This window comes from Sulfitobacter sp. CB2047, assembly GCF_000735125.2.
GTDB classification, from domain to species: domain Bacteria; phylum Pseudomonadota; class Alphaproteobacteria; order Rhodobacterales; family Rhodobacteraceae; genus Sulfitobacter; species Sulfitobacter pontiacus.
In genome coordinates this window covers 2,216,843-2,440,365 of record NZ_CP072613.1, presented here as the reverse complement: position 1 = coordinate 2,440,365, position 223,523 = coordinate 2,216,843, and the positions used below count along the sequence as shown (strand labels likewise).

226 protein-coding genes, 2 tRNA genes, 1 other RNA gene and 1 riboswitch (2 of these 230 running past the window's edge) are annotated in these 223,523 nt (G+C 61.7%); of the genes, 133 read left to right on the top strand and 96 right to left on the bottom strand.

All coding sequences use genetic code 11. The annotated features are described in order from the left end of the window. Window positions 1-690 carry the 3' portion of an HlyD family type I secretion periplasmic adaptor subunit gene (locus IV89_RS12145; protein WP_005852257.1) on the top strand. The gene continues 501 nt to the left of window position 1, outside the view, so the window shows 690 of its 1,191 coding nt (coding positions 502-1,191); the start codon falls outside the window, past its left edge; the stop codon is at window positions 688-690. Between the two features lie 60 nt (window positions 691-750). Here IV89_RS12145 and dtd read toward each other — a convergent pair whose 3' ends face one another. From dtd to IV89_RS12095, 10 genes are all read right to left on the bottom strand, one after another. Then, the gene (gene dtd / locus IV89_RS12140; protein ID WP_037943743.1) at window positions 751-1,197 is read right to left on the bottom strand and encodes a D-aminoacyl-tRNA deacylase; all 447 of its coding nucleotides are present in this window, start codon (window positions 1,195-1,197) and stop codon (window positions 751-753) included. A gap of 1 nt (window position 1,198) precedes the next feature. Beyond that, window positions 1,199-1,873: a nitroreductase family protein gene (locus IV89_RS12135; RefSeq protein WP_037943744.1), complete on the bottom strand. Its 675-nt coding sequence runs from the start codon at window positions 1,871-1,873 to the stop codon at window positions 1,199-1,201. Continuing rightward, window positions 1,870-3,000, bottom strand: a complete 1,131-nt coding sequence (locus IV89_RS12130) for a TFIIB-type zinc finger domain-containing protein (RefSeq protein ID WP_005852265.1) — start codon at window positions 2,998-3,000, stop codon at window positions 1,870-1,872. Before IV89_RS12130 ends, IV89_RS12135 begins: the two co-directional genes overlap by 4 nt. Window positions 3,001-3,066: 66 nt before the next feature. After that, window positions 3,067-3,621 carry a cytochrome b/b6 domain-containing protein gene (locus tag IV89_RS12125; RefSeq protein WP_037943745.1) on the bottom strand — a complete coding sequence of 185 codons (555 nt, stop codon included), beginning with the start codon at window positions 3,619-3,621 and terminating at the stop codon, window positions 3,067-3,069. 42 nt (window positions 3,622-3,663) lie between these two features. After that, window positions 3,664-4,782 carry an SPFH domain-containing protein gene (locus tag IV89_RS12120; protein ID WP_005852267.1) on the bottom strand — a complete coding sequence of 373 codons (1,119 nt, stop codon included), beginning with the start codon at window positions 4,780-4,782 and terminating at the stop codon, window positions 3,664-3,666. 33 nt (window positions 4,783-4,815) lie between these two features. Further along, entirely contained in the window at window positions 4,816-5,775 is a 960-nt protein-coding gene (locus IV89_RS12115; protein WP_051843937.1) for a DUF2927 domain-containing protein, read from the bottom strand. Window positions 5,776-5,801: 26 nt separating this feature from the next. Then, window positions 5,802-6,977 (bottom strand): toxic anion resistance protein, encoded by a 1,176-nt coding sequence (locus tag IV89_RS12110; RefSeq protein WP_037943746.1) that lies wholly within the window; start codon window positions 6,975-6,977, stop codon window positions 5,802-5,804. Window positions 6,978-7,013: 36 nt separating this feature from the next. Continuing rightward, window positions 7,014-7,901 (bottom strand): 5-bromo-4-chloroindolyl phosphate hydrolysis family protein, encoded by an 888-nt coding sequence (locus IV89_RS12105; protein ID WP_037943747.1) that lies wholly within the window; start codon window positions 7,899-7,901, stop codon window positions 7,014-7,016. Window positions 7,902-7,904: 3 nt separating this feature from the next. Continuing rightward, the gene (locus tag IV89_RS12100) at window positions 7,905-8,135 is read right to left on the bottom strand and encodes a hypothetical protein (RefSeq protein WP_005852271.1); all 231 of its coding nucleotides are present in this window, start codon (window positions 8,133-8,135) and stop codon (window positions 7,905-7,907) included. Between the two features lie 97 nt (window positions 8,136-8,232). Next, window positions 8,233-9,240: a pseudouridine synthase gene (locus tag IV89_RS12095; protein WP_005852272.1), complete on the bottom strand. Its 1,008-nt coding sequence runs from the start codon at window positions 9,238-9,240 to the stop codon at window positions 8,233-8,235. Between the two features lie 64 nt (window positions 9,241-9,304). Between IV89_RS12095 and IV89_RS12090 the strand changes: the two genes are divergently transcribed. From IV89_RS12090 to IV89_RS12080, 3 genes are read left to right on the top strand one after another with little or no spacing between them, the layout of a single operon-like run. Beyond that, the gene (locus IV89_RS12090; protein ID WP_037943748.1) at window positions 9,305-9,760 is read left to right on the top strand and encodes a nucleoside deaminase; all 456 of its coding nucleotides are present in this window, start codon (window positions 9,305-9,307) and stop codon (window positions 9,758-9,760) included. Window positions 9,761-9,766: 6 nt separating this feature from the next. Beyond that, window positions 9,767-10,387 carry a DUF5671 domain-containing protein gene (locus IV89_RS12085; protein WP_037943749.1) on the top strand — a complete coding sequence of 207 codons (621 nt, stop codon included), beginning with the start codon at window positions 9,767-9,769 and terminating at the stop codon, window positions 10,385-10,387. Next, entirely contained in the window at window positions 10,384-10,818 is a 435-nt protein-coding gene (locus tag IV89_RS12080; protein ID WP_037943750.1) for a hypothetical protein, read from the top strand. Before IV89_RS12085 ends, IV89_RS12080 begins: the two co-directional genes overlap by 4 nt. Before the next feature lie 6 nt (window positions 10,819-10,824). Here the strand turns inward: IV89_RS12080 and IV89_RS12075 are convergent, their stop codons facing one another. Further along, a complete protein-coding gene (locus IV89_RS12075; RefSeq protein ID WP_037943751.1) occupies window positions 10,825-11,517 on the bottom strand; it encodes a metal-dependent hydrolase in 693 nt (230 codons plus the stop codon). A gap of 188 nt (window positions 11,518-11,705) precedes the next feature. Here IV89_RS12075 and gatC point away from each other — a divergent pair, with 188 nt between their 5' ends. From gatC to IV89_RS12040, 7 genes are all read left to right on the top strand, one after another. Continuing rightward, complete coding sequence (gene gatC, locus IV89_RS12070; protein WP_005852277.1) at window positions 11,706-11,993, top strand: Asp-tRNA(Asn)/Glu-tRNA(Gln) amidotransferase subunit GatC; 288 nt, start codon at window positions 11,706-11,708, stop codon at window positions 11,991-11,993. After that, window positions 11,993-13,480, top strand: coding sequence for an Asp-tRNA(Asn)/Glu-tRNA(Gln) amidotransferase subunit GatA (gene gatA, locus IV89_RS12065; RefSeq protein ID WP_037943752.1), 1,488 nt, complete (start codon window positions 11,993-11,995; stop codon window positions 13,478-13,480). The genes gatC and gatA overlap by 1 nt, the downstream gene beginning before the upstream one ends. Before the next feature lie 38 nt (window positions 13,481-13,518). Next, window positions 13,519-14,265, top strand: a complete 747-nt coding sequence (locus IV89_RS12060) for a hypothetical protein (RefSeq protein WP_037943753.1) — start codon at window positions 13,519-13,521, stop codon at window positions 14,263-14,265. 5 nt (window positions 14,266-14,270) lie between these two features. Beyond that, entirely contained in the window at window positions 14,271-14,939 is a 669-nt protein-coding gene (locus IV89_RS12055; RefSeq protein WP_037943754.1) for an N-acetylmuramoyl-L-alanine amidase, read from the top strand. A gap of 101 nt (window positions 14,940-15,040) precedes the next feature. Continuing rightward, window positions 15,041-15,452, top strand: an RNA gene (rnpB, locus tag IV89_RS12050) — RNase P RNA component class A. A 181-nt stretch (window positions 15,453-15,633) separates the two neighbouring features. Continuing rightward, window positions 15,634-15,801 carry a 50S ribosomal protein L33 gene (rpmG, locus tag IV89_RS12045; RefSeq protein WP_005852281.1) on the top strand — a complete coding sequence of 56 codons (168 nt, stop codon included), beginning with the start codon at window positions 15,634-15,636 and terminating at the stop codon, window positions 15,799-15,801. Between the two features lie 127 nt (window positions 15,802-15,928). After that, window positions 15,929-16,618 (top strand): VIT1/CCC1 transporter family protein, encoded by a 690-nt coding sequence (locus IV89_RS12040; RefSeq protein WP_009826483.1) that lies wholly within the window; start codon window positions 15,929-15,931, stop codon window positions 16,616-16,618. A 332-nt stretch (window positions 16,619-16,950) separates the two neighbouring features. Here the strand turns inward: IV89_RS12040 and IV89_RS12035 are convergent, their stop codons facing one another. Then, window positions 16,951-17,727, bottom strand: a complete 777-nt coding sequence (locus IV89_RS12035; protein ID WP_005852283.1) for a Bax inhibitor-1/YccA family protein — start codon at window positions 17,725-17,727, stop codon at window positions 16,951-16,953. An 859-nt stretch (window positions 17,728-18,586) separates the two neighbouring features. Here IV89_RS12035 and IV89_RS12030 point away from each other — a divergent pair. The 4 genes from IV89_RS12030 (at window position 18,587) to IV89_RS12015 (ending at window position 21,665) form a co-directional block, all read left to right on the top strand. After that, the gene (locus tag IV89_RS12030) at window positions 18,587-18,961 is read left to right on the top strand and encodes a helix-turn-helix transcriptional regulator (RefSeq protein WP_005852284.1); all 375 of its coding nucleotides are present in this window, start codon (window positions 18,587-18,589) and stop codon (window positions 18,959-18,961) included. 69 nt (window positions 18,962-19,030) lie between these two features. Continuing rightward, on the top strand, window positions 19,031-19,825 hold the full coding sequence (hisN, locus tag IV89_RS12025; protein WP_037944969.1) for a histidinol-phosphatase: 795 nt from the start codon (window positions 19,031-19,033) through the stop codon (window positions 19,823-19,825). Further along, a complete protein-coding gene (locus tag IV89_RS12020; RefSeq protein ID WP_037943755.1) occupies window positions 19,822-21,162 on the top strand; it encodes an 8-oxoguanine deaminase in 1,341 nt (446 codons plus the stop codon). The genes hisN and IV89_RS12020 overlap by 4 nt, the downstream gene beginning before the upstream one ends. A 68-nt stretch (window positions 21,163-21,230) precedes the next feature. Next, on the top strand, window positions 21,231-21,665 hold the full coding sequence (locus IV89_RS12015; protein WP_037943756.1) for a CAP domain-containing protein: 435 nt from the start codon (window positions 21,231-21,233) through the stop codon (window positions 21,663-21,665). A gap of 81 nt (window positions 21,666-21,746) precedes the next feature. Here the strand turns inward: IV89_RS12015 and guaD are convergent, their stop codons facing one another. After that, window positions 21,747-23,039, bottom strand: coding sequence for a guanine deaminase (gene guaD / locus IV89_RS12010; RefSeq protein WP_037943757.1), 1,293 nt, complete (start codon window positions 23,037-23,039; stop codon window positions 21,747-21,749). A gap of 117 nt (window positions 23,040-23,156) precedes the next feature. Here guaD and mgtE point away from each other — a divergent pair, with 117 nt between their 5' ends. The 4 genes from mgtE (at window position 23,157) to IV89_RS11990 (ending at window position 27,931) form a co-directional block, all read left to right on the top strand. Further along, a complete protein-coding gene (gene mgtE / locus IV89_RS12005; protein WP_005852296.1) occupies window positions 23,157-24,560 on the top strand; it encodes a magnesium transporter in 1,404 nt (467 codons plus the stop codon). Then, window positions 24,557-25,117 (top strand): 5-formyltetrahydrofolate cyclo-ligase, encoded by a 561-nt coding sequence (locus IV89_RS12000; protein WP_037943759.1) that lies wholly within the window; start codon window positions 24,557-24,559, stop codon window positions 25,115-25,117. The genes mgtE and IV89_RS12000 overlap by 4 nt, the downstream gene beginning before the upstream one ends. A 77-nt stretch (window positions 25,118-25,194) precedes the next feature. Next, entirely contained in the window at window positions 25,195-26,007 is an 813-nt protein-coding gene (locus IV89_RS11995; protein ID WP_009826492.1) for a TIGR00282 family metallophosphoesterase, read from the top strand. Window positions 26,008-26,158: 151 nt separating this feature from the next. Further along, on the top strand, window positions 26,159-27,931 hold the full coding sequence (locus IV89_RS11990; protein ID WP_009826493.1) for an SLC13 family permease: 1,773 nt from the start codon (window positions 26,159-26,161) through the stop codon (window positions 27,929-27,931). Between the two features lie 79 nt (window positions 27,932-28,010). On the opposite strand, the gene IV89_RS11985 is transcribed toward IV89_RS11990, so the two are convergent. Beyond that, window positions 28,011-29,783, bottom strand: a complete 1,773-nt coding sequence (locus IV89_RS11985) for an SLC13 family permease (protein ID WP_037943760.1) — start codon at window positions 29,781-29,783, stop codon at window positions 28,011-28,013. Between the two features lie 170 nt (window positions 29,784-29,953). On the opposite strand from IV89_RS11985, the gene IV89_RS11980 reads away from it, so the two are divergent. Next, window positions 29,954-30,694 (top strand): YebC/PmpR family DNA-binding transcriptional regulator, encoded by a 741-nt coding sequence (locus IV89_RS11980; RefSeq protein WP_005852303.1) that lies wholly within the window; start codon window positions 29,954-29,956, stop codon window positions 30,692-30,694. A 143-nt stretch (window positions 30,695-30,837) separates the two neighbouring features. On the opposite strand, the gene IV89_RS11975 is transcribed toward IV89_RS11980, so the two are convergent. Then, window positions 30,838-31,077, bottom strand: coding sequence for a hypothetical protein (locus IV89_RS11975; RefSeq protein WP_009826495.1), 240 nt, complete (start codon window positions 31,075-31,077; stop codon window positions 30,838-30,840). A 200-nt stretch (window positions 31,078-31,277) separates the two neighbouring features. On the opposite strand from IV89_RS11975, the gene IV89_RS11970 reads away from it, so the two are divergent. The 8 genes from IV89_RS11970 (at window position 31,278) to IV89_RS11935 (ending at window position 40,482) form a co-directional block, all read left to right on the top strand. Then, window positions 31,278-31,874, top strand: coding sequence for a LysE/ArgO family amino acid transporter (locus IV89_RS11970; RefSeq protein WP_037943761.1), 597 nt, complete (start codon window positions 31,278-31,280; stop codon window positions 31,872-31,874). Between the two features lie 37 nt (window positions 31,875-31,911). After that, window positions 31,912-32,814 carry a DMT family transporter gene (locus IV89_RS11965; protein ID WP_005852306.1) on the top strand — a complete coding sequence of 301 codons (903 nt, stop codon included), beginning with the start codon at window positions 31,912-31,914 and terminating at the stop codon, window positions 32,812-32,814. A 122-nt stretch (window positions 32,815-32,936) separates the two neighbouring features. Continuing rightward, window positions 32,937-33,512, top strand: a complete 576-nt coding sequence (betI, locus tag IV89_RS11960; protein WP_037943764.1) for a transcriptional regulator BetI — start codon at window positions 32,937-32,939, stop codon at window positions 33,510-33,512. Further along, window positions 33,509-35,017, top strand: coding sequence for a choline-sulfatase (gene betC, locus IV89_RS11955; RefSeq protein WP_037943766.1), 1,509 nt, complete (start codon window positions 33,509-33,511; stop codon window positions 35,015-35,017). Before betI ends, betC begins: the two co-directional genes overlap by 4 nt. 63 nt (window positions 35,018-35,080) lie before the next feature. Further along, window positions 35,081-36,265 (top strand): choline transporter, encoded by a 1,185-nt coding sequence (locus tag IV89_RS11950; protein WP_005852309.1) that lies wholly within the window; start codon window positions 35,081-35,083, stop codon window positions 36,263-36,265. A gap of 57 nt (window positions 36,266-36,322) precedes the next feature. Continuing rightward, entirely contained in the window at window positions 36,323-37,774 is a 1,452-nt protein-coding gene (gene betB / locus IV89_RS11945) for a betaine-aldehyde dehydrogenase (RefSeq protein WP_005852311.1), read from the top strand. Between the two features lie 260 nt (window positions 37,775-38,034). Further along, on the top strand, window positions 38,035-39,693 hold the full coding sequence (gene betA / locus IV89_RS11940) for a choline dehydrogenase (protein ID WP_037943767.1): 1,659 nt from the start codon (window positions 38,035-38,037) through the stop codon (window positions 39,691-39,693). 102 nt (window positions 39,694-39,795) lie between these two features. Then, window positions 39,796-40,482, top strand: a complete 687-nt coding sequence (locus IV89_RS11935; protein WP_051843939.1) for a thermonuclease family protein — start codon at window positions 39,796-39,798, stop codon at window positions 40,480-40,482. Between the two features lie 4 nt (window positions 40,483-40,486). On the opposite strand, the gene IV89_RS11930 is transcribed toward IV89_RS11935, so the two are convergent. Together IV89_RS11930 and IV89_RS11925 are read right to left on the bottom strand one after the other, a co-directional pair. Beyond that, a complete protein-coding gene (locus tag IV89_RS11930) occupies window positions 40,487-41,887 on the bottom strand; it encodes a helix-turn-helix transcriptional regulator (RefSeq protein WP_037943768.1) in 1,401 nt (466 codons plus the stop codon). A gap of 70 nt (window positions 41,888-41,957) precedes the next feature. Continuing rightward, on the bottom strand, window positions 41,958-43,175 hold the full coding sequence (locus IV89_RS11925) for a multidrug effflux MFS transporter (RefSeq protein ID WP_005852318.1): 1,218 nt from the start codon (window positions 43,173-43,175) through the stop codon (window positions 41,958-41,960). A 178-nt stretch (window positions 43,176-43,353) separates the two neighbouring features. Here IV89_RS11925 and IV89_RS11920 point away from each other — a divergent pair, with 178 nt between their 5' ends. From IV89_RS11920 to IV89_RS11895, 6 genes are all read left to right on the top strand, one after another. Next, complete coding sequence (locus IV89_RS11920; protein ID WP_037943769.1) at window positions 43,354-44,886, top strand: acyl-CoA carboxylase subunit beta; 1,533 nt, start codon at window positions 43,354-43,356, stop codon at window positions 44,884-44,886. A 62-nt stretch (window positions 44,887-44,948) separates the two neighbouring features. After that, window positions 44,949-45,401 carry a DUF6497 family protein gene (locus tag IV89_RS11915; protein WP_235183764.1) on the top strand — a complete coding sequence of 151 codons (453 nt, stop codon included), beginning with the start codon at window positions 44,949-44,951 and terminating at the stop codon, window positions 45,399-45,401. Between the two features lie 214 nt (window positions 45,402-45,615). Next, window positions 45,616-45,759, top strand: a complete 144-nt coding sequence (locus IV89_RS11910; RefSeq protein ID WP_005852323.1) for a hypothetical protein — start codon at window positions 45,616-45,618, stop codon at window positions 45,757-45,759. Between the two features lie 99 nt (window positions 45,760-45,858). After that, window positions 45,859-46,206 (top strand): hypothetical protein, encoded by a 348-nt coding sequence (locus tag IV89_RS11905; protein WP_005852325.1) that lies wholly within the window; start codon window positions 45,859-45,861, stop codon window positions 46,204-46,206. Window positions 46,207-46,390: 184 nt separating this feature from the next. Next, window positions 46,391-46,597 (top strand): hypothetical protein, encoded by a 207-nt coding sequence (locus IV89_RS11900; RefSeq protein ID WP_037943771.1) that lies wholly within the window; start codon window positions 46,391-46,393, stop codon window positions 46,595-46,597. 116 nt (window positions 46,598-46,713) lie between these two features. Continuing rightward, window positions 46,714-48,759, top strand: a complete 2,046-nt coding sequence (locus tag IV89_RS11895) for an acetyl/propionyl/methylcrotonyl-CoA carboxylase subunit alpha (protein WP_037943772.1) — start codon at window positions 46,714-46,716, stop codon at window positions 48,757-48,759. 94 nt (window positions 48,760-48,853) lie between these two features. On the opposite strand, the gene IV89_RS11890 is transcribed toward IV89_RS11895, so the two are convergent. Beyond that, on the bottom strand, window positions 48,854-49,315 hold the full coding sequence (locus tag IV89_RS11890) for a DUF4174 domain-containing protein (RefSeq protein WP_037943773.1): 462 nt from the start codon (window positions 49,313-49,315) through the stop codon (window positions 48,854-48,856). A gap of 168 nt (window positions 49,316-49,483) precedes the next feature. Here IV89_RS11890 and IV89_RS11885 point away from each other — a divergent pair, with 168 nt between their 5' ends. The 7 genes from IV89_RS11885 (at window position 49,484) to IV89_RS11855 (ending at window position 55,871) form a co-directional block, all read left to right on the top strand. Then, entirely contained in the window at window positions 49,484-50,413 is a 930-nt protein-coding gene (locus IV89_RS11885) for a hypothetical protein (protein WP_037944972.1), read from the top strand. Beyond that, on the top strand, window positions 50,376-52,505 hold the full coding sequence (gene scpA, locus IV89_RS11880; RefSeq protein WP_037943775.1) for a methylmalonyl-CoA mutase: 2,130 nt from the start codon (window positions 50,376-50,378) through the stop codon (window positions 52,503-52,505). Before IV89_RS11885 ends, scpA begins: the two co-directional genes overlap by 38 nt. Window positions 52,506-52,574: 69 nt before the next feature. After that, window positions 52,575-53,189, top strand: a complete 615-nt coding sequence (locus IV89_RS11875) for a VOC family protein (protein WP_037943776.1) — start codon at window positions 52,575-52,577, stop codon at window positions 53,187-53,189. Beyond that, entirely contained in the window at window positions 53,186-53,671 is a 486-nt protein-coding gene (locus tag IV89_RS11870; protein ID WP_037943777.1) for a GNAT family N-acetyltransferase, read from the top strand. Before IV89_RS11875 ends, IV89_RS11870 begins: the two co-directional genes overlap by 4 nt. A 32-nt stretch (window positions 53,672-53,703) precedes the next feature. Further along, window positions 53,704-54,384: a molecular chaperone DjiA gene (locus IV89_RS11865; protein ID WP_037944973.1), complete on the top strand. Its 681-nt coding sequence runs from the start codon at window positions 53,704-53,706 to the stop codon at window positions 54,382-54,384. After that, the gene (locus IV89_RS11860; protein ID WP_037943778.1) at window positions 54,384-55,409 is read left to right on the top strand and encodes an endonuclease/exonuclease/phosphatase family protein; all 1,026 of its coding nucleotides are present in this window, start codon (window positions 54,384-54,386) and stop codon (window positions 55,407-55,409) included. The genes IV89_RS11865 and IV89_RS11860 overlap by 1 nt, the downstream gene beginning before the upstream one ends. A 42-nt stretch (window positions 55,410-55,451) precedes the next feature. After that, window positions 55,452-55,871 (top strand): hypothetical protein, encoded by a 420-nt coding sequence (locus IV89_RS11855; protein ID WP_037943780.1) that lies wholly within the window; start codon window positions 55,452-55,454, stop codon window positions 55,869-55,871. Between the two features lie 6 nt (window positions 55,872-55,877). Here IV89_RS11855 and IV89_RS11850 read toward each other — a convergent pair whose 3' ends face one another. From IV89_RS11850 to IV89_RS11830, 5 genes are all read right to left on the bottom strand, one after another. Further along, window positions 55,878-57,452 carry a Ppx/GppA family phosphatase gene (locus IV89_RS11850; protein WP_037943782.1) on the bottom strand — a complete coding sequence of 525 codons (1,575 nt, stop codon included), beginning with the start codon at window positions 57,450-57,452 and terminating at the stop codon, window positions 55,878-55,880. Between the two features lie 179 nt (window positions 57,453-57,631). Next, complete coding sequence (locus IV89_RS11845; RefSeq protein ID WP_037944974.1) at window positions 57,632-59,806, bottom strand: RNA degradosome polyphosphate kinase; 2,175 nt, start codon at window positions 59,804-59,806, stop codon at window positions 57,632-57,634. A 52-nt stretch (window positions 59,807-59,858) separates the two neighbouring features. After that, window positions 59,859-60,542, bottom strand: a complete 684-nt coding sequence (locus tag IV89_RS11840; RefSeq protein WP_005852349.1) for a hypothetical protein — start codon at window positions 60,540-60,542, stop codon at window positions 59,859-59,861. A 4-nt stretch (window positions 60,543-60,546) separates the two neighbouring features. Then, the gene (locus IV89_RS11835; RefSeq protein WP_037943783.1) at window positions 60,547-61,626 is read right to left on the bottom strand and encodes an AI-2E family transporter; all 1,080 of its coding nucleotides are present in this window, start codon (window positions 61,624-61,626) and stop codon (window positions 60,547-60,549) included. Window positions 61,627-61,774: 148 nt separating this feature from the next. Further along, window positions 61,775-63,136, bottom strand: a complete 1,362-nt coding sequence (locus IV89_RS11830) for an FAD-dependent oxidoreductase (protein WP_037943785.1) — start codon at window positions 63,134-63,136, stop codon at window positions 61,775-61,777. 186 nt (window positions 63,137-63,322) lie between these two features. On the opposite strand from IV89_RS11830, the gene proS reads away from it, so the two are divergent. From proS to IV89_RS18645, 5 genes are all read left to right on the top strand, one after another. Beyond that, window positions 63,323-64,663, top strand: a complete 1,341-nt coding sequence (gene proS, locus IV89_RS11825) for a proline--tRNA ligase (protein ID WP_037943787.1) — start codon at window positions 63,323-63,325, stop codon at window positions 64,661-64,663. A gap of 86 nt (window positions 64,664-64,749) precedes the next feature. After that, window positions 64,750-65,262, top strand: coding sequence for a DUF2937 family protein (locus tag IV89_RS11820; RefSeq protein WP_037943789.1), 513 nt, complete (start codon window positions 64,750-64,752; stop codon window positions 65,260-65,262). A 158-nt stretch (window positions 65,263-65,420) separates the two neighbouring features. After that, window positions 65,421-66,668, top strand: coding sequence for a lipoprotein-releasing ABC transporter permease subunit (locus IV89_RS11815; RefSeq protein WP_051843944.1), 1,248 nt, complete (start codon window positions 65,421-65,423; stop codon window positions 66,666-66,668). After that, window positions 66,661-67,344, top strand: a complete 684-nt coding sequence (locus IV89_RS11810) for an ABC transporter ATP-binding protein (RefSeq protein ID WP_005852360.1) — start codon at window positions 66,661-66,663, stop codon at window positions 67,342-67,344. The genes IV89_RS11815 and IV89_RS11810 overlap by 8 nt, the downstream gene beginning before the upstream one ends. 82 nt (window positions 67,345-67,426) lie before the next feature. After that, window positions 67,427-68,161 carry a type I secretion protein gene (locus IV89_RS18645; RefSeq protein WP_037943793.1) on the top strand — a complete coding sequence of 245 codons (735 nt, stop codon included), beginning with the start codon at window positions 67,427-67,429 and terminating at the stop codon, window positions 68,159-68,161. Window positions 68,162-68,167: 6 nt separating this feature from the next. Here the strand turns inward: IV89_RS18645 and IV89_RS11800 are convergent, their stop codons facing one another. Next, window positions 68,168-68,602 (bottom strand): DMT family transporter, encoded by a 435-nt coding sequence (locus IV89_RS11800; RefSeq protein WP_037943795.1) that lies wholly within the window; start codon window positions 68,600-68,602, stop codon window positions 68,168-68,170. Between IV89_RS11800 and IV89_RS11795 the strand changes: the two genes are divergently transcribed. Beyond that, window positions 68,601-69,125 (top strand): cytochrome c, encoded by a 525-nt coding sequence (locus IV89_RS11795; RefSeq protein WP_037943797.1) that lies wholly within the window; start codon window positions 68,601-68,603, stop codon window positions 69,123-69,125. The genes IV89_RS11800 and IV89_RS11795 overlap by 2 nt on opposite strands. Here the strand turns inward: IV89_RS11795 and IV89_RS11790 are convergent. Continuing rightward, complete coding sequence (locus tag IV89_RS11790; protein WP_037943800.1) at window positions 69,122-69,802, bottom strand: hypothetical protein; 681 nt, start codon at window positions 69,800-69,802, stop codon at window positions 69,122-69,124. The genes IV89_RS11795 and IV89_RS11790 overlap by 4 nt on opposite strands. 416 nt (window positions 69,803-70,218) lie before the next feature. Here IV89_RS11790 and IV89_RS11785 point away from each other — a divergent pair, with 416 nt between their 5' ends. Then, entirely contained in the window at window positions 70,219-70,743 is a 525-nt protein-coding gene (locus tag IV89_RS11785) for a hypothetical protein (RefSeq protein WP_146152946.1), read from the top strand. Window positions 70,744-70,982: 239 nt separating this feature from the next. On the opposite strand, the gene IV89_RS11780 is transcribed toward IV89_RS11785, so the two are convergent. Continuing rightward, entirely contained in the window at window positions 70,983-72,944 is a 1,962-nt protein-coding gene (locus tag IV89_RS11780) for a DNA topoisomerase IV subunit B (protein WP_005852372.1), read from the bottom strand. 150 nt (window positions 72,945-73,094) lie between these two features. Here IV89_RS11780 and IV89_RS11775 point away from each other — a divergent pair, with 150 nt between their 5' ends. Then, complete coding sequence (locus tag IV89_RS11775) at window positions 73,095-73,766, top strand: dimethylsulfonioproprionate lyase family protein (protein WP_005852376.1); 672 nt, start codon at window positions 73,095-73,097, stop codon at window positions 73,764-73,766. 24 nt (window positions 73,767-73,790) lie between these two features. Here the strand turns inward: IV89_RS11775 and IV89_RS11770 are convergent, their stop codons facing one another. Both IV89_RS11770 and IV89_RS11765 read right to left on the bottom strand, forming a co-directional pair. Then, on the bottom strand, window positions 73,791-74,663 hold the full coding sequence (locus IV89_RS11770) for an alpha/beta hydrolase (protein ID WP_037943801.1): 873 nt from the start codon (window positions 74,661-74,663) through the stop codon (window positions 73,791-73,793). Beyond that, the gene (locus tag IV89_RS11765; protein ID WP_037943803.1) at window positions 74,660-75,805 is read right to left on the bottom strand and encodes a dienelactone hydrolase family protein; all 1,146 of its coding nucleotides are present in this window, start codon (window positions 75,803-75,805) and stop codon (window positions 74,660-74,662) included. Before IV89_RS11765 ends, IV89_RS11770 begins: the two co-directional genes overlap by 4 nt. Before the next feature lie 145 nt (window positions 75,806-75,950). Between IV89_RS11765 and IV89_RS11760 the strand changes: the two genes are divergently transcribed. Then, complete coding sequence (locus tag IV89_RS11760; RefSeq protein ID WP_037943804.1) at window positions 75,951-77,324, top strand: MATE family efflux transporter; 1,374 nt, start codon at window positions 75,951-75,953, stop codon at window positions 77,322-77,324. A gap of 24 nt (window positions 77,325-77,348) precedes the next feature. Here IV89_RS11760 and IV89_RS11755 read toward each other — a convergent pair whose 3' ends face one another. Together IV89_RS11755 and IV89_RS11750 are read right to left on the bottom strand one after the other, a co-directional pair. Continuing rightward, window positions 77,349-77,744: a hypothetical protein gene (locus IV89_RS11755; protein ID WP_005852384.1), complete on the bottom strand. Its 396-nt coding sequence runs from the start codon at window positions 77,742-77,744 to the stop codon at window positions 77,349-77,351. A gap of 22 nt (window positions 77,745-77,766) precedes the next feature. Continuing rightward, window positions 77,767-78,969 carry a pyridoxal phosphate-dependent aminotransferase gene (locus tag IV89_RS11750; RefSeq protein ID WP_037943807.1) on the bottom strand — a complete coding sequence of 401 codons (1,203 nt, stop codon included), beginning with the start codon at window positions 78,967-78,969 and terminating at the stop codon, window positions 77,767-77,769. Between the two features lie 89 nt (window positions 78,970-79,058). Here IV89_RS11750 and IV89_RS11745 point away from each other — a divergent pair, with 89 nt between their 5' ends. The 3 genes from IV89_RS11745 (at window position 79,059) to IV89_RS11735 (ending at window position 80,329) form a co-directional block, all read left to right on the top strand. Next, a complete protein-coding gene (locus IV89_RS11745) occupies window positions 79,059-79,457 on the top strand; it encodes a helix-turn-helix domain-containing protein (RefSeq protein ID WP_005852388.1) in 399 nt (132 codons plus the stop codon). Then, window positions 79,450-79,716 (top strand): succinate dehydrogenase assembly factor 2, encoded by a 267-nt coding sequence (locus tag IV89_RS11740; RefSeq protein WP_037943808.1) that lies wholly within the window; start codon window positions 79,450-79,452, stop codon window positions 79,714-79,716. The genes IV89_RS11745 and IV89_RS11740 overlap by 8 nt, the downstream gene beginning before the upstream one ends. A 112-nt stretch (window positions 79,717-79,828) precedes the next feature. Beyond that, the gene (locus IV89_RS11735; RefSeq protein WP_037943810.1) at window positions 79,829-80,329 is read left to right on the top strand and encodes a winged helix DNA-binding protein; all 501 of its coding nucleotides are present in this window, start codon (window positions 79,829-79,831) and stop codon (window positions 80,327-80,329) included. Here the strand turns inward: IV89_RS11735 and IV89_RS11730 are convergent. The 5 genes from IV89_RS11730 to IV89_RS11710 form a co-directional block, all read right to left on the bottom strand. Continuing rightward, window positions 80,323-81,051 (bottom strand): DUF1194 domain-containing protein, encoded by a 729-nt coding sequence (locus tag IV89_RS11730; RefSeq protein ID WP_037943813.1) that lies wholly within the window; start codon window positions 81,049-81,051, stop codon window positions 80,323-80,325. The two genes, IV89_RS11735 and IV89_RS11730, sit on opposite strands and share 7 nt — an antisense overlap. After that, window positions 81,048-81,758 (bottom strand): DUF1194 domain-containing protein, encoded by a 711-nt coding sequence (locus IV89_RS11725; protein ID WP_037943815.1) that lies wholly within the window; start codon window positions 81,756-81,758, stop codon window positions 81,048-81,050. The genes IV89_RS11730 and IV89_RS11725 overlap by 4 nt, the downstream gene beginning before the upstream one ends. Before the next feature lie 4 nt (window positions 81,759-81,762). Continuing rightward, complete coding sequence (locus IV89_RS11720) at window positions 81,763-82,197, bottom strand: VOC family protein (RefSeq protein ID WP_005852400.1); 435 nt, start codon at window positions 82,195-82,197, stop codon at window positions 81,763-81,765. 68 nt (window positions 82,198-82,265) lie between these two features. Further along, entirely contained in the window at window positions 82,266-83,537 is a 1,272-nt protein-coding gene (locus IV89_RS11715) for a hypothetical protein (RefSeq protein ID WP_235183765.1), read from the bottom strand. A gap of 126 nt (window positions 83,538-83,663) precedes the next feature. Next, window positions 83,664-84,629 (bottom strand): hypothetical protein, encoded by a 966-nt coding sequence (locus IV89_RS11710; RefSeq protein WP_037943819.1) that lies wholly within the window; start codon window positions 84,627-84,629, stop codon window positions 83,664-83,666. 201 nt (window positions 84,630-84,830) lie between these two features. Between IV89_RS11710 and thyX the strand changes: the two genes are divergently transcribed. The 3 genes from thyX (at window position 84,831) to IV89_RS11695 (ending at window position 87,767) form a co-directional block, all read left to right on the top strand. Continuing rightward, window positions 84,831-85,751 (top strand): FAD-dependent thymidylate synthase, encoded by a 921-nt coding sequence (gene thyX / locus IV89_RS11705; protein WP_037943821.1) that lies wholly within the window; start codon window positions 84,831-84,833, stop codon window positions 85,749-85,751. Beyond that, a complete protein-coding gene (locus tag IV89_RS11700) occupies window positions 85,748-86,998 on the top strand; it encodes a hypothetical protein (protein ID WP_146152947.1) in 1,251 nt (416 codons plus the stop codon). The genes thyX and IV89_RS11700 overlap by 4 nt, the downstream gene beginning before the upstream one ends. A gap of 475 nt (window positions 86,999-87,473) precedes the next feature. Beyond that, window positions 87,474-87,767 carry a hypothetical protein gene (locus IV89_RS11695; RefSeq protein WP_235183766.1) on the top strand — a complete coding sequence of 98 codons (294 nt, stop codon included), beginning with the start codon at window positions 87,474-87,476 and terminating at the stop codon, window positions 87,765-87,767. A gap of 70 nt (window positions 87,768-87,837) precedes the next feature. On the opposite strand, the gene IV89_RS11690 is transcribed toward IV89_RS11695, so the two are convergent. Then, complete coding sequence (locus tag IV89_RS11690) at window positions 87,838-88,044, bottom strand: cold-shock protein (protein WP_005852411.1); 207 nt, start codon at window positions 88,042-88,044, stop codon at window positions 87,838-87,840. A gap of 155 nt (window positions 88,045-88,199) precedes the next feature. Here IV89_RS11690 and IV89_RS11685 point away from each other — a divergent pair, with 155 nt between their 5' ends. After that, complete coding sequence (locus IV89_RS11685; RefSeq protein WP_037943823.1) at window positions 88,200-88,520, top strand: ArsC/Spx/MgsR family protein; 321 nt, start codon at window positions 88,200-88,202, stop codon at window positions 88,518-88,520. A gap of 3 nt (window positions 88,521-88,523) precedes the next feature. Here the strand turns inward: IV89_RS11685 and IV89_RS11680 are convergent, their stop codons facing one another. The 5 genes from IV89_RS11680 to thrS all read right to left on the bottom strand — a co-directional run bounded on the left by IV89_RS11680 (window position 88,524) and on the right by thrS (window position 93,214). Beyond that, the gene (locus IV89_RS11680) at window positions 88,524-89,054 is read right to left on the bottom strand and encodes a DoxX family protein (RefSeq protein ID WP_037943824.1); all 531 of its coding nucleotides are present in this window, start codon (window positions 89,052-89,054) and stop codon (window positions 88,524-88,526) included. 1 nt (window position 89,055) lies between these two features. Next, window positions 89,056-89,805, bottom strand: coding sequence for a DNA-binding domain-containing protein (locus IV89_RS11675; RefSeq protein WP_037943826.1), 750 nt, complete (start codon window positions 89,803-89,805; stop codon window positions 89,056-89,058). Beyond that, complete coding sequence (locus tag IV89_RS11670) at window positions 89,802-90,650, bottom strand: DUF692 domain-containing protein (protein ID WP_009826553.1); 849 nt, start codon at window positions 90,648-90,650, stop codon at window positions 89,802-89,804. Before IV89_RS11670 ends, IV89_RS11675 begins: the two co-directional genes overlap by 4 nt. 91 nt (window positions 90,651-90,741) lie before the next feature. Then, entirely contained in the window at window positions 90,742-91,044 is a 303-nt protein-coding gene (locus tag IV89_RS11665) for a DUF2282 domain-containing protein (protein WP_005852422.1), read from the bottom strand. Between the two features lie 220 nt (window positions 91,045-91,264). Beyond that, window positions 91,265-93,214, bottom strand: a complete 1,950-nt coding sequence (gene thrS / locus IV89_RS11660; RefSeq protein WP_009826554.1) for a threonine--tRNA ligase — start codon at window positions 93,212-93,214, stop codon at window positions 91,265-91,267. A 204-nt stretch (window positions 93,215-93,418) separates the two neighbouring features. Between thrS and IV89_RS11655 the strand changes: the two genes are divergently transcribed. The 5 genes from IV89_RS11655 to IV89_RS11635 all read left to right on the top strand — a co-directional run bounded on the left by IV89_RS11655 (window position 93,419) and on the right by IV89_RS11635 (window position 97,170). Beyond that, complete coding sequence (locus tag IV89_RS11655) at window positions 93,419-94,699, top strand: MFS transporter (RefSeq protein ID WP_037943828.1); 1,281 nt, start codon at window positions 93,419-93,421, stop codon at window positions 94,697-94,699. Between the two features lie 58 nt (window positions 94,700-94,757). Beyond that, on the top strand, window positions 94,758-94,991 hold the full coding sequence (locus IV89_RS11650) for a hypothetical protein (protein ID WP_005852428.1): 234 nt from the start codon (window positions 94,758-94,760) through the stop codon (window positions 94,989-94,991). Between the two features lie 2 nt (window positions 94,992-94,993). After that, window positions 94,994-95,743, top strand: a complete 750-nt coding sequence (locus IV89_RS11645; protein ID WP_037943829.1) for an alpha/beta hydrolase — start codon at window positions 94,994-94,996, stop codon at window positions 95,741-95,743. 36 nt (window positions 95,744-95,779) lie between these two features. After that, complete coding sequence (locus tag IV89_RS11640) at window positions 95,780-96,394, top strand: hypothetical protein (RefSeq protein WP_037944975.1); 615 nt, start codon at window positions 95,780-95,782, stop codon at window positions 96,392-96,394. 65 nt (window positions 96,395-96,459) lie between these two features. After that, the gene (locus IV89_RS11635) at window positions 96,460-97,170 is read left to right on the top strand and encodes an alpha/beta fold hydrolase (protein WP_037943831.1); all 711 of its coding nucleotides are present in this window, start codon (window positions 96,460-96,462) and stop codon (window positions 97,168-97,170) included. A gap of 21 nt (window positions 97,171-97,191) precedes the next feature. Here IV89_RS11635 and IV89_RS11630 read toward each other — a convergent pair whose 3' ends face one another. Both IV89_RS11630 and phaZ read right to left on the bottom strand, forming a co-directional pair. Beyond that, complete coding sequence (locus IV89_RS11630) at window positions 97,192-97,782, bottom strand: DUF6151 family protein (protein WP_037943832.1); 591 nt, start codon at window positions 97,780-97,782, stop codon at window positions 97,192-97,194. Further along, window positions 97,782-99,098, bottom strand: coding sequence for a polyhydroxyalkanoate depolymerase (gene phaZ / locus IV89_RS11625; protein WP_037943833.1), 1,317 nt, complete (start codon window positions 99,096-99,098; stop codon window positions 97,782-97,784). Before phaZ ends, IV89_RS11630 begins: the two co-directional genes overlap by 1 nt. A 104-nt stretch (window positions 99,099-99,202) precedes the next feature. Here phaZ and phaC point away from each other — a divergent pair, with 104 nt between their 5' ends. From phaC to phaR, 3 genes are all read left to right on the top strand, one after another. After that, window positions 99,203-101,008: a class I poly(R)-hydroxyalkanoic acid synthase gene (phaC, locus tag IV89_RS11620; RefSeq protein ID WP_037943835.1), complete on the top strand. Its 1,806-nt coding sequence runs from the start codon at window positions 99,203-99,205 to the stop codon at window positions 101,006-101,008. Between the two features lie 151 nt (window positions 101,009-101,159). Then, entirely contained in the window at window positions 101,160-101,603 is a 444-nt protein-coding gene (locus tag IV89_RS11615; RefSeq protein ID WP_005852437.1) for a phasin family protein, read from the top strand. Window positions 101,604-101,736: 133 nt separating this feature from the next. Next, window positions 101,737-102,303 carry a polyhydroxyalkanoate synthesis repressor PhaR gene (phaR, locus tag IV89_RS11610; protein WP_005852439.1) on the top strand — a complete coding sequence of 189 codons (567 nt, stop codon included), beginning with the start codon at window positions 101,737-101,739 and terminating at the stop codon, window positions 102,301-102,303. A 106-nt stretch (window positions 102,304-102,409) separates the two neighbouring features. Here the strand turns inward: phaR and IV89_RS11605 are convergent, their stop codons facing one another. From IV89_RS11605 to IV89_RS11530, 16 genes are all read right to left on the bottom strand, one after another. Further along, a complete protein-coding gene (locus tag IV89_RS11605; protein WP_037943836.1) occupies window positions 102,410-103,588 on the bottom strand; it encodes an aminotransferase class I/II-fold pyridoxal phosphate-dependent enzyme in 1,179 nt (392 codons plus the stop codon). A 95-nt stretch (window positions 103,589-103,683) separates the two neighbouring features. Continuing rightward, window positions 103,684-104,988: an FAD-binding oxidoreductase gene (locus tag IV89_RS11600; protein WP_037943837.1), complete on the bottom strand. Its 1,305-nt coding sequence runs from the start codon at window positions 104,986-104,988 to the stop codon at window positions 103,684-103,686. A 73-nt stretch (window positions 104,989-105,061) separates the two neighbouring features. Beyond that, window positions 105,062-106,420, bottom strand: a complete 1,359-nt coding sequence (locus IV89_RS11595) for a glutamine synthetase family protein (RefSeq protein ID WP_037944976.1) — start codon at window positions 106,418-106,420, stop codon at window positions 105,062-105,064. Then, window positions 106,420-107,100, bottom strand: coding sequence for a type 1 glutamine amidotransferase (locus IV89_RS11590; protein ID WP_037943838.1), 681 nt, complete (start codon window positions 107,098-107,100; stop codon window positions 106,420-106,422). Before IV89_RS11590 ends, IV89_RS11595 begins: the two co-directional genes overlap by 1 nt. Window positions 107,101-107,113: 13 nt before the next feature. After that, entirely contained in the window at window positions 107,114-108,448 is a 1,335-nt protein-coding gene (locus IV89_RS11585; protein WP_005852447.1) for a glutamine synthetase family protein, read from the bottom strand. A gap of 97 nt (window positions 108,449-108,545) precedes the next feature. After that, window positions 108,546-109,352: an amino acid ABC transporter permease gene (locus IV89_RS11580; RefSeq protein ID WP_037943841.1), complete on the bottom strand. Its 807-nt coding sequence runs from the start codon at window positions 109,350-109,352 to the stop codon at window positions 108,546-108,548. Next, window positions 109,349-110,230, bottom strand: a complete 882-nt coding sequence (locus tag IV89_RS11575) for an ABC transporter permease subunit (RefSeq protein WP_081781238.1) — start codon at window positions 110,228-110,230, stop codon at window positions 109,349-109,351. The genes IV89_RS11580 and IV89_RS11575 overlap by 4 nt, the downstream gene beginning before the upstream one ends. A 109-nt stretch (window positions 110,231-110,339) precedes the next feature. Continuing rightward, window positions 110,340-111,074 (bottom strand): transporter substrate-binding domain-containing protein, encoded by a 735-nt coding sequence (locus tag IV89_RS11570; protein WP_005852453.1) that lies wholly within the window; start codon window positions 111,072-111,074, stop codon window positions 110,340-110,342. A 36-nt stretch (window positions 111,075-111,110) separates the two neighbouring features. Continuing rightward, complete coding sequence (locus IV89_RS11565) at window positions 111,111-111,887, bottom strand: ATP-binding cassette domain-containing protein (protein WP_005852455.1); 777 nt, start codon at window positions 111,885-111,887, stop codon at window positions 111,111-111,113. Between the two features lie 127 nt (window positions 111,888-112,014). Beyond that, entirely contained in the window at window positions 112,015-112,455 is a 441-nt protein-coding gene (locus IV89_RS11560; RefSeq protein ID WP_037943843.1) for a TerB family tellurite resistance protein, read from the bottom strand. Window positions 112,456-112,492: 37 nt separating this feature from the next. Then, on the bottom strand, window positions 112,493-112,930 hold the full coding sequence (locus tag IV89_RS11555; RefSeq protein ID WP_037943844.1) for a TerB family tellurite resistance protein: 438 nt from the start codon (window positions 112,928-112,930) through the stop codon (window positions 112,493-112,495). A gap of 135 nt (window positions 112,931-113,065) precedes the next feature. Continuing rightward, a complete protein-coding gene (locus IV89_RS11550) occupies window positions 113,066-113,359 on the bottom strand; it encodes a DUF1330 domain-containing protein (protein WP_005852461.1) in 294 nt (97 codons plus the stop codon). A 10-nt stretch (window positions 113,360-113,369) separates the two neighbouring features. Beyond that, window positions 113,370-114,152: a 23S rRNA (adenine(2030)-N(6))-methyltransferase RlmJ gene (gene rlmJ / locus IV89_RS11545; RefSeq protein WP_037943845.1), complete on the bottom strand. Its 783-nt coding sequence runs from the start codon at window positions 114,150-114,152 to the stop codon at window positions 113,370-113,372. A gap of 24 nt (window positions 114,153-114,176) precedes the next feature. Next, window positions 114,177-115,826: a CTP synthase gene (locus tag IV89_RS11540; RefSeq protein WP_005852465.1), complete on the bottom strand. Its 1,650-nt coding sequence runs from the start codon at window positions 115,824-115,826 to the stop codon at window positions 114,177-114,179. 177 nt (window positions 115,827-116,003) lie between these two features. Further along, a complete protein-coding gene (secG, locus tag IV89_RS11535; protein ID WP_037943847.1) occupies window positions 116,004-116,372 on the bottom strand; it encodes a preprotein translocase subunit SecG in 369 nt (122 codons plus the stop codon). A 120-nt stretch (window positions 116,373-116,492) separates the two neighbouring features. Then, the gene (locus IV89_RS11530) at window positions 116,493-116,888 is read right to left on the bottom strand and encodes a DUF6524 family protein (protein ID WP_037943848.1); all 396 of its coding nucleotides are present in this window, start codon (window positions 116,886-116,888) and stop codon (window positions 116,493-116,495) included. Window positions 116,889-117,103: 215 nt separating this feature from the next. On the opposite strand from IV89_RS11530, the gene IV89_RS11525 reads away from it, so the two are divergent. Both IV89_RS11525 and IV89_RS11520 read left to right on the top strand, forming a co-directional pair. After that, entirely contained in the window at window positions 117,104-118,399 is a 1,296-nt protein-coding gene (locus IV89_RS11525; protein ID WP_037943849.1) for an adenylosuccinate synthase, read from the top strand. Window positions 118,400-118,453: 54 nt separating this feature from the next. Beyond that, window positions 118,454-118,684 (top strand): DUF2842 domain-containing protein, encoded by a 231-nt coding sequence (locus IV89_RS11520; protein WP_037943852.1) that lies wholly within the window; start codon window positions 118,454-118,456, stop codon window positions 118,682-118,684. A 105-nt stretch (window positions 118,685-118,789) separates the two neighbouring features. On the opposite strand, the gene IV89_RS11515 is transcribed toward IV89_RS11520, so the two are convergent. Then, window positions 118,790-120,970, bottom strand: a complete 2,181-nt coding sequence (locus IV89_RS11515) for a hypothetical protein (RefSeq protein ID WP_037943853.1) — start codon at window positions 120,968-120,970, stop codon at window positions 118,790-118,792. 137 nt (window positions 120,971-121,107) lie between these two features. On the opposite strand from IV89_RS11515, the gene IV89_RS11510 reads away from it, so the two are divergent. Next, entirely contained in the window at window positions 121,108-121,800 is a 693-nt protein-coding gene (locus IV89_RS11510) for a thiamine diphosphokinase (RefSeq protein WP_037943854.1), read from the top strand. Here the strand turns inward: IV89_RS11510 and IV89_RS11505 are convergent. Further along, window positions 121,733-122,659 (bottom strand): DMT family transporter, encoded by a 927-nt coding sequence (locus IV89_RS11505; RefSeq protein WP_037944977.1) that lies wholly within the window; start codon window positions 122,657-122,659, stop codon window positions 121,733-121,735. The two genes, IV89_RS11510 and IV89_RS11505, sit on opposite strands and share 68 nt — an antisense overlap. A 108-nt stretch (window positions 122,660-122,767) precedes the next feature. Further along, window positions 122,768-124,183, bottom strand: coding sequence for a diguanylate cyclase (locus IV89_RS11500; protein ID WP_037943856.1), 1,416 nt, complete (start codon window positions 124,181-124,183; stop codon window positions 122,768-122,770). A gap of 89 nt (window positions 124,184-124,272) precedes the next feature. Here IV89_RS11500 and IV89_RS11495 point away from each other — a divergent pair, with 89 nt between their 5' ends. The 5 genes from IV89_RS11495 to IV89_RS11475 all read left to right on the top strand — a co-directional run bounded on the left by IV89_RS11495 (window position 124,273) and on the right by IV89_RS11475 (window position 129,016). Further along, window positions 124,273-124,566 carry a DUF3572 domain-containing protein gene (locus IV89_RS11495; RefSeq protein WP_005852482.1) on the top strand — a complete coding sequence of 98 codons (294 nt, stop codon included), beginning with the start codon at window positions 124,273-124,275 and terminating at the stop codon, window positions 124,564-124,566. A gap of 2 nt (window positions 124,567-124,568) precedes the next feature. After that, window positions 124,569-125,276, top strand: a complete 708-nt coding sequence (locus tag IV89_RS11490) for an HAD family hydrolase (RefSeq protein ID WP_235183767.1) — start codon at window positions 124,569-124,571, stop codon at window positions 125,274-125,276. Window positions 125,277-125,394: 118 nt separating this feature from the next. After that, window positions 125,395-125,991, top strand: coding sequence for a heme NO-binding domain-containing protein (locus IV89_RS11485; RefSeq protein ID WP_037943858.1), 597 nt, complete (start codon window positions 125,395-125,397; stop codon window positions 125,989-125,991). Then, window positions 125,988-127,037 carry a GGDEF domain-containing protein gene (locus tag IV89_RS11480; RefSeq protein WP_235183768.1) on the top strand — a complete coding sequence of 350 codons (1,050 nt, stop codon included), beginning with the start codon at window positions 125,988-125,990 and terminating at the stop codon, window positions 127,035-127,037. Before IV89_RS11485 ends, IV89_RS11480 begins: the two co-directional genes overlap by 4 nt. A gap of 230 nt (window positions 127,038-127,267) precedes the next feature. After that, window positions 127,268-129,016 carry a sugar phosphorylase gene (locus IV89_RS11475; RefSeq protein ID WP_037943862.1) on the top strand — a complete coding sequence of 583 codons (1,749 nt, stop codon included), beginning with the start codon at window positions 127,268-127,270 and terminating at the stop codon, window positions 129,014-129,016. Between the two features lie 24 nt (window positions 129,017-129,040). Here the strand turns inward: IV89_RS11475 and IV89_RS11470 are convergent, their stop codons facing one another. After that, a complete protein-coding gene (locus IV89_RS11470) occupies window positions 129,041-130,261 on the bottom strand; it encodes a glycosyl transferase (RefSeq protein WP_037943864.1) in 1,221 nt (406 codons plus the stop codon). Window positions 130,262-130,274: 13 nt separating this feature from the next. Then, a complete protein-coding gene (locus tag IV89_RS11465) occupies window positions 130,275-131,060 on the bottom strand; it encodes an HAD-IIB family hydrolase (RefSeq protein ID WP_037943866.1) in 786 nt (261 codons plus the stop codon). A gap of 300 nt (window positions 131,061-131,360) precedes the next feature. Between IV89_RS11465 and IV89_RS11460 the strand changes: the two genes are divergently transcribed. The 7 genes from IV89_RS11460 (at window position 131,361) to IV89_RS11430 (ending at window position 138,731) form a co-directional block, all read left to right on the top strand. Continuing rightward, window positions 131,361-132,011: an XRE family transcriptional regulator gene (locus IV89_RS11460; RefSeq protein WP_308811065.1), complete on the top strand. Its 651-nt coding sequence runs from the start codon at window positions 131,361-131,363 to the stop codon at window positions 132,009-132,011. 70 nt (window positions 132,012-132,081) lie between these two features. Then, on the top strand, window positions 132,082-133,671 hold the full coding sequence (locus IV89_RS11455) for an ABC transporter substrate-binding protein (protein WP_037943869.1): 1,590 nt from the start codon (window positions 132,082-132,084) through the stop codon (window positions 133,669-133,671). 93 nt (window positions 133,672-133,764) lie between these two features. Continuing rightward, window positions 133,765-134,874, top strand: coding sequence for a Xaa-Pro peptidase family protein (locus tag IV89_RS11450; protein WP_037943870.1), 1,110 nt, complete (start codon window positions 133,765-133,767; stop codon window positions 134,872-134,874). Further along, window positions 134,868-135,875: an ABC transporter permease subunit gene (locus tag IV89_RS11445; protein WP_005852501.1), complete on the top strand. Its 1,008-nt coding sequence runs from the start codon at window positions 134,868-134,870 to the stop codon at window positions 135,873-135,875. The genes IV89_RS11450 and IV89_RS11445 overlap by 7 nt, the downstream gene beginning before the upstream one ends. A 1-nt stretch (window position 135,876) precedes the next feature. Beyond that, window positions 135,877-136,782: an ABC transporter permease subunit gene (locus IV89_RS11440; protein WP_005852503.1), complete on the top strand. Its 906-nt coding sequence runs from the start codon at window positions 135,877-135,879 to the stop codon at window positions 136,780-136,782. 3 nt (window positions 136,783-136,785) lie between these two features. Next, window positions 136,786-137,763: an ABC transporter ATP-binding protein gene (locus IV89_RS11435; protein ID WP_005852505.1), complete on the top strand. Its 978-nt coding sequence runs from the start codon at window positions 136,786-136,788 to the stop codon at window positions 137,761-137,763. Beyond that, window positions 137,760-138,731 carry a dipeptide ABC transporter ATP-binding protein gene (locus IV89_RS11430; protein WP_005852507.1) on the top strand — a complete coding sequence of 324 codons (972 nt, stop codon included), beginning with the start codon at window positions 137,760-137,762 and terminating at the stop codon, window positions 138,729-138,731. The genes IV89_RS11435 and IV89_RS11430 overlap by 4 nt, the downstream gene beginning before the upstream one ends. 37 nt (window positions 138,732-138,768) lie before the next feature. On the opposite strand, the gene IV89_RS11425 is transcribed toward IV89_RS11430, so the two are convergent. Next, window positions 138,769-139,656 carry a 2-dehydro-3-deoxygalactonokinase gene (locus tag IV89_RS11425; protein ID WP_051843946.1) on the bottom strand — a complete coding sequence of 296 codons (888 nt, stop codon included), beginning with the start codon at window positions 139,654-139,656 and terminating at the stop codon, window positions 138,769-138,771. Window positions 139,657-139,828: 172 nt separating this feature from the next. Between IV89_RS11425 and IV89_RS11420 the strand changes: the two genes are divergently transcribed. The 6 genes from IV89_RS11420 (at window position 139,829) to panC (ending at window position 145,545) form a co-directional block, all read left to right on the top strand. Further along, window positions 139,829-140,752 carry a choline ABC transporter substrate-binding protein gene (locus tag IV89_RS11420; RefSeq protein ID WP_005852512.1) on the top strand — a complete coding sequence of 308 codons (924 nt, stop codon included), beginning with the start codon at window positions 139,829-139,831 and terminating at the stop codon, window positions 140,750-140,752. Window positions 140,753-140,836: 84 nt separating this feature from the next. Next, window positions 140,837-141,670 (top strand): choline ABC transporter permease subunit, encoded by an 834-nt coding sequence (choW, locus tag IV89_RS11415; protein ID WP_009826591.1) that lies wholly within the window; start codon window positions 140,837-140,839, stop codon window positions 141,668-141,670. Continuing rightward, window positions 141,667-142,707 carry a choline ABC transporter ATP-binding protein gene (choV, locus tag IV89_RS11410; protein WP_037943871.1) on the top strand — a complete coding sequence of 347 codons (1,041 nt, stop codon included), beginning with the start codon at window positions 141,667-141,669 and terminating at the stop codon, window positions 142,705-142,707. The genes choW and choV overlap by 4 nt, the downstream gene beginning before the upstream one ends. Before the next feature lie 69 nt (window positions 142,708-142,776). Next, on the top strand, window positions 142,777-143,718 hold the full coding sequence (locus IV89_RS11405) for an EamA family transporter (RefSeq protein WP_037943872.1): 942 nt from the start codon (window positions 142,777-142,779) through the stop codon (window positions 143,716-143,718). Between the two features lie 157 nt (window positions 143,719-143,875). Beyond that, window positions 143,876-144,703 carry a 3-methyl-2-oxobutanoate hydroxymethyltransferase gene (gene panB, locus IV89_RS11400; RefSeq protein WP_009826594.1) on the top strand — a complete coding sequence of 276 codons (828 nt, stop codon included), beginning with the start codon at window positions 143,876-143,878 and terminating at the stop codon, window positions 144,701-144,703. Then, window positions 144,700-145,545, top strand: coding sequence for a pantoate--beta-alanine ligase (gene panC / locus IV89_RS11395; protein ID WP_037943873.1), 846 nt, complete (start codon window positions 144,700-144,702; stop codon window positions 145,543-145,545). The genes panB and panC overlap by 4 nt, the downstream gene beginning before the upstream one ends. A gap of 74 nt (window positions 145,546-145,619) precedes the next feature. Here the strand turns inward: panC and IV89_RS11390 are convergent, their stop codons facing one another. The 6 genes from IV89_RS11390 to IV89_RS11365 form a co-directional block, all read right to left on the bottom strand. Continuing rightward, window positions 145,620-147,137 carry a catalase gene (locus IV89_RS11390; protein WP_037943874.1) on the bottom strand — a complete coding sequence of 506 codons (1,518 nt, stop codon included), beginning with the start codon at window positions 147,135-147,137 and terminating at the stop codon, window positions 145,620-145,622. Window positions 147,138-147,241: 104 nt separating this feature from the next. Beyond that, window positions 147,242-148,009 (bottom strand): ABC transporter ATP-binding protein, encoded by a 768-nt coding sequence (locus IV89_RS11385; RefSeq protein WP_005852524.1) that lies wholly within the window; start codon window positions 148,007-148,009, stop codon window positions 147,242-147,244. After that, window positions 148,006-149,034, bottom strand: coding sequence for an iron ABC transporter permease (locus tag IV89_RS11380; protein ID WP_235183813.1), 1,029 nt, complete (start codon window positions 149,032-149,034; stop codon window positions 148,006-148,008). The genes IV89_RS11385 and IV89_RS11380 overlap by 4 nt, the downstream gene beginning before the upstream one ends. Window positions 149,035-149,054: 20 nt before the next feature. Continuing rightward, window positions 149,055-150,071 carry an ABC transporter substrate-binding protein gene (locus tag IV89_RS11375; RefSeq protein WP_037943877.1) on the bottom strand — a complete coding sequence of 339 codons (1,017 nt, stop codon included), beginning with the start codon at window positions 150,069-150,071 and terminating at the stop codon, window positions 149,055-149,057. A 143-nt stretch (window positions 150,072-150,214) separates the two neighbouring features. Then, window positions 150,215-150,414, bottom strand: a riboswitch (cobalamin riboswitch). Between the two features lie 122 nt (window positions 150,415-150,536). After that, a tRNA-Glu gene (locus IV89_RS11370) sits at window positions 150,537-150,611 on the bottom strand. 184 nt (window positions 150,612-150,795) lie between these two features. Continuing rightward, window positions 150,796-151,743: an SDR family oxidoreductase gene (locus IV89_RS11365; protein ID WP_037943879.1), complete on the bottom strand. Its 948-nt coding sequence runs from the start codon at window positions 151,741-151,743 to the stop codon at window positions 150,796-150,798. Between the two features lie 167 nt (window positions 151,744-151,910). On the opposite strand from IV89_RS11365, the gene IV89_RS11360 reads away from it, so the two are divergent. Then, a complete protein-coding gene (locus IV89_RS11360; RefSeq protein ID WP_037943880.1) occupies window positions 151,911-152,807 on the top strand; it encodes an AraC family transcriptional regulator in 897 nt (298 codons plus the stop codon). Window positions 152,808-152,862: 55 nt separating this feature from the next. On the opposite strand, the gene IV89_RS11355 is transcribed toward IV89_RS11360, so the two are convergent. The 5 genes from IV89_RS11355 to IV89_RS11335 form a co-directional block, all read right to left on the bottom strand. Beyond that, on the bottom strand, window positions 152,863-153,006 hold the full coding sequence (locus IV89_RS11355; protein ID WP_051843948.1) for a zinc-binding dehydrogenase: 144 nt from the start codon (window positions 153,004-153,006) through the stop codon (window positions 152,863-152,865). A gap of 301 nt (window positions 153,007-153,307) precedes the next feature. Beyond that, window positions 153,308-153,382 (bottom strand) — tRNA-Glu (locus tag IV89_RS11350). Between the two features lie 75 nt (window positions 153,383-153,457). Continuing rightward, entirely contained in the window at window positions 153,458-155,197 is a 1,740-nt protein-coding gene (gene recJ / locus IV89_RS11345; protein ID WP_037943883.1) for a single-stranded-DNA-specific exonuclease RecJ, read from the bottom strand. Window positions 155,198-155,296: 99 nt separating this feature from the next. Further along, complete coding sequence (locus IV89_RS11340) at window positions 155,297-156,583, bottom strand: homoserine dehydrogenase (RefSeq protein ID WP_037943885.1); 1,287 nt, start codon at window positions 156,581-156,583, stop codon at window positions 155,297-155,299. Between the two features lie 106 nt (window positions 156,584-156,689). After that, window positions 156,690-156,986: a hypothetical protein gene (locus tag IV89_RS11335; RefSeq protein WP_037943887.1), complete on the bottom strand. Its 297-nt coding sequence runs from the start codon at window positions 156,984-156,986 to the stop codon at window positions 156,690-156,692. A gap of 79 nt (window positions 156,987-157,065) precedes the next feature. Between IV89_RS11335 and IV89_RS11330 the strand changes: the two genes are divergently transcribed. Beyond that, window positions 157,066-157,653, top strand: a complete 588-nt coding sequence (locus IV89_RS11330; RefSeq protein ID WP_037943890.1) for a TetR/AcrR family transcriptional regulator — start codon at window positions 157,066-157,068, stop codon at window positions 157,651-157,653. A gap of 48 nt (window positions 157,654-157,701) precedes the next feature. Here the strand turns inward: IV89_RS11330 and IV89_RS11325 are convergent, their stop codons facing one another. The 3 genes from IV89_RS11325 to IV89_RS11315 form a co-directional block, all read right to left on the bottom strand. Further along, a complete protein-coding gene (locus tag IV89_RS11325; RefSeq protein WP_037943891.1) occupies window positions 157,702-158,382 on the bottom strand; it encodes a nitroreductase in 681 nt (226 codons plus the stop codon). Window positions 158,383-158,475: 93 nt separating this feature from the next. Next, window positions 158,476-159,849 carry an L-serine ammonia-lyase gene (locus tag IV89_RS11320; RefSeq protein ID WP_037943892.1) on the bottom strand — a complete coding sequence of 458 codons (1,374 nt, stop codon included), beginning with the start codon at window positions 159,847-159,849 and terminating at the stop codon, window positions 158,476-158,478. Further along, window positions 159,849-160,535 carry a glutathione S-transferase family protein gene (locus IV89_RS11315; RefSeq protein WP_037943895.1) on the bottom strand — a complete coding sequence of 229 codons (687 nt, stop codon included), beginning with the start codon at window positions 160,533-160,535 and terminating at the stop codon, window positions 159,849-159,851. The genes IV89_RS11320 and IV89_RS11315 overlap by 1 nt, the downstream gene beginning before the upstream one ends. Window positions 160,536-160,763: 228 nt before the next feature. Here IV89_RS11315 and rpiA point away from each other — a divergent pair, with 228 nt between their 5' ends. The 6 genes from rpiA to IV89_RS11285 all read left to right on the top strand — a co-directional run bounded on the left by rpiA (window position 160,764) and on the right by IV89_RS11285 (window position 167,821). Then, window positions 160,764-161,552 carry a ribose-5-phosphate isomerase RpiA gene (gene rpiA / locus IV89_RS11310; protein ID WP_005852551.1) on the top strand — a complete coding sequence of 263 codons (789 nt, stop codon included), beginning with the start codon at window positions 160,764-160,766 and terminating at the stop codon, window positions 161,550-161,552. A 21-nt stretch (window positions 161,553-161,573) separates the two neighbouring features. Continuing rightward, window positions 161,574-163,040 carry an FAD-dependent oxidoreductase gene (locus IV89_RS11305; RefSeq protein WP_037943896.1) on the top strand — a complete coding sequence of 489 codons (1,467 nt, stop codon included), beginning with the start codon at window positions 161,574-161,576 and terminating at the stop codon, window positions 163,038-163,040. A 93-nt stretch (window positions 163,041-163,133) separates the two neighbouring features. After that, window positions 163,134-164,357: an FtsH protease activity modulator HflK gene (hflK, locus tag IV89_RS11300; protein WP_181358632.1), complete on the top strand. Its 1,224-nt coding sequence runs from the start codon at window positions 163,134-163,136 to the stop codon at window positions 164,355-164,357. After that, window positions 164,357-165,268: a protease modulator HflC gene (locus tag IV89_RS11295; RefSeq protein ID WP_009826613.1), complete on the top strand. Its 912-nt coding sequence runs from the start codon at window positions 164,357-164,359 to the stop codon at window positions 165,266-165,268. Before hflK ends, IV89_RS11295 begins: the two co-directional genes overlap by 1 nt. Before the next feature lie 240 nt (window positions 165,269-165,508). Then, a complete protein-coding gene (locus IV89_RS11290) occupies window positions 165,509-166,993 on the top strand; it encodes a DegQ family serine endoprotease (protein ID WP_037943900.1) in 1,485 nt (494 codons plus the stop codon). Window positions 166,994-167,134: 141 nt separating this feature from the next. Continuing rightward, window positions 167,135-167,821, top strand: a complete 687-nt coding sequence (locus tag IV89_RS11285) for a TetR/AcrR family transcriptional regulator (RefSeq protein ID WP_235183770.1) — start codon at window positions 167,135-167,137, stop codon at window positions 167,819-167,821. On the opposite strand, the gene IV89_RS11280 is transcribed toward IV89_RS11285, so the two are convergent. Next, window positions 167,818-168,228 (bottom strand): Fur family transcriptional regulator, encoded by a 411-nt coding sequence (locus tag IV89_RS11280; protein ID WP_005852561.1) that lies wholly within the window; start codon window positions 168,226-168,228, stop codon window positions 167,818-167,820. The two genes, IV89_RS11285 and IV89_RS11280, sit on opposite strands and share 4 nt — an antisense overlap. A gap of 200 nt (window positions 168,229-168,428) precedes the next feature. Here IV89_RS11280 and IV89_RS11275 point away from each other — a divergent pair, with 200 nt between their 5' ends. The 4 genes from IV89_RS11275 to IV89_RS11260 are packed head-to-tail and all read left to right on the top strand — an operon-like array spanning window position 168,429 to window position 171,900. Next, window positions 168,429-169,280: a metal ABC transporter substrate-binding protein gene (locus tag IV89_RS11275; protein WP_037944983.1), complete on the top strand. Its 852-nt coding sequence runs from the start codon at window positions 168,429-168,431 to the stop codon at window positions 169,278-169,280. A gap of 12 nt (window positions 169,281-169,292) precedes the next feature. After that, complete coding sequence (locus IV89_RS11270; protein ID WP_037943901.1) at window positions 169,293-170,189, top strand: manganese/iron ABC transporter ATP-binding protein; 897 nt, start codon at window positions 169,293-169,295, stop codon at window positions 170,187-170,189. Further along, the gene (locus IV89_RS11265) at window positions 170,186-171,061 is read left to right on the top strand and encodes a metal ABC transporter permease (RefSeq protein ID WP_005852566.1); all 876 of its coding nucleotides are present in this window, start codon (window positions 170,186-170,188) and stop codon (window positions 171,059-171,061) included. The genes IV89_RS11270 and IV89_RS11265 overlap by 4 nt, the downstream gene beginning before the upstream one ends. Then, window positions 171,058-171,900, top strand: a complete 843-nt coding sequence (locus tag IV89_RS11260; protein ID WP_037943903.1) for a metal ABC transporter permease — start codon at window positions 171,058-171,060, stop codon at window positions 171,898-171,900. The genes IV89_RS11265 and IV89_RS11260 overlap by 4 nt, the downstream gene beginning before the upstream one ends. A gap of 21 nt (window positions 171,901-171,921) precedes the next feature. On the opposite strand, the gene IV89_RS11255 is transcribed toward IV89_RS11260, so the two are convergent. From IV89_RS11255 to IV89_RS11245, 3 genes are read right to left on the bottom strand one after another with little or no spacing between them, the layout of a single operon-like run. Beyond that, complete coding sequence (locus IV89_RS11255; protein ID WP_051843949.1) at window positions 171,922-172,728, bottom strand: carbohydrate ABC transporter permease; 807 nt, start codon at window positions 172,726-172,728, stop codon at window positions 171,922-171,924. Continuing rightward, window positions 172,728-173,600: a sugar ABC transporter permease gene (locus IV89_RS11250; RefSeq protein ID WP_037943904.1), complete on the bottom strand. Its 873-nt coding sequence runs from the start codon at window positions 173,598-173,600 to the stop codon at window positions 172,728-172,730. The genes IV89_RS11255 and IV89_RS11250 overlap by 1 nt, the downstream gene beginning before the upstream one ends. 21 nt (window positions 173,601-173,621) lie before the next feature. After that, window positions 173,622-174,377: a DeoR/GlpR family DNA-binding transcription regulator gene (locus IV89_RS11245; RefSeq protein WP_037943905.1), complete on the bottom strand. Its 756-nt coding sequence runs from the start codon at window positions 174,375-174,377 to the stop codon at window positions 173,622-173,624. Window positions 174,378-174,663: 286 nt separating this feature from the next. Between IV89_RS11245 and glpD the strand changes: the two genes are divergently transcribed. The 10 genes from glpD (at window position 174,664) to IV89_RS11195 (ending at window position 186,100) form a co-directional block, all read left to right on the top strand. Further along, window positions 174,664-176,277, top strand: a complete 1,614-nt coding sequence (gene glpD / locus IV89_RS11240; RefSeq protein WP_037943907.1) for a glycerol-3-phosphate dehydrogenase — start codon at window positions 174,664-174,666, stop codon at window positions 176,275-176,277. 13 nt (window positions 176,278-176,290) lie between these two features. Further along, the gene (locus tag IV89_RS11235) at window positions 176,291-177,379 is read left to right on the top strand and encodes an ABC transporter ATP-binding protein (RefSeq protein WP_005852576.1); all 1,089 of its coding nucleotides are present in this window, start codon (window positions 176,291-176,293) and stop codon (window positions 177,377-177,379) included. A 15-nt stretch (window positions 177,380-177,394) separates the two neighbouring features. Then, window positions 177,395-178,474, top strand: coding sequence for an ABC transporter ATP-binding protein (locus IV89_RS11230; RefSeq protein WP_005852578.1), 1,080 nt, complete (start codon window positions 177,395-177,397; stop codon window positions 178,472-178,474). A 51-nt stretch (window positions 178,475-178,525) separates the two neighbouring features. Further along, window positions 178,526-179,398 (top strand): sugar ABC transporter permease, encoded by an 873-nt coding sequence (locus IV89_RS11225; protein WP_037943909.1) that lies wholly within the window; start codon window positions 178,526-178,528, stop codon window positions 179,396-179,398. Further along, on the top strand, window positions 179,398-180,237 hold the full coding sequence (locus tag IV89_RS11220) for a carbohydrate ABC transporter permease (protein ID WP_009826627.1): 840 nt from the start codon (window positions 179,398-179,400) through the stop codon (window positions 180,235-180,237). Before IV89_RS11225 ends, IV89_RS11220 begins: the two co-directional genes overlap by 1 nt. A gap of 24 nt (window positions 180,238-180,261) precedes the next feature. Further along, window positions 180,262-180,534 (top strand): DUF2160 domain-containing protein, encoded by a 273-nt coding sequence (locus IV89_RS11215; protein ID WP_005852584.1) that lies wholly within the window; start codon window positions 180,262-180,264, stop codon window positions 180,532-180,534. 71 nt (window positions 180,535-180,605) lie between these two features. Then, on the top strand, window positions 180,606-182,327 hold the full coding sequence (locus tag IV89_RS11210) for an ABC transporter substrate-binding protein (RefSeq protein WP_037943910.1): 1,722 nt from the start codon (window positions 180,606-180,608) through the stop codon (window positions 182,325-182,327). A 153-nt stretch (window positions 182,328-182,480) separates the two neighbouring features. After that, entirely contained in the window at window positions 182,481-183,968 is a 1,488-nt protein-coding gene (gene glpK / locus IV89_RS11205; protein WP_037943913.1) for a glycerol kinase GlpK, read from the top strand. Window positions 183,969-183,978: 10 nt separating this feature from the next. Beyond that, complete coding sequence (locus IV89_RS11200) at window positions 183,979-184,962, top strand: class 1 fructose-bisphosphatase (RefSeq protein WP_009826630.1); 984 nt, start codon at window positions 183,979-183,981, stop codon at window positions 184,960-184,962. Window positions 184,963-184,966: 4 nt separating this feature from the next. Next, window positions 184,967-186,100 carry an iron-containing alcohol dehydrogenase gene (locus IV89_RS11195; protein ID WP_037943914.1) on the top strand — a complete coding sequence of 378 codons (1,134 nt, stop codon included), beginning with the start codon at window positions 184,967-184,969 and terminating at the stop codon, window positions 186,098-186,100. Window positions 186,101-186,116: 16 nt separating this feature from the next. Here the strand turns inward: IV89_RS11195 and IV89_RS11190 are convergent, their stop codons facing one another. Further along, window positions 186,117-186,938 (bottom strand): sulfite exporter TauE/SafE family protein, encoded by an 822-nt coding sequence (locus tag IV89_RS11190; RefSeq protein WP_037943915.1) that lies wholly within the window; start codon window positions 186,936-186,938, stop codon window positions 186,117-186,119. Between the two features lie 37 nt (window positions 186,939-186,975). Next, window positions 186,976-187,989, bottom strand: coding sequence for a tRNA dihydrouridine(20/20a) synthase DusA (gene dusA, locus IV89_RS11185; RefSeq protein ID WP_037943917.1), 1,014 nt, complete (start codon window positions 187,987-187,989; stop codon window positions 186,976-186,978). A 301-nt stretch (window positions 187,990-188,290) separates the two neighbouring features. Here dusA and IV89_RS11180 point away from each other — a divergent pair, with 301 nt between their 5' ends. Then, the gene (locus IV89_RS11180; RefSeq protein ID WP_235183771.1) at window positions 188,291-188,494 is read left to right on the top strand and encodes a hypothetical protein; all 204 of its coding nucleotides are present in this window, start codon (window positions 188,291-188,293) and stop codon (window positions 188,492-188,494) included. Between the two features lie 32 nt (window positions 188,495-188,526). Here the strand turns inward: IV89_RS11180 and IV89_RS11175 are convergent, their stop codons facing one another. From IV89_RS11175 to ccmI, 3 genes are read right to left on the bottom strand one after another with little or no spacing between them, the layout of a single operon-like run. Beyond that, window positions 188,527-188,769, bottom strand: coding sequence for a DUF1289 domain-containing protein (locus IV89_RS11175; protein WP_037943919.1), 243 nt, complete (start codon window positions 188,767-188,769; stop codon window positions 188,527-188,529). Window positions 188,770-188,803: 34 nt separating this feature from the next. Then, window positions 188,804-189,289 (bottom strand): Holliday junction resolvase RuvX, encoded by a 486-nt coding sequence (ruvX, locus tag IV89_RS11170; RefSeq protein WP_037943920.1) that lies wholly within the window; start codon window positions 189,287-189,289, stop codon window positions 188,804-188,806. Next, window positions 189,286-190,512, bottom strand: a complete 1,227-nt coding sequence (gene ccmI, locus IV89_RS11165; RefSeq protein ID WP_037943922.1) for a c-type cytochrome biogenesis protein CcmI — start codon at window positions 190,510-190,512, stop codon at window positions 189,286-189,288. Before ccmI ends, ruvX begins: the two co-directional genes overlap by 4 nt. 234 nt (window positions 190,513-190,746) lie before the next feature. Here ccmI and IV89_RS11160 point away from each other — a divergent pair, with 234 nt between their 5' ends. The 8 genes from IV89_RS11160 (at window position 190,747) to IV89_RS11125 (ending at window position 198,029) form a co-directional block, all read left to right on the top strand. Then, window positions 190,747-191,991, top strand: coding sequence for a sarcosine oxidase subunit beta family protein (locus IV89_RS11160; protein WP_037944986.1), 1,245 nt, complete (start codon window positions 190,747-190,749; stop codon window positions 191,989-191,991). A gap of 97 nt (window positions 191,992-192,088) precedes the next feature. Beyond that, window positions 192,089-192,325, top strand: coding sequence for a hypothetical protein (locus IV89_RS11155; protein WP_005852605.1), 237 nt, complete (start codon window positions 192,089-192,091; stop codon window positions 192,323-192,325). A 93-nt stretch (window positions 192,326-192,418) separates the two neighbouring features. After that, on the top strand, window positions 192,419-192,748 hold the full coding sequence (locus IV89_RS11150) for a sarcosine oxidase subunit delta (RefSeq protein WP_009826638.1): 330 nt from the start codon (window positions 192,419-192,421) through the stop codon (window positions 192,746-192,748). 79 nt (window positions 192,749-192,827) lie between these two features. After that, entirely contained in the window at window positions 192,828-195,845 is a 3,018-nt protein-coding gene (locus IV89_RS11145) for a sarcosine oxidase subunit alpha family protein (protein ID WP_037943924.1), read from the top strand. Further along, window positions 195,838-196,419 (top strand): sarcosine oxidase subunit gamma family protein, encoded by a 582-nt coding sequence (locus IV89_RS11140; protein ID WP_037943925.1) that lies wholly within the window; start codon window positions 195,838-195,840, stop codon window positions 196,417-196,419. The genes IV89_RS11145 and IV89_RS11140 overlap by 8 nt, the downstream gene beginning before the upstream one ends. Before the next feature lie 195 nt (window positions 196,420-196,614). Further along, window positions 196,615-197,214: a superoxide dismutase gene (locus IV89_RS11135; protein ID WP_005852611.1), complete on the top strand. Its 600-nt coding sequence runs from the start codon at window positions 196,615-196,617 to the stop codon at window positions 197,212-197,214. 123 nt (window positions 197,215-197,337) lie between these two features. Next, on the top strand, window positions 197,338-197,577 hold the full coding sequence (locus tag IV89_RS11130; RefSeq protein ID WP_009826641.1) for a hypothetical protein: 240 nt from the start codon (window positions 197,338-197,340) through the stop codon (window positions 197,575-197,577). After that, window positions 197,574-198,029, top strand: coding sequence for a host attachment family protein (locus IV89_RS11125; protein ID WP_037943926.1), 456 nt, complete (start codon window positions 197,574-197,576; stop codon window positions 198,027-198,029). Before IV89_RS11130 ends, IV89_RS11125 begins: the two co-directional genes overlap by 4 nt. 261 nt (window positions 198,030-198,290) lie before the next feature. Here IV89_RS11125 and IV89_RS11120 read toward each other — a convergent pair whose 3' ends face one another. Next, complete coding sequence (locus tag IV89_RS11120; RefSeq protein WP_005852616.1) at window positions 198,291-198,845, bottom strand: TIGR00730 family Rossman fold protein; 555 nt, start codon at window positions 198,843-198,845, stop codon at window positions 198,291-198,293. Window positions 198,846-198,956: 111 nt separating this feature from the next. Between IV89_RS11120 and IV89_RS11115 the strand changes: the two genes are divergently transcribed. Then, window positions 198,957-200,216, top strand: a complete 1,260-nt coding sequence (locus IV89_RS11115; RefSeq protein ID WP_037943929.1) for an Ig-like domain-containing protein — start codon at window positions 198,957-198,959, stop codon at window positions 200,214-200,216. A gap of 144 nt (window positions 200,217-200,360) precedes the next feature. Next, window positions 200,361-202,160 (top strand): ABC transporter ATP-binding protein/permease, encoded by a 1,800-nt coding sequence (locus tag IV89_RS11110; protein ID WP_037944991.1) that lies wholly within the window; start codon window positions 200,361-200,363, stop codon window positions 202,158-202,160. A gap of 32 nt (window positions 202,161-202,192) precedes the next feature. Here IV89_RS11110 and IV89_RS11105 read toward each other — a convergent pair whose 3' ends face one another. Continuing rightward, a complete protein-coding gene (locus tag IV89_RS11105; RefSeq protein WP_037943931.1) occupies window positions 202,193-202,651 on the bottom strand; it encodes a DUF302 domain-containing protein in 459 nt (152 codons plus the stop codon). A 235-nt stretch (window positions 202,652-202,886) separates the two neighbouring features. On the opposite strand from IV89_RS11105, the gene IV89_RS11100 reads away from it, so the two are divergent. Beyond that, window positions 202,887-204,113: a multidrug effflux MFS transporter gene (locus IV89_RS11100; protein WP_005852622.1), complete on the top strand. Its 1,227-nt coding sequence runs from the start codon at window positions 202,887-202,889 to the stop codon at window positions 204,111-204,113. A 3-nt stretch (window positions 204,114-204,116) separates the two neighbouring features. Here the strand turns inward: IV89_RS11100 and IV89_RS11095 are convergent, their stop codons facing one another. Both IV89_RS11095 and IV89_RS11090 read right to left on the bottom strand, forming a co-directional pair. Then, window positions 204,117-207,959: an efflux RND transporter permease subunit gene (locus IV89_RS11095; protein WP_037943932.1), complete on the bottom strand. Its 3,843-nt coding sequence runs from the start codon at window positions 207,957-207,959 to the stop codon at window positions 204,117-204,119. Next, window positions 207,956-209,206, bottom strand: a complete 1,251-nt coding sequence (locus IV89_RS11090; protein ID WP_037943934.1) for an efflux RND transporter periplasmic adaptor subunit — start codon at window positions 209,204-209,206, stop codon at window positions 207,956-207,958. Before IV89_RS11090 ends, IV89_RS11095 begins: the two co-directional genes overlap by 4 nt. A gap of 228 nt (window positions 209,207-209,434) precedes the next feature. Between IV89_RS11090 and IV89_RS11085 the strand changes: the two genes are divergently transcribed. From IV89_RS11085 to der, 3 genes are all read left to right on the top strand, one after another. Further along, a complete protein-coding gene (locus tag IV89_RS11085) occupies window positions 209,435-210,148 on the top strand; it encodes a tetratricopeptide repeat protein (protein ID WP_037943935.1) in 714 nt (237 codons plus the stop codon). 114 nt (window positions 210,149-210,262) lie between these two features. After that, a complete protein-coding gene (locus tag IV89_RS11080) occupies window positions 210,263-211,582 on the top strand; it encodes a PQQ-like beta-propeller repeat protein (RefSeq protein WP_051843992.1) in 1,320 nt (439 codons plus the stop codon). A 50-nt stretch (window positions 211,583-211,632) separates the two neighbouring features. Continuing rightward, on the top strand, window positions 211,633-213,108 hold the full coding sequence (gene der, locus IV89_RS11075) for a ribosome biogenesis GTPase Der (protein WP_037943938.1): 1,476 nt from the start codon (window positions 211,633-211,635) through the stop codon (window positions 213,106-213,108). 49 nt (window positions 213,109-213,157) lie between these two features. Here der and IV89_RS11070 read toward each other — a convergent pair whose 3' ends face one another. Both IV89_RS11070 and serS read right to left on the bottom strand, forming a co-directional pair. Next, on the bottom strand, window positions 213,158-213,865 hold the full coding sequence (locus IV89_RS11070; protein WP_037943939.1) for a tryptophan-rich sensory protein: 708 nt from the start codon (window positions 213,863-213,865) through the stop codon (window positions 213,158-213,160). Window positions 213,866-213,924: 59 nt separating this feature from the next. Continuing rightward, complete coding sequence (gene serS / locus IV89_RS11065; RefSeq protein ID WP_037943940.1) at window positions 213,925-215,217, bottom strand: serine--tRNA ligase; 1,293 nt, start codon at window positions 215,215-215,217, stop codon at window positions 213,925-213,927. Between the two features lie 264 nt (window positions 215,218-215,481). Here serS and yajC point away from each other — a divergent pair, with 264 nt between their 5' ends. The 10 genes from yajC to IV89_RS11015 all read left to right on the top strand — a co-directional run bounded on the left by yajC (window position 215,482) and on the right by IV89_RS11015 (window position 222,558). After that, a complete protein-coding gene (gene yajC, locus IV89_RS11060; RefSeq protein WP_005852640.1) occupies window positions 215,482-215,760 on the top strand; it encodes a preprotein translocase subunit YajC in 279 nt (92 codons plus the stop codon). Window positions 215,761-215,796: 36 nt separating this feature from the next. After that, on the top strand, window positions 215,797-217,446 hold the full coding sequence (gene secD, locus IV89_RS11055; protein WP_037943942.1) for a protein translocase subunit SecD: 1,650 nt from the start codon (window positions 215,797-215,799) through the stop codon (window positions 217,444-217,446). 11 nt (window positions 217,447-217,457) lie between these two features. Further along, window positions 217,458-218,426: a protein translocase subunit SecF gene (gene secF / locus IV89_RS11050; RefSeq protein ID WP_037943943.1), complete on the top strand. Its 969-nt coding sequence runs from the start codon at window positions 217,458-217,460 to the stop codon at window positions 218,424-218,426. Between the two features lie 167 nt (window positions 218,427-218,593). Then, complete coding sequence (locus IV89_RS11045) at window positions 218,594-218,947, top strand: Mth938-like domain-containing protein (RefSeq protein WP_005852646.1); 354 nt, start codon at window positions 218,594-218,596, stop codon at window positions 218,945-218,947. Between the two features lies 1 nt (window position 218,948). Continuing rightward, window positions 218,949-219,566: a heme ABC exporter ATP-binding protein CcmA gene (gene ccmA, locus IV89_RS11040; RefSeq protein WP_037943944.1), complete on the top strand. Its 618-nt coding sequence runs from the start codon at window positions 218,949-218,951 to the stop codon at window positions 219,564-219,566. Beyond that, entirely contained in the window at window positions 219,563-220,219 is a 657-nt protein-coding gene (ccmB, locus tag IV89_RS11035) for a heme exporter protein CcmB (RefSeq protein WP_009826659.1), read from the top strand. Before ccmA ends, ccmB begins: the two co-directional genes overlap by 4 nt. A 52-nt stretch (window positions 220,220-220,271) precedes the next feature. Further along, on the top strand, window positions 220,272-221,006 hold the full coding sequence (locus IV89_RS11030) for a heme ABC transporter permease (RefSeq protein WP_037943945.1): 735 nt from the start codon (window positions 220,272-220,274) through the stop codon (window positions 221,004-221,006). After that, window positions 221,003-221,155, top strand: coding sequence for a heme exporter protein CcmD (gene ccmD, locus IV89_RS11025; protein WP_009826661.1), 153 nt, complete (start codon window positions 221,003-221,005; stop codon window positions 221,153-221,155). Before IV89_RS11030 ends, ccmD begins: the two co-directional genes overlap by 4 nt. Further along, entirely contained in the window at window positions 221,148-221,687 is a 540-nt protein-coding gene (locus tag IV89_RS11020; protein WP_037943946.1) for a DsbE family thiol:disulfide interchange protein, read from the top strand. Before ccmD ends, IV89_RS11020 begins: the two co-directional genes overlap by 8 nt. Window positions 221,688-221,835: 148 nt before the next feature. Then, the gene (locus IV89_RS11015) at window positions 221,836-222,558 is read left to right on the top strand and encodes a DUF3445 domain-containing protein (protein WP_037943947.1); all 723 of its coding nucleotides are present in this window, start codon (window positions 221,836-221,838) and stop codon (window positions 222,556-222,558) included. Between the two features lie 39 nt (window positions 222,559-222,597). Here IV89_RS11015 and IV89_RS11010 read toward each other — a convergent pair whose 3' ends face one another. Further along, window positions 222,598-223,035: a glyoxalase superfamily protein gene (locus IV89_RS11010; RefSeq protein WP_235183773.1), complete on the bottom strand. Its 438-nt coding sequence runs from the start codon at window positions 223,033-223,035 to the stop codon at window positions 222,598-222,600. A gap of 279 nt (window positions 223,036-223,314) precedes the next feature. Then, a protein-coding gene (locus tag IV89_RS11005; protein ID WP_005852656.1) for a lytic murein transglycosylase crosses the window boundary here: on the bottom strand, window positions 223,315-223,523 show its final stretch. Its footprint extends 595 nt past the window's final position; the window shows 209 of its 804 coding nt (coding positions 596-804); the start codon falls outside the window, past its right edge; its stop codon occupies window positions 223,315-223,317.

Genomic DNA, 223,523 nt, shown 5'->3' with positions numbered 1-223,523 from the left:
GCGTTGAAAGAGCGTGAGCTGCTTGAGAATATGCTCAAGAAAAAGATCGTTTCACTGATCGAGGTGACGCGCGCGCGCAAGACCCATGCGGATGCGCGGATCAAGCTGGACGAGATCGTCACCGGCACAGAGCTGGAGCGCGCGCAGGAATACTCCGATGTGCTTAAAGAGCTGGCGACGCTGAAACAGAACCTCAAGGCGAGCACGGACCAGTTGAACCGCACCGTCCTGGTCAGCCCCCTGCGCGGCATCGTCAACAACCTGAGCGTGACCACCATCGGCGGCGTCGTGCGCCCGGGCGAGGAGATTTTGCAGATCATCCCGCTGGACGAAGAGCTGTTCGTCGAGGCCCGCGTCAAGCCCGAAGACATCGCCGGCGTGCGCCCCGGCCAAGAGGCGACGGTCAAGCTGTCGGCCTATGACTATACGATCTATGGCACCTTGAAGGGCACGGTCAAATTGATCTCGGCCGATACGTTCAAGGATGAACGATCCCGCGCGCCGGATGGGGATCCGCACTATAAGGTCACGTTGCAGGTGGACACAGAACACCTCACCCCGCGGCAGGCGTCTTTGCAGATCCGACCCGGCATGCAGGCAAGCGTGGAGTTGCACACAGGGTCAAAGACGGTTTTGCAGTATCTGTTGAAGCCGCTTTACAAGTCCAAAGAGGCGTTTCGCGAGCCGTAGGCGGGACAAGGGGGCTGTCTGCCCCCCTTAACCCCCCGAGGATTTTTTCCATTTGGAAGATCAGGGGTTTTCTGTGTCGAGCCAGAGGGTGACGGGGCCGTCGTTGGTGAGCGCGACGGACATATCGGCTCCGAAAGAACCGGTTTGGACATGAATGCCATGGGCGTCGACGCAAGCGATGAAATCTTCGTATAGCGTTTTGGCGTGATCGGGCTTGGCGGCGCGCGAGAAACCGGGGCGGGTCCCGCGGGAGGTATCGGCGGCAAGGGTGAACTGGCTGACAATCAGCGCGCTGCCGCCCGTATCGGACAGGCTGCGGTTCATTTTGCCAGCATCATCCTTGAACAGACGCAGCTTGGCGATCTTTTGTGCCAGTCCTTGCGCGGTCGCATGTGTGTCGTCGGGCATGGCGCAGACGAAGATCAGCAGCCCGTGGTCGATTTGACCGATGATCTGGCCATCGACAGTGACGGAGGCGTTGCTGACGCGTTGTAGGAGTGCGCGCATATCAGGATTTCCAATCGATGATGTCTTCAGGGGTGGCCCGCTGCGTGCGGAACCGGTTGATCGGTGCCGCGTCGTCCGCATAGCCAAAGGAAATCGCGCAAAGGATCAGGCGGTCTTGCGGCAGGTCGAAATGCTGTCGCACGGTGGGCGCATAGGCAGCGATAGCGGCCTGGGCGATGGTGGCCACCCCAAGCGCCGTTGCCGCCAGCGTAAAGGCCGTGACAAAGCCGCCGCTGTCCATTGCCCCGTAAGCCCCAAGCTCAGCAGGGGAGGTCACGATCGCCACATGGGGCGCGTCAAACAACGCATAGTTTCGCATCATCTGCGCCATGCGGCCCGCATGGTCCGATTTCTCGATCCCGACGGCGTCATAAAGCTGGAACCCGCAGGTCCGCCGCCGGTCGCCGTAGACGCCGCTGTAAGAGGCCGGCCAGTCCAGATCGGGGGCGGGGGGTGTGCCCTTCGCAATCTCTAGCGCCAAAGCGTCGCGGAAGCGGTCGGTCGCGGCCCCTTTGGTGACGGTCAGCTGCCAAGGCTGCGCATTGCACCACGACGGCACGTGGCGCGCTGCGTCGACGATATGGGTGATGATCGCGTCGTCGACCGGATCGGGGCGAAAGGCGCGGCACGAAGAACGCGCGCGCAGGATATCGGTGAATGTATCGATCTGGGTCATTTTTGGAGCGCCATAAAATAGCCAACGACCCCGGCGACAATCAGGCCAAGGATCACGGCAAAGGTGATTTTCACAGCGGAATAGGGGCGTTCGCCCTGTACGCTGCCTGTGCGGCCGTTGACCACAAAACGATAGGTCTTGCCGCGGTACTTGTAAGCTGCCAGCCAGACCGGCAGCAGGATATGTTTGAACGTCACATCGCTGACCTGCGTCTGGATATTGTGGATGCGCTGACGGTCGCCGCCGATATCAAAACGCACATCGCGCTGGATCATCGCGTCCATCACCTCGCGTGCCTGTGCATAGCCTTCATCAAGCGTCACCGCATAGGCTTCGGCGCGAAAGCCGGCGAGGTATTCCGGGGCATAGGGTTCAAGGGCCGCCAGATCCCACGGGGCCAACGCATCGGTGAACCTTTTGGGAAGCGATTTCGACGCCAGCACCAGCACATCATCAAAGAACCGCGCCACCCGACCTGAAGTCGCCCGCCAGCGGATTTTCGGCACCTGCTGCTGCACGCGTTTGCCGTCGCGCATGACGGTCTGGGTGACGTAATAGACCGTGCCCCTTTCGCCCGAATAGCTGGAGCGCGTGTCGGCGTCATAGGTCCAGTAGGGCACATAGATCCCTTGCATCTTGCGGCCCTTGCGCGCGTATTCCTGCAGGCCATTGGGGGCAAACCACAGGCTGCCCAGCCAGTCGGTCATAGCATCGCGTGCTGTATCCTCGGTCAGGCCAAAGGGCAGCACGGCGCGGGGTTTGATATGGCGGTTCACCCCTGTATCGATCACCACAGGGGTCGCGCAGAACGGACATTCGGTGGCGTGTTTGCCGGGGTCGAACTCTACCTGTGCGGCGCAGTTGGGGCAGGTTGTGACCCGTGTATCCTCCATCTGCGATTGGGGGAGAGCGCTGGCCAGTGCGGCCTGGAAATCCAACTCGGCGATCGGGTTATGCAGGCCGCGCGTGCCTGAAATCTCTTCGGTATTGCCGCAGTGGTCGCAGACCAGCAGATATCTTTCAGGATCAAACCGCAGATCGGACCCGCAGGTGTCACAGGGGAACCGGTGTTCCTCGGTCGGTGTGGGGGGCAGGTCGGGGTCGTCAAAGCCGGTGCTGGCGGGCATAGAGCTGTCCTTTGGTCAGGCCTGCCCCAGACATAGGGCAGTGCGCCCCCTGCCGCCAGAGCAGGGTCACAAAAAACGGTGCAGCACTTTCGGAGCCATGATGCGCAGGGCGTTGTCGCGCAGGCGAAGGTGACGCCAGATGTGAAATGCGGCATGGGCCAGTGCGATGCCTGCAAGAGCGTAGAATTCGATGCTGTGGATCAGCCCGACGAGGTCGTTGGCGCGCGGCATATCAAGGGGCACGGCAATCGGGACAATCCCACCGGCCCAAAGCTGAACGGTCGAGGTCACCCCGATCAGCAGCCCTGTCAGGGCGACGCCAAAGATACCCCAGATCAGGGTCTTATGCAGCACCGGATGCAGCCAACGGGCCCAGCCCGCAAGCTTGGGGCCGGGGCGCCCCAGCAGGCCGCGTCGCATGTAGGACACCCACCACAGCAGGGCCGCGCTGACAAAGACCAAGCCCATGACCGAATGGAACCGCACCGCCGCAGGCCCGATCCGCGCCACATCCGCCGGCTGCACCAGCAGGAACCAGACAAACAGCGGCACCATGCCCCAATGCAAAAGCTTCATCAGGGTCCGACGGTGGGGCAGCAAGGGGCGACGGCGTGAGGTCATAGCCTAGACACGCGCGTTGCCCGTTCCAAGTTTCACAGAGCCTTACGCAGGCGGCGGCGGGGGCGGCAGCACGGTAAAGAGCTGCGCCAGCTCGGCCACATCGTCTGCTTTAAGCCAGCCATCCTGACCGGGGGTCCAGACATAGGTCTCGCGGGTCAACCCGCCATCCGTGGCCATGCGGCCCAATGCGGCCTTTGAAAACGGGCCCTTGGTCTGGCCGTTCTCTGCCAGATGCCAGACCTTTTCAGGTTGCGGCGGGGGCGGAGGCGTCTGTGCAGCGGGGGCCGCAGCTGCGGGGCGCGGGCCCCATGGGCCTGCCTGCGCGGCGGCGGCCTGCCCCATCTGCATGCCCAATCCGGCACCCAGGCCGGTCTGCATTGCTGCGCCCGCGGCGCCCTCGCGGCCCAATGCCTCTGCCGCCTGGAACTGCGTGAACTTGTTCAAATCCCCGATCACCCCCATCGACGACCGTTTGTCCATCACCTCCTCCACGGCGGGGGGGAGCGAGATGTTTTCGATATAAAGTTCGGGGATGGTCAGCCCGTATTCTGCAATGGTGGCCGAGATTTCGGTGCTCACCAGTTTGCCCAGCTCACGGGTATTGGCGGCCATATCCATGACCGGAATATTGGACAGCGCGATGCTGCGCGAGAATTCCTGCACGATGATATTGCGGATCTGATAGCTGATCTCGTCCATGGTGAATTCACCATCGGTGCCCACGATTTCGGTCAGGAACCGCGCGGGGTCCGACACTTTGACAGAGTAGGTGCCATATGAACGCAGGCGCACGGGGCCGAACTCGGGGTCGCGCACGATGATCGGGTTTTTGGTGCCCCATTTCAGATCGTTGAAACGGGTGGTGTTGACGAAATAGATCTCGGATTTGAAGGGGCTTTTGAAGCCGTGATCCCAATGCTGCAGCGATGTCATGATCGGCATGTTATTGGTTTCAAGCATATAAAGCCCGGGCGTGAACACATCAGCCAGCTGACCTTCGTGGACAAAGACAGCGGCTTGCCCTTCGCGCACCGTCAGCTTGGCCCCGTATTTGATCTCGTGGCCTTCGCGCTCGAACCGGGACACCATCGTGTCGCGGGTGTCGTCCGTCCAATGGATAACGTCGATGAATTGGCCAGAGAGAAAATCGAGAATACCCATGTCTTGGTCCTTTCGGGGGAGGTCGGTGGCGGGTTAAACGGGCCCGCCGATCAGTTCGAGCGCGATCTTGCGGGCCACGGGGGCCGCCTCTTCGGCGGTCATGCCGGCGTGCAAGCGCGGGTCATAGAGCATTTTCAGCAGCAGCTCGTCGTGACGGGTGAGCAGCGCGAATTCATCGTCATCATTAAAGATCGACGGGCGTGCGGTGGGGCTGTCGTTGGCAAGGCCAAGGCCCTGCGCAAGTTCTTCATGGATACACGACAGCCGCATAAGCGAGGGGTTCTCGGCACGGATGACGGCGACGGCAGCGGTATAGGTGCTGGGGTCCGCGCCACCGGCATAGGCGGCGACGATGCAATAGGTATCACGGCGCAGATCGCTGAGCGCGGCAAGGCTTTCGGCGGTCACACCGGGGATGCGTTCGGCGGCTTGGGCAAGGGCGGCGGGGCGGTCATCCTCGCCCGCGATAATCACCATAAAGTTCGGCTTGCCGCCCACGGTGATGGAATGCTGCGTCGTGGCGGCGAGGCGGGTGGCATAGTCGCGGATCGAGGCCGCATCGCGGTCACGTTCGGACGGGGGAACGCTGTCGCCAAAGACGACCTCCATCCGGACGGGGCGTTCCCAGCGGCGCATGGGGGTCTTATCGCCCCGTCCGGTCAGGGTGGCGTTATATTCGTTGTAAAAAGCGATCTGTTCAAAGTTGCGCACCAGCATGTCGGCGGTGAAGGGCGTGTCCTGCCCCCCACCATCCCGGCGCAGCAATCCCTGGCTCAATTGGGCCTGCTGCACCTGGTTGAAATAGCTGCGCAGCTTGGCGCTTTTTTGCGACGTGGGCTTGGCCACCACGGGGGGCGGGGCCGGCGGCGTGTCGGGGCGCGCGATGGGTTTCAGCGTCGGTTCAACAGGGGGCTGCGGGGTGCAGGCGGCCAGCGCGGCGACCACAGCCGCCGTGCCGATCCATCCTGTTCGCCCCAACCGTTGCCATACCATATCGCGCGCTCCAGGTTGTGACGGGGTTATGCCGCAGGGGCTGCGGGCTTGGCCGCTTTGGCAGAGGCCAGCGTGTCGCGCAGATTGGCCTCCATCTCTTGCAGGTCTTTCTCGGCAGAGGCACGGCGCGCCTTGCCTTCGTCGGCGATCTGCAGCGATTCCTGAATGGTCCCGATCAGGTCGGCATTGGCCTGTTTGACGGCTTCGATGTCGAACACACCGCGTTCCATCTCGGTCCGGATGACCTTGTTGCTTTCGCGCAGGTTCTGCGCGTTAGAGGTCAGCAGCTCGTTCGTCAGGTCATTGGCGTCACGCACGGCGGCGGCGGCTTCGACGCTGCGCTGGATGGTGACCGCCTGCGCCAGCTGGGTTTCCCACAGCGGCACGGTGTTCACGAGGGTCGAGTTGATCTTGGTCACCAGCGACTTGTCGTTCTCCTGCACCAAGCGGATCGAGGGCAGCGATTGCATCGTCACCTGACGGGTCAGTTTCAGGTCATGCACACGACGTTCCAGATCGTCCCGCGCGGCGCGGATATCGCGCAGTTCCTGTGCGACCATGACCTGATCCGCCTCTGGTGCGGCGTCGACCTCTGCCGTTTTGGCGGGGATGGTGGTCGCGTCCAACTCTGCCAGCTTGGCCTCGCCCGCGGCGATATAAAGCGCGAGCTCATCATAGAACTGCAGCGTCTTTTGGTACAGCATATCAAGCGATTTGATATCCTTGAGCAGGGTATGTTCATGGGTCAGCAGCTCGTCCGTGACGCGGTCGATCTGACCCTGTACCTTTTCGAACTTGGCGGTGAATTTGGCAAAGGGGGCCGCGCGGCCCAAAAGACGTTCCCACCAGCTGCGTTCACGGCGCACGTCCAGCTCGGATACGGAAAAGCCGCGGATGGTTGTCACGATCGTGCGCAGGCTGTCACCGGCGGGGCCCACATCCTTGTTGCGCACGTCCTGCAACATCGCCTGACTGATCTCCTGCAACTCGGCCTGTGCGCCGGACCCGAAACCGATGATCGACTGCGTGTCGCCCATGTCGATCTCTGCCATGCGGCTTTTGATCTCTGCCGATTGTGGCGCATCGGCTTTCTCAAGCGAGACGACGGCATCCGCAGGGGCGGGGTCGGGCAGGATCTGCGCGTTGACCTCTTCCACCAGTGCTACGGATTGGGTCGCTTTGTCACGAACGGTATCAGACATGTTTCAAGTATTCCTATGCTCTTGGGGCGGGGCGCGTCAGTCGAGACGCACGCCTTCTCGGGAAAGCCGCTCACGCAGCACGTCGATTTCGATGTTCAGATCGGTCTTGTCTTCCAATAGCGATTTTTGGGTGCGCGCGGCAAAGTTTTTGTCCAGATCATCGAGCAAAGCCAGATAATCGGCGCGTGCCTGCGCATCGCCGGTGCTGGCGTAGATATCCGCAAACTTGATTGTCGCGTCACGCGCGCCCAGCAGATAGACCGACAGATATTTACGCGCACCGGTCAGATCACGCGGATCATCCTGCACGGTGCGGATCAGGGTGCGCGCGGTGTCCTGAAACTGCGCCAGCCGGTCGCGCGCCTTGCGATCGCCCGCGCGTGCAATGGCGGTGTTCATCGCGGCAAGGTGCTTTTCCGCCTCGTCCACGACACGGGCGACGCGGTCTTTCTGGAAGCTGTCCACGCCCTCCATCCCCTTGGATGTCAGCGGATCGATGCCAAAGGCCGACACATGCAGCCCCATCGCGGCCAGCGCATAAAGCACAGGGGCCGCCAGTCCGGGGTCATTCTTATAGGCGGCAAGCGCCACGCCGGCACCGGTCAGCAGGCTGGCGATGATCTTGCGCGGCAGGGCGGGGCGTTCGGCAACCTTGCGCGCGGTATAAGCGGCTTCGGCTTTCAGCCCCTCGCGCAGCATCCACGCGGCACCGGTCAGCGTCGCCGCCGCCAGCAGCCCCAATGCAAGCCCCTGCGCCCCGTCGTTCAACGACATGAACACAAGCGGAATGGCGGGGATGAACAAGATTTTGGCCCGCCCGCTTGCGGGGTCGACCTCTATACGTTTGGCACGGGTGCCCTGCGGAGGCGGCGTGCCGTCGCCAGCATCATGATTGCTGTATTTACCGCCAAAGCGCTGCGCCATGGATCAAAGCCCCCCGAGCCAGCCGGTAGAGACACCGAACAGCAAGACGACAAGCGCGGCATAGGTGATTTTCTGAAACGGTGTCGGTGCCATGGGGCGATAAACCTCCTGTCCATGCGCTGGTGTCGATGCACGACGGCCCGCGTCCAGAATCCTCGCGATGATTGTCACCAAAACGGCGACAAACGCAACAATCAGCGCCAGCGTGGCGACAAAGACAAGCAATCGACCCATCGGACCTTCCTTTGCACGACATATAGTCGCAGTGCCCGCCACCCGCTAGGGTCACGCACGCAAAAGTAGCGGCCAAAGGGCCGTAAACCCACAGAAATCAGGGTTTACGGGTGGATTTTACGCGGGTGCCGAACTTGCGCGGCGCGGGGTCGGACGCGGGGCGTGCGGGCTTGGACTTGCCATAGCCGGGCTTGGGCTTGCCGGGGATGGTCTTGCCCGTCGCGGTCTTGTCACCCGGTTCCTTGGGCAGGCCGGGGCGACCGGGGCCCGGCTCTCCGGGTTTGCGGGCCTTGCGCTTGATGATGCGCGCGGGCTTTTTCTTGATCGCGGTGCCGGTGGTATCGGCAATCTCGAGGCCCAACTGGTCACGGACCACCTTGCGCTTGAGTTCCTCGACCTCGCCGGTTTTCAGCTCGCCAAGCTGGAACGGGCCATAGCTGGTGCGGATCAGCCGGTTCACCGACAGGTTCACCGCCTCCATCGCGCGGCGGATCTCGCGGTTCTTGCCTTCGCGCAGCCCGACAGTGAGCCAGGCGTTCGCCCCTTGTTGCCGGTCCAGCGTGACCGTCATCGGCTGAAAATCCTCGCCATCGACGGTGATGCCCTTGCGCAGCGGTTCAAGCATATCGTCGGTGGGGCGGCCATTGACGCGCACGCGGTAGCGGCGCAGCCAGCCGTTCGAGGGCAGTTCGAGGCGGCGCTTGACCTCGCCATCATTGGTCAGCAGCAGCAACCCTTCGGAGTTGAGGTCAAGCCGACCGATGCTCATAACGCGGGGCATGTCCTCGGGCAGATCGTCAAAGATCGTGCCGCGGCCCTTTTCGTCGCGGTTGGTGGTGACCAGCCCCGTGGGCTTGTGGAACAGCCAGACGCGGGGTGGTTCGGGCTCGCCCACCGGTTTGCCGTCGACGGTGATCGCGTCCGAGGGCGTCACGTTCAACGCAGGCGAATCGATCTGCGCACCGTTGACGCGCACGCGACCGGCCTCGATCATGCGTTCGGCCTCGCGGCGGCTGGCGATGCCGGCACGGGACAGGACTTTGGCAATGCGGTCACCGGGAGGGGTGCCGGATTTCGGGGGCTGGGAGGGTGTATCTGCGCTCATACTTCAGCGCTTACCCTGTTTCCCGCGCTTGCGAAAGGGCGGCGTTTGCGGGCAAGAGAGGTGTATGAGCTTTACGTCCTATATGTCCCAAGCGCTGGAAGAGGCCCGCGCCGCCGCTGCCCGCGGTGAAGTGCCCGTGGGCGCGGTCATCGTGGCCCCCGACGGACAGGTCGTCGCGCAGGCGGGCAACCGGACGCGCGAGCTGAACGATCCCACCGCCCATGCCGAGGTGCTGGCGATCCGTGCTGCCTGTGCGGCGGCGGGGTCCGAAAGGCTGGGCGGGCATGCGCTTTATGTGACGCTGGAACCCTGCGCCATGTGTGCCGCCGCGATCTCTGCCGCGCGGGTGGCACGCTTGTACTACGGCGCGTCAGACCCCAAGTCTGGCGGTGTGGCGCAGGGTGCGCGGGTGTTTTCCCACGCGCAATGTCACCACGCCCCCGACGTCTATGACGCCATTGCAGCGCCTGAAAGCGAACATCTGCTAAAGGCGTTTTTTGCAGAGAAACGAAAAGGATAGACCCATATGGCCCAACGGGACGAGCTGAGCATTTTCGTGCGCGACGCCTTGGCCGCGGGCAAGTCACGGGCCGAGATCACATCCGCGCTGACCCATGCCGGTTGGTGCAGCGCCGAGGTGCAGGATGCCCTGAACGGCTGGGACGAGATGCCGTTCTCTCCGCCCATTCCGCGGCCTGTGGCGACGGTGTCTGCGCGGGACTTCTTTACCTATGCGCTGACGTTCTGCGTCTTGATCCTTGGCGCGTTCAATCTGGTTGTCGTATTACAGGCGCTGGTCGATGTGGTCTTTGCCACGGGCGACGGCGGCAGCGACCGGTCGATCCGCTGGGGGGTTGCGGTGTTGATCGTGACCGGACCGATGTATCTGTGGCTGACCTTGCGCGAGCGGCGGAAACTGGCGCGCGACCCTGCGCTGTACCGCTCTGCGATCCGCAAATGGATGATATATATCGGCCTGCTTTTGGCCGCGCTGACGATGTTAGGGGATTCGATTGCCACCATCTATGCGCTGCTGACCGGTGACCTGACGGCGCAATTCGTGCTCAAGGCGCTGGTGGTGCTGGTCGTCGCCGGGGGCATCTTTGCCTATTATCTGCGCGATCTGCGCGAAGAGGCCCCGGCGTGAACAAGGTGCTGCTGATGTGCATGTCTGTGCTGGTCGGCGGTGCCATCATCGGCGGCCTGGTCGTGGTGGGTGGCCCGCAGCACGCAAGGCTCGCCCAGCAGGACAGTCAGCGCCTCAGCGATCTGCGGACCTTGCACACGCATCTGATGTGCCTTGGTCACTTGGGCAAACCATTGCCGCAAGCGCTTGCGGATGACAGCTATTGTCCCGGCATGCGGCCCGGATTGCGCGATGTGCTGACCCAAGGCGACCCTGCAACGGGCGCGCCCTACGCCTACCACCGCCTCAGCGATACCGCGTTCGAGGTCTGCGCCACGCTGGCGCTTGATCCAGCAGAGGCGCGCAAAGCTGCGTTTGATCAAGACACCATCGCCCTGCGCGCCAACGACACCCTTTGTTTCATCGGGGATCGCGCCGGTTCTGTTAATTAGGCCGTTTTACAGGCTGATCGGTTTAAGCACCTCGGGCTCGATCACATCCACGCCGGGCAAGCCGTCGATCAACACCTGCGCCGATTGTTCAAGCGCGTCGAAGGTACGGTAGTGGCAGGGGATGACGGTCTTGAAGTCAAAATACCGTTTCGCCGCATAGACCGCACCGGCCATATCCATGGTGAAATGGCCGCCCGCGCTGAGAATGCCGATGTCGGGTTTGTGGTAGTCGCCCATCCAATCCATATCCGCCATAATATCCGTATCGCCCGTGACATAGATCGTGCGGCCTTCGCCCTTGATCATAAAGCCGATCTCGGCCCCCATATAGACAGGCCCCGCGTCCCCATCGACGGAAGAGGAATGTGACGCGGGGACCATGGTCACATCGACCTTGCCGCAGCGGATGGTGCCGCCTTTGTTGAATCCGATGGTGTTCTCCACGCCCTGCGCGCTGAAATAGCCCATCAGTTCGACCATGCCTGCAACCGGCGCTCCGGTTTTCTCGGCCACCATCTTGAGGTCCTGGGTGTGGTCGAAATGCCCGTGGGTCACCAGGATTTGCGTCACGCCTGCCAGTGCGGCCTCGTGCTGCGCGTCGTCCAGCATCGGATTGCCGGTGAGCCAGGGGTCGATCAGCAGAATCTGATCCTCGATCTCGATGCGAAAGCTGCCGTGGCCTAGCCAGATGATATCCATTTGGGTCTCCCTTATTCCGTGTCTTTAGCGGACTGTAGCGCGTGATGCCGCTTTGGGGAGCCTCCGGCGGGAGTTTATTTGGCAAAATGAAGGATCAACCGGCGCGATTGCGGGTCAGAGGCAGCCCCCAGACTTGCGGGGGCGGTCAGGGGGCGATAAACGGCACCCAATCAGATGAAGGAGCGCCCATGTCCATTGACGAGTCCACAGCCGCACGGGTGGCGAAACTGGCCCGCATCAAGGTCGAACCCGACGCCTTGCCCGCGCTGGCGCAAGAGTTCAACAATATCCTCGGATTTATCGAGCAGTTGAACGAAGTCGATGTCGACGGGGTAGAGCCGATGACATCAGTCACGCCACAGGTGTTGAAAAAGCGCGAGGACGTGGTGCGCGATGGCGACCAGCAGGCCAAGGTGCTGGCCAATGCGCCCGACGCGCGCGAAGGATTTTTTGCGGTTCCGAAGGTGGTTGAATAATGGCTGATCTGAATAAACTGGGCCTTGCCGATGCACGTGACGCGCTGCGCAAGGGGGATGTGAGCTCGGCCGAGCTGACGGCGGCATGTCTGAGCGCGATCGAAGGCGCGGGCGCGCTGAACGCTTTTGTCCACCACACCGGTGATCTGGCGATGGATCAGGCCAAGGCAGCCGATGCGCGGATCAAATCCGGCGATGCCCCTGCCATGTGTGGTCTGCCCATCGGTATCAAGGATCTGTTCTGCACCAAAGGGGTGCCGTCGCAAGCGGCGTCGCGCATCCTTGAAGGCTTCTTGCCCGAGTATGAAAGCACCGTATCGCAGAACCTGCTGGACAGCGGGGCCGTCATGTTGGGCAAGCTCAACATGGATGAATTCGCGATGGGATCGTCCAATGAAACCTCCGTGTATGGCAATGCCGTCAACCCGTGGCGGCGTTCGGGCGATGAGACAGCGCTGACACCCGGCGGATCTTCGGGCGGGTCGGCGGCAGCTGTGGCGGCGGATCTTTGTCTTGCGGCCACCGGCACCGATACCGGCGGCTCGATCCGCCAGCCCGCGGCCTTTACCGGCACCGTGGGGATCAAGCCGACCTACGGCCGCTGCTCCCGCTGGGGCGTCGTGGCCTTTGCCTCGTCGCTGGATCAGGCGGGCCCGATGACCAAGACCGTGCGCGATGCGGCGATCATGCTGGGAGCCATGGCGGGGTATGACCCCAAGGACAGCACCTCTGCCGAGCTGGCGGTCCCTGATTTCGAAGCCGCCTTGACCGGCGACATCCGTGGCAAGAAGATCGGCATCCCGCGGGAGTACCGCATCGACGGTATCCCTGCCGAGATCGACAAGCTGTGGCAGGACGGTATCGCCATGCTGCGCGACGCAGGGGCCGAGATCGTTGATATCTCTCTTCCGCATACGAAATACGCCTTGCCTGCCTATTACGTGATCGCACCGGCGGAAGCCTCGTCGAACCTCGCGCGCTATGACGGGGTGCGCTATGGTCACCGCGCCAAGCTGGACCACGGCGACGGCATCACCGAGATGTACGAAAAGACCCGCGCCGAAGGCTTCGGGGCCGAGGTGCAGCGCCGTGTCATGGTCGGTACCTATGTGCTCAGTGCGGGCTTCTACGACGCCTACTACAACCGTGCGCGCAAGGTCCGCACGTTGATCAAGAAAGACTTCGAAGACGCCTTTGCGGCCGGTATCGACAGCATCCTGACCCCGACCACGCCCTCGGCGGCTTTCGGTCTGGGCGAGATGACGGATACGGATCCTGTGGCGATGTATCTGAACGACGTCTTCACGGTCACCGTGAACCTCGCGGGGCTGCCCGGTATCGCATTGCCCACCGGCACCAGCGAGACCGGCCTGCCGCTTGGCTTGCAGCTGATCGGACGCCCGTGGGAAGAGGCCGATCTGCTGTCTACCGCCTATGCGCTGGAGCAGGCGGCGGGCTTTGTAGCCAAGCCGCAGAAATGGTGGTAAACCCCCGCCGATAAACCAGAGCAGATAAAGCAGGTCCGATGATGATACGTTGTTCAATTGTTGCAGCCTTGGGGCTCGCCCTGGCGGCCTGCCAGCCCGCAATCCCCGACAGTGGACGGGGTGTCGGTTTTGACGGGTCGTTCGACGCCGCGCAATCCCAGCGGGATACAGCTTTGGCAGGCGGGGCGGTGGCAACGATGCCGGCACCCGCCTCGGTGGACGCCACGCCGCTGGACGCTGTCGATGATGGTTCCGCCGCGGCGACGGCTGCTGAAACGGCACGTATCCTGGATGCCACGCGCCCCGGTGGGCTTGGCAATGATGCCGCGACCAATTCGGGCGTGGCCCCTGTGAACGCCAGCCCGTCCAACCCTGCGCCACCGGTGCTGGGAGCAGGGGGAATATCGCAAGAGAACAACTTTGACGCCGTGGCCGATGAGCGCAGCATCGAAGGCGACGCGGCCCGCATCGCGGCCAACCGCGCGCAATACCGTGTGGTGCAACCCGAAGCCCTGCCGGACCGCGCCGATGCCGGGCCCAATATCGTGGCCTATGCTTTGCAGAACAATCACGCCGTCGGCACCCCGATCTACACCCGTCGGGGGTTCAACAAGCAGCGCAAATTCGCACGGGCCTGCGCCCAGTATTCGCACCCGGATCAGGCGCAGATCGCCTTCCTCAGTGCGGGCGGCCCTGAAAAGGACCGCTCCGGCATGGACCCTGACGGCGACGGATACGCCTGCAACTGGGACCCGAGCCCCTATCGCAAAGGGGTGCAGGGCTAGGCCCTATGGCAGACGCGCCTGACCGCTACCTTTCCCCGAACCATGGGCCGCGCCGCAACGGGCTGCGGCCCTCTTTGATCGTGCTCCACTATACCGCGATGGACAGTGCAGAAGCGGCTTGCGCGCGTCTTTGCGACCCTGCGGCCGAAGTCTCGGCCCACTATCTGATCACGGGCAAGGGCGAGACTGTACCACTTGTCCCGGAAGACCAGCGTGCCTGGCATGCCGGTGCAGGGGAATGGCAGGGTCGCGATGACATCAATTCACGCTCTATCGGGATAGAGCTGGATAACCGCGGCAATCACCCCTTCTCCGAACCGCAGATGGTCACGCTCGAAACCCTGCTGCGGGGGATTATGGAGCGGTGGTCGATCCTGCCCGAAGGGGTCATCGGCCATTCGGATATGGCCCCCGGACGCAAGATCGACCCCGGACCGCGATTCGACTGGCCACGTCTGGCGCGTCAGAACCTTGCCGGCAAAGGCAGTCGGTACGCGGAAAACGACCGCGGATCCGACCCCACACCGGCGGCCTTTATCGCGGCGGCACATGCGGCAGGCTACACCGCCACCGATGATATTGACCTTCTGCTGCACAGCACGCGTCTGCGGTATGCCCCCTGGCGCAAGGGGCCGCTCTGCGCCGCGGATATGACCCTCGGGCATGATCTCTAGCACCACACCCGTTTCCAAATGGTTAAAAATCCTCGCCGAAGGCATCGCGGCGGGTGAAACTGATTGACCCCACCTGAAGTTAGGCGCTAGGCGTGCAGCGCGCGGAAGGCTGGATGGCCGCGGTCTTGGCAACAAGGTCGAGGAAAGTCCGGACTCCTAGAAGAAACGGTGCCGGGTAACGCCCGGGCGGGGTAACCCGACGGAAAGCGCCACAGAAAACAGACCGCCGCTTCGACGGGTCGGGCAACCGATACCACCGGGGAGGTAAGGGTGAAACGGTGCGGTAAGAGCGCACCGCGGAGGTGGTAACATCTCTGGCAAGGCAAGCCCCACCGGGAGCAATGCCAAATAGGGACCGCGCGCCGCGTCTGGCAACAGGCAAGGCGGGGCCACTTCTGCCCCAGCAGGTCCGGGTTGGCAGCTGTAGCTGTGCAGGCAACTGCATGGTCAGAGGAATGGTCATCCCCTGTCGCAAAGCGGGGACAAAATCCGGCTTATAGGCCTTCCGCGCATAATCATGGTCTTTATCCCTGTTCTTCGGGGGCTTGGTCCGGAAAACTTCAATTTTTCCGGTTCGTTTGGGCCATGGGCAGGAAATAGCGGTTGACTCAGGCGCAGGCGTGACTAGAACCCAAAACTCAGGATTTCACGAGCGGTCGATCAGCGGCCTGCTCGTCGTTGCAGGAGAACGACTATGGCGAAGCCAACCACGATCAAGATCCGTCTGAACTCGTCCGCGGGCACAGGCCATTTCTACGTAACCAAGAAAAACGCACGTACCATGACCGAGAAAATGGTCATCAAAAAGTACGACCCCGTTATTCGTAAGCACGTTGAATACAAAGAAGGCAAGATCAAGTAAGATCTTACCGTCGACGCGATATGAAGGCCGCGCCTCGTGCGCGGCCTTTTGCGTTTTTCTACCTCGGACATGGGAACAGCCCTGCTGTCGCGGCTGAGTACCGGATGTGATCGCAAGGAGACGGGCAATGCCCAAAGAAGGCCATTACATCAACCGGAGCAACTGGTTGCGCGCCGCTGTACTGGGGGCGAATGACGGGATTGTTTCCATCTCTAGCCTTCTGGTCGGCGTTACCTCGGCGGGGATGGCGACCGGAAATGTCGCCCTGACCGGTTTCGCCGGATTGACCGCGGGCGCACTGTCCATGGCCGCGGGGGAGTATGTCTCTGTCTCGGCGCAGGCCGATGTGGAAGCCGCCGATCTGGAGCGTGAGCGTATCGCGCTGGAGGAAGACCCGGACTACGAGCTGGAAGAGCTTGCCGAAGGGTTGGAGAACCGCGGCGTCGATGCCGCGCTCGCCGTCAAGGTTGCCACGCAGATGACCGACCACGACGCTCTTGGTGCGCATGCGCGCGAGGAGCTCGGTATGTTTGGCCTGGCAGGGCAAGCGAATCCGCTGCAGGCCGCCGGGGCCTCCGCGCTCGCCTTCGCTCTGGGTGGGGCCTTTCCGTTGATCGCAGCACTTGTCGCCCCTGCCGGGTACGCTTTGATCGCGATTGCCGTGACCGCTGTGCTCGCTCTGGCACTGCTTGGCGGTGGCGGTGCGCGGCTTGGCGGTGCGCCCATGCGCTCGGCGATTATTCGTGCGGTGGTCTGGGGCGCGCTTGCGATGGCCGTGACCGCTGCGTTGGGGCAAGCCTTCCACGTTGCGGTTTAGCTTGGTCGGGGGTGAGCTGGCACCTAAGCTGAGACCTTTGAAATCACCACTTCAGTGAATATTTCGAGAGGAGGTTCGCTCCTCTGCGGATGTGCCTTTCTGTGCGCCCGGCTGGAAGACGTACAGTCGCAAGGTCGTGTCGGCACGCTTGTAGAGCCGAATGTCACTGAACAGACTGCTTAGATGGATCGCAGTTAAGCGGAAGCGTCGCGGGCAGATTAGGTAGTCGGGCCGACGGTTGTGATAGCGCCTAGGGCAAAAGAAAGCGCCCACCGAACGGATGTCGATGGGCGCTCGTTCTTAGGTATTTCCCCGCGTCGTGGGGCAGTCTGTTATTCGCGGTTGCCGAACAATTGCAGCAACATCATGAACATGTTGATGAAGTTCAGGTACAGGCTCAATGCGCCCATGATACCGGACTTCTGCAGCCATTCTTGGTCACCGTGATGTGCGTGCGCCAAGTAAGTGTTCTTGATGTTCTGCGTGTCATAGGCGGTGAGGCCAGCGAAAATCAGAACGCCGATAGCCGAGATCGCGAACACAAGGGCAGGGGAGGCGAGGAAGATATTCACGATCGACGCAACAACCAGGCCGATGACGCCCATGATCAGGAAGCTACCCCAGCCGGAGATATCCTTTTTCGTGGTGTAGCCCCAAAGCGACAGCCCCGCGAAAGCGATCGAGGTGATCAAGAAAATCTGGATGATGGAATAACCCGTAAAGACCAGAAAGATCGAGCTGATCGAAACGCCCATGACGGCAGCGAAAACATAGAACAATGTCTGCGCAGTCGCGGCCGAGATTTTATTCATCGCGGCACCCAAGCCGAAGACAAACGCCAAAGGTGCAAACATCACAACCCATTTCAGCGGCGACATATACAGCGCAGAGCCGAAGGAAGTCAGGTACTTGTCCGTGCCAATCTGCGCAACCGCGCCGGAAGGATCGGTCGTCACGGCCAAGCCGGAAATGGCCCAAGCCGCTGCAAAGGTGATCAACATGCCAATCGACATGGTGCCATACACCTTATTCATATGGGTGCGCAGCCCTTCATCGATAGCGGCGGCGCGGGATCCGGCCGCAGACCGGATTGTGTTCACGTCGGCCATGAATATCCTCCAAATAATAGACGTGTTGCAAAGTCGGTTCTCCGACCTCGGTATTGGGTCAAATATCGGCACACACGTCTTTGTTTTCAAGAGCTTTCGCATCCAATTCTAGCGCAGCGGGCACTATTGGCGTTTTGCTTTGCCAAATGTGGCGCAACATAGGCATTTCTACCGTCGAAACACGCAGCCTTTCGGTTGCACATCTGCGTGTCCGTGATGAATGAGCTAAAGAAGGGATATGAAGATTTGCCTAACGCGTTTGCGAATTTTGCGTCGCGGCGCTTTGCTGCGTCGTTCTCGCGGCTCTGAACGGTATTTTAAGGTTTAGACTGCAAGCCTTTTGCCCATGAAAAAGATGATTCTTCCCCGCGACGGGCGCAATTGTGCCGTAACGTTTTCGTTATTAGCGCTAATCAGGCGGTATTCGGGTGCCGTGAGCAAAACATCGCGCACCCGCGCAGAATGTAGTGGCGAAGCTGACGGGCGGGGCTATCTTACTGACAAATATGGTATTCTTGAGCGTGAGAGGAGCGGGTCTCAATGTGTTGGAAATGCTGACACACAGCATTGCGGCGAATTTATGGTGCTCGGCTCAGGTAAAAAGTTTTGCGAGTTCCCGAACGCTTGCTACGTTCAGTTCGCGTATAAGGGGTATTTTTCTCGCAGAAACAACGCTTGATTAAGTGCTGGCGCTGATTGGAATGATAACTGAACGTATGTCCATTTTCATTTTATTTGCGCATAGTGAGTATATTTGCAAGTAGCACGTTTTGTCGGAAATGACCACGTGAATTGGTCACTTCCTCTCCACAAATACAAGCGTCGAAATTATGGGCGCTGAGTTAGAAAGAAGATCGTGATGCCTCATAAAGTAGATGTTCATGTTGGTCAGCGAATACGGCAGCGCCGTTGGCTGACAGGCATGACACAGCAGCGCTTAGCAGAACTTGTTGGCATAAAATTCCAGCAAATCCAAAAGTATGAAACCGGTGCAAACCGTGTCAGCGCGTCCAGACTTTGGGACATCGCCTTTGCCCTGAACGTGGACGTTTCGCATTTCTTTGAAGGTCTGGAAGCCGAAAAACCGCAGCCCGAAAAGGCCTTGGACAATATCCCCGCGGATCTGAGCGGCGATAAAGAGGCGATGGATTTGATCCGCTCTTACTATGCGATCCCCGAAAACCAGCGTCGCCGCCTGTTCGAACTGGCGCGTGTCCTCAGTGATGTGGCTTAACCTTTAGCGGGAAGTGTTATCTTGCAAGGATCTGGCGAAAGTGTCAGATCGGTAGCTATGATACCAAATATGCACTCCGATCCCGATATATTGCGTGTGGGCCATTTGCTGGCGGACGCCGCCCGTGCCGCGATACTTCCCCATTTTCGTCAAGCAGATCTGATTGCGGACAACAAATTCCAGTCGGGCTATGATCCCGTCACAGAAGCCGATCGTGCGGCCGAACGGGCCATGCGCGATATCTTGGCGCGCGAACGCCCCAACGACGCCATCCTGGGCGAAGAATATGGTATCGCGGAAGGGACGTCCGGGCTCACCTGGGTTTTGGACCCCATTGACGGCACGCGGGGTTTTGTCTCCGGCACGCCGACCTGGGGCGTGTTGATCGCGGTCAGCAATGCGGATGGGCCGTTTTTCGGGATCATCGACCAGCCCTATATTCGCGAGCGTTTTGTTGGGCACAGCGGCCAAGCAGAGGTGTCGGGCCCGTCTGGCGTTCATCCGCTGCGGACGCGTGGGGCGCGTGCACTTTCACAGGCGACCGTTTTCACTACTTTTCCAGAAGTCGGGACGACATCCGAAGGGGCCGCCTTTGCCGAGGTGGCGCGACACGCGCGTTTGGCGCGCTTTGGGATGGATTGCTATGCTTATGCTTTGGTGGCCTCGGGGCAGGTCGATCTGGTCATCGAAGCGGGCCTGCAACCCTATGATATTCAAGCACCAATCGCCCTTGTCCATGCCGCCGGTGGCATCGTTACCGACTGGGATGGCGGCCCCGCCCATCATGGGGGACGCGCTATCGCGGCGGCCAATGCCGATATTCACGCCGAAGCTTTAGAGTTTGTTAGGAATTGTCCGATATGACCGAACTGCTGATACGCAACGCTGATTGTCTTTTGACGATGGATGAGACGCGGCGCGAATTGGTATCGGCTGATGTTTTGCTGCGCGATGGGGTTGTCGTGGCGGTGGGACAAAACCTGACAACTGAAGGGGAGGTGATAGAAGCATCAGGGTGCGTTGTGACGCCAGGGTTGGTGAACACCCATCACCACCTTTATCAGAGTCTGACGCGGGCGGTGCCGGGGGGGCAGGACGCGCTGCTGTTTGGCTGGCTTAAAACGCTTTATCCGATCTGGGCGCGGTTTACGCCGGATCACATGTATGTCTCGGCTCAGGTGGGGTTGGCAGAGCTTGCCTTGTCCGGCTGCACCTTAAGCTCGGACCACCTGTATATGTATCCGAACGGCAGCCGGTTGGAGGATACAATACACGCCGCTGCAGAGATCGGGGTGCGGTTTCAGCCCACGCGCGGCGCGATGAGCATCGGGGAAAGCGACGGTGGGTTGCCACCTGACGCTTTGGTGGAACGCGAGGCTGCGATACTGGAGGATTGCATTCGTGTGATCGACGGTTTTCACGACCCATCGGCCTCTTCCATGTGTCGGGTTGGCATCGCGCCCTGTTCGCCCTTCTCGGTAAGTCGGGACCTGATGCGGGACGCAGCGCTGTTGGCGCGGGACAAAGGCGTGATGCTGCATACGCATCTTGCCGAGAACGAGGAGGATATCGCCTATTCATTAGCGCAATTCGGCTGTCGTCCGGGTCAATATGCACAAGATCTGGGCTGGGTCGGGCCCGATGTCTGGCATGCCCATTGCGTGAAGCTCGACCCGAGCGAGATCGCGTTATTCGCACAGACCAAGACTGGCGTTGCACATTGCCCCTGTTCGAATTGCCGCTTGGGCTCGGGGATCGCGCCCCTTCGTGCGATGCGAGATGCCGGAGTTCCCGTAGGGCTCGGGGTCGATGGATCCGCAAGCAATGACGCCGGTAATCTTGTCGCAGAGGCACGGCAGGCGATGCTTTTGCAGCGCGTTGCCGGCGGGGCGGATGCGATGAGCGCACGCGAAGCGCTCGAGATTGCCACGCGCGGCGGTGCAGACATCCTGGGCCGGCCCGAATGCGGGCGGATCGAGGTGGGGGCGCGGGCAGACATCGCCATCTGGGACGTGAGCGGGATTGAAAGCGCCGGGAGCTGGGATCCTGCGGCACTGTTGCTTGCGGGGCCGACAACGGTCCGCGATTTGCTTGTTGAAGGGCGCGGCGTCGTGCGGGATGGGCAGGTCGTGACCATAGATTTGCCCGCGCAGATCGCGCAACAAAACAAGCTCGCGCGGGCGCTGCGGGACGCGATATAAACACGCATAGCTCTATCTCGGGAGGAGGTAGAGGCGCGGGTAGCGCGAAAGCGGGGGGAGTTGACGGTATGAATATTCTGCGAAAGCTGGCTTTGGCCGTGGCTCTGATGATTGCCGCGATATCGCCTTTGCGCGCCGACCCACAGGCGGTTCAGATGTTGAATGCCATGCGCGCGCAGCAGGGGGTGGCCCCGCTGTCCTATGCACCACGGCTAGAGGCCGCCGCACGGGCACATGCGCTGGATATGGCGCGGCACGGATATTTCGCGCACACGGGGCGCGATGGGGCTGGTGTCGGCGATCGGGTGCGGGCGCAGGGCTATCGCTGGTGCTATGTGGCCGAGAATCTTGCCAAGGGGCAGGGGGATCTGACGCAGGTCATGCGGGGATGGGCGCAATCGGCGCCGCATTACCGCAATATGATGAGCCGGAATGCCACGGGTTTTGGCCTGTTTCAGGGGCCGGACCGGATTTGGGCAATGGTTCTGGCCGCACCCTGTTAGGATGGGCCCGAAGCCGTCTCGCAAGGCGCGCCTGCGGGACGCGCCGCGGGGAGTTTAAAGGCAAAATGAAGGAGGCTGGCGTCAGCCTCGGCGCACCCCGTTGACCCAGACGTCGCTGATGGCGCGGTCGTCGCCCATCATGATTGTGGCGAAAAGCTGATCCCATATGCTGTGCGCATTGTCGCTGCGCTGCTTGATCGCGGGGGTGGAGGCGAGGTCGAGCACGGTGATGTCGGCCTCGAAGCCTTCGGCGAGTGTGCCGATCTTTTCGTGCAGATGCAGGCTGCGGGCAGAGCCGGCGGTGGCAAGCCACATCAACTGCGCCGCATGGGTGGGGGTGCCGCGCAACTGGCCGATCTCATAGGCCGCAGCCATTGTGCGCAGCATCGAGAAGGACGATCCGCCGCCGGTGTCCGTGGCCAAGCCAATCGGAATCTGGCGCGCGGCGATATGCGCCATGTCGAACAGTCCCGATCCGATGAAGGTGTTCGAGGTAGGACAATGCACCACCGATGCGCCGCTGTCCGCAAGGCGGTCGATCTCGCGCGGGGTCAGGTGGATGGCATGGCCAAAGACGGCGCGATCGCGCACCAGCCCGTGTTCCTCGTAGGTGTCCAGATAATCGCGGGCGTGGGGCACAAGGTCTTGGACCCAAGCAATCTCGTCGATCTGTTCGCTCAGGTGCGTCTGCATCAGGCAGTCGGGACGCTCCGTCCAGAGCGCACCCAGGGCCGCGAGTTGTTCCGGCGTCGAGGTCGGGGTGAAACGGGGCGTAATCGCATAGCTGGCGCGGCCTTTGCCGTGCCAGCGGTCGATCAGCATCTTGCTGTCGTCATAGGCCGATTGCGCCGTATCGCGCAGCCCGTCGGGGGCGTTGCGGTCCATGCAGGTCTTGCCCGCCACGATCCGCTGACCACGCTCTGCTGCCGCGTCGAATATCGCGTCGACGCTGGTGGGGGCGATGGTGGCGAAAGAGCAGACAGTGGTCGTGCCGTTGGCCAGCGTCAGATCCAGATAGCGCCCGGCGATGTCGCGGGCATAGGCGGGGTCTGACAGGCGCATTTCCTCGGGGAAGGTATAGCTGTTGAGCCAGTCGATCAGCCGTTTACCCCAGCTCGCGATGATGGCGGTCTGCGGATAATGCACATGGGCATCCACAAACCCCGGGCAGATCAGCCGGTCGCCATAGTCCTGCACCGTCGCCTGCGGGTGCGCCTTGCGCAGGTCGTCGGCGCGGCCCACGGCCTTGATCTGCGCGCCTTCAATCAGCACGCCACTGTCGCTGTCGATATGAACCGTCTCCTCCCACGGGTCAGAGAGGGGATTGCCCGTAAACCGGAGCGTTTGGCCGAGGAGGAGTGTTTGTGTTTTCATGCCGCCTGTCTAACCGCAGCCCGCCGTGCCGACAATCCGATAGCGCAGGGTTCCGCGCCATTGTATCCGCGCTGTGGCACGCTTATGGTCTGCGCAAAATCGCAAGTGGGGGCAGCCATGGTTGACGACGCACAGGAACTTGAACTCTCCCCCGACGCCGAGGATGAAGGCGAGGCATATCGGCTGAACAAGAAGGCCGTGGCGTCCATTCTCTATGCGGTGGAAATCGATGACGCCGCCAAGCTGACAGAGCTGATGGAGCCGCTGCACGCGGCCGACATCGCCGACCTTCTGGAACAGATCAGCGCCTTTGAACGGACCAAGCTGATCCGGCTGTATGACCGCGAGTTCGATGGCGAGATTCTGTCGGAGCTCGACGAATCGATCCGCGAGGAAGTCGTTGCGATCCTGACGCCCGAGGTGCTGTCGGACGCCGTGCGCGACATGGACAGCGATGATGTTGTCGATCTGATCGAAGACCTTGAGGATGCGCAGGCCGAGACCATTCTGGGTGCTCTGGAAGATGCCGACCGGGTCGCTGTCGAACAGGCGCTGACCTATCCCGAATATTCTGCTGGTCGTTTGATGCAGCGCGAAGTCGTGATGGCCCCCGAACACTGGACCGTGGGCGAGGCGATTGATCACCTGCGCGCCACGCCCGAGGAAGACCTGCCGGACCAGTTCTATCACATTGTCATGGTCGATCCGCGGTTGCACCCTGTGGGCAATGTCACCCTTGGCAAGCTGATGCGGTCCAAACGCGCCACCCCCATGCGCGACATTTTGGAGGATACGTTTCAGGTCATTCCCGCTCTGCGCGACGAGGGCGATGTCGCCTATGCGTTCAACCAGTATCACCTGATCTCCGCGCCCGTTGTCGATGACGAGGGGCGTTTGATCGGGGTGATCACCATTGATGACGCCATGTCGGTGCTGGACGAGGAACACGAAGAAGACATCCTGCGTCTGGCCGGTGTTGGCGAAGGGTCGCTGTCTGACCGTGTGATCGAGACGACCAAGCAGCGGTTGCCCTGGCTGGCGGTGAACCTGGTGACGGCCATCGCGGCCTCTATGGTGATTTCGCAGTTCGAGGCAGCGATCGCGCAGATCGTTGCGTTGGCGGTGTTGATGCCCATCGTGGCCTCAATGGGGGGTAATGCCGGGACGCAAAGTCTGACCGTGGCCGTGCGCGCCATCGCGACCCGGGATTTGACCGGATCGAACGTCTGGCGCGTGATCCGGCGTGAATGTCTTGTGGGGCTGGTGAATGGCCTGATTTTCGCGATCATCATGGGGATCGTCGGCATCCTGTGGTTCGGGTCACCCGCGCTTGGCTATGTGATCGCGACGGCGATGGTGATCAATATGGTCGTGGCAGGGCTTGCGGGGACGGGCATCCCGATCCTGCTGGAACGTTTCGGCGTGGATCCGGCTCTTGCCTCTGGTGCTTTTGTGACGACGGTGACGGATGTCGTAGGCTTCTTCGCCTTTCTGGGGCTGGCGGCGGCGGTCTTGCTGTGATGGATATGGCGGCGGTCAAGGCGGCAGCGCGCAAGGCGGCCTTTGCCCGGCGCAAGCCGCTGTTTGATGGTGCCAACGCCGCGCAAGCCGGCTATCTGAGCGAAGTGCTCGCGGGGTATCGCGGCGTCCCGCTGTCCGGTTTTCTACCCATACGCACAGAGATTGACCCGCGCCCCGCCATGGCCGAGGCGGCGGCCCATGGCCCCGTGGGCGTGCCGGTGATCATGGGCGCAGCGCAGCCTTTGCGGTTTTCGCGCTGGACCCCGGATACCCCGTTGGTGGACGGTGCCTTTGGCGCTCAGATCCCCGCAGTCGAGGATTTCTTTGACCCTGAAATCGTGATCGTACCCCTGCTGGCGTTCAACCGCGCTGGTGGGCGTCTGGGGTATGGCGGCGGGTTTTATGACCGCACGCTGGAACAGTTGCGTGCGCGGCGAGCGACCTTGGCGATCGGTTTTGCCTTTGCCGGGCAAGAGGTTGACGATCTGCCACTTGAACCCACCGACCAGCCCCTTGATCTGATCGTGACAGAGACGGGCGTGATCGAGATCGCCTAGGCGCGCCCGCACCCCGCGCGCAAAAACCGCAGCTCCGCCCCTTGCCCTCGGGCGCTGCGCAGCCTAACGCTTGGGGCATGAAAATACTCTTTCTCGGCGATGTCATGGGCCGCGCGGGCCGCCGCGCAATAAGCGAAAACCTTCCCCGTTTGCGGACGGAATGGAAGCTGGATTTTGTGGTGGTGAACGGTGAAAACGCCACCTCTGGCATGGGGCTGTCTGGCAGCCACGCCAAAACGCTGCTGGACGCAGGGGCCGATTGTCTGACCCTGGGCGACCACGCCTTTGACCAAAAAGACATGCTGAGCTTTATCGAGCAGGAGCCACGTGTCATCCGGCCGCTGAATTTTTCGAAAAACGCACCGGGCAAGGGCGCGCGTCTGTTCACCGCCAAGAACGGGCGCAAGGTGCTGGTCACCCAAGCGCTTGGTCAGGTCTTCATGAAACGCCCCTTTGACGATCCGTTCTCGGCGCTTGAGCCTGTGCTCAAGACCCACCCTCTGGGCGGCATGGCATCGGCGGTGATTGTCGATATGCACTGCGAGGCGACTTCGGAAAAGATGGCGATGGGGCATTGGTGTGATGGTCGCGCCAGCCTTGTTGTGGGCACGCATACCCATGTGCCCACGTCTGACGCGATGATCCTGCCGGGCGGGACGGCCTATCTGACAGATGCAGGCATGAGCGGCGATTACCATTCGGTGATCGGCATGGAGAAAACAGAGCCTTTGCGCCGCTTCATCACCGGTATGCCCAAAGACCGCTTCACCCCCGCCAACGAAGAAGCGACCCTATCCGGCGTCTATATCGAAACCGACGACCGCACCGGCAAAGCGACCCGTATCGTGCCCGTGCGTCAGGGCGGCAAGCTGCAGCAAAGCGCGCCCTGACCGCGTTGCGGCTGGCTCGCTCTAGACCCGTATCCGGAATAGCGCAGGGCAGGCGCATCTGACGCTTGCCCCAAGGCGACGCTTGCCGTGGACGTTGCAATCAACGACACTGCAGTCTGATTTTCATCTGCCCAAGGCCGGATATACCTGAATGGACTTTCTAAACCTGTCGGATAGCACCTCTGCCATCCTGGCATTGACCGTCGTTGTGATCATGTTCGTCATGTTCCTGCGCGAATCCCTCCCGACCGAGGTCGTGGCCCTGTCAGGGGCGGCCATCATGCTGGCGCTTGGCATCTTGCCCTATGACGATGCGCAGGCGGTGCTGCAGAACTCTGCCCCCTGGACCATTGCCGCGATGTTCATCGTGATGGGCGCGCTGGTGCGCACGGGCGCGCTGGATGTGCTGACGCGCATGGCCGAACGCTATGCCAAGACGCATCCGAAAACGGCGGTGGTGGGCGTGATCGTGGCCGTCATGGCGGCCTCGGCGGTGATGAACAACACGCCCGTGGTGGTGGTGATGATTCCGGTCGTGGTGCAGCTCAGCCAGACGCTTGGCACCAAAGCCTCCAAACTGCTGATCCCGCTGAGCTATGCGGCGATCATGGGCGGCTCCCTGACGCTGATCGGGACCTCGACCAACCTTCTGGTGGACGGTGTCGCACGGTCGCAAGGGCTGGAGCCGTTTGGCATTTTCGAAATCCTGCCCATCGGTCTGGTCGTCTGCGCCTGGGGCCTGATCTATATGGCCGTCTTCGCGCCCAAACTGCTGCCCGCGCGCGACAGTATGGCGAATATGCTGTCGGACCGCTCCAAGATGAAGTTCTTCACCGAAGCCGTGATCCCGCCCGACTCCAACCTGATCGGGCGCGAGGTGCTTGACGTGCAACTGTTCAAACGCGAAGGCGTGCGGCTGATCGACGTGGTGCGCGGCGATCAATCGTTGCGCCGCGATCTGGCCAGTGTCGAACTGCGGGTCGGCGACCGTGTGGTGCTACGCACCCAGATGACGGAACTGCTCAGCCTTCAGGCCAATAAAGAGCTCAAGCGCGTCGATCAGGTCTCGGCGGTGGAAACCTCGACCGTAGAGGTGCTGATCACGCCGGGCTGCAAGATGGTGGGCCGCACCCTCGGCGCGCTGCGTCTGCGCCGGCGCTATGGGGTGTACCCTTTGGCGGTACACCGGCGGAACCAGAACATCGGTCGCCAGCTTGACGACCTCATCGTCAAGGTCGGTGACACGCTGCTGCTAGAAGGCGCGATGGAGGATATCCAGCGCCTTGCCTCGGATATGGATATGGTCGACGTCTCGCAGCCGTCGGCACGGGCCTTCCGGCGGGGGCACGCCCCGATCGCCATCGCGGCGCTGGTGGGGATCGTGGTCTTGGCCGCGCTGAATGTCGCGCCGATCTTGCTGCTGGCGGTGCTGGCCGTGGCGTTGGTCCTGGTCACGGGCTGTATCGACGCGGAAGAGGCCTTCAGCTTTGTCGATGGCCGTCTGCTGGCGCTGATCTTCTCGATGCTTGCGGTCGGGGCAGGGTTGCAAAATTCCGGCGCGATCAGCCTGATCGTCGACAATATCGCACCCTTCCTCGGGACGCTGTCGCCCTTCTATGTGATCTTCGCGGTGTTCCTGCTGACGACAACCCTGACCGAGATCGTGTCGAACAACGCGGTGGCCGTGATCATGACACCGATTGCCATCAGCCTCGGGTCCGCACTTGGCATGGACCCGCGCCCCTTGGTCGTGGCGGTGATGATCGCGGCGTCTTGCGCCTTTGCCACCCCCATCGGCTACCAGACCAACACGCTGGTCTATGGGCCGGGCGGCTACCGTTTCACCGACTTCATGCGCATCGGCATTCCGCTCAACCTGTCGATGTCGCTGCTCGTCTCCATGATGATCCCGCTCTTCTGGTAGCGCCGACCCCGCGCTTCCAAATGGCAAAAATCCCGGGGGTCCGGGGGCTGGCCCCCGGCTCCTTTCCTTGGCTCTGCCTCTAAAGCGGCCAGAAGACCAGAATAGCCGGAATGGATACCGCGACGACGATGATCTCAAGCGGCAGCCCCATGCGCCAGTAATCGCCAAAGCTATAGCCCCCGGGACCAAGGATCAGCGTGTTGTTCTTATGCCCGATGGGCGTCAGGAATGCGCTTGATGCGGCGACGGCGACCGCCATCAGGAACGGGTCGGGAGAGACATCAAGGCTTGCCGCCATCTGGATGCCCACGGGGGCGGCGACGATGGTGGTGGCGGTGTTATTCAGCACATCCGACAGGGTCATGGTGACCAGCATCAGCACCGTCAGCACCACCCATGCGGGCAGCCCTTGGGTCAATCCGACAAGCGCGCCGGCAATCAGCTCCGTCCCGCCAGAGCTTTCGAGCGCTGCCCCCAGCGGGATCATAGACCCCAGCAAGACGACGACCGGCCATTCGATATGGGTGTACAGCTCCGACAGCGGGACGATCCGCGCCAGCACATAGGCGATGACGACCAGCCCCAGGGCGACGGGCAGGTAGATCAACCCAAAGCTCGCCGCCGTGACCGCGCCGCCAAACAGGCCGATGGCCAGCCAGACCTTGTGGTTTTCGGTCACCGCCAACCCGCGGTCAGCAAGGGGCAGCACGCCCAGCCATTCGACCACATGGGACGCGGTATCGCGGGGCACGAGCAGCAGCAGAATATCCCCCACCTGCAGCTCGGTCTTACGCAATTGCGAGGTGATGCGTTTGCCGCGCCGCGATACCCCCAGCAGCACGGAGCGCTGCCGCCACGACAGGCCGACCGCCTGAGCCGACCGGCCGTTCAGTCGGGAATCGCTGGTGACCACGACCTCGATGATCTCGACCCCTTCGCCATCGGCGCGCAGGCGGTCTTCGCGGTCGGCGTCGGCGACATGCAGGTCCAGCGTGCTGCGGAATTCGTCCAGCGCATCGGGCGTCGCCTCAAGCACCAGCGCGTCGCCTGCGCGCAGGGGCAGGTTGCGGGATTGGCCGTAGCGGCGCTTGCCGTCCCGGATCACCCCCAGCATGGCGACATCGGCCTTCTCGGCAGCGTCCTGAAGCTCTGCCAGACGTTTACCGATCTGGGCATTGCCTTCGGGAATTGTCAGCTCTGCCAGATAGGGGGACAGGTCTTCGGGGCCCAGCACGTTGTTCTCGCGCTGCGGGATAAAACGCCAGCCGATCAGCGCCACAAAGGCCAGCCCCGCCGCCGCTGCAATCCCGCCCACAGGGGCGAAATCGAACATGCGAAACGGTTCGCCAAGGGATTCCTGTCGGATCGAGGCGATGATGATATTGGGCGGCGTCCCGATCAGCGTCGCCATGCCGCCAAGGATCGTGGCAAAGCTCAGCGGCATCAGGCTCAACCCCGGGGATCGACCCGCTTTACGGGCGGTCTGGATGTCGACCGGCATCAGCAGCGCGAGGGCCGCGACGTTGTTCATGAAGGCTGACAGCACCCCGCCGATGACCCCCATCAGCGTGATATGCCCGCCAAGGCTACGCGAGGCATCGACTAGCGTGCGGGTGATCAGCAACACCGCGCCAGACCGCGTCAGCCCCGCCGATACGATCAGCACTAGCGCGACCACCAGCGTCGCAGGGTGACCAAAGCCCGCAAAGGCATCCTTGCTGTCGACCACACCCAGGACCACGGCAACCATCAGCGCGGCAAAGGCGACAAGGTCATAGCGGAACCGCCCCCACAAGAGCATGCCAAACACGGCGGCAAACAGGGTGAACAGGATGATTTGATCGGTGGTCATGTGGGCGTACCTTGCGTGAACTGCGACCAAAGCCCTAGCAGCCGCCCGCGCGCCTGTCTGCCCCAAACCCGGCCATACCGCCCGCGTGCGCGGTCGTGCGCGGTGACTTGTTCAGGCGCGTGGGCTGCCGTATAGAGAGCCAACCGAGAATTTTAGCATGTGAGGTCACCATGGCAGGTCACTCAAAATGGGCAAATATCCAGCACCGTAAGGGCCGTCAGGACAAACTGCGCGCCAAGGTGTTTTCCAAGCTCTCCAAAGAAATCACCATCGCGGCGAAGATGGGCGAACCCGATCCGGACAAGAACCCGCGTCTGCGTCTGGCGGTGAAAGAGGCCAAGGGTCAGTCCATGCCCAAGGACAACATCGAACGCGCGATCAAGAAAGCCGTCGGCGGCGAGGGCGAGGATTACGAAGAAATCCGCTATGAAGGCTACGGCCCCAATGGTGTTGCCGTCATCGTCGAGGCGATGACCGACAACCGCAACCGCACCGCGTCGACCGTGCGGTCCACCTTCACCAAGAACGGTGGCAATCTGGGCGAGACAGGCAGCGTCGGCTTCATGTTCGACCGTAAGGGCGAAATCACCTATCCCGCCAGCGTTGGCGATGCCGACACCGTCATGATGGCCGCTATCGAAGCCGGTGCGGAAGACGTCGAAAGCTCGGACGACGGGCATGTGATCTGGTGCATGGATACCGACCTGAACGATGTCAGCACCGCGCTGGAGGCCGAGTTGGGCGAATCCGACAGCACCAAGCTGGTCTGGCGTCCGACCACCACGACCGAAATGGATCTGGAAGGGATGGAAAAGCTGATGAAGCTGATCGACGCCCTGGAAGACGACGACGACGTGCAGCGGGTCACCGCGAACTTCGAAGCCTCTGACGAGGTGATGGAGCAGCTGTAGAGTTTACGCCCCGCCAGCGACCCATGTCGCGGCGGGGCTTTGCTTTGGCGGGGGCGGGTGTGTCACACCTCCGCGAGACACAAAAAAACCGCCCCTGGCTTAGCTGCGGGGCGGTTTTTTTGTGTCAGCGTTTGGGGCCGAATTTATCCCAAAAGGCGCGCCATGCGAAAAAGACCACCCCAGGCCGGTTTGGTCGTGGTGTCGCGCACGCGCTGCTGCGAGATAGAGGCGAGGACGCGTTTGACCTCGTTCAGGTGCCCCAAGGCCTTTGATCCGCCTGCGCTTGCCTGAACGCTCAGGATCTTGGACTGTGTGTGCAGGGCTGCTTCGATAAGCGCCAATTCATCTTGGCTGATTTCCAGCTTCTGTTTGTCGTCGAACATGACATTATTCCTTGGTTGTATGCGGGTCAGATAGGCGCTGTATCTGTGGTTCGCTAGTAGTAACGGGCCCAATCACGCAAATGTTTCGCGGCCGCAACAATAAAGTTGGGGTTGCAGGGGATGAAAATTTATTTTTGGGTGGGGTCCGGCGGTGCATCTTGCCCGAGACCGGCCCAGATTCCCGACGGAGCTTTTGACATATGACCGCCTTCTTTCCCGGCTTTGCTTTGGGCCTGACCTTGATTCTGGCTATCGGGGCGCAGAACGCCTTTGTCTTGCGCCAAGGCTTGCGGTTGCAGCATGTCTTTTGGGTCTGCCTGACCTGCGCCTTGTCGGATGCCGTGCTGATCGCCGCAGGGGTGGCGGGGTTCGGTGCGCTGGCAACGGCGGTGCCGTGGTTCGAAACACTGATGCGCTACGGCGGGGCGGCGTTCCTGATCTGGTACGGTTTCCAGAACGCGCGATCGGCTTGGCAGGGTGGCCATGCGCTGGCCGCTGACGGGGCCGCGCAAACCAGCCTGCGCCGCACGATCCTGACCCTGCTCGCGCTGACCTGGCTGAACCCGCATGTCTATCTAGATACCGTCGTGCTGCTGGGGTCCATCGCCGCGCAATATGAAAGCCGCCTTGCCTTCGGGGCAGGTGCGGTCACGGCGAGCTTTGTTTTCTTTTTCAGCCTGGGCTATGGCGCGCGCCTGTTGGGGCCGTTCTTCAGCAAGCCGCGCAGCTGGCAAATTCTGGATGGTGTGATTGCGCTGACCATGTGGGCGATTGCTTTGAAACTTCTGCTGATGTGACCTTGCCCTTGGGGAAGGGTTGGGGAATGTTGCGCCCATGACAACTGCACATCCCCAACGCCCCGTCACCGGTATCTTCTGGATGGTCGTGACCGGCCTGTGTTTCATTTGCGTGACCGCCTTGGTCAAACATATGGGCCCGCGCCTGCCGTCCTCCGAAGCTGCTTTTATCCGTTATGGCTTTGGCTTGGTGTTCCTGCTGCCCGCGATTGGCGCGCTGCGCGAGGCGAAGCTGTCGCGCCGCCAATGGGCGCTTTTCTCGGTACGCGGCGGGCTGCATGGGGTGGGCGTTATCCTGTGGTTCTACGCCATGACCCGTATCTCTATCGCCGAGGTGACAGCGATGAACTATCTTGCGCCGATCTATGTCACCATCGGGGCCGCGCTGTTTCTGGGCGAGAGCTTGGCCCTGCGCCGGATCATTGCGGTCGTGCTGGGGCTGGTCGGGGCCGCGATCATCCTGCGACCGGGGTTTCGAGAGCTGACCGGCGGGCATTTCGCGATGCTGATCGCGGCGGTGGTGTTTGGCGGGGCCTATTTGCTGGCCAAAGTGCTTGCGGATGAGGTGCGCCCGTCGGTCGTCGTCGCGATGATGTCGCTGTTCGTGACGCTGTTTCTGGCCCCCTTCGCGCTTGCCAACTGGATCACACCCACGTGGGAGGAGATCGGAATCCTCGCCGCTGTCGCCTGTTTTGCAACCGCAGGCCACTACACCATGACGCTTGCCTTTGCCGCGGCACCGCTGACGGTGACCCAGCCGGTGACCTTCCTGCAACTGGTTTGGGCCACGGCGCTAGGTGCTGTCGTTTTTGCTGAACCCATTGATATCTGGGTCGTTCTTGGCGGGGCGGTGATCCTTGGGTCGGTGACCTTTATCACATGGCGCGAGGCGATGCTGAAACGCCAGATCACCCCCGCCACGCCGGCGACGAAATTCTAGCAACACCGCCGGCTGGAAAATGACTAAACCCTGAGTTGATCCGCTCTCAGGTTTTTATTGACTTGTCAGTCAATGAACGTAGGTTTGATGGCCAGACGCTATCAAACCACTAAGGATTCTTTATGCCCAAAGTCGGAATGGAGCCTATTCGCCGCGACGCCTTGGTCAAAGCGACGATTGCCGAAATCGGTGCTGCCCAGTCACTGGATGTGACGGTCGGCCAGATCGCGCGCCGCGCGGGGATGTCCTCGGCGCTGGCGCATCACTATTTTGGTGGCAAGGACCAGATCTTTCTGGCGGCCATGCGCTATATCCTGACGGAATACAGCGCCGAGGTCCGCCGCGAGCTGCGTCTGAACAAATCTCCGCTGGGACGGGCCGAGGCGATCATCCGCGCGAGCTTTGACGAAAGCTATTTCGATCCGGCAACGGTCAGCGCCTGGATGACGCTCTATGCCTCCTCGCGGACCAATACCGAAACCTACCGTTTGCTGGTGGTGTATCAAAAGCGGCTGCGGTCGAACCTGACCTATGCGCTGCGCCCGATCTCGGATGATCCGGCAGGGGATGCCGATACGCTGGCCGCCCTGATCGACGGGCTTTACCTGCGCGCCGCCTTGTCGGACGAGGGCAGCGCCCGCGCCGCCAGTGACCGCGCCTTGTCGGTGCTTCATATGCTTGTGGAGACCAAAGAATGACCCAGCCCAATATTCTGATCCTGATGGTCGACCAGTTGAACGGCACGCTGTTTCCCGACGGCCCAGCTGACTGGCTGCATGCCCCGAACCTCAAAAAGCTGGCGGCGCGGTCGACGCGGTTCAAGAACGCCTATACCGCCAGCCCGCTGTGCGCGCCGGGGCGGGCGGCGTTCATGTCGGGGCAACTTCCGTCGGCTACGGGCGTCTATGACAACGCGGCAGAGTTCGCGTCAAGCGTGCCCACCTACGCCCACCATCTGCGGCGTGCGGGCTATCAGACCTGCCTGTCGGGCAAGATGCATTTCGTCGGCCCCGATCAGCTGCACGGGTTCGAGGAACGCCTGACCACCGATATCTACCCCGCCGATTTCGGCTGGACGCCGGACTACCGCAAGCCGGGGGAACGCATTGACTGGTGGTATCACAATATGGGGTCGGTGACCGGCGCAGGTGTGGCGGAAACCAGCAACCAGATGGAATATGACGACGCCGTGGCCTATGAGGCGACGCGCAAGATTTACGACCTGTCACGCGGTCTGGATCCGCGCCCGTGGTGTCTGACCGCCAGCTTTACGCACCCCCATGACCCCTATGTCGCACGCAAGAAATACTGGGATCTGTATAACGATTGCGACCACCTGCTGCCCGAGGTGCCGGATCTGGGGTATGAAAATCAGGACAACCATTCGAAACGTATCTTTGACGCGAACGATTGGCGCAGTTTCGACATCACCGAACGCGACATCAAACGTTCGCGTCAGGCTTACTTTGCCAACATCAGCTATCTTGACGACAAGATCGGTGAGATCCTGCAAACGCTAGAAGACACGCGCCAAGAGGCGATCATCGTCTTCTGCTCGGACCACGGCGATATGCTGGGCGAGCGGGGGCTCTGGTTCAAGATGAGCTTTTTTGAAGGGTCGTCCCGCGTCCCGATGATGATCGCCGCCCCGCAGATGGCACCCGGTTTGCAGACCACGCCGGTCAGCAATATCGACGTGTGCCCCACCGTCTGTGATCTGGCAGGCGTGTCCATGGACGAGGTGATGGAATGGACCACGGGGCAATCGCTGGTGCCCATGGGGCAGGGGGTGGAACGCACCGAACCCGTTGCGATGGAATACGCGGCAGAGGCGTCTTACGCGCCGATGGTGTCACTGCGTTACGGCAAGTGGAAGTTCAACCGCTGCGCCCTTGATCCTGACCAACTGTTCGATCTGGAAACCGATCCGCACGAGCTGACCAACCTTGCCGAAGAACCTGCCCATCAGGGCACGCGGCTGACCCTGTCGGCCAAGGCCGACGCCCGTTGGGATCTGGCCGCCTTCGATGCCGATGTGCGCAAAAGCCAGGCCCGCCGCTGGGTCGTCTACGAGGCGCTGCGCAAGGGCGGGTACTATCCGTGGGATCACCAGCCGCTGCGCAATGCGTCAGAGCAATACATGCGCAACCACATGGATCTGAACGTGCTGGAAGAGAATAAACGTTTTCCGCGCGGCGAATAGAACGACTGCCCAAGGGGTGCGGGCAACCAAACCAATAATGCACCCCCAACACGGAGGGACACAATGTTAACGACCATCATTTCGTTCGGGGTCATACTGGCTTTGGGCTTAACAATTTTCTGTACGATCAAGTGGTGGAACCTGCCGCTGACCGGCGTGACGCCGGTGCCGCTGTTCACCTTTATCGCGATCCTCTTCACGTCGGGGCTGGATGTGGGGCTGATCATGTTCCCGCTGGCCTTCGACTTCCCGCTTTATGCGGATACGGCGACCGAGCCGGCCTATGGGTTCACCAACCCGCTGGCGCTTGAATTCGGCTTCTGGGGCTTTCTGATCTGGACGTTCTACTTCCTGACGACCTTCTATTTCTGCGCCATCGAGCCGCGGGTGAAGTTCTTTGAAATCCCCGCGATCAAACTGCTGAACAACATCGTGATCATCACCACCTGCGCCTTCACCGGTGCGTTGTTCCTGATCTATATGCCCTATTACATCGCCGAGGTCGGCGACGGAGAGACGATCCTGCCGGTCTTCTACCTGATCTGCTTCCTCGTGATCCTGATTGCGGCCTTCAGCTCCACCGATCTGAAGTTCGTGCGTGTGCTGTCGGTCAGCTCGACCCTGCTGTTTCTGGCGTTGATCGCTTACATGTGGCTGAATGCCGGCATGGGATTGGGCGAATTTGCCTCTAGCGCCAGCAACCTTGGCGGCTATTTCGCGAATATCCACAAGTTCATCATCCCGCTGACGGATTACCACGAATTCTACCTGTTCTGGTGGTTCGCCTGGTCGATCATGATCGGGCAGTTCGTCAGCCGCTTTGTCGGCGGGCTGAAGACATGGCAACTGCTGGCGTCCTTGCTGGTATTCCCGTCGATCCCCTTGGGGTTGTGGTTCTCGGTGCTGTATTACTACCACCTGAACGGCATCGGCACCGCGGGCTTCCCGAATTGGGCCATGACCATCGTGGGTATCGTGTTCGTGATCAACTCTTTCGACAGTCTGATCCGGCTTTATACCGACAACCTCAACTTCACGACCGAACGCTTTGGCACCGTGTCTTACGTGCTGGCCAACGCCATCGGCCTGTTTGTGCTGACCCTGCTGTTCCAAAGCCAATGGCTGCAGATCCAGTGGGTCGGGACCATCGTGATCGGCATCTACCTGCTGGCGCTTGGCTATATGTTCTTTGTCAAACGCCGTCACCTGCACGGGCTGGATGGCAACGCCAATATCCCGGCCGAATAACCCTTAAACCTAAGCGGCCCCGCCATACGGGCGGGGCCCAACCGAAAAGAGAGACCTATGCAAACGCAACCCATCGCCAGCCATTTCATCAACGGCGAATATGTCGAAGATACCAACGGCACCCCGATCGAGGTGATCTATCCGGCCACGGGCGAGGTCATCGCGACCGTCTATGCCGCCACGCCGGAAATCGTCGAGAAAGCCATCACCGCCGCGCGGGACGCGCAGGCTGCTTGGGCCGCGATGACCGGCACCGAACGGGGCCGTATCCTGCGCCGCGCCGCCGACATCATGCGCGAACGCAATCACGATCTGTCGATCCTCGAGACGTATGACACCGGCAAACCCTATCAGGAAACCTCGGTTGCGGATGCGACCAGCGGTGCGGATGCGCTGGAATATTTCGGCGGTCTGGCGGCCTCGTTGACGGGGGAGCATATCCAGCTGGGCGAAGACTGGGTCTATACCCGCCGCGAACCGCTGGGTGTATGTGTCGGCATCGGCGCATGGAACTATCCGACGCAGATCGCCTGCTGGAAAGGCGCACCGGCGCTGGCCTGTGGGAACTCGATCATCTTCAAACCGTCCGAGACGACGCCGCTTTGCGCGCTGAAAGTCGCGGAAATTCTGGTAGAGGCAGGGCTGCCCGCTGGTCTTTACAACGTTGTGCAGGGCATGGGCGAAGTGGGGGCGTCCCTTGTGACCGACCCGCGCGTCGACAAAGTCTCGCTCACCGGTTCTGTGCCCACAGGCCGCAAGGTCTATGCCGCGGCCGCGGAAGGCATCAAACATGTCACGATGGAACTGGGCGGCAAGTCCCCCATGATCGTGTTCGAGGACGCCGATATCGAAAACGCCATCAGCGGCGCGATCTTGGGCAATTTCTACAGCTCGGGCCAGATCTGTTCAAACGGCACCCGCGTCTTCGTGCACCGCGACATCAAAGAGGCGTTCCTGAAACGCTTGGCCGAACGTCTGGACACCGCCGTGATCGGCGACCCGATGGACCCTGACACCAGCTTTGGCCCGATGGTGTCAAAACGTCAGATGGAGATCGCGCTTGGCTATGTCGAAAAGGGCAAGGCCGAAGGCGCGCGTCTGGTCTATGGCGGGGCAGCAATCGACCGCGACGGATTTTACATGCAGCCCACCGTCTTTGCCGATGTGACCGACGACATGTCCATCGCCCGCGAAGAGATTTTCGGGCCGGTCATGTCGGTGCTGGATTTCGAGACCGAGGCAGAGGTGATGGCCCGCGCCAATGCGACCGAATTCGGTCTGGCCGCCGGTGTGTTCACCAAAGACCTGTCGCGCGCGCACCGCGTCGCGGCAGGGTTCGAGGCGGGCACCTGCTATATCAACACCTATAACGACGCCCCGGTAGAGGCCCCCTTTGGAGGCATGAAAAATTCGGGCGTGGGGCGCGAGAACTCCAAGGCGGCGATTGATCACTATAGCCAGCTGAAAACCGTCTATGTGCGCATGGGCGATATGGAAGCGCCTTTCTAGGGCGCTGATCCAATGCTGCGCTGACGCGCATGCGATAGATGGGCGCGCATCCGGCCCAAGCTTTCCTTCGGCAACAAAGGGGGCTTGGGCACGACGTGCGGGAATATGCTGAGAGGTGCTTGAGGGATCGGTCTGATCCTCAAGTCACCTCGACAATGTTGGGATGCGAGTCTTGCGCGCGTCAAGGACACGCCGCGCCGGGGGCGCGGGGCCTGCGGCCTCCTTGATCCGCGCAAGACTCACGGAAGGAAGGCGATAGGATGGAAGCTGAATTTATTATCGTAGGGGCAGGCAGCGCGGGCTGCGCGATGGCGTACCGCCTGGCCACGGCAGGGCGCAAGGTGATGGTGATCGAACATGGTGGCAGCGATGCGGGCCCGTTCATCCAGATGCCGGCGGCGTTGTCCTATCCGATGAACATGAAAACCTACGACTGGGGGTTCCAGTCCGAACCCGAACCGCATTTGAACAACCGTCGTCTGGCCACCCCGCGTGGCAAGGTGATCGGCGGATCGTCGTCGATCAACGGGATGGTCTATGTGCGCGGGCACGCGATGGACTATGACCACTGGGAAGAGCAGGGGGCCGACGGCTGGGGCTATGCCGATGTGCTGCCCTATTTCAAACGCATGGAAAGCTGGCACGATGGCGGCCACGGGGGCGACCCCGACTGGCGCGGCACCGATGGTCCGCTGCATGTCAGCCGTGGCCCCCGTGAAAACCCCTTGTTCGAAGCCTTTGTCGAGGCGGGCAAACAAGCGGGCTATGAGGCGACCGACGATTATAACGGCGAGAAACAGGAAGGCTTCGGCCCGATGGAGCAGACGGTCTGGAAGGGCCGTCGCTGGTCCGCGGCCAACGCCTATCTGCGGCCCGCGCAAAAGACCGGCAACGTCGAACTCGTCCGCGCCTTGGCGCAGCGGATCGTGATCGAAGACGGTCGCGCTGTCGGGGTCGAGGTGCTGCGCGGTGGCAAGACCGAGGTGCTGCGTGCCAGCGGCGAGGTGATCGTCGCGGCGTCCTCCATCAACTCGCCCAAGCTGCTGATGTTGTCGGGCATCGGCCCTGCGGCCCATCTGGCAGAGCATGGTATCGAGGTGATCGCCGACCGCCCCGGTGTGGGCCAGAACCTGCAAGACCACCTTGAACTGTATATCCAGATGGCCGCCAGCCAGCCAATCACGCTGTACAAGCACTGGAACATCTTTTCCAAGGCCGTGATCGGCGCGCAGTGGCTGTTTACGAAAACCGGCATGGGCGCGTCGAACCAGTTTGAAAGCGCGGCCTTCATCCGGTCGAAGGCGGGGATTAAATATCCCGATATCCAGTATCACTTCCTGCCGATTGCCGTGCGCTATGACGGGCAGGCCGCCGCTGAAGGCCACGGGTTTCAGGCGCATGTGGGGCCGATGCGGTCGACCTCGCGCGGGTCTGTCACGCTGGCCTCGGGCAATCCGGCCGACGCGCCGAAGATCTTTTTCAACTACATGTCGCAAGACAAGGATTGGGAGGAATTCCGCACCTGTATTCGCCTCACCCGGGAGATCTTTGCGCAGGACGCCTTCAAACCCTTCGTCAAACACGAGATCCAGCCGGGGGCCGATGTTCAAAGCGACGAGGAACTTGATGCCTTCATCCGCGAACATGCCGAAAGCGCCTATCACCCCTGTGGCACCTGCCGCATGGGCCGCGCCGACGACCCGCAGGCGGTGGTCGATCCGCAGGGCCGTGTGATCGGGGTAGAGGGGCTGCGCGTCGCCGACAGCTCGATCTTCCCGCGGATCACCAATGGCAACCTGAACGCCCCGTCGATCATGGTGGGCGAGAAAATCTCGGACCATGTGCTGGGGCTTGATCCATTGGCGGCGGCGAATGACGCGCCCTGGATTCACCCCGACTGGGAAACCGCGCAGCGCTAAGGGACTGCCCCCTTGGTCGAGAGGCCACAAGTGTTAACGAAAGTTAACCTTAGTTAATATCTCTGGTTGATTGAGGCGTGGAAACGCCCCAATCAACGGGATATGAAAACCATCCTTCATTCATGTTTCGCCGCGGCGCTGGTCGTCGTTTTCACGCAACCCGCTGCGGCGGTCGAACCGCGCCTGACGGGCGAGATCCGGGTGATCGACGGCGATACGATCGCATTGGGTGAGACGCGGATCCGGCTTTTCGGCATCGATGCGGTGGAAGGTGACCAGCCTTGCCGTGCCTCGGATGGGCGCGTGTTGAACTGCGGCGCTTGGGTGACGGCGCAGGTGCGCGCCACATATGACGGCCAGCGGGCTGACTGCCAGCGGGTGGATACCGACCGCTATGGCCGGATTGTCGCGCGTTGTGCCGCCTTGGGGCAGGATATGGGGGAAGCTTTGGTCGCGGCGGGGCTGGCCTTTTCCTACGCGCGCTACAGCCGCGCCTATGTCGCGCGTGAAGCGGCGGCCAAGCGGGCGGGACGCGGGGTGCATGCCTATGAAACGCAGCGCCCTGATGCCTATCGCAAAGCCTCAAAAGCAGCGCCAAAGCGCGTTGCGTCATCGGGGCCGGGGGGCTGTGTGATCAAGGGCAATGTCAGCAGCAAGGGCACGCGGATCTTTCACGTGCCCGGACAGCACGACTATGACCGCACCGTGATCCGCACCGACAAGGGCGAGCGCTGGTTCTGCAGCGCGGCGCAGGCGCGTGCCGCCGGATGGAGGGCGGCCAAGCGGTAAGCGGTCAATCCACCTGATAGGGCAGCACGTCGCGCAGGTTCGGGTCCACCACCAGCTGGCGTTCCAGCGGCGGCACAGACCGCTGGTGGCAATGTTTACGCTCGCAGATACGGCAAGATATGCCGATGGGTTCAAACGCTGAGGCGCGGGTGGTGTCCATCCCGTCTGCATAGACGAGCGCGGGCGCATGGCGCACCTCGCACCCCAGCGAAATCGCATAGCGCCGCACCGGCGCGCCAAACCGCCCCGCCGGCTTCGAGATGTCCCGCGCCAGCGAGATATAGCGTACCCCGTCTGGCGTTTCGGCCAGCTGGCGCAGGAAGCGGCCCGGCGTTTCAAAGGCGCTGTGCACGTTCCACAGGGGGCAGGCTCCGCCAAACCGCGCGAATTGCAGACGGGTGGCCGAATGGCGTTTGGTGATCGTGCCTGCCTGATCCACACGGACAAAGAAGAACGGAATCCCCTTTGACCCGGGGCGTTGCAGCGTCGACAGCCGATGCGCGACCTGTTCGATCGACGCCCCGAAATCAGAGGCCAGCACCTCGAGGTCGTGGCGGCAGCTTTGGGCGCGCTCCAGAAACCGAGCGTAGGGCATCAGCGCGGCCCCGGCAAAGTAGTTCGCCAGCCCCATCTTCGCGATGTCACGGGCCGCAGGGCTGTTGAAACGCGCGAAATCCAAGGTTGCCTCAAGCAGGTCGTTCTGGCGCACAAGGGCAACCTGCAGCAGCATCTGGAACGTCTGTGTGGCCTGCGAGGCGCGGGCCGAGACGTGCAATACGCCGCTGGCCGGATCATAGCGGCGCAGGGCATCTGTCTCGTCGAAGGCGACGGTGATGCCTGCGCTGGACAGCGCCTCTAGTGTGGTTTCGCGCAGGCTTTGGCCGGTGCCGGTGTCGCGGGCGAAATACTCGGCGGCGCGGTCCACGGCATCCAGATAATTGTCGCAATAATGGAAGAAGTCGCGCACCTCTTCCCACGGGCTGGGGGAGGGGCGGGCATCTTCGCGGCCCAAGGCTTCGTCCAGATAGGCCAGCCGTTCCTGGGTCTGGCGGTGGCTTTGGTGCAGCTTGATGAACGCCCGCGCCAATCCCGGCGCGTTGGAGGCCGCAAGCTGCACATCGGCCAATGGCAGCACATCGCCCTCGAACACCGGATCAGACAGGACTTCGCGCATGTCGCTGACCAACCGTTCACTGTCCCCGCTCGACAGTTCGGTGACGTCCATCCCGAATTCAGACGCCAGTGCCAAGACGACCGTGGTGCTGACGGGTCGGTTATTATTCTCCATCTGGTTAAGGTACGGGAGGGATACGCCAAGCCGCGCGGCGAATTCTTTCTGGGTATGAGCTAGATTGGTGCGCAGCTCGCGCAGTTTTGCGCCAGCGTATAGCTTTTGGATCGCCATCGGGATGGACCTTTGCAAAGTGATCGGTTCTGCAAACCGTATCTTTGCAAACTAACGGCGGCAAGGCCCGTCAGGCGATGCCAAGCGCCCGTTCACGGCGGATCACGACCAAGATCGACGCGACGCCCGCGACGGCGGTAGCCAGCATGATCCAGAGCAGCGGATAGGCTCCGGTTTCTTCGCTCAGCAGGGCACCGGCCAAAATACTCAGCCCCGCACCACCGCCAATCATGATCGCGCCGCCAAGCCCGGATGCTGTGCCCGCCAGATGCGGGCGCACAGACAACAGGCCCGCGGTGGCGTTGGGGATGCACAGCCCGTTGCCAAGGCCCACCAGCGTCATCATCCCGAAGAACGACAGCGGCGATCCATAGCCCAGCAGGAAGATCATCATCGACACCGACCCGCCAATCGCATTGGCCAGACAGCCCCAAAGCACCAGCGTGTTGACGCCGACCACGGTCGCCTTGCGGGCCGTGATAAAGTTGCCAAGGAAATAGCCCACGGCGGGCGCGCCGAAATAGATGCCAAGCTCGGCCGGTTCCATGCCGAAAACGACGCTGCCCACAAAGGGCGCGCCGCCAAGGTAGGCAAAGAACGCACCCGAGCAGCAGGCCGCCGCCATCGAGTACCCCCAGAACCGCGGAGAGCCGAGCAGCTCGGGGTATTCGGCGAATTGCTGAGTCAGCGTGCGCCCTGACGCGACGTGGGTCTCGCCAAGGTCGAACCATGTGATCGCCAGTACCAGCGCCCCGATCCAGAACATCGCCCAGAAGGTCGCCTGCCAGCCGAAGGATTGTTCCAGCAACCCGCCCACAGCGGGGGAGATCATGGGCACCAGCGCCATGCCCATCGTGACATAGCCGATCATCGAGGCGGCTTTATCTTGGGCGAACATATCGCGCACCACTGCACGGCTCAGCACCATCGAGACGGCGACGATGGCCTGCACGCAGCGGAATGCAAGGAACACGGCCGTCGTGGGGGCGTAGATACAGCCCACCGTCGCGACCATATATATCGCCAGCCCCCACAGTAGCACATTCCGGCGGCCCAGATTATCCGAAATCGGGCCGATCAGCACCTGCAATACCGCGCTACACAGCAGATAAAGCGGCACGGAAAGTTGCATCACAGCGTAATCGGCGTCGAAATATTCAGCCATAGCGGGAAGGCTTGGCAAGAACATATTCATCGCCAGCGCCCCGATCCCCGACAGAAGGATCAGCGTGGAAATATGCGGGGGGGATGTTTTATCCAGAAAACGGACGGGGTTATCCTTGATCATTGCATATCAGTATGCCTGCGGTTGCATCTTGTCTATCCAGAACCATACGGTAACCGAACGATTTGCAAGTTTTCAATTAGCAAACAGAAGGGTGTATAGTTTTTGCAAATTTGCAAAAATGCGCTTTGGTTCGCGCGGGGGCGGCGTTACGGTGGCGGAAATCTTATAGAGGTGCGTGATGAAAGATATTCTGGAACAGCTTGAAACCCGCCGCGACGACGCCCGACTGGGCGGAGGGCAAAAGCGCATTGATGCGCAGCACGCCCGTGGCAAGCTGACCGCCCGCGAGCGGATCGACCTGTTGCTTGATGATGGGTCGTTTGAAGAATTCGATATGTTCGTTACCCACCGCTGCACCGACTTCGGGATGGAGCAGCAAAAACCCGCAGGTGACGGCGTTGTCACCGGTTGGGGCACGATCAATGGCCGTCTGGTCTATGTCTTCAGTCAGGATTTCACGGTCTTTGGCGGATCGCTGTCCCAGACCCACGCGCAGAAAATCTGCAAGATTCAGGATATGGCGATCCAGAACGGTGCGCCTGTCATCGGGATCAACGATTCCGGCGGTGCGCGTATTCAGGAAGGCGTCGACAGCCTCGCGGGTTATGCCGAGGTGTTCCAGCGCAATATCGAAGCTTCCGGTGTGATCCCGCAGATCAGCGTGATCATGGGGCCATGTGCGGGCGGGGCGGTCTATTCCCCTGCGATGACCGACTTTATCTTCATGGTGAAAGACACGTCCTATATGTTCGTGACAGGCCCTGACGTGGTCAAAACCGTGACCAACGAACAGGTCACCGCAGAAGAACTGGGCGGCGCGACGACGCACACGCGCAAATCCTCCGTCGCGGATGGCGCGTTTGAAAATGACGTCGAAGCACTGGCCGAGGTGCGTCGTCTGGTCGATTTCCTGCCCGCCAACAACCGCGACATGCCGCCTGTGCGCCCGTTCTTTGACGAACCCGACCGGATCGAGGCGTCGCTTGATACATTGGTGCCCAGCAACGCCAACACGCCCTATGACATGAAAGAGCTGATCCACAAGCTCGCGGATGAAGGCGACTTTTACGAAATTCAGGAAGACTTCGCCAAGAACATCCTGACCGGCTTTATCCGTATCGAAGGGCGCACCGTGGGTGTGGTCGCGAACCAGCCGATGGTGCTGGCGGGCTGCCTTGATATCGACAGCTCGCGCAAGGCGGCGCGGTTTGTGCGCTTCTGCGATGCGTTCGAAATTCCGATCCTGACGCTGGTGGACGTGCCCGGCTTCCTCCCCGGTACGGGGCAGGAATATGGCGGCGTGATCAAACACGGTGCCAAGCTGCTGTTCGCCTATGGCGAAGCGACGGTGCCGATGGTGACGGTCATCACCCGCAAAGCCTATGGCGGCGCGTATGACGTGATGGCGTCCAAGCACTTGCGGTCCGACTTCAACTACGCGTGGCCCACAGCCGAGATTGCCGTGATGGGGGCCAAGGGCGCAACAGAGATCATCCACCGTGCCGATCTGAACGACCCTGAAAAGATCGCACGCCATACCGCCGATTACGAAGAGCGTTTCGCGAACCCCTTTGTCGCGGCAGAGCGTGGCTTTATCGACGAGGTGATCCAGCCGCGTACCACGCGCAAGCGCATTGCCCGCGCCTTTGCCTCGTTGCGCAACAAGAAAGCCGCGATGCCTTGGAAAAAGCATAACAACATCCCGCTCTAACGTCGTTTAATCCATATCCCTCGCGGTGCCTTTGCAGGTGCCCCGAGGGGCAGGAGACCGCTTTGGTTACCGATCACCCCTCTCTTTCCGCGTCATTGCCCTTCGGGCTGCATCCAGCGGGTGCGGCACTGAAGTGGCTTGCGGTTTGCGCAGCTTTCGCCACGGCCTCTGCCGCGGCGCAGCCCGTTGAGGTGCCGTCGGGCGAAAGCATCGAATTGCAAGAGGTGCTGATAGACGAGGTGGGGGTGCAGACATGGCTGCGCTTCCGTTTTGTCGCCCCGTATATCGCGCGCGATACGGGCGCTGTGGACTTTGCGCAGGTTGGGGCCGATATGACCTATCTGTGCGACGCGCTGGCCATTCCCTACATGGCGCAACATGCGCTGGACGGAGAGGTCATCGTGATCTCTTTGGCTGATCGCGTCACGGAGTTCGGGGTGTCCGACCCCGATGCCACACAGTTTTTCGAGGCATTTCGCCTGAGCAACGACACCTGTATCTGGGAGGGCCTTTGATGCACCCACAACATCTTGCGAGCGCTGCGGCACCAGCGCGCCGAACTGCGGCTTTGGCGTCACATCTGGCCGCATTGGAAAGCACACCGTATGCAACGCCAATGAACTGCGATAATGTCGCGGCGGGGAATACCGACGTATTTCTTACTTTAACATCGGGGTCTGATTGGCATGAGGCAGTGCCGGGCCCTTTAAACAGTGACAGGAGACTTAGATGTCCAAGAGCATCACAATGCTGGCCGCATTCGGCCTTATCGCAGCCGTTGCGGCATGCGCACCCAAACAGCAAGAAGAATATGTCGTGGTCGCACCCGAGCCCATCTCGGTTGAGCCCGTGTACACAGGCAAGTACAAGTAATGCTTGTCGGGGACAGGCCTCTGCGCCTGTCTCCAACCCATCTGCGGCATGTAACGCAGGGGTAGCACCGCGCATCGCCCTCGCAGTCTGGGGGGTATCATGCTGAAACATCGCGGTTTTCCGGGGCGTATGCCCGGATCAGACTATCAATTCGTTATCCGTCGCGCCAATCCGCGTGGGGTCACCCCGCTGACCCGTCGCGAACGCCGTTCCGACCGCAAGGCGGCGGACCGTCGCGTTGACACGGCCTTTATGCGCGCGCTGTGGGAAGCCTTTGGCGACCAGCCGTTCGAAAGGGGCAATCTGGACGCGGGCCGTTTGTCTTGGCTCTTTGGCCGCGAGGTCGTCGCGGTAGACGACCCCTTTGATCCAGCCGACTATGACGCGATGCTGGTCATCAACGAAGCCCTTGCCCGGGCGTCTTTCCCCGACGCGTTCGAGGATTGATCATGCGCGTCGCCCCCTTCCGTTCGGCTGGTTTTCGCCACGTGCATGGCGTGTTGGGCGGTAATTTGCCCGTGGGGGCAGGGGCGCGCGCCGTTATTCAAACCGCGGTGGAACCTTCTGCGAAACCATGCGTTTATCAGTATCACATCGCGAATAACGCACGATCAATAAAAGGTTTAATCCCATGTCCATCAAAACAATTCTTCTCGCCGTTACTGCGTCCGCTGGCCTCGCTGCATGCGGTGACACACTGGGCGAACAAGCGCTCGGCGGTGGTGTCGTGGGTGCCGGTGCTGCAGCCGTTACAGGCGGTAGCCTCGCGCAAGGCGCGGCAATCGGTGCCGGCGCAAACGTACTGGCGTGCCAATCCGGCGCAGTACGCTGCCAATAATCTGACATCTGCCGCGGCCTCGGGTCGCGGTAGCTGCATTGCCAAAGATTTTGCCCCGCTCAGCCGCGTGCTGATGCGGGGTTTTTCCGTTCACTCAAGACCAAAAGGGACAGTCGATGTTCAATAAGATCCTGATCGCCAACCGCGGCGAGATTGCCTGCCGCGTTATCAAGACCGCCAAGAAGATGGGCATCGAAACCGTCGCCGTCTATTCCGACGCTGATGCGCAGGCGTTGCACGTCCAGATGGCCGATGAGGCGATTCACATCGGCCGGCCTGCCGCGAACCAGTCGTATATCGTGATCGACAAGATCATGGACGCGATCAAGCAGTCGGGCGCGCAGGCCGTACACCCGGGCTATGGCTTCCTGTCCGAGAACGCGAAATTCGCCGAGGCGCTCGAGGCCGCTGGCGTCGCCTTTGTCGGCCCCCCTAAGGGCGCGATCGAGAAGATGGGCGACAAGATCACCTCCAAGAAAATCGCGCAGGAGGCCGGTGTTTCCACGGTCCCCGGCTACATGGGGCTGATCGAAGACGCGGACGAGGCGGTGAAGATCTCGAACGAAATCGGCTATCCGGTGATGCTGAAAGCCTCTGCCGGTGGGGGCGGCAAGGGGATGCGTATCGCGTGGAACGACGAAGAGGCCCGCGAGGGGTTCCAGTCGTCCAAGAACGAGGCGGCCAATAGCTTTGGCGATGATCGTATCTTTATTGAGAAATTCGTCACCCAGCCGCGCCACATCGAAATTCAGGTGCTTTGCGACGCCCACGGCAACGGTATCTATCTGGGCGAACGCGAATGTTCGATCCAGCGCCGCAACCAGAAGGTCGTGGAAGAGGCCCCGTCGCCTTTCCTTGACGAAGCCACCCGCAAAGCCATGGGCGAGCAATCCGTCGCCTTGGCGCAGGCCGTTGGCTATACCTCTGCCGGTACGGTCGAATTCATCGTGGACGGCGACAAGAACTTCTACTTCCTTGAAATGAACACCCGTCTTCAGGTGGAACACCCCGTGACCGAGCTGATCACCGGTGTCGATCTGGTCGAACAGATGATCCGCGTGGCCAATGGCGAAAAGCTGACCATCACCCAAGATGACGTGAAACTCACCGGTTGGGCGATCGAAAACCGGCTTTATGCCGAAGATCCTTACCGCGGCTTCCTGCCCTCCATCGGGCGTCTGACGCGCTACCGCCCTCCGATGGAGATCGCGGCGGGCCCCTTGCTGACCAACGACAAATGGCAGGGCGATGCGCCCGCGGGTGACACGGCTGTGCGCAACGATACCGGCGTCTACGAGGGCGGCGAAATCTCAATGTATTACGACCCGATGATCGCCAAGCTGTGTACATGGGCACCGACCCGCGCCGAGGCGATTGAACGCATGCGCGTGGCGCTGGATAGCTTCGAGGTCGAAGGCATCGGGCACAACCTGCCGTTCCTCTCTGCCGTGATGGATCACCCGATCTTTGTCGAAGGCAACATGACCACCGCCTTTATCGCCGAACAATACCCCGACGGCTTCGACGGGGTAGAGCTGCCCGAGGCCGAACTGCGCCGGATCGCGGCGGCCACCGCAGCCATGCACCGCGTCGGAGAGATCCGCCGGACACGCGTGTCGGGCCGCATGGACAACCACGAACGCAAGGTCGGCACCGCCTGGAACGTCGCGCTGCAAGGCCAGTCGTTCGATGTGGAAATTCAGGCCGACCCAAAGGGCGCGACGGTGACCTTCGACGACGGCACAGCGCTGCGCGTCGCGGGCGACTGGACACCGGGCGACCAACTGGCCGAGATGACCATCGATGACGCACCGCTGGTGTTCAAGGTCGGCAAAATCTCTGGCGGGTTCCGCGTGCGGGCCCGTGGCGCGGATATGAAAGTGCATGTGCGCAACCCGCGTCAGGCCGAACTGGCCCGTCTGATGCCCGAGAAACTGCCGCCCGACACATCGAAAATGCTGCTGTGCCCCATGCCGGGTCTGGTGGTGAAAATCGATGTAGAGGTCGGCGACGAGGTGCAGGAAGGCCAGAACCTCTGCACCATCGAGGCGATGAAGATGGAAAACATCCTGCGCGCCGAGAAGAAGGGCAAAGTGTCCAAAGTCAATGCCGCAGCGGGTGACAGCCTCGCTGTGGATGATGTCATCATCGAGTTCGAATAAGCGCCATGCCAGCCGTTGCCATCATGGGATACAACACGGCGCTGCGGGGGATCCCTTCGCAGCACCGGCCCATATTGCAGCGGCTGCCGGCTGTTCAGTCGAAGATTTTACCTGACTTTTCCTTGGCTTCGCGAATTTCGCGTTGCCGGATGGTCATTTTATCGATGCTGCGGGTGATCTCGCGCACATCCCAGGGGCGGGGCTTGCGCAGCTTGATCCCGCCGTCTTTGCCCACCAGCACCAACATGAACCCGCGCGGCCGCATCCGCAGCCGCAACGGGCTGCGCGCGCCCGGATCGGTATCGGTCAGGACAATCACGTCACGTTCGATCAGGTCTTCGGGCTGCTCGCGCAAAAGCTCCATCTGGGATTGGAAGGCGGGGTCATCCTCGCTGTCCGCAAAGACCAGAACCGGTCTTTTTTTCCAGTGGAATTCACTCAAATCTTCCATATCTGCGGGCAGGAACAACGCGGGAACCTCGGGGTCCGTGGCCGTTTGCGCCCCCGCCGAGACCGCAAACAATCCTGCAAAAACAAGGGCTATCACTGGTTTCATTTTGTCTCCTGTCCGTACAGATATAAGCTTGCGCGACGCAATTGCGATGCACAACCGGACATCTGCGCATATTAAGCACTCTGCAACAGGTTTGCGGGCATGACTGTGGCTCAAACTCTTAGTGGGCCACAGTGGCTGGCCCCCGTTCAAGGATTGGGCAAGCAGATCATGGATATTCTTCTTCACGTCGGTGCACACCGTACAGGAACCACCAGTTTTCAACGCTATCTGGCGGATCACGCCGATCCGATTGCGGCGCAGGGCACCTGCGTCTGGGGGCCACGCCAGACCCGTGGCGGGCTGTTTGCGGGGCTGTTTCCGGCGTCGGGAATGCTGGCCTCGGGGCCGAATTTGGTAAACGGGCGCGTGTCGCTGCTGATGGGCAAGGCGCGGGACCTCGGGGCGGATCAACTGCTGATCTCGGACGAGAATATGATCGGCTCGGCGCGTCATTCGGTGCGCAGCGGGCGGCTGTTTCCGGCCATCGGCGAACGTATGGCGCGGTTCGGGGCCAGCTTTGGCGGGCGCGTGACGCAGGTGGTGCTGACCATCCGGCAGACGGACCATTGGTGGGCCTCTGCGCTGGCCTATACCGTGGGGCGCGGGCATCCCGTACCGGATGCCGACCAGATTGACCGCATCGCCCATGACCGGCGCGGCTGGCGCGATGTCATCACCGATCTTGCCTGCGCCTTGCCCGAGGCGAAGATCAGCATCGCCCGCTATGACGATTACGCGGGCCGCCCCGATGCGCTGTTCACGCAGCTCACCGGTCGTGCTGCCCCCGCCACCACCCAAGGCTATTGGCTGAACCGCCGCCCGGACGAGGCGAGCCTGCGCGCGCAGATGGGCCCCGACGCGGCAGGGCTGCGCAGCGACGGGCTGGGCAACTGGCACCCCTTTAGCGACGCGCAGGCCGCAGCCTTGCGTGAAACCTATGCGGACGATCTGTTCTGGCTGACAGCCGGCGCGGATGGTCTTGCCACCCTGACAGAGACATCAACCGCCCCAAGAGCCGGCACAAGCTGGCCAGACGGCGATAGAAGAAAAGGACACCACCATGACAGCGGACAAAGAAAACTGGCGCAATCTGGCTGAGGCGGAACTGCGCGGGCGTAGCCTCGATGACCTGACGTGGCACACGCTGGAAGGCATTGATGTCAAACCGCTTTACACCGCGGAAGACACCGAAGGACTGGACCATCTGGGCGGCATCCCCGGCGAGGCACCCTTTACCCGCGGGGTGAAGGCGACCATGTACGCCGGCCGCCCGTGGACGATCCGCCAATATGCGGGTTTCTCTACGGCAGAGGAATCGAACGCCTTTTACCGCCGCGCCCTTGCGGCGGGGCAGCAGGGGGTGTCGGTGGCCTTCGATCTGGCCACCCACCGCGGCTATGACAGCGACCACCCCCGCGTCGAGGGCGACGTGGGCAAGGCGGGCGTGGCCATCGACAGCGTCGAGGATATGAAGATCCTGTTCGACGGCATCCCGCTCGACAAAGTGTCGGTCTCCATGACGATGAACGGCGCGGTGATCCCGATCCTGGCGAATTTCATCGTCGCGGGCGAAGAGCAGGGGCATGATAAATCCGTGCTCTCGGGCACCATTCAGAACGACATTCTGAAAGAGTTCATGGTCCGCAACACCTATATCTATCCGCCCGAGCCCTCGATGCGGATCATCGGGGATATCATCGAATATACCTCGGACCACATGCCGAAATTCAACTCCATCTCGATCTCGGGCTACCACATGCAAGAGGCGGGGGCGAACCTTGTGCAGGAACTGGCCTTTACCCTTGCCGATGGCCGCGAATATGTGCGCACGGCGATTGCCGCGGGCATGGATGTGGACCGGTTTGCACCCCGGCTGAGCTTCTTTTTCTGCATCGGCATGAACTTCTTTATGGAGGCCGCGAAACTGCGCGCGGCGCGTCTGCTGTGGTCGCGGATCATGGATGAATTCAAACCGAAGAACCCCAAATCCTCGATGCTGCGGACCCACTGCCAGACCTCCGGCGTGAGCCTTCAGGAACAAGACCCCTATAACAACGTGATCCGCACCGCCTACGAGGCGATGAGCGCGGTTCTGGGCGGCACGCAGTCGCTGCACACCAACGCGCTGGACGAGGCGATTGCCCTGCCCACCGATTTCTCCTCGCGCATTGCGCGCAACACGCAGTTGATTTTGCAAGAAGAAACCGGCGTCACCAATGTCGTCGACCCGCTGGCCGGCAGCTACTATGTCGAGAAGCTGACCGCCGATCTGGCAGACGCCGCATGGAAGCTGATCGAAGAGGTGGAAGAACTGGGCGGGATGACCAAGGCCGTCGCCTCCGGCATGCCGAAACTGCGCATCGAAGAGGCCGCCGCCACGCGTCAGGCCAAGATCGACCGCGGCACCGAGGTGATCGTCGGGGTCAACAAATACCGCCGCGAGGTCGAGGACGAGATCGACATTCTGGATGTCGATAACGTCAAGGTGCGCGACAGCCAGATCAAACGTCTTGAAGCGATCCGTAGCGCGCGTGACGAAGACGCCTGCAAAGCCGCCCTGGCCGAGCTGACCCGCCGCGCCGCAGAGGGCGGAAACCTGTTGGAAGGGGCGGTCGAAGCCGCCCGCGCCCGCGCCACCGTAGGGGAGATCAGCATGGCGATGGAAGAAAAATTCGGACGTCACCGCGCCGAGGTCAAGACATTGGCCGGCGTCTATGGCGCGGCCTATGAGGGCGACAGCGGCTTTGCGGAAATCCAGAAATCGGTCGAGGATTTCGCCGAAGCCGAAGGCCGCCGTCCGCGTATGCTGGTGGTCAAGATGGGTCAGGACGGGCACGACCGCGGGGCCAAGGTCATTGCGACCGCCTTTGCCGATATCGGGTTCGACGTGGATGTGGGGCCGCTGTTCCAGACCCCCGCCGAGGCCGCGCAGGATGCCGTGGACAACGACGTGCATGTCATCGGCATCTCGTCCCAGGCGGCGGGTCACAAAACGCTCGCCCCGCAGTTGATCAAGGCGCTGAAGGATCAGGGGGCCGAGGATATTCTGGTCATCTGCGGCGGGGTCATTCCGCAGCAGGATTACAAGTTCCTCAAAGATGCGGGGGTCAAGGCGATCTTCGGGCCTGGGACAAATATCCCCAATGCCGCGCAGGATATCCTGAAACTGATCCGTGCCGCACGCAGCTAAACGGGCGCGAGGGGGCTGTCTGCCCCCTCACACTCCCCCGAGGATTTGAACCATCTGGAAGCAGGACCAATGATCGAACTGGACCATCTTGCCGTCGCGGGCGAGAGCTTGGATGCCGCGTCTGACCTGGCCGCGCAAGTGCTTGGGGTGCCGTTGCAGCCGGGTGGCGCACATGCGGTGTTTGGCACGCATAACCACCTGCTGGGGCTTGCCGATGCGCTTTATCTGGAGGCGATTGCCGTAGACCCCGACGCGCCTGCGCCTGCCTATGCGCGCTGGTTTGATCTGGACCGGTTCAACGGCCCGGCGCGGCTGTCCAACTGGATTTGCCGCTGCGATGATCTTGACGCGACGCTGGAAGCTTTGCCCGAAGGCTACGGCGCGCCGGTGGCGTTGCAGCGCGGGGATCTGCGCTGGCGTATGGCGGTGCCGGACACCGGTATGCTGCCCTATGACAATTGCGCCCCTGCCTTGATGCAATGGGAGGGGGAAGCCCATCCGACCCAGCGGCTTGATGACTCTGGCTGTCGTTTGGTGACATTGACGGTCCAGCACCCGCAGGCAGAGACGTTGGCGGCAGCGCTTGCCCCGGTCTTCACCGATGCGCGCGTCGTGTTCGAGGTCGGGACACCGGCGCTGTCTGCCCGTTTTGACACGCCTGCGGGCTGTGCTGTGCTGGCGTGATCATCCGACCTGCAAAGGGCAGTGACGCCGGTGTGGTGGCGGCCCTGTGGAATGTGATGATCACGCAAACGCTGTTCACCTTCACGTCGCAGCCCAAAACCGGTTCAGAGGTCGAGGCGCTGATCGCCGGTCGCGCGGGGCAGTTCTGGGTGGCCCACGCGGAGGGTGTCGCCGGTTTCATCACCTACGGGGCCTTTCGCAGTGGGGTGGGGTATCGCGATGCGGTGGAGCATTCGATCGTGCTGGATGCCGCAGCACAGGGCGCGGGTGCCGGCCGTGCCTTGATGCAAACCGCCTGTGATGCGGCCGTCGCACAGGGGCGGCGCGTCATGGTGGCGGCGATCAGCGGGGCCAATCCCGGTGCCGTCGGCTTTCATGCAGCGCTCGGGTTTGACCACGTGGGCAGGATGCCGCGCATCGGGCAGAAGAACGGGCAGCAGCTTGACCTAATTTTGATGCAGAAAATGCTGACGCCCCGCTGACTTCCCCGGCGCTGCCCCGTATGGTGGGCGTCATGTCTATTTGGTCTCGCATCACCGAAGCTTTGTCAGCGCTCACCGCCGGTGAGGGGCTGTCGGCTGTTTTCGACCGTCTGCGCACCCCGCCAGAGCGGTCGGTGGCCTTTACCATTGCGGTGATCGCGCTTGGGGCCAAGATGGCCAAGGCCGACGGGCAGGTGACCCGCGACGAAGTTACCGCCTTTCGCGAAGTGTTCCAGATTGCCGAGGCCGACCAGCAGGGGGCGGCGCGGGTGTTCAATCTAGCACGGCACGATGTGGCCGGGTTCGAGGATTACGCCGCGCGCATTGCGCAGATGTTCGCGGACCAGCCCGAGACGTTGCATGACCTGATCGAAGGGTTGTTCCACATTGCCATGGCCGACGGCATGTACCACCCGAACGAGGATGCGTTTCTGGTGCGGGTGGCGCAGATCTTCGCGATGGATGACAGCGATTTTGCCTCGCTTCGGGCGCGGTTCGTGCCCGATACCTCGCCGCTGCCCCATGCGGTTCTGGGCATTCCGCCCGATGCCTCGCTTGAAGAGGGGCGCGCGGCCTGGCGCAAACTGGTGCGGGCCAATCACCCCGACGCTCTGGTCGCCCGTGGCCTGCCACAAGAGGCCATCGCCATGGCCGAAAAACGCATGATCGACATCAACCGCGCGTGGGAGACCTGGTCAGGCAAGGCACAGTAATGCGGATCGCGACCTATAACGTTGAATGGTTCACGGGTCTGTTCGACGATGAGGATCAACTGTTGCTGGATGACGGGTGGTCGGCGCGCCACAATATCACCCGTGCGCAGCAGGCGCAGGCTTTGGGCACCGTGTTTCGGGCGATGGATGCCGATGCTGTGATGGTGATCGAGGCCCCAGACCAAAGCCGAAAACGCGGCACCGTGGCCGCATTGGAACGCTTTGCCGCGCATTTCGATCTGCGCACCCGCAAGGCGGTGATCGGCTTTGCCAATGACACGCAGCAGGAAATCGCGCTGTTGTTCGATCCCGACCGGCTGTCGGCCACCCATGCGCCCGGTGGTGCGGTCGGGCAGGGGGATGCGCCGCGCTTTGACGGGACGTTGGACATTGATCTGGATATCGACGCGCGCGAGGATCATGTCGTCTTTTCCAAACCGCCACTCGAGCTGGATATCGTTACCCGCGAAGGGGTGGCGTTTCACATGATCGGCGCGCATCTGAAATCCAAGGCCCCCCATGGGGCCAAGACGCCGCAGGATGCGCTGCGCATCGGCATCGCCAACCGGCGCAAGCAGTTGGCGCAGGCGATCTGGCTGCGTCGGCGGATCGATGCGCAGCTGGACGATGACACGCCGCTGATGGTCTTGGGCGATCTGAACGACGGGCCGGGCCTGGACAGTTTCGAGGATCTTTTTGGGCGGTCCTCGGTCGAGATTGTGATGGGCCACCGGCAGGATCGCGCGCTCGTCGATCCCCATGCGACCCGCGCCTTGGGCCAGCGGATCGGGGCGATGCCCACCACGTCACGCTTCTGGATCGCGCCTGAAAAACGCTATCTGCAGGCGCTGCTGGATTACATCATGATCAGCCCGGCCCTGACCGCGCATCGGCCGCAATGGCGCATCTGGCACCCGTTGGACGACCCGGAATGCTGGGGGGATGCCGCCTTGCGCGACGCCTTGATCACGGCGTCGGATCACTTTCCGGTGACGATTGATCTGGACCTGACGACGCGCCTTTAATCCCGCTTTCATCACAAGATGAAATAGGGCAGTCTTCACCGCATGAGACAGTTTCTTTTGACCACCACCCTGATCTGCCTGTCCAGTGTCGCCGTGGCACAAGAGCAGGAAAACGACGGCTCCGGCTTTTCCTTGATGGAACGCGGGGCGCGGGATTTCTTTGACGGTATGAAGAAAGAGATGGCCCCCGCGCTGGAAGGGCTGGGCGAGTGGGGGCGCAAGGCCAGCCCCGCGCTGCGGAATTTCATTTCCGAGATGGGGCCCGCCTTTACCGATCTGCTGGAAGAGGTCGAGGATTGGAGCGTCTATGAGCCGCCCCAAAAGATGCCCAACGGCGATATTGTGATCCGCCGCAAGCCAGACCCCGCGCCGGAAGATGACATGCCCGAAGACAAGACACCCGATGAAACGCCGCCCCCGCCCGCGATCTATCTGGACGAGGTGCCGCAGATCGACCTGTAAGACAGGCTATTTCTTGCAGGTCTTAAGCTGGACCTCGGCCCCCAGGGACAGGGCGAGGGAATTCAGTCGCGCTTCGGCGACCTCTCCGAACAGGGGCATCATGTCGTCGGTCAGCCACAGCTCCAGCAGCTTTTTCTTGGGGAACCAGCGCAGGTGGCCGCGCTCTTCCTCGGGGTTCATCCAGAGCATCGCGCCAAAGCGCATGGCCTTGCCCAGAATTTCAGCCTCTAGCCGGGTCTTTTCATCGACCATTTCATAGAGGTCTTCGAAACGGGTATTCTCGCGCTTGTTGGAATAGCGGTGCAGCAGCGCCAACCCCAGATAGATCCGTTCTGAATGTTTCAGCCCGCCCAGATTCGCCCGTGTTGCGTTGTCGAAACAGACTTCGGCGCGGTAGTCGGGATGCGCGCGCCAGCTGACGTCGTGCAGCAGGCAGGCGGCCTTGACCAGACGTTTGCGCTGCGGCGGCGCGGATTTATAGAGCGGCAGGATAAAGTCGAACAGCGCCTTGCCGAACCCCGGTGTGCGCGCGTCCTTGGCTTCGGCAAAACGGCAGGCTTCGATCAGCGGGTCGCGGTCGCGCAGGCGTTGGGGCATCTGTTCATACAGCATCCCCTCGCGGATCCCGTAGCTGGAGATCGCGATATCCTTGGGTTTGAAGGTCTTGACCAGCCGCGACAGCACTTCGGCGGCAAAGGGCACCAACGCCATCCGGCTGGAGGAGACGCCACTGATCTTGCGCAGCTCTTCATGGTCGCTGGTCTGGATGTGTTTCACCGTCTCGCGGACGGATTTCGGGGTCATCCGGTATTCATGCAGCACGTGCAGCGGGTAGCCGCGGCGCACCATGTCGATGCGCGCAATCGCGCGCCATGAGCCGCCCACCAGAAACAGACGGTCGCGCTGTGCGCCCATCTTTTCGGCCAGCCCTTCGATCACTGTCTTGATCTGCGCCTGCCGTGCCTTGGCACCGCCCTTGATGTCGCGCAGTTTCAGCGGCCCGAGCGCCGAGGTCACCCGCTTGCCCACGCGCCCGCCCGAGATTTCCGCCAGCTCCATCGACGACCCGCCGATGTCGCAGACCAGACCAAAGGCACCGGGCCAGCCCAGCAAAACACCCTGCGCTGACAGCCGCGCCTCTTCCTCGCCGTCGATGACCCAGATCTTCAGGCCCGTCTCGCGCTGCACCTCGTCGCAGAAATCAAGCCCGTCGCTGGCGTCGCGCACGGCGGCGGTGGCGACGACGGTCAGCTCGGACAGGCCCATGCCCTGTGCCAGCTTGCTGAAGCGGCGCATGGCGGAGAGGGCGCGAACCCGGCCTTCGGGCGACAGGTGGCCTGTTTCGGCCATGCCCGCCCCAAGGGCGCACATGATTTTTTCGTTGTAGAAATAGGCAGGCGACCGTGCGGCCCCGTCAAACACCACCAACCGGACAGAGTTCGACCCCACATCGACCACACCCACACGCGCCAGCGCACGGGCCGATGGGTCTTGGAACAGGGGTTTGCCGAACAGGCCCAGATCAGCGACGCCCGTTTCGGGCACGGGAGAGGGCGGAGGGGTGTCGGTTTTATCTGCCACGGACGCTCCTGCGGGGGCCTTTGTTTGGGGGGCAAGTTGGCCCAGCCGGCCCGCCGCGTCAATCGTTAACGCAAACGGGCACGTGAAAAACCCCGCCGCGTTGGGGGGATATAAACGCCAGCGGGAACGCAAGCGGACAGATGCGCCTTCGGCGAGAGTTTACAGGCAAAATGAAGCGGTTAGTCTTCGGTATGGGTCAGTTTCGGGACGTCGGATGCGCCCGCCGTGCCGCGTCCGGAGAGAGAGGGGTTCTCCATGAAGAAGCGGTGGCAGTTGAAGGCGAAGGTGCCTTCTGCAATCTCGGGGCGGGCAAAGCTGCCATCGGGGGACATGACCCAGCTTTGCGCCACATCCGCAAGATTGGCCGCCATGACCTGACTGGTGATCTGCGCCTTGACGGTGGGGTTCTCGATCTCGACCAGGGTTTCGACGCGGCGGGTCAGGTTGCGGCCCATCCAGTCGGCGGAGGACATGAAGACCCGCGATTTCTTATGCGGCAGCCCGTAGCCATTGCCAAAGCAGACGATGCGTGAATGCTCCAGAAAGCGCCCGACGATGGATTTCACGCGGATGTTTTCGGACAGCCCCTTGATGCCGGGGCGCAACCCGCAGATGCCGCGGATCACCAGGCTGATTTTCACCCCTGCCTGGCTCGCGGCGTAGAGCGCGTCGATCACATCCGCATCCACGATGGAGTTCATCTTGGCCCAGATCTCTGCCGGTTTTCCGGCTGCGGCATGGTCGGCCTCGGCGGCGATCATTGCCAGCAGGCGCGGCTTCAACGAAATGGGCGAGATGGCGAGGTTGTCCAGCGTGTCGGGTTGCGCGTAGCCCGACAGGTAGTTGAACACTTTGGTCGCGTCGCGGCCCAGCTTCTGGTCACAGGTGAACAGTGACAGGTCGGTATAGATCCGGGCGGTGATCGGGTGATAGTTGCCCGTGCCATAGTGGGTATAGGTGACCAGTTGATCGCCCTCGCGGCGCACCACGGTCGAGATTTTCGCGTGGGTCTTGAGGTCGAGAAACCCATAGACGACATGCGCGCCCGCGCGTTCCAGCCGGCGTGACTGGCGGATGTTGGCAGCCTCGTCGAAACGCGCCTTGAGCTCGACCAGCGCGGTGACGGATTTCCCGTCTTCGGCGGCTTCGCACAGTGCCTCTACGATGGGGCTGTCGCGCGAGGTGCGGTAAAGCGTCTGTTTGATCGCCACCACATCGGGATCGCGCGCGGCCTGTGCCAGAAAGCGGACCACCATATCGAAGGTCTCGTAGGGGTGGTGCAGCAGCATGTCCTTGGACCGGATCGCGGCGAACATATCGCCTTCGTGGTCGGTCACGCGTTCGGGGATGCGCGGGGTGAATTGCGGCCAAAGCAGATCGGGGCGGCTGTCGGTCACCAGTTCGGACAGGTCGTTGATGCCGATCATCCCGTCCAGTTCGATCACATCCTGCGGGCGCACGCCCAGTTCGGCCATGACCACGGATTTCAGCTTTTCGGGGGCACCGGCGGAATGGGTCAGGCGCACGACCTCGCCGCGGCGCCGGCGTTTCAGGGCGACCTCGAATTCGCGCACCAGATCTTCGGCCTCTTCCTCGACCTCAAGGTCGCTGTCACGCAGCACGCGGAATTCGAAATGCGCCTTGAGCTTGTAGCCCGGAAACAGCCCCGGCACCTTGAGCACCAGCAGATCCTCGAGCGGCAGGAACCGCAGCGAGCCTTCGGCGGCGGGCAGGGCGACGAAACGGTCGATCTGCGCCGGAATCGGCAGCAGCGCCTGAAGCGGGCGCTTGTCGCTGGTGCGTTCCAGTTGCAGCGCCAGCGCGTAACCGGTGTTGGGGATGAAGGGGAAGGGGTGCGCGGGATCAATCGCCAGCGGGGTCAGAACCGCAAAGACGCGGTGCAGGAATACATCGTCAAGATAGGCCAGATCGGCCGCGTCCAGATCAGCGGCGCGTTCGAGCATGATGTTCTGGTCGTCCATCTCGGACATCAGATCGACCAGTACGCGCTGTTGTTCGGTCATCAGCTTGCGCGCGTCTTCGTTGATCAGCACCAGTTGCTGGGCAGGGGTCAGCCCGTCGCTGGCGGGGGTGGTGTTGCCTGCTTGGGCAAGCTCGCGCAGGCCCGCAACACGCACGGTATAGAATTCGTCGAGGTTGCCCGCCGAGATCGACAGGAAGCGCAGGCGTTCCAGCAGCGGCACGCGGGGGTTCTTCGCCTCTTCTAGAACACGCCAGTTGAACCCGAGCCAGCTGAGCTCGCGGTTATAGAAACGACCGGGGCCGGTGATGTCCAGATCGGGCATATCCTGCGGCGGAACGAAGGCGGATTCGAGAAAGTCAGCGTTTGTCATGACGGCCTTATGGCGTTGCATTGTAATGGGTTTGTGACGAAATCTGAGAAGATTATCGCGCGGCGTTAAACCCATTGTCCAGCACTTGTGCAGCCAGCGCCCGTGTCACCGGCTTTTGTTGCGCCAGACTGGCGGCATCCAGGGCCGCGACCAGATCACCCGCGGCGGCGAAAGACCGGTCCATGCGCAGCAACAGATAGGGGATCACATCGGGTTTGGGGGTCAGCTGGCGGTCGGCCAGCAGCTTGGCCATGACGGCCGTGAGCAGGCTGTCATCGGGCGCTTCAAGTGCTGCCGCCGTCGCCGCGCGCATACGGCTCGTCAGGTCAGGCAGATGCAGCCCCCATTGGGGCACCGCCGGGGTGCCGGTCAGCAGCAGGCTATGGCCTTCGGCCAGCACCAGATTGTGCAGGTGGAAAAGATGCGTCTCGGCCGCATTGTCGCCCGCGATGTCGGGCACGTTCTCGACCGCCAGCGGGCCCTGGGCCAGCGCGGGGATATCGCCCGTGGCAATGTCGCGCGCGTCGATGATACCTGCGCCGGACAGATTGGCCCAGACATGCGCCAGATGGGTCTTGCCTGATCCGGGCGGTCCGGTCAGCACCATCTTGCGCCCCGCCCAGGCCTGCCAGCCCTCGATCATGGCCACGGCAATCGCGTTGGACGGGGCGACGAAAAAGTCGTCCCGTCCCAGTGCGGGGCGGCTGGGAAGGTCAAGTCCAAGCTGTTGTGCCATCGTGTCAGTCCGCCGTTTCGTCCAAGGTCTTGCGCTGCGTGCCCTGATACAGCGAGCTTTCAACATATTGCTCGGTCGCGAAGCGTGCAATCACGCCAAGGGCGGCGGCAATCGGCACGGCCGCCAGCATGCCGACAAAGCCGAACAAAGAGCCAAAGACCGACAGCGCGAGGATCAGCCAGACCGGATGCAGCCCGACCGAATTGCCCACCAGCTTGGGGGTGAGGAAGTTGCCTTCAATCATCTGGCCGAGCACGAAGATGCCCGCCACCATCCCGATCGAGAACCAATCCCCCCAGAACTGGAACAGCGCCAGACCGATGGCCAAGGCTCCGCCCAGAACCGCGCCGAGATAGGGGATGAAGGTGACCAGCCCCGCGATAAAGCCCACGACAAGGCCGAATTGCAGCCCCACCAGCATCAGCGCGATGGCATAATAGGCCCCTAAAATCAGGCAGACGGTGCCCATGCCGCGGATGAACCCCGCCAGCGTGCGGTCGATGTCACGCGCAAGGCGACGGATCACCGGCGCGTGGTCGCGCGGCAGCAAGCGGTCGATCTGGGCGACCATCCGGTCCCAGTCCAGCAGCAGATAGACGGCAACCACCGGCACGATCACAAACAGCACCATCACGTTCAGCAGCGACGCCGCCGAGGAAATCGCCGTGTTCAGCACCTCGCCGCCCCGTTCCTGAATGGTCGACCCGATAGAGTTGATCGAGCTGCGCAGCGTCGATCCTTCGTCCAGCAGGGCGGGGAAACGTTCGGTCAGGAAATTGGTGAAATTGCGGGTCAGCTCGGGGGCGACCTCGAACAGGTTGACGGCCTGATTGATCAAGGTCGGGATCACCAGCAGCGCCATCAGCACAAAGATCAGCAAGGCGACAAGCGTGATCACCATCGTGGCCATCGCGCGGCTCAGCCCCATGGCTTCAAGCCGGTCGGCCACGGGATCCAGGAAATAGGCAATCGCCGCTCCGATCAGAAACGGCAGCAGCACGTCACCGGTGAACCACAGGAACACCAGAAAAAGCGCCCCCGCGACACCCCAGTATTTCATCTGATCTCTGATAGGCAGGCCCATGCCGCATCCTCGCATTCTGGTTCCGGTCGACATTGCGCAACGGGGGCGATTTTTCAAGGCCCGTGGTGAAATGGATCGGCAGCACCCGCCGATAGGGCAGGTGCCTTCGGCGAGGATTTAGAGCCATTTGGAAGCGGGCGTGGCGCGGTCAATGCAAGCGGACGCCCTGATCTTGCAGGGTTTTTTGCACGCGCTCCAGCGGGACGGCGTCCAGCGGGCAGCCCGAAGCCAGCGCGATGGCCGCCGCGACGCCCGCGCCTTGGCCTGCCACCGTGCAACACGCCATGTTGCGCGTGGCGGCATGAGCGATTTTATCGCCGCCGATGGCGCGGCCCGCGACGAGCAGATTCTTCACCCCTTTGGGCAGCATCGCACGGTAGGGGATATGCATGTAGCGCCCCGTGGTGGGGATGATCAACACGCCGTAGCCGTCGATGAACTCGGGGTAGATGCCGATACTATCGTCAAAACGGGCCTGCTGGCGCACGTCGGTTTCGGTCATGTTGTAAACCGCGTCGATCTTGCGCGTATCGCGGATGCCGATGCTCATGCCGAAATTGCGCAGCCGCGCGGTCTCGCAGCCCGGCGTATAGGCCTTGAGCGCGTCAATCGCGTGCATCGCCTGCGCGCGGCCCTCGATCTCGAAGCGGGTCATGCTGTCGGGGTCGGTGCCGTCGCATTCCGCAAGGTGGATCAGGTTCATATAGGTCATCTCGCCACTGTCATGCACAGCGCCCCATGTGCCCCCGATGGTATTGAGGTTGGCGGGCATACGCCCGTCGCGGATGGCCTGGGCAAAGGGTTTGGCCAGAAACGGAGAGAACATCGCGTCTTCCTTGCCATCGGTTTCGACCACCCATTCGCCTGTGGACCAATTGGCATAGGTTTGCGGGTCGGCCTTGACCCCCGCCATGAAGGCCGCCTTATCGACGCCCGCGATGTGGAACATGACCGAGGCGGCCTGCATCTCCTCGACCGGGGTCTTGTAGGTCGGGGCACCTGCACGGTGGGCGACATCGGCGTCGCCCGTGGCATCGATCACGATTTTGGCGAGGATCGCCTCGCGGCCCGCTTTTGATTCGACGATGACACCCCGGATCGTGTCGCCCTCCATGATGGGCGCTACGAACTGGCGGTGCAGCATCGGGTGGATGCCTGCTTCGGTCACCAGCCGGTCGGCGACAAGTTTGAACCCCTCGCTGTCCAGCTCGTAGCTGAGCGATTGGGATTCAGGGCTGGCAGCCCCCATCGCCTTGGCGCGTTCCTCGAATTCCCAGCCGATGCCGCCGGCCTCTATCGTCTGTTCATGGCGGTACCAGGCAAAGCCTTCGACCCCGACCACGGTGATATTGCCGCCAAAGCAGCCGAACCGGTCGAGCAGCGTCACCTCTGCCCCGGCGCGGGCGGCGGCAAGGGCCGCGGCCAGACCACCGGGGCCGGAGCCGATCACCAGCACGCCGGTCTCGTGGATCACAGGGGTTTCGCGCGCGGGCTCTAGGATCATGGTCATGGGGCGTCCTTTTTGTTTTGTGCCGCTGACAACAAACGCGTCTGTGCGCCGAGGGTCAATCGGTTGCGGGACGCGTGACCTGGTGCCCCGCTTCTTGGTGCCTGCTGTTGGTGCCCCGTCTCTTCGTGATTGTCTCGGCGCGGGGATTATCATAGTCAGGTGCCAATTCACTCTGAGAGGATCATCATGCGTCTGTCCCGTTATTTTTTGCCTGTGCTCAAGGAAAACCCCTCTGAGGCGCAGATTGTCAGCCACCGGTTGATGCTGCGGGCGGGCATGATCAAGCAATCGGCGGCGGGGATCTATTCGTGGCTGCCGCTTGGCTTCAAGGTGCTGCGCAAGATCGAAACCATCGTGCACGAAGAACAGCAGCGTGCGGGCCATATCCCGATGCTGATGCCGACGTTGCAATCGGCGGACCTGTGGAAGGAATCCGGCCGCTTTGACGCCTACGGCCCCGAGATGCTGCGCATCAAGGACCGTCAGGACCGTGACATGCTTTATGGTCCCACGAACGAGGAAATGATCACCGATATCTTCCGCAGCCACGTCGGGTCGTACAAGGATCTGCCGATGACGCTATACCACATCCAGTGGAAATTCCGCGACGAGGTCCGCCCCCGTTTCGGCGTCATGCGGGGCCGCGAGTTCCTGATGAAGGACGGCTATACCTTTGATCTGACGAAAGAAGATGCGCTGCACGCCTATAACCGCCATCTGGTGACCTATCTGCGCAGCTATGAACGCATGGGGCTCCAGGCGATCCCGATGCGCGCGGACTCCGGCCCGATCGGCGGCGACGACACGCATGAATTCCTCGTGCTGGCGGAAACCGGCGAATCCGAGGTGTTCTATGACAGCCAGATCACCGAGCTGAAGTTCGGCGACCGCGAGATCGATTATGATTCCGTCGACCAGTGTCAGGCCGTGATGGAGGAGTTCACCTCGCGCTATGCCCGCACGGACGAGACCCATGACGAAGCGCTTTTTGCCGAAGTCCCCGCCGAACGCCAGCGCAGCGCGCGCGGGATCGAAGTGGGGCAGATCTTCTATTTCGGGACGAAATATTCCGAACCGATGGGGGCGACCGTACAGGGGCCTGATGGCAAGCCTGTGCCGGTGCACATGGGGTCGCACGGCATCGGCGTCAGCCGTCTGCTGGGCGCGATCATCGAGGCATCGCATGACGACAAGGGCATCATCTGGCCCGAGGGCGTGACGCCGTTCCATGTGGGGATTGTGAACCTCAAGCAGGGCGACGAACAGGCGGATGCGGCCTGTGACGCGCTGTATGCCAGCCTGCAGGCTCTGGGTCTGGACCCGCTATATGACGACACCAAGGAACGCGCGGGTGGCAAGTTCGCGACGATGGACCTGATCGGCCTGCCATGGCGGATCACCGTCGGGCCGCGGGGGCTGAAAAACGGTGTGGTCGAGGTGACCTCGCGCCGCACCGGCGAAAGCGAAGAGATGACGCCCGAGGCCGCGGTCGAAAAGATCGCCGGGATTTATCGCGGTATCGCTTAACCTTTAACGACGGGCCTTGTAATGAGGGGCCTGGAAGAACGGGGGCGGATCATGAAGCGCTGCACAACGGACCTTTGGGGCGTTTCATGATCCTGCGGGCGCTGACCCTTGCTGGCGGTGTGGCGGGCGCGGCGGTGACTTCGCAATTCCCCGAATACTCGCAACAATATCTGCAACGGTTGGGCGGTGCGGTCGATGCGCTGCACGAGGTCGTTGCCGATTTCGATGCCAGCGCCCAAGCGGTCGGCCTGTCGCGCAGCGATGCCTTGGCGCAGATGACCGGCACCGCGTTTATGGAGCGTCGCCGCGCCGATATGGCCGCGACCTTTACCCGCTACGAGACATTGCAAACCGCCCTGACCCGACTGCAGGGGCAGGGGCCTTTCATGCGCGCCTACCACCTGCCGCAGATGTCGGACCCGCAGATCGCGGGGGCGGCGTGGCAGGCGTTTCAGCCCGCTGTACCGTTGAACTTTGCCGGGGTGGTGTTTGCGGCTGCGGGCTTTGTCGCGGGCGGCTTGGGGCTGGGGGGGGTGCTGCGACTGTTACGCGCCCCGTTCCGGCGGCGCGGCGCCCGCATACCGGCGCAGGGCCGCTGACACGCGCAGCTTTACCTGCGGTACAAGCTGCCGCGCGACCACTCCTCGCTTGACCCGATGCGCCGAAACCGCGAGGTTGCGCGCGATTGATCCCAGATCGGAACCATCCCTTGGCCAAACCAGTATCCTCGACACCGCCCTTCGCCCCTTTTGAATGGATGATCGCCTGGCGCTATCTGCGTGCGCGTCGCGCCGAAGGTGGCGTGAGCGTGATGACCTGGATCAGCCTGATCGGGATCACGCTGGCGGTTTTTGCCCTGATCGCGACCCTTGCCGTGCGGTCGGGCTTCCGGGCTGAATTTGTCGATACGATCCTTGGGGCCAATGCCCATGTGACCGTCTATAATATGGCGTCGGTGGATGAGAACGGCGTGTCCCAGACGGGGATACCCGATTACACCGAGATGGCCGCCCGTGTGGCCCAGGTGCCGGGCGTGACGCAGGTGGCCCCTTTGGTGCGCGGTCAGGTGATGGCCAACAAGGGGCAGGCCAACGCGGGGATCGAGATTTTCGGCATTGATGCCGCGGATCTGGCCAATATCCCGCGCATCGCCAACCCCGAAACCGCCGACGGCGATCTGGCCGATTTCGAACAGGGCATCGCCATCGGGTCCGGCGTGGCACAAGCACTGCGGGTCGGCTTGGGCGATACGATCAAGATCATTTCTCCGAACGGGGTGAAAACCGCCTTTGGCACCTCCCCCCGCGTGAATGGCTACGAGGTGACCTATATCTTCTCGGCCGGGCGCTATGACATCGACCGCACCCGCGCCTATCTGCCTCTGGCCGAGGCGCAGTCCTTCTTCAACCGCGAAGGCGTCGCCGACGAGCTTGAGGTGATGGTCGAAAACCCCGATAGCGTGGATGATCTGACCGTGCCGCTGCTATCCGCCGCGGGGGAACGCGGCCTGATCTGGACATGGCGCGATGCGTCGGGTTCGTTTTTAAGCGCGCTGGATATCGAGGACCGCGTGATGTTCGTGATCCTCAGCATCCTTGTGCTGATCGCGGCGATGAATATCGTCTCGGGCCTGATCATGCTGGTCAAGAACAAGGGGCGCGACATCGGGATCCTGCGCACCATGGGGCTAAGCGAAGGGTCGATCCTGCGCGTGTTCTTCATCTGCGGGGCCTTCACGGGCATCATCGGCACCGCGATGGGGGTGATCCTTGGCTGTCTCTTCGCGCTCTATGTCGATCAGATTTTTGCCGTCGTGAACTACCTCTCGGGGGGAAACGCATGGGATCCGTCGATCCGCGGCATCTACTTCCTGCCCGCCAAACTGCAATTCGCTGACGTGATGTCGGCCATCGGCCTGTCGCTTGGCCTGTCCTTCGTCGTCACCATCTTCCCCGCGCGCCGTGCCGCGCGCATGAACCCAGTCGAGGCGCTGCGCTATGAATGATCCTGTTTTGCGGCTCTCGGGGATTGGCAAATCCTACAACCCCGGCCAACCGAACGAAGTCAACGTGCTGCGCGGCATCGACCTGACCGTCGCCGCTGGAGAGGTCGTCGCACTGGTCGCCCCCTCTGGCGCGGGCAAGTCGACGCTGCTGCATATCGCGGGTCTGCTGGACACGCCCGACGCGGGGACGGTTGAAATCGGCGGCACCGATATGACAGGGCAGTCCGATCGCAAACGCACTGGCGTGCGGCGGCGCGATGTGGGCTTTATCTACCAGTTCCACCACCTGCTGCCTGAATTTTCCGCGTTGGAAAACATCGTGTTGCCGCAGCTTGCGAACGGTGTCTCGCAGTCCGAGGCGCAGACCCGCGCGCTATCGCTGTTGGACGAGGTCGGCATCGGCCACCGCGCCGACCACCGCCCGGCGGCGCTGTCGGGGGGCGAGCAGCAACGGGTCGCTTTCTGTCGTGCGCTGGCCAATGCGCCGCGGCTGCTGCTGGCGGATGAGCCCACAGGCAACCTTGATCCGACCACCTCGGATCAGGTCTTTGCCGCGCTGATGACGCTGGTGCGGGGCACGGGGCTGTCGGCGGTGATCGCGACCCATAACCTTGAGCTTGCCGCGCGGATGGACCGCCAGATCCGGCTTGAAGCAGGGCAGCTCGTCGCGCTTTAAGGCAGTTGCCTTAATTTATCCTTACCCAGACCCAACTGGTGCCACGAGCAGGGGGCAAACTGTGTCAAAACAGGATGCTACCATGTCACCTTTGCTCGTCATGCTCTTTGCCGCTTTCGGCCCCATGCTGGCCGTGTTTGACCCGTTTGGCGAGGATACGGAGGATGAGGTCGAGGACGAAGAAATCCCCATCGGCATGCCCGATATGGGGACGACCACGGGCGCAGGCATGGACGATGCGCTGACCCCCGACCCGGCAGAGCCTGAAGCCGAGGCACCAACAGATGTGCCGACCGCGGAGGATCCAGCGGTCGAGACGATCGACCACACCGCGCAACCCCCCGAGGATGACGCACAGTCGCAAACCGGGACGGCGGGGGATGATACATTGCAAGGCACCGACGGGCGCGACATCCTGTTTGGCGGGCAGGGCAATGACACGCTTTCGGGTGGGGTCAACGCCCAAGACGGCAACGACGACGGGGTCGCGGACGAGCTGATCGGCGAAGACGGCGACGACAGCCTACGATTGGGCGCGAATGACACCGGCATCGGGGGCACGGGCGCGGACAGTTTCACCGCGATCTACGGTGCCACAGGCGGGATCACGGTCACCGATTATGACGTGGGCACCGATGCGCTGATTGTCGAAACCGACGATGAAAACGCCTCTGTCACCGATCAGACCGTCGCGGATGGGGAGTTGACGGTCACGCTCAGCACAGGGCTTACCATCACCCTGCCGGGGGTCGAAAACCCCTTGGCGGAGGATGAAATCCTCTTTGTGCTGACCAACCCGCTACAAGACGCGGCCTGATCGGCCTCAGGCTTGCTGGGATAACCAGACACCGGCACACATCAGGGCAATGCCAGCCGCCCGCGCGGCTCCCAAGGGTGCCACCTGCGCGCCGAACAGCCCGAAGTGGTCAATCGCCGCGGCGCTGAAAAGCTGGCCCACCAAAACAAAGAACACCGCGTTGCCGACGCCGAAATGCGGCGCGATAAAGGTGATCGACAGGATGTAGAACGCCACCAGAAATCCGGCCAGCAGCAGATGCTTCGGGGCCGCGGGGATCTGCGCAAACCCTTGCCGCCCCACCAGCATCGCGACCAGCAAGCTGACGGTGAACGCCACCACAAACAGCACCGTAGCCGCTGCCGCGGGGGATCCGATCCGGCTGCCAAGCCCTGCGTTCAACGCGGCCAGAACGGGAATGCCAACCCCGGCCAAAAGCATCACAACTGCATAATGCGCCATGAGTATTCCTAATCTTTCCCGTTTCTTGATCCAGATCATGGCGAAGACCCCCGCCAAGGGCAAGCATCCCCGTGACCTACCGGAGGATCATATGATGAAAACCACAATCGCCCTCGGCGTGCCGCTGTTCCTGGGGCTGGCCGCCTGTATGCCCGCACAGACCCCGCCCGACGCCCCCGACCGCGCGGAAGGGGCGGCATTTTTTGCCGAAAACTGTGTGCAATGCCACGGGCTGAACGCCCACGGGGCCGGTGCCGCGGCCAAGGGCCTTCGCCCGCAGCCCCGCGACCTGACCCTATTGGCGCGCGACAATGGCGGGCGGTTTCCGCAGACCAGAACGCTGGCCTATATCTACGGCGACCCGGCGGGCGATGCCACAGACAGCCACCTGCAACGGGTGATGCCACAGTTTGGCGAGGGCATGGCGCTGGATCTGGTGCCTGTCGATCTGGATGGCCAGTTGACGCCCACACCACGGGTGCTGGCGGGGCTGCTGGTCTATCTTGAAAGCATCCAGCGTTAACTACAGATCCCGTTCACCTCGACCCCGTCCCAGGGCATCCGCACCGCATAGGGCCGGCTTTGGGGCAGGGGTGCTACGGGCATCTCTTGCGAGATCAGCGCATGCAGCCTTTTGGTGCGCGGTGCCTGCGGGTCCAACGCACGACAACAGACGAATTCCTCGACGATAGAGCCTTGTTGTTCAAAGGCGAAATCCAGAAACTTCGGGTCGCTCTCCAGATCAAAGAGATACGGGTCCGCCCCGCCGCCATGTTCAAACGCCGCACGCAGCGGCGAATAGCCCGTCGTCTTGCGGTTCTGCCACTGCCAGATATGGGTCAGCTCATGGGCAAAGATCATCGCCGCGATCAGCCCGACCCGGTCGGGATAGTCGGGCAGGTAATCGTCCAGATACCAGTCTTCGTCAAACAGCACCGTATTCCAGAGCGCCACGGCAGCGGGCTTGGTGGTGATCACCTCGCCGACCTTTTCGGGCGGCAGGATACGTTCGCGACAGGTCGTGCGCGGCCGCGCCTTGCGCGTCATCGTCACCCCGCGCGAGGGCGACCCGTCATGCAGCCGCACCTTGGGGTAATTGAGCGTATCCCCCATGATGTCGCCCGCGAACAGCAGCTCATTCTGGGTCAACGGCCGCCCGCAAGAGGCCAGAAACATGAGGAGGATGAAGGCGCGGATCATGGCGAAACGTTGAGTGAAAGCGCAGGGCGGATCAAGCGGTATTTTTGACACGAGGCCCGTGTTGAAATCTTCCGAGGGAAGGTTTCAGGGGCGAACGGGCGGAGCAGATATCCTGCGGAACAGATGTTAAGGGCCGCGCCTGACCCTGGGGCGGAGGCCGTCTTGCAAACTGTCCGGGGGACAGTTTGAGGCTGGAGGGATGCGTCAACATCGAGGGGGCATGAATTCGTCGTTAACCGTCGAGTAAGATTTGTCAATTAGACCATTTATTGAACGAGCAACAAGTGATCGTAGACGCACTTTGTCAAAGAAAAGAGTGCGGGTTTCAATTAAAGCCACGGGGAGCTATCGCTTAAGTTGTGTTTTGTGCTTGCGCTGTTTCCGCATAGATTGAGCACTTTTGGGAAAGGTTAAGAATGAAGCAACTTCTACACGACGACGGATCATGGGCACATCTGTTAGAGGAGTGGGCAAAACAGTGTCACGATTTCGATGAAGATTTTTCTTCATATATGCCAGCTACTATTCCGCTCTTAGGGGAACAGATTGAGATTTGTTCAGGTGAACGATGGAACGGCGTATATGCCCATGTAGATGCTGCAGGGGAGCACCACGCTGTGTGCTTTGTGAACCGCGCATTCATTCCGCGCTTCAGCGGTCGAGTTTTGCGTGTTAGAAACCTAATCCTTGCTCCAAAGTATGACTTAGGGAGCTATAGCGCCGATGATTATGCACGCCTGCTAGCTTCAATATTCGAATCAGTTTTGGCTTTAAGTGATCGAGACTTGGTATGCCCGCACGTCAAAATCCACTTCCGAAGTCCAGTTGATCTCGATTTGTTCCGCAATTTTTCAGAGGAAATGACTAAGTTTGGTCACTTTTCGGATATCAAAATGGTTGGATCATGGCTATTTGTTAGCAAATTGCTAACTGACACATAGTATGCCGAGTTAGGTTTTTATGTACGGGAGAGTTGTTATGGCTTGCAGCCTACGGGAACAAGATAGTTACAAGGCTTTTCTGAGCGCAATTAAAAAAGTTGGGCTCACGGAACTCAAGAAGTCAGAAATGTTTGGTTCAAATGAACAGCAGCAGCTATCAGGCGTTTTGAAAGCCGCTGCATAACCCCTTACCCTTCCATTTCGGTTCAAGTTCCGAAATGGAAGGGTATCACCCCCCCTCAAACATCCAGCTCCTCCACAAACTGGGCGTTCTCCTGAATATACTGGTAGCGTAGCTCGGGCTTCTTCCCCATCAGACGCTCGACCAGATCGCCGGTCTCGCCGGGCATGTCTTCGTCGACGGTGACGCGGATCAGCTTGCGGGTGGTGGGGTCCATCGTGGTCTCTTTCAGGTCTTTCGCGTCCATCTCGCCCAGACCCTTGAAGCGTTGCAGATCGATCTTGCCTTTGCCGCCCAGGCCTTTCTCAAGCCACATGTCCTTTTCCGCATCATCCGCCACATAGACGCGCTTGGCCCCTTGGGTCAGACGGTAAAGCGGTGGACAGGCGAGGTAGAGGTGCCCGGCATCGATCATCGGCCGCATCTGGGTGTAGAAGAACGTCATCAGCAGCGCCGCGATATGGGCCCCGTCGACATCCGCATCGGTCATGATGATGATCTTGTCATAGCGCAGGTCATCAAGGTTGAACTTCGTGCCCATCCCGACGCCAAGCGCCTCGCATAGATCGTTGATCTCGGCATTGGTGTTCAGCTTGCTCGACGCGGCCCCCAACACGTTGAGGATCTTGCCCTTCAGCGGCAGCAAGGCTTGCGTGTTCCGGTTGCGCGCGCCCTTGCCGGACCCACCGGCGGAATCGCCCTCCACGATGAACAGCTCGGTGCCTTCGCGGGTCTTGGAGGTACAGTCGGTCAGTTTGCCGGGCAGGCGCAGCTTCTTGGTGGCAGTCTTGCGGGCGGTTTCCTTTTCCTGACGGCGGCGCAGGCGTTCTTCAGCGCGCAGCACCAGAAAATCAAGGATCGCACCCGCAGATTTGGTATCCGCTGCCAGCCAGTTGTCAAAGTGGTCGCGCACGGCGTTTTCCACCATGCGCTGCGCGTCCACCGTCGCCAGACGGTCCTTGGTCTGGCCGACGAATTCAGGCTCGCGGATAAAGCAGGACACCAGCGCACAGCCGCCGGTGATCAGATCGTCGCGGGTGATGGTGCCGGCCTTCTTGTTGCCGACCAGCTCGCCATAGGCTTTGACACCCTTCAGGATCGCGGACCAGAAGCCCGCCTCGTGGGTGCCGCCTTCGGGGGTGGGGATGGTGTTACAATAGGACTGGATGAAACCATCGCGCGACGGCGTCCAGTTGATCGCCCATTCGACCTTGCCCGGTGCGTTGAACTTCTCGCGGAAGTCGACGGTGCCGCCAAAGGGATGCTCGGCGTAGGTTGTCGAGCCTTTCAGCGTTTCGTTCAGATAGTCCGACAGGCCGCCGGGGAAGTGGAACGTCGCCTCTTGCGGGGTGTCGCCGTCCTGCTGGCCGCATTTCCAGCGGATTTCGACGCCGGAAAACAGATAGGCCTTGGACCGCGCCATCGCGAACAGCCGCGCGGGCTTGAGCTTGAGCGGGCCAAAAATCTCTGCATCGGGGTGGAAGGTGACAGCCGTGCCGCGCCGGTTCGGGGCCGCGCCGATCTTTTCAAGCTTGCCTTGGGGGATGCCGCGCGAAAACTCCATCGCGAACAGCTCGCGGTTGCGCGCGACCTCGACCCGCAGGTGATCCGACAGCGCGTTGACCACGGACGACCCCACACCGTGCAGACCGCCCGAGGTCTCGTACGAATCGCCCGAGAATTTGCCGCCCGCGTTCAGCGTGCAAAAGATGATCTCCAGCGCCGATTTGCTGGGGTCTTTGGGGTGCGGATCGGTGGGGATGCCGCGCCCGTTGTCACGCACGGTGACATGGCCGTTTTCATGCAGTTCCAGTTCAATCCAGGTGGCATGGCCCGCCACCGCTTCGTCCATCGAGTTATCGATGATTTCCGCGACCATATGGTGCAGCGCGCGATCGTCCTTGCCCCCGATGTACATGCCGGGGCGCAGGCGCACGTGCTCCATATCCTCAAGAACCTGGATCGAAGAGGCATCATATTCCTTGGCGTTGCTCTGCGCACCGGAAAGAAGATCGGACATGTAGGGGCCTGCCTGTCTGTTGCTTTTGTTGAGCCTCCCACTATGCCAGAGCGCTATGGTCGGGGGAAGGGCGGATGACGTCGCAATGCGGTGTTTCCTGCGCCTGTGCCTTTGCTATCATCGGGGCAGGAAACCGTTGGAAGGCTTGCCATGACGTTTGACACCGCCGCTCCCACCACCCTGCGCGATGTGCCCGACTGGCGCTATATGATGCAGGAATGTGACGAGCTTTATCGCTACCTGCCCGCGGGCGGCAGCGACCGGATCAAAAGCCATCAACGCAAAGCGCGCGAGGCCATTGCAAGGCTGCTGCGGGGCAATGCCGAACTGCGGTTACAGCCGCGTGCGGAAAAGCCCGTCACTGCCCATCTGCGCCGCGCGCTGGACGAGGGCAAGCAGGGGGCCTTGGCCCCCGCGGTCCGGGCGCTGGATGCCGTGGCCCATGACCTCAGCTGGCAATACGGCTACGAGAAAGTCCCCAAGGGGCTGACCAACAGCTATGCCTATGCCGAACTGGCAGGGGCGCAGGGTCCGGTGGTCAGCCATGATATCATTCTGGGCGTGGTGCTCTTCGCGCCGGGCTGCACCTATCCGGCCCATGCCCATAAGGGGATCACCGAAAGCTACGTCTGTCTGTCCGGCGCGGTGTCCGAGAACCATCAGGGCGTCTATGTGCCCGGATCGATGATCTTTAACCCGCCCGAACATCTGCACCGGATCACCGTGGGCGACCGCGAACCGGCGCTTCTGGCCTATGCGTGGATGGGCGATCCTGCCGATCTGCACCAGCAGAAAATGGTCTTTACCCGCGCGCGCAAGTAAAACGCGGGACGGGGCAGGCGCGGCCTAAAGCCAGTTCAGAATGGCCTCCGCCACCTCTTGCGGTTTTTGGTGGTGCAGCCAGTGATCCGCGCCCTCGATGGTGATGCGGGTCAGGTCGGGGGCGTAGTCCTCAAGCCCGCGGGTCGTCTCGGGCAGCAGCGCGGTATCATCGGTGCCCCAGACCAGCAGATGCGGGCAGCGCACCTGCAACCGCGCCGGATCAAAGCTCAGCGCGTCGTCAATCGCCTCGCCCTCGGCCCCCAGCTTCAGCGGAGAGGCGCGATACCAGTTCACCATCCCGCGCAGCCCCGCCGCATCACGCCACGCTTGCTTGTAGCCCGCCAGCGTCTCGCCCTCTAGCCAGCTCATATCCATATGCGCCGAGAACAGCCCCATCAGCTTGCCGAAATCATCTGCGGCCAGAATATCCTCTGATCCCTCACGGCGCAGAAAATGGATGTATTGCGAGGCATCGGTCTGCGCGCCGCCCTTGGCCAGCTCGCGCTGGAAGGGGGCGGGGTGGACGCCGTTCATGATGATCAGTTTCGATACCAGATCAGGCCGCCCGATGGTCAGCGCATAGGCGACAGAGGCCCCCCAGTCATGGCCCAGCAGGATCACGGGCTCGTCCCCGATCAACGCCGCCATATCCGACACCAGCTTCGATGTCTTGTACTGCTCTACCTCGGCGGGTCGCCAGCTCTGCCCATAGCCGCGCTGGTCGGGGGCAATGCAATGGAACCGCTTGGCCAGCAGCGGGGCCAGATCGTTCCACGCGCCCGAATATTCGGGAAAGCCATGCAGCATCAGCAGCTTGGGCGCGTTCTCATCGCCCCAGTGGCGAATAAAGAAAGGATTGCCGTTGATCTGGCGGGTTTCGGTCCAATGGGCGGTCATGTCGTCTTCCTTTTCGGTTTGTCCGGGGCGGGGCCGGCGGGCAAATGCTCCAGTCGCAGCCCTACGGCGGAGCCCGGGGCGAAACCGGGCCAGTCAGCCCCGTCCAGCATCCCTGCGGTGTCGTCACCGCGCAGATGCATGCCCATAAAGGCCGCCGCATAATGTTGCGCGATATTGTTCATGCGCAGCGTGTCCCAGACCGGATCGGCATAGTGCTGGAACGGTGCCCACCCCAGCAGATCCGAATGCGCCCAGCTTTCCAGCGGGGCAGGGATCGGCGCGGCGGCATTATGGCCCGCGTTGATAAAGCTTAACAAATAGCGGTCGCTGGCGCAGTCGGTGAAGAGGCGGCGCATCGCGGCATAGTCTGATACATCATCGACGGTGCCGGCCATCATGAACAGCGGCGTGTCCATCTGCGCCAGCCCATCGGCATCCCACATCGCCTGCCCGTTGCCCCAAGGGCCGATGGGCATGATCGCGCACAACCGCGGGTCGCGCAGGGCGGCGTGGGTCTTTGACCCCGCAAGATGCCGCGCAAGGCTGCCGCCCTCGGGCGCGCGGGGGTGCTGCAACGCCGTCTCGGCCAGACCCGCCCCGCCAAAGATCATCGCCCCGTAGCCGCCCATGGAATAGCCGATCAGCCCGACGCGGCGACACGCCACCAGATCGCCCAAGGGCCCCGTCAGCGCCTCCATCGCGTCAATCACCGCGCGCTGGTCCAGCGGACGGTTCAGCAACGTCACCCCGAAGGCCTGCTGATCCTCGTAGGTGCTGCCCGCGTGATCCGGTGCCGCCACGACAAAGCCTTGGCGCGCAAGGGATTCCGCCAGATGGCTCAGCAAAAAGCGGTTGCCGGGATACCCGTGCGAGATCACGATCAGCGGCGCGGAAAAGCCTGCGGCGACAAAAGCCTCGCGGCAGGCCGACCCGTGCAGCACAGTCGGCGTCACCCCGTCGCGCAGCAAGGTGGCATAGGACGTCCCCGCACCCGTGCCGTCGGCCGCCGGATACCAGACCTCAAGCGTCAATTGGCGCGTGTCGGACACAGGGGCGGTCAGGGTGGTCACGCCGACGGGATGGGGGCCACGCTGCGCCAGCGCTGGCGCGTCGGGGCGCAGCAGATCGATGCGGTTGTGCAAGGCGGTATCCTCCCAACTTCGGTGTCGCGACTGTGGCGCGGCCAGCCGCAGGGTGCAAGCCCGCCCGACCACGCAAACCGCCGCGCTGCCTTCCCCTAGGTCATCGGCTCTTCCCCTTGCGGGCGGGGCGGCGTAGGAAAGGCGCATGACACAGCAAATGACATATCCGGGCCACGCCCGAGCCATCACCGTGATGGGGCTTCCGCTTGTAGGCGGGCATCTGGGGCAGATCGCGATCGGGGTCTCCGACACGGTCATGGCGGGCTGGTACAGCGTCGAAGCGCTGGCCGCTGTTACCCTCGCCAGCACCTATTTCTTCGTGCTGCTGATCTTCGGGTCGGGCTTTGCATGGGGCGTGATGCCGCTGGTCGCGGCCTTTGACGCCGAGGGCGACGAGGTCGGCCTGCGCCGCGCCACCCGTATGGGCATGTGGCTGTCGATGGGCTTTGCCGTGCTGGCGCTGCCGCTGATGATCTGGTCGCGGCCGATCATGGCGTTGATGGGGCAGGATCAGGCGCTGGCCGATATGGTGGACGGCTATCTGTTCATCGCTGCTTGGGGCATCTTCCCCGCGCTGATGGTCATGGTGCTGAAAAGCTACCTCGCCGCGCTGGAACGCACACAGGTCGTGCTGTGGATCACGCTGCTGGCGGGCGTCGCGAATGTGCTGGCCAATTATGCGTTCATCTTCGGCAACTGGGGCGCGCCAGAGCTTGGCGTGCGCGGTGCGGCCATCGCCTCTGTCACGTCGCACAGCGTGTCGCTGGTCGCCGTGGTGATCTACGTGCTCTGGAAAATGCCGCAACACCAGATGTTTGTCCGCCTCTGGCGCCCCGATTGGGAGATGTTGGCCCGTGTTTTCCGCCTTGGCCTGCCCATCGGCTTCACAGGGCTCAGCGAGGTCGGGCTCTTTGCCGCCAGCGCCGTCATGATGGGGTGGCTGGGCACCGTGGCGCTGGCCGCCCACGGCATCGCGCTGCAACTGGCATCAATCACCTTCATGGTGCACCTTGGTATCAGCAACGTGGCTACGATCCGCGCAGGCAATGCCTATGGCCGCCGCGATCCGGCGCATCTGGCGCGTGGCGCGATCACCGCGACGGTGATGTCGGCGCTGGTCGCAGTGTTGACGATCTTTGTCTTCGTGATGTGGCCCGAACCGCTGATCAACCTGTTCATGCAACGTGACGAACCCGCGCGCGACCAGATCCTTGTGATCGGGGTGGGGCTGCTGGCGATGGCGTCACTGTTCCAGCTTGTCGATGGCGCGCAGGCCGTGGCCTTGGGCATTCTGCGCGGAGTGCAGGACACCACAGTGCCGATGCTCCTTGCGGGCTTCAGCTATTGGATCGTGGGCATGCCCGCGTCGTATCTGCTGGGCTTTGTCTTTGATCTTGACGGGGTCGGCGTCTGGCTTGGGCTGGTCTTTGGCCTTGGCGTGGCAGCGATCCTGCTGAACGCGCGCTTCTGGGGCAGCGTGCTGAAACGTCTGGGGCCAACAGACCCCGCAGCCGCGTAACACCACCTGCTGACTGGCAGCCGCCTAGGGCAGCCGGTCGGCTTTCTTGCGTACCAACGTGCTGCGCAGATCATGCATCGCCAACAGCAGCGCGTCCGTGACAGCATCAAGCTGGTCGTCCGTGGCCTTTGATTGCACCCACTGCGTTGTCAGGTTCAGATAATCCACCGCACGGTGGATATCGTCGATGTCGCGCTGCGCCAGCACCTGTGCGCGCTCGGTCATCCACTGGCGGATACGCTCCAGATCGCCGTCCGACAGCACGCGATCGCCTTGGGGTTTGATCTCGCCGTTGCGGATGTTCACAACGGCGATCTGGTCCATCTCGATCCGCCGCTGGCGGTTCTCTGCATCCACGCGAAACACCGCCGCGCCATTCTCGCGCACGCGAAAGTAATACTCTGGCAGGTCGCTCGCCATGGGGGCTCCTTTACGGTCTGGCTTAGCTCAGCGCGGCGCAGAACTGCTGCAAACGGGTGCAGGCTTCTTTCAGCGCCTCGTCCGAGGTGGCATAGCTGATGCGGAAGTTCGGGCTCAGGCCAAAGGCCGCGCCAAAGACGACGGCAACGCCGGTGTCTTCCAGCAGCGCCGTGGCGAAAACCTCGTCATCGGTGATGGTGACGCCCGACGGGGTGGTCTTGCCGATCAGCCCCGCGATGGACGGATAGACATAGAACGCGCCCTCGGGCTTGGGGCAGACGATGCCGTCGATCTCGCTCAGCATATCCACCACCAGATTGCGACGGCGGGTGAACATCTTGTTGTTCTCGGCGATGTAATCCTGCGTGCCGTTCAACGCCTCCACCGCGGCCCACTGGCTGACGGTGCAGGGGTTCGACGTGGATTGCGACTGCACCTTGCGCATCGCCCCGATCAGCTTTTCCGGCCCCGCGGCATAGCCGATGCGCCAGCCGGTCATGGCATAGGCTTTGGACACACCGTTGACCGTCAACGTGCGGTCATACAGCGCGGGCTCCACCTGCGCGGGGGTGCAGAACTTGAAATCATCATAGGCCAGATGTTCATACATATCATCGGTCATCACCCAGACATGGGGGTGACGCATCAGCACATCGGTCAACGCCTTCAGCTCATCCCAGCTATAGCCCGCGCCTGTGGGGTTCGAGGGCGAGTTGAAGATGAACCATTTCGTGTTGGGCGTGATCGCCTCTTCCAACGCCTCTGGGGTCAGCTTGAAATCATTCGCCAGCGTCGCGGGGGCAATCACCGGCGTGCCACCGGCCAGCAGCACCATGTCGGGGTAGCTGACCCAATAGGGCGCAGGGATCACGACCTCTTCGCCGGGGTTCATCGTGGCCATCAGCGCGTTGTACAGGATCTGCTTGCCACCCGTGCCGACGCTGACCTGAGACGGCGTATAGTCCAGCCCATTGTCACGCTTGAACTTGGCGCAAATCGCCTGCTTCAGCTCGGGGATGCCGTCTACGGCGGTATATTTCGTCTTGCCCGCGGTGATCGCGGCGATACCGGCGTCCTTGATGTTCTGCGGCGTGTCGAAATCCGGCTCTCCGGCACCCAGCCCGATCACATCCTTGCCTGCGGCCTTCAGCTCGGCAGCTTTTTGGGTCACGGCGATGGTGGGCGACGGTTTTACGCGCGCAAGGGTCTTGGACAGCAGTTCCATTTCGGCCTCAGTTTGATATGTGTGCAGCACCCTCATAGGGCGCACCCCCGCACCGATCAAGCCAGATCGGTCCAAACAGGAGAGACGCAATGGCCGAGAACGAAGACTGGTACGCATCCGACGTGGCAACCTTTGGCGACCGGGTCGCCGCCGCGCGCGAGAACGCGGATATGACGCAAGCCGCGCTCGCCAAGCGGTTGGGGATCAAGCAATCCACCCTGCGCGGCTGGGAAGACGACCTGTCCGAACCCCGCGCCAACCGCCTGTCCACGCTCGCCGGGGTCCTGGGCGTGTCGATGATGTGGCTGATCAACGGCGAGGGCGAAGGTATCGACGCTCCCGATGACACAGCCGCCACCGACGCCAATATCAAAGAAGCATTGATCGAACTGCGCGACATGCGCGCCGATCTGTTGAAACGGGCCGAACAAATGGGCCGTCTCGAAAAGAAACTACGCCGGATTTTCAAAGGGAACACCCATGGCTGAGCTGCACGAACACAAGGTCAAACGTCTGCATATGCGCTCCATGCGGCGAGGTATTAAGGAAATGGATCTCATTTTACCTTCTTATGCCGCAACCCGTCTCGCGACGATGGATGATGCGGCATTGTCGCTCTATGACGACATGCTGAGCGAGAATGATCACGATCTTTATCAATGGGTTACGGGGCAAACACCTGCGCCCGAACCCTTTACCGCGCTGATCGCGGACATCCAGATTCATCTGGCGGCAAACCCGCTTTAGGCGCGGTTTCCCCTGCGGATGTCGGCCCCCGCGCGCCGACATCCGTCCGGTTTAACGATATATTTTATTTTTATCTTCAGCTTCCGCCCCAATCGCAATGTCGGAGTTGAATATGAGTATCCAAAACCCCATCCCCATCCCCCCGTCAGAGGCGGGATTCATGCAAAGCTACCTCGATGCGCTCGGGCTGGTCGAACGGCTGCACCGCCTGTTGCTGGACGTGATCAAGGATGAATTCGAACGCGTCGGCGTACTGGACATCAACGCCGTGCAGGCGCTGCTGCTGTTCAACATCGGCGACAATGAAGTCACCGCCGGAGAGTTGAAAAGCCGCGGCTACTATCAGGGCAGCAACGTCAGCTATAACCTGAAAAAACTGGTGGACATGGGCTATATGCACCACCAGCGCTGCCAGATCGACCGCCGCTCGGTGCGGGTGCGGCTGACCGGCAAGGGGCGTCACATCAGCGGCGTCGTGTCAGACCTGTTTGGTCGCCACGCCAGCGGGCTGATGCACAAGGGCGCGCTGGGCGCATCGGGCATGGATGACATCACCCGGGCGCTCAAACGGATGGAACGCTACTGGACGGACCAGATCCGCTATATCTACTGACCGCGCAGGGCGGGCGGGGCAGGCGGGGCTTCGTCAGCCAGTTGCGCCAGCGACAGCACCGCCAGCTCGCGCAGCAGCTTGATGGTCATGGCGGATTGATAGGCGTCAAACCCAGCGGCGGGCAGGGCAAAGGCACCGGGGCCGGTGATCACCTCTGCCATGAAATACCCCGTCAGCGTGCTGTCCTCCTCCGCCGCTTCGACCACCAGCGCGTTCACCGTCAGATCACGCCCGGCAAGCTGTCGTTTCACGTCACGGGGGCGGGGCCCAAGGTTGGATATCCCGTCGCCCGAGATATCAAGCGTGTGCTTCAAACATGCGGGCCGCTGCGCCAGATAAGCCGCCCCGGCCGCCACCGCCACGCCAAGCGCGGTGCCGGGCGACGCGGCCGCGCGCTCCACCTGTCGCAGCCCGTCGATCAGCTCTTGCAGGGCGGCGGCATCACGGATCGACCGCCACGGGGCAATAACGCGCTGGTCTGTCGGGCCGCTCCATTCATAGACCAACAGGGACACCGGTGCCTCTGGTGCCGACAGGATCGCCGCGCGCACCGCCGGATCGTCCAGGGCCCCGGCAACCCCGTCCAATTGCAAGCGGTACTCCCGCGCATCGACGGACCCCGACACATCCAGCCCCAAGGCCAGGGCCTGCCGACACTCCGCCACGCCAGCCGACGCCCAAAGCGTTGCGCCAACAAGGGCCGCAACCCCGGCGCGGATCATCCCGCGTCCTCGACCACGGGCAGGCTGCCAATCGCAGGGGGTGTCAGCTCGCGTTCCAGCTTGATCCGCATGGCGCGTTCAAAATCCTCGAACCCGTTGGCGATCACCAGAAACGCACCGGGGCCGTGCAAAACCTCGCGTTTGTAAAAGGCGATCAGCCCCGTCTCGGCCTCGAAATCGGCGGCATTCACCACCAGCCCGTTAACCGTCACATCGTCAAAATCAAACGACCGATAGGCCAGCGGCGGGCCAAAACCTTCGTTATTCTGACCATCCCCCGCCAGATCAATTGTCTTGTATAAACAACGCGGTGCCCGCGCCATGACCGCCGCACCAAACCCCAGCGCATAGCCCATGGCCGTGGGGAAATCATTATGACTGCGCTGGCTGCCTGCCACCACGCCCGCCGCGCGCGTCAGATCGTCGGGCGAGTCTATCATCTGCCAGTCCAGCACCATCTGCTGGTTATAGCGCCCCGACCATTCATAGACGGCCAGCGCCACCGGCAGATCGCTGGCGAAAAACGCCCGCCGCACCGGGTCTGACAGCAACGCGGCGGTGGTGCCGCCACGCTGCAAACGGTCCTCGACCGCATCAACCGAACTGGACACATCCATCGCCAGCAGCAGCGCCAGCCGACACTCCGCCGCCGCAAGGGCCGCGGGTGCAACGCCCAGCGCAGTGGCAAGGAAGGCCGCCCGGATCATCGGCTTACCAATGGCCGGTGTTTTCCATGCTGGCCCAGGGTTCCTGCGGCTCCAGCCGGTCCCCTTCTTGCAGCAATTCGACCGACACATTGTCGGGCGACCGGATGAACGCCATATACCCGTCGCGCGGAGGACGGTTGATCGTGATCCCGTTCTCTTGCAGCATCTTGCAGGTTTCATAAATGTTTTCAACGGTATAGGCGAGGTGCCCGAAATGACGGCTGTCATCGGGCAGCGCATCATCGCCGTCCCAGTTATAGGTTAGCTCCACATCCGCATGACCGTCGTCCTGCCCGGGAGGGCACATGAAAATCAGCGAAAACCGCCCATCCTCATTGTCGATCCGGCGGCGCTCTTTCAGGCCCAGCAGCTCGTAGAAGGCTTGCGATTTCTCCAGATCCTTGACGCGCACCATCGTGTGCAAATATTTGATCGGCATGGGTTGGCTCCTTTGCTTTCGTCTTCGACCTGCAGGGTAGCACGGCTGGCGGCGGTTGCCAGCGCATGTCAGAATTTTGACTGAAATCCCAATGAGACGGAAAACTCGCTCGTTTCGAACCGGCTGACATTGGATCGCGTCCGTCCGGCGCGTAAAGTCACACTGGGCGCAAACCCCGCATAGTCCACATCAGGTAACATGATGTTAACGTCCGCATAGGTTGCGTAGTCTTGCTTGCCACCGGGGACATCGAAAACCGCAAAATAGGTGTCATAGTCGGTTTTTCCCAAGGTTAATCCCGCGTTCACAACCGCCGGACCGATTTGATCGGCGAAGCTATAGCTTAACCGTAGAGATGCGGCTTGCGAGGCATAGTTAACGAAGTCGCTGTCGGTCTCGCGTAGATTGACGGAAACGCCGATACCATCACCCCAAGCGAGCTTGTGTTGGGACCCTACAATCAGGGACACGGTGTTACTGTCAAAGTAACTAATTCGTTCACTAAACCGTTTTTCTAGCGTCGCGCCCATGGAAACCGAAGTCGAAGCAGACAGCTGCCAGCGGCGACCGACGCCAACACGCATGAATGAATAGCTGCGGTCGCCTCCCGACCAGTATTCGCCAAGCGATCCGGTTACATCGGCGCTTCCGCCCGCCGCGCCGACCGCGAAGGACTGCCGAAGTGAAACATCTGCATAGGTTGCTCCGAAATCACTGTTACGTGCTTCAGGTGCCAAATCATGCGACCCGCTATCAAGCGCCACACGTTGTACAAACAGGCGACCCGAAAGATCCGTCCGCGTCTTTTGAGTGCTCCGCAAACGGTACCCGACGACCGCGTCGACGGTACCGACGATACCCGATAGGGCCTGCGCCGATCCGCTGAGCCGCCCGGTAAACGGCAAGCCGTCGATCACCTGCTGTGCGGTGTCAGCACCATTGTTGACATTGCTAGAGGGCTTCACCCCGCCTGTTATAGAAAAGCGAAACGGATTCTCACGCCGCACACGGGCATAGTCACGCGCAAGCTGCTCTTCTATTTCCGGGGTAGGGGCGTTTTGAACGGCACGTCTAAGCCAAAGCTGAGTGAGGGTCGGGTGCCCTTCTGCAAAGGTCAGCCGTGCTGCCAGTTCCGCGGCCTGAAACTTCTGTACCCTGGTGTCTGCATAGCGGTACGCTCGCGCCGCAGACTTTCGCCCATCCGTTCCGTGCCCCATATCTGCATGGGCTGTGGCCAGAACATAATGCGCATACGCCGAATGCGGGTCCGCGATCAGCAACCCTTGCGCGATCTGCGACGCCAGAGCAGGGCGTTCACCCTTCAGCGCATGGACCGCCAATGATCGGGCCTCTGGCAGGGACAACGCGACCGACTGCTCTGCCGCGACAGAGCCACTGTTCAGCAGGCAGAGCCCGGCCACTGCACAGCCGATGGCGCAATTGGCGAAAGACACGATACAGCCGCTCTATCGCTCGGGCTGATCGCAGATCGCGTCTTCACCGGGTTGGCCGCATTGGGTCAGGACAAACGCGCCATACTCGATCGGTGTGCCCGATCCGCCCAGCGCAATGTGGTTCTCGGCGTGGATCACACCAGCAACTTCCGTGGCACCCGTGCCCCCGAAAATACCGCCGTATTCGCCGACCGCGTTGTTAGACTGTGACGCGGTCCCGAAGAAAGAGCCGTCGTCCGCGATGCCAGTGCTGTCCAGCGCGATGTTCTGCGCCTCGAAAGGGGTGGCGGAGTTGGGATCGTAGGTGCCGCCTGTATCAAAGTCGGTCACCTTGCGATCATAGATGATCCCTGCAACCGCCGCGTCGGTGAAGTCGCCGGTCAGAACCACTTTGCCCGTCACTTCGGCGGCCTGACGCGACAGGGGGTCGGGGTCAGTCCCGTCTGCAACCGGTGCCAGATCTTCCCCGGACCCGGCTCCGTTCAGCAACCCGATGTAATTCCCCGCATAGGTCACCAGCCCGCCCTCGGATTGCGTGCCCGGTGCGACCGGCGCTGAATACGAGGTGTTGGAATATCCTGCGCCCGAAAAGACCTGCTCGAATTGCCCGCCCGTCATCACCACAGCGGCGCGGGTGCCATCGATGTCCTTCACATACGCGGTGACGTGGCGGTCCAGCGATCCGTCCTGCGCGGTGTAGGCTTCATATCCGTTGCGGTCCAAGCCGGGGCGGCGGCGATAATTGGCGGTGAACTCGCTATCATCTGCGGTGATACCCGTGATCGACAGCGTCTGGGACGCCGGGTCATAACTAAAGCTCTTGAGGTCGTTCGCCAGTTCTTCGGGGATGGCACTGGCACCCGTGCTCCCGTCAGTACCCGTGCCCGTATCTGCCTCTGTCTCGCCGTTAAACGGCGTGCCACTGCCACATGCTGCCAAAAATGCGCACAGCGCCAGCGCTGATGTCCCGAATTTCATAACTGTCTGCCTCGAAAATTTCTTGTTGATTGCCGCGACAGTCGCCAATCGCGCGCCCTGCTGTCAACGCTCCACCTTGCCTCGCGTGCATTTGCCGACAAAGTGCTACCCAAAAACAATACTGCATATGGCGGTTCCGGTGGCCTGCTGCCGCAGATATAGTAGACCCCGAATCCACGCCCATATGACAGGACGCCCCCCATGCCGATCAGCCCCGACCAACAAGCCGAAATCGACGCTCTGCGGGCAGAGCCGAAACAGACCCTGCGCACCGTCTCCGAAGGGATGGAGACCCATCTCTACAAGGCCATTCCCGTGCTCGACCACGGCTTTGTGCGCGTCATCGACTATATGGGCGACGATGCGGCGATCTGTCAGGCGGCCCGCGTCAGCTATGGGCGCGGTACGAAATCGGTGCAGAACGACGAAGGGCTGATCCGCTACCTGATGCGCCACTGGCACTCCACCCCCTTCGAGATGTGCGAGATCAAGCTCCACGTCAAACTACCCGTCTTTGTCGCGCGCCAGTGGATCCGCCACCGCACCGCCAACGTCAACGAATACTCCGCCCGCTATTCGATCCTGGACCGTGAATTCTACATCCCCGAGCCGTCCCATGTGAACGCTCAAAGCGTGGTGAACAATCAGGGCCGCGGCGGCGTTCTGGAAGGGGCAGAGGCCGCCCGTGTGCTCGAAATCCTCAAGTCCGACAGCAACCGCGCCTATGACAATTACGAGGCGATGATCGCCGAAACCGGCCCCGACGGAGAACCGCAGGACGGTCTGGCACGAGAGCTTGCGCGGATGAACCTGCCGTCGAACATCTACACACAATGGTACTGGAAGGTGGACCTGCACAACCTGTTCCACTTCCTGCGTCTGCGCGCCGATGCCCACGCCCAATACGAGATCCGCGTCTATGCCGATGCCATCTGCAACGTCGTCGCCGACTGGGTCCCCGCCGCCTACCGCGCCTTCGAGGATTACCGTCTAGGTGGCGCAACTATGTCCAATACAGCTCTTGAGTGTATCCGCCGGATGGTGAAGGGTGAGGAGGTCACGCAGGAGAATAGCGGTATGTCTAAAGGGGAATGGCGGGAGTTTATGGCGGTGATTGAGTGATAGAAGGAAATTATTTAGACCATCCGGTATGGGGGCAACTTTCTAAAGCAGATGAATTATTAGAAAGAGACCAGCATAATGAATTTTCGCTTAGCTTAATGAAGCTATTCCAGTACTTTCGGTGGATACTGGATAGTAGCGATCCGGCCTTTATTGCGCCTCAGGAACTGAACGCGCTGAACAAAGAGTTAGCTAATGCGCTGAGCACGCTTACGGGCGCGGAAATTAATAGGGCGACATACGACCAATGCTTTCAGCATTTGACACCTTCACTGGCGAAGTTTCCATATCCACGAATTAAAAGAATTTTTCGAAGTGAAGCGAATGACGCACTCAATAAGATCGAAGCTGACGCTCTACTTGTTCATGATAAGCTAGATGAACTCCAACTTATTGCGAAGGAATCGATTGAAAAAGCGGGCTCCGCGCGCGATGCCGCGGCTTTTACTCGGAAAGAGCTAGAACAAACCCAAAGCAAAATTCTAACTCTGATTGACCAGTTGCAGGCTCAAAATTCTGAAAATTTATCGCGTTTAGTTGCCGAGTTCAGAACTGAGTTCACCAACGAAAAAAACAGCCGAAGCGAAAGGTTTCAGGAAGAGATTAACATTCTTCGGGATGAAGTTTCCGCTCTTAAATCTGAAATTTCCGGACTGGAAAACAAAGCAGACCGAGAGCTTGGAAATATTCGCGAACAACAAGAAGAACGACTGGTCGCATACCAAAATATGGCGGCGGCAAAGTATGCCGAAATTGATAAGCTGTACCAAGAAGCGGGTCAGACAGTACTTGCCGGTGGATTTGCTCAAGCAGCTGTAGCTGAAAAAAACCGGTATGAGAGTGATGCTAAGTGGGCGAAAGGTTCCTTTGGGATCGCTGCTTTAGTGTTGGGTTTATTAGCGTTAACTGATCTTTTTCGAGGAGAGTTCACGTGGATCGAAGCCGTTTATAAGTTACCTATCTCTATAATTTTGGCAGCTCCAGGTGTGTATTTTGCGGGTTTAGCTTCCAAGCATCGGAAGGAATCCTATAGACTAAGGTCTTTAGGGCTGAGAATTGGTGCGTTCGACTCTTTTGTTAGAAGTGTCAAGGATGACGAAGCAACTAGGTTGAGGGCAAATGTTTCGCAACATTTCTTTGCTGATGTTGAGAGGCCAAATGTAGATGAAGGCGGTGACCTAATAAGTGATAGGTTTCTTGAGGCTTTCGGGAAAATTGCCGACAAATTACCTAGTGTTGGCAAATGATCCTTGAACTAATCTAGTCGCTACATTGGTATATAGGTTCTTATTCGGTATTTTGTTTCGCCCATGCCCAATCTCCGATTGGGCAGCGCCCGAACCGCCCCCACGGGGCGGGCGCTTCGCTTCCCACCCCTCGGTTCGGGCGCGGTGGTCCCTGTTTAGATCACCTCATACATCCCCAGCGAAATGCTTGCGCATTCCGCGTTCGAGACTTCGAACAGTCCACTGGACTGTTCAATCCGGCTTTGCCGGACCACGCCTCACACCAGCGAACGCACACCACCGCACGCCAGTCTAACCAAAAATAAACCAATAATAACAACAGGTTAAGTTACACATGGGTAACCCGAGCCCCGTTCCGCAGCCCGCGCCTCTGCCGTTACGCCGTACCAGCAACACACCCCTAGGGGGCAAAAAGGCTAGACTTGGCCGCTGACACTGGGCAAATTAAGGGAAATTGAAAATAACGAGGGATATTATGCGTCTAACAACAGGAATGATGGCCGGATTGGGTCTGATGGGCGCGGTTCTGCTGCCCGCGCAGGTCTCCGCAGAGCCCAAGATCTATGCCTACCCGTCCTCGGCCAACTATTGCCCCGCAGGGCTCCAGCCGATCACCATTTCCGGTGTCATCTGCTGCGGCACGCCGAACACCAGCACCAGCTACCAGCAGATGATGGCGCACCCCGCGCCCAAAAAGCACAAGGTGCGGCACTATACGCCGCGTCCCGTCACCTATTCCTGCGTGCCGGGGGAAAAGGGCTGCCGCTAAGCCGCAGCCCCGCGTGCCTTTGCCCGCATGACGACCAGAAAACCCGGTGTCCCTTGGGCATCGGGCTTTTTTACAGCAGTTCCAGATCCGTCGCCATCTGACGGCCATCGCGGCCCTCGGACATCTCGAAGGACACTTTCTGCTCGTCCGCCAGTCCGGTCAGCCCCGACCGTTCCACCGCAGAGATATGGACAAACACATCCGATCCGCCGCCCTCCGGCGCGATGAATCCGTATCCTTTGGTGGTGTTAAACCATTTGACTGTACCCGTTGGCATTTCTCAACGCTCCTCATTAATCGCTGTCACAGCGTCGAAAAATTGCTTTCGCCGCCTTACGCGGTAAAAGGTTGTTCACCCGCGCCGGAAATCAAGAAATTTCGCGCTGCCCGATTATCTTAGGACATATGAAACCCCAAAAAAGTGAGGTGAGAATGCTGATCTACGGTCTGAAAAACTGCGATACCTGCCGCAAGGCGATCAAGGCGCTGCCCGACGCGCAGCTGGTCGACGTGCGCAAGGACGGTGTCCCCGCCGACGTGCTGGCCCGCGCCCACGCGCAATTCGGCGCAGCACTGGTCAACACCCGCTCCACCACATGGCGCAGTCTGGACGACGCGGAACGCGGTGCCGATCCACTGGAATTGCTCGAGGCCCATCCCGCCTTGATGAAACGCCCCCTGATCGCGGTGGGGGAGGATCTGTTCCTCGGCTGGAACGACGCGACAGAGGAAAAGGTCAAAGCCGCGCAGTAACCCTCAGCGGCGGCGCGCCAGCAAGACGCGATCCAGCGCAACCGGCCCGCCGCCCTTGACCACCAGCACCACCAGCAGCAGCACCCAAAGCCCGCGCTGGTCCAGAATGGTCCCGTCCGGCAGACGGTCAAACCACTGGCCTAGCGCGCTCCATTGCCCGTGGCCGTATAGATCGGTGAGCGATTGCAACACCACAAAGCCGATCATCCCCAAGGCCGCAAACCGCGTGAACAGCCCCAGAACGATCAACGCGGGCAGCACGAACTCCGCCAGCGTCCCCGCATAGGCCACCAGCCCGTGCCACGCCGATAGTGCAGTCGCGTCATAGCCCGCCGCCTCGAACGCGCGGGGGAAGATCTGGACATAGGCACCGGTGCTCAGGGTGAACAGACCGTCAAGCTTGGTCACGCCAGAGGTAAAGAAATACTGCGTCAGCACCGCAGCGAACAGGAACCGCGCCAATGTGGGCAGCAGCCAGTCTTGCGCGGTGATCCAGTCGGTCGTGCGATCGTAAAGGGTGAGGGTCTTCAGCATCTTATCCGCCGTTCTTTGCGCAAAACGCGCCGGTTGCAAAGCACAGGCCCAAAGCCGCGCCAAGGTCGAAATCGGGGTGCGTGGCCAGCGCGGTGTCATGGGCCTGATCAAGCGTGGCACCCCCAGCCAAGGCGGCGAACCACGCGCCGCCGCCGGCGGGCAACAGATGCGGGGCGGGGTCAAAGTCGGGACGGGTGATCAACACGTCCTGCGCCTGCATCTGCGGCTTGGGAGCATCCGCCTGCATGTTGAACCGCCAGATGTCATACAGCGGCCAGTCAGAGCTGAGCAGCACCGTCGCGGGGGCGGGGGGCAGCTGCGCCTGCATCATCGCGTCGGGCGCAATCTGCTGGAAGGCGGCAAGGTCGAAGGGCGCGCTGTCGGCGGCGTGATAGGACCGGCGGAGTGCGAGGTCGAGACGGGCGCAATCGGGCAGGTAACCCATTTTTGACAAAGGCGGTTGTTCGGCAAGAAACTGCGGAAAATCAGCGCCATAGTGCATCATTAACGGAGAGCTCGGCGGATGCGCACGCACAAAGGCGGGGGCGATCTGGTCGAAGTTCTGCGTGCCCAGAATCTTGACCACCAAGGGAAAGGCGCTGTGCAGCGCGCCAATTAACGAATGGGTGACGTTGTTGCGGTAAACGTCATAGCGCGTGTCAGCGGGTGCGCCAGCGGCACCGCGCAGCCCTTCGGGGCGGTCCTGCGTCGGGTCCAGCAGGGGCGTCCGAAACCGGTGCAGCGTGGTCATCGGGCCAGCACATCCGCCGCGCGCTCTGCCTCGGCGCGCAGGGTTGGCCAATCGGGCACGTCATTGTCCCATTCCACCAGCACGGGCTTGGGGCCGGTGCGGTCCAGCGTATAGGCCAGCAGATCCCAGACGGGGTCGACCACGGGGCGGCTGTGGCTGTCGATCAGAAGCGGCTGGTTGAAACCGACGCTGTCTTCCTCGTGACCGCCGACGTGAAGCTCGCCCACGGCGTCTACCGGATAGGCGTCGATATAGTCGCGCGGGGAGAGGGCGAGGTTTTTCGCTGAAATGAAGACATTGTTGACATCCAGCAATAAACCACAGGAGGTCCGGTGGGTTAACTCGGCTAAAAAGTCAGTTTCAGACAAGGTGGATTCATCGAAGGCGAGGTAACTCGAAGGGTTTTCCAGCAGCATTTGACGGCCGATTGTGTCTTGCACCTGACTGATGTGATCGGCCACGCGGGACAGGGTGGCTTCGGTATAGGGGAGGGGCAGCAGGTCGTTCAGAAACTCGCTGTCATGGGTGGACCATGCAAGATGTTCAGAGAAACTGGCAGGGTTTGCCCAGTCACAGAGCTTTTTCAAACGGGCGAGGTGATCGCGGTCCAGTGGCATTTCGCCCCCGATGCTCAGGCCGACGCCGTGCACAGATAGGGCGAATTTTTCGGACAGGGCGCGCAGCTGTGCCAGTGGGCGGCCGCCATCGCCCATGTAATTCTCTGCATGGATTTCGATCCATTCAACTGGACCAGGATCGTCTTGCAGGTCTTTGAAATGCTGGGGTTTATAGCCGACGCCCGGGCTTGCGGGCAATGTGTCGAAACGGGTGGCACCGTCTGGCATAAGAGGCTCCCTATCCGAGGGGTCGTGTAAAGGGGCCTGCGCGGCGGCATGGGGCGTGCCGCGCAGGCGAAGGGTTTAGGCCGCTAAGGGCTTAGGCTGGCAGGTCGCGGTCCAGCGCTTCGAGGGAGCCCATACGCTCGGACCCGTCGGCCATTGCGGGCAGTTCCATGTCGGCGCAGGTGCCTGCGTCAACCAGTTTCCAGGCGTTGCCCTGGTAGTCGGTGACGGATGTGCCAGCGCATGTGGTGCCCGGGCCTGCGGCGCAGTCATTCTGACCGGCAAGCGCCACGCCGTAGCATTTTTCTTTCGACGCGGCGTTTGCTGCGGTCGAATGTGCGGACAGGGCAGCGGCAACTGCGCCTGCAACGGCGAGTGTTTTCATTGTGTTGGACATTGGTGTTTCCTCCTAAGGTTGGTTGCTTGTCGATAAGGACATTAAGCCGCGTGGGGTGCGACAAAGCTACTCACATCGGAGTGTGTCACGGAGGCGTCAGAAAATCGCCGGTTTTTTTGTAACAATTCGCGAGATTCCAGCGTTGGGAGGCGCAATTTTGAAACATAGTGACATGTTCGGGGCGCAAGTTCGTTGCGCCCCGAGGGGTTTGTTACAGTTTTTAGCCGCGTAAATCGGGCGGTGTGGCTTCGATGCCCAAGGCGTTCGCCACATCCGACAGCGCCTGAACCGAGGTCTGCTTTTCCCCCAGACGGCGGACGGACACGGTTTTCTCTTCGACTTCGCGCGCGCCGACTGCAAGGATCACCGGCACTTTGCCGACCGAATGCTCACGGACCTTGTAGTTGATCTTTTCGTTGCGGATGTCGGCTTCGGCGCGGACGCCTTGCGCCTTGAGCGTGGCCACGACCTCGTGCACGTAATCATCCGCCTCGGAGGTGATGGAGGCGACGACGACCTGACGCGGGGCGAGCCAGAAGGGCAGCTTGCCCGCGTGTTCTTCGATCAGGATGCCGATAAAGCGTTCGAACGACCCCAAGGTGGCGCGGTGCAGCATGACGGGGCGGTGTTTCGCGCCGTCCGATCCGATATAGGTCGCGTCCAGCCGTTCGGGCAGCACGAAGTCCACCTGATGGGTGCCGCATTGCCAGTCACGGCCGATGGCGTCGGTCAGCACAAATTCCAGTTTCGGGCCGTAGAACGCGCCTTCGCCGGGGTTGAGCGTGGGTTCGATGCCTGCCTTGCGGGTGGCCGACAGCAACGCCGCCTCGGCCTTGTCCCAGACCTCGTCCGAGCCGGAGCGTTTTTCGGGGCGGTCCGAGAATTTGACGCTGAAGTTTTCGAAGCCGAGGTCTTTGTAGATGCCCGACAGGAATTCGATGAACTTGGCGGTTTCGGCTTCGATCTGGTCTTCGGCGCAGAAAATATGGCCGTCATCCTGTGTGAAGCCGCGCACGCGCATGATCCCGTGCAGCGCGCCCGAGGGTTCATAGCGGTTGCACGATCCGAATTCGGCCATGCGCAGGGGCAGGTCGCGGTAGGATTTCAGACCCTGGTTAAAGATCTGCACGTGGCAGGGGCAGTTCATCGGTTTCAGCGCGTTGACCGATTTCTCGCGGGCGTGTTCCTCGTCCACTTCGACGATGAACATGTGGTCTTGGTATTTCTCCCAGTGGCCGGAGGCTTCCCAGAGTTTACGGTCCACGACCTGCGGTGTGTTCACCTCGACATAGCCGCCGGCGCGTTGCTTGCGGCGCATGTAGTCTTGCAGCTGGGTGTAGATCAGCCAGCCGTTGGCGTGCCAGAAGACCTGACCGGGGGCCTCTTCCTGCATGTGGTAAAGGTCCATCTCGCGGCCCAGCTTGCGGTGGTCGCGTTTGGCGGCCTCTTCCAGCATGTTCAGGTGGGCTTTCAGCTTTTCCTTGCCGGTGAAGGCCACGCCGTAGATGCGTTGCAGCATCGCGCGGTCGCTGTCGCCGCGCCAGTAGGCCCCCGCGATGGACATCAGTTTGAAGGCGTCGCCCGGCACTTGGCCGGTGTGTTGCAGGTGCGGCCCACGGCACAGGTCCTGCCAGTCGCCGTGCCAATACATGCGCAGCGGTTCGTCGCCGGGGATGCTGTTGATCAGCTCGACCTTATAGGGTTCGCCGTTGTCCTCGTAATGCTTGATCGCGCGCTCGCGGTCCCAGACCTCGGTCCGGACGGGGTCACGCTTGTTGATGATTTCCTTCATCTTCTTTTCGATCAGGCCAAGGTCTTCGGGGGTGAAGGATTCCTTGCGGTCAAAGTCATAGTACCAGCCGTCCTTGATGACGGGGCCGATGGTGACTTTTGTGTCGGGCCAAAGCTCTTGCACGGCGCGGGCCATGATGTGGGCGAGGTCGTGGCGCACCAGCTCGTTCGCTTGCGCTTCGTCGGCCATGGTGTGGATTGCGATGCTGGCGTCCGCGTTGATCGGCCATGCCAGATCGTAATGGGCACCGTCCACGGTGGCGCTGATTGCTTTCTTGCCAAGCGATTTGGAGATGTCGTTTGCCACGTCGCCCGCAGTGATACCTGCGTCGTACTGACGTGCGTTGCCATCGGGAAGGGTGAGGGTGATCTGGGCCATCTGGGCCTCCTCGTCGGTTTGGCGCCTACGAGACGCCCGGTTGCGGGTTATATGCGTCCGGCCTGTTTGGCGTCGGTGGTCTGGCTTGTCAATATCACGGTGGGGCGCGCGGGCGCGGCGTGTGAAATGGGGCGCTGTCCTTTCCTTGGGGGCGCGGTGCCATAGATAACATCAGATTAACGGGTAGCGACGGGACGCGAAGACATGCAGGATGATGTGGCGCAGCGGGCGTTTGAGACGCTTTCAGGGGCAGAGGGTGACGCGCAGGACCTGTCGTCCCATGCGCAAGAGGCCGAGGCCCCGAACGCCCTGCGCCATATCGCCAGCCTGACCATGACCAAAGTGGCTGACGGGCTGATTGACCCCAAGCTCATGCTGTCGTGGCTGCTGACGGCACTTGGTGCGCCTGCGGTCTATGCCGGGGCGCTGGTGCCGATCCGCGAGGCGGGGGCGCTGTTGCCGCAGATCGTGATGGCGGGCTGGGTGCAGGCGATGGCGCGGCGCAAATGGGCGTGGGTCGCGGGATCTGCGGGGCAGGGCATCTTCGCTGCGCTGATCGTGCTGGCGGCGCTCACGTTGGACGGATCAGCGGCGGGGCTGGCGATTTGCGCGGCGCTGGCGGGGTTGGCGGTCAGCCGTGCGGCCTGTTCGGTGTCGTATAAGGATATCCTTGGCAAGACCGTGGGCAAGTCGCGGCGCGGGTCGATCACGGGCACGGCGGGGTCTGTCGCCTCTGCCGGGGTGCTGGTGCTGGCGCTTTTGCTGATGTCGGGGTTGGTGCAGGATCGCGGCGTGGTGATCGCGGCGATCGCGCTGGCGGCCGGACTTTGGGGCGGCGCGGCGCTGTTGTTTTCCACGCTGGACGAGGCCAAAAGCGAGGGCGGCAAGGCGACGCCTGCCAGTTTCTCTATCCTGAAGGAGGACGCGAACCTGCGGCGGTTCATTCTGGTGCGCGGGCTGCTGGTCGCCACATCGCTTGCGCCGCCGTATTTTGTGGTGCTGGCAGGGGGCGAGGATCAATCTGCCCTTGGCCAGCTTGGCGCGCTGGTGCTCGCCTCGGCTTTGGCGTCGCTGTTAAGCTCCTACGTCTGGGGTCGGCTGTCGGATCAATCGAGCCGCCGTGTGCTGATGTTGACCGGCATTGTCGGGGCCTTGGCGATGGTCGGTGCGGTGGTGCTGGCGCTGCTTGGGATGGCGACGCAGATCTGGGCCATGCCGCTGGTGCTGTTCATTCTGATGATCGCCTATCACGGGGTGCGGCAGGGGCGGTCTACCTATCTGGTGGATATGTCGCCCAAGGACCAGCGGTCGGCCTATGCCGCCGTGTCCAACACGGTGATTGGCGGGCTGCTGTTGGTCGCGGGCGTGGCGGGGGGCGGTGCCGCGCTGATCGGGCCGGTGGCAACGCTGGTTCTATTCGCAGTCATGTCCGCAGGGGCCGCGATTGCGGCGCTTGGGCTGCGCGAAGTCGAAGCGGCGGATTGATCGTCGGGGCGGCGGGGCGTATGACTGGGGCGCGCATTTGATCCAAAGGGGTTCGCCCATGTCCAAACACAACCGCAACTTCGAGCTGACGATCAGCGATATCGACCTGATCGAGGCAGCGCTACATGTGACCAAACGCGATCTGTCGATGGATGCGCTGAATGACACCGCATCGATGCTGCCCGCCGATGCCGCCAAAGACAGCCTGCGCCGGATCGACGATCTGCTGGGCCGTCTGCACAACCAGAAAATCTTTTATCGCCCCGCCAAGGGCACCTATCTGGGGGGCTGAGGATGACGGCACCGATGTATCTGGAAACGCCTCAAGGGCGGCGGCTGGCCTATCACAAGACCGAAGGCACAGGCCCCTGCGTGGTGTTTCTGGGCGGTCTGAAATCCGACATGATGGGCACCAAGGCGGTGTTCCTTGAGGACTGGGCCAAACGCGAGGGGCGGGCGTTCTTGCGGTTCGATTATTCGGGTCACGGGGAATCTTCTGGCGCGTTCACGGAGGGCTGCATTGGCGATTGGGCCGAAGACACATTGGCTGCGGTAGAAGCATTGACCGAGGGCCCGATCCTGCCGGTGGGGTCGTCTATGGGCGGCTGGCAATCGCTGCTGCTGGTGCGCGCGCTGCCCGCGCGGATCGCGGGGCTGGTTACCATCGCCGCGGCCCCTGACTTTACCGAAGACGGCTATTGGGCCAGCTTCACCGAGGCGCAGAAAAAGACTTTGGCCGAGACGGGTCAGGTCGAACTGCCGTCCGATTATATGGAGCCTTACATTATCACGCGCCGGATGATCGAGGACGGGCGCAAGCAGCTGGTGCTGCGCGATCCGCTGCATCTGCCGTTCCCGACGCGCTTTCTGCAAGGCACCGCAGATACCGCCGTCAGCGTTGCCACAGCCGTGCGTCTGCTGGAACATGCGCAGGGGCCGGACATGCAGTTGCAACTGGTCAAGGATGCGGACCACCGCTTTTCCGACGACCGCTGCCTGAAACTGCTGATCCAAGCGGTGGAAGAGGTCTCTGCCACGACCTGAGGATAAAGGGGCTTTGCCATGCGTAAACCGGCCAGCATGTGGAGCCTTGAAACCTTTGGGCGGGTCCGGCTGTCGCGGCATTTCTTTATGCGCGATTTCATGTACTCAGAGATTTCTGGGTTTCACGGGCAGCCAAATATCCCCGACAATCCTGATCTTGCCATCGAAAACGGACGGGCCTTCTGCACGACCTTGCTGGACCCGCTAGAGGAAACCTTTGGCCGCATCGCCGTGCGGTCGGGGTATCGGTCGGCGGCGCTGAATGCCTATGGCAACCGGCACAAGCTGAATTGCGCGGCCAATGACAACCCGATCGAATGTCACATCTGGGACCGTGGCGCAGAGGCGCAGGCGATTGCCGGGGCGAGCATCGTGATCCCGTGGTTTGCCGACCAGTATGATCAGGGGCGCGACTGGCGTGATCTGGCGTGGTGGGTGCATGACCATCTGCCCTATTCCGAGATGTGGTTCTTTCCCAAGCTCGCCGCCTTCAACCTGACGTGGAGACCGCAGCCGCTGCGCAGCATCTCCAGCTATATCGCGCCGCGCGGGATGCTGTTGCGCGGCGGGAAGTCGCCGTCGGAGCCCTTGGCGCAGCGCCGTGCGCGCTATGGCGATTTTCCGCCCTTGCGTGGCATCGCCTATCCGTGATGAGGTGCGGCGCAGCAGCAGTGTCCCGAAGTGACGCGAATTTATGACTAGTGACAGGGACATACATGGCTGACCCTCTTGTTCTTCTGCCGGGCCTCATGTCTGACGCGCGGGTATTCTGGCCGCAGATCGCCGAGCTGTCGGCGAAAACCGCTGTGACTGTCGCCCCGATTACCCAAGGCGAGCGGATCGAGGAAATCGCCTCTGGTCTGCTGGACCAGTTGCCCAAGCGTTTCGCGCTGGCAGGCTTGGGGTTGGGCGGTGCTGTCGCGCTCGAGATTTTGCGCCGTGCGCCGGATCGGTTGACGCGGTTGGCGTTGATCGATGCCAGCCCGCTGGCCGAAACGCCGCAGAGTGCTGCCGCGCGCGAGATGTTGATCGTCAAGGTCAAGTCGGGGCGGCTGGCCGATGCCATGCGCGAAGAGCTGAACCCCGTCTGGCTCGCCCCCGGTCCGGACCGCGCGGCGATTTTGGAGATTGCGCTGGATATGGCCGACACGCTGGGGCCGGAAGTCTATGTGCGCCAAGCCCGCGCCTTGCAACGGGCCCGCGACCAGCAGGCGGTATTGCGCAAGTGCAAGGTGCCGACGCTGGTGATGTGTGGCGAGGTGGGCAGGCTCAACCCCGTGAAGCGCCATAGTTTCATGGCCGAACTGCTGCCCTATGCGATTTTGCGCGTGATCGAGGGGGCAGGGCATCTGCCCACGCTTGAACAGCCCGAAGCCACGACTGCCGCGATCAAGGAATGGTTGAAGATGCCCCTGACCCCTGCGTGATCGGGGCGGGGCAAGTGCGGGTTAGCGCAGCGCCTCGGTGATTGCCTTGCGCTGGTCACGCGGAACGATATGCACGGGGCGTTTGGGCGTTGCGGTGTCCGGATCGATAAAGGGGTTCACCTTCCAGCGGCCTGTCACCTTGGCCCCGGCCGCCCGCGACAGCGCCCCCCAGATCAACCGTGGCAGCCCTTCGTTCCGCAGCTTGCCCGAGGGCGTCGGGATATAGCCGGTGCCGACGATCGGCCCAAGCGGGGCAGGGTCGGACAGGGTGCGGGTCATGATGCTGGCAAAGGCGAGCTTGGGCTTGCGCAGCGTGTTGAACATCGGCGTGCCACAGCAAGAGGCATACCAGCGCAGCAGATTTGTCTCTCCGAAGGAAAACACCGACAATTTGTCGAAACCCTGATCGAAGTGGAATCTGTCGGGGGTGGTCTGGAACAGCTGGATCGCCCGTGGCGCGGGGTCGGGCTGGTCGAGGTAGACCTCGGCCGCGCGGCAATCGATGCAGTGGCATTGGGCGTGGCTGCCGCGCGCGGGTGTCACGCCGCGCAGGGCCCCTTTGACCGTGCCGCAGGCACAGGCAAAGGGCAGGTCACGCGGCGCGGCCGGCATTATGCCGTCGACTTCTGTGCGGGGATCGAGGTTTTACCCGCGCTGGCCGGGGCCGCAGGGGCCTTGGGGGCTGTCGCCTTGGCCGTGCGCTGGTTGTCGTCGATGAACTTCAGCACCAGCGGGCGGATATTCTCGCGCCAGCTTTTGCCGGCAAAGATCCCGTAGTGCCCTGCGCCGTCTTCAAGGTGGCTTGCCTTTTTGTCGTCGGGCAGGCCGGTGCAGAGGTTCAGCGCCGCGATACATTGACCGGGGGCCGAGATATCGTCCTTGGTGCCCTCGACCGTTTTGACGGCGACATCGGTGATCTTGCCGATGTCCACGGGCTGACCCTTGATTGAGAAGCTGTTGGTGCCGATCTCGTTATCCTTGAAGATCCGCTGCACGGTGGAGAGGTAGAATTCAGCGGGCATGTCCATCACGGCGAGGTATTCGTCGTAGAACTTGTTGTGTTTGTCGTGGTCGCCGGCCAGCCCCTGTGCGACACGCATGATCTGGTCGCGGAAGGCCTTGGCATGGGTTTCGGCGTTCATCGTGATAAAGGAATTCAGCTGCAGCAGACCGGGATAGACCTTGCGGCCCACGCCCTGGTGCTGGAAGCCGACCTGCTGGATCATCATCTCTTGCAGCTGGTTCATGTTCACGCGGTGACCGAAATCCGTCACCTCTGTCGGGCTGGCCGCGGTGTCGATGGGGCCGCCGATCAATGTGAGCGAGCTTGGCTGCGCCTTGGGGTCCTGTTCCGCCAGATAGGCGGTCGCGGCGAGGGTCAGCGGTGCGGGTTGGCAGACGGCAATGACATGCACGTCGGGGCCCAGATGGCGCATATAGTCAACAAGCCGCAGGGTATAATCCTCTACGTCGAACTTGCCGGCGCTGACGGGGATGTCGCGGGCGTTGTGCCAGTCGGTGATATAAAGGTCCGCGTCAGGGATCAGGCTGATGACGGTCGACCGCAGCAGCGTCGCATAGTGGCCCGACATGGGCGCGACCAGCAGGATCTTGCGCTTGGGCGCATCGCGGCCCTGTACGACGAAATGCACCAGATCGCCAAAGGCACCTTCCAGCTCTTTCTCGATCAGGACGGGATGGTCCGCACCATCAACGCCCACGGCGGGGGGGATATCCCAATCAGGTTTGACCACCATGCGCGAAAAGCTGCGTTCGGTCACTTCGCCCCATGCGGCCATCCAGTTCAGCGCAGGGTTCGGGATGGCGGCAAAAGCGGGATACGATGCCATCGCCAACGCCGTGGCACCCAGCCACTGGTTGGTGTTTCTCATCGTTTCCATTAAATCGTAAGATGCCATATACTTCATGTAAGGGGTCTCCTGTTGGGGGCCTTGTGCCCGGCATCTTGTCAGACCCTCCCCCAAAGGTCGGCGCGATGCTGCAGGTGCAAACATAGGGAGGAACGGTTAGCATGACAATAAAAACAACCAAGACCGACGCAGAGAGCTCCAAGGCACAGGAACGTATGGAGGAAAACCTGCGAAAGGTCGAAGCGCTTGGCGCGCGGCTGTCGCAGATCATGGTCGGGCGGGACACGCATCAGGCGAGTTTGGACGGCCCGAATCAAGAGCTGTTTGCAAAGGCCGCCGCGTCCTACTGGACCGAAGCCGTACAGAACCCCGCCAAGATGATCGAACAGCAGGTATCCTACTGGAGCAAATCCGTCGGCCACTTTATGGAGGCGCAGCAGGCGCTGGCCAAAGGCAAGCTGGCCGCGCCGGAAGATACCTCGCCCGAGGATCGCCGCTTTGCCAACCCGCTGTGGAAATCGCACCCCTATTTCAACTTTGTCAAACAGCAGTACCAGATCAACGCAGAGGCCTTGGGCCAAGCGGTTGATCATGTGGCCGATCTGGCCCCGCATGAAAAGAAACGGCTGCAATACTTCAGCCGCCAGATCATCGACATGATGAGCCCGACCAATTTTCTGGCCACCAACCCCGATGCGCTGGAACGCGCTGTGGCGACCGAGGGCGAAAGCCTGATCCGCGGGCTGGAGAACCTGATTGCCGATCTGGAGGCGAATAACGGCGAGCTGATCGTGCGGCTGGCCGATGAAAGCGCGTTTGAACTGGGCCGCAACATCGCCACATCCCCCGGCAAGGTCGTCTATCGCAACAATCTGTTCGAGCTGATCCAATACAGCCCCAGCACCGAAAGGGTCGATGCCACGCCGATCGTGATCTTCCCGCCCTGGATCAATAAATTCTATATCCTTGATCTCAAGGCCCAGAACAGTCTGGTGAAATGGATCGTGGATCAGGGCTATACGCTGTTTATGGTGTCATGGGTCAATCCGGACCAAAGTCATCGTGACATCGGCATGGGCGACTATATCGAGGACGGGTTCCTGACCGCGATCCGCGAGGTCAAGGAGATCACCGCGCAGGAACAGGTGCACGCCGTGGGCTATTGCATCGCGGGGACCACGCTGTCGCTGACGCTGTCCTTGATGAAGCAGCGCGGCGATACATCCGTCAAATCCGCGACATTCTTTACCGCGCTCACCGATTTCTCCGATCAGGGGGAGTTCCAGCCCTTCCTGACCGATGACTTTATCGACGGGATCGAGGCAGAGACCAAGGACAAGGGGATCCTGCCTTCGGTCATCATGGCGCGAACGTTCTCTTTCTTGCGGTCGAATGATCTGGTCTATGGGCCCGCGATCAAAAGCTACATGCTGGGCGACACGCCGCCGGCCTTTGATCTGCTCTATTGGAACGGTGACGGGGCGAACCTGCCGCAGCGCATGGCGATGGAGTATCTGCGCGGGCTTTGCCAACAGAACAAGCTGGTCGAGGGCGGCTTTGAGCTGTTGGGTCATCGTCTGAAGCTGGAGGATATCGATGTGCCGCTGATCGCCATCGGCTGCGAGACCGACCACATCGCGCCGTGGAAAGACAGCTATCGCGGCGTGCGCATGATGGGCAGCGCGGACAAGACCTTTGTGATGACCCAATCGGGCCATATCGCGGGGATCGTGAACCCGCCGAGCAAAGGCAAATACGGCCACTACACAAACGACAACCTGTCGCTGGATCACGAGGACTGGCTAGAGGGGGCAAAGTTCCACGAAGGGTCGTGGTGGCCCCGCTGGAGCGCGTGGCTCGAGAATCGCTCTGACGGGAAAGTCGATGCCCGTATTCCGGGTGAAAAGGGCCGTGATACCCTGGGCGAAGCCCCGGGGACCTATGTGGTCCGCAAGGCAAGGGGCTGATCTGATTAGTCAATTGTTTATGGGGCGGCGGGCTGAAATAGCCTGATGCTGCATTGCAGAAAAAACTTGCAATGCCGCACCGCAGCATCTATCTATGGGGTAGTCATAACGTAGCGGTAGACGCCGCTTGACCCCAGAAGGAGAGTTTACCATGACGAAGACACCAGATTTCGCCGCGATGATGAAAGACATGATGGGTGCATTCCCAGTTGACACATCCGCAATGAACGACGCGTTCAAAACAACCGCGACACTGAACGAAAAGCTGTCCGGCGTAGCGCTGAACGCTGCCGAGAAATCCGCCGAGATTTCCAGCAAATGGACAAAAGACACTCTGGCAAAAATGTCCGAGATGTCGAAAGCCAAGCAAGAGCCAGCAGATTACGCCAAAGCAATGACCGAGTTCACCTCGGCCTCTGCTGAAGTCGCGTCCGAGCATATGGCCGCTTTCGCTGAAATCGCGAAAAAGGTCCAGATGGACACAGTCGAGCTGATGATGGCTGCGGGCAAAGACATGTCCGAAGAAGCAACCGCTGCTGTGAAAAAAGCGACATCCGACGCGACAGCCGCCACAAAGAAAGCCGCTGCGAAGTAATCGCACCGGCCTTTGGTTCAGGTAAAGATTGATCAGGGCAGACTTTGCGGTCTGCCCTTTTTTGTGGCACCTATCTTTTTCATTTAAGCTGCCCTAAGCTGCAATGCAGCATGCTATTTGGGAAGGATCTACCGTGACCGAAACAGTCAAGCCCCTGCTTATCAAACGATATGCCAGCCGCCGCCTGTATAATACCGAAACCAGTGACTATGTGACGCTGGATGATATCTCGGGGTTTATCCGCGACGGGCGCGAGGTGCAGATTGTGGACCTGAAATCAGGCGACGATCTGACCCGCCAATATCTGCTGCAAATCATCGCCGAACATGAAAGCCGCGGTGAATCCGTGCTGCCCGTGGATGTGCTGAACGATCTTGTGCGCAGCTATATGTCCCCCGATGCGAGCGTTGTGCCGCAGTTCCTCAAGACATCGTTTGACATGCTGCGCGACGGTCAGGCGCGGGTGCTTGAGAACATGAACACGATCAACCCGATGGCGAAGATGCCCGGTTTCGAGGTCATGCAGGCCCAGCAAGAGGCGTTCATGAAGGCGATGACCGGCAATATGCCGACGCCTTGGAACGGCATGGGCAAGACCGACCAGCGCCCCGCCAGCGCCAAGGGCGATGACGCCGAAAGTCTGGATGCGATCAAACAACAACTGGCCGAGTTGCAGGAAAAACTCTCCAAGCTGAAGTGACGGCGCTTGGCCCCCGTTTGAACGGTTAAAGCCCACCCGCTGACGGGTGGGCTTTGGTGTGTCTGCCGGATGCCTCCGGCGGGAGTTTATCTGGCAAAATGAAGCCTCAGGCCGCGGCGGATTTCGTCACCGTCGCCAGCGCCCCGAGCAGCACATTCACAATCGCGTCGAGCTCGGCTGGTTGCAGTTGCACGGGCAGGCGCACATCGCAGGCGGTCATCAACATGGCGCGGGTGCGGGGCAGGTCGGGCAGATCCTTGATGAACTGCCAGTTCCAGAAGGCGCGCGCGTTGTCGGTGCTTTGGCCAAAGACCTGAACCTTGACGCCGGCCTTGGCGCTGGCTTCGGCAAAGGCGCGGATGGCGGCATCGTCCAGCCCGACCAGATTGAACTGTATGGAATCCGGCGCGCGGGTTTCGGGGGGCAGCGGGGCGGGGACGTCGATCTGGGGGGCGGCGTTCAGCTTGGCCGCGACATAGTCATGATTGCGCAGCCCGTCGGCCACACGGCGGGGCAGTTCGGCCAGTTGGGCCCGCACCAGCACCGCCGACAGGTTGCTCAGACGCAGGTTATAAAGCGGCAGTTTATTCTGCCAGCGCGCGCAGGCGTCCGCAATGCCGGGGTGTTTCTTCCAGTTGTGTTCATAGGCACCGGACATGATGATCGCACGGGCCACCAGATCGGCGTCGTCGGTGATCAGGATGCCGCCTTCGCCCGCGTTGACCATCTTGTAGGACTGGAAGGAAAAGCAGCCGATTTTGCCGATGGTGCCGATCTTGCGGTCGTGCCAGAGGGTGCCGAGCGAATGGGCCGCATCCTCGATCACCGGCACGTTTGCGGCATCGCACAGCTGCATGATCGCATCCATATCCGAGGTATGCCCCCGCATGTGGCTGATGATCACCGCGTCGACACCCGGCAGCTTGGCGGCGAAATCCGCCATATCGATACGGTAGTTTTCCCCGACCTCGCAGAGCACCGGCGTATAATTGGCGTGGATCACGGCAGAGGGCACGGCCGCGAAGGTAAAGCCGGGGATCAGCACCTTGGCGTTCTGCGGCAGGTCCAGCGCCAGCAGTGACAGAAACAACGCGGCAGAGCAGGACGACACCGCCAGCGCATAGCGGCTGCCCATCATCTGCGCAAACTCGGCCTCCAGCAAGGACACCGGCGCATCGGCCGCAGCGGTGTAACGAAACAGATCGCCGCTTTGCAACAGCAGCTCTATCTCGGCGCGGGCTGTGTCGGGAATGGCTTCGGCGCTGTGCATGTCGGGCAGGGTCATATTTCAATATCCTGAATGTTTGTTTTCAGAATGGTAAAACAATGCGCCTATGGGACCAAGCCTTTTCCCCGTTCCGCTTCATGAATGTTTTGTGACTATATCCCCAGGCGGTCGCGCAGGCTGAACCAGCTCATGGCGAGCGCGAGCAGCGGGCTGCGCAGCGCGCCGCCGCCGGGGAAGGTCGGCGTGGGCAGGGCGCTCATCGTATCAAAGCCGTCGCCATCGCCCTGGATCGCACGAGCCATCAGCTGCCCTGCGTGGATCGCGGTGCCGACGCCGTGGCCGGAATAGCCCGAAGCCGACAGGATGTTCGGGGCCACGCGGGCCAGAAAGGGCAGCCGTTTCATGGTGATCGCCAGCGTGCCGCCCCAAGCATAGTCGATCTTGACGTCGCGCAGCGCGGGGAAAACCTGGCCCATGGGCTTGCGCGCCTTGGCGGCGAGGTCGCTGGGGAAGCGGTAGCCATAGCTTTCGCCGCCGCCGAACAGCAGTCGCCCATCATGGCTGAGCCGGAAATAATTCACCACGAATTTGCTATCGGCCACGGCGACATCCCGGGGCAGCACGTCTTTCACGCGGTCGCCCAAGGGTTCGGTGGCGACGATAAAGTTGTTGATCGGCATGACCTTGGCCGCGACCTTGCGGTTCAGCCCGCCCAGATAGCCGTTGCAGGCCAGGATCACATGGTCCGCCGTCACCCGCCCGCCGTCGGTCTGCACAGTGGCGGGGCTGCCTTCGGTGATCTGATGCACGGCGCTGCGTTCATAGATCTCGACCCCTGCCGCCTGCGCCGCCCGTGCCAGCCCGAGGGCGAGGTTGAGCGGATGCAGATGCGCGGCCCCCATATCCAGAATACCGCCGCGATAGGCGGGCGATGCACAGACGTTGCGCAGCGCGTCGCGGTCCAACACCTCTATCAGCTCGTAGCCATAGCGGTCTTGCAAGAAACCGGCATAAGCGTGCAGATGCTCTACGTCACCGGCAGAACTGGCGGTCCAGGCGACGCCGGGCTTGAGGTGGCAATCGATGTCATGGGTCTTGATCAGGCTTTTGACAAGCGCTTTGGCGTCCTCGCCCAGATCCCATAGGCGCGTTGCGGCATCGCGTCCGACCATCTTTTCCAGCGCGTCCTGTTCGACGCGCTGACCGCTCCCCAATTGCCCGCCATTGCGCCCCGAGGCCCCAAAGCCCACGCGCTGCGCCTCGACCAGCACGACGCGGCGACCGGCCTGTGCCAGATGCAGCGCAGCCGACAGGCCGGTATAGCCGCCCCCGACAACGCAGACATCCGCGCGCTGATCGGCCTTGAGCGTGGGGTAGGCATCGGTCGGGGTTGCGGTCGCGGCGTACCAGCTGTCTGGATAGCGCCCCGGCGCATCGTTTGCGTATAGCAGGTTCATTGCAGATCGGCCCCCTTGGCCGCTTCCAAATGGTCTTAAATCCTCGCCGAAGGCTCCCGCGGGTGCGGCGGGCCTAGACGTTCATCAACAGGTGCTCGCGTTCCCAGGGGGAAATCACATGCAGGAACTCTTCGTATTCCGCGCGTTTGACGATGGCGTAGACGCGGGCGAACTCGGGGCCCAACACCTCGTGCAGGGTCGTGGCCTCTTCAAACAGATCCAGCGCGGATCCCAGCACCTGCGGGATATCCCCGTCGCCGTCATAGGCGTCGCCCTTGAATTCGGCTTTGGGCTTTTTCTGTTCCATCAGGCCCAGATAGCCGCAGGCGAGCGAGGCGGCGATGCCGAGGTAGGGGTTGCAGTCCATCCCGGCGAGGCGGTTCTCGACCCGGCGCGACGCGGGGCCGGACAGGGGCACGCGGATGCCCGTGGTGCGGTTGTCGCGGCCCCATTCCAGATTGATCGGCGCGGCATGGTCTTTGACGTAGCGCCGGTAGCTGTTCACATAGGGCGCAATGACGGCCAGCGCGTCGGGCATGTGGTTCTGCATGCCGGCGATAAAGTGGTAAAACGCGTCCGTCTCGCCCCCTTGCGGGCCAGAGAAGATGTTCTTGCCCGTCGTGGCATCCAGCACCGAATGGTGGATATGCATGGCGCTGCCGGGTTCGTTGGCGATGGGTTTCGCCATGAAGGTGGCATAGCAATCGTGGCGCAGGGCGGCTTCGCGGATCAGACGTTTGAAATAGAATACCTCGTCGGCCAGCCGCACGGGGTCACCGTGGATCAGGTTGATCTCGAGCTGGCCCGCGCCGCCTTCCTGGGTGATACCGTCAATCTCGAACCCTTGCGCTTCGGCAAAGTCGTAGATGTCGTCGATCACGGGGCCGAATTCATCGACGGCGGTCATGGAATAGGCCTGACGCGCGGCAGCAGGGCGGCCTGAGCGGCCCATCATCGGTTTGATCTCATGCGCGGGGTCGAGGTTGCGCGCGACCAGAAAGAATTCCATTTCGGGGGCGACAACCGGCTCCCACCCTTGTGCGCGATAAAGATCGACAACGCGTTTGAGCACATTGCGCGGCGAATATTCGACCGGATTGCCGTCGCGGTCAAAGGCGTCGTGGATCACTTGCAATGTCCAGTCGCCGGTCCAGGGGGCGGCGGTCGCGGTCGAGATATCGGGCCGCAGGATCATGTCTTTTTCGATGAACCCGTCGGCACCGGCGGCGTCGCCCCATTCACCGGTGATGGTCTGGTAGAAGATGCTATCGGGCAGGTGGAAATATTCCTGCCGTGCGAATTTTGTGGCGGGCACCGCTTTGCCGCGTGCGATGCCGGGGAGGTCGGGGATGATACATTCAACTTCGTCGAGCCGCTTGCCCTCCAGATATTCGCGTGCTGCGGGGGGAAGCTCTTCAAGCCAGTCGGACATCATAATCTCTCTTTCTTGAGGAAATCTGCAATATGGTCGGCGATTTTTGCATTGTCGGTGGGGGCGTCCAGCAGGGCGGAGGCCGCCTGAAGCTGGTGATCGGGCACCACGCCCTTGCCGCGGGTGCGGATCAGCCCGTCGATAAAGTCTTGGGTGAATTCGGGGTGGGGCTGGATGGTCCAGATGTGATCATCATACAGCAGGGCCGCATTGGCGCAGAAGTCGGAAGCGCCGACCACCTTGGCCCCGTCGGGCAGTTTTGTGACCTGATCCTGATGCCAGGCGTTCAGGGCCAGGGTCTCTCCGTCGATGGTGTATTCGGTGCGGCCCACGGACCAGCCGCCGGCGAATTTCTCGACCTTGCCGCCAAGCGCCTGTGCAATGATCTGGTGGCCAAAGCAGATGCCGACCAGCGGGCGGCCTGCTTCGCGGATGGCGCGGATCAGCTGCTCCAGCGGGGGGATCCAGTCGTGATCCTCGTAGGCACCGTGTTTCGATCCGGTGATCAGCCAGCCGTCCGCATCCACCGCCGAGGCGGGGAAGTCGCCATCGACCACGGACCAGATCTGGAAGTCGAACCCGTGCCCGCCCAGCAATTTGACGAACATGTCGCCATAATCGCCAAGCGCGTCTTTCATATTGTCGGGGGAGTGGCCGGTTTGAAGGATACCGATTTTCATGGGGGGCATCTGATTACACCGTGTCCAGATAGATTTCGACCTGCTCTTGCGGGGTCAGCTCCTGCATATAATGCAGCTCTTGCCGTTTGGTGAGGATAAAGTTGCGCACCATTTCGGGGGCAAAGATACGCTTTACCTCGGCGGAGTTTTCAAAGGCGTCGATCGCGGATTTCCAGTCGCCGGGGATTTGCGGCAGGTCGGCGGCATAGGCGTTGCCGGTGATGGGGGCGGGGGGCTCTGCCCCGTCCTCTATGCCGTTCATCGCAGCACCCAGCACGGCGGCCAGCATGAGATAGGGGTTCACGTCGCCGCCCGACACACGGTGCTCAATCCGCCGCGCCTTGTGGCTGCCAGACGGGATACGGATGGAGGAGGTGCGGTTCTCGTAGGCCCAAGAGATCCCTGTGGGGGCGTGGGCACCGGGCACCATACGGTCAAAGCTGTTGGCATGGGGCGCAAAGACCAGCGCGCAGCCGGCCATGGCGTTCATACAACCCGCCACCGCGTGACGCATGATCGCCGTGCCTTGGGGGCCGCCGTCGTCAAAGACGTTGTTACCGTTCTTGTCGAGCACCGAGAAATGCGTGTGCAGGCCCGACCCGGGGTAATCCTCGTAGGGTTTCGCCATAAAGCTTGCGGCAAAGCCGTGGCGGCGGGCGAGGCCCTTGACCAGCATCTTGAACAGCCAGGCATCATCGGCGGCGCGCAGGGCGTCGTCGCAATGCATGAGGTTGATCTCGAACTGGCCCAGACCCGCTTCGGAAATGGCGGTATCGGCGGGGATGTCCATCTCTTCGCAGGCGTCATAAAGATCGGTGAAGAATTCATCGAACTGGTCCAGCGCGCGGATCGACAGGGTTTCGGCGGCCTTGCGGCGTTTGCCCGACCGTGGCGACAGCGGCACCTGCAGTTTGCGGCCCGAATCGTCGATCAGGAAGAACTCGAGCTCGACCGCGCAGACCGGCGTCAGCCCGCGATCCTTGTAGCGTTCGACCACCGCGCGCAGGGCATGGCGCGGGTCACCGCCATAGGGGCGCCCGTCCTCGTGGAACATCCAGATCGGCAGCAGGGCCGAGGGCGCATCAAGCCAGGGCATCGGCAGAAAGCCGCGTTCGGTCGGGTGCAGGATGCCATCGGCATCGCCGCTTTCAAACACCAGCGGGCTGTCGTCGATGTCTTCGCCCCAGATATCGAGGTTCAGCACCGACATGGGAAAGCGCGTGCCGTCCTCTACCACCTTGTCGGCAAAACGCGTGGGGATGCGCTTGCCGCGGGCCTGACCATTGAGGTCGGCGGCGGCCACACGGATTGTGCGGACCTGAGGATGTTTGCGGAGCCAGTTTTTCATATCACACCTTGCAAGCGGCGGGCATGAACGGCGTTCTTACAACGTGAAAACCGGGGGTAGCGCCCACGCGCTAAATAATTTGATCAAAAAACAGATACTACCGGATCAGATTTAGACGCAAGCGAATTTTCCGCACCGCAGCCTGAGGCACATGGCGGTTCAAACGGCGGTTGATCAGCCCGAAGATGGCAATGATCACCAGCGTCAGCAAAATGAAGTAGCCCGCCAAAATCGGGTAGGGGATAAACGGGTTAAACGTCTTGTCCGCGAAATAGCTGGCGTAATACAGTGCGTCCCCGCGTTGTTGCAGCGCCGGAAAACCGGTGAAAAACACCAGCGTTGTCGCATGAAACAGGAAGATCGCCTCGTTTGTATAGGCGGGCCATGCCAGCCGCAGCATGGTGGGCCAGACGATGCGCTTGAACCGCGACCAGCCGGAAATGCCGTAGGCATCGGCGGCTTCGGTGTCGCCCTTGGGGATGGATTGCAGCGCGCCATAGAAGATCTCGGCCGAGTAGGCAGAGGTGTTGAAGAATAGAACAATCAGCGCCCCAAGCCACGCAGAGGTGAACATATCAAAGAACGGGTGCACAGATTTTAGGCTAAGGAACAGGAAATAGCCAAAGAAGAACTGGATGAACAAGGGCGAGCCGCGGAACAGGAAGATAAACCATTCGGCCGGTTTGCGTAGCCAAGGGCTGGGGTGGGCCTTGGCCACGGCCAGCGCGGTCGCCAGCAGGAAGCCGCTGACCAGCGCGAAAAAACCGTAGTAGATGTTCCAGATCATGCCCGACCCGATCAGGGTGAACTGGTCACATAGCGTAAAGTCGCTGCGCGGCAGCAGCCGTTCGCCATAGCCAAGCGAGCGCAGCCCGTAGGATTGGATGGTTTCCCAACAGGTCATGCCGCTGCCTTTCGCTGTGCTTCGCCGCCGGCGGTGGCCTGACCCTTGGTCAGACGGCGCATCAGCCGGTCGAGCACGATTTCAGACACACGGGTAAAGCAGAGGTAGAACACCAGCAGCGCCAGAAAATACCACATGCGCCAGTCGGGGTGGGGGTAATCGGTAAAGCGCGGGGTCTTGGCTCCGCCCAGATCACGCGCCCAATAGACGATGTCCTCGACGCCCAGCAGGAACAACAGTGGGGTGGCCTTGATCAGCACCATCCACAGGTTTCCCAGACCGGGCAGCGCATAGACCCACATCTGCGGCACAAGGATACGCCAGAAGGTCTGGCGCGGGGTCATGCCGTACGCCTCGCCGGTCTCGATCTGGGCGCGGGGCACAGCGCGCATCGCGCCATAAAGCACATTGGCGGCAAAGGCCCCGAAAACGATGGCAAAGGTCAGCACCGCAAGCGAAAAGCCATAGGCCTCGTGGACCCATTGGGCAGAGTTGCCAAGCGGCATCTTGGCGGCCTGACAGACGATAAAGTCGCTGCCCTGACGGATCGGCTGATCCCAGTCGGGGCATTTCACCTTGTGGCGCAGGTATTCGATGCCCTGATCCAGCGCGATGACGAAGAACAGGAAGAAGGCGATGTCGGGCACACCGCGCACAATGGCGATATAGGCGCGGCCCAGCCATGACAGCGGCGCAAAGGGCGACCGCGCGGCCATCGCACCGCCAAAGCCAAAGGCAAGTGCGGCGGGGGCGGTGATGGCGAGCAGCAGCAAGACGGTGCCGAATGCACCATAAAAGGCCAAATGCTTGCCCGTGGTCAGGTAGCACGTCAGCCATGACAGGCCGGAAAGCGTTTCTGGGTCGGTGCAGGCAAAAATGGCGGAATGTCCCGGTGGTATGCGCCCTTTGGCGGGCGTCTGGATTTGGGTCTTTAATCAGATCGGCAGGCAGAGAAAAGGGGCGGCATCTGCGCCGCCCCGATCATGATCAGAATGTATTGGCGTCTTCGCCGAACCATTTGATGATCAGCTTGTTCAGGCTGCCATCGTCCTTCATGGACTGGATCGCGGCGTCGAATTTCGCTTTCAACTCTGTGTCGCTTTCGCGCAGGCCAAGGCCGATGCCGCCGCCCAGTGGCACGTCATCACCGACAAAGACCATCTCGCCGCCGGATTCCTCGACCGTGGGGACCAGCGCGTCCTTGTCGGCGAAAACCGCATCCGCTTCGCCATTGTTCACGGCTGCGACGGTTTCATCATAGGTGGCGAATTCCAGCAGGGTGGCACCGGATTCAGCCACGTGACCGGCTTGGATCGTGCTGGTCTGTGCTGCAACAACACCGCCCATCACATCGGCATCCGCCGATTTCGCCGCATAGGCGGAAGCCGCGGGCGGGAAGTAGTTCTGTGTGAAATCAATCACTTCTTCACGCTCGTCGGTGATGCTCATACCGGCGATGATGGTGTCGTAGTTGCCCGATGTGAGGTTCGGGATGATGCTGTCCCATTCGTTGGTGACCCATTCGCAGGTCAGCTCGGCACGGGCGCATAGCTCGTCACCGACTTCGCGCTCAAAGCCGTCTACTTCGCCCGCGTCATTCAGGAAGTTATAGGGAGGGTAGGCCCCTTCGGTCCCCATGCGGATGGTCTTGCCGTGGGCGTCTGCCATGGCAAAACCGGTGCTGAGCGCCAGTGCGGCGGTTGCAAGAACGAGTGTTTTCATTTTTGAAGTCTCCCAGTTTATTGTTTTTAGGTGGTTTTACTCTGCGTGAGTGGCCGAGAGGAACCCGCGCAGACGTTCTGATTTAGGGGCGCCGAACAGGTCTTCGGGGGCCCCTTGTTCTTCGATCAAACCCTGATGCAGGAACACGACGTGATCCGAGACATCGGCCGCCAGTTTCATATCATGGGTTACGATCATCATGGTCCGCCCTTCGGCGGCCAGATCCTTGATGACTTTGACGACCTCTTGCTCAAGCTCGGGGTCCAGCGCCGAGGTCGGTTCGTCGAATAGCAATGCTTCGGGCTCCATACACAGCCCGCGTGCGATGGCGGCGCGCTGTTGCTGGCCGCCCGACAGTTGCGCCGGAAAGACATCGCATTTGTCGCCAATGCCCACCTTGTCGAGATAGGCCCGCGCGGCGGCCTCAACCTCGGCGCGGTCGCGGCGCAGGACGGTCAGCGGGGCCTCCATCACGTTTTGCAGGATCGTCATATGGGACCACAGGTTGAACTGCTGGAACACCATCGACAAATTTGTGCGGATGCGCAGCACCTGTTTTGGATCGGCAGGGCGGCGGTGGTGGCCGGTGCCTTTCCAGGTGACTGCCTCGCCGTTGAAGCGCAGATCGCCCTCTTGGCTGTCTTCCAGCAGGTTGCAGCAGCGCAGCAGCGTCGATTTGCCGGAGCCGGACGACCCGATCAGCGAGATGACGTGCCCGCGCGGGGCCTTGACCGACACCCCCTTGAGCACCTCCAGAGGGCCATAAGCCTTGTGAAGATTGTTGATCTCAATAACGGGGGGCTGATCTGTCACTGTGCTGCCTTATTGTGCGTTCCGCAGCAAGTTAAGGTGATTTCAAGGGGGATTTGCAATCCAGAACTTGGGTTTTGCCCAATAATTCAACGGTTGACCCCGCGTAAATTCACCGCCTGCGCGTAAACTAGTCTTTGTCTTCAATCTGCTTGCGCACGATGGCGCTGTCGGTGTCTGTGACCCCCAGCAGGTTGGTCACCAAACGCAGCAATGCGTTTTCCTCGTCAGAGCGGCTGCCATCGGCCAGCACGACCTCCCACAGGGCTTTGATCACGGCAAGGCGGTCGTCATAGGGAACGGCATCCTTGATCGCGCGGGTAAAGCGGACGGTATCGGGGGCTTCGGCTTCCAGCGCTTCGGCGTCTGCCCGCAGGGAGGCGGTGCCATCTGCGTCCAGCGCATAGCGTTTCGCGATGATCTGGTCGATGCGCGCGCGCTCGGACGGGGCGTATTCATTATCCGACTTGGCGATGCGCACCAAAAGCGCGGTCAGCGCAAGGCGGGCATCCCCATCGGGAAGCTGGGCGGGATCAGGCTGGGTCAGCCGTTTGATGAATTCTGCGAACATGGGCGTGATATAGAGCGGTTGCGGCGCAAGGCCAAGGTCACAAAGCGTTCAGCGCTTTTTCGCGGGCGGCGGTCATGTCGGCGTCGCTAAGGCCAAGCGCGGTCTCAATCGCCAGCAGCTGGATCTCTTCGTCGTCGTCACGTGCGCCATCGGCCAGCGCCACAGACCACATCGCATCGCCAAGCGCCTTGCGGTCCTCATAGGGGACTTCCTCGCGCAGGATCTGGGCGAATTCGGGCGTACCGGGGGCGTGGCGTTCCAGCGCTTCGCAGGTGGCGCGCAGTTTCGCGGCCTCGATCGGTTTCAGGCCAAAGGTCCGGGCGAGGATGCGGTCGATCTGCCCCACTTCGGCAGCGCGGTAGGTGCGGTCGGCCAGCGCCACACGCACCAGCAACGCGCCGAGGGCAAGCTGGGGGGTAGGCTGCGGCAGCGGCTTGGGGTCCGGCTTGCGGCGGGGGAATAGACGTTCAAACATGGCAACTCTTTATCCTTACGGGCACATGAGGCTAACCCGATTCCGCGCGCGGCGTTCCGTTTTTCCCATATTCGCAAAGGGGTGATGTATAAAAAGCGCAATGCCGCAGGGGCAGGCGAGGGGCCTGTCGCGGCCTCAGGCGTCATACCCTTCGACGATGACCAGATTCCCATCAGAGACGGAGGACCGGATATCCTTGGCCGCCTGATAGCCCTCGCTTTCATAGCAGGCCACCGCATCGGCCAGCGAGGCAAATTCGATCACCACGATGCGCGGGTGCGACGTGCCTTCGCGGATGTCGGGCGCGGCCCCACGCACCAGAAACTTCGCCCCGAAATCGGCAAAGGGCTTGGCGTTGGCGGCGCGGTATTTGTCGTAGACTTCGGCATCATGCACGTCGACGTTAGCGATCCAGTAACCTTTGGGCATCGGGGGCTCCTTATCGGGGTAGGGTTTTGAACTTGGCCGCCAGACGGGCCGCTTCTTCTTTCAGCCCAAAGGGCGGGTTCAGCACGAACATGCCTGACCCGACCATCCCGTGACCGGGGCGCGCAGGGGCAAAGCTGACCTCGTGACGCAGGGCCTCGGGGTGGGCCCCCATCAGCGCGCTGAGCATCGGTTGATGCGCCTTATTGGTCAGAATCGGATACCACAGCGCGATGATGCCGACGTTCCACGCGCGCGCCAGCTTGCCAATGTGGCGCGGGATATCGGCGTAGTCTGTCTTGATCTCGAAGCTGGGGTCGATCAGCATCAGGCCACGGCGCGGGGTGGGCGGGGTCAGGGCGAAAGCCATGTCGAACCCGTCGCGGTGGTGGCATTTGACGTCATAGGGCGACATCGCCAAATCAAGGGCGGCATGTTCACCGGGGTGCAGTTCGGCCAGATGGATGCTGTCGCTGTCGCGCAGCAGCTTGGCCGCCAGCAGGGGCGAACCGGGGTAGGCGTCTGCGCCATGTTCAGCGGTGATCTGGTCAAGCACCTGTGCGTAAGGATGCGCATCGTCGAACCAGCCGCGCACGCGGCCAATGCCCTGCGCCGCCTCGCCTGTTTTCAGCGCGGGTGTGTCGGACAGGTCATACAGCGCGCGCCCCGCATGGGTTTCCAAATAGGACAGCGGTTTGTCTTTGCGGGTCAGATACCCCAACATCCACGCCAGCAGGCTGTGTTTGTGAACATCGGCCAGATTGCCGGCGTGGTAGATATGTTGGTAGCTGAGCATGCCGTTGGCCGCCTTTCGCGAGGGTCAGACCAGCCGCGACATTTCTTTGGCGGCGCGGATGAAATCCTTGAACAAGGGGTGCGGATCAAAGGGCTTGGATTTGAGCTCGGGGTGGAACTGCACGCCGATGAACCACGGGTGATCGGACCATTCCACGATCTCTGGCAGCATGCCGTCGGGCGACATCCCCGAAAAGGTAAGACCCGCTTTTTCAAGCTGCTCGCGGTAGGCGGTATCGACCTCGTAGCGGTGGCGGTGACGTTCGTCGATGGACGTGGTGCCATAGACTTTGGCCACGTTCGACCCTTCTTTCAGCGTCGCGTCATAGGCACCAAGCCGCATGGTGCCGCCTTTGTCGTCGTCGACCTTGCGTTCAACCTTGTGGTTGCCCTGCACCCATTCCTTGAGGTGGTAGACCACGGGCTCGAACCGTTTCTTGCCGGTGGATTCGTGGTCGAATTCTTCCGAGCCTGCGGTCGTCAGGCCGGCCACGTTGCGCGCGGCTTCGATCACGGCCATCTGCATGCCCAGACAGATCCCCAGATAGGGGACTTTCTGCTCGCGGGCATATTGCGCCGCCTTGATCTTGCCCTCGGTGCCGCGTTCGCCAAAGCCGCCGGGCACGAGGATCGCGTGGAACCCTTCGAGGTGGGCCGATACATCATCGCTTTGATCAAAGACCTCGGCATCGACCCAGTCGATCTTGACCTTGACGCGGTTGGCCATGCCACCGTGAGTAAGCGCCTCTGCGATCGACTTATAGGCATCTTCCAGCTGGGTATATTTGCCGACGATGGCGACGTTCACTTCGCCTTCGGGGTTGTGCACGCGGTCAGAGACATCGCGCCAGACCGACAGTTCGGGCTTGGGTGCGGGGGAAATATCGAAAGCATCCAGCACGGCCTGATCCAGACCCTGCGCATGATAGGCCAGCGGCGCGTCATAGATGGTTTTCAGGTCATAGGCCGCGACCACGGCCTCTTTGCGGACGTTACAGAACAGGGCGATTTTCTCGCGCTCTTTCTCGGGGATGGGGTGTTCGGAGCGGCAGACCAGAATATCGGGCGCGATCCCGATGCTTTGCAGTTCCTTGACGGAGTGTTGCGTCGGCTTGGTCTTCAGCTCGCCGCTGGCCGCGAGATAGGGCAGCAGGGTGAGGTGCATGAAGATACACTGGCCGCGTGGCTTGTCGTGGCTGAACTGGCGGATCGCTTCGAAGAAGGGCAGGCCTTCGATATCGCCGACGGTGCCGCCGATTTCGCAAAGCATAAAGTCGACCTCGTCATCGCCGACGTGCAGGAAATCCTTGATCTCGTTGGTGACGTGGGGAATCACCTGAATGGTCTTGCCCAGATAGTCGCCGCGCCGCTCTTTCTCGAGCACGGTGGAATAGACCCGACCCGAGCTGATCGAATCCGTCTTGCGCGCGGCCACGCCGGTAAAGCGTTCGTAGTGGCCCAGATCCAGATCGGTTTCGGCGCCATCGTCGGTGACGAAAACCTCGCCATGTTCAAAAGGCGACATCGTGCCGGGATCGACGTTCAGATAGGGGTCCAGTTTGCGCAGACGGACGGAGTATCCGCGCGCTTGCAACAAGGCCCCCAAGGCCGCAGAGGCAAGGCCTTTGCCAAGGCTAGAAACCACACCACCGGTGATGAAAATATAGCGTGCCATGTGATGAAGGCCCCCGTGAGTTCAGATTTGATGCGGCAAAAGCCAAGCAATTGAGCTGCGGAAAACCGCAGCATCACGGGACTTAAGCCTAACAGGATTCGGATGGAAAAAGCAAGGCCAAGCCGCAACATCCTGTTGCGTATCTTGGCCCAACCTCAAGCTGTTGTAGTGTCTGGATTAATCCGCAGTCGGCACTTGCGGTGTATTTTCCGCAGGTGTCGGTGGCAGCAGCGCGTCGGCATCGGGCAGCGCTGGTGCGTCACCCTGGTTCAGCGCGGGTGGCGTGCCGCCCAGACGATCGATAACCGAAGAACCGGCAGATTTTTCAGCCGCGATGATGGTCAGCGTGATCGAGGTCACGATAAAGGCCGCGGCCAGAACCCAGGTCAGTTTGCCCATGGCTGTGGCTGCCGAGCGACCGGAAACGGCCCCGCCGCCACCGCCGCCGCCCATGCCAAGGCCGCCCCCTTCGGACCGTTGCAGCAACACGACTGCAATCAGGCCAAGGGCCAGAATGAGATGGACAATCAGGACTACATTTTCCATGGGTACCTACGGCTCTGCGTTTTGGACTTTGGGCGTGTCTAGGCAAGTTTGTCTATGGGGGCAAGGGAGGATTGGCACCCGCGGTGCCGCTTGGGCGGAAAGCCCGTGTGAAAGCCCGTGTCAGGTTTCCACATCGTCCACGTCGGCCTGACCGGATACCGCCCTGCGAAAGATGCTCCAGCTGAGGCCGATGCCCAGCACAAAGCTCAGCGCGACAAGGCCGAGCCAGAGGTTAAAGCTGCGGTTGTCCAGCCGCAGAATGCCCAGATCATAAAGCACCCAAAGGCTTGACCCCACCAGTGCCACCACCAGCAGCATCCCCAGCCCGCCGATAGAGCGTAGCGTCGCGCGTAGATAGATCACGTAGCCGATGAACAGCAAAAGCCCCAGCAGCACCGCGATGGACAGGTTCATATGCCCGTATCGCTGCGCCCAGGTGACATAGTTATAGGGCGTCGGGTTAAAGGTCGCGGCCAGCAAGACAAAGGCGCAGGCCCAACGTATGATGAATCCCATCTGCGGTACTTCCTTCTTTGATCCGGCATGGAATATCGGGGCAGCTGGGGCAAAGTCTATGGCCCGTTGCGAAGTTTCACGGCCCCAAGCTGATAAATGCCCAGAAAAATGACGCGGCGGCGTTTTGGCTGCATTTTACAGTTTCGGTCCCCGACGGTCGTCGCTATACCTCCACGGGTTTGCACGGTTATTTGAACTGTTAAAGGAATATCTTCATGGCCAACGTCGTAGTCGTAGGCGCCCAATGGGGCGACGAAGGAAAAGGCAAAATCGTGGACTGGCTCAGCGAACGGGCCGATGTCATCGCGCGTTTTCAGGGCGGCCATAACGCGGGCCACACATTGGTCATCGACGGCAAGGTCTACAAGCTGCACGCGCTGCCTTCGGGCGTTGTCCGCGGCGGCAAGCTTTCGGTCATCGGTAACGGTGTTGTGCTGGACCCGTGGCACCTGCTGAAAGAGATCGAGACGATCCGCGCCCAAGGTGTAGAGATCACGCCGGAAACGCTGATGATTGCAGAAAACACACCGCTGATCATGCCCTACCACGGCGAGCTGGACCGCGCCCGTGAAGAGGCCGCGTCCAAGGGGACCAAAATCGGCACCACCGGTCGCGGCATCGGACCGTGCTACGAGGATAAAGTCGGCCGCCGCGCCATCCGCGTCGCCGATCTGGCCGATACAGCCACGCTTGAAGCCCGCGTTGACCGCGCGTTGCAGCACCATGATCCGCTGCGCAAGGGTCTGGGCGTCGAAGCCATCGACCGCGACGGGCTGGTTGAACTGCTGAAAGAGATCGCACCGAAGATCCTTGAATACGCAGCACCTGTCTGGAAGGTGATGAACGAAAAGCGCAAGGCCGGTAAGCGTATCCTGTTCGAAGGGGCGCAAGGCGCGCTGCTGGACATCGACTTTGGGACCTATCCTTTCGTCACGTCCTCGAACGTGATTGCAGGGCAGGCGGCAACAGGTGTCGGCATCGGACCGGGCGCGATCAACTATGTGCTGGGCATCGTCAAAGCCTATACCACCCGCGTCGGCGAAGGCCCGTTCCCGACCGAACTGCATGATGCGGACGGTCAGCGTTTGGGCGAGCGGGGCCATGAATTCGGCACCACCACCGGGCGTAAGCGTCGCTGTGGCTGGTTCGATGCGGCTTTGGTGCGCCAGACTTGTGTGACCAGCGGCGTCACCGGCATCTCGCTCACGAAACTGGACGTGCTGGACGGGTTTGAAACGCTCAAGATCTGCACCGGCTACGAGCTGGACGGGGAGCAGTTGGACTATCTGCCCACAGCGGCCGATCAGCAAGCCCGCTGCACCCCCATCTACGAGGAAATGCCCGGTTGGTCCGAAAGCACCGAAGGCGCGCGTAGCTGGGCCGATCTGCCCGCGAACGCGATCAAATACGTTCGCCGCGTCGAAGAGCTGATCCAGTGCCCCGTGGCGCTGCTGTCCACCTCGCCAGAGCGGGACGACACGATTCTGGTCACCGACCCCTTCGCCGATTGATCTGACACGCCGGGGCCCTTCGGGGCCCTTGGCACATGATGAAAGGACGACATGATGGCCCTTGGATATAAAGCACGCCGCCGGTGGGCGCTGGTCATTCTGCTGATTGGGCTGCCGCTCTATATCATTGCGGCGGTGGTCACCGTGTCGCTGTTTGACCGGCCACCCTTCTGGATCGAACTGGTGATCTATATCGCGCTTGGCGTGGTCTGGGCGATCCCGTTCAAATTTGTGTTCAAGGGGATCGGTCAGGCGGACCCGAACGCGGATCAGGACGCAGAATAACCTGTTTCACCTGCACGTCTTAGAGCGTTTTTGATCACAATTATCGCATAAAAAAACGGCCCCCTCGGGGGCCGTTTTTCGTTTCGGTTATCCTGTCTTGCCCGCTTAGCCAGCGGCGCGTGCATCCGGCTGGAACCCGATCTGTTCGGAGGCCTTGAAGCGGCCCCCTTCCAGCTTTTGCAGCTTGCCGGTGCGCAGCAGCTGACCGAAGGAGCGTAGACCTTCCTCGCGGCTGAAATCCTCGGCACCGCCTTGGCGTACGGTGTTCATCAACTGTGGACGCGAGAAATCGTCCATGCCTTCGACAAAGGCCATATAGGCCGCGGCCGCCTCCAGCAGGTCGGGAAGCTGGGTCGCGCCCATTTCCTCGGCGAACTCGGCAAAGCCACCGGCTTGCGGCACCGGCGCGGGGGCCACTGCGGCCACGCGGCGGGGGCGTACGGGGGCCACATTGCGCGGCTGGTCCGTGTCGATCCGCTGTGCCGCTACCAGTTTCAGCGGGGCAGGGCGCGGTTCGGCGGGGCGTTCGGTGCGGGCCGTGGTGGACGCGGGGCGGCGTGGTTTGACCACCTCGGCCAGATCGCTGCGGTAGGCGTTGTTTTCACGTTCAGCGGCATCGGGCGCACCAAGGGCCATATCGGCCTTTTTCGCGGCCACGGCGGCGCGCAGATGGGTGATCGCGTCGCGGCGTGTGGCGGCTTCCGGTTCGTCCATCTGGTTGTCGGTTTCCGCCAGCAGACGGTTCATATCCGGGCCGCTGTCCGCGTCGAGCGTTGGCAGGCTGCGGCGTTGCGGGGCGGCTTTGGGGGCTTCGGGCTCTGCCGCGGTTTCGGTTTCGGCTTGTACCTCTACGGCGTCATCCTCGGAAACATCAGTGTCGACGGTTTCTTCTTGGGCCGTGTCTTCCTGCGAGTCTTCCTCGGCGGTCTCTTCTTCGGGCGCGTCGTCCTCATCGGCGACAGCTTCTTCGGCGTCCTCGGGCGCGTCGGTCAGCGTGTCGGCAGCGGCGGAGGACAATGTTGCCTCAAGCTCGGCCAGCTCGCGGGCCAGATCTTCTTCATCCTCGTCAGAGAGCGTCGATTCGGGGTCGCGCTGGATACGCAGGGCGGGCTTTTCAGGCTCTTCCAGAACCGCAGGCGCGTCTTCTTCGACCTCTTCCAGCTCGCCTTCGGCGATGGCACGGTCGATGTCGGCGCGTTTGACCTTGAGCACACGACCACGGGGCGCTGTGTCTTCTTCCGCTTCACCGGTTTCGTCAGCGTCAACCTGCGCGGCGTCAGCTTCTGCCACTTCATCAGCCGCAACGTCTTCGTGCTGTTCTTCACTCTCTTGTGCAGCGGTAACGTCTTCTTCAGCTTCGAGGTCGGAGGATTGTGCGATGTCTTCGACCGTATCGTCGGCGTCCAGCGCGCCCTGGATGTCGTTGATCGCGTTCGCGATGACATCGTCGGTGCTGTCTTCTGCGTCGGTTGTGTCCTCGTCGTCAAAGACCTGAGGCTGCGGCGCGGCGGGGGCGTCCTGATTGGCGACCACGGCGCGGATGCGCTGCAGTTTGGCCGCGATGCTATCAACGACAGGGGCCGCAACGGGCTGGATTTCGGCGTCTTGGTCGTCGACGGTCACCTCGTTGCGCGGGCTATCGGCGAAAAACGCTTCGACATCTTCGTCGGGTTGGCCGGGGACGATATCCACCTCGGGGGCGGGGGCCGCAGATGCAGGGGCCGCTTCGGCTTGCGTGGCTTCGGGCTTTGGCGCGGCAACTTCACGGCTGACCACCTCGTCGCGCGGTGCAGCGGCTTCGGCCTGAGGCGCGGGTGCGGCCTCTGGCTCGGCAGATTTCAGCGCGTTGATGCGGTAGGCGTCATAATAGGCAGAGATTTCCTTGGGCCGGCGCGGCGCGAAGGAGGTCGACACCACCGACGGACCGGCAGCGGAGCTGCTGACCTGCGGCTGCGGTGCGGCAGGAGCCTTGGGTGTTTCGGCTGCTTCGGGCGCAGGGGCGGGCTGCGCTGGCGCTGCGGGTTCTTCTGGGGTCTGCGCACTCAGGACGATCTGACCGTCCTGCTGGCGCGCCTCGACGCGGCGCGAGATTTCTTTCTGCGCGATATGGGCCAGCATCTCCGCATCGGGCTGTGCGGGTTCTGCACCAAAATACCGATCCTCCGACGACAGGTCGCGGAAATACTCTGCGATGGCCTTCATGGTGCCGAATGAATCGTCAAAGCCTTCCAACGTGCACGAGAAAGTGCCGTATGAGACCGTCAGAATTTTGTTGTTATTCATCATCGGATGGTCGTCCTCTGCCTATTTGCAGCTTACTGTTTACCATAAGGTTCAAGACCAATTCGGCTCGAATCTGTGCCCTGCAACGTATCATTTAATGTCAAAATTGCGGCATTGTTTCCAATTTGAGGTAAAACCGCGTGAAAACAACCATTGTGGCAAGCCGCAGCCCTGTCACCGTCATTGGGGGCGGGCAGCCCGGTCCGAACGACCTGAACGAGGCGTTGCAGCTTGCCCCGATGTGTGTGGCGGTCGATGGCGGGGCAAATCTGGCCCGCGACGCAGGCGTAGAGATCGCGGCGCTGGTGGGGGATTTCGATTCCGTCACGCCCGAGACCCTGTCGCAGATCCCGCCCGCGCGGCAGTTTAAACTGGCAGAGCAGGAAACCACCGATTTCGACAAGGCGCTGCGGTCGGTGGCCGCGCCGTTGATCGTGGCGGTGGGGTTTTCGGGCGGGCGCGTGGACCATCAGCTTGCCGCCCTGAGCTCTCTGGCGCGGCATCCGCACCAGCGTTGCCTGCTCATCGCCGGAGAGCAGGTGATTTTCCTCGCGCCGCCCCGGCTTGATCTGCCGACGCGGGCGGGGGATGTGGTGTCGATATACCCGCTGGCGGCGGTCCACGGGGAAAGCAGCGGGCTTGAGTGGCCGCTTGACGGGCTAGAGCTTTCGCCGCTGGGACGATTGGGCACATCGAACCGTGCGACGGGGCCCGCGACCCTTAGGGTCGATCGTCCCGCTGCGTTGGTGATGGTGCCCAGGGTGCTCATTCCGCAGGTTGCACAATCGCTGCTGCAGCCAGACGCCGCTGTGTGGCCCGCTCCCTCAGAATAATATAAAGACCGGCGGCCATGGTGATCCCCATCCCGAGCGCCGCCAGCGCATTGGGCAGATCGCCAAAGACGATCAGCCCGACCAGCGTCGCCACGGGAATTTCGAGATATTGCATCGGTGCCAGCGTGGCCGAAGGGGCGTAGCGCAAGGACCATGTCATCAGCAGATGTGCCACGCTGCCAAGGACGCCGATTGCGATCAGCAGCATCCAGGCGTTCGCGTCAGGGACGCGCCAGCCCAAGGCGGGCACCGCTACGGTTTGCCCCAGACCGAGCAAGGGCAGCAGTATCACCACGGCGATAAACCCGCTGACCGTTTGCAGGCTGATCGGGTCGGTGTGTTTGGCGATCTGCCGTGTCACCAGCATGAACAGCGCAAAGTTCAGCGCTACGCCGACGGGGAGTAATGCGGGCCAGCCCACCTCGGCAAAGCTGGGTTGCACCACCAGCAGTGTGCCGCAAAAGCCAACGATACAGGCGAGAAGCCGACGGGTGCCGACCTCTTCCCCCAGCACGTATTTGCCGAGCAGAAGCATAAAGAAGGGCATCACAAAGATAATCGCCACCGCATCGGCCAGCGGCAGGTATTTCAGCGCGGTGAACATCATCGCGATCCCGATGACATGCAACACTGTGCGCACAAAGGCGAGCCACAGCGTTCGGCCCCGCATCGCCAGCGGCCTGCCCGTCAGCAGCACCAGCGGCAGCAAGATCAGCAACTGCACGGCAAAGCGGATGAACACGACCTGACCCAGCGGCACGGACGACCCCAGCAGTTTCGCAATTGCATCACCCACAGGGGCAACGATGCAAAAGCCAAGCATCATGGCAATACCGGTCATCGGTTTATCGGGCAGCATGGCAAAGCCTTTGTCGAGGATCAGGGGGATACGCCCCGGATGTGCAAGCATATCGCGGCGAGAGTGGCGGCATTTTTCCGGCTTTGCAACCGTGGGGAGAGGATGATTTCACGCCGCTGACCTGATCAGACCGACGCGATCGCGCCCGCGGTGTTTCGCACTGTATAAAGCTTGATCCGCGCGGTCGATCAGCTCTGCCGCGATGGCCGAGGCATCAAGTGGGGCGGGAAAGGCGTCGCTGGTTTCAGGCTGTGCGGTACATAGCCCGATGCTGATCGTGGCATGGATAGGCTGCGCGCTGGCGGGGATGGTAAATGGCGTCGTGCGGTAGGCTTCGCATATGCGTTTGGCCATCCGGGTGGCCTCTGCCTCTGTGATGCCCGGGAGGATGAGTAAAAATTCCTCCCCTCCGATGCGGGCGGCAACGTCGAGCGGGCGCAGACATGATTTCAACCGGCGTGCGGTTTCGATCAACACGGCGTCCCCCGAGGCGTGGCCGAATGCGTCATTCACGCGTTTGAAGTGGTCTATGTCTGCCAGCATCACGGCCAGCGGTATCCCTTTGCGGCGGGTGCGCACGGCCAGCCGCGCGACCTCTGACAGGGCGTGACGGCGGTTGTAGATTCCTGTCAGCGGATCAAAAACCGCTTCGCGCAGGCGCGTATCGACATCACGCCGGATCGTGTCACCCTGCTGTTTGCGCGCCAGGAGCCCGGTCAACCGCAGCGAAAGTTCATCGATATCAAAGCCATGCTGCATCAGGTCGTCGGCCCCCAGATCCAGCGCATGGGCGGCACCGTCAGGGTGGGGGCGCGATTGCAGCACGAGAATACCGCAGTGCCGCGTCGTCGTATTTGCCCGCAGGGTCGAGATCAGGCGCAGTTGCGCCTCGTCGCGCGCCTCGACACCGGTCAGGGTCAGGATGAAGACATCGGGCAGCGCGTCCTGCCTAATACCGGTCAAAGCGTCGCGGATGGTCGTCTGGCTGACAGCCCCCCTCAGACGTTTGCGTAGCTGGGTGACATGCACCTGTGTCTCTGCCTTGTCATGGCTGACGATCTGGAACGTGCCCGGGCGGGTGAAGGTGGCGGCGGTTTCTTCCAGCCCGAGCGGGGGGCACATCGCGTCGCGCATGGCCGTGTGGCTGGCCCCGTGGCCCGCGCGTATCATGCTGCGCACCCGTCCCAGAAACAGCTTGTCGCAGACAGGTTTGACCATCGCTTCCTGTGCGCCATTCGCCAGCAGGTGCAAACACAGCGCCGCGCCACCGCCATCGGCCAAGGCAAAGACAGGTATCCGTGATGTGCGCGGCGACCCCGCGAGCATAGTGCATAGGTCCGTCGCATCCTGCCCGTCCAGATGATGCGCCGTGATGACCAAATCAGGCCCCGACCGGCGCGAGATGTCGACCGCCTGGGCCACGGTGGACGCCTGCCATACCTCGTAGGAGGCGGACGTGAGTTTGGTTTTCAACGCGATGCGGTTGGTCGCAACCGTATCCACAATCAGGACTTTACCGGGCACTTGTCTTCATTCTCCACTCACGTGTAACTGGCTTAAGCGCCCTTTGTTGCCGTGATTGGTTAACAAAGGGTTTCGTTTGAGAAACCGTGATGGAAATTAATATGATGAAGCAAGATGCCGCCGAGACGGTCGCCCTGCAGGCCTTGGCCTGGCTGGCCGCGAACGAAGACCTGATGCCCACCTTTATGGGATCAACGGGCGCATCTGCCGAAGACCTGCGCACGCAGGCCGGTGATCCGGTGTTTCTTGGGGCGGTTCTGGATTTCATCATGATGGATGACGCCTGGGTCACGGGATTTTGTGATACGGTGAACATCCCTTACGATCGTATCATGCAAGCCCGTCAGTCGCTTCCGGGTGGCGCGCAGATGAATTGGACCTGAAAATGATCAAAGCGCTGCTGTTCGACAAAGACGGAACCCTGTTCGACTTCGCCGCCACATGGGAGGCATGGGCCAATGCCTTCCTGACCCGGATCAGCAAGGGCGACGGAGAGCGAGCGGCTTTGCTGGGGCAGCAGATCGGCTTTGATTACGAGACGCAGAGATTCTCGCCCGACAGTATCGTTATTGCGGGCACACCGGGGGAGGTCGTAGATGCGCTGGCCCCCCATGTGGTCGAGATGGCGAAGACGGATCTCTTGGACCTGCTGAACCACGAGGCCGAAAACGCCCCTCAGGCAGAGGCGGTGCCGCTGGTTGCCTTGCTAGAGGCGTTCAAGGCACGCGGGCTGGTGCTTGGCGTCGCCACCAATGACGCCGAGGCGCCCGCCCGCGCGCATTTGGGCGGCGCGGGGGTGACCGGGTATTTTGACTTTATCGCAGGTTTCGATAGCGGCCACGGTGCTAAGCCCACGCCCGGGCAGCTCATGGCGTTTGCCAAAGCCGTGGGGGTGGACCCGTCGGAAGTCGCGATGATCGGGGATAGCCTGCACGATATGGCGGCGGGCCGTGCGGCGGGTATGGTCTGCGTTGCGGTGCTGACGGGGCTGGCCACACGTCAGGACCTGGAAGGGGCCGCCGATGTGGTTCTGCCCGACATCGGCCATCTGCCCGCGTGGCTGGACGGGCAGAGGCATGACCCGCAGGGCTGACAGCTAGATTGCATTTAAGACAAAACCAAAGCGCATTCCGCCGCGGCGGAGGTTTAGCCTTCGGCCTTTGTTAACTCTCCTCCGCGATCTTCCCCGTGAAACGGCGGAAAGGGGCGCGATGCACGGGCTGATCAATCATACGATCCAACGGTTCGTGCTGGATAGCTTTGGCCACCGTGTCTGGGCGCAGGTCGCCCTGCGCGCCGATCTATGCGCCGTTATGGGCACGGCGGATTTTGAACCGATGCTCACCTATGACGATGCCATCACCCCGCGCGTTATCAACCGCCTGTCTGCCGTGATGAAACGCGCGATCCCCGATCTTCTGGAAGATCTGGGCGCATGGCTTGTGTCCAACCCCGACCGCGAAGGCGTGCGGCGCTTGCTGCGCTTTGGCGGCGACGATTTTGAAGAGTTCTTGCATTCGCTCAACGACTTGCCTGAACGTGCCACCCTCGCCGTGGAAGACCTGCAACTGCCCCAGATGGAGGTCGCGCAGCTTGATGACTGGCGCTTTACGCTAACGTGTCGCGGGAAAGTGCAAGGCTTTGGTTTTGTGATGATGGGCGTGATGCGGGTGATTGCGGATGACTATGGCACATTGGCTCTGCTTGATTGCAAAGCCGCCCCACCGGAGGGGGAGGTGATTACCGTCACGATTATTGACCGGCACTACGCGCAGGGGCGCAGCTTTGATCTGGGTGCACGCGGGTGACAGTAGGAGCAGCTTATGAGGCGGCATTGGATGTGCTATGCCCGATGCATGTGATCGTGCAGCCCTGCGGACGTATCCGGCATGTGGGCCCCACCATCCACAAACTGCGCCATCGTGGCACTTGGATCGGGAGCAATTTTTTCGACCAGTTTGTCATGCGCCGACCGAATATGGCCGACAGTATTGCGCAAATTCGCCCGATGGCGGGGCGCAAGCTGCATCTGGCGTTGCATGACCGGCCCGAGCAGATTTTTAAAGGGGTTCTGGTCCCACTGCCTTGTGGCGAAGATCAGATGGAAGGCTCGGAAACCGACTGTCTGATAAACCTGTCATTCGGGATATCGATCCTGAACGGCGTCCGCACCCATCGTCTGAGCAATGCCGATTTCGCGCCGACCGACCTCGCGGTCGAAATGCTTTATCTGATGGAGGCGAAATCGGCGGCGATGGCGGCATCGCGTGCGCTGAACCAGAAGCTTGAGGTCGCAAAGATCGCGGCGGAGGAGCAAGCGTTTACCGATACGCTGACTGGCTTGAAAAACCGGCGCGCGATGGATCACGTGCTGTCGCGGCTTATCGCGGGGAACAAGGGGTTTGCCGTGATGCAGATCGATCTGGATTACTTCAAGGCGGTGAACGATAGCCTGGGCCATGCGGCGGGGGATCACGTGTTGCAAACCGCGGCCCGGATCATGGTGGAAGCAACAAGAGACATCGACACCGTCGCCCGCGTCGGCGGTGACGAATTTACCCTGCTGCTGCCTGGGGTTGCCGGCAGCGCGCATCTGGCACAGGTCGCCGAACGGATCATCTCGCGACTGGAACAGCCGATCAAATTTGATGGCGCGGCGTGCCAAATCTCTGCCAGCATCGGCAGCATAGGGGTCAAAGCGGGGCAGGACGCCGTGGCCGAAGATGTCCTGTCGGACGCCGATGCGGCGCTTTACCGCTCTAAGCAAGCCGGGCGTGCGCGGCACACGGTGCACGATGAAACTGTGTCAGACGCCATGCAGAAGCGGAGGGAGAAACCACACGCGCTGCAGTAGATGACGGCGGGCGCTGGGCGTGCTGGCTTTGGTACGCGTCATAATTGCGGGGCCTTTAGATCTGCGGGCGTTCAATCTGCGCAATGCTTCAAGATTGTGCAGCTTGCCTTAAAACGCGCCGCAGGGGGCAGCGGCGACAGGATTATGGGGGCACCGCTTTTGGCTGCTCGTCACACGGGCGCGGCTGCGTTAGGGTTTTGGGAAAGGATATTCAGGCAAGGCAGGACATCATGACGGACAGTGCCCGTTCTCTCGGCTCTCGGCTTAGCGCGTTGTTGGCAGAGGTCTATCCCGATCTGGATGCCGACATCCTTTCCAGCATGGTGCTTGATGCCTTCTGGCCCGAGGGGGCAACCCGCCGCAAAAGAGGCCGGATTGCCGGCAATGCGCTTTGGTCGGAACGTGACGCGCTGCTGATCACCTATGGCAACTCTATCGTGGACGGGGCGCATAAGCCGCTGGATTTGTTGAACGACTTCCTGCATCGCTACCTGCGCGGCACATTGAACAGCGTGCATATCCTGCCGTTCTTCCCCTATACCTCTGACGACGGGTTTGCCGTGTCCGATTTTCGCGCGGTGAACCCGCAGCTTGGGGATTGGCCTGATATCAACCGCATCGCCGCCGATTTCACGCTGATGTCCGATCTGGTGCTGAACCATGTGTCGAGCCAGGGGAACTGGTTCAACGCCTACCGTCAGGGGCAGGCCCCCTATGACAAGTTCTTTTTCGAAGCCTCGCCGCAGGATGATCTGCGCGAGGTGGTGCGCCCGCGCACGACGCCGCTGTTGCAAGAGGTAGAAACCTCAAGCGGCCCGCGCCACGTCTGGTGCACTTTCAGCCATGACCAGATCGACCTTGATTTCCGCAACCCCGAGGTGCTGCTTGAGTTTTTGCGGATCATCCGCCTGCATGTGGATAATGGCGTGCAGATCATCCGGCTGGATGCGGTGGCGTTCTTGTGGAAGCAGATCGGCACCCCGTCGATCCACCTGCCGCAAACCCATGCGATTATCCGGCTGATGCGGTTGCTGTGCGACTATGCGCCGGAAAAGATCATCCTGCTGACCGAAACCAATGTGCCCAAGGCCGAAAACCTCAGCTATTTCGGGGCAGGGGACGAGGCCCATGCGATCTATAATTTCCCGCTGCCGCCGCTGATCTTGCATGCGATGATGTCGGGCAATGGGGCGCATCTGCGGCGCTGGCAGCGCACGATGCCGCCAGCACCTATGGGCTGCGCCTATCTGAACTTTACCGCCAGTCACGACGGCATCGGCATGCGCCCCGCCGAAGGGTTGCTGCCCGAGGATGAAAAACAACAGGTCATTGATACGGTGCTACAGGTCGGCGGGTTGGTGTCGATGCGCAGCCTGCCCGACGGCGGGCAAAGCCCGTACGAGCTGAACACGACCTTTTACGATGCGCTGTCGCGGACGTTTAAGGGCGAGGATGACCATCATCATGCACGGTTCATCTGTTCGCAGACCATCGTCATGTCGCTGGAGGGGATACCCGCCTTCTACATCCACGCCATGCTGGCGACGCCCAATGATCACGCGCAGGTCGAACATCGCGGGATGAGCCGCGCGATCAACCGACACCGCTGGGATTATCCGAGCTTGCGCGACCGGCTGGCCGATGCGTCCAGCGCGCAGGCGCGCGTTTTGGGCGATCTTTCGGCGCGGCTAAAGGTGCGACAGAAACAAAAGGCGTTTCATCCCAACGCGACGCAATTCACCGTGAACCTGCAAGATGACCGCGTGTTCGGCGTGTGGCGCCAAAGTCTGGACCGCAAACAGTCGATCTTTGCGCTGCACAACGTCAGCGACGCCTCTGTCGCGATTTCGGCGGCGGCGCTGAACCTGATCGAGGATCAACCGTGGCTGGACCTGATCAGCGGTGATTTGATTGACGCCAGTGCGGATCACATCACGCTGGCCCCCTATCAATGCATGTGGATCACCAACCGGTTCTGACCCCGCCGCCCACGCGGCCCTCAGCTAGTTGTATTCGGCGTCATCCGCCGCGGCGGCCTCGCGCAGATTGGCAAGGAACTCGGGCGCGGCGGCGTGGACGCGGTTCCACGTGGGGATAAAGGGGGTCTCGTGCGGGTTATCGAGAAAGAAGTGTCCCGCCCGCATAATATTCTCGGTAAAGAGCTCGATCGCGCGTTCTTCCTTGTGGCGGTCAATGCTGAGCCCGTTCATCTTGGCGTCGTTGTAGTAGGCATCCAGCAGGTCGAGCGCACAGCGGTAATAGGTCGCCTTGAGCGTGCGAAAGACATTGGGCGTGAACACCGTGCCGTCTGCCGCGAGCTTGCGGAAAATCGCCTTGCAGATGTCGGTGGACATGCGGTTCAGCCCCGCATCGGCGTCGGCCTCGCTCAGATCTTGGTGCTTGTGGTCATAGTCGTCGGCGATTTCGACCTGACAGACGGATTTCGGCGCGAGGTTGCGCCATGCCTCTGACAGCACGCCGATCTCCAGCCCCCAGTCGGAGGGGATGCGCAGATCGGGCAAGATATTGGTGCGCATGGCAAATTCACCCGAGAGCGGATAGCGGAAGGCGCGCAGGTAATCGATATAGTCACGGTCGCCCACGACCTTTTTCAGCGCGATCAGTAGCGGGCTGACCAGCAGCCGCGTGACCCGCCCGTTCAGCTTGTCGCTGCCCACCCGCGCGTAATAGCCTTTGGCGACCTGATAGGGGAAATTCGCATTGGCGACGGGATAGATCAGCCGCGCCAGCAGGTCGTTGGTATAGGTCACGATATCGCAATCATGGATCGCCATCACCGCACTGTCCTGACAGGCGATCAGATAGCCGAGCGAGGACCAGACGTTCTTGCCCTTGCCTTGTTCCGCGGGGGCGAGGCCCATGTCTTTCAGCTGCGCGCCAAGCGCCAGCATCCGCGGGCTGTCGTTCCAGATCACGATGTGGTTCTGGTTGAGGCCTTTGAAGAACTCTTTCGCATGGCGGAACTGTGCATCGTCCGCGCGGTCCAGACCGATGATGATGCGGTGCAGATAGGTGACCTTGGACAGCTCGGCCAGAATGCGGGGCATCGCCTCGGTCTCTAGTTCGGAGTAGAGGCACGGCAGGATCAGCGCCATTTTGCGGGTCTGAGCAAACGTCTCAAGCTCGTAGGTCATTTCGTCCAGCGAGCGGGTGCGCAGATTGTGCAGGGTCGCGATATTCCCGTTTTGATGAAAATCAGCCATGCTTTGTCATTCCTTAGTTCAGGTTAAGCTGCGCGATCAGGTCCAGCACGGCACCGTTCCATCCGGCAGGGCCGGGGAGCGTGGTGCGGGTGATCCGGCCGGTGTCCTCACCGGGCAGCGGGGGCAGGGGGTCGCGGTGCGGGTTGGCGACAATGACGCCAAAGTCGGCTGCTTGCAGCATCTCTATGTCATTGGGGGCATCGCCAAGCGCCAGCGTATGGCGCGGCGCAAAGGCGTCGGTCAGCGCGGCCATCTGGTCGGCTTTGGTGCGCCCGTAGGAAAGGGTCAGAAACCGTCCCCCTTCGCGGGCATGGATACCGTGATCGTGCAGGGCGTCGATAAATGCGCCGCGCAACTCGGCGCTGCCCGACCAGATGCCGGGTTCGGAAAAGGCCCGCTCTGCCGCGTTGGCGGCGTCATTATGCGACAGGCCGGTGATCTGTGCGATCTGCGCCACGGTCATATCGCCGAACCCGCAAAACGGGTCGCGCAGATCGGCAGGCAGGCTGTCGAGCGCGTGGCGCAGGCGCACGTAACTGTCCGTTTTGGGCATGTCGGTGCTGTCGGGCGGTAAAATACCGGCACCGTTTTCGATGATCGCGGGGCAGTGATCCCATGCCAGTTCGGCGCGAATCTCTGCGATCTCGGGCGCGGTTTTCGAGCTCGCCAACACCACTGCGGCCCCGATATTGCGCAACGCGTCCAAGGCCGGTGTGGCCGCATCCCAGCGATAGGAACTATGTGACAGCAACGTGCCATCAAGGTCGGTAAACACCAGCAGGGGTAAAGACATAGCCATAGATCAAGCGTGTGGTGCGGGATCGATTGTTGCAACTGGGCACAGGTGTTCATCGCGCGGTTTGCATTGTTTTTCTAGCTTTTGCCTAAAAAATGTGCAGAAACTGGACTGCGTGGATGCGCACGTATAAATAGAATTACATGGGCGCGTTCGGGGGAGGGGCCGGTGTAAAAGAGATCAGGTGACGTCGCGACCAAGGGCTCTGTTTTCACTCTGACAATAATTTTTATTGTTGACGTAAACAAAGTTGCGCGACAGTCTGAGCGCCAAGATACGCCAAAGCGTGCTTCGGGGGATTATTTGTCAACAACTGCGATACAGGCGGCGGCGCTTTCGCCGCCAGAGGGATTGGGCGACCGCATGCGGATGCAGCGTCATCGGATGGCGATGACATTGCAGCAGCTGTCGGCGGCCTCTGGTGTGTCGGTGGGCTATCTGAGCCAGGTGGAACGCGGCAACGCGACACCGACGCTTGGCACGCTCAGCCAGATCGCTGCCGCGCTTGACGTTGATGCGGATTTTTTCGTGCGGACCCCGCGCACGGTCGACAGCCTGACCCGCGGTGCCGCACGGCCCCGTTTCGCGGTGGCAGGATCGTCGATTGAATATGAACAGATCGGTGCCGAACGCGCGGGCCACGAGATGACATCCTATGTGATGAACGTGCCGCCCGGCTATGAATCCGAAACGGTGACCCATGTTGGCGAAGAGATCATCTATATCCTTGAGGGTGAGATCTCGCAGATGGTTGGCGAACGGGAGTATCTGATGACGGCGGGCGACAGCCTGCATTATCTGGGTACCACGCCCCATTGCTGGGCCAACAGAACAGACCGGCAGGCCCGCATCTTATGGGTCGGTCGCATGAAATACGATAAGTCCGGGGAAATCGGACAGAGTGAGGCCGCGCCAGCAGAGAGCTCGCGCGAAATGTTACCCCTCAGGCGTTAACCCTATCGCCCTCATCGGCCCAGAGAGGCCGTGGGGAGATAACACTTTACCAACTAGGAGAGTAAATCGAATGTCTTTCAAGAATATCATGGCCACGGGCCTGCTGCTGAGCACGCTTGGCGTTGCGGCGCAGGCGCAGTCGCTGGTCTATTGCTCGGAAGGGTCGCCAGAAGGCTTTGACCCGGCCCTGTACACCGCAGGCACGACCTTTGATGCGTCCAGCCACCCGATCTACAACCGCTTGGCGGAATTCAAGGTCGGTACCACCGAAACCATTCCCGCGCTGGCCGAAAGCTGGGAGGTGTCCGAAGACGGCAAGACCGTAACATTCAAGCTGCGCAAAGGCGTCAAGTTTCACAGCAACGCCCAGTTCACGCCCACACGCGATTTTAACGCCGATGACGTGATCTTTAGCTTTGACCGTCAGGGCAACGCCGACAACCCCTACAACCAAGTATCGGGTGGCACCTGGGAATACTACGGTGCGATGTCGATGCCTGATCTGATCGAAAGCATCGAAAAGGTTGACGATTACACCGTTCAGTTCAACCTGACCCGCGCCGAAGCGCCGATCATTGCCAACATGGCGATGGACTTTGCCTCGATCGTGTCCAAGGAATATGCCGACGCGATGCTGGAAGCCGGTACGCCGGAAATGCTGAACCAGGCACCTATCGGTACCGGCCCGTTCACCTTCCAAGCCTACCAGAAAGACGCCGTGATCCGTTACGTGCGCAACGATGAATACTGGGGTGACCCGGCGAAAGTCGAAGCGTTGATCTTTGCGATCACACCGGATGCCTCCGTGCGCTACCAGAAGGTACAAGCGGGCGAATGCCACGTCATGGCCTATCCGAACCCTGCGGACGTGCAGGCGATGAAAGACGCCGAAGATGTCGTCGTGATGGAGCAAGAGGGCCTGAACGTGGGCTATCTGGCGTATAACACGCAGATGCCTCCGTTCGACAACGCCAATGTGCGTAAAGCCTTGAACATGGCGATCGACAAGCAAGCGATCATCGACGTGGTGTTCCAGGGCTCCGGCGAAATCGCGAAGAACCCGCTGCCGCCGACAATGTGGTCCTATAACGATGCGATCGAGGACGACAAATACGATCCGGAAGCCGCGAAAGCCGCGCTGGAAGCCGAAGGCGTATCCGACCTGACGCTGAAAATCTGGGCGATGCCGGTCCAGCGTCCCTATAACCCCAATGCCCGCCGTATGGCCGAGCTGATGCAGGAAGACTTCTCGAAGGTCGGTGTCGACGTAGAGATCGTGTCCTACGAATGGGGTGAATACCTTGAGCGTTCCAAAGCGAAAGACCGCGATGGTGCCGTTCTGCTGGGTTGGACAGGTGACAACGGTGACCCCGACAACTTCCTCGCGGTTCTGCTGGGCTGTGACGGCGTAGAGAAATCCAACCGCGCACAATGGTGCAACGAGGAATTCGACGCGCTGGTTCAGGAAGCCAAGGTTCTGCCAACACAAGAAGAGCGTGCGCCGCTGTATGAAAAAGCGCAGGAAATCTTCAAGGACCAAGCCCCTTGGGCCACCATCGCGCATTCGGTTGTTTACATGCCAATGCGTCCCGAAGTTGAAAACTATGTTGTGCACCCGCTGGGTGGCCACATCTTCAACCAGGTTGGCCTGTCGCAATAACAGCGATGACAAAGCAATGGGGACGGTGCATGTCGCGCCGTCCCTTCCTCTATTCTAGGCCCCGGCCACGTTAACGAAAGGCGCAAGCCCCCCGTGTCAAAGAACCTCTCTCAACGTCTTGCCGACTATGCCGCTGTGGCCGCCGATCTGGGCGTCGATGCCGTGGCGCTGGTGCCCGGGCCCAATTTCTCGCGCGCTGTCGGCCAAAGCTTCATGAGCCACGAACGCCCCTTTGTTCTGGTGATCCCTGCGGATAAACCTGCGGCGGTGTTGTTGCCGAACCTTGAACTGGGCAGCTGGGACACGGTCGGCTTTGACGGCGCGGTGTTTGATTGGCGCGACCAGACCGGCTATGCCGATGCTTTTGCCGCGCTGACGCAGCATTTGGGGATCTCGTCGCTGGCGGTCGAAGGGCAGGTGATGCGCGTGTTCGTGCACCATGCGTTCAAACAGGCACAGCCCGATCTGACCATCACCGATGCAGAGCGCGAAATCTCTGCCCTGCGGATGATCAAGACCCCCGAGGATATCGCCGCTCTGCGCGCGGCGATCGCGATTTCCGAACGCGCCCTCCAGCGCACGCTGGACAGCGTCAAGCTGGGCCAGAGCGAGAAGCAGATCGAACAGACGCTGGTGCAGGCGCTTTTCGCGGAAGGGGCGGATGACCTGTCCTTTGGTCCTATCGTGGCCGCCGCGGATGGCTCGGCCCGGCCCCATGCCCATGCGCGCGAGGATTACGCCGTCAAGGCGGGCGATGCGCTGCTGCTGGACTTTGGCGCGCGCAAGAACGGCTTTGCCGCCGATATCACCCGCACCGTTTTTCTGGATCACGTCACCGACGAGGGGCGCGATGTCTATGACACCGTGCTGCGCGCCAATATGGCAGGGCTTGCCGTGACCCGCGCGGGGGTGACCGCGCATGACATCGACGATGCCGTGATCTCTGTACTGGAAGCCTCGCCCTATGGGGACCGCATCCGCACCAAGACCGGCCACGGTCTGGGCCGCGAGGTCCACGAGGCCCCCTATATCATGCGGGGCAACCACATGACTTTACCCGCCGGAACGGTTTACACCAATGAACCCGGCCTCTACGAGATCGGAAATTTCGGCGTGCGCATCGAGGATGACGTGCTGATTACCGACGACGGCTATGAAACGCTGACCAACTTCCCCAAAGAGCTGATGGTGATAAAATGCTGAACTATGTTCTGGGACGACTGCTGACGTTCATCCCGACTTTCATCGGGGTGACGCTGATCTCCTTCGGGTTCATCCGCGCGCTGCCGGGCGACCCCATCCAGGTTATGGCGGGCGAGCGCGGCATCTCTGATGAACGCTATGCCCAACTGGCCAAACAATTCGGCTATGACCAGCCGATCTATGTGCAATTCTGGGACTATCTGACCGGCGTGCTTCAGGGCGATCTGGGCAATAGCTTTGTCACCAAGCGCCCGGTGTTCGACGAATTCTTTACGCTCTTCCCAGCCACGCTTGAGCTGGCGGTCTGCGCAATGATCTTTGCCATCGCCCTTGGCCTTCCGGCGGGGGTGATTGCGGCGGTGAACCGGGGCAAGTTCTTTGACCGGGCGCTGATGTCCACGGCGCTGGTGGGCTATTCGATGCCGATCTTCTGGTGGGCTCTGCTGCTGATCATTGTCTTTTCGGGCAACCTGCAATGGACGCCTGTGTCGGGGCGGATCGATCTGCTGTATTACTTCCCCAACCCCACCGGCTTTATGCTGATCGACAGTCTGGCGTCGGGTCAGAAGGGGGCGTTCCTGTCAGCGGTGCGCCATCTGGTTCTGCCAACGATCGTGCTGGGGACAATCCCGCTGGCCGTGATCGCACGCCAGACGCGGTCGGCCATGCTGGAGGTTCTGGGCGAGGATTACATCCGCACCGCCCGCGCCAAGGGCATGTCTCCGGGGCGGATCAACGGCATCCACGCCCTGCGCAACGCGCTGATTCCCGTGATCACCGTGATTGGTCTGTCGGTCGGCACATTGCTGGCCGGTGCGATCCTGACCGAAACCATCTTTAGCTGGCCGGGCATCGGCAAGTGGATGGTCGATAGTATTTTCCGCCGCGATTACCCCGTGGTTCAGGGCGGGCTGCTGCTGATTGCTGTGATGGTGATGGTCGTGAACCTGACCGTCGACATGCTTTACGGCGTCATCAACCCCAAAATCAGAAAGCGATAACATGGACGACGCACTCTCTGCCGAAGCCGCAATGGTCCAGGAACGTCCGGGCCGCTTGCGCGAATTCTGGTTCTACTTCCGCGAAAACCGCGGCGCTGTCATCGGGCTGTGGATCTTTGCGGTCTTTGCCTTTCTGGCCCTGTTCGGCCCGTGGGTCGCCCCCCATGACGCGACAGAGCAATTCCGCGCCGCCACCCTACAGCCCCCCGCGTGGCAAGAGGGCGGCAGCTGGACCCATATCCTGGGTACCGATCCGCTCGGGCGCGATATGCTGTCGCGTCTGATTGTGGGCGCGCGTTATTCCTTCTTTGTGGGGGTCGTCGTTGTTTCTATCGCGGCGACCGGCGGGATCATCATCGGTCTGATCGCGGGCTTTGCGCCTAAATGGGTCGATAGCATCATCATGCGTGTCATGGATATTGTGCTGGCGTTCCCGTCCCTGCTGCTGGCGCTGGTGCTGGTGGCGATCCTCGGGCCGTCGCTGACCAACGCGATGATCGCCATCGCGATTGTGTTGCAGCCCCACTATGTGCGCCTGACCCGCGCCAGCGTGCTGTCGGAACGTCAAAAGGATTACGTGACCTCGGCCCGCGTGGCAGGGGCAGGGATCTTCCGGCTGATGTTTGTCACCGTGCTGCCCAACTGCCTTGCGCCGATCATCGTGCAGGCCGCGCTGTCATTCTCGACCGCGATCCTTGATGCCGCGGCCTTGGGCTTTCTGGGGATGGGGGCGCAGCCGCCCACACCTGAATGGGGCACGATGCTGGCCGAAGCGCGCGAGTTCATCCTGCGCGCCTGGTGGGTCGTGACCTTCCCCGGCGTGGCGATCCTTGTGACCGTGCTGGCGATCAACCTCATGGGTGACGGCCTGCGCGACGCGCTTGATCCGAAACTGAAACGGAGCTGAGCCATGACACTTTTGCGTATCAGAAACCTAAGCGTTGATTTCGCCACGGCCTCGGGCAAGTTCCGGGCGGTGGACGGCGTCGACCAGGACGTGAACGAAAGCGAGATCCTCGCGATTGTGGGGGAAAGCGGGTCGGGTAAATCCGTGTCGATGCTGGCGCTGATGGGGCTGCTGCCCTGGACCGCCACCGTCACCGCGGACGAGCTGACCTTTGACGGGCACAACCTGCTGACGATGGACGCCAAGGCGCGCCGCAAGATCGTCGGCAATGATCTGGCGATGATCTTTCAGGAGCCGATGTCATCGCTCAACCCCTGTTTCACCGTGGGCTGGCAAATCCGCGAGGCCCTGCGGGTGCATCTTGGCATGGGCCGCCGCGAGCGTCAGAAACGCGCGATCGAGCTGTTTGAACAGGTCGGCATCCCCGATCCCGAAAAGCGCCTGTCGGCCTTCCCGCACCAGATGTCGGGCGGGATGAACCAGCGGGTGATGATCGCGATGGCGATTGCCTGCAAGCCCAAGCTGTTGATCGCCGATGAACCTACCACGGCGCTCGACGTGACCATTCAGGCGCAGATCCTTGATCTGCTCGCGTCCCTGCGCGAGGAAACGGGCATGGGGTTGGTGTTGATCACGCACGACATGGGTGTGGTTGCGGAAACCGCCGAACGCGTCAGCGTGCAATATGCCGGCCAGAAGATCGAAGAGCAGCCGGTGATCCCGCTGTTTGACGCGCCGCACCACCCCTATACCTCGGCGCTGCTGGATGCGCTGCCGGAACGGGCGACGGAAAAGCGGCTGCCGACCATTCCGGGCGTGGTACCGGGGCAATTCGACCGCCCCGCAGGATGCCTGTTTTCGCCACGCTGCAAATTCGCCAACGCCAAATGCAAGTCCGAAGCGCCGCCCGCCTTGGGCGCTGATCTGGGCTATGCGCGTTGTTTCTACCCCTTGAACACAGACGAAAGGGTCGCATCATGACCGCACCTGTGATGACTGCAACGGCGCTAGAGCGTCACTATGAAGTCGGCGGCGGGCTGTTTCGCAAGCCGCGTACGCTCAAGGCCGTCGGCGGGCTCGATTTCGCGCTCTATCCCGGCAAGACGCTGGCCGTCGTAGGCGAAAGCGGCTGCGGGAAATCGACCCTGGCGCGGATGGTCACGATGATCGAAGACCCGACCGCCGGATCGCTGACACTGGATGGCAAACCCGTGGTCCGCGAAGACTGGGCATCGCTGCGCAAATCGGTTCAGATCGTGTTCCAAGACCCTTACGGTTCGCTCAACCCGCGCCAGCGGATCGGCGCGATCCTCGAGGAACCTCTCAAGATCAACCGCCCCGACATGAGCAGCAAGGAGCGTACCGCCAAAGCGCGCGAGATGCTCGGGCTGGTGGGCTTGCGGCCTGAACATTTTGACCGTTATCCGCATATGTTTTCCGGCGGGCAACGCCAGCGGATCGCGATTGCGCGTGCGTTGATGTTGGACCCCAAAGTGCTGGTGCTGGACGAGCCTGTGTCCGCGCTGGACCTGTCGATCCAGAGCTCGGTGCTGAACCTGTTGGTTGATCTGCAGGAACGACTGCAATTGGCTTATCTGTTTATCTCCCATGACCTGAGCGTTGTGCGTCACGTGGCGGATGAGGTGATCGTGATGTATCTGGGGCGCGCGGTCGAACGCGGCAGTCGCGATGATGTGTTCGGTGCGCCGTTCCACCCCTATGCCAAGGCACTGCTGTCGGCCACGCCCCAAGCGGACCCGCGCGGCGCGAAAGAGCGGATCAAGCTGCAAGGCGAACTGCCATCGCCACTGGCGATCCCCGATGGCTGCCCCTTTGCGCCACGGTGCTGGAAAGTGCGCGACAAATGCCGCGCCATGCGGCCCGAACTGCCGCAGGGGCATCATGCCGCGGCCTGTTTCTTTCCAGAAAACGGTGGCACCCCGGCCTAGGGCCGGGGGCTTCCTCGTGTATTGCGCGCGCGTCAGATCAACTGGCGCTTGCGTCGGCGCAAAGCTGCAGCCCGGCGCGCACATGGTCGCGGCGCGAGACGTGGCTGGCCGTCAGACCTTGGGCGGCAAGCCCGCGTGCATAGAGCGGGGCGAGGGGGCTGTCGGACAGGATGACCACCTCGCGGCCCAGCCAATAGGCGCGGGCACCGGCCAGCTCTAGCCCGATCAACAAACCCATCAACCGTGACCAGCCTGCGTCCGTCGTCGGGCCGTCTATGGTGGCTTGCGCCGAAATCTCGGCCAGTGCGGTGGCAAAGATTTGCGGGCGAGCCATGACATCATTCACGGCGGCGTCGAAAGTATCCTCATCCAACCCACCACCGAGAACCGCCTTGGATAGCGGGGCTGTAGCGGACAACTGCGCGGCCATCATGGGGGTGAGAAAACTTTGAAAACTGACGACCTCGCTGGCGCTGATGTGGGCCCATGTGGACTGCGCATCAAGGCAACAGATCACCCCGTCAAACTCGGGCGCTGCCTGAAGGTAGCCCGCAATCGCCGTCTCGGCCCCTTGCATGATCTGGGGCGGGCTGGCCTGTTTCAGGCCGGGCACCGCGCGCAGTTCCAGCCGCGGGTCATCAACCTCTAGGGCAAGCACCCCGCCCAAGGGCTCTGCCGGAACGGGGCGCAGGCTGCTGGCGGGCAGGGCGGGCAGCCCCGCGACGATCACCGGCAAGGGCTGTTGGTCCGACAGATAGGGCGACAGCAAATCCGTAAGGGCGGCGACAAAGCCGTCTTCCGCAGGCAAGGCAGCGACCGGCCCGTCGGCCTGCGCTAGCACATCGCCGCGTGAATCATGCACCCACAGATGCATATGCCCATCCGCGACATCGACCCCGATCCACGCGGGGCTTGCACCGCTCACGCGCGGGGGCCTGTGAAGAGGGGAATGGTGAAGTAGGGGGTGCCGATCATGGGGTGTCTCCTTGCCTGAGCCGCGTCTTGTCGCGCGGTCGTGTAGAAATCGGGTTGCATCAAAGCGCGCAATCGCGCTCTATTACGCGATCAACAATAAACATAACGGGAGTTCCTCTGCCATGAAAGTTCTTGCAGCAACCACCGCGCTTACCCTGTCCCTTGCCAGCAGCCTTGCTGCCGCAAGCTGTGACGAGATCACATTTTCCGACGTAGGTTGGACCGACATCACCGCGACCACTGCCGCGACCACCGTCGTGCTGGACGCTTTGGGCTATGAGACAGACGTGAAAATCCTTTCCGTTCCAGTGACCTACACGTCGATGGCCGCAGGCGATGTGGATGTGTTTCTTGGCAACTGGATGCCCACGATGGAGGCGGACATCGCACCCTACCGCGAGGATGGCAGCGTTGACACAGTGCGCGCGAACCTGACTGGCGCGAAGTACACGCTGGCCGTGAATAAAGCCGCCGCTGACATGGGGATCAAGAATTTCGCCGATATCGCCGCCAATGCAGACGCGCTGGACGGTCAGATCTATGGCATCGAGCCGGGCAATGACGGCAACCGCCTGATCCAGTCGATGATCGACGACAACGCCTTTGATCTTGCCGAGTTCGAGGTCAAGGAATCCTCGGAGCAGGGGATGCTGGCACAGGTCAAACGCCTGTCCGCCAAGGGCGAGCCTATCGTCTTCCTTGGTTGGGAACCGCACCCGATGAACGCGAACTTTGATCTGACCTATCTGGAAGGCGGGGACGATTTCTTTGGCCCCGATCTGGGCGGTGCGACCGTGCACACAAACACCCGCGCCGGTTTTGTCGAGGAATGCCCCAACGTGGGCAAGCTGCTGACCAATCTGGAATTCACCCTCGCCATGGAGAACGAGATTATGGGTGCCATTCTGGATGACGGCGAAGAGCCCCGCGATGCGGCGACAGCCTGGATCAAGGCGAACCCTGATGTGCTCGACACATGGCTGGACGGCGTGACCACCGTGGACGGTGGCGACGCGATGGCGGCCGCCAAGACCATCGTCGAGTAATCCACCCTTAGGATGTGAAAAGGGCCTGCCATCGGGCGGGCCCTTTTTGCCATCATCGCATGATACCAGCCTCCGGAGGTTCCCATGAACTGGCTCACCGATAACAAGATCCCGATTGATGACGCCGCAGAGGCGGTTTTTGATTGGCTGCTGATCAACGCGGGTTGGCTGTTCGACGGGCTGGCCGTCGCGATGGAGTGGTTGATTGACGCGATCCTCTGGGTGCTGCAAACGCCACATCCGCTGATCGTTATCGCTGTCTTTGGCGCGTTGACCTGGGCGATCCAGCGCAACTGGAAAACCCCGCTGCTGATCGTGTTGGGGTTTTTGTTCATCCTCAATCAGGATTACTGGGAAGAAACCACCGAAAGCCTGACGCTGGTGCTGTCGGCCTGTGTGGTTTGCATGGGCGTCGGCGTTCCCATCGGCATCGCCGCGGCGCACCGACCGCGCATGTACCGCTATATGGCACCCGTGCTGGACCTGATGCAGACGCTGCCAACCTTCGTCTATCTTATTCCCGCAATTGTCTTTTTCGGCATCGGCATGGTGCCGGGGCTGATCGCGACGGTGATCTTTGTCCTGCCCGCGCCGATCCGGTTGACGCAGCTTGGTATCGCCTCCACCCCCAAGGCACTGCTTGAGGCCGCGCAGGCCTTTGGCGCGAAGCCCAGCCAGACCCTGTGGAAGATCGAACTGCCCTATGCGCTGCCTCAGATCATGACCGGTCTGAACCAGACCATCATGCTGTCGCTTTCGATGGTGGTGATCGCGGCCCTCGTGGGGGCGGATGGCCTTGGCGTGCCGGTGGTGCGCGCGCTTAATCAGGTGAACACGGGGCTTGGCTTTGAATCGGGGCTGATCATCGTCGTGGTCGCCATCATGCTGGACCGGATGCTACGGGTGACACGAAAATGAGCGATCAAATGACCAACCCCGCAAACGCCGTCGAATTCGACAATGTGTCCATCGTCTTTGGCCCGAAACCGGCCAAGGCGTTGCCCTTGATGGATGCCGGACAAGACCGTGCCGAAATCGAGGCCGAGACAGGGCAGATCCTTGGGGTCCATAACTGCACGCTTGATGTCAAACAGGGCGAGATCCTTGTGCTGATGGGCTTGTCCGGCTCTGGCAAATCCACCTTGCTGCGCGCGGTCAACGGGTTGAACCCGTTGGTGCGTGGATCGGTGCGGGTGCATGATGGCGACTGGAGCTGTGACGTCACTGCCAGCTCTGCCGCGGATCTGCGCCGCGTGCGCCGCGAATGTGTGTCGATGGTGTTCCAGCAGTTCGGATTGCTGCCGTGGCGCACGGTGCGCGACAACGTGGCGCTCGGGCTGGAACTGGCCGATGTTCCCAAACGCGAACGACTTGAACGGGCCGAGGCGCAGCTTAGGCTTGTCGGTCTGGCCGATTGGGCCGATCGCAAGGTCAGCGAGCTGTCGGGCGGGATGCAGCAACGTGTGGGGCTGGCCCGCGCCTTTGCCACCGAAGCCCCGATCCTGCTGATGGACGAGCCTTTCTCGGCCCTTGATCCGCTGATCCGCACCCGCCTGCAGGACGAGCTGCTTGATCTGCAACGCGAGTTGAAACGCACGATCATCTTCGTCAGCCATGATCTGGACGAAGCCTTCAAACTGGGCGGGCGCATCGCGATTATGGAGGGCGGGCGCATCGTGCAATGCGGCACCCCGCGTGAGATTTTTTCGAACCCCGCGTCGGACTATGTGGCGGAATTCGTGGCCAATATGAACCCGCTTGGCGTGCTGACGGCCCGCGATGTGATGGGCCCGCCCGCCGCGACATCGGACGGGGCCGTCGCCGCCGAGACGCCGGTGGCCGAGCTGATTGGCAAGATCGGCGATGATGCGCAGGCGATCCCCGTGGTCGAGGACGGAGAGACGATCGGCACCGTGACCGCAGGCAGTATCGTATCGCGTTTGCAGTCCGAATGATGCTTTGACCTCAGGCGCTTGGCGGGTCATCACTACGCCACAGGACCGCGCAGCGCAGGGGATGACAGAATGACGGATCAGGAAAGCTCGGGCCGCCAGAGCAATGCACTTGGCGTGGCGGGCGTGCTTTTTGCGGGCATTGTCTGGGGCACCACCGGCACCGCCGCGACCTTTGCCCCTGACGTGAGTGCTGCGGCGATCGGTGCCGCGGCGATGGGAATCGGCGGCATCGCGCAGGCGCTGCTGGCGCTGCGGGGCATCGCCCATGCGCGTGCGCAACTTTGGCAGCAGCGCGGGTTGCTGCTGCTGGGGGCCTTGGCGGTGATGATCTATCCGCTGGCGTTCTATGGCTCCATGCGGTTGGCGGGGGTGACCATCGGGACCGTTGTCACCATCGGCACCGCGCCCCTGTTTGCCGCGCTGATCGAATATGTGATGGAGCGTTCCTTGCTGACCCTCCGGTGGAGCCTTGGCGCGCTGGCGGGCGTCGCTGGCATGGTGCTGATCTGTCTGGCCGAGGGCGGGCATGGGGCCGTGGGGGGCACCAATGTGCCGCTTGGGGTCGTGCTGGGGCTGCTTGGCGGGTTTACCTATGCGCTTTATAGCTGGACGGCGCGCGCGATGATGCTGCGCGGCCTGCGGTCTTCGGTGGCCATGGGTGCCACCTTTGGACTGGGCGGGCTGATGTTGATGCCTGTGCTGTTGGCGACTGGCGGCCCGCTGCTGGCCTCGTGGGGGAACGCGACGGTCGGGCTTTATATGGCGTTTGTGCCGATGTTTCTGGGCTATATCTGTTTCGGCTACGGGCTGTCGCGGGTGCGGGCGAGTACCGCCACGACCCTGACGCTGATCGAGCCGGTGGTCGCAGCGCTGCTGGCCGTGGTCGTGGTGGGCGAACGCTTGCCCCCCCTTGGCTGGGCCGGCGTGGGGCTGGTTGTGCTTTGCCTGCTGGTGCTGACCGTGCCCACGGGGCGGGGCGCACAGCCAGTGGCTCCGATCCCGCCCAAGTAGTATCGGATTCGACTGACGCAGCGACATGGGTAAAATTCTTGCGCTTTTGCTACCTACATCGCGACGTTTTGGTCTAGAAGCATCGCCAAGCCGCCCCATGCCCCGCCATGGCCCCGATAGATTGCAATGACGACCTTACCAAAAAGGACCGCCACAGATGAGCGCCACAGCCCGCAAGACCGCCCCCATGCCGACGGATATTCTGGCCCGCAAAGGGGGGGCTCCGCTGGTGAGCCTGACCGCCTATACCACGCCGATGGCGCAAGTGATGGATGGCATCTGCGATTTCGTGCTTGTGGGCGATTCAGTGGGGATGGTGCTGCACGGGCTGCCCTCGACGCTTGAGGTCACGATGGAGATGATGATCCTGCACGGTCAAGCGGTGCGGCGCGGGCTGACCCAGTCGATGCTGGTGATCGATATGCCCTTCGGCAGCTACGAGCAAAGCCCGGCCCAAGCCTTTGAGAATGCGGCACGCTTGATGCGCGAAACCGGTGCCGGTGCGGTCAAGCTTGAAGGGGGGGAGGTGATGGAAGACACCATCGCCTTCCTGACCAAACGCGGCATTCCGGTGATGGCGCATATCGGCCTGACGCCGCAGTCGATCCACACGCTTGGCGGGTACAAGGTGCAGGGGCGCGGTGCGGCGGCCACGCAGCTGATGGCCGATGCGCAGGCGGTGACGCGGGCAGGGGCCTTTGCCGTGGTGCTTGAGAAAGTGCCGCAGGCTTTGGCGGACCAGATCACTGAAACGGTCGCCATTCCCACCATCGGCATCGGTGCGTCAGCGCAATGCGACGGGCAAATTCTGGTGGTCGATGACATGCTGGGGCTGTTCACCGCCTTCAAGGCGAAATTCGTAAAACGCTATGCCCATCTGGGCGATGACGCAAAGGCCGCGGTGCAGGCCTATGCCGACGAGGTCACGGCACGATCCTTCCCCGGACCCGAGCATGTATTTTCTGACGAGGTTTCCAAAACATGACACCCGAAATTATCCGCACGCTCGTTGAGCTGCGCAGCAAGGTCGCCGGATGGAAAGCCGCGGGCGAAAGCGTCGCCGTGGTGCCGACCATGGGCGCGCTGCATCAGGGGCACCTGAGCCTCGTCCGGGCCGCAAAAGAGGCGTGCGACCGTGTGATCGTGACGATCTTCATCAACCCCAAGCAATTCAACAACCCTGACGACTACAAAAACTACCCCCGCACCGAGGAAGAGGACGCGCGCAAGCTGATCGCGCTGAAGGCGGATGTCGTCTATGTGCCAGATGGGGAACAGATGTACCCCAATGGTTTCGCGACGACGGTGTCGGTCGAGGGCATCACCCAAGGGCTGTGCGGGGCGCATCGGGCAGGACATTTCGATGGCGTGGCCACCATCGTGACCAAACTCTTTACCCAGTCCCAGGCGGACAAGGCGTTCTTTGGCGAAAAGGATTATCAGCAGCTTCAGGTGGTGACCCGTCTGGCGCGTGATCTGGACCTGCCGATAGAGGTGATCGGCTGCCCCACCATCCGCGAGGAAGACGGTCTGGCCATGTCCTCGCGCAACCTGCTGCTGTCGGATCGCGCCCGCACCTGGGCCCCCGAACTTCACCGCGCGATGGAAGAGATGTCAGAGGGGCTGCTTGCCGGTGGCGATCTGGAAACGCTCCGCGCGGCGGCAGTGTCGCGGGTGGAACGTGCGGGCTTTACGCAGGTGGAATACCTTGACCTGCGGTCTGCTGACCAGTTGGAGCTGATGACCACGCCCGACCGCCCCGCACGTCTATTGGCCGCCGCGTGGCTGGCCGGTGTGCGGCTGATCGACAATATCGCCGTCGGTTAAATCGCTCTGGAATATGCAAAAAAAGCGGGGCCCGCGCAGGCCCCGCTGATCGTTTGGCTTGGAACGGTGCGGTGTTACTTGCCGCCGATGCTGAGGGCAGAGGCCATGCCGGGGGCTTTGGATTCCCCGCCCAGCTTCTCGCGCACACCGGCCTCGATCTTGTCGCCGGTGTCTTTGTCGATATTGCGCCAGTATTCAAAGGCACGGACCAGCACCTTTTCGCTGACACCGTCGCACAAGTGCCCCACCACATTCGACACCAAACGTTCGCGGGCATCGGCGTCCATCACCTCGCGGACGAGCTTGCCGGCTTGGCTCCAATCATCGTCATCAGGGCGCAGGGTATAGGCCTGACGCACCATGTCGCCATCGGAATACCACAGGCCCGCTTCATGCTGATGCGGCTGCGCAGAGGGCCCACCATATGAGTTGGGCGCATATACCGGATCAGACACTTTTTCAGTCCGGCCCGCGCCGTCTTTCGAATAGCTATGGGTCGGCGAGACGGGCTTATTGACCGGAATCTGTTTGTAGTTGACACCCAGCCGCGCGCGGTGCGCGTCCGCGTAGGAAAAACCCCGTGCCAACAGCATCTTGTCTGGCGACAGACCCACGCCTGGCACCATATTGTTCGGCTCGAACGCGGCCTGTTCGATCTCTGTATGGAAATCGGTGGGGTTGCGGTTCAGGGTCAGCTTGCCGACCTCGATCAGCGGGTAGTCCTCGTGCGGCCAGACCTTGGTCAGATCAAACGGGTTGATGCGGTAGGTCTTGGCATCCTCGTAAGGCATGATCTGCCATTTGAGCGTCCAGCTGGGGTAGTTCCCGTCGCGGATGTTGTTGAACAGATCGGCGCGGTGGTAATCGCCGTTGGTCCCCGCCAGCTTGTCGGCTTCGTCTTGGCTAAGGTAGGCATTGCCGTCGCCCTGATCGGTGTGGAAGTGGAACTTGACCCAGAATTTTTCGCCCTCGGCATTGACCAGCGAATAGGTGTGGCTGGAATACCCGTTCATCTCGCGCCAGTTTTTCGGAATGCCACGGTCGCCCATGAGATAGGTCACCTGATGCGCGCTTTCGGGCGAGAGCGTCCAGAAATCCCACTGCATATCGTGGTCGCGCATGTTGTTATCCGCACGGCGCTTCTGGCTGCGGATGAACTGCTGGAACTTGATTGGATCGCGGACAAAGAAGATCGGGGTGTTGTTGCCGACCATGTCAAAGATGCCTTCGTCGGTGTACATCTTTACCGAGAAGCCGCGCGGGTCGCGCCATGTGTCCGGGCTGCCGCGTTCGCCTGCCACGGTCGAAAACCGCATCACCACATCGCATTTCGCGCCGGGCTGGAAGATATTCGCCATCGTGTATTTCGACACGTCTTGCGTCGTCTCGAAGGTGCCAAATGCGCCCGAGCCTTTGGCGTGGGGCTGGCGTTCTGGGATGCGTTCACGGTTAAAATTCGCCATCTGTTCCAGCAGATAGTGGTCATTCAGCACGATCGGGCCATCGGGGCCAACGGTCAGCGAATGTTCATCGCTTTGAACGCGAATGCCGGCGTCTGTGGTTGTGGGAGGGGTTTGCTTCTTGTCGGTCATCTGTAGCTACTCCTTCAGGGTCCACAGGCAAAACCTGTAGCGTGACGGATGGTTCCCGACCAAATGCGTAAGGAGTTGAATAGAAGTGTGGCCGCTTGGCGCGCTTAATGGGTCGCCGTGTGAAAGCGGATCACCTGCGCGTTATCCGCCGGATCGACAAGGAAATGCCCGCAGACGCCAAAGACCTCGCGCAGGAGGGTTTCTGTCATGATCTCGGAGGGGGTGCCGATGGCGCGCAGCTTGCCATCTTGCAAGACGCAAATCCGGTCGCAGAGCGTGGCTTGGTTCAGGTCGTGCAGGGCGATGATCGCCGTTGTCGGCAGGCGCTGGATCAGCTCAAGGATCGAAAGCTGGTGGCGGATATCCAGATGGTTCGTCGGCTCGTCCAGCAGCAGCACTTGCGGCCTTTGGGCCAGTGCACGGGCGATATGAACGCGCTGTTGTTCACCGCCCGACAGCGTGTGCCAGTGGCGGTCGCCAAAGCCCGACAGATCCACATCCGCCAGCGCCTGCGTGACGATGGCGTCGTCCCCTGCGCTCCACCCGCGCAGGGCGGACAGCCATGGGGTGCGGCCCAGTTCAACGGCATGGCGCACGGTGATGCGATCTGCGGTATCGGCGTGTTGTTCGACCAGCGCCAGCCGCTGTGCGATATCGCGCTGGCGCATCTTTGCCAGCGGTGCGCCGTCCAGCTCGACCCGCCCGCGCGAGGGTTTCTGAATACCGGCAAGCATATGCAGCAACGTGGATTTGCCCGACCCGTTCGGCCCGATCAGCCCCAGCTTTTCGCCCGGCCGCAAGGACAGGGACACGTCGTTGACGATGGCGCGGTTGCGCACCCGCCAGCCCAGTTCGTGACAGGACAGAATCATGGCGACGTCCTTTTGCCAATCAGGATCAGTGCAAAGACGGGCGCGCCGACCAAAGCGGTCACCACGCCGATGGGCAGCACTTGGCCCGGTACAATCACTCGCGAAACCACATCGGCAAAGACCAGAAACACCGCCCCCGCCAGTGCGGAAGCTGGCACAAGGATCGCGTGACGATGCCCTACGACGATGCGCATGGCATGGGGAATCACCAGCCCGACAAAGCCGATCGCCCCCACCACCGACACCATCACCGCCGTGACCAGCGCCGCCGTGCCGATCAGCAGCAGCTGCACGCGGCGCACCGGAATGCCCAAGGACGCGGCGCTGTCGCTGCCGAAGGTAAAGGCATCCAGCGCGCGGGCGTGCCACAGACAGGCCAGCAGACCGATCATCGCCGCGGGCAGGGCGCTCAGTACATCGGGCCAGCGCACGCCCGACATATTCCCCAAAAGCCAGAACATGATAGCACGGGCCTGTTCGGCATTGGCCGATTTCGTGATCATCAGCGCGGTCAGGGCGTTGAACATCTGGCTGCCCGCGATACCGGCCAGCACGATCACGCCCGCGGCCCGCAGGCCCACACCGCCCCCTGCCGCCTGCGCCAGCAAGGCGACAAAAGCGAAAGCCACCAGCGCCCCGCTGAACGCACCGATAGACAGCGAGATGGCACCACCCCCCAGCCCGAGGATGGTCACCGCAACAGCGCCCGTGGACGCCCCCGCAGAGATGCCCAGCAGATAGGGATCCGCCAGCGCATTGCGCAGCAGTGCTTGCAACACGACGCCCGACAGCGCCAGACCGGCGCCACAGCACATCGCCACCACGGCCCGCGCCATGCGGTAGTTCCACACGATGCCTTCGTCAATTTTGTCGACCGCATAGCCCGCGTTCAGCGCCTTGTTGGCCAGCACCTTCAGCACCACCAGCGGCGGGATAGAGACCTCGCCGATGGCCGCACCAAACAGCAGTGCGGCCAGCAGCACCGGCGGGATGATCACCCACCAGTGCCACTGCGGCCTGCGCATCACAGAGCGGTCGATTGCGGTCATTCGGCCAGATCGAAACCGGACAGCGCGTCAGCCATCGTTTCCAGCGCATAGATCGCACGCACGGTCGGGTCCATCGCATGGGCGTCCATGGTGATGATGCGGCCCTCTTTCACCGCGGTCATCTCGCGGGCGACGGGGTCGTTCATCAGGAAGGTGCGCTTTTTCTCGATGTCATCCGCAGGGAAGCGGCGACGGTCCATTTTGGCGAGCACGATGAAGGTCGGGTCGGATTTCGCCAGAGTCTCCCATCCGACCAGCGGCCATTCCTCGGCCGAGGTCACGACGTTTTCAACGCCAAGCTTGTCCATCATATAGGCGGGCACACCCTGTTGACCTGCCACATAAGGGTCCGCCGCCATCTCGGAGGACGAGAACCAGAACAGCGCCGAGGTGCCTTGGGGCAGGTTCAGCGATTTGGCTTTCTCGACCGCCTTTGCCTCGCGCGATTGCAGGTCTGCCAGCAGCGTGGCACCGGCGTCTTGCGCGTTGTAGATACGGGCGAGCTCTTCGATGCTGGTATACAGCTGCTGGGTCGTGAACAGTTCAGATCGCGTGCCGTCCGCGCCGACAGAGTTATCCTTGGCCGCGCAATCGGTGGGCATCACATAGGTCGGCACGCCCACCTCGTGAAAGCTGTCGCGGGTGCCGACCATACCTTCGGGGCCGACGTGCCATTCATACATCACGGTGACCAGATCGGGGCGTTTGCCCAAAACGCTTTCAAAGCTGGGGTCGTTATCCGCCAGCCGTTCAATCGCATCGTTTGTCTCTTTGAACTCTGGCAAAACGGGGCTGAACCAGACAGAGGTTCCCGCGATCCGGTCCTGCTGGCCCAGCAGATACAGGATCTCTGTCGTGGATTGTCCGATGGTCACGGTGGTCTGGGGTGCCGCGTCAAAGCTGAGCGTGTGGCCGCAGTTGTCGATGGTCAGCGGATAGTCTGTCTCTGCGCCAAGCGCGGTGCTGCCCGCAAGGCTCGCAATCAGGGTCAGGCTGGAAAAAACTGGTTTCATATCAAGGGCTCCGGTTGGTCCGATGCCGGGGTCTTTGAATAGAAAGAGAAGGGGCCAGCCAAACGGCGCGCGGGCGCATTTTGGTCTGCGCGTGTGGTAAGATCCGGTCCCATCATCATCCTCTCCCGAGCAACCCCGCCCGGTGTTTCAGGTTCAGTGTCGGCAGGTCTCCTGACTGACGGATCGCGGCTGTCCCCGCCTTCCCGGACCTTGAGGCCCAGTGGCATGATGGAGGTAGCTCACCGTCTACAGTTGCGGGGGCAGTTCCGGTTCATCCACACCAAAGCGCGGATGGCGAATTCCCTATTATTTCCCGAAGGAAACCGACCCGGTTTCGATGACAGTTGTCCGCCCACCCGTCAAGTTGCGTTTTTGCGGTCGTCATCGCGGGGCAAAGGCAAATAACGCAGGCCACAGTTCCGCAGAACGGGCGAGAGGCAAATAACAAACGGATGGAAAACCAAGTGGCAGCCCGTAGGGGAGTCGAACCCCTCTTTTCAGGTTGAAAACCTGACGTCCTAACCGATAGACGAACGGGCCACTTAACTTGTGAGCGCTTCTTTAGGCAAAGCCATCGGCGGGCGCAAGTGCAAGCCGCATGAGAAAGCGGGGAAATACGGCAAAAAAATCACAGATCTTGGTGCCGTGTTTCAAGGGGCGAATGGCGAGAGGGGATCGTCGCGTGAAACGCGCGCCGCGCGCGGGATGCGGGCGCGCGTTTCCCTTAGATTTCCCAGTGAAAACCCGTCGCTTTTTCGGAGACGGTCCAGAGTTTCTCCATCACGGGTTTGTCGTAGGCATGGGGGTTCAGCGTGCCTTTGCCAACGGGCCCTCCGGTTTGCAGCCATCCGGTCGGGCCATAAAGCGCCCGCTGTGCCAACCCGTCTTCGGTCGCGCACATAACCTCGGGATACGCGCCTTTTTCGGCGGATTGCACCATTGGCGTCTTGCTCATCATCCACCAGGTGACCCTTGTGAAAAGCCCGCCGCTTGTGCTGATCAGCGAGGTCGCCGACGCGCCGGGGTGACAGACGTATACCTCAACGCGGCTGTCGGTGGCTTTCAGCCGGTCCTGAAGCTCATAGGCGAACATCATCTGCGCCAGCTTGCTTTGGCTGTAGACCGCGTTGGCGCTATAATTCTTGTCCCAGTTCATATCGTCGAACTGGATCGTCTTGATCCCCATGTTGTACCCGAGGCTGGACACCACAACGATCCGGCCCGCACTTTCCTGAATGCGATCAAACAGCATCCCGCACAGCAGGAAGTGTCCATAGTGGTTGGTGCCAAGCTGGCTTTCGAACCCGTCAACGGTCAGTTGCTGTGTCGGCACCTGCGCGATGGCAGCGTTGCAGATCAGCGCGTCAATCCGGGGAACAGTGCGTTTCACCTCCTCCGCCGCGGCGCGCACGCTGGCCAGATCAGACAGATCCATCCGCACAAAGCTCACCTCGGCGTTAGGACCGAACGCGTCCTTGAGCGTTTTGACCGCTGCGATGGATTTGTCGGCGTTGCGGTTCAGCATGACGACTTTTGCCCCCTTGGACAGCAGCATGCGCGTGGCCTGAAAGCCCGCACCGGCGGTCGTGCCGGTGATGAGATATGTTTTCCCCTTGAGCGATCCAAGGCGATCAGGTGTCCAGCCTTTGGGTCCGAAAGTCGTGTCCTTCATCGTCATGTTCCTTTTCGATGTCAGCGCGGCAGCGATGCGCGCTGTGTTTGGTGTTGAAGGGTAAATAGCTCTCGGCTGGCTCTCAAAACAGGCGAGATCGTCGCGAATACTTGCCTGATTGTATCACGCGCTTGCGAAAGGCGGATGTGACGCAGTAGATTGCCCTCATGAGCAAAGACCAGATCAGACAGCTAATTCAGAACAACGCGACCCAAGAGGGGCTGACGGGAACCGGCATTGACGGGGTGCGCCTGTTTCGGGCCACACAGGCGATTCCTTGCGTGCCGGCGGTCTATGAACCCAGCGTTATTGCTATCGTCAGCGGGGCGAAAGAGGCCGTGCTGGACGGGCACAGGTACATCTATGACGACAGCCGATATATGTGCTGCCCGATGTCGATGCCGGTGAAGGCGGGCACGCCGACCGCCTCTGCCGAAAGCCCGCTCTACGGGGTTATCATTTCGCTCGATAAGCGGATGATGACAGAACTGTCGATGGAGATGGAAAATACCGGCAATGTGATTCCCGAGGTCAAAGGCGGTTTGCGCGCGCAGGGGATCAGGCTGGCCGCTTGGGATGATGCCTTTGCCGACGCGCTACTGCGTTTGCTGCAATTGGGTGGCAATCCGGCGGATACGGCGATCCTTGGCGAGGCACGGCTGCGCGAGCTTTATTACGCGATCCTGAAGGGGGAGGCAGGGCGCTTTGCCAGACAGGCCTTCGGCGCAGGCAATGCGATTGCACGGTCGATCGCGCATGTATCCTCTCACCTGGACGCACCGATCTCTATCGATGATATGGCGTCCCGCGCCGGGATGAGCCGCGCCGCCTTTCACCGCAAGTTCAAGCAGGTGACGACGATGGCCCCGATCCAGTTTGTCAAATCCATGCGGCTCAACAATGCGGCGATGAAGATCGCAGGCGGCATGTCCGTGAACGAAGCGGCGGTCGATGTGGGATACGTCAGCCCGTCGCAATTCAGTCGCGAATTCAGGCGGATGTACGGGCAATCCCCGCGCCAATGGGGGGATGCCCAGCAGTTTCCGGTTGAAATGGGCCAATAAGGGGCTGCCATCGTCTGTATGTTGGCAGCGCCTTTTCACAAGTCTGGTGCTATGATCAGACGTCTACGACCACCTTGCCGATGGCTTGCCCGCTGGTCAGGCGGTCATAGGCCCCGCCCACCGTATCAAGGCCGAATCTCTGGTCATCAAGCAAGGGCTTCAGCGCCCCTGCGTCCACAATCTCTGCCAGTTTGGTCAGCTCGGCGGCCTCGAACGTCGCGTCGCCACCCTAGGCGGTAAGGGTCATGGCTTTCATGGTGGTCATCCTCGGGTGTGCCTGATGCCCACCTAAAGACTGCCGTGATTTATGTAATTGACCTGATTTTGAGCTCAGTTTTCTGATTACGGATGTAATAGGCGAGCAGCAAACCGCCGTCAGAGACCTCAGGGCTTAGCCGTCCAGCCCGCCGCGCGAGATCAAACAGCGCAGACACAACGGCAAACACATCTCGCCCAGGATCATGGCGCATGGTCTTCATAATGTCGGGTAAGGGTACAAGTGGCAGCCCGTAGGGGAGTCGAACCCCTCTTTTCAGGTTGAAAACCTGACGTCCTAACCGATAGACGAACGGGCCACTTAGCTTGTGAGCGCTTCTCTAAGGAATGCGGCGCAGGCGCGCAAGCAGAAATCGAAAGAAAATGAAAAATTTTTACGCAGGTGCCGCATCTTCCAGACGCAGCTGCACCGACTGTCGGCCGCGCCAGGTATTGATGTCCAGACGGCCCGCCAGATGGAACCGTGCACCACCGTGGTTTTCCAGTGCAGGGCCAAGCGGGCCGTCAAATGCACCAAAGGCGATGGCGTCCATTTTGGTGTTGTTGCCGTCGCCGAAACTGATCTTGAGGTGGCTTTCACCCACCCGCTTGGCAAACCGGATCTGCATGTCGGCAAAGGCATATCGCGGGGCAGGGGCACCGGCCCCGAAGGGGCCTGCCTGTTCCACCTGCTGCGCCAATTCCACCGTCGCGGCGGCGGGCATCAACATGCCGTCCAGCTTCAGGTCTGCGGCGCCGGCCAGATGCGCGCCCTGCTTGGCCAGTAGCTCTGACAGCCGCGCCATGGCGGCGTCCAGCTTGTCTTCGGCCACGGTCAGCCCGGCGGCCATTTTATGTCCGCCGCCCTTGATCAGCAGCCCCTCGGCCGCCAGCCGCTGGATCGGCGCGCCCAGATCAATCCCCGAGACAGAGCGGCCAGAGCCTTTGCCGATGCCATCCTCGAACCCGATCACGATCGACGGCCGGTTCGACGCCTCTTTCAAACGCGAGGCGACGATGCCCACCACGCCCGGATGCCAGCCCGCGCCCGAGGCCCAGACCAAAGGCGCGTCAAAGCCGCGGGCCTCTGCCTGATCCAGCGCGGCGGCGCGAACGGCGGTTTCAACATCGCGGCGCTCGGTGTTCAGCAGATCCAGCTTTTCGGCAAGCGACTGCGCCTCATGGGGATCATCGCAGGCCAGTAGCCTTGCCCCCAGATCCGCTTGCCCGATGCGCCCGCCCGCGTTGATCCGCGGGCCAAGCAGAAACCCAAGATGATAGGCCGCCGGGGCCGTATCCATCCGCGCCACATCGGCCAAGGCGGCAAGCCCCAATCTGTCGCGCCGCGCCATGACGCGTAGCCCCTGACGTACAAAGGCGCGGTTCACGCCGATCAACGGGGCGACATCGGCCACCGTGGCCAGCCCCACCAGATCCAGCAGCGCCATCAGGTCAGGCCCGTGTGCGCCCGCTTCGCGCAGTTGGCGCCCTGCCTCGACCAGCATCAAGAACACCACTGCCGCGGCACAAAGATGCGCCAAGGCACCGTCTTCATCCTGCCGGTTGGGGTTCACCACGGCCAAGGCGTCGGGCAGGGTTTCTCCGCCCAGGTGGTGGTCCAGAATAACGACATCCGCCCCGACCGCCGCGGCCACCGGCCCATGGGACAACGTCCCGCAGTCAACGCAGACGATCAGATCATGGGCCGCGGCCAGTTCGGCCATTGCGGCGTCATTGGGGCCATATCCTTCGTCGATCCGGTCCGGTACATAAAGCGTCGCGGCGCAGCCCATCTCGCGCAGCCAGACCAGCAGCAGCGCGGCAGAGCTGCCACCATCCACGTCATAATCCGCGAAAACGGCAATCCGCTGACCCGCTTTGACCGCGGAAAGAAAACGCGTCGCGGCTTTCTCCATGTCGCGCAGGGATCGCGGGTCAGGCAGCAGATCGCGCAACGACGGTGCAAGAAACGCCTCGGCCTCTTCCGCCGCCACACCGCGCCGCGCCAGCACCTGACACAGGGCCAGCGGCAGGCTGGTCTGCTGCACCAGAACTTCGGTCGCGCGTTCCACCTCGACACCGGGGCCCACCCAGCGACGTCCCGTCAAAGACGCATCAACACCTAGAAAGCTCATGCATCTCCCCCTTCCAAATGGTCAAAAATCCTCGCCGAAGGCATCCGTCCCATCCTCCCCACAATGGGCAGGGCAGGGGCGCGGCCGCGCCCCTCGGGGTTACAGATCCTCGATCCGTAGCGCCACGGGATCGCTTGCCAGCACACCGGTTTTCGCCATCGCGGCCAGAGCCTCGTCCAGCGCGGTGCGGCTGCATTTATGGGTGACGATCAAGACGGGTGCCTGATCGCTGCGGTGTTCGGTCTGGCGCATGCGGTCGATGCTGATGCCGGCCTCGCCCAGAACGGTGGCGACTTTGGCCAGGGCACCGGGTTTGTCCAGCAGCCCCATGCGCAGATAGAAGGCGGCGGGGCGCTGCGACAGGGCCGCGGTGGCCGAGGCGAGCGTTGCCGCCTTCTGGCCAAAGACCGGGCCATGCCAGCCACGCGCGATATCGCAGATGTCCGACAATACGGCGCTGGCGGTGGGGCCTTCGCCCGCACCGGGGCCGCGCAGGACGATCTGCCCGATCGCATCGCCTTCCAGCACGATCATATTGGTCCCGCCCGCGAGTTGCCCCAGCGGAGAGCTGTCGGGCACAAGGCAGGGCTGCATGCGCTGTTCCAGCCCGCGGCCGGTCATTTGCGCGACGCCGAGAAGCTTGATCTTGTATCCCATATTCGCGGCAGCCTGAATGTCGTCGATGCTGACGCGCTGGATGCCTTCGATCTCGATCCCGTCGAAATCCACCTGTGTGCCAAAGGCGATCGAGGACAGGATCGCCAGCTTATGCGCCGCGTCAATCCCGCCGACATCAAGGTTCGGGTCCGCTTCAAGATAGCCAAGCGCCTCGGCCTCCTCGAACAGGGAGTTATAGCCGTTGCCGGTCTCTTCCATGCGGGTCAGGATATAGTTGCAGGTGCCGTTCATCACGCCCATGACGCGGGTGATCACGTTCCCGGCAAGGCTTTCTGTCAGCGCCTTGATCACGGGGATGCCCCCGGCCACGGCAGCTTCATAGCGGATCAGGCAGCCCGCGGCTTCGGCTTGTTCGGCCAGCGCCTGACCGTGGATCGCCAGCAGCGCCTTGTTGGCAGTGACCACATCCTTGCCCGAGGCGAGCGCGGCTTCGGTCGCGTCCTTGGCGGGGCCTTCGTCGCCGCCCATCAGTTCGACAAAGACATCCACATCATCACGTTTTGCCAGTGCGACGGGATCATCTTCCCACGCGTAGCCCGACAATGTGACACCGCGGTCCTTGTCGCGGCTGCGGGCAGAGACGGCGGTGATGGTGACGGGGCGACCGGTGCGGGCCTCGATCAAGGCAGCCTGCTTGCGGATGATCCGCACCACGCCAACCCCAACGGTGCCCAATCCGGCAATCCCAAGACGAAGCGGTTGTGACATGGTGCAATCCTTTTGGTGGTGCGCGGCAGCGGGCTGCGGCGTTTAGGGGGTTTAGCCGCGATGTAGCCCTTTCCCACCGCGCACGCAACGCGACATTGCATGCGGCTTATTGCAAACCTTGGGACAAACGCTGCTTTTCCGGCCCCGACAGAACCGATCCGCGCAAGCGCGCCGCGCGCGCCTGCAACCGTTCGACCCGCGATGTCAGCCCGTTTTCGGTTTGCGGGATGTTCACCTGTCCGGCCTCGGCCTTGGCAAGCAGCGGATCGACCGGAACAAGCGCGGGATAGTCCGAGGCGAGAAGCTCGGGCGTGGCACGGCTGTCAAGCGCGGGAAACTGCGTGCAGGCCGCGGGCAGGGTCAGCGCGGCAAGGCAGAGCGGAAGAAGGATACGGTGCGTCATAGGTCAGTCATGCACCAGCGACGGAAATCGCGCAAGCAGGGGTTTGCCTTTGAACATGCGTTCAATTAACCTTTGACCCATGGCGCGTACAACCGGATCACATTCTGACATCACTCGGCCCAAAATCCGCGCGGCAGCGTTGCGGCTTTTCGCCCGTCACGGCTTTGCTGCCGTATCCATGCGGGCACTGGCGACGGAAGTCGGGGTGCAGGCGGGCGCATTGTATAATTACACGCCGGACAAGCAGACGTTGTTGTTCAGCCTGTTGCAGGACCATATGAACGACCTGCTTGCGGCCTGTGACAGTGACCCCAGTCAAAGCGCGGTGGATCGCTTGCGCCGATTTGTCGATTTTCACATCCGCTTTCACGCCGACCGCCCGGACGAGGTTTTCATCTCTTATATGGAGCTGCGCAACCTCACGCCCGAGAATTTCGCCGAGGTCGAAGCATTGCGCCGCCAGTATGAAGACCGGCTAGAGACGATTTTGCGCGACGGGGCGGCGGCGGGGGATTTCGCCATCGCGGATACCAAGATCGCGACCTTGGCGGTGATTGCGATGCTGACAGGGGTGAATACGTGGTTTCGCGCAGGCGGACGGCTGTCGCTGGACGAGGTAATCGCGCAATATTGGGATATGGTGCGCAAGTCCGTCACGGCGGGTTAGGCCCCCGCGCGTGACGCTGGTTTTCACGGCGCTTAGGGGCGCAGGGCGTTAATCGTCAAAGCCGACGAACCGCGTGACCTCTTCGACGGGGCGGCGGGTAGAGACGACGGCATTGGCCGAAAAATCCTCGTCCGGCCAGCCCATGGCGACGCAGGTCATGATCACCTGATCGTCGGGGATTTGCGCATGTTCACGCACCACAGGCGATTGCATGATACCCTGACCGTTGATCACGCAGCCCAGACCTTTGCTCCACGCGGCGAGGACAAGGCCGTAGGTCACCGCGCCCAGATCGAAATGCGCGATGGTGCCATTGTCATCCAGCGACTTGTCAAAGCAGACGACGATGGACACCGGCGCATCGAACTGGCGGAAGCCGCGCATCACCCAATCCTGGCGGCGCTCCTTGTCGTCGCGTTCGATCCCCATGGCGGCAAAGAGCTGTTTCGCGATGCCGACCTGCCGGTCTCGGTGAACACCGGCATAGGCCCCGTGATCGCTGATTTCACGTACCGGCGGCACGCCTTGCAACATACGGGTCGAATTCCCTTCACGGACTTTCTCAAGCGGTTCGCCGGTCAGCACATGCAGATGCCACGGCTGGGTGTTCATCGAGGATGGCGCGCGATTGGCCAGTGCGATGACCTCTTCCAGCAGGGCGCGCGGCACGGGGTCTTTCTTGAAGCCCCGGATGCTGCGCCGTTCCTGCATTGCCTGTTTCAGTTCCATCTTGCCCTCCCGCAAATTTCCTGACGGCTGTCAGACTGTTGCAGTTCCGCGGTGGGGTCAAGCGCGGGTGGGGCCGCGTGCCGCTGCGTCAGATCAGCAGTTCGGCACGTTGACCGCCAGCCCCCCAAGCGAGGTTTCTTTATACTTTTCAGACATATCCGCACCGGTCTGGCGCATGGTTTCGATGCAGGCGTCCAGCGGCACCAGATGCGTGCCGTCGCCGCGCAGCGCAAGCGACGCGGCGGAGACCGCTTTGATCGCGCCAAGCCCATTGCGTTCGATGCACGGCACCTGCACCAGACCGCGCACGGGGTCGCAGGTCATGCCCAGATGATGTTCCAGCGCGATTTCGGCGGCGTTCTCGATCTGCTGCGGCGTGCCGCCCATGACGGCACAAAGCCCGGCGGCCGACATGGCGGCGGCGCTGCCCACTTCGGCCTGACAGCCCGCTTCCGCCCCCGAAATCGACGCGTTGAATTTGACCAGCCCGCCGATCGCCGCAGCGGTGAGCAAGAAATCCTCGATATGCGCCTCTGATGCGCCGGGGACGTGATCCAGATAATAGCGCAAGGTCGCGGGCATCACACCCGCCGCGCCGTTGGTGGGGGCGGTGACGACTTGCCCACCGGCGGCGTTTTCCTCGTTCACCGCCATAGCGTAAACGCTCATCCAGTCGTTGATCGTGTGGGGCGCGCGCTGGTTCTGGCCGCGCTCCGACACCAGCGCATCATGGATCGCCTTGGCGCGGCGTTTGACGTTCAACCCGCCGGGCAGGATGCCATCGGTTTCGAGCCCGCGGTTGATGCAGTCGTTCATCACCTGCCACAGCCGCTTGGTGCCGTCGCGCAGCTGCGCCGCGCCGCCGCGCGATTCCTCGTTGGCGCGTTTCATCTGGGCGATGCTCTTGCCGGACTCTGCCGCCATCTGCAGCATCTCGGTTGCGGATTTGAACGGGAAGGGCACCGGCGCGCCTTCGTCTGTGTCCTTGCCCGCCGCCAGTTCGGCTTCGGTCATCACGAAACCGCCGCCGATGGAATAATACGTTTCGCGCAGGGTGACATCGCCTTGGGCGTCGGTGGCCATCAGCATCATCCCGTTGGCGTGGCCGTCGAGCTTGGTGTCATAGTCAAAGATCATATCTGACTTGGGCGCGAAACTCAGCGTGCCAAACTCGGGCAGGGTGATCGTCTGCGTGCGGTTGATCTCGGCCAGTACCTCTTCGGCGCGGTCATTGTCGTAGTCTTGCGGCGTGAACCCCGCGAGGCCAAGGATCGTCGCGCGGTCCGTGGCGTGCCCCACACCGGTAAAGGCCAGACTGCCGTGCAGGGACGCGCGCAGGCCCGCGAATTTGAACGGGGAGGCGCGCATCAGGTCCAGAAACCGTGCCGCCGCCACCATCGGCCCCATCGTGTGCGAGGAGGACGGGCCGATGCCCACTTTGAACATATCGAAGACAGAGAGAAACATCAGGTGGCACTTCCTATGGGTGGGGTGGCAAGGCGGGGCGCGGTAAACGGCGTGGGCCCCAGCCCTTCGGCGGTTTGCGCGGCCGCCGTGCAGGGGAGCGTTTCGACCCTTGCGCAAAGCGCGTGCAGATGCGGGGTGGCGCGCAGATCGAACCAGCCGCGATCACGGTTGCGCGGATACAGCGCACACCAGCGCAACAGCGGGGCGAGGTAAAGCGCAAGCGCGAGTGGCAGCGTATCCGCCGCGGCCCGGTCATCCAGCCTGCGCAGGTGGGTCTGCAACGCTTGGGTTACGGTTGTGTGCAGCGCGTCTTGGGCGGCGTTGTCAGCGCCCACGTATTTATCAGGGTAAAACAGCATACGCAGGGCAGGGTGCACCGTATTGGCAACGAAAAACAACCACTTGAGGAAATCCGCCCGTGTGGCATCCGTCGCGGCAGGGGCCAGCCCCCCGTGCCGGTCCGCCAGCCACAGCAGGATTGCGCCGGTTTCAAACATCGGCCCGTCCGGCGTCTGCAACGCGGGGATCAGCCCGTGCGGATTCAGCGCCCGATAGGCGGGGGCAGACTGCCCCTGCGCCGCGCGATCGACCAGACAGGTGTCATAGGCCACGCCCTGCGCCTCGAGCGCGAGGCGGATGATCAGGGAGGCATTGTCGGGGGCGTAGTGCAGCGTGTAATCGGTCATAGGCCGGTGGTATCCCATTGCGCCGGAGGCGGGCGATTGAAAACGACCGATCTGCGCGGTTTGCGGTACTCTATCCAGATTATCGGTGCATAACACCCCCGTGGCGTCGTGGCGCAGGCCATGTGTCACCGCCCGCAGGCCAAGCGACGCGACGACAATGCGGTTTTGAGGGTCGCGCGCCGGCGCGGCTGCGTCTATAAGGGCGTCGATTAACGAGGAGTCGCTGCCATGACCGGAGAATTGTCACCCATCGATAAGGCCAAATTTGTCGCCGCCAAACGCGCTGCACAATTTGTAGAAGACGGAATGCGCGTCGGATTGGGCACCGGCTCTACCGCCGCGTGGCTGGTGCGCTGCCTGGGCGAGATGGTGCGCGACGACGGCTTGCGGATCAAGGGCGTGCCCACATCGACCCGCACTGCACAGCTGGCGCGCGAAGTGGGGATCGAGGTGATCAGCCTTGATGAAGCCAAATGGCTGGACCTGACCATCGACGGCGCGGACGAGTTCGACGGAGAGCTGAACCTGATCAAGGGCGGCGGCGGGGCCTTGCTGCAAGAAAAGATCGTGGCCACCGCATCCGATCAAATGGTTGTGATTGCCGACATCGGCAAAGAGGTCGAAACACTGGGCGCATTTCCCCTTCCGGTAGAGGTTATTCCCTTCGGATGGCAGACCACACAAGCGCTTGTCGAAGAGACTTTGGTGTCGATGGACGTGCTGGGGCGCAATTCCACGCTGCGTATGAACGGCGACATCCCCTTCGTGACGGACGAGGGGAATTACATCCTTGACCTGCATCTCAAGCGGATCGGCAACACCCGCCAGATGGCCTTGGTCATGAACCAGATGCCGGGCGTAGTTGAAAACGGGCTATTCATTGATATCTGTGATGCCGTGGTGATCGGCTATGGCGATGGCCGCGTCGAAGTGCGCGACATCAACGAAGGCACTGTTGATCGCGATAAGATGGAGTTTGTCGAGACGGATAACCTGTTCTCCGACCTGAGCGATTAACAAAGAAAGGCCCCGGCCCAGATGAGCGATTTTGATTACGACCTTTTTGTCATTGGTGGCGGTTCCGGCGGTGTGCGCGCGGCGCGTGTTGCGGCAGGCGAATACGGGGCCAAAGTCGCCCTCGCCGAAGAGGACCGCTATGGCGGGACATGCGTGATCCGGGGCTGTGTGCCGAAAAAGCTGATGGTTTTTGCCTCGGGCTACGCCGAGCTGGTGGACGAGGCGCAGTGCTTTGGCTGGGACATCAAGCCGGGCACCTTCGACTGGCACGCGTTCAAGACCCGTTTGAACACGGAACTGGACCGGCTGGAAGGCGTCTATCGCAAGCTCTTGGCCAATTCGGAGGTCGATACCTTTGACCAGCGCGCCACAATCAAGGACGCGCATACGGTGCAGCTGGCCAATGGCGAAACCCGTACGGCCAAGCACATCTTGCTGGCCACCGGCGGCCGTCCGGTACGCCCTGATGTGCCGAACGCCCAGCTTGGGATCGTGTCGGACGATATCTTCCATCTCGAAAGCCTGCCCAAGTCGATCCTGATTGTGGGTGGCGGCTATATCGGATGTGAATTCGCCTGTATCCTGAATGGCTTGGGCGTCGAAGTGACGATGTACAACCGCGCGGCGCAGATCCTGCGCGGTTTTGATGACGAGGCCCGCGGACTGATCGCTGAATCGATGACAAATGCAGGCGTCGATATCCACTGCGGCACCAGCATCGTCGAAATGGCGCTGGAATCCGAACACGAGGCGGGCACCATGCCCAGCAACTCTGACGCGGCGATGGGGGCCACGGCTGAACAATCGAACGAGCTGAACAATTGCGACGCGCGCGCGGGCACGCAGGGGCCGATCTGGGTCAAAGCCTCCAACGGGGCCGAGAAGGTTTTTGACATGGTGCTGTTCGCCACAGGGCGCGCACCGAATACCGATGGCATGGGGCTGGAAGAGGTCGGCGTGTCGCTGGGCCGTCGCCAAGAGGTCGAAGTCGACGAATACAGCCAGTCGGGCGTCCCGTCGATCTATGCCATCGGCGATGTCACCGACCGCGTGAACCTGACACCGGTTGCGATCCGCGAAGGCATGGCTTTTGTGCAAACCGTCTTTGGCGGCAACCCGACGCCCGTGGATCACGACCTGATCCCGTCGGCCGTGTTCACACAGCCCGAATTCGGCACCGTCGGCCTGACAGAAGAGCAAGCGGCAGAGCAGGAACCGGTCGAGATTTACTCGGCGTCGTTCCGGCCCATGCAAACGGCCTTTGCCGAAAAGAACAAACGTGTGATGATGAAGCTGATCGTCAGCAAGGAAACACGCGTCGTTCTGGGGTGCCACATCGTCGCACCAAACGCGGGCGAGCTGATCCAGCTGGTGGGCATTGCCGTGAAGGCGGGGCTGACAAAAGAGCAATTCGATGCGACCTGCGCCGTGCACCCGACCATGTCCGAAGAGCTGGTCACCATGCGCAGTCCGACACGCACTGCTTGAAGTTCGGGCGAATATGCCCAACTCTGCACAAGATAAAACCGCGTAGGCGGTTGGGATAGGGCCGCTGTAGCGGCCATACATAGGGAAGAATTAATGGCTGGAAATACAGGCGGTCCTTGGGGCGGCGGAGGAAACTCAGGCGGTGGGAACAATGGTGGCGACCGCAACCGGCCCGGAGGGCAGCGGCCCACCGGTGGTGGCGGGCGCGGTCCGGGTGGTGACAAAGGTCAGATGCCCGAGATCGACGATCTGGTGAAAAAGGGTCAGGAACAGCTGCGCGTCCTCATGGGCGGCAAAGGCGGGACTCGTAACTCCGGCGGCTCTGGCGGGAATATGGGCGGCGCAGGCCCCAAGTTCACCCGCGGCACAGTGGGTCTGGGTCTGGTGGCGGCCGCTGTCGTCTGGGGGATGGCAAGCTTTTATACCGTGCGCCCCGAACAGCAGTCGATCGAACTTTTCCTTGGCGAATTTTCTGGTATCGGGACAGAGGGTCTGAACTTTGCCCCTTGGCCTTTTGTCACCGCCGAAGTCTTTGACGTGACCACCAACCGCGCCGAAACCATTGGCGCAGGACGCGGTGGCGACGACAACGAAGGGCTGATGCTGACCACGGATGAAAACATCGTCGACATCGACTTTCAGGTCGTCTGGAACGTAAAGAACGCCGAGAACTTCAAGTTCTCGCTGCGGGATCCGCAAATGGCGGTGCGTGCGATTTCTGAATCCGCCATGCGCGAGATCATCGCCCAGTCCGAGCTGGCACCGATCCTCAACCGTGACCGTGCCACCATCGAAGCCTCCGCGCGCGAGCTGATCCAGACCACGCTTGATAACCGCGAGACCGGGATCAACATCATCCGCGTCAACTTCAACAAGGTGGATCCGCCCAGCCAGACGGTCACCGTGACGGATGCAAACGGCAACACGACGCAGGAATCCGTCATCGACGCCTTCCGCGACGTGCAAGCTGCCGAACAGGAACGCGATCGGGTGGAACGTCAGGCTGACGCTTATGCCAACCGCCGCACCGCCGAAGCCCGTGGTGAATCCGCCCGTCTGCTGGAAGCCGCCGAAGGTTACCGCGCACGTGTGGTCAACGACGCCGTGGGTGAGGCAAGCCGCTTTGAAGCGGTATTGCAGGAATATGCAGCAGCACCCGATGTGACCCGTCGTCGTCTGTACATCGAAACCATGGAGAAAGTACTGGGAGACGTGGACAAGATCATTCTTGAAAACGGCTCTGACGGAACCGGGCAGGGGGTCGTGCCTTACCTGCCGCTCAATGAACTCCGCAACTCCAACCGAGGATCGAACTGATGCGTAAACTCAATATCCTCATCCCCGTGGTTGTGATCGCAGCCGTTGTCGCCCTGTCGTCGATCTTTATCGTGGACGAACGTGAACGCGCGCTGGTGCTGCGTTTCGGCCAGATCAAACAGGTGCGTGAAGACGCGGGCATCGGGTTCAAAATCCCGCTGCTGGATGAAGTCGTCCGCTACGACGACCGTATCCTGTCGCTTGAAACGCCGATGATCGAGGTCACCCCCGCCGATGACCGTCGTCTCGAAGTGGATGCCTTTGTGCTGTACCGCATCAATAGCGTCCGCCAGTTCCGTCAGGCCCTTGGCACCGACGGTGGCCGTCAGGCGGAAATCCAGTTGAACGGTATTCTTGACGGTCAGATCCGTGCGGTTCTGGGCTCGCAGGGGGTGACATCCAACACCATCCTGTCGCCCGAACGCTCTGCACTGATGGACCAGATCCGCGAACGTTCTGATGCGCGTGCGCAGGCGCTTGGTCTGGATGTGGTCGATGTGCGTTTGCGCCAGACCAACCTGCCAGAGCAGAACTTTGACGCGACCCTGCAGCGGATGATCGCTGAACGTGACCGCGAAGCGACCGATGAACGCGCCCGTGGCCGCGAGGCGGCGCAACGTGTCACCGCCCTTGCGGATCGTACCTACGAGGAAATCCTGTCGGAAGCCCGTCGTGACGCCCGTATCACCGAAGGTGAGGCCGACGCCGAGCGGAATAAGATCTTCGCGCAAGCCTATTCCAAGGATGCGGAGTTCTTTGAATTCTACCGCTCGCTCAGCGCTTACGAGCAAGCGTTGAAGGGCGAGAATTCTACCATGGTGATGTCGCCCGACAGCGAGTTCTTTAACTATCTCAAGTCGGACGAAGGCAGCCGCAGCCAACGCGCGACCACCACCGGGACTGGCAACTGATCCTATCCACGGTGCACTTTTAAACAGGGGCTGGCAGAAATGCCGGCCCCTGTTTCGTTTGGGGGCATGACCCCGGGATCAACGGGATAAGGGGCGGCAATTTCGCATAGAAACCCAGGGTCGCGTTGACATGCGCGTGAGGATGACCATCTTTCACCTTGCAGCAGTGGGTTTGCAGATGCACTCTGCCAAGGACACACAAACGGGGTGTATCGCCCCTTATAAAACCGGAGTTGACGAATGCAGCCAAAGGCCGTTTCCCTGTCGCGTACCGACGCAATATCGCCCCAGATCAAATGGTTGATGATGGGTATGCTGGCGCTGGCTTTTGTCCTGATGCAGGCCGTGGTCGCGCTGGCCAAACCCGAAAGCCTTGCGCCGCTTGCGGAAAAGATCAGCCCGTCGGTCGTGAATATCACCACCTCCACCACCGTAGAAGGGCGCACCGGCCCCCGTGGCATCGTGCCCGAAGGCTCCCCCTTCGAGGATTTCTTCAAGGAATTCCGTGACCGCAACAATGGTGGCGAAGCCCCCGCGCCACGCAAATCATCGGCGCTTGGGTCGGGGTTTGTTATCTCTGAAGACGGGTTCGTCGTGACCAACAACCACGTGATCGAAGGCGCCGACGAGATTACCATCGAGTTTTTCACTGGCCTTGAACTGAAGGCCGAAGTCATCGGCACCGACCCCAACACCGATATTGCCCTGCTTAAGGTTGAAGCCCCAAGCGCGCTGCCGTTCGTCAGCTTCGGCGACAGCAATGCCGCCCGCGTTGGTGACTGGGTGCTGGCCATGGGGAACCCGCTGGGGCAGGGGTTTTCCGTCTCGGCCGGTATCGTCTCGGCGCGCAACCGTGCTTTGTCGGGCACCTATGATGACTATATCCAGACGGACGCTGCCATTAACCGCGGCAACTCCGGCGGGCCGTTGTTCAATATGGACGGCGAAGTCATTGGCGTGAACACCGCGATCCTGTCGCCTAACGGCGGCTCCATCGGGATCGGTTTCTCGATGGCGTCGAATGTTGTGACGCGTGTTGTGAACCAGCTTAAGGAATTCGGCGAAACCCGTCGCGGCTGGTTGGGTGTGCGTATTCAGGACGTTACTCAGGATGTGGCCGACGCGATGGGGCTTGCCAAAGCGTCCGGCGCGTTGATCACCGATGTACCGGACGGCCCTGCCAAGGATGCGGGCCTGAAAACCGGTGATGTGATCCTCAGCTTTGCAGGGGTCGAGGTCGAAGACACCCGCGGTCTGGTCCGTCAGGTGGGCAACAGCACCGTCGGGGCCTCGGTCCGCGTCACTGTCCTGCGCGAGGGGAAATCCCAGACGCTCAAGGTCAAGCTGGGCCGCCGCGAAGATGCCGAAGGGGCAGGGGCGTCTGCGTCTGAGCCAGAGGATGAGGCAGAGCCCGAAGCGCCTGCGTCAAAGTCGGTGCTTGGTCTGACAATCACGCCGCTGACGGATGATCTGCGTACCGAACTTGGGGCGGATGATTCAGTCGAGGGTCTGGCCGTGACCGAGGTGGACGAGATGTCGGAAGCCTTCGAGAAAGGCCTGCGTGTAGGGGACATCATCACCGAGGCGGGCCAACAGCCGATCCTGTCCATCACCGATCTGGAGGACCGGATCACCGAGGCCAAAGACGGCGGCCGCAAGTCGTTGTTGCTGTTGGTGCGCCGCGCAGGTGACCCGCGCTTTGTGGCCTTGGGTCTGGGCGACTAAACCCGCCCCACATCGCTGGAAAAATACTGCCCCCGTCGGTCCCCGTACCGGCGGGGGTTTTGCGTGGGGCGCGTCTGCACGCTGCCGGTTGTTTCGCATATCGAAAGCCGATAGGATTTACGTCAAATGAAGGACAGCCCCATGCACGACACATCCACGACGGCCATTCGCAGCGATCGGCTGTCTGCGCTGCGCACCCAAATGCTGGCAGAGGCGGAGATTACCAGCGTGCAGAACCAGTCGCTGATCCAAAGCCGCCGCGAACAGATTTGCGAGGCGGCCTTGTCGCTGTTTCTTGAAAAAGGCTTTGCCGCGACCACGATCCGCGACATCTGTGCGCGCTCGGGCGTCAATCAGGCCAGCATCTATGATTATATCGCGAATAAGAACGACATCCTGCGCCGCCTGCTGAACCAGCTGTGGTTCCGCGAAGACGTGTCGACGCTGCCGATCATCCTGCTGGATGAAAACCTGTCACTTGAGGACGCGTTCGAGAAATACTTCCGCGAAAGCTGGTCGATGAAACGGGATGGCACGTTGCTGGCCTATCGGTGCGTGCCGCATATGCAGGCCGAAGACCGCCGCGCCCTGCATGCGCGCGAGTTTGCGGTGATGAAGGATCTGGCCGACCAGCTTGCCCCGCGTCTGGGGATGCACAGCGACGATCAACGGCTTGATATCGTTGCCAATCTGATGGTGTTCCTGTCAGCCTTTGGCCCGATGCGCGACTGGCTGATCCGTGACATCCCGGACGAGGTGATCCTGCGCACGATCTCGGCCGGTGCGGCGGCGATGGTCAGATCGCTTGCGGATCAGACGCAGACCTAAAGCTTGCGGGCGCGAATGACCGTGTGGTGGCTGACCAGCTCATAGCCCATCTCGGCCGCGACACGATCCAGCAGCGTCGCGATCTCGGTCCCTGGAATCTCTACCAGATCCCCACTGTCGACATCGACCAGATGGTCGTGGTCCGTGTGGGGCATCATCTCGTAGCGGGCAGGGGCATCATCCAGCACCAGTTTGCGCACCAGCCCCGCGTTTTCAAGCACTGACATCGTGCGATAGACCGTGGCAACGGATACAGTGTCATCCAACCTGCGTGCCTTTTCATACAGGTCTTCGACATTGGGGTGATCGTCGGTTTCCGACAGCAGCGATACGATGGTTGTGCGCTGTGGTGTGACCCGCAGGCCCGCTTCACGCAGCAATTGCTTGTAATCAGCGCTGTGGGTCAAACCGATGTCCTTTCTCGTCTGCCTTCTTGTTACGCAAGATTCTCCTTGCCCGCAAGTTTATGCGACCTATTCTTATTTGCATGTTTGACATATGCGACTAATTCGCATTTACATCTAGCGAACGCATTGGTCCTTGGAGGAACAGAATGAGAAAGAATGTGCTGGCGTCGGTTTTTGCTCCGGTTCTTGGTGTTGCAGCGATGGCGGGCGTGCCTGCGGTTGCGGCTGATTTCAAAGTCGTCACGACCTTTACGGTTCTTGCCGATATGGCGCAGCAGGTGGGCGGCGATGCGGCAGAGGTGGTATCGATCACCAAGCCGGGTGCGGAAATCCACGGCTATGAACCCACCCCGCGCGATATCGTGGGCGCGGTGGATGCTGATCTGATCCTGTGGAACGGTATGAACCTAGAGCTGTGGTTCGAGCAGTTCATCTCGAACCTCGGGGATATTCCGTCGGCCACGCTGACCGACGGGGTGGAGCCGATTTCGATCGGGGAGGGGGAGTATGAGGGCAAGCCGAACCCCCACGCCTGGATGGGGCTGGATAACGCGCTGATCTACGTCGACAACATCGCGGCAGCTTTTGCCGAACACGACCCTGACAATGCGGCGACCTATGCCGCCAATGCTGAAGGCTACAAACAGGAAATCCGCGATACGATCACGCCCCTGCGGGACCGCATTGCGCAAATCCCCGAAGACCAGCGTTGGCTGGTGACCTGTGAAGGGGCGTTCAGCTACCTCGCGCGGGATTTCGGGATGAAAGAGCTCTACCTCTGGCCGATGAACGCCGACCAGACCGGCACGCCGCAGCAGGTGCGCAACGTCATCGATTCCGTGCGCGACAATGATATTCCGGTCGTTTTCTGTGAAAGCACGGTGAACACCTCGCCTGCAAAGCAGGTCGCGCGGGAAACCGGCGCGGCCTATGGTGGTGTGCTTTATGTCGATAGCCTCAGCACCGCCGAGGGGCCCGTGCCAAGCTATCTGGACTTGCTGCGCGTGACCTCGCAGACTGTCGCGGACGGGCTGGATGCAGGCCTGAAGTAAATGGATACCCCTATGCACCCCGCCTCCACCACGACCCCTGATGCCGGGCTTGCGCCCGATGCGATCGGCATCAAGGCCACCGATGTGACCGTGACCTATCGCAACGGCCACACCGCGCTTTATGATGCCAGCTTCGAGATCCCGCGCGGTACGATCACGGCGCTGGTCGGGGTGAACGGGGCGGGGAAATCTACGCTGTTCAAGGCGATCATGGGCTTTGTGCCCGCCGCGCAGGGGCAGATCACCCTGCTCGGCAAGACCGTCAAACAGGCGTTGCGAGAAAACCTTGTGGCCTATGTCCCGCAGTCAGAAGAGGTCGATTGGGCCTTTCCGGTGCTGGTGCAGGATGTGGTAATGATGGGGCGCTATGGGCATATGGGGTTTCTGCGCCGTCCCAAAGCCGCCGATCATGCGGCGGTTGACGATGCTCTGCGCCGCGTCAATATGACCGATTTCCGCCACCGCCAGATCGGAGAGCTGTCCGGCGGGCAGCGCAAACGCGTTTTTCTGGCGCGCGCCTTGGCGCAGAACGGGCAGGTGATCCTGCTGGACGAACCCTTTACCGGCGTAGACGTGAAGACCGAGGACCAGATCATCGACCTGCTGCGCGAGTTGCGCGACGAAGGGCGGGTGATGCTCGTGTCGACGCATAACCTGGGCTCTGTCCCGGAATTCTGTGACCGGACCGTCTTGGTCAAGGGCACGGTGCTGGCCTATGGGCCGACGGAAACGGTCTTTACCCATGACAATCTGGAAACGGCTTTTGGCGGGGTGCTGCGGCACTTTACCCTTGGGGGGCAAGACCTGCACGATGATGACGACGGGCGCGAGCTGCGGATCATCACCGACGACGAACGCCCCTTCGTGCATTACGGCGAACGCATCGACACTTCCGAGGACGACACATGATCGACCTGCTGCTAGAGCCGTTCAGCTATGACTATATGTTCAACGCCATGTGGGTGTCAGCGATGGTGGGGGCGGTTTGCGCCTTTCTGTCGTGCTATCTGATGCTCAAGGGCTGGTCGCTGATCGGCGATGCGCTGAGCCATTCTGTCGTGCCCGGTGTGGCGGGGGCCTATATGCTGGGGCTACCCTTCGCGCTTGGCGCGTTTCTGGCGGGCGGCATGGCGGCGGGGGCGATGTTGTTTCTGTCGGGGCGGTCGGGGCTGAAGATCGACGTGATCATTGGCATCATCTTTACCGCATTTTTCGGCTTGGGCCTTTTCATGGTGTCGCTATCGCCCATGTCGGTCAGCATCCAGACCATCATTATGGGCAATATCCTTGCCATCGCGCCGCAGGATATCGTGCAGTTGGCGATCATCGGGGTTGTCTGTCTGACCGTGCTGCTGCTGAAGTGGAAAGACCTGATGGTCACCTTCTTTGATGAAAACCACGCACGCTCCATCGGGTTGCGGCCCGAGCTGTTGAAGGCGGTGTTCTTCATGCTGCTGTCGGCGGCGGTGGTGGCGGCGATGATGACCGTCGGAGCCTTTCTGGTGATCGCCATGGTCGTGACACCGGGGGCGACGGCCTATCTGCTGTGCGATCGTTTCCCGCGGCTGATCATCGTATCGGTGCTGATCGGCACGATCACCAGCTTTTTGGGGGCCTATGCCAGCTATTTTCTGGACGGGGCGACAGGCGGGGTGATCGTTACGCTGCAAACCGCGATCTTCCTGCTGGCCTTTGTTTTTGCGCCCAAACACGGTGTGCTGGCCGCGCGGCGCAAGGCTGCGGCGGCGCTCAAATCCTTGCGAGACGGGGTGGCCCCATGATCGAGACGTTGCTGTTTCCCTTTCAGTTTCCCTTCATGCAGAACGCTTTCTGGATCGTCCTGCTGGTCGCCCCGCCGACGGCGTTGCTGTCATGCTTTCTGGTGCTCAAGGGCTGGGCCTTGATGGGCGATGCGGTCAGCCATGCGGTCCTGCCGGGGGTCGTGCTGGCCTGGATCACGGGGCTGCCGCTGATTGTAGGGGCCTTTGCCGCGGGCATGTCCTGCGCGATGCTGACCGGATACCTGAGCTATAACAGCCGGATCAAACAGGACACCGTGATGGGGGTCGTCTTTTCGGGCATGTTCGGGATCGGCATCATCATGTACACCTCGATCACCACGAACCAGCATCTGGATCACGTGCTGTTCGGCAATATGCTGGGCGTCGGCGCGCAGGATCTTTGGACGGCGGGGCTGATCTCGGCCTTTGTGACGGCGTTTCTGGTGCTCAAGTGGAAAGATCTGCTGCTGCACGCCTTTGACCCCGCGCAGGCGCAGGCCAGCGGGCTGCACACGGGGTTCTTGCACTATGGGTTGCTGGCGGTGTTGTCGCTGACCATCGTGGCGACGCTGACGGCGACGGGGCTGATCCTTGCGGTGGCGTTGCTGGTCACACCGGGGGCGATTGCCTTTCTGGTGGTGCGCAGCTTTGGCCCGATGCTGATCGTATCTGTGCTGGTCTGCCTGTTGTCGATGTTCGCGGGCGTCTACGCCAGCTTCTTTCTGGACAGCGCACCGGCTCCGACAATCGTGTTGATCCTGACGGTGATCTTTGTCCTCGCCTTCATCAACCGTTTGCTGGTGACGCGCCGCACCTCGCGTCAGGCGGCACGGGGGTAGCCTTGAAGGGGAGGGCGGGCTCTAGACCCGCCCGACCTTGAACCCGCGGGACAGATGATTGCGCATGGCAAACAGCAGCAATGCGCCGGGCAGCATAGAGGTCAGCGTAAAGGCCATGACCATCCCGATATCCGTCTGAAAGCCGAACATCGCGCTGAGCGCCATAGAGATCGGCTTGCCGTTGGTGGTGGTCAGGATGCGGGCAAAGACGACTTCTACCCAGCTGAACATAAAGCAGAAAAACGCAGTCACCGCGATGCCGGGCGCGATCTGCGGCAGCAGGATTTTCCAGATATAGCGGGGGCGCGAATAGCCATCAAGGAACGCCGTCTCGTCCATTTCTCGCGGGACGGCGGCGATGAAGCCCTGCAGAATCCAGATCGACACCGGCAGGTTGAACAGACAATGGGCCAGCGCGATGCCAGTGACCGAGTTGACGATGCCAAGCACCGAGAAAAGCTGGAAGATCGGCAGGGTCAGCACCACGGGCGGGGTGATGCGAAAGGCGATGAAGCTGAAGAACAGGTGTTTGTCCCCCAGAAACGACAGCCGCGCAAAGGCAAAGGCTGCGGGCAGGGCGACGGGGATGGTGATCGCGATATTGATCAGCACATAGGCGACTGAATTGCCAAAGGCCGCGCGCAAGCTCGGATCGGCCCAGATGGCGCGATAGTTGCGCAGCGTCGTCTCGCCCAAGCTCAGCCCGTCCTGCGCCAGCGTCGCGGTAAAGCTCAGCACCGTCATCTGTACCAGTGGCAGGATGGTGAAGAGGATGAACGCCCCCAGCATCGCCAGTTTGATCACGGGCCATGCCCGACGCGGTATCATCACGGCACCCCCGGTTTGGGATCGTCAAGCTTGGCCTGCACCTTGGTAAAGACCCATGCGACCGATAGCACGATCAGGAAATATAGCACCGACCGCGCGGCCGAGGGGCCGTAGTTGAACGCCTTGATCTCCTCGCCCAGATCCACGGCGAGGAACAGGCTGGCCTCGGCCGGGCCGCCGGCATTGATCGGAAAGGCCTCGGTGTAGATCATGAAACTGTCCATGAACCGCAGCAGCACCGCCATGAGCAGCACATGCTGCAACCGCGGCAGTTGGATATGGCGAAACACCTGCCACGGACGCGCCCCATCGATGGCGGCCGCCTGATAAAGCGGATCGGGGATCGTGGTCAGCGCGCTATAGGCGAGGATGACCACAAGGCTGGTCCAGTGCCACGTGTCCATTGCCAAGATCACCACCCAGGTCAGCACGGCGCTGTTCTTCCACGCGGCGGGCCAACCGTAGCCCGCCAGCCACTGTCCCAAAATGCCTGTGTCGCCATCCATCAGGCTCAGCCAGAGCGCAGGGATCATGTTCCACGGTACCAGCAGCGGCAGCGACAGCACAGCCAAGGCCGCACCCGCCCAGATCCGTCCGCGCGGGATGCACAGGGCCAGCGCGATCCCCAGCGGGATCTGGATGCACAGCACAAAGGTCGAGAACAGCGCGCTGCGCCCGAAGCTCGCCCAGAAACGCGGGGCGGTGATCAGGTCGCGGAACCACTCTGTCCCGATCCAGAAGCGCGATTGCAGGGTGAAAATCTCGAAGAACGAATAGTTGATGACGGTGACCAGCGGGATCAGCCCGACCACCCCCAGCAAAAGGCAGGCGGGGGCGACAAAAAGCCAGCCGCGCGGGTCATGCTGCTTCATGGGGCTCTGTCCATGCTTGGGTCAGGCGGTCACAACCGAGGTGCCCCAGCCCGCGCATTCCGCCTTGAGCGCATCGGGTAGGTGGTGGTCGGTGAACAGCGTGTTCACATCGCGCAGCGAACAGATCGTCAGCGGGGCCTTGCGCTGGAACTTCAGGTGGTCGGCCACGACCATCACCGTGCGTGACCGCCCGATGGCGGACCGGCTGACCAGCACCTCTTGCCCGTCGAAATCCAGCAGATCGCCATCCGTATCAATGGCAGAACAGCCCAGAACCGAGAAATCGAACTTGAACTGCTTGACCATCTCGGCAGTCAGCCCGCCCACCATGCCACCATCCGCACGGCGCAAGACGCCGCCTGTCAGGATAATCTCGCAGCTTTGGTTGGCGGCAAGAATGTTGGCAATGTTGAGGTTGTTCGTCACCACCAGCAGGTTTTCGTGATGCAGCATTTCCTGCGCGACTGCCTCGGTACTGGTGCCGATGTTCATGAACACCGACGCCCCATGCGGTATAGCCTGCGCGCAATGTTCGGCGATGGCGCGTTTGCCTTCCTCGTTCAGGCGACGGCGTTCGTCATAGACGATATTCACCACCCCCGACGGGATCACCGCGCCGCCATGCACCCGTTCCAGCTTGCCGCTTTCAGCAAGCTCGGACAGGTCGCGGCGGATGGTCTGCACGGTAACATTATACGCCTCTGCCAGCCCGTCGACGGTGACTTTGCCGTCCTTGCGCGCCAGCTCCAAAATCTCGCGCTGTCTGAAATTTGACATAGATCCCCCCGTCTTTGGCTGGGGATGCCCAAGGTTTCTGCACGCCCGACCAAAACTTACAATCTACGGAAAGCGAAGCACGTCAAGGCCGCGAATCGTGGTATATCGTCTGTAAGGCGCAGAAATGCGCGTCAGGCGAAGGATTAATGCGCCTAAAATCAAGGCTATAGTCGAAAACGAAAAGAAACGAACGTTCGATCTTGAAAAACGAAGGGGCTTGGTGTCTTTTGTCACGACGTCCCGCAAACCTAGCTGCGAGACGCGAAAATGATGCGGGGAGGCTTCATTGAGCCAGCTTGAAACAGAACACAGCGTCGATCTCTTTGTGATCGGCGGAGGGATCAACGGCTGCGGCATTGCACGCGACGCCGTGGGCCGTGGGTTTAGCGTCGAGCTGGCAGAGATGAACGATCTGGCCTCGGCAACATCCTCGGCCTCGACCAAGCTGTTTCACGGCGGGCTGCGCTATCTGGAATACTGGGAGGTCCGCCTTGTCCGCGAGGCGTTGATCGAACGCGAAACCCTGCTGAAAGCGATGCCGCATATCTCTTGGCCGATGCGGTTTGTGCTGCCTTATCATAAGGATATGCGGTTCGAGGGGGATACGCCCACCTCAAAGCTGCTCAACGTGTTCATGCCGTGGATGAAGGGGCGTCGCCCTGCGTGGCTGATCCGCTTGGGTCTGTTCATGTATGACAATCTGGGCGGGCGGCAGATCCTCAAGGGGACGACCGCGGTCGATCTGACGCAGGCCCCCGAGGGGGCACCGCTGCAGGACAAGTTCGAAAAAGCCTATGAGTATTCCGACTGCTGGATCGAAGACAGCCGTCTGGTGGTGCTGAACGCCCGCGACGCCCAAACCCGTGGTGCGCGGATCAACACCCGCACCAAGGTTGTTTCTGCCGAGCAGGTCGACGGCATGTGGCAGGTCACGCTGGAACCGAAAGACGGCGGCCCCCAACGCGTGGTACAGGCCAAGATGCTGGTCAACGCCGGTGGCCCTTGGGTGGAAAACGTGATCCGCAACACCGTGCGCATCAATTCCTCGGAAGGGGTGCGGCTGGTGCGGGGCAGCCATATCGTGACGCCCAAGCTGTATGACCACGACAAATGCTACTTCTTCCAAGGCGAAGACGGGCGTATCATCTTTACCATTCCTTACGAGACGGATTTTACCCTGATCGGCACCACAGATGCCGACCACACGGATGTGTCCGAAAAGCCGGTCTGCACCCCCGAGGAGCAGGACTACCTCGTACGTTTTGCGTCCAAATACCTGAAAAAGCAGATCACCACCGACGATATCGTCTGGACCTACTCCGGCGTGCGCCCGCTGTATAACGACGGGGCGAGCTCTGCCACGGCGGCGACGCGGGACTATGTGCTGAAGGTCGACACATCCGCCGGTGCGCCGGTGCTGAACGTCTTTGGCGGCAAGATCACCACCTACCGCCGTCTGGCCGAAAGCGCGCTAGAGAAGATCCAGCCCTATTTTGCCAATGACGCCAAACCCTGGACGGCGGGTGTCGCCTTGCCTGGCGGCGATTTTCCGGTAGACGGCGTGGCGGCGTTGAAACAAGAGTTGCAGGACCGCTACGGCTTTTTGACCCAACGTTGGGCGGATCGTCTGGTCAAAGCCTACGGGCGCGAGGCATTTGATGTCTTGGGCGACGCGCAAACCGCGGCAGATCTGGGGCGTGATTTCGGTGCGACCCTGACCGAGCGTGAGGCCAAGTGGCTGATCGACAAGGAATTTGCCCGCACCGCTGACGACATCATCTGGCGCCGGTCCAAACTGGGCCTGCGGCTTGACGCGGATGAATTGAACACGTTGGAAGCATGGATGGTGGAAACCACCGCCACGCCCGCCGACAACACTACAGCCGCCACTGGCGCGTGAAGGGGAGAGGAACATGTCGCTCGTTTTGCAAGGCGTGTCCAAGGTCGTAAACGGCCAGACGCATATTCATCCGACAGATCTTGAGCTGCAGTCCGGCACCATGAACGTGCTGCTGGGGCCGACATCTGCGGGCAAGACTTCCCTGATGCGGTTGATGGCGGGGCTGGATGTACCCAACACCGGCAAGGTGATCTGGAACGGCGAGGATGTCACCGGCATGCGCGTTCAGGATCGCGGTGTGGCGATGGTGTATCAGCAGTTCATCAACTACCCGTCGATGACCGTCTACAACAACATCGCCAGCCCCATGCGGTTGCTGGGCAAATCCAAGGACGAGATCGACAGCGCCGTGCGCAAGGCCGCCGATCTGATGCAGTTGACGCCGATGCTGGACCGCAAGCCGCTGGAACTGTCGGGCGGGCAACAGCAACGCTGCGCGCTTGCGCGGGCTTTGGTCAAGGACGCGGGGCTGGTGTTGCTGGACGAACCGCTGGCGAACCTCGACTACAAGCTGCGCGAAGAGCTGCGGGCCGAAATCCCGAAAATCTTTGAGGAAGCAGGCTCGATCTTCGTCTATGCCACGACCGAACCGGAAGAGGCGCTTTTGCTGGGCGGGCATACCGCCACATTGTGGGAAGGACGCATCACGCAGTTCGGCCTGACCCCCGTGGTCTACCGCCAGCCGGTTGATGCCACGACCGCGCGCGTCTTCTCTGACCCGCCGATGAACTTCCTCAACATCACCAAGGCCGGCGACACGCTGACTTTTGGTGATGGCAACAAGGTCGCGACCTTCGGGAACTTCAAGACCGTGGCCGATGGCAGCTATGTTGCGGGCTTCCGCCCCAACCACCTTGAACTGTCCAAGCAGTCTGACGACGCGCTGGAGTTTGCGGGCAAGCTGAACGTGACCGAGATCACAGGGTCGGAAACCTTTATCCACCTTGATCACCACGGTGAAAACTGGGTCGGTCTGGTGCACGGGGTCAAAGACCTCAAGATCGGGGCTCCGCTGAACGTCTATCTTGACCCGACACATGTTTACATCTTTGCCGAAGACGGCACATCCGTGGCCCCCGCATCCTATGCGGCAGCGGCCTGAGGGAGGACCGGACCAATGGCAAAAATCACCCTTGATAACCTGGCGCATTCCTATTTGCCCAACCCCACCAGCGAAGATGACTTTGCGCTGAAAGAGCTGAACCACGACTGGGTGGACGGTGAGGCCTATGCGCTTTTGGGCGCGTCGGGCTGTGGTAAATCCACGTTGCTGAACATCATCTCGGGCCTGCTGCACCCCAGTCAGGGCCGCATCCTGTTCAACGACCGTGACGTGACCAACGACCCCACGACCAAGCGCAACATCGCGCAGGTTTTCCAGTTTCCGGTGGTCTATGACACGATGACCGTGCGCGACAATCTGGCGTTCCCGCTGCGCAACCGGGGCGCGGATGCGGCCTATGTCGCGCAGCGCGTGCAGCAGATCGCGGGGATGATCGGCATGGAGGACATGCTGAACCGCAAGGCGCGCGGGCTGACGGCGGATGCGAAACAGAAAATCTCGCTCGGGCGGGGGATGGTGCGCGAGGACGTGAACGCGCTGCTGTTCGACGAGCCGCTGACCGTGATCGACCCCCATATGAAGTGGGAGCTGCGCACGCAGTTGAAATCACTGCACCATGAATTCGGTCACACCATGATCTATGTGACCCACGACCAGACAGAGGCGCTGACCTTTGCTGACAAAGTCGTCGTGATGTATGACGGCCGCGTTGTGCAGATGGGCACCCCGCAAGAGCTGTTCGAGACACCACAGCACACCTTCGTGGGCTATTTCATCGGCTCACCCGGTATGAATGTGCTCGACGCGACGGTGACCGGCGACAAGGCCGTCATTGGCGGCCACGAGATCGACTTGGGCCACGGCTTTGCGCCGCTGGACGGCAAGGTCGAACTGGGCGTGCGGCCCGAATTCACACGGCTTGCCACGGGCGCGGCGGGGCTGCCTGTCACGATCAAGCGGATCGAGGACGTGGGCCGCCACAAGATCGTGCGTGCTGACTTTAATGGCAGTGAAATCAACGTGATCGCCGAAGAAGGCGCCGAGATTTCGCCGGATATGAACCGCATTGTTTTCGACCCAGCCGGGGTGAATGTCTATGCCAACAGCTGGCGCGTTGCGCCGCAGGGGGCCTAAGATGATCCAATCCGCCGCTTTCCCGCTGACCCTCGCTGAAAGGACCGCGTCATGAACAAGACCGTCAATCAAAAGGCCTGGTTCCTTGTGCTGCCCGTGCTGCTGCTGGTGGCTTTCTCTGCCGTGATCCCGCTGATGACCGTGGTGAACTATTCGGTGCAAGATACCTTCGGGAACAACCAGTTCTTCTGGGCTGGCCTCGACTGGTTCCGCGAGATGATTGAATCAGAGCGGATGTGGAACGCCTTGGGCCGCCAGATCGCCTTTTCGGTGATCATTCTGGCCATTGAAATCCCGTTGGGGATCTTTGTGGCGCTGAACATGCCCAAGAAAGGGTTCTGGGCCTCGCTTTGTCTGGTTCTGATGTCGCTGCCGCTGCTGATCCCGTGGAACGTTGTGGGCACCATCTGGCAAATCTTTGGCCGCGTGGACATTGGCCTGTTGGGCTACACGCTGTCGGCCTTGGGCATCGACTATAACTACACCCAGGATTTCTATGCCGCATGGATCACTGTGATCGTGATGGATGTCTGGCACTGGACGTCACTGGTGGCGCTGCTGGCCTATGCCGGTCTGCAATCCATCCCCGATGCTTACTATCAGGCGGCCAAGATCGACCAAGCGAGCCGCTGGAAAGTCTTCCGCTATATCGAGCTGCCCAAGATGATGGGGGTTCTGATGATCGCGATCCTGCTGCGGTTTATGGACAGCTTCATGATCTACACCGAACCGTTCGTCGTGACGGGCGGGGGGCCTGGTAACTCTACCACCTTCCTGTCGATCGATCTGGTCAAGATGGCGCTCGGACAGTTTGACCTTGGTCCTGCGGCGGCGTTCTCGATCATGTATTATCTGGTGATCCTGCTGATCTCCTATGTGTTCTACACCGTGATGACGAACCTCGATAAAAGGGATGGCCACTGATGTCTGATCTTGCACAAAAAAGAGGGTTTGCCCTGCCCAAGATCAAGGGCAATGCGATTGTCATGGCGCTCTATCTGCTGTTCTTGCTGCTGCCGATCTATTGGCTGCTGAACATGAGCCTCAAGACCAACACAGAGATCCTCAACAGCTTTACCCTGTGGCCGCGTGATCTGACCTTCGACAACTATATGACGATCCTGACGGATGCGTCATGGTACACGGGCTATCTGAACTCGATGGCTTATGTGGTAATGAACATGGTGATCTCGCTCGCGGTGGCGCTGCCGGCGGCCTATGCCTTCTCGCGCTACAGCTTCATGGGCGACAAGCACCTGTTCTTCTGGCTGCTGACCAACCGGATGGCCCCGCCCGCGGTTTTCGCGCTGCCGTTCTTCCAGCTTTATAGCTCCGTCGGGTTGTTCGACACGCATATTGCTGTGGCGCTGGCGCATTGTCTGTTCAACGTGCCGCTGGCGGTGTGGATCCTCGAAGGGTTCATGCGCGGCGTCCCGAAAGAGATCGACGAGACGGCCTATATCGACGGCTACAGCTTCCCGCGCTTTTTCATCCGCATCTTCACGCCGCTGGTCGCCTCGGGGATCGGGGTCACGGCCTTCTTCCTGTTCATGTTCAGCTGGGTTGAGCTGTTGCTGAGCCGGACGCTGACCAGCGTGGACGCCAAGCCGATTGCCGCCACCATGACCCGTACCGTGGGCGCCGCCGGGATCGACTGGGGTGTGCTGGCCGCAGCAGGGGTGCTGACCATCGTGCCGGGGGCCTTGGTGATCTATTTCGTGCGCAACTACATCGCCAAAGGCTTTGCCTTGGGCCGCGTTTAACAAAGAAAGACCGGAGGAAACACTATGGACTGGATGGCTTGGACTTGGCCCACCGCCGCTTTCTTTGGGATCATCGCGGTGACGCTGATCACCTTTACGATCCTTGCAATCAAATTCCCCGAAGTGCCGCGTGCCGGTATACTGGGGATGGAAACGACGCGCGGTGACCGGTTGTTCATCACGCTTCTGGGCTCGGCCTTTATCAATCTGGCTTGGCTCGGGCTGCTCAGTGCGCCCCAATGGGGGGCATTGGTTGTCTGCCTTTTCTATGCCATCGCGGTTTTCCGCTGGGTCTAGGAAAGGAAAATAAGGGGGGCCGGCCTGCAAGAACCGGACCTCTCAAATGTTCAATTCTAGGGAGGAACATCATGAACTTGCGCTTAAAGGGAACGACTGCGATCGGGCTTGCGGCTTGCATGTTTGCCGCACCTGCGTTCGCCGACATGGAGGCCGCAAAGGCTTTCCTTGATAAAGAAATCGGCGATCTCTCCGCGCTGTCGCGGGAAGACCAGGAAGCCGAACTGCAGTTCTTTATCGACGCTGCAAAACCGTTCGAGGGCATGTCGATCAACGTCGTGTCCGAGACAATCGGCACGCACACCTACGAATCCACCGTTCTGGCCCCCGCTTTCGAAGCGATCACCGGCATCAAGGTCACCCATGACCTGATCGGCGAAGGTGACGTTGTCGAAAAGCTGCAAACGCAAATGCAGTCGGGCGAGAACATCTATGACGCCTATATCAACGATTCCGACCTGATCGGGACGCACTGGCGCTATCAGCAAGCCCGCAACCTGTCCGACTGGATGGAAGGCGAAGGCAAGGCCGTGACCAACCCCGGTCTCGACCTCGAAGACTTCATCGGCCTGTCGTTCACCACCGGCCCCGATGGCAAGATCTACCAACTGCCCGACCAGCAGTTCGCGAACCTGTATTGGTTCCGCTACGATTGGTTCAACGACGAACAGAACAAAGCTGATTTCAAAGAGAAATATGGCTACGATCTGGGTGTTCCGGTCAACTGGTCCGCATATGAGGACATCGCCGAGTTCTTCACCGGTCGCGACCTGTCGCGTCTTGGCGTCGAAGGCGAAGTCTTTGGCAACATGGACTACGGCAAGAAAGACCCGTCGCTTGGCTGGCGCTACACCGATGCGTGGCTGTCGATGGCCGGTGCCGGTGACGTAGGCGAGCCAAACGGTCTGCCCGTCGACGAATGGGGTATCCGCGTCAACGAAAACTCGCAGCCTGTGGGTTCTTGCGTTGCGCGTGGCGGTGCCACAAACGGGCCAGCAGCGGTCTATGCCGTGACCAAAGCGATCGAATGGCTGCAGAAGTATTCGCCTCCGGCGGCTGCGGGCATGACCTTCTCTGAGGCGGGCCCGATTCCGGCGCAGGGCAACGTGGCCCAGCAGATGTTCTGGTACACCGCCTTTACCGCCGCGTCGGTAGAGCCTGACCTGCCCGTGATGAACGAAGATGGCACGCCGAAATGGCGCATGGCACCTTCGCCCCACGGTGCTTATTGGACCGAAGGCACCAAGATCGGGTATCAGGATGCCGGGTCGTGGACGCTGATGAAATCCACTCCGGTGGACCGTGCACAGGCCGCATGGCTCTATGCGCAGTTCGTCACCTCCAAGACTGTGGACGTCAAGAAAAGCCACGTTGGCCTGACCTTCATCCGTGAATCGTCGATCCAGCACGAAAGCTTTACAGAGCGTGCACCGAAACTGGGTGGTCTGGTTGAATTCTACCGTTCGCCCGCGCGCGTTCAGTGGTCCCCAACTGGTACCAACGTGCCTGACTATCCAAAGCTGGCGCAGCTGTGGTGGCAGAACATCGGCGACGCCATGTCCGGTGCGAAGACCCCTCAGGAAGCGCTTGATGCCCTGTGCGCCGATCAGGAAAAAGTCCTGATCCGTCTGGAGCGTGCCGGCGTTCAAGGGGACATTGGCCCCAAGATGAACGAAGAGCGTGACCCAGAGTACTGGCTGTCCCAGCCCGGTTCGCCCAAAGCGAAACTGGAAAGCGAAGACGAAGAGCCACAGACCATCGCCTATGATGAGCTGATCAAATCCTGGCAGTAAGCCACTCTTTCCGGGGCCGGTTCGCTGGCCCCGGAACCTTTGATTTTCCAACAACGCCGACATCCGTCATTGCCCTGACATCTGGTCGGGCCTGCCGACCCTTGCTAGGATACGGCACCATCTGACGGTTGCTACACTTCCAAAGGGACGCGCATGACGTATATCCTTGCCATTGACCAAGGCACCACCTCCACACGGGCCATCGTTTACGATGACACGATGACGTCGATTGCCAGCGCCCAGGAAGAATTCCCCCAGCATTTCCCCCAGTCCGGCTGGGTTGAACATGATCCCGATGATCTGTGGCGCACCACGCAGGCGACCTGCCGCGGGGCGATCGACAAGGCAGGGATCACGGCAGGCGATATCGCCGCCATCGGCATCACCAACCAGCGCGAGACGGTTGTGGTCTGGGACAAGCAGACCGGCCGCCCGATCTATAACGCCATCGTCTGGCAGGACCGCCGCACCGCCAGCCAGTGCCGCACCCTGCGCGATGCGGGCCACGAAGAGATGTTCACCGACCGCACCGGCCTGTTGTTGGACCCGTATTTCTCGGGCACCAAGCTGGCGTGGATATTGGACAACGTCGAAGGCGCGCGGGACCGTGCCGCCAAGGGCGAGCTGCTGTTCGGCACTGTCGATTGCTTTTTGATCTGGAAGCTGACCGGCGGGGCCTCCCATGCGACGGATGCCACCAACGCCGCGCGCACCATGCTTTATGACATCCGCAAAGGCCGGTGGAGCCGGTCGATCTGTGACCTGCTCGACATCCCGATGGAGATGTTGCCAGAGGTCAAGAATTGCGCCGATGATTTCGGCCATACCGATCCCGATGTTCTGGGCGCTGCCGTACCGATCCACGGGGTCGCGGGCGACCAGCAGGCGGCCACGGTGGGGCAGGCGTGTTTCGAGCCGGGGATGCTGAAATCCACCTACGGCACGGGCTGTTTCGCGCTGATGAACACGGGCGACACGCCGGTACGGTCGGAAAACCGGCTGCTCACCACCATTGCCTATCAATTCGACGGCAAGCCGACGTACGCGCTGGAAGGATCGATCTTTGTCGCGGGGGCCGTGGTGCAATGGTTGCGCGACGGGTTGCAGATCATTCAGGATTCGGCCGAGACGCAAGGGCTGGCCGAACAGGCGGACCCGCATCAGAACGTGGTACTCGTCCCTGCCTTTGTCGGGCTGGGTGCGCCCTATTGGAACCCCGATTGTCGCGGCGCTGTCTTCGGGTTGACCCGCGGTACGGGGCCCGCCGAAATGGCCCGCGCGGCGCTGGAAAGCGTCGGCTACCAGACACGCGACCTGCTCGAAGCGATGTCCGCCGACTGGAAAGCAGATGGCGTGCAGCCCACCTTGCGCGTCGATGGCGGCATGTCTGCCAGCGACTGGACCATGCAATTCCTGTCCGACATCATCGCCGCCCCCGTTGACCGGCCCACCGTGCATGAAACCACCGCCCTCGGGGTCGCGTGGCTTGCGGGGATGCACGCGGGCGTTTATCCTGATCAGGAACAGTTCGCGAAATCGTGGACACAGGAAACCCAATTCACGCCGAAAATGGACGATGACCAGCGCGACGCGAAATATGCGCTCTGGAAAAAGGCCGTTGACGCGACCCTGAATTTTTAAGGAACTCCCCATGACAGCCCCAACGCTTCGCCGGTATCTGACCCAAAACAGCTTTGACCCCGATCTGGTGTTTCTGCTGGAAGACATCGCATCGGCGTCGCGACTGATCGCCGGTCTCGTGCGTCGTGGTGCCTTCGAGGGCAACCTTGGTGCCGCCGGAGAGATCAACGTGCAGGGCGAGGCGCAAAAGACGCTGGATATCATGGCCAATGATGTGTTCGAGCGTGAGTGTGCCAACAGCCCGCGTGTCGCAGCACTTGTGTCTGAAGAGGTGGAAGAGGTTACTTGGCTGAAAGAGCCGCAAAAGGGCGACTACCTGCTGTATTTCGATCCGCTGGACGGGTCGTCGAACCTTGATGTGAACCTGTCGGTGGGGTCGATCTTCTCGGTCATGCAGGTGCAGGCCGATGGTGACCGCAACGTGCTGCACAACGGCCGTAACCAGATTTGCGCGGGCTATGCGATCTACGGCCCCTCGACCATGTTTGTGGTGACCAAGGGTGACGAGGTTGCAGGCTTCAGCAGTGATCCGGACACCGGCGAATTCAGCCTGACGCACCCCAAGATGACCGTGCCCGCCGAGACCTCGGAATATGCGATCAACACGTCACGCGCACGCTATTGGTATGCCCCCGTCAGCCGCTATGTGGACGAGGCTGTCGCCGGCAAGGAAGGCCCCCGTGGCCGGTCGTTCAACATGCGCTGGACCGCGTCGATGGTCGCGGATGTGCACCGTATTCTCACGCGTGGCGGGGTCTTTTTGTACCCCGCTGACAGCAACAACCAGAAGACCGGCGGCAAGCTGCGTCTGATGTACGAGGCGAACCCGATGGCGATGGTGATCGAAGCGGCAGGCGGTGCTGCATCGACGGGGCAGGGCGCGATTATGGATGTCGCCCCCACGGCACCGCACCAGCGCGTTCCGGTGATCCTTGGCTCGCGCGACGAGGTTGCCGTGCTTGACAGCTACCACAAAGACGCCGCTGACAGCTAAGCCGATGTTTTCGTTCTTCTCTCCGCAAGCGCTGCATTTCGGGCGTGGACAGGCCGCGCAGACGGCCACGCTGGCCGCTGGCTTTGGGACGCATGTGCTGATCGTGCACGGCTCCAATGCAGCGCGCGCGGCTTGGTTGGTCGAGGATTGCCGCGCGGCGGGTCTGTCGGTCACCACACAAAGCTGCGGGTCCGAGCCGAGCCTGCCTGCGTTGGAGGCCGCACTCGCCCGTGTGTCCGCAGATCGGCCGGATGTGGTTGTCGCACTTGGCGGCGGATCGGTGATCGACTTTGCCAAGGCGCTCGCGGCGCTGATCCCCTGCGCGGGGGCACCGCTGGACTACCTCGAAGGGGTGGGGGGCGGCAAACCGCTCGATACATCCCCTTTGCCGATGATCGCGCTGCCGACCACGGCGGGCACGGGGGCAGAGGTGACCAAGAACGCGGTGATTGCCGTGCCGGAACACGGGGTCAAGGTCAGCCTGCGCGACGCGCGGATGATTCCCGATATCGCGATCGTGGATGCCGGGCTGATGCAGGGCGCACCGCGCCGCGTTACCCTTGCGGCGGGGCTGGATGCGGTCACGCAAGTGATCGAACCTTATCTGTCGGTCAAAGCGACGCCGATGACGGATGCGCTGTGTCAGGCGGCGATCCCCAAGGGGCTGGCCGCCCTGCGCGCCGTGGTTGAACAAGACGCAGCGGAAACGTGGGACGACATGGCTTGGGTCAGCACCTGCGGTGGCCTGGCCTTGGCGAATGCGGGGCTGGGGGCGGTGCATGGCTTTGCCGGTGTGATCGGCGGCCAGACCGGTGCCCCCCACGGAGAGATTTGCGGCGCGCTTCTGCCCGCGGTGCTTGCGTCTCACTTGGAAAAGGCAGAGGCAGGCACGCAGATCCACACGCGCCTGATGTGGGTGCTTGAGCTGATCGATGCGACATTCGACGTTCAAGACGGGGCAGGGATCACCGCCCTGCGCGATTGGTCCCGTCAGATGGGGCTGCGGACATTGACCGAGATGGGGTTGAACCCCGAGGATCACGCAGAGGTGGCGCGCCTGTCCGCCGGTGCATCCTCGATGAAGGGCACGCCCTTCGCGCTGTCGCAGGACGAACTGATCGCCATCCTGCGCGCCTAACGCTTATCGTGGCGGGTTACAGCCCCAGCGATTTGCGCAGCATGTTCAGCGCCACGAGGATCAGGAAGACCGCAAACACCCGTTTCAACGGTTTCGGGTCCATCGCATGGGCCAGTCTAACCCCCAGCGGCGCGGTGATGAGCGTCATGGCGATGACAATGGCAAAGGTGGGCAGGTTCACCGCCCCCACCGTCAGCGGCGGGCTGTTGGGCGCGGCATCAACCAGCAGGAACCCGATGACAGAGGGCACGGCGATCAGCACGCCAAACCCCGCAGCCGTCGCCACGGCACGGTGGATCGGCACGTTGAACAGGCTCATCAGCGGCACGCCGAAACTGCCCCCGCCGATCCCCATCAGCACCGATAGAAACCCGACAGAGGGTGACAGCGCCGCGCGCGCGGCCCCACGGGGCATCGCCTGTCCCAAGCGCCAATGCGCCCGCCCAAAGGCCATGTATAGTCCGACGACCAGCGCCAGCCCTCCAAAGATGCCCTGCAAGACGCTCGTGCGCAGCTGTGCCACCACCAGCATCCCGATGATGGCCCCGATCACGATCCCCGGTGCCCATGTCTTGAGGATCGCCCAATCGACCGCGCCCTTTTTATTGTGGCTGTGTACCGACCGCAGCGAGGTCACGATGATCGTCGCCAGCGAGGTCGCCAGACACATCTGCATCAGCTGCGGGCTGTCATAGCCAAGCGCTTGGAACGCATAGAAGAACGCAGGCACCAAGACGATACCGCCACCGACACCCAGCAGCCCCGCCAGCACACCGGCAAAGGCACCGATGGCCATGATCATAAGGACAATCTGCAGAAGGAGGGTGGGGTCTTGCATGGGGGCGATCCTGAATGTCGTGCGGTTGCCCCTGTTGCTATACCGCTTCTTGCGCCTCGGCCAGTGTTTGCATCGCGTCCAGCGCCTCTAGCAGCACCTGACGGTCGGCACCGGGGCGGGAGGCTTGCTCGGACAGGGTGCGCCGCCAGACCCGTGCGCCGGTGCGACCGGCAAAGAGCCCCATCATATGGCGCGTGATCTGGTTCAGCTTGCCGCCGCCGTCGATATGCGCGTCGATATAGGGCAGCATCTGCGCCACGACATCCTCGGGCGTGGTGTCTGCGCCGGTGCCGTAAATGCGGCGATCCGCCTGCGCCAGAATATCGGTCGGGTTATGATAGGCGCTGCGCCCGATCATCACGCCATCCAAACCGGCGTCCAGAAACGCCTCTGCCTGATCAAGCGAGGTGATGCCTCCGTTGATCGAGATATGCAGGTTCGGGAACAGCCCTTTCATCCGGTGCACCAGCTCGTAGTCCAAGGGAGGAATGTCGCGGTTTTCCTTGGGGCTGAGCCCCTGCAGCCAAGCTTTGCGCGCGTGGATTGTCACCCGTTCACAGCCCGCGCCGACGATCTGCGCCAGAAACTCGGGCAGCACCTCGGCGGGGTTCTGGTCATCCACGCCGATCCGGCATTTGACGGTCACGTCCACATCCACCGCGCGGCGCATCGCCGCGACGGATTTCGCCACCAGCGCCGGTTGCTCCATCAGCACCGCGCCAAAACAGCCCGATTGCACGCGATCCGACGGGCAGCCGACGTTCAGGTTGATCTCGTCATACCCCGCCTGCGCCCCGATCCGCGCCGCCTCTGCCAGCTCGTCCGGGTCAGACCCGCCAAGCTGCAAGGCCACGGGATGCTCCGAGGTATCATGATCCAGCAAATGCAACGCGCCACCGCGTACCAAGGCGGGCGAGGTCACCATTTCGGTATAAAGCAACGTCTGCTTTGAAAACAGCCGGTGCATGTAGCGACAATGCCGGTCGGTCCAGTCCATCATCGGGGCGACCGAAAGCCGTGCGGCGCGGGTGAGATCGGATTTGTGTCCCATGATGGTCTAGGCCTTATCGTCTATCGAGCTGGAAATATGGGGGTTCGGGAGGGTCAATGCTATAGCGGGGCGGGCATGGCAAGGGGCAGGGGGCCGATATCACGCGCCCGTTGTTTGCCTAAATCCGCGGCATTGGGCCGGAATGTGCAGGGCCTGATACGTTTATTACCCTGATTTTGCCCAAATACTGCCATATCTTAACACTTATATCACACTGTCGGAGCCAAACTACCGACAGGCGACCGAGAATCGAATCGACCGGCGCACAAATTGAACGACCCGAGAGATGGCAGAGATGAACATGACAGATACAGCGCAAGACCCGCAGACCAATATCCTTCGCTTCGTGCCCGCAGCGGCGACGTGGCAATGCGTGACCGTGGCGCAGCATTTTGGGGCGACCCCCGTGGTGCCAGCGGCGAATGACAATTACGCCCCGCAAGATCACGAAGGGGCCCAGACCAGCAGCGAAATGCTTGATTTTCTGTACCGCGTGGCCCGCTGAATCCTCATCAACGGTCCAGACGGTTCGCCAGATCAGCCTGTGCTGTCACGCTTGAGCCGCGCAGAACGGCCCCCCCGCCGCTTCGTCAACGTACCCGCCCGCGACGGTAGCTCTGCCATGATGCTGCGGCGCTCTTCGGGCGTCATACGCGACCACGCGCCGATCTCGTCAATGGATCGGTAACACCCTGTGCACAGGCGCGTCTCGGGGTGCACCACGCAAAGTTTCACGCAGGGGCTTTCGACTTCGTTCCGCTTCCAGATCTCGTCACTCATCGCTTTATCCTCGCGCTGTCGCGCTTATGTGGCCTCAGGCCGACGCGCCCTGCGCCTTGATCACACGCAAACGGTCCAGCACCCCTTGCAGAATATAGCCCGCGGCTACGTGGTCGATCACCTCGGCGCGGCGGCGACGCGATGTATCGGCCTCCAGCAGCGCACGTTCCGCGGCGACCGTGCTCAGCCGTTCGTCCCAGAACCCGATGGGAATATCTCCCAGCCGGTCAAAGTTCCGCGCAAAGGCCCGTGTCGACTGACAGCGCGCGCCTTCCGATCCGTCCATATTGCGCGGCAGGCCCAGCACCACCCCGCCGATCCCGCGGGCGGCAATGATCTCTGACAGGCGGGCGGCATCAACCCCGAATTTCTTGCGGCGCACGGTTTCCAGCGGGGTGGCAATCGACAGAAAACTGTCGCTGACCGCAACGCCGATGGTCTTTTCCCCAAGGTCCAACCCGATCAACGCCTGCATCGGGGGCAGGGCGGCGGCAAAATCTGATATGTCGTCATAGATCATTCGGTCACCCCGGCGCGTTCGCCCGCGCGTTGAATATCATCCATCGCGGCGGGGTCATCGGCAAAGACCTCTACCGCATTCTCGTAAATCGCCCGTGCCCGCGCCGCTTCCCCAAGAACGCCAAGCGACGTGATCAACCGCGCCCAATCCTCGACCGGCCCGCCCTGGCTGGCAAGCCGCGACGACAGGCTTTCGACCATGCCGCCGATCATCTCCATCCGTTCGGCAGGGGTCATATCCTGCGCCGCGTCGATATCTTCGGCCGAGGGGCCGCGCAGCGCGCCGCTGCCAATCTCGGGCACGGTATAGTCCACACCGGCCATCGTGGCGATAGGGGTGATCTGCGCCAGAATAGGCGCGATCCACGGAGCATCTTCGGGGCCGCGGCGCAGCAACCCGTCCCACATGCGGAACGCCAGATCAGGGCGCCCGGTTTGCACCAGCATCAGCCCCCAATAATACCGCGCCGTGCCGTTTTCGACATCACGGGTCAGCACCGCGCGCAACACCGCTTCTGCTTCGGGCGAGACATAGCCCCCCGCCGCCATCACCAGCAGCTCCGCATAGCCCGACACATCGTCAATCGAGGCCTCCGCCCCCTTGAGGCGCACAACCTTGCCCTGCGCGGCGGCGGCGGCGGCATAGTTGCCAACGCGCGCCTCGTTCTGGGCCAGCAGGACATGGCCCTGCACATCATCGGGCCGCGCGGCAACCGTTTCGCGCAGGCGGGTCAGCAGCGCTTCATATTCGGGGCTGAGCTCGGGCGGCAAATCGGCGTCGGGTAGCTCTGCCTCGGCGGTGGCCTGATCGGGTCGGTTCCGGCGCATGTCTTCGGCCCGCGCGATACGGTCCTGCAACGCCAGATCCCCATAGCCGGGCGCACCCAACTGCCAGTAGAGCCCAAGGCTCCCGCCCAGCAAGACCAGCGCGATCACCACGATGACGACAGGCGACGGCGTGCCACTTGCGGCGGGAATATTTTGTCCGGCAGCATCCGCGGCCAGAATACGGCGCGAGATTTCGGTGCGCACGCGGATGGCGTCGGCTTCGGGCAACACCCCGCGCGCGACATCGCGTTCAACCTCGGCCAGCTGGTCGCGATAGACCTGCACATCATGGGCGGCACCGGTCTCGGCTGGCGCGCTGGCCCCACGGGTCAGGGCACGCGCCAGCAACACGGTCACAAGGGCGGCTCCGGCGGCGGCGATGATCCAGAAACTCATAAAGATGCGGTCCAGTAATTATAGCTGCTGCACACCTAACCGCTGCGGCGGCGTGACAAAAGAGGCCATATTGCTGCACCTTGTCGCGGTGGCGGCTTGGTTTTTGCCAGATTGCGGCGGATGTCGTAAAACTGTTAAGGAATGCCGCGCCGGGTATCCTCTTTTTCGCCCGAAGACCCAGAAAGAAGCCAAGCCTACGCCACGGCGTACGAATCTTTGCCGGAGACCGCTTTCATGAAGAAATACTCAGCCTTTGCCGTCGCCCGCGAAGCCCTGCGCCATCATACCGGCTGGCAGCGGGCCTGGCGCGATGCACAGCCGAAGAAACGCTATGACGTGATCATCGTCGGGGCCGGGGGGCATGGTCTGGCGACGGCCTATTACCTGGGTAAAAACTTCGGCATCACCAATGTCGCCATTCTGGAAAAAGGCTGGCTCGGGGGCGGCAACACGGGCCGCAACACCACCATCATCCGGTCCAACTACCTGCAAGACCCCTCCGCCGCGATCTATGAAAAGGCGCGGTCGCTTTACGAGACGATGAGCCAGGATCTGAACTATAACGTCATGTTCAGCCCGCGCGGCGTGATCATGCTGGCGCAGACCCATCACGAAGTGCGCGGCTATCAGCGCACGGCCCATGCCAACGCGCTGCAGGGGGTGCAGACCGAATTCATCGGGCCCGAAAAGGTCAAGGAACTGGTGCCGATCATCAATATCGACGGGCCACGTTATCCGGTTCTGGGCGGGCTCTGGCAGCGCCGTGGCGGCACGGCACGCCATGATGCGGTGGCCTGGGGCTATGCGCGGGCCTGTTCCGACATGGGCATGGACGTGATCCAGAAATGCGAGGTCATCGGCATCCGTCAGGAAAACGGCAAGGTGACGGGCGTGTCGACCAACCGTGGCGATATCGACTGTGACAAGCTGGGCATGGTGGTCGCCGGCCACTCTGGTCATCTGGCTGATATGGCAGGCTTCCGTCTGCCGATCGAATCTGTCGCCCTGCAAGCGCTGGTGTCAGAGCCGATCAAACCCTGCATGGATGTCGTGGTCATGGCCAATACGGTGCATGGCTACATGAGCCAGTCCGACAAGGGCGAGATGGTGATCGGCGGCGGGACGGATGGCTATAACAACTACACCCAACGCGGCTCTTTCCACCATATCGAGGAAACGGTCCGCGCCCTGGTCGAGACCTTCCCGATGGTGTCCCGTCTCAAGATGTTGCGCCAATGGGGCGGCATTGTGGATGTGACGGGGGACCGCTCTCCGATCCTGTCCAAAACGCCGGTCGAGGGCGTCTTCGTCAACTGTGGCTGGGGCACCGGCGGGTTCAAGGCGATCCCCGGCTCGGGCTGGGCCATGGCCGAGCTGATGGCCAAGGGACGGTCGCCGCTGACGGATGCCTTCGGCCTGAACCGGTTCCAAGAAGGGCGGTTCATCGACGAATCCGTGGCCGCCGGGGTGGCGCATTGATCGGCGCGCGGAAACCTGCCCGCCCTATGGGGCTGTGGAACTTTTTGCCCGTGAACGGGGTTTGCACTTCATATCAAGTTTATGAAGGACCATTTCCATGGCTACGCCTGACAACAACCAAGCGCCACACACCACCGTCAACAAAACCAGCGGCACCGGATCGGGGATCGTCATCGGCGTTCTCGTCGTTCTGGTCCTTGGCTTCGGCTTTTACTTCTTCGCCGGTGGCAACCCGATGGACGACTCTGGCGACATCAACGTCAATGTCGAAGGCGCGGCTGATGGTGCTGCCGATGCCGTTGAAGGCGCGGCCGAGGAAGCAACCGGCAACTAAGCCGCTTTCCACTCTATCCAATATGATCAAGGCTGGCCCTCGCACGGGGGCTGGCCTTTTTGCGTTTCAACCGACCCTAGAAAGGAGCGCCCCATGCTGACCCTGACATGCCCCAACTGCGGCATCACCGCCGAGGAAACCGAATTCCACGCGGGCGGCGAGGCGCATCTGAAACGTTTTGGTCCGGGGTCCTCGGATAGCGACTTCGAAAAATACCTGTTCATGCGGGAAAACCCCAAGGGCGTGCATTTTGAACGCTGGCGGCATGTCTATGGCTGTGGCAAATGGTTCCACGCCGCGCGCGATACCATGACGCTCGAAGTCTTCGGCACCTATACCGCCCAGACCAGCACGGTCCCGCAAGAGATCATCGACAAGATACAGGACCGTCGCCCCGATTGGCAGGCCTCCGCCGCCCCATGACCGCCGCCGTTCTTCATTTTGCCAAGAAAACTCCCGCCGGAGGCGCCCGCGCTTTCGCCCCACACCAAGGTTTGACTTCATGAGCACCAGAATTGCCACAGGCGGCCGCCTGCTGAACAAATCAAATGCTGTCAGTTTTTCGTTCAACGGAAAGCAGCTGCGCGGCTTCGAGGGCGATACCCTGGCCTCGGCCTTGCTGGCGAATGACCAGATGCTGGTGGGGCGGTCGTTCAAATACCACCGTCCGCGCGGCATCGTGGCGGCGGGCCCGGAAGAACCCAACGCGCTGGTGAACCTCGGGCAGGGCGACCGGTTCGAGCCCAACCAACGCGCCACGACCACCGATCTTTTCGACGGGCTCAAGGCGGAAAGCCAGAACCACTGGCCCAGCCTCGAATTCGACGTTGGCGCGATCAACAAACACCTGAGCCGCTTTCTGCCCGCGGGCTTCTACTACAAGATGTTCATCCACCCGCGCCCCTTCTGGAAGCATGTCTACGAGCCGATCATCCGCCACTCTGCCGGTCTGGGCAAAGCGCCCAAGGAGACCGATGGCGATACCTATGAGCATTTCCACGCCTTTTGCGATGTGCTGATCATCGGCGGCGGTGTCGCGGGGCTCGAAGCCGCGCGCACGGCGGCCCTGTCCGGTGCCAAGGTCATCGTGTTGGAACAGACCGCCCATTGGGGCGGCCGCGCGCCCGTGGATGGCGGTACGGTCGATGGCACGCCCGTCGCCGATTTCATCGACGCGCTGGTGGCAGAGCTGTCGGGGATGGCAAACGTCACCCTGCGCACCCGTGTCATGGGGGCGGGCGTCTATGACCACGGCTATGTGCTGGGCTATGAACGTCTGACGGACCACGCGCCCGAGACTGCCGGACCGCGCCACCGGCTCTGGCGCATTCGCGCAGGTCATATCGTGACCGCCACCGGCGCGATTGAACGTCCTTTGTCCTTTGCTGGCAATGACATTCCCGGCGTGATGCTGGCCGCATCTGTGCGGGATTATCTGGTGAACTATGGCGTGTTGGTCGGGGATCGCACGGTGGTGGTCACCAATAACGACGACGCCTACCGCACCGCCATCGCCTTGACCGAGGCCGGTCTGACCGTGCCCGCCATTCTGGATGCCCGCGTGCTGCCGCAGGATTCCGCGCTGATGACGCGCGCCAAAGATCTGGGCATTCGGGTGATGATGGGTCATGCCGTGGCGCGGGTCACAGGCGGCAAACGCGTCACGGGCGTAGAGGTGTGCAGCCAAGCGGGCGAGGGGGCGGTGCTTGAAACCTTCCCCTGTGACGCCGTGGCCATGTCCGGCGGCTGGTCGCCGGTGGTGCATCTGTGGTCCCATTGCGGCGGCAAGCTGACCTGGGATACCGCCGGGGCCATGTTCCGCCCCGATGTGAACAATCCGCCGCTGGGGGCGGATGGGCATGGTTTTGTCACCGCTGCCGGTGCCGCGGGTGGGTTCTTTGCGCTGGATGATATCTTGCACGACGCCCATGCCGCCGCCGATGGGGTGGTCACGACGCTGGGGTTCAAGCTGCCCGCCGATGCTGTCTCGCCGAACGCCGACCGGCAAGAGGAAGCGCCGCTCGCCCCCGTGTGGATGATGCCCCAAGGCGCGCATGTGAAGCTGCGCGAGAAGACGTGGCTGGATTATCAGAACGATGTCAAAGTGTCAGACGTGCGGCTTGCCGCGCAAGAAGGCTTTGTCAGCGTCGAACACGCCAAACGCTACACCACCTTGGGCATGGCGACGGATCAGGGGAAGCTCAGCAATATCAATGGGCTGGCAACGCTGGCGGGCGCGATGGATGCGGATATTCCCACCGTTGGGACCACCACCTTCCGCCCGCCGTACCACCCGATTTCGATGGGCGCGATCGCGGGCGAGGCGCGTGGCGATGTGTTCCAACCGATCCGCCGCACCCCGCTGCATGACTGGCACGACGCGAACGGTGCCGAATGGGAACCCGTCGGCCAGTGGCGACGCCCCTATGCTTATCCGCGCAAGGGCGAAACCACCCATGACGCGGTGATGCGCGAGGTCACCAACACGCGCAGCAAACTGGGGATGCTTGATGCCTCCACCCTGGGCAAGATCATCGTCAAGGGACCGGACGCGGGGCGCTTCCTCGATATGCTCTACACCAATATGATGAGCACGCTGAAACCGGGTAAATGCCGCTATGGCCTGATGTGTTCGGAAAACGGGTTCCTGATCGACGATGGTGTCGTTGCGCGGATCGATGACGACACCTTCTTGTGCCACACAACGACAGGCGGCGCGGAAAGCATCCACCAGCATATGGAAGAATGGCTCCAGACCGAGTGGTGGGATTTCAACGTCTATGTTGCCAATGTCACCGAGCAATATGCGCAGATCGCCGTGGTCGGCCCCAATGCACGCAAATGTCTGGAAAAGCTGGGCGGCATGGATGTCAGCAAGGACGCGCTGGCCTTTATGGAGTGGGCAGACGGCACGCTGGGGGGCTTCAAGTGCCGTGTTTACCGGATCTCTTTCTCGGGCGAGCTAAGCTACGAGATCGCGGTGGATGCAGGGCAGGGACAGGCCTTCTGGGATGCGCTGATGGTGGCGGGCAATGATCTGGGCGTGATGCCCTATGGGACCGAATGTCTGCACATCCTGCGCGCCGAAAAGGGCTTTATCATGATCGGGGACGAAACCGACGGCACTGTGATCCCGCAGGATCTGGGGCTGAACTGGGCGATCTCGAAAAAGAAAGACGACTACTTGGGCAAGCGCGCGCAGCAGCGGTCCCATATGGTGGACCCGACGCGCTGGAAGCTGGTGGGGCTGGAAACAACCGACGGCAGCACCCTGCCGGACGGGGCCTACGCCGTGGGCGAGGGCGAGAACGAGAACGGCCAGCGCAATGTGATCGGGCGCGTCACCTCGACCTATCATTCGCCGACCTTGGGTAAGGGGATCGCGATGGGGCTGGTGCTGAACGGGCCGGACCGCATGGGCGAGGTGATCGATTTCCCCGGGACCGACGGCAAGACCTATCAGGCGAAAATCGTCGATCCGGTGTTCTATGACAAAGAAGGGGCCAAGCAAAATGTCTGAGGCGGTAAGCGCGTTGAAAGCGGCGGAATTCACCGGCGGCATTGCCGAGGTGACCCTGATGGACCCGATTGGCATGATCTCTGTCCGCGGGGATCTGGGGGCGGGCTATATGAAGAAGGCGCTGAAAAAGGCCGTCGGCCTGGGCCTTCCCGACACCCGCAGCGTCCAGATCAACGGGGATCGCGGTGTCGCGTGGATGTCACCGGACGAGCTGTTGTTGCTCTGCCCCTACGATCAGGTCAGCGACACCATCGAGATGCTGACCAAATGCTTTGGCAGCAATCACACGCTGGCGGTCAATGTCTCGGACGCGCGGGCGGTGTTTCGCATCAGCGGGGCGCACAGCCGCGATGTGCTGGCCAAGCTCGCCCCGGTGGATCTGTCGCCAGACAGTTTCACCCCCGGCATGATCCGCCGCACGCGGCTGGCGCAGGTGCCGGCCGCGTTCTGGATCGAGGACGGCGACAGCTTCCGTTTGGTTTGCTTCCGCTCGGTCGCGCAATATGTGTTTGATCTGCTTAAAACCGCGGCACAGGCCGGGTCCGCCCCCGAATATTATAGCGCCGCGCGGTAAGCCGCTGGTCAGGGGCAGGGCGGCAGACTGGCGGGAACATTCGCCCCAGCCAGCCGTTTTACCCTTAAGCGGGTGACGATAGAAGCGCCCCGTCAGCTGTGCCGGTTTCCCCCTTGCGGGTCGATCAGCACTTGACCTTATGACGGGACGGGCTTCATGTGACCCAGACGCAATTCAATAACGGAGGCTTTTCTCATGGCTTTTACTCTTCCTGATCTTCCCTATGCCCACGATGCGCTTGCATCCAAAGGTATGTCCAAGGAAACGCTGGAATATCACCACGATAAGCACCACAACGCCTATGTGACCAACGGCAACAAAGCCATTGAAGGCACCGAGTGGGAAGGCAAGACCCTCGAGGAAATCATCAAGGGCACCTACAACCCTGACGCGGTTGCGCAAAGCGGTATCTTCAACAACATCAGCCAACTGTGGAACCACAACCAGTTCTGGGAAATGATGTCCCCCGAAGACAGCAAAATGCCGTCCGAGCTGGAAAAAGCGATCACCGAAAGCTTTGGCTCTGTCGATAAGTTCAAGGATGAATTCAAAGCAGCGGGCGGCGGTCAGTTCGGCTCCGGTTGGGCGTGGCTGGTCAAGGACACCGACGGTGGCCTGAAAGTGACCAAGACCGAAAACGGCGTGAACCCTGTCTGTTTCGGTCAGACCGCACTGCTGGGCTGCGACGTTTGGGAGCACTCCTACTACATCGATTTCCGCAACGCGCGCCCCGACTACCTGTCGAACTTCCTCGACAATCTGGTCAACTGGGACAATGTCGCGTCGCGCATGTAATCGCGATATGATGGGTTAAGGCATCGCGCCAACCTGTTGAAATATTTATGTGAAAGGCCCTGCAGCATTCCGCTGTGGGGCCTTTTCTTGTGGAACCGCGGGCGTGATTGGGGCGTTTTACCCATGAACCCACAAGATGAGAAGGAGACCACGATGGCAGAGCGTCACAGATCGAAGGACGGCGTCAAGGAAACCGACAAATACATCAGCGAAGCCGATGATATTGACCATCAGGGCCGCTCGGGCGGGGGGCTGCAACGCGATGTCGGCACACAAGACGAAGAGAAACAGGTGGTCGACAAACCCGGCGCTGACACCCGCGTCACTGGCGAAGACAAACGCAACCACGGAGAAGACGCATGACCAAGATTGAAAATGGCACTTGGGTGCTGATCGCAGACGGTGAAAAAGCGCTGTTCATGGTGAATGAAACCGACGGAGAGGATCCGTTCCTGCAGGTCTTCCGCGAGGAAGAGCAGGACAACCCGCCCAACCGCGATCAGGCCGCCAATCGTCGTGGACGCTTCAACGATGGCCCGTCCGTGCACCGCTCGGCTGTGGACGACACCGACTGGCACCAGCTGTCCAAGGACCGCTTTGCCAGCGAGCTGGCGGATATCCTGTACAAACAGGCGCATAAGGGCAGGTTCGATAAGATCATTCTGGTCGCACCGCCGAACACTCTGGGCGAGTTGCGTCACGAGATGCACAAAGAGGTCGCAGACAAAGTCGTGGGCGAAATCCCCAAGACGCTGACGAACCACCCCATCGAAGAGATCGAGAATATCGTGAAATCGACGCTTGAAACAGCGTGAGGATGTGGCCGCTTAGCAACAGTAGAAATCTGGCTATGCGGCCAAATCTATAGGTATCCGGGTTGCCGCAGGGCGGTGATTTGAAAGGGCATCCAGACGTGGGTGCCCTTTGCTGTGTCGCGCGTGCTAGCGGCAACAGGGAGTATGGCGTTGGCCGCTTTAACCTACCGCCTATAGCACTCCTGATCCTGCTTCGCCGCCGATCAACCCGATGCCGCGCAGGCGCTTTCTGCACTAGCGCGCGAGCTGCCGTGCGTACCTCTATGCGGTCAGGCTACGGCGCAGAACGTCCAGCGCGCCGTCAACGTCATCGACCGTATCCACATAGCCAAGCAGGCTTTCTTCGGCAAAGCCGCGGGCGACGACATGATCCAGAAGCGCTGTGAGAGGATCCCAGTAACCATTTGTATTCAATAGGATTACCGGCTTCTGATGTAGCCCCAACTGGCGCCAGGTCAGCACTTCGAACAGCTCGTCCAGTGATCCGGCACCGCCGGGCAGGACCACGACGGCATCGCAATTCATGAACATCACCTTTTTGCGTTCATGCATGGTTTCGGTCACGACATAGGTGGTCAGATCGGTCTTGCCGACCTCCCATTTCACCAGATGATCGGGGATCACGCCAAAGGTCGTGCCGCCCGCCGTTTGCGCTGCGCGTGCAACGGTGCCCATCAGCCCCACGTCCCCCGCGCCATAGACCAGCCGCCAATCGTTCTGCGCCAAAGCGCGCCCCAAAGCGTCGGCTTGTGCGGTATATTCGGGGTCATCACCGGGGCGCGAGCCGCAGTAAACACATACGGATTTCTGGATCATAAACGGGAGTCCTTTTTGCGAATATGCACATGGCATGCAGCTGCATTTTGACCCGTGATAGCCTGCTTGGTACAAGTCCTCAATGTGGGGAAGTTCAAAGGGATGAACGGGATGTGGGTGTTTCAAACGCGGGGTGCTCAGTTTGCGGGCACCGCGCTGGTCGTGGCGGTTGCCGTTGCGGGATATATCTGGTCGCAAGATGCGGGTCCCGTCGTACCGGATACGGCGAAAGACACTGCCGCCCAGCCGAAACCCGCGGCCCAGCCCCCCGCGCAGACCGCCACCGCACCCCAAGACACCAAGGCCGCCGCCACCGTTCCCCCTGCGCCGCAAACGCCTGACCCTGCCGCATCGCCCGCCACCCCCAGCTTTGACGAGGTGCGCCGCGAGGGGGACGGGATGACCGTGATCGCAGGCCGCGCAGCACCAGGGGCCCGCGTCAGCGTCATCAGCAACGGGGCAGAGGTCGCCAGCGCGCAGGCCGACCGCTCTGGCAAATTCGCCACGCTTGCCATTTTGCCGCCCGATGGCAGCGGCAAGATCCTGAGCCTGAGCGCGGATGCCGAAACAGGCCCCGTCGCCTCGGTCGAGGAAGTCATCTTGGCCCCGATCACCGCACCTGCCGTGGCGCAGGTGGCACTGTCGGATACATCAGACGTATCAATTGACAGCACATCAGAGACCACGCCAGAGACCACGTCCGACGACACCGCACCTGAAACGGCCTCCGCCCCGGTCGCGGAACCGCTGGGGGAAGCACCCGATGACAGTGCCCCCGAGATGACCGAGATCGCCGCTGTGACGCCGCAGCCCGATCCCGCGTCCCCCACAGAAGATGCGCCCGTCGCCCTGTTGAAATCCGACGCCGATGGTGTGGAATTACTGCCCGGCACCGCGCCCGAGGTGACCGACCGTATCGCGCTTGACACGATCACCTATTCCGATGAGGGCGAGGTCCGGCTGGCGGGGCGCGCACAGGCGCAGGCGTCTTCCGTGCGGGTCTATCTGGACAACCGCAGCGTCGGCGCGCTTGAGGTGGACCCCCAAGGCCGTTGGCGCGGCGATATCGAGGATATCAAGACCGGCATCTACACCCTGCGCGTGGACGAGTTGGATCAGGGCGGCGACGTGATCAGCCGCGTGGAAACCCCGTTCAAACGTGAATCCCCCGAGGTGCTGGCCCGTGCCACCGCAGACAACGACGGCCCGATCAAGGCGGTGACCGTGCAGGAAGGGGCTACGCTTTGGGCCATCGCGCGCGAACGCTACGGTGACCCGACGCTCTATGTGCGCGTCTTTGCCGCCAACCGCTCATCAATCCGAGATCCCGATCTGATCTACCCCGGTCAGGTCTTTGATCTGCCCGATTGAAGAGCGGCTATGCGGGCAGATGAAACTGCTGCACTGGCATGATCCGGCTGACGGCCCTATGTAAGGGGCAACCACACAGGATCGTTCATGTCAGCCGATAGCCCGCGCACTGCCAGCCAGCCCAAACCCGCCACCCAATATCCCATGACAGAAGAGGAGATCGCCCAAGCTGCAGAGCGGCAGTCGAACCTGCTTGTCTTGCGCAAGGTGGCCCCGTACCTGTGGCCCGACGATATGCCTTGGGTCAAGAAACGCGTGGTCTGGGCGCTGATCTTCTTGGTGGTGTCCAAGCTGATTTCTGTTGTTATTCCCGTACTTTACAAAGACGCGGTGGATGCTCTCGCGAATGAGGGCGTGCCGTTTCTGGCGCTTGGCGCGGTGGGGTTGACGATCGCCTATGGTATGGCCCGCGCGATGAACGTGGGTTTTCAACAGCTGCGCGACGCGGTTTTTGCCCGTGTTGGCCAGCGCGCCCTGCGGATGCTTGCGCTAGAGACGTTCGAGCATATCCACAAGCTGTCGATGCGCTATCACATCACGCGCAAGACCGGCGGGCTGAGCCGGATCATCGAACGCGGGGTCAAGGGTGTGGAATTCCTGCTCCGCTTCTTGCTTTTCTCGATCGGGCCGCTGATTCTGGAGCTGCTGCTGGTCGGCATCATCCTGACCGTGCTGTTTGACGCGTGGTATCTGCTGATCGTGACGGTCACCATCGGGCTTTACGTCTGGTTTACCTTCGCGGTGACCGAGTGGCGCGTGAAGCTGCGCCGCCAGATGAACGACCGCGACACAGATGCCAACCAAAAGGCTATCGACAGCCTGCTGAACTATGAAACCGTCAAGTATTTCGTCGCCGAACAGCGCGAGGCGCAGCGCTATGACGCGGCGATGGCGGGCTATGAAGAGGCGGCGATCAAGACGAACTACTCGCTTGCCTTCCTGAACTTCGGCCAGTCGTTGCTGATCACCTGCGGGTTGGTGGGCGTGATGATCCTGGCCGCTATCGGGGTGCAGAACGGTGATCTTACCGTGGGGGATTTCGTCATGGTCAACGCCTATATGGTGCAGTTGACCGTGCCGCTGAACTTCCTTGGCACCGTCTATCGCGAAATCCGTCAGGCGCTGGTCGATATGGGGCAGATGTTCACGCTGCTCGATCAACCGGCCGAAATCTCGGACAAGCCTGATGCCCCTGCGCTGCAAGTCTCGGGTGGGCGTGTCACGCTGGACAACGTGCGCTTTGGCTATGACGACGACCGAGAGATCCTCAAGGGCGTGTCGATCGAAGCCGCCCCGGGCGAGATGGTGGCGATTGTCGGCTCTACCGGATCGGGGAAATCCACCATCGGGCGTTTGCTGTTCCGGTTCTACGATGTGCAAGGCGGTGCCGTGCGTGTGGACGGGCAAGATGTCCGCGATGTGACCCAAGACAGCCTGCACCGCGCGATTGGCGTGGTGCCTCAGGATACCGTGCTGTTCAACGATACCATCGGCTATAACATCGCCTATGGCCGCGATAACGCCACGCAAGAAGACATCGAAGCCGCGGCGAAATCGGCGCAGATCCACGACTTTATCCAGCGTTTGCCCCACGGGTATGAAACCGCTGTGGGTGAACGTGGGCTGAAACTGTCGGGAGGGGAAAAGCAGCGTGTCGGTATCGCGCGGACCCTGCTGAAAAACCCGCCGATCCTGCTGCTGGACGAAGCAACAAGCGCGCTGGACAGCGAGACGGAGCACGAGATTCAGGATGCCCTGCGTCAGGCGGGCAAGGGGCGCACGGTGCTGACAATCGCGCACCGCCTGTCCACCGTGGCCGAGGCCGACCGTATCGTCGTGCTGGAACAGGGCGAGGTGGTCGAGCAGGGCACCCATGACGATCTGCTGGCACGCAACGGGCGCTATGCGCAACTGTGGCAACGCCAGCAATCCGAGGGCGAATAGCTGGCGCCACAAAGGTTCGGTCGGCGCGGGGGTTATTCCTCCGCGATGGCCTTGTCGGTGAGCTTGTCCAGCGCGCCGGTCATTTTGGTCAGATATTCCGCGTCATCGGGCAACCCGTGGTCTGCGGCCAAAGTGGCGGGGTCGTGGTAGCTGACATGCACCATGCCGCTGTCATCGGCATAGGCCAGCACGCGCATGGGCAGGTCTAGACCAGCGGTCTGACCATCCAGCATCGCAGGCGTGCCCAGCTTGGGGTTGCCAAAGATCAGCAATGTGGTCGGGCGCAGCTCCATATCCACTTTGGTCGCCCCTTCGGCGTGGTCCACGCGGGCAAAGACCGTGGCACCGGCTTCGGTCACGGCAGCTTCCAGACGGTCGATTGTGTCGGGCACAGAATGGGGGCTCATCTTGGTGATAATATCGGCGGCGGCTGGTAGGGCGGCCAGCGCCGTGAGGGCGAGCGTTGTCGCGGCGAGTGTCTTGCGGATCATGAGGTCTCTCCTTCGGTTTGCGCGGCCCGCAGGCCACGGCTTCCCTCTGGAACCTAGTACGTCTTGCCCCACGAACGAGCAAAATTCGATCAACAAGCAGTGAATTGCCGGTATATGCATACAAACAACATGGTGCATTCTTGCCGTCGGGTGCATATGTGCTAGCTCAGCGCTGGCCGAGCGCCACGACGCGCGGCACCCCCACAGCCTTGCCCATAAATTTGAAGGACTACCCATGCCTGCCGGAATGTTCCGTACCGCCCTTATTCTTGGCTCTATCTGTGTGACAGGTCCTTTTGCCATCGACATGTATCTGCCTGCCTTGCCCGCGATCGAAGAGGCGCTGGATGTCTCTGTCTCGGCGGCCCAGATCACACTGGTCGCCTATTTCCTCGCCTATGGCGTGTCGCAGCTGGTCTATGGGCCGCTGTCCGACCAGATCGGGCGCAAAAAGACCCTTGCCATCGGGATGAGCATTTTCTGCGTCGGCGCGGTGATCTGCGCTGTGGCCCCCGACATCGAGACGCTGGTCTTGGGGCGTCTGGTGCAGGGCATCGGCGGGGCGACGGTAATGGTTATTCCCCGTGCCATCGTGCGCGATATGTACACCGGTGCGCAGGCGACGCGGTTGATGTCGTCGATCATGCTGGTGATCTCGGTCTCGCCCATGCTGGCCCCCTTGGCGGGCAGCGCGGTGGTGAGTTTCGGCAGCTGGCGCGAGATTTTCCTCGCCCTCGCGATCCTTGCGGCGGCGACGTTGACGATGGCGCAGATCGCGCTGCCCGAGACGCTGACCGCAGACAAGCGCCGCAAGGTCAATCTGCGCGAGCTGTCGCGTAGCTGTGGTATCCTTTTCCGCGATCCGGTGTTCGTCGGCCTGACCTTCATCGCGGGTTTCGGCATGGCGAGCTTCTTCTTGTTCATCTCCAGCGCGTCCTTCGTCTACACCGGTCAATTCGGGCTGACCCCGACCGAGTTCTCGCTGGCCTTCGCCTTTAACGCGGTGGGGTTCTTTATCGCGACACAGGCGGCGGGGCGTCTGGCGGATATGTGGGGGCTTGCCACGCTGATCGGGCGCGGTGTCACCGGCTTTGCCGTCTGCTCTGCGCTGTTGACGGGCGTTGTGCTGGCCGGTTTCGGCACGCTGCCGGTGCTGTTGATCGGGCTGTTTCTGGCCTATTCCTTTCTGGGGGTCGTTGTGCCTTCGGCGATGGTCGCGGCACTTGATGCCCACGGGCGGCGCGCGGGTATGGCGTCCTCGCTCAGCGGAAGCCTGACAATGCTGACGGGGGCCTTTTGCATCGCTGCGACGACGCCGTTCTTTGACGGCACCGCTGTGCCCATGGTGGTGAGCATCGCGCTGTGTGGTGTGGCGGCATTGGCGCTGGTGATCTTTACCATGCCCAAGCTGCGCCAGCAGCAGGAGGCCGCGGCGGCCGACCAGATGCCCGCCGCGGCCTAAGGGTCACTCCGCCGGTGGGGTATGGGCCGGCGGTCCGGTGTCCTCCCACTGGATCACGGTTGTTTGCAGCCTGCGTGCGTCTCGGGCCAGCGCCCAGTCCTGCGCGGATTTGCTGGCGCGCCCCAGCGACATCTTGGCCAGCAGCCGCGCGATCCAGCGGGCGTAGGTGGTGGCCCACACGCGGATCGCCAACAGTGACGGGGTGACCAGCAGCGTCAGCACCGTCGCGATGCCCAGACCAAAGACCACCGCCGTTGCCAGCTGTTTCCACCACAGCGCTGTGGGGCTGTCGATGGTGTAGCCGCCATTGGCAAAGTCGAGGCTAAGCCCGAACATCATCGGCGCAAGCCCTGCCATTGTGGTGATGGTGGTCAGCAGTACGGGGCGGATACGGGCCTGCGCCGTGCGAATGATCGCCTCGATCCGCGGCATGTACTGGCTGAACTCCTGATAGGTATCGATCAGGATGATGTTATTGTTCACCACAATCCCCGCCAGCGCCACGATCCCCGTGCCCGTCATGATGATCGAAAACGTCTGATCCATCACCAACATGCCAATCAGCACGCCCGTGGTCGATAGCACCACCGCCAGCAGCACCAGCACCGAGTTGTAGATGCTGTTGAACTGCGCCAGCAGGATGATGAACATCAACCCCAGTGCCGCGGTAAAGGCCGAGGACAAGAACGCCTGACTTTCGGCCTGATCCTCTTGGTCGCCGGTCCATTCATAGCTGACGCCCGCGGGCAGGGGCCGGGTTTCCAGCCATTTGGTCAGCTCCGCAATCCGTTCGTTGGCATTGATCGGGATCATGCGCAGGGTGCCATTGTCCAGCTCTTGTTGCAGATCGACGCCTTGGGCGGCATTGGTCCGGTTGGTGATCTTGAAGGCCGCGCCCTCGGGCCCCGTGATATCGCCCGCGTCCCCCGCAGGGCGCATCGTAGCGAGGGTGATTGTCGTCTCGCCCGTCTGTCCTGTGCCCGCCTGTTCTGTGCCCGCTTTCGCGGCACCTTGGGAGGCATCCACCGTGCGCACCAGCTTGACCAGCCCGGGGAAGACATCGGCCTTCACATCAAGATAGCGTTTCTGGTCGATCCGGTTGATCTCTGCCAGCTTGGGCACGGGGGTGCGGGTGATAAAGTTCGACAGCGGCACCAGCCCATCCGCCGTGCGCACCTTCAGCGTGTCCAGCGTGCTGAGCACACGGTCTTCTTGCGGCAGGCGCACCCTGATCTCGATCTCTTCGTCCGAACTGTCGACCCGCATCGTGTCCAGCAGCAGCCCGCGGGTGACCAGCTGTACCATCGCGCCGACGGTGACCACATCAGCCCCGTATTGCCCCGCCTTGGCGACATCCACGTCGATCTGCCAGTCGATGCCGGGCAGGGGACGGGTGTCTTCGATCAGGGTCAAGCCGGGGGTTTTCTCGAAGGTGTCACGGGCCTGTGCCGTCGCGGCGATCAGGTCAGTGAAACTGTCGGATTTCAGACGCAGATGCACCGGCTTGCCCGACGCAGGGCCGCGCGCCTGTGCAAGGATTTCGATCTTGATGCCGGGGATCGCGCTCAGCGCTTCCGTGAGCTCTGCGATCACGATGTCGCCGTCCAGTTCCGGGCGCAGGGCGCGGTCTTCCCACGGGATGGTTTCAAGCTGCACCTGACCGATGCTGTCCTTGGGGGCCTGCGCCCCGCCGGTATTGCTGTCGAGCCCGCCCTCACCAGCAAAGGCAAAGGCGGTAGAGACACCGGGATGCGCCAGCACAATCGCCTCCGCCTGCTGCATGATCGCGTCTTTTTCCGCCAGCGACAGGTTGCCCCTTGCCAGCACATAGACAATCGCTTGCTCGGGTTCGGATTCGACAAAGAATTCCACGCCTTTGCTGTTGTTGCCAAAGAAGATCATTGTGGTGCCGACAAAGACAAAGACGACCCCCGCGACCACCAGCGGCATCACCGGATTGCCCGCGATAAAGGCAATGAGCCGCCCGAAGCCAGATCGACGGTAGCCGGCCTTGATCACGGTGGGCTCTTTGCGGAACAGCCGCGATGTGACCCAGCGGCCCCCGCGGCCCATGCGGGTGAACAACGCGAAAAAGCTGGTCAGCCCCAAAAGCACGCCCGATATCGCCACCGCCACCAGCGCGCAGAGCACCGCGATGCAGATAAAGACCACAGCAAAGACCGGAATGACCGAGCCAAGGATATCCAGCCCGTCCATGCCCGCGAACTGCGCCGAGATCACGGCAAACAGCGGCTGCATCAGCGCCAGCGGCAGGGCGATCATCGCGGCGACAATGGGAAACAGCAGCAGATGCAGATAGAACCGCAGCTTGGCGATGGCAGTCATATTCTGCGCCATCCAGCGTTCCAGCCGTCCGGTGACGCCGCCCATGACGGGTAGATAGATCAGCGCCACCACAAGCGAGGCGGAGAGCACAAAGATCAGCGTGACCGGCAACATGCCCATGAACTCCCCCGGGACGCCGGGCCAGAACAGCATGGGCAGGAACGCGCAAAGGGTGGTCGCGGTGGACGAGATGATGGGCCAGAACATGCGTTTGGCGGCCTCGACATAGGCGGCCATGGGGCCTTCGCCCTGTTGCTGGCGCGCGTCGGCATATTCCACCACAACAATCGCGCCATCCACCAGCATCCCCACCGCAAGGATCAGCCCGAACATCACGATGTTCGAGATGGAGATCCCCATCAGCGCGAGAAAGGCAAAACACAGCAGGAACGACGTGGGAATCGCAAAGCCCACCAGCAGGGCCGCACGGATCCCCAGGGCGGCAAGCACCACGATCATCACCAGCGCAATCGCGGTAAAGACCGACCCCAGAAGCTGCTGCACCATACTGTCGACGATGCGGCTTTGGTCGTTCGAGGTGCCAAGCGTGACAGCGGCTTTCAGCCCCTCTGGCCAGGCGGCGCTTTGGGCGGCGACGATCTCTTTCACCTGGGTGGAGGTGTCGATCAGGTTATAGCCCTTGCGTTTGACCACCTGCAGCGCCAGCGTCTTTTCCCCGTTGAACCGTGCGGTGCCTTCGCGGTCTTCAAAGGTCAGGTTGATGGTCGCCAGATCGCCCAGTGTCACCACGCGGTCGCCGTTGGTCTTGACCGGCAGCGCATAGACATCGCGCGGTTCATCAAAGGAGGACGGGATCTTGACCGAGAAACTGCCCTGATCCGATTGCACTTCGCCCGCGGCAATCAACTGGTTGTTATTCTGCACCACATTGATCAGCTCGCCCGCGGTCACGTCATAGGCTTCCAGCCGCAAGGGATCGATCAGCACCTCAAGCATCTCGTCACGGTCGCCCGCCAACCCTGCTTCAAGCACCGCATCCACACCTTCCAGCGCGTCCTGCAGATCACGCGCGACGCGGGCCATGGTACGTTCGGGTACGGGGCCGGTCAGGTTGACGATGATGATGGGGAATTCGGAAAAGTTGATCTCTGTGATCGAATATTTCTCGTAGCCTTCGGGGAATTTGGATTCCGCCGTGCTCATCGCGTCGCGCACATCGGCCATGATCTTGGACTTGTCCCAGCCGAATTCGAATTCCAGCGCGACACCGGCGTAGTTTTCGGCGGCGGTGCCGGTCATGGTCTTCAGGCCGTCCAGATCGGAAAGCTCCGTCTCCATCGGTTTGACCAGCAGGGTTTCGCTATCCGCGGCAGAGATGCCCGGAAACTGGACCGAGACGAAAAGCGCGGGGATCTCGATGTCGGGCTCGCCCTCTTTGGGCAGGGTGGAGTAGGCGTAGCCCCCCACCACGAGGCTCAGCAGGATAAACGCCATGACCATACGGGCACGGCCCGCGGCCCAATCGACCATGCCGCTCATTCCGGGGCCTCGTCGCGGAAGGTCGGGGTCACGGTCACGCCAGCGGTGACATATTCCTGTCCCAGAACGATGACATCTGCCTGTTCAGGCAGGCCGGTGACCCAGATGCCTTCGGGCGTGTCGCGCACAAGTGTGACTGCGGCGAAATCAACGGTATTCGCGGCGTCGATCAGACGCACGCCAAGGGTGCCGTCATCATTCAGCGTCAGGGCCGATTGCGGCAGCAGATGCGCCTCGACCCCGGCCGAGGCGATGGCGATTTCGGCGGTCTGGCCGTCGCGGATGCTCAGATCGGGGTTGGGCACCTCGATTTCCACCTGAAAGGTGCGCGTCGTCGGATCGGAGGCGCGCGAGATAAAAGTGACGGTGCCTGCGATCTCGCGGTCGCCCGCGGCCAGCCGCGCCTGCGCCTGCGCGCCAAGGCTGACGCGGTCAACCTCGGTCTCGGGGACAAAGCCCACCAGTTTGATCGGGTCAAGCTGGATCACCTGCGCACAAAGCGATCCGGTTTGCAGCAGGCTGCCAAGCTCTGCGGTGTCGCTTTCCAGCAGCCCTTCGAACGGCGCGGTGAGGGTCAGCCGGTCAATCTCGGCCTGGGTGCTGGCGACGGCGGCCTCCGCAGCCTCAATGCCGGAATGTGCCGCATTCAGCCCCGCCTCGGCGGAGCTGAGTGCGGCGCGCGCGGCGGCGACAGCTGCTTCGGCGGTGGCCAGCGTGGTCTGCGACGAAAACCCGCCTTCGCCCAGTTTTTGTGCCGCGTTCAGCTTGATCAGGGTTTCATCCAGACGGGCCTGCGCCTCGGCCACACGGGCCTGTGCCTCCGGGACGCGGGATTGTGCTTCGTTGCGGCGGGCTTGCGCCTCTGCCTGTTGCGCGCCACGGGTGCCGGGGTCCAGCTCGCACAGCACATCGCCCGCTTTCACGGTCGCGCCCTTGCGCAGCGGGGCCGATACCACAACGGCTGAGGTTTCCGCCTTCACCGCCACCTGCCGCGCCGCCGTGGTCTGACCGCGCACGATCACGGCAGAGGCGAGCGGTGCCGCCGCGCTGCGCTGCACCACGACCTTCACCCGCGCGGGCTCTGCCACATCGGAGGGGGACGCGGTATCGGCGCTGTCGGCATCGACCGCAGGCGCCGGAGGTTGCGCGGCCCCCTGTGCAAGCCCCAACAGGGCGTCACGTTCGAAAATTGCCATATACATCAGGGCGGAAACGGCGATGGCCGCCAGAAGGGGGAAGATGCGCATTCGGGCCTCGGTTCAGTAAACGCGGGCGTTGCGGCACCGCAGTATGTCGTATGCTATAGGGCCAAATGCTTAAGCGAATAAAACTGAACTGCATAGTTCACTATTGAAAAAACTTGCGACATGCGACCTTGTGAACAACGCGTGGGTCACTTGCTGTGCAGCCAAGCCCTTGGCAGCCCCGCAGCCGCAGGTTAAGAGGGGCGTTAAATCAGGCGGGACGGGTACCACATGAGCGATACAGACAGTTTCATCGACGAAGTAAACGAAGAGGTCCGCCGCGACCGGTTCTACTTTATGCTCAAGCGCTATGGCTGGATTGCGGTGCTGGCCGTGATCCTGCTGGTCGGTGGGGCCGCGTGGAACGAATACCAGAAAGCGCAGGCCCGCGCAGAGGCGGAAACCCTTGGCGACGCGATGTTTGCAGCGCTTTCCGCTGAAGATACAGCCGCCCGCGCTGCCGCCTTTGAAAAAATCGAGGCCACAAACCCCCGCGCCGGTGCCATGCTGGGCTTGCTGACCGCCGCCGAACAAGCCGAAGCAGGCGAGACCGACGCCGCCGTCGCCACCTTGAACGGCATCGGGCTGGATGCGGATGTGCCCGCGATCTACCGCGAAATCGCCCAGTTCAAGGCGATTACCCTGCAAGGATCGGATATGCCCGCCAATGAACGCCGTCTGGCGTTGGAAAATCTGGCGCAGCCGGGCAGCAGCCTGCGCTTGCTGGCGCAAGAACAACTGGCCATGATCGACATCGAAGAAGACGCCCCCGAGGCGGCGATCGAACGGTATCAGGGGATCCTGAACGACGCGGATGTGACCTCGGACTTGCAACAACGCGCCCTTCAGGTGATTGTCGCCTTGGGGGGGGATCCGCAAATGGGTACCGCAGCCCCCGCGCCGCAAACGGACACCGTGCCGGCGCTGGATGCAGACAATAACTAATCCTGCCTGAACCCTTCAGGTGACACGGACTTAAAGAGCAAAGCGAGCAGGGCCATGACCATTCTCCACAGCATCTCCTTGAAACCCACGTCGACGCGCCGTGCCTCACTTGGGATGGGGGCGGTGGTGGCATCGCTGCTGCTGTCGGCCTGCGCCGAACCAGAGGTGATCCTGCCCGGCGTGCGCGAGGATGTGCGATCGGTCCTGCAAGGCAGCGACGGCTTTGCAGCCCCCGCCGATGCGCCGGTGCCAGCCAATACAACACGCGCGATTTCACTGCCCGCGGCGACTACAAACGCAAGCTGGTCGCAAAGCCCCGGCACGCCAAGCACCCGCGTCAGCCACCCCGCGCTTGGTGCGGCCCCGCAGCTTGCGTGGTCCGCCTCTATCGGGAAGGGCGACAGCCGCAAGCAACGCATCACCGCGACGCCTGTCGTGTCGGGCGGACGTGTGTTTACCATCGATTCCGGCGCGACGGTCACCGCGACCTCTGCCACATCGGGGGCGACCCTCTGGACCCGTGACCTGACGCCGCAAAGCGACGGGCAGGGGGATGCGACGGGCGGCGGCTTGGCCGTTGATGGCAACACAGTCTATGTCTCGCTCGGCTTCGGGTCGGTCACGGCGCTGGATGTCGACAGTGGCGGCACGCGCTGGACGCAGGATATCGACGGCACCGGATCGGGGGCCCCGACAGTCTTTGGCGATATGGTCTACTTCACCTCCGGCGACGATACCGGCTGGGCGCTGGACAAATCCAATGGCCGCGTGCAATGGCAGACCGGATCGACCAGCAGTATCAACAATGTGCTTGGCGCACCGGCCCCCGCCGTGGGATCGCAGATCGCCGTGCTGGCCTTTGGCTCGGGCGAGGTGCAAGGGCTCTTCCGTCAGGGCGGGCTGGATCGTTGGAACACGTCGGTCGTGGGCAAACGCCCGGGGCGCGCGCTGGCCAATATCTCTGACGTGACAAGCGCGCCGGTGATCTCGGGCGATACCGTTTACGTGGGCAACCAGTCGGGCCGTCTGGCGGCGCTGAGCCTTGGCGGCGGCGAACGCCAGTGGACCGCGCGCGAAGGCGCGATCGGCCCCGTTTGGCCCGCAGGCGACAGCGTCTTTGTCGTGACCGACCTGAACGAGCTGGTGCGTCTGGATGCCAGCACCGGCACCCGCATCTGGGGCACACCGCTGCCGAATTTCGTCAAGGACAAGCCCAAGCGCCAGTCCGAGGTCTTTGGCAACTACGGCCCCATCCTTGCAGGTGGCCGCGTGATCGTGGCCTCTAGCGATGGCACGCTGCGCAGCTTTGACCCTACCAATGGCGCGCTGGTTGCACAGGTGACGATCCCCGGCGGGGCGACCACTGCGCCGGTCGTGGCGGGGGGCGTTCTTTACGTCGTATCCGCGAAAGGGCAATTGCACGCTTTCCGTTAGGCCGCAAATAGGCTAAGCGGCGGGCTTGACCTAGTCTTCGGAGCCGTTCCATGTCTTTCACCCTCGCCATTGTGGGCCGTCCCAACGTCGGGAAATCCACGCTGTTCAACCGTCTGGTCGGTAAAAAGCTGGCGTTGGTCGATGATCAGCCCGGTGTGACGCGCGATCTGCGCGAAGGCGCGGCGCGGCTTGCCGACCTGCGATTCACTGTGGTGGATACCGCCGGACTTGAAGAAGTCACCGACGACAGTTTGCAGGGCCGGATGCGCCGCCTGACCGAACGTGCCGTGGATATGGCGGACATCTGCCTGTTCATGATCGACGCCCGCGTGGGGGTCACGCCGTCCGATCTGGTCTTTGCCGATATCCTGCGCAAGAAATCCGCCCATGTCATTCTGGCCGCCAACAAGGCAGAGGGCAAAGCCGCCGACGCCGGTGTGATCGAGGCCTACAGCCTTGGCCTTGGCGAACCGATCCGCCTGTCTGCCGAACACGGCGAGGGGCTGAACGATCTTTACACCCATCTGATGCCGATCGCTGACGGTTTCGCCGAGCGGGCGCAAACCGATGCGCCGGAAACAGATGTGGACCTGACCGAGGAAGAAGCCGAACTGGGCGACGAAGAGGCACCCGTGCCCGTCCCCACCAAGACCAAGCCCTTGCAGGTGGCCGTCGTAGGGCGTCCGAACGCGGGTAAATCCACCCTGATCAACCAGATTATGGGCGAGGATCGCTTGCTCACCGGACCAGAGGCGGGGATCACCCGTGATGCGATTTCGCTGCAGACCGACTGGTTCGACGTGCCCATGCGGATCTTTGACACCGCCGGGATGCGTAAACGCGCCAAGGTGCAGGAAAAGCTCGAAAAGCTGAGCGTCAGCGACGGTTTGCGTGCGGTGAAATTCGCCGAGGTTGTGGTGGTTCTGCTGGATGCGGATATTCCGTTTGAACAGCAAGACCTGCGCATCGCCGATCTGGCCGAACGCGAAGGCCGCGCCGTTGTGGTCGCGGTGAACAAATGGGACCTTGAGACCGACAAACAGGGCAAGTTGAAAGACCTGCGTGAAAGCTTTGAACGGCTTCTGCCCCAGCTCAAGGGCGCGCCTTTGGTGACCGTTTCGGCCAAGACCGGGCGCGGGATGGACCGTTTGCACAACGCGATCATGCGCGCCTATGAGGTCTGGAACCGCCGTGTCACCACGGCACAGCTCAACCGCTGGCTGTCTGGGATGATGGAGGCGCACCCGCCCCCCGCGCCGCAGGGCAAGCGTATCAAGCTGCGCTATATGACCCAAGCCAAGACCCGCCCGCCGGGGTTCGTGGTCATGTGCAGCCACCCCGATAAGGTGCCGGAAAGCTATAACCGCTATCTTGTCAACGGGTTACGGATCGACTTTGACATGCCGGGCACGCCGATCCGCCTGTGGATGCGCGGCCAGTCTGACGCCAACCCCTATAAGGGGCGCAAAAAAGCGAAGCCGTCGAAGCTGCGCAAACATACCGACGGGCACCGCAAGGACCGCTAGAAGTTGCAAAAATCGGGACCGGAGTTTTCAAAACTCCGGTTCTTTGCATTTAACCGCGCCGCCATGACCGGTAGGTGGGCAGGATCAACGCAATGGTGCCCCCCGCGGCCAGCGCCGCAACGGTCGGGGCCGTCGCGACATTCGCCACCACCACAGCGACCAGCGCCCAGATCACCCCGATCCCATAGGTCGGCGCGCGCATCAGCGACGATTGCACCCCCGCTGCAATCACAATCGCCAGCCCGACAAAGACCAGCCCCGCGGTTGGCCCGCTCATCCAACCATAGCCGGCCGCCAGCAGCCCCAAAGACACGCAGGAGGCCGCGCTCAGCCAGCCCGCATAAAGCCCCACGGGCAGGGCGGCAAAGCCGCGGTCCTCACGCGGGGCGCGGAACAACGCGTAAAGCGCCGACACCAGCATCACCCAGATCAACACCGACGCCCAGATCGGGCTGGCCACGGCCACGGCAAGCCAGAAACAGCCCACAAACAGCGACAGCGCAAGCGGCAGACGCATGTCGTGCCAAAGGTAATCCGCGCGGCGTTTCCACAGGCCCCAGCCCATGCCGACGATCAGCCAGACATAGATCATCCCCCAGATCGAGAACGCGTAGCCCGCAGGCTGCACCGGCGGGTTGTCTTGGGGAATGGGGAATTGGTCCGGCGAAAAGCCGTTGAAGCCGGAGACAAAAAAAGGCGACACGGCAAAGCCGATCGCCAGCAGAAAGGTCAGAAGGGCAATAAGGGAACGGGACATCGGGCTACCTTGCGAAAAGTGGTTCCCGCCTCAGATAGCCCGATGATCCCCGCGTTCAATCAGCTGAGCGTGCCGTCGACGGACAAAGTGGTCTTGCCGCCCAGATAGGGGGCCAGCACGTGGGGCAGTTTGACCGACCCATCGGCCTGCTGGCCGTTTTCCAGCACCGCGATCAGGCAGCGCCCGACGGCCAGACCGGAGCCGTTCAACGTGTGCACGAACTGCGGTTTGCCGCCATCTGCGGGTTTGAACCGTGCGTTCATCCGCCGCGCCTGAAAATCCCCCGTGGTCGAGACAGAGCTGATCTCGCGGTAGGCGTTCTGACCGGGGAGCCATGCCTCGATGTCAAAGGTCCGGCGCGCGCCAAAGCCCATGTCACCGGTGCACAGGATCACGGTGCGGTAAGGCACGCCCAGACGTTCCAGCATGTCTTCGGCACAGCGCAGCATACGCTTTTGTTCGTCGTCCGATTGATCGGGGTGGGTGACCGATACCATCTCGACCTTCTCGAACTGGTGCTGGCGCAGCATGCCCGAGGTGTCGCGGCCCGCGCTGCCGGCTTCGGAACGGAAGCACAGGGTGTGGGCGGTCATCCGGCGGGGCAGGGCGGCTTCTTCCAGCACGTCACCGGCGACCGAATAGGTCAGCGTCACTTCGGAGGTGGGGATCAGCCACCAGCCGTTTGTGGTCTGATAGCTGTCGTCGCCGAACTTGGGCAGCTTGTCGGTGCCATACATCGCCTCGTCGCGCACCAGCACGGGGGTCATATGTTCGGTCAGCCCGTTTTCATCGACATGGGTGTCGATCATGAACTGCGCCAGCGCACGGTGAATCCGCGCCACGGCCCCCTTGAGCATCACAAAGCGCGCGCCAGAGGTTTTGGCGGCGGTTTCGAAATCCATTGACGCCGCGACGCTGGCGATCTCGAAATGCTCTTTCGCCTTGAAATCAAACGCCGGCACATCGCCCCAGCGGTTCACTTCGACGTTGTCAGCCTCGTCCGCGCCATCGGGGGCATCATCGGCAGGCAGGTTGGGGATGCGCGCCAGCATGTCGGTCAATTGCGCGTCCAGATCCTTGGCCTCTGCCTGCATGGCGGTAACTTCGGCCTTCTTGTCGCTGACCAATGTGCGCAGACGTTCAAATTCGGCCTCGTCGCCCTTGGCCTTGGCCGCGCCCACCAGTTTGGAGGCCTTGTTCTGCTCGGCCTGCGCGGTTTCCGCTGCTGAAATCTTGGCCCGCCGTGCCTCGTCCAGTGCCAGTACCTGCGCGCTCACAGGGGTGTCGCCGCGCCGTGCGAGGGCCGCGTCGAAAGCATCGGGGTTTTCACGGATGGCTTTGATGTCGTGCATGGGCTGTTCCTTTGTCGTCCGAGTCGCATGATCTGCGTTGCGCGCGTTATGCCCGATTGTGGATCGCGGTGCCAGATGTGGATGCGCCGGGGGGGGATCGCGCCCTTGGATGCTTGCGCAAACAGCTTATTGCAGGCTGCGACACCGGGCGGCGCCATTTCCCCCCGGAACCCACCTTGCAAAGCCCCGCGTCTGACCATAGGTTCCGCCAAACTTAGACGGCAGGCCGTTTGCGGCATGCGCCCAACACAAAGGACGACCTCCATGGAAGCCATTCAGCAATTTGTACCCCTGATCCTGATCTTCGCGATCATGTATTTTCTGCTTATCCGCCCTCAGCAAAAGAAGGTGAAAGAGCATAAGGCAATGGTGGACGGTCTGCGTCGTGGCGATCAAGTGGTCACCGCTGGCGGTCTGATCGGCAAAGTCGTCAAAGTCAAAGATGACGGCGAGCTGGAAGTCGAACTGGCCGACAACGTCAAAGTGCGCGTTGTGCAATCGACCATCGCCACCGTCGTCTCCAAGACCGAACCAGCCAAGTAAGCGCCCCTTCGGGCGTGTCGAGAAAAGGGCAGTACCATGCTTCAGATTGATCTGTGGAAACGGGTGTTGATCATCCTCACCTGTGCCGCTGGCCTGTGGCTGGCGCTGCCCAATGCGTTCTACGGTCCCGTCGAACAGCACAATGATGCGGTCAAGGCGATCAGCGTTGCTGGCGCCACCCCCGAGCTTGAGGCGCAAAAGGCGCTTTGGCCCGAGTGGATGCCGGAACGTCTGGTCAACCTTGGCCTCGATCTGCGCGGCGGGGCCCATTTGCTGGCCGAAGTGAATGTCGAAGACGTGTACGCCAACCGGATGGAAGCCGCCTGGCCCGAGGTCCGCGATGCGTTGCGCTCGATCACGCCGGTCCGCCGCGTTGACGCCCCCAAGGGCGAGCTGCGCGTGCGCATCAACGATGCCTCTGTCATGGCACAAGCTTTAGAGGCGACCCGTGCCTTGGCCCGCCCCGTGCAGTCGCTGACGGGCACAGGGCAAAACGACATCGTGGTAAACGGTGCCAATGACATCATCACCATCACGCTGACCGATGCCGAGAAACAGGCCACGGACGAGCGCACGATGCAGCAGTCGCTGGAAATTATCCGCCGCCGCATCGACGAGGTGGGTACACGCGAACCCACGATCCAGCGTCAGGGTTCGGACCGTATCCTTATTCAGGTGCCCGGTATCGGGTCTGCCGCAGAGCTGAAAGCGATCATCGGGACCACGGCGCAGCTGACGTTCAACCCCGTGGTGAACCGTGGCGCCAATGAAAACGCGGCACCGGGTCTGGGTAATTCGCTTTTGCCCGACGCCGAAGCGCCCGGTGTCTTCTACATCATCGAAACCGCGCCCGTCGTGACCGGCGAACAGCTGGTCGATGCGCAGCCCAGCTTTGACCAGAACGGCCGTCCCGCTGTCAGCTTCCGCTTTGACACCACCGGCGCGCGCAAGTTCGGCACCTACACGGCAGAGAACATCGGCGCGCCTTTCGCCATTGTGCTGGATGACGAGGTCATCAGCGCCCCCACCATCCAAAGCGCGATCCCCGGTGGGTCGGGCATCATCACCGGCAACTTCACGGTCGAGGAATCCACCAATCTGGCCGTCTTGCTGCGGGCAGGGGCCTTGCCTGCGGGTCTGACCTTTGTCGAGGAACGCACCATCGGGCCGGAACTGGGCCAAGACAGCATTGACGCGGGCAAGATCGCGACCAGCGTCGCCTTTGCCGCGGTACTGTTCTTTATGTGGGCCAGCTACGGGCTGTTCGGGCTGTTCGCCAATATCGCGCTGATCATCAACGTCGGCATGATCTTTGGCTTGCTGAGCCTGATTGGTGCCACGCTGACCCTGCCCGGTATCGCGGGGATCGTTCTGACAGTGGGTATGGCGGTTGACGCCAACGTGCTGATCTTTGAACGCATCCGCGAAGAGCTCAAGACCGCCAAGGGACCGGCCCGCGCCATCAGCCTTGGCTATGAACGCGCGCTTAGCGCCATTCTGGACGCCAACATCACCACCTTCATCATTGCGACGATCCTCTTTGTGCTTGGCTCCGGCCCTGTGCGCGGGTTCGCGGTGACGCTGGGGCTTGGCATCGTAACGTCGGTCTTTACGGCGTATTTCGTCACACGTCTGATCGTGGTGTTCTGGTTTGAACGCCGCCGTCCCAAGACAATCACGGTATAGGAACGCGCACCATGCGGCTGAGACTGATCCCCGACGATACGAATATCGACTTCTTCAAACACGCCAGATTGACCTTTGGGGCGTCCTGTGTGGCGGTGCTGCTGGCCTTGGCCGTGTGGTTCACCATGGGTCTGAACTACGGCATCGACTTCCGGGGCGGCACGACCCTGCGCACGCAAAGCGACGCAGCCGTGGACGTAGCGGCCTACCGCACGGCGCTGGAACCGCTGGAGCTTGGCGATGTGTCCATCTCGGAGGTGTTTGACCCTGCCAGCGACAGCACCAAACATGTCGCGATGGTCCGCATCCAGGCCCAGGAGGGCGAAGAGGCCGCATCCCCCGAGATGATCCAGAATGTCGAGGAAGCGTTGAAAACCGTTGCCCCGAACATCGTCTTCACCTCGGTCGAATCTGTTGGCCCCAAAGTGTCGGGCGAGCTGATCCAGACCGCGTTTCTGGCCGTTGCTGCCTCCCTCGGGGCGATCCTGATCTACATCTGGCTCAGGTTCGAATGGCAGTTCTCTGTCGGGGCGGTCGCGGCGCTGTTCCACGATGTGGTGCTGACCATCGGCGTTTTCTCGGCGTTGCAGATCCGGTTCGATCTGGCGGTGATCGCGGCGATCCTGACCATCATCGGCTATTCGATCAACGACACCGTGGTGATCTTTGACCGCCTGCGTGAAAACCTGCGCAAATACAAGAAACGCGACCTGCGCGAGATCATGAACCTCAGCGTTAACGAGACTCTGAGCCGGACCTTGATGACATCGGGCACCACCTTGCTCGCGCTCATCGCGCTGCTGGTTCTGGGCGGCGATGTGATCCGTGGCTTTGTCTTCGCGATTACATGGGGCGTTGTTGTGGGCACCTATTCCTCGGTCTATGTGGCCAAGAACGTCGTGCTGTTTCTGGGCGTCAAACGCGACTGGTCCAAGAAAGACAACAACAATACCGGCCAATACGCCAACATCGACGCGTAATATATTTCGCTGCCAGCAGGGCACGCCCTTGCTGGCAGCACCGTTCCGCGCCCGCATCCGGCGCGACGCTTTGCCCAAAGGGCCCGCCCCATTTCACCGCCAGTTGACCTGTATTGTCCGCGCGTGATCCGCTATGATCGCGCAGCCCCCGCGAGAAGGAGAACATCATGCGTTTGAACGAGGTCGTGTATTCGGATGCCAAACCCGTCGAAGGCTATGGCCCCGGTTTCTTCCGTATTGGCGGCACTGTGTTCGAAGGGCCGGTGATCGCGGGCACCTCTGGGGTTTCTGCGTGGCAGGGCTTTGACGATCACGCACCGCTGCTGGCGCTGGCGGGCAAGATCGACATCCTGTTCATCGGCACCGGGGCCGAGATTGCGCATATCCCGGCCGACCTGCGCAGCACGCTCGAAGATGCGGGCATCGGGGTTGATGTCATGTCGTCCCCCGCCGCGGCGCGGACCTATAACGTCCTGCTCAGCGAAGGCCGTCGCATCGCCTTGGCCATGATCCCCGTCTGATATGACCCTGCGTGTCACCGACCTTGCCGTCGCGCGCGGCGGTGTGCCCGTGCTGGACGGGGTGTCCTTTGCGATTGAACCGGGGGCTGCCTTGATCCTGCGTGGGCCGAACGGGGCGGGCAAGACCACGCTGCTGCGCTGCATCGCGGGGCTGCAACCGCCCTTGTCGGGGCAGATCGACGGGGCAGAGGAAACCATCGCCTACGCCGGGCACGCCGACGGGCTGAAAGCGATGCTCAGCGTGCGCGAAAACCTCACATTCTGGGCACAGGTCTTCGGGCAGCGCGATATCTCTGACGCATTGACCGCCTATGACCTTAAGGCGCTGCAAGACCGGCTGGCAGGCACCTTGTCTGCGGGGCAAAAGCGGCGCTTGGGGCTGGCGCGGTTGATGGTCACGGGGCGGCCCATCTGGGTGCTGGACGAGCCGACCGTGTCGCTGGACGCCGCCGCAGTTGGGCTTTTCGCCGCAGCGGTGACGGCGCATCTGGGGGCCGGCGGCACGGCGCTGATCGCGACACATATCGACCTTGGCCTGAAAGCGCATAGCTTTGACATCACCCCGTTTCGCGCCAAACCATCACGGCGCAGCGGTGCCAGTGACGAGGCTTTCCTGTGATCGCCCTGCTGCGCCGTGACCTGATGCTTGCCTTTCGGGCGGGCGGGGGCTTTGGCCTCGGGCTGGCGTTCTTCCTGATTGTCACCGTACTGGTGCCCTTCTCCGTCGGGCCGCAACCCGATCTGTTGGGGACCATCGCGCCCGGTGTGCTTTGGCTGGGGGCGCTGCTGGCCTGCCTGCTCTCGCTCGACCGGCTGCTTGCGCTGGATTACGAGGATGGCACGCTGGACCTGCTGGCCACGGCACCGCTGCCGCTTGAGGCGGCGTTGAGCGTCAAGGCGCTGTCCCACTGGGTGACGACAGGGCTGCCGCTGGTGCTGGCGGCACCTGTATTGGGGGTGATGTTGAACCTTGCGCCAGCGGGGTATCTGTGGCTGGTGGCCTCGCTGGGTCTGGGCACGCCCGCGCTGTCGGTGATCGGCACCTTTGGCGCGGCGCTGACCGTGGGCATCAAACGCGGCGGGTTGCTGATGTCGCTGCTGGTGCTGCCGCTTTACGTACCGACGCTTATCTTCGGGGCAGAGGCCGCGCGCCGCGGCGCGATGGGGCTGGATGCCACGACCCCTCTGACCCTGCTGGCTGGCATCACCTTTGGCACCATCGCGCTCATGCCCTTCGCCTCTGCCGCGGTGCTGCGGATGACCTTAAGGTGAGTGCGCGCTTTTGACCATTGAGTGCCAGGAAACGGAGCGATAGAACCCCGCCATGTCTTTATGGGAATACGCCAATCCGGTGAAATTTTTAGGCCTCTCGGCCCGCATGCAACCCTATGTCTGGGGGGGGGCGGCGCTGTGTCTGGTGGTCGGTCTGGGCTGGGGCTTTTTCGGCACGCCGGATGATTACCGTCAGGGATCGACGGTCAAGATCATCTACCTGCATGTGCCCGCCGCGCTGATGGCGATCAACGCGTGGTTCATGATGCTGGTGGCCTCGCTGGTCTGGCTGATCCGCCGGCATCACGTCAGCGCCCTCGCGGCCAAGGCGGCGGCCCCTGTGGGCGTCACCATGACAGTGATCGCGCTGATCACCGGTGCGATCTGGGGACAGCCCATGTGGGGGACCTGGTGGGCATGGGATCCACGGCTGACGTCCTTTCTGATCCTGTTCCTCTTCTACCTCGGCTATATCGCCCTGTGGGAAGCGGTCGAGGACCCCGATACCGCTGCAGACCTGACCGCGGTCCTGTGTCTGGTGGGCTCGGTCTTTGCGGTGCTGTCGCGCTATGCGGTCAAGTTCTGGAATCAGGGGCTGCATCAAGGCACCTCTGTCCCGCTGGCCACCGGCGGGCGTACCGTGTCCGATGTGTTTTTCTACCCGCTGCTGATCAGTATGGTCGGCTTTGGCCTGCTGTTTCTGGCACTGGTTCTGTACCGCACAGGGACCGAAATCCGCCTGCGCCGCGCCCGCGCGCTGCTGGCGCGCAGCGAAAGGGGCGCATGATGCCGGAACTTGGGAAATACGCCGCCGAGGTGCTGGCCGCCTATGGGGTGTCGCTGCTGCTGCTGGCGGGGCTGGTGGGGCTGAGCCTGAACAAAGGGCGCAAGGCCCGCGCCACACTTGCTGATATAGAGGCCCGTAAAGATGGCTAAAATCTCTCCGCTCATGATCGCGCCACCGCTGGTCTTCGCCGGTTTCGTGGCGCTTGCCGCCTTTGGCATGTTCCGCCCCGATCCCGAAGGGCTGCCCTCGACGCTGGTAGGGCAGATGGCCCCCGCGCTGCCGGAAAAACCGCTGGAAGGGTTTCCCGCCGCGGCACCGGATGTGCTGACCAATGGCGAGGTGACGCTGGTCAACTTCTGGGCCAGCTGGTGCCCGCCCTGCCGCGCCGAACATCCGCAGCTGCTTGATATGCAGGCGCAGGGGTTGTCGATCATCGGGGTGAACTTCAAAGACACGGTCGGCCCCGCAACCAGCTATCTGACCAATGATGGCAACCCCTTCGAAGGCGTCGCCTTTGACCCGCAGGGGCGCACGGCCATCAACTGGGGCGTCACCGCCCCGCCAGAGACGTTCATCATCGCAGGCGACGGCACGGTTCTGTTCCGCTACGCCGGTCCGCTGGTCGGCAGTGACTACGAACAACGCTTCCTTCCGGCGCTGCAAGACGCTCTGAAGAACTGACAGCCGCTTCCAAATGGCACTAAATCCTCGCCGAAGGCATGGCCCGTAGCGGGCTGCGCCCCGGCAGCGGGCCTATGCGCCACGCCGCCGGTTTCGCACCGGCTGCCCCCCCGGCTACCCCTCATCCGCTGACCAAAAAGGAGACCTCATGCCCGTGATATTGCAAACCAGACTACCGGACGCGCAAACCGGCACGCCCGGATTGCCGGGCACGGGGCCTTGCGGGGCGGAGGACTGGCTGCTGATGGACGAAGCCTACGCGCCGCAGATGGTCTACCGCGAAGCGCTGCTGGCGGACCGACCCGAGGTTGTTTTCTACCAAAGCGAGGCCGCCAGACCCGCCGCGACAGAGCTGTTGTCCGAGGCGCTGACCCTTCTGCCGCGATTCGGTTTCACCCTCGGGGCTGATGCGGTGGTTTGCCCCGACGGGCGCAAGGTCACGCTGGACCGGTCGCAACCGCTGTGGACGCTGGCGCATCTGGTGCAAGAAGACCTCTGCATCCTGCAAAAGCGTGGCGATGAACATGTGCTGACCGCTGCGGCACTGTGCTTTCCGGCGAACTGGCGGCTGGCGGATAAGATAGAGCAACCCCTGACGGGCATTCACGCCCCGGTCGAGGAATATGACGCCGATATCGCGCGGCGTGTGCAACGTCTGTTTGACGGCGTGCGGGCAGGGCGGCCCCTGTGGCGGTTCAACAAGCTGCGCTATGCGGATGCGGATCTGCACCAGCCGCGGCGGCGCGAGACAGGCAGCGACATGCCCTTTATCCGGTCAGAGCGGCAGTGCATCCTGCGTCTGCCCGAAAGCGACGCGGTGGTCTTTACGATCCACACCTATGTGGTGCGCGACGGAGATGCGCCTGCCTGAGCGGACCCAGACAGGCGCGATGGTTCGGGATTGATGGCGCTAGGTCAGAACCAGATGCGGCTGCCCGTCAGAGGTCTTGCGTGGGGAAACCCCCTGCGCATCGACCACCGCATTGATCTGCCGCCGCATATTGCTGAACAGGGGCGAGGTCACAACGTCAATGGCCGTGTCAAAGCGCAAGGTCAGCGACCACATGCCACTGCCCGATAGACGCGCCGCCTTGACCACGCCGGTAAAAGGATGCCCTAGATAGCGGCCTTGCACGCGGTCGCCGGGTGTCCAGCCCTGCGCAGGGGCGGCGGCCTGGGCGCTTAGGGTGTTCCAGTCGCGCGCGCCCCATTGGTGGGCCACCATTTCCAGCGTCGCCGCATGGGACAGTGCTGTGCCTTGGGCTGCAAGGTCCGCGCGCAAGCGTTTGGCCTGGGATTTCAGCACATCAGCCGAAGGTACGGCGGTGGGATGGTTTTGGGTTGTCATCATAACACTCCTGCTCTCGCAAAAGTCGAAGGGGGTCCGCGTTGCCCGTCAATCCGCGAGATTGAAGGTGTGTTCTTGATCAAGGACTTCACCGATATGCGGACGGCAGGGGCCTTTCCCTATGGGCGCTATATGGCGCTTGGGTGCTGCAATTGCAATGGGGTGGTGCGGGTGGCACGGGGCGGATGCCTTCGGCGAGGATTTTCAGCCATTTGGAAGCAAAACGCGCGCGCCGCAGGACCGGCGCGCGCGTGGCGGTTGTTTTTACTTTCGAGGGGGTTAGCCGTCGATGCGGGCGGCCATGATGGCGATGGCTTTCTGGTACACGCCGGCAGCGTTCCACTGTTTGATCACATTGAAGTTGGTTTGCCCTTCCTGATAGCCGGCCCCGGGTTGCCAGCCTTTCTGACGCAGGAAGTTCGCGGTCGAAGCCAGCGCATCGGTCTGGTTGTAGAAATCAACGCGGCCGTCGCCGTTACCGTCCACCC

Excerpts from the sequence above, each read along its gene's own strand:
- dtd (WP_037943743.1), bottom strand. The coding sequence starts at position 1,197 with ATGCGCGCACTCCTACAACGCGTCAGCAACGCCTCCGTCACTGTCGAT.
- IV89_RS12135 (WP_037943744.1), bottom strand. The coding sequence starts at position 1,873 with ATGACCCAGATCGATACATTCACCGATATCCTGCGCGCGCGTTCTTCG.
- IV89_RS12130 (WP_005852265.1), bottom strand. The coding sequence starts at position 3,000 with ATGCCCGCCAGCACCGGCTTTGACGACCCCGACCTGCCCCCCACACCG.
- IV89_RS12125 (WP_037943745.1), bottom strand. The coding sequence starts at position 3,621 with ATGACCTCACGCCGTCGCCCCTTGCTGCCCCACCGTCGGACCCTGATG.
- IV89_RS12120 (WP_005852267.1), bottom strand. The coding sequence starts at position 4,782 with ATGGGTATTCTCGATTTTCTCTCTGGCCAATTCATCGACGTTATCCAT.
- IV89_RS12115 (WP_051843937.1), bottom strand. The coding sequence starts at position 5,775 with ATGGTATGGCAACGGTTGGGGCGAACAGGATGGATCGGCACGGCGGCT.
- IV89_RS12110 (WP_037943746.1), bottom strand. The coding sequence starts at position 6,977 with ATGTCTGATACCGTTCGTGACAAAGCGACCCAATCCGTAGCACTGGTG.
- IV89_RS12105 (WP_037943747.1), bottom strand. The coding sequence starts at position 7,901 with ATGGCGCAGCGCTTTGGCGGTAAATACAGCAATCATGATGCTGGCGAC.
- IV89_RS12100 (WP_005852271.1), bottom strand. The coding sequence starts at position 8,135 with ATGGGTCGATTGCTTGTCTTTGTCGCCACGCTGGCGCTGATTGTTGCG.
- IV89_RS12095 (WP_005852272.1), bottom strand. The coding sequence starts at position 9,240 with ATGAGCGCAGATACACCCTCCCAGCCCCCGAAATCCGGCACCCCTCCC.
- IV89_RS12090 (WP_037943748.1), top strand. The coding sequence starts at position 9,305 with ATGAGCTTTACGTCCTATATGTCCCAAGCGCTGGAAGAGGCCCGCGCC.
- IV89_RS12085 (WP_037943749.1), top strand. The coding sequence starts at position 9,767 with ATGGCCCAACGGGACGAGCTGAGCATTTTCGTGCGCGACGCCTTGGCC.
- IV89_RS12075 (WP_037943751.1), bottom strand. The coding sequence starts at position 11,517 with ATGGATATCATCTGGCTAGGCCACGGCAGCTTTCGCATCGAGATCGAG.
- gatC (WP_005852277.1), top strand. The coding sequence starts at position 11,706 with ATGTCCATTGACGAGTCCACAGCCGCACGGGTGGCGAAACTGGCCCGC.
- gatA (WP_037943752.1), top strand. The coding sequence starts at position 11,993 with ATGGCTGATCTGAATAAACTGGGCCTTGCCGATGCACGTGACGCGCTG.
- IV89_RS12060 (WP_037943753.1), top strand. The coding sequence starts at position 13,519 with ATGATGATACGTTGTTCAATTGTTGCAGCCTTGGGGCTCGCCCTGGCG.
- IV89_RS12055 (WP_037943754.1), top strand. The coding sequence starts at position 14,271 with ATGGCAGACGCGCCTGACCGCTACCTTTCCCCGAACCATGGGCCGCGC.
- rpmG (WP_005852281.1), top strand. The coding sequence starts at position 15,634 with ATGGCGAAGCCAACCACGATCAAGATCCGTCTGAACTCGTCCGCGGGC.
- IV89_RS12040 (WP_009826483.1), top strand. The coding sequence starts at position 15,929 with ATGCCCAAAGAAGGCCATTACATCAACCGGAGCAACTGGTTGCGCGCC.
- IV89_RS12035 (WP_005852283.1), bottom strand. The coding sequence starts at position 17,727 with ATGGCCGACGTGAACACAATCCGGTCTGCGGCCGGATCCCGCGCCGCC.
- IV89_RS12030 (WP_005852284.1), top strand. The coding sequence starts at position 18,587 with ATGCCTCATAAAGTAGATGTTCATGTTGGTCAGCGAATACGGCAGCGC.
- hisN (WP_037944969.1), top strand. The coding sequence starts at position 19,031 with ATGCACTCCGATCCCGATATATTGCGTGTGGGCCATTTGCTGGCGGAC.
- IV89_RS12020 (WP_037943755.1), top strand. The coding sequence starts at position 19,822 with ATGACCGAACTGCTGATACGCAACGCTGATTGTCTTTTGACGATGGAT.
- IV89_RS12015 (WP_037943756.1), top strand. The coding sequence starts at position 21,231 with ATGAATATTCTGCGAAAGCTGGCTTTGGCCGTGGCTCTGATGATTGCC.
- guaD (WP_037943757.1), bottom strand. The coding sequence starts at position 23,039 with ATGAAAACACAAACACTCCTCCTCGGCCAAACGCTCCGGTTTACGGGC.
- mgtE (WP_005852296.1), top strand. The coding sequence starts at position 23,157 with ATGGTTGACGACGCACAGGAACTTGAACTCTCCCCCGACGCCGAGGAT.
- IV89_RS11995 (WP_009826492.1), top strand. The coding sequence starts at position 25,195 with ATGAAAATACTCTTTCTCGGCGATGTCATGGGCCGCGCGGGCCGCCGC.
- IV89_RS11990 (WP_009826493.1), top strand. The coding sequence starts at position 26,159 with ATGGACTTTCTAAACCTGTCGGATAGCACCTCTGCCATCCTGGCATTG.
- IV89_RS11985 (WP_037943760.1), bottom strand. The coding sequence starts at position 29,783 with ATGACCACCGATCAAATCATCCTGTTCACCCTGTTTGCCGCCGTGTTT.
- IV89_RS11980 (WP_005852303.1), top strand. The coding sequence starts at position 29,954 with ATGGCAGGTCACTCAAAATGGGCAAATATCCAGCACCGTAAGGGCCGT.
- IV89_RS11975 (WP_009826495.1), bottom strand. The coding sequence starts at position 31,077 with ATGTTCGACGACAAACAGAAGCTGGAAATCAGCCAAGATGAATTGGCG.
- IV89_RS11970 (WP_037943761.1), top strand. The coding sequence starts at position 31,278 with ATGACCGCCTTCTTTCCCGGCTTTGCTTTGGGCCTGACCTTGATTCTG.
- IV89_RS11965 (WP_005852306.1), top strand. The coding sequence starts at position 31,912 with ATGACAACTGCACATCCCCAACGCCCCGTCACCGGTATCTTCTGGATG.
- betI (WP_037943764.1), top strand. The coding sequence starts at position 32,937 with ATGCCCAAAGTCGGAATGGAGCCTATTCGCCGCGACGCCTTGGTCAAA.
- betC (WP_037943766.1), top strand. The coding sequence starts at position 33,509 with ATGACCCAGCCCAATATTCTGATCCTGATGGTCGACCAGTTGAACGGC.
- IV89_RS11950 (WP_005852309.1), top strand. The coding sequence starts at position 35,081 with ATGTTAACGACCATCATTTCGTTCGGGGTCATACTGGCTTTGGGCTTA.
- betB (WP_005852311.1), top strand. The coding sequence starts at position 36,323 with ATGCAAACGCAACCCATCGCCAGCCATTTCATCAACGGCGAATATGTC.
- betA (WP_037943767.1), top strand. The coding sequence starts at position 38,035 with ATGGAAGCTGAATTTATTATCGTAGGGGCAGGCAGCGCGGGCTGCGCG.
- IV89_RS11935 (WP_051843939.1), top strand. The coding sequence starts at position 39,796 with ATGAAAACCATCCTTCATTCATGTTTCGCCGCGGCGCTGGTCGTCGTT.
- IV89_RS11930 (WP_037943768.1), bottom strand. The coding sequence starts at position 41,887 with ATGGCGATCCAAAAGCTATACGCTGGCGCAAAACTGCGCGAGCTGCGC.
- IV89_RS11925 (WP_005852318.1), bottom strand. The coding sequence starts at position 43,175 with ATGATCAAGGATAACCCCGTCCGTTTTCTGGATAAAACATCCCCCCCG.
- IV89_RS11920 (WP_037943769.1), top strand. The coding sequence starts at position 43,354 with ATGAAAGATATTCTGGAACAGCTTGAAACCCGCCGCGACGACGCCCGA.
- IV89_RS11910 (WP_005852323.1), top strand. The coding sequence starts at position 45,616 with ATGTCCAAGAGCATCACAATGCTGGCCGCATTCGGCCTTATCGCAGCC.
- IV89_RS11905 (WP_005852325.1), top strand. The coding sequence starts at position 45,859 with ATGCTGAAACATCGCGGTTTTCCGGGGCGTATGCCCGGATCAGACTAT.
- IV89_RS11900 (WP_037943771.1), top strand. The coding sequence starts at position 46,391 with ATGTCCATCAAAACAATTCTTCTCGCCGTTACTGCGTCCGCTGGCCTC.
- IV89_RS11895 (WP_037943772.1), top strand. The coding sequence starts at position 46,714 with ATGTTCAATAAGATCCTGATCGCCAACCGCGGCGAGATTGCCTGCCGC.
- IV89_RS11890 (WP_037943773.1), bottom strand. The coding sequence starts at position 49,315 with ATGAAACCAGTGATAGCCCTTGTTTTTGCAGGATTGTTTGCGGTCTCG.
- IV89_RS11885 (WP_037944972.1), top strand. The coding sequence starts at position 49,484 with ATGGATATTCTTCTTCACGTCGGTGCACACCGTACAGGAACCACCAGT.
- scpA (WP_037943775.1), top strand. The coding sequence starts at position 50,376 with ATGACAGCGGACAAAGAAAACTGGCGCAATCTGGCTGAGGCGGAACTG.
- IV89_RS11875 (WP_037943776.1), top strand. The coding sequence starts at position 52,575 with ATGATCGAACTGGACCATCTTGCCGTCGCGGGCGAGAGCTTGGATGCC.
- IV89_RS11865 (WP_037944973.1), top strand. The coding sequence starts at position 53,704 with ATGTCTATTTGGTCTCGCATCACCGAAGCTTTGTCAGCGCTCACCGCC.
- IV89_RS11860 (WP_037943778.1), top strand. The coding sequence starts at position 54,384 with ATGCGGATCGCGACCTATAACGTTGAATGGTTCACGGGTCTGTTCGAC.
- IV89_RS11855 (WP_037943780.1), top strand. The coding sequence starts at position 55,452 with ATGAGACAGTTTCTTTTGACCACCACCCTGATCTGCCTGTCCAGTGTC.
- IV89_RS11845 (WP_037944974.1), bottom strand. The coding sequence starts at position 59,806 with ATGACAAACGCTGACTTTCTCGAATCCGCCTTCGTTCCGCCGCAGGAT.
- IV89_RS11840 (WP_005852349.1), bottom strand. The coding sequence starts at position 60,542 with ATGGCACAACAGCTTGGACTTGACCTTCCCAGCCGCCCCGCACTGGGA.
- IV89_RS11835 (WP_037943783.1), bottom strand. The coding sequence starts at position 61,626 with ATGGGCCTGCCTATCAGAGATCAGATGAAATACTGGGGTGTCGCGGGG.
- IV89_RS11830 (WP_037943785.1), bottom strand. The coding sequence starts at position 63,136 with ATGACCATGATCCTAGAGCCCGCGCGCGAAACCCCTGTGATCCACGAG.
- proS (WP_037943787.1), top strand. The coding sequence starts at position 63,323 with ATGCGTCTGTCCCGTTATTTTTTGCCTGTGCTCAAGGAAAACCCCTCT.
- IV89_RS11820 (WP_037943789.1), top strand. The coding sequence starts at position 64,750 with ATGATCCTGCGGGCGCTGACCCTTGCTGGCGGTGTGGCGGGCGCGGCG.
- IV89_RS11815 (WP_051843944.1), top strand. The coding sequence starts at position 65,421 with ATGATCGCCTGGCGCTATCTGCGTGCGCGTCGCGCCGAAGGTGGCGTG.
- IV89_RS11810 (WP_005852360.1), top strand. The coding sequence starts at position 66,661 with ATGAATGATCCTGTTTTGCGGCTCTCGGGGATTGGCAAATCCTACAAC.
- IV89_RS18645 (WP_037943793.1), top strand. The coding sequence starts at position 67,427 with ATGTCACCTTTGCTCGTCATGCTCTTTGCCGCTTTCGGCCCCATGCTG.
- IV89_RS11795 (WP_037943797.1), top strand. The coding sequence starts at position 68,601 with ATGAGTATTCCTAATCTTTCCCGTTTCTTGATCCAGATCATGGCGAAG.
- IV89_RS11800 (WP_037943795.1), bottom strand. The coding sequence starts at position 68,602 with ATGGCGCATTATGCAGTTGTGATGCTTTTGGCCGGGGTTGGCATTCCC.
- IV89_RS11790 (WP_037943800.1), bottom strand. The coding sequence starts at position 69,802 with ATGATCCGCGCCTTCATCCTCCTCATGTTTCTGGCCTCTTGCGGGCGG.
- IV89_RS11785 (WP_146152946.1), top strand. The coding sequence starts at position 70,219 with ATGAAGCAACTTCTACACGACGACGGATCATGGGCACATCTGTTAGAG.
- IV89_RS11780 (WP_005852372.1), bottom strand. The coding sequence starts at position 72,944 with ATGTCCGATCTTCTTTCCGGTGCGCAGAGCAACGCCAAGGAATATGAT.
- IV89_RS11775 (WP_005852376.1), top strand. The coding sequence starts at position 73,095 with ATGACGTTTGACACCGCCGCTCCCACCACCCTGCGCGATGTGCCCGAC.
- IV89_RS11770 (WP_037943801.1), bottom strand. The coding sequence starts at position 74,663 with ATGACCGCCCATTGGACCGAAACCCGCCAGATCAACGGCAATCCTTTC.
- IV89_RS11760 (WP_037943804.1), top strand. The coding sequence starts at position 75,951 with ATGACACAGCAAATGACATATCCGGGCCACGCCCGAGCCATCACCGTG.
- IV89_RS11755 (WP_005852384.1), bottom strand. The coding sequence starts at position 77,744 with ATGGCGAGCGACCTGCCAGAGTATTACTTTCGCGTGCGCGAGAATGGC.
- IV89_RS11750 (WP_037943807.1), bottom strand. The coding sequence starts at position 78,969 with ATGGAACTGCTGTCCAAGACCCTTGCGCGCGTAAAACCGTCGCCCACC.
- IV89_RS11745 (WP_005852388.1), top strand. The coding sequence starts at position 79,059 with ATGGCCGAGAACGAAGACTGGTACGCATCCGACGTGGCAACCTTTGGC.
- IV89_RS11740 (WP_037943808.1), top strand. The coding sequence starts at position 79,450 with ATGGCTGAGCTGCACGAACACAAGGTCAAACGTCTGCATATGCGCTCC.
- IV89_RS11735 (WP_037943810.1), top strand. The coding sequence starts at position 79,829 with ATGAGTATCCAAAACCCCATCCCCATCCCCCCGTCAGAGGCGGGATTC.
- IV89_RS11730 (WP_037943813.1), bottom strand. The coding sequence starts at position 81,051 with ATGATCCGCGCCGGGGTTGCGGCCCTTGTTGGCGCAACGCTTTGGGCG.
- IV89_RS11725 (WP_037943815.1), bottom strand. The coding sequence starts at position 81,758 with ATGATCCGGGCGGCCTTCCTTGCCACTGCGCTGGGCGTTGCACCCGCG.
- IV89_RS11720 (WP_005852400.1), bottom strand. The coding sequence starts at position 82,197 with ATGCCGATCAAATATTTGCACACGATGGTGCGCGTCAAGGATCTGGAG.
- IV89_RS11710 (WP_037943819.1), bottom strand. The coding sequence starts at position 84,629 with ATGAAATTCGGGACATCAGCGCTGGCGCTGTGCGCATTTTTGGCAGCA.
- thyX (WP_037943821.1), top strand. The coding sequence starts at position 84,831 with ATGCCGATCAGCCCCGACCAACAAGCCGAAATCGACGCTCTGCGGGCA.
- IV89_RS11695 (WP_235183766.1), top strand. The coding sequence starts at position 87,474 with ATGCGTCTAACAACAGGAATGATGGCCGGATTGGGTCTGATGGGCGCG.
- IV89_RS11690 (WP_005852411.1), bottom strand. The coding sequence starts at position 88,044 with ATGCCAACGGGTACAGTCAAATGGTTTAACACCACCAAAGGATACGGA.
- IV89_RS11685 (WP_037943823.1), top strand. The coding sequence starts at position 88,200 with ATGCTGATCTACGGTCTGAAAAACTGCGATACCTGCCGCAAGGCGATC.
- IV89_RS11680 (WP_037943824.1), bottom strand. The coding sequence starts at position 89,054 with ATGCTGAAGACCCTCACCCTTTACGATCGCACGACCGACTGGATCACC.
- IV89_RS11675 (WP_037943826.1), bottom strand. The coding sequence starts at position 89,805 with ATGACCACGCTGCACCGGTTTCGGACGCCCCTGCTGGACCCGACGCAG.
- IV89_RS11670 (WP_009826553.1), bottom strand. The coding sequence starts at position 90,650 with ATGCCAGACGGTGCCACCCGTTTCGACACATTGCCCGCAAGCCCGGGC.
- IV89_RS11665 (WP_005852422.1), bottom strand. The coding sequence starts at position 91,044 with ATGTCCAACACAATGAAAACACTCGCCGTTGCAGGCGCAGTTGCCGCT.
- thrS (WP_009826554.1), bottom strand. The coding sequence starts at position 93,214 with ATGGCCCAGATCACCCTCACCCTTCCCGATGGCAACGCACGTCAGTAC.
- IV89_RS11655 (WP_037943828.1), top strand. The coding sequence starts at position 93,419 with ATGCAGGATGATGTGGCGCAGCGGGCGTTTGAGACGCTTTCAGGGGCA.
- IV89_RS11650 (WP_005852428.1), top strand. The coding sequence starts at position 94,758 with ATGTCCAAACACAACCGCAACTTCGAGCTGACGATCAGCGATATCGAC.
- IV89_RS11645 (WP_037943829.1), top strand. The coding sequence starts at position 94,994 with ATGACGGCACCGATGTATCTGGAAACGCCTCAAGGGCGGCGGCTGGCC.
- IV89_RS11640 (WP_037944975.1), top strand. The coding sequence starts at position 95,780 with ATGTGGAGCCTTGAAACCTTTGGGCGGGTCCGGCTGTCGCGGCATTTC.
- IV89_RS11635 (WP_037943831.1), top strand. The coding sequence starts at position 96,460 with ATGGCTGACCCTCTTGTTCTTCTGCCGGGCCTCATGTCTGACGCGCGG.
- IV89_RS11630 (WP_037943832.1), bottom strand. The coding sequence starts at position 97,782 with ATGCCGGCCGCGCCGCGTGACCTGCCCTTTGCCTGTGCCTGCGGCACG.
- phaZ (WP_037943833.1), bottom strand. The coding sequence starts at position 99,098 with ATGAAGTATATGGCATCTTACGATTTAATGGAAACGATGAGAAACACC.
- phaC (WP_037943835.1), top strand. The coding sequence starts at position 99,203 with ATGACAATAAAAACAACCAAGACCGACGCAGAGAGCTCCAAGGCACAG.
- IV89_RS11615 (WP_005852437.1), top strand. The coding sequence starts at position 101,160 with ATGACGAAGACACCAGATTTCGCCGCGATGATGAAAGACATGATGGGT.
- IV89_RS11605 (WP_037943836.1), bottom strand. The coding sequence starts at position 103,588 with ATGACCCTGCCCGACATGCACAGCGCCGAAGCCATTCCCGACACAGCC.
- IV89_RS11600 (WP_037943837.1), bottom strand. The coding sequence starts at position 104,988 with ATGAACCTGCTATACGCAAACGATGCGCCGGGGCGCTATCCAGACAGC.
- IV89_RS11595 (WP_037944976.1), bottom strand. The coding sequence starts at position 106,420 with ATGTCCGACTGGCTTGAAGAGCTTCCCCCCGCAGCACGCGAATATCTG.
- IV89_RS11590 (WP_037943838.1), bottom strand. The coding sequence starts at position 107,100 with ATGAAAATCGGTATCCTTCAAACCGGCCACTCCCCCGACAATATGAAA.
- IV89_RS11585 (WP_005852447.1), bottom strand. The coding sequence starts at position 108,448 with ATGAAAAACTGGCTCCGCAAACATCCTCAGGTCCGCACAATCCGTGTG.
- IV89_RS11580 (WP_037943841.1), bottom strand. The coding sequence starts at position 109,352 with ATGACCTGTTGGGAAACCATCCAATCCTACGGGCTGCGCTCGCTTGGC.
- IV89_RS11570 (WP_005852453.1), bottom strand. The coding sequence starts at position 111,074 with ATGAAAACACTCGTTCTTGCAACCGCCGCACTGGCGCTCAGCACCGGT.
- IV89_RS11560 (WP_037943843.1), bottom strand. The coding sequence starts at position 112,455 with ATGTTCGCAGAATTCATCAAACGGCTGACCCAGCCTGATCCCGCCCAG.
- IV89_RS11555 (WP_037943844.1), bottom strand. The coding sequence starts at position 112,930 with ATGTTTGAACGTCTATTCCCCCGCCGCAAGCCGGACCCCAAGCCGCTG.
- IV89_RS11550 (WP_005852461.1), bottom strand. The coding sequence starts at position 113,359 with ATGCCCAAAGGTTACTGGATCGCTAACGTCGACGTGCATGATGCCGAA.
- rlmJ (WP_037943845.1), bottom strand. The coding sequence starts at position 114,152 with ATGCTCAGCTACCAACATATCTACCACGCCGGCAATCTGGCCGATGTT.
- IV89_RS11540 (WP_005852465.1), bottom strand. The coding sequence starts at position 115,826 with ATGGCACGCTATATTTTCATCACCGGTGGTGTGGTTTCTAGCCTTGGC.
- secG (WP_037943847.1), bottom strand. The coding sequence starts at position 116,372 with ATGGAAAATGTAGTCCTGATTGTCCATCTCATTCTGGCCCTTGGCCTG.
- IV89_RS11530 (WP_037943848.1), bottom strand. The coding sequence starts at position 116,888 with ATGGGATTCATCATACGTTGGGCCTGCGCCTTTGTCTTGCTGGCCGCG.
- IV89_RS11525 (WP_037943849.1), top strand. The coding sequence starts at position 117,104 with ATGGCCAACGTCGTAGTCGTAGGCGCCCAATGGGGCGACGAAGGAAAA.
- IV89_RS11520 (WP_037943852.1), top strand. The coding sequence starts at position 118,454 with ATGGCCCTTGGATATAAAGCACGCCGCCGGTGGGCGCTGGTCATTCTG.
- IV89_RS11515 (WP_037943853.1), bottom strand. The coding sequence starts at position 120,970 with ATGATGAATAACAACAAAATTCTGACGGTCTCATACGGCACTTTCTCG.
- IV89_RS11505 (WP_037944977.1), bottom strand. The coding sequence starts at position 122,659 with ATGCTGCCCGATAAACCGATGACCGGTATTGCCATGATGCTTGGCTTT.
- IV89_RS11495 (WP_005852482.1), top strand. The coding sequence starts at position 124,273 with ATGGAAATTAATATGATGAAGCAAGATGCCGCCGAGACGGTCGCCCTG.
- IV89_RS11490 (WP_235183767.1), top strand. The coding sequence starts at position 124,569 with ATGATCAAAGCGCTGCTGTTCGACAAAGACGGAACCCTGTTCGACTTC.
- IV89_RS11485 (WP_037943858.1), top strand. The coding sequence starts at position 125,395 with ATGCACGGGCTGATCAATCATACGATCCAACGGTTCGTGCTGGATAGC.
- IV89_RS11475 (WP_037943862.1), top strand. The coding sequence starts at position 127,268 with ATGACGGACAGTGCCCGTTCTCTCGGCTCTCGGCTTAGCGCGTTGTTG.
- IV89_RS11470 (WP_037943864.1), bottom strand. The coding sequence starts at position 130,261 with ATGGCTGATTTTCATCAAAACGGGAATATCGCGACCCTGCACAATCTG.
- IV89_RS11465 (WP_037943866.1), bottom strand. The coding sequence starts at position 131,060 with ATGGCTATGTCTTTACCCCTGCTGGTGTTTACCGACCTTGATGGCACG.
- IV89_RS11455 (WP_037943869.1), top strand. The coding sequence starts at position 132,082 with ATGTCTTTCAAGAATATCATGGCCACGGGCCTGCTGCTGAGCACGCTT.
- IV89_RS11445 (WP_005852501.1), top strand. The coding sequence starts at position 134,868 with ATGCTGAACTATGTTCTGGGACGACTGCTGACGTTCATCCCGACTTTC.
- IV89_RS11440 (WP_005852503.1), top strand. The coding sequence starts at position 135,877 with ATGGACGACGCACTCTCTGCCGAAGCCGCAATGGTCCAGGAACGTCCG.
- IV89_RS11435 (WP_005852505.1), top strand. The coding sequence starts at position 136,786 with ATGACACTTTTGCGTATCAGAAACCTAAGCGTTGATTTCGCCACGGCC.
- IV89_RS11430 (WP_005852507.1), top strand. The coding sequence starts at position 137,760 with ATGACCGCACCTGTGATGACTGCAACGGCGCTAGAGCGTCACTATGAA.
- IV89_RS11420 (WP_005852512.1), top strand. The coding sequence starts at position 139,829 with ATGAAAGTTCTTGCAGCAACCACCGCGCTTACCCTGTCCCTTGCCAGC.
- choW (WP_009826591.1), top strand. The coding sequence starts at position 140,837 with ATGAACTGGCTCACCGATAACAAGATCCCGATTGATGACGCCGCAGAG.
- choV (WP_037943871.1), top strand. The coding sequence starts at position 141,667 with ATGAGCGATCAAATGACCAACCCCGCAAACGCCGTCGAATTCGACAAT.
- IV89_RS11405 (WP_037943872.1), top strand. The coding sequence starts at position 142,777 with ATGACGGATCAGGAAAGCTCGGGCCGCCAGAGCAATGCACTTGGCGTG.
- panB (WP_009826594.1), top strand. The coding sequence starts at position 143,876 with ATGAGCGCCACAGCCCGCAAGACCGCCCCCATGCCGACGGATATTCTG.
- panC (WP_037943873.1), top strand. The coding sequence starts at position 144,700 with ATGACACCCGAAATTATCCGCACGCTCGTTGAGCTGCGCAGCAAGGTC.
- IV89_RS11390 (WP_037943874.1), bottom strand. The coding sequence starts at position 147,137 with ATGACCGACAAGAAGCAAACCCCTCCCACAACCACAGACGCCGGCATT.
- IV89_RS11385 (WP_005852524.1), bottom strand. The coding sequence starts at position 148,009 with ATGATTCTGTCCTGTCACGAACTGGGCTGGCGGGTGCGCAACCGCGCC.
- IV89_RS11380 (WP_235183813.1), bottom strand. The coding sequence starts at position 149,034 with ATGCGCAGGCCGCAGTGGCACTGGTGGGTGATCATCCCGCCGGTGCTG.
- IV89_RS11375 (WP_037943877.1), bottom strand. The coding sequence starts at position 150,071 with ATGAAACCAGTTTTTTCCAGCCTGACCCTGATTGCGAGCCTTGCGGGC.
- IV89_RS11365 (WP_037943879.1), bottom strand. The coding sequence starts at position 151,743 with ATGAAGGACACGACTTTCGGACCCAAAGGCTGGACACCTGATCGCCTT.
- IV89_RS11360 (WP_037943880.1), top strand. The coding sequence starts at position 151,911 with ATGAGCAAAGACCAGATCAGACAGCTAATTCAGAACAACGCGACCCAA.
- recJ (WP_037943883.1), bottom strand. The coding sequence starts at position 155,197 with ATGAGCTTTCTAGGTGTTGATGCGTCTTTGACGGGACGTCGCTGGGTG.
- IV89_RS11340 (WP_037943885.1), bottom strand. The coding sequence starts at position 156,583 with ATGTCACAACCGCTTCGTCTTGGGATTGCCGGATTGGGCACCGTTGGG.
- IV89_RS11335 (WP_037943887.1), bottom strand. The coding sequence starts at position 156,986 with ATGACGCACCGTATCCTTCTTCCGCTCTGCCTTGCCGCGCTGACCCTG.
- IV89_RS11330 (WP_037943890.1), top strand. The coding sequence starts at position 157,066 with ATGGCGCGTACAACCGGATCACATTCTGACATCACTCGGCCCAAAATC.
- IV89_RS11325 (WP_037943891.1), bottom strand. The coding sequence starts at position 158,382 with ATGGAACTGAAACAGGCAATGCAGGAACGGCGCAGCATCCGGGGCTTC.
- IV89_RS11320 (WP_037943892.1), bottom strand. The coding sequence starts at position 159,849 with ATGTTTCTCTCTGTCTTCGATATGTTCAAAGTGGGCATCGGCCCGTCC.
- IV89_RS11315 (WP_037943895.1), bottom strand. The coding sequence starts at position 160,535 with ATGACCGATTACACGCTGCACTACGCCCCCGACAATGCCTCCCTGATC.
- rpiA (WP_005852551.1), top strand. The coding sequence starts at position 160,764 with ATGACCGGAGAATTGTCACCCATCGATAAGGCCAAATTTGTCGCCGCC.
- IV89_RS11305 (WP_037943896.1), top strand. The coding sequence starts at position 161,574 with ATGAGCGATTTTGATTACGACCTTTTTGTCATTGGTGGCGGTTCCGGC.
- hflK (WP_181358632.1), top strand. The coding sequence starts at position 163,134 with ATGGCTGGAAATACAGGCGGTCCTTGGGGCGGCGGAGGAAACTCAGGC.
- IV89_RS11295 (WP_009826613.1), top strand. The coding sequence starts at position 164,357 with ATGCGTAAACTCAATATCCTCATCCCCGTGGTTGTGATCGCAGCCGTT.
- IV89_RS11290 (WP_037943900.1), top strand. The coding sequence starts at position 165,509 with ATGCAGCCAAAGGCCGTTTCCCTGTCGCGTACCGACGCAATATCGCCC.
- IV89_RS11285 (WP_235183770.1), top strand. The coding sequence starts at position 167,135 with ATGCACGACACATCCACGACGGCCATTCGCAGCGATCGGCTGTCTGCG.
- IV89_RS11275 (WP_037944983.1), top strand. The coding sequence starts at position 168,429 with ATGGCGGGCGTGCCTGCGGTTGCGGCTGATTTCAAAGTCGTCACGACC.
- IV89_RS11270 (WP_037943901.1), top strand. The coding sequence starts at position 169,293 with ATGCACCCCGCCTCCACCACGACCCCTGATGCCGGGCTTGCGCCCGAT.
- IV89_RS11265 (WP_005852566.1), top strand. The coding sequence starts at position 170,186 with ATGATCGACCTGCTGCTAGAGCCGTTCAGCTATGACTATATGTTCAAC.
- IV89_RS11260 (WP_037943903.1), top strand. The coding sequence starts at position 171,058 with ATGATCGAGACGTTGCTGTTTCCCTTTCAGTTTCCCTTCATGCAGAAC.
- IV89_RS11255 (WP_051843949.1), bottom strand. The coding sequence starts at position 172,728 with ATGATACCGCGTCGGGCATGGCCCGTGATCAAACTGGCGATGCTGGGG.
- IV89_RS11250 (WP_037943904.1), bottom strand. The coding sequence starts at position 173,600 with ATGAAGCAGCATGACCCGCGCGGCTGGCTTTTTGTCGCCCCCGCCTGC.
- IV89_RS11245 (WP_037943905.1), bottom strand. The coding sequence starts at position 174,377 with ATGTCAAATTTCAGACAGCGCGAGATTTTGGAGCTGGCGCGCAAGGAC.
- IV89_RS11235 (WP_005852576.1), top strand. The coding sequence starts at position 176,291 with ATGTCGCTCGTTTTGCAAGGCGTGTCCAAGGTCGTAAACGGCCAGACG.
- IV89_RS11230 (WP_005852578.1), top strand. The coding sequence starts at position 177,395 with ATGGCAAAAATCACCCTTGATAACCTGGCGCATTCCTATTTGCCCAAC.
- IV89_RS11225 (WP_037943909.1), top strand. The coding sequence starts at position 178,526 with ATGAACAAGACCGTCAATCAAAAGGCCTGGTTCCTTGTGCTGCCCGTG.
- IV89_RS11220 (WP_009826627.1), top strand. The coding sequence starts at position 179,398 with ATGTCTGATCTTGCACAAAAAAGAGGGTTTGCCCTGCCCAAGATCAAG.
- IV89_RS11215 (WP_005852584.1), top strand. The coding sequence starts at position 180,262 with ATGGACTGGATGGCTTGGACTTGGCCCACCGCCGCTTTCTTTGGGATC.
- IV89_RS11210 (WP_037943910.1), top strand. The coding sequence starts at position 180,606 with ATGAACTTGCGCTTAAAGGGAACGACTGCGATCGGGCTTGCGGCTTGC.
- glpK (WP_037943913.1), top strand. The coding sequence starts at position 182,481 with ATGACGTATATCCTTGCCATTGACCAAGGCACCACCTCCACACGGGCC.
- IV89_RS11200 (WP_009826630.1), top strand. The coding sequence starts at position 183,979 with ATGACAGCCCCAACGCTTCGCCGGTATCTGACCCAAAACAGCTTTGAC.
- IV89_RS11195 (WP_037943914.1), top strand. The coding sequence starts at position 184,967 with ATGTTTTCGTTCTTCTCTCCGCAAGCGCTGCATTTCGGGCGTGGACAG.
- IV89_RS11190 (WP_037943915.1), bottom strand. The coding sequence starts at position 186,938 with ATGCAAGACCCCACCCTCCTTCTGCAGATTGTCCTTATGATCATGGCC.
- dusA (WP_037943917.1), bottom strand. The coding sequence starts at position 187,989 with ATGGGACACAAATCCGATCTCACCCGCGCCGCACGGCTTTCGGTCGCC.
- IV89_RS11180 (WP_235183771.1), top strand. The coding sequence starts at position 188,291 with ATGACAGATACAGCGCAAGACCCGCAGACCAATATCCTTCGCTTCGTG.
- IV89_RS11175 (WP_037943919.1), bottom strand. The coding sequence starts at position 188,769 with ATGAGTGACGAGATCTGGAAGCGGAACGAAGTCGAAAGCCCCTGCGTG.
- ruvX (WP_037943920.1), bottom strand. The coding sequence starts at position 189,289 with ATGATCTATGACGACATATCAGATTTTGCCGCCGCCCTGCCCCCGATG.
- ccmI (WP_037943922.1), bottom strand. The coding sequence starts at position 190,512 with ATGAGTTTCTGGATCATCGCCGCCGCCGGAGCCGCCCTTGTGACCGTG.
- IV89_RS11160 (WP_037944986.1), top strand. The coding sequence starts at position 190,747 with ATGAAGAAATACTCAGCCTTTGCCGTCGCCCGCGAAGCCCTGCGCCAT.
- IV89_RS11155 (WP_005852605.1), top strand. The coding sequence starts at position 192,089 with ATGGCTACGCCTGACAACAACCAAGCGCCACACACCACCGTCAACAAA.
- IV89_RS11150 (WP_009826638.1), top strand. The coding sequence starts at position 192,419 with ATGCTGACCCTGACATGCCCCAACTGCGGCATCACCGCCGAGGAAACC.
- IV89_RS11145 (WP_037943924.1), top strand. The coding sequence starts at position 192,828 with ATGAGCACCAGAATTGCCACAGGCGGCCGCCTGCTGAACAAATCAAAT.
- IV89_RS11140 (WP_037943925.1), top strand. The coding sequence starts at position 195,838 with ATGTCTGAGGCGGTAAGCGCGTTGAAAGCGGCGGAATTCACCGGCGGC.
- IV89_RS11135 (WP_005852611.1), top strand. The coding sequence starts at position 196,615 with ATGGCTTTTACTCTTCCTGATCTTCCCTATGCCCACGATGCGCTTGCA.
- IV89_RS11130 (WP_009826641.1), top strand. The coding sequence starts at position 197,338 with ATGAACCCACAAGATGAGAAGGAGACCACGATGGCAGAGCGTCACAGA.
- IV89_RS11125 (WP_037943926.1), top strand. The coding sequence starts at position 197,574 with ATGACCAAGATTGAAAATGGCACTTGGGTGCTGATCGCAGACGGTGAA.
- IV89_RS11120 (WP_005852616.1), bottom strand. The coding sequence starts at position 198,845 with ATGATCCAGAAATCCGTATGTGTTTACTGCGGCTCGCGCCCCGGTGAT.
- IV89_RS11115 (WP_037943929.1), top strand. The coding sequence starts at position 198,957 with ATGTGGGTGTTTCAAACGCGGGGTGCTCAGTTTGCGGGCACCGCGCTG.
- IV89_RS11110 (WP_037944991.1), top strand. The coding sequence starts at position 200,361 with ATGACAGAAGAGGAGATCGCCCAAGCTGCAGAGCGGCAGTCGAACCTG.
- IV89_RS11105 (WP_037943931.1), bottom strand. The coding sequence starts at position 202,651 with ATGATCCGCAAGACACTCGCCGCGACAACGCTCGCCCTCACGGCGCTG.
- IV89_RS11100 (WP_005852622.1), top strand. The coding sequence starts at position 202,887 with ATGCCTGCCGGAATGTTCCGTACCGCCCTTATTCTTGGCTCTATCTGT.
- IV89_RS11095 (WP_037943932.1), bottom strand. The coding sequence starts at position 207,959 with ATGAGCGGCATGGTCGATTGGGCCGCGGGCCGTGCCCGTATGGTCATG.
- IV89_RS11090 (WP_037943934.1), bottom strand. The coding sequence starts at position 209,206 with ATGCGCATCTTCCCCCTTCTGGCGGCCATCGCCGTTTCCGCCCTGATG.
- IV89_RS11085 (WP_037943935.1), top strand. The coding sequence starts at position 209,435 with ATGAGCGATACAGACAGTTTCATCGACGAAGTAAACGAAGAGGTCCGC.
- IV89_RS11080 (WP_051843992.1), top strand. The coding sequence starts at position 210,263 with ATGGGGGCGGTGGTGGCATCGCTGCTGCTGTCGGCCTGCGCCGAACCA.
- der (WP_037943938.1), top strand. The coding sequence starts at position 211,633 with ATGTCTTTCACCCTCGCCATTGTGGGCCGTCCCAACGTCGGGAAATCC.
- IV89_RS11070 (WP_037943939.1), bottom strand. The coding sequence starts at position 213,865 with ATGTCCCGTTCCCTTATTGCCCTTCTGACCTTTCTGCTGGCGATCGGC.
- serS (WP_037943940.1), bottom strand. The coding sequence starts at position 215,217 with ATGCACGACATCAAAGCCATCCGTGAAAACCCCGATGCTTTCGACGCG.
- yajC (WP_005852640.1), top strand. The coding sequence starts at position 215,482 with ATGGAAGCCATTCAGCAATTTGTACCCCTGATCCTGATCTTCGCGATC.
- secD (WP_037943942.1), top strand. The coding sequence starts at position 215,797 with ATGCTTCAGATTGATCTGTGGAAACGGGTGTTGATCATCCTCACCTGT.
- secF (WP_037943943.1), top strand. The coding sequence starts at position 217,458 with ATGCGGCTGAGACTGATCCCCGACGATACGAATATCGACTTCTTCAAA.
- IV89_RS11045 (WP_005852646.1), top strand. The coding sequence starts at position 218,594 with ATGCGTTTGAACGAGGTCGTGTATTCGGATGCCAAACCCGTCGAAGGC.
- ccmA (WP_037943944.1), top strand. The coding sequence starts at position 218,949 with ATGACCCTGCGTGTCACCGACCTTGCCGTCGCGCGCGGCGGTGTGCCC.
- IV89_RS11030 (WP_037943945.1), top strand. The coding sequence starts at position 220,272 with ATGTCTTTATGGGAATACGCCAATCCGGTGAAATTTTTAGGCCTCTCG.
- ccmD (WP_009826661.1), top strand. The coding sequence starts at position 221,003 with ATGATGCCGGAACTTGGGAAATACGCCGCCGAGGTGCTGGCCGCCTAT.
- IV89_RS11020 (WP_037943946.1), top strand. The coding sequence starts at position 221,148 with ATGGCTAAAATCTCTCCGCTCATGATCGCGCCACCGCTGGTCTTCGCC.
- IV89_RS11015 (WP_037943947.1), top strand. The coding sequence starts at position 221,836 with ATGCCCGTGATATTGCAAACCAGACTACCGGACGCGCAAACCGGCACG.
- IV89_RS11010 (WP_235183773.1), bottom strand. The coding sequence starts at position 223,035 with ATGACAACCCAAAACCATCCCACCGCCGTACCTTCGGCTGATGTGCTG.